Annotated in this window: 202 protein-coding genes, 3 tRNA genes and 1 pseudogene (1 of these 206 only partly in view); 104 read left to right on the top strand and 102 right to left on the bottom strand. The window is 72.3% G+C overall.

Features of this window, described 5'->3' with window-relative positions:
* Positions 1-52: 52 nt before the first annotated feature.
* Entirely contained in the window at positions 53-520 is a 468-nt protein-coding gene (locus tag BKE41_RS10380; RefSeq protein WP_012318789.1) for a peroxiredoxin, read from the bottom strand.
* Between the two features lie 253 nt (positions 521-773).
* Here BKE41_RS10380 and BKE41_RS10375 point away from each other — a divergent pair, with 253 nt between their 5' ends.
* The gene (locus BKE41_RS10375; RefSeq protein ID WP_070999315.1) at positions 774-4,154 is read left to right on the top strand and encodes a DUF3971 domain-containing protein; all 3,381 of its coding nucleotides are present in this window, start codon (positions 774-776) and stop codon (positions 4,152-4,154) included.
* 33 nt (positions 4,155-4,187) lie between these two features.
* On the opposite strand, the gene BKE41_RS10370 is transcribed toward BKE41_RS10375, so the two are convergent.
* The 3 genes from BKE41_RS10370 to BKE41_RS31150 form a co-directional block, all read right to left on the bottom strand.
* A complete protein-coding gene (locus BKE41_RS10370; protein ID WP_070999312.1) occupies positions 4,188-5,792 on the bottom strand; it encodes a TROVE domain-containing protein in 1,605 nt (534 codons plus the stop codon).
* A gap of 224 nt (positions 5,793-6,016) precedes the next feature.
* Positions 6,017-6,148: transfer RNA gene (locus BKE41_RS31155), tRNA-OTHER, on the bottom strand.
* Positions 6,149-6,215 (bottom strand) — tRNA-Ser (locus BKE41_RS31150).
* A gap of 603 nt (positions 6,216-6,818) precedes the next feature.
* On the opposite strand from BKE41_RS31150, the gene BKE41_RS10365 reads away from it, so the two are divergent.
* Positions 6,819-7,112 carry a helix-turn-helix transcriptional regulator gene (locus BKE41_RS10365; RefSeq protein ID WP_012318786.1) on the top strand — a complete coding sequence of 98 codons (294 nt, stop codon included), beginning with the start codon at positions 6,819-6,821 and terminating at the stop codon, positions 7,110-7,112.
* Between the two features lie 25 nt (positions 7,113-7,137).
* On the opposite strand, the gene BKE41_RS10360 is transcribed toward BKE41_RS10365, so the two are convergent.
* The 7 genes from BKE41_RS10360 to ileS form a co-directional block, all read right to left on the bottom strand.
* Positions 7,138-7,911, bottom strand: coding sequence for a ferredoxin--NADP reductase (locus BKE41_RS10360; RefSeq protein WP_012318785.1), 774 nt, complete (start codon positions 7,909-7,911; stop codon positions 7,138-7,140).
* 316 nt (positions 7,912-8,227) lie between these two features.
* A complete protein-coding gene (locus tag BKE41_RS10355; protein ID WP_070999311.1) occupies positions 8,228-9,178 on the bottom strand; it encodes a ring-cleaving dioxygenase in 951 nt (316 codons plus the stop codon).
* Between the two features lie 246 nt (positions 9,179-9,424).
* Positions 9,425-10,720, bottom strand: coding sequence for a pitrilysin family protein (locus BKE41_RS10350; RefSeq protein WP_012318783.1), 1,296 nt, complete (start codon positions 10,718-10,720; stop codon positions 9,425-9,427).
* A 106-nt stretch (positions 10,721-10,826) separates the two neighbouring features.
* A complete protein-coding gene (locus BKE41_RS10345) occupies positions 10,827-12,236 on the bottom strand; it encodes a pitrilysin family protein (protein ID WP_012318782.1) in 1,410 nt (469 codons plus the stop codon).
* A gap of 159 nt (positions 12,237-12,395) precedes the next feature.
* Positions 12,396-13,058, bottom strand: a complete 663-nt coding sequence (locus BKE41_RS10340) for a hypothetical protein (RefSeq protein ID WP_029360955.1) — start codon at positions 13,056-13,058, stop codon at positions 12,396-12,398.
* A gap of 160 nt (positions 13,059-13,218) precedes the next feature.
* Entirely contained in the window at positions 13,219-13,710 is a 492-nt protein-coding gene (lspA, locus tag BKE41_RS10335; protein WP_071000671.1) for a signal peptidase II, read from the bottom strand.
* Between the two features lie 68 nt (positions 13,711-13,778).
* On the bottom strand, positions 13,779-16,745 hold the full coding sequence (gene ileS, locus BKE41_RS10330) for an isoleucine--tRNA ligase (RefSeq protein ID WP_107088329.1): 2,967 nt from the start codon (positions 16,743-16,745) through the stop codon (positions 13,779-13,781).
* A gap of 335 nt (positions 16,746-17,080) precedes the next feature.
* Here ileS and BKE41_RS10325 point away from each other — a divergent pair, with 335 nt between their 5' ends.
* On the top strand, positions 17,081-17,350 hold the full coding sequence (locus BKE41_RS10325) for a hypothetical protein (protein ID WP_012318778.1): 270 nt from the start codon (positions 17,081-17,083) through the stop codon (positions 17,348-17,350).
* Positions 17,351-17,369: 19 nt separating this feature from the next.
* Here the strand turns inward: BKE41_RS10325 and BKE41_RS10320 are convergent, their stop codons facing one another.
* From BKE41_RS10320 to BKE41_RS10310, 3 genes and pseudogenes are all read right to left on the bottom strand, one after another.
* Positions 17,370-18,323 (bottom strand): DMT family transporter, encoded by a 954-nt coding sequence (locus BKE41_RS10320; RefSeq protein WP_012318777.1) that lies wholly within the window; start codon positions 18,321-18,323, stop codon positions 17,370-17,372.
* 114 nt (positions 18,324-18,437) lie between these two features.
* Positions 18,438-18,816 (bottom strand): annotated as a pseudogene (locus BKE41_RS32080) (hypothetical protein).
* A gap of 427 nt (positions 18,817-19,243) precedes the next feature.
* Entirely contained in the window at positions 19,244-20,086 is an 843-nt protein-coding gene (locus BKE41_RS10310) for an NAD(P)-dependent oxidoreductase (protein ID WP_070999307.1), read from the bottom strand.
* An 88-nt stretch (positions 20,087-20,174) separates the two neighbouring features.
* Between BKE41_RS10310 and BKE41_RS10305 the strand changes: the two genes are divergently transcribed.
* Both BKE41_RS10305 and BKE41_RS10300 read left to right on the top strand, forming a co-directional pair.
* A complete protein-coding gene (locus tag BKE41_RS10305; RefSeq protein WP_024830355.1) occupies positions 20,175-20,396 on the top strand; it encodes an antitoxin MazE-like protein in 222 nt (73 codons plus the stop codon).
* Positions 20,393-20,719 (top strand): type II toxin-antitoxin system PemK/MazF family toxin, encoded by a 327-nt coding sequence (locus BKE41_RS10300; protein ID WP_070999305.1) that lies wholly within the window; start codon positions 20,393-20,395, stop codon positions 20,717-20,719. Before BKE41_RS10305 ends, BKE41_RS10300 begins: the two co-directional genes overlap by 4 nt.
* A gap of 80 nt (positions 20,720-20,799) precedes the next feature.
* Here the strand turns inward: BKE41_RS10300 and BKE41_RS10295 are convergent, their stop codons facing one another.
* A complete protein-coding gene (locus tag BKE41_RS10295) occupies positions 20,800-22,002 on the bottom strand; it encodes a pyridoxal phosphate-dependent aminotransferase (RefSeq protein ID WP_012318772.1) in 1,203 nt (400 codons plus the stop codon).
* Between the two features lie 200 nt (positions 22,003-22,202).
* Here BKE41_RS10295 and BKE41_RS10290 point away from each other — a divergent pair, with 200 nt between their 5' ends.
* Together BKE41_RS10290 and BKE41_RS10285 are read left to right on the top strand one after the other, a co-directional pair.
* Entirely contained in the window at positions 22,203-23,228 is a 1,026-nt protein-coding gene (locus BKE41_RS10290) for an LLM class flavin-dependent oxidoreductase (protein WP_024830356.1), read from the top strand.
* A gap of 110 nt (positions 23,229-23,338) precedes the next feature.
* Positions 23,339-24,367: a fumarylacetoacetate hydrolase family protein gene (locus BKE41_RS10285; protein ID WP_029361308.1), complete on the top strand. Its 1,029-nt coding sequence runs from the start codon at positions 23,339-23,341 to the stop codon at positions 24,365-24,367.
* Positions 24,368-24,481: 114 nt separating this feature from the next.
* On the opposite strand, the gene cysN is transcribed toward BKE41_RS10285, so the two are convergent.
* The 3 genes from cysN to BKE41_RS10270 are packed head-to-tail and all read right to left on the bottom strand — an operon-like array spanning position 24,482 to position 27,710.
* Positions 24,482-25,912, bottom strand: a complete 1,431-nt coding sequence (gene cysN / locus BKE41_RS10280; RefSeq protein WP_012318769.1) for a sulfate adenylyltransferase subunit CysN — start codon at positions 25,910-25,912, stop codon at positions 24,482-24,484.
* Complete coding sequence (gene cysD / locus BKE41_RS10275; protein ID WP_012318768.1) at positions 25,912-26,871, bottom strand: sulfate adenylyltransferase subunit CysD; 960 nt, start codon at positions 26,869-26,871, stop codon at positions 25,912-25,914. The genes cysN and cysD overlap by 1 nt, the downstream gene beginning before the upstream one ends.
* On the bottom strand, positions 26,868-27,710 hold the full coding sequence (locus tag BKE41_RS10270; RefSeq protein ID WP_070999303.1) for a phosphoadenylyl-sulfate reductase: 843 nt from the start codon (positions 27,708-27,710) through the stop codon (positions 26,868-26,870). The genes cysD and BKE41_RS10270 overlap by 4 nt, the downstream gene beginning before the upstream one ends.
* Positions 27,711-27,975: 265 nt before the next feature.
* Between BKE41_RS10270 and BKE41_RS10265 the strand changes: the two genes are divergently transcribed.
* The 5 genes from BKE41_RS10265 (at position 27,976) to BKE41_RS10240 (ending at position 36,155) form a co-directional block, all read left to right on the top strand.
* Positions 27,976-28,491, top strand: a complete 516-nt coding sequence (locus BKE41_RS10265; RefSeq protein WP_010686224.1) for an Lrp/AsnC family transcriptional regulator — start codon at positions 27,976-27,978, stop codon at positions 28,489-28,491.
* Positions 28,492-28,602: 111 nt separating this feature from the next.
* Positions 28,603-30,372 carry a flavodoxin domain-containing protein gene (locus tag BKE41_RS10260; RefSeq protein ID WP_024830361.1) on the top strand — a complete coding sequence of 590 codons (1,770 nt, stop codon included), beginning with the start codon at positions 28,603-28,605 and terminating at the stop codon, positions 30,370-30,372.
* A 236-nt stretch (positions 30,373-30,608) separates the two neighbouring features.
* The gene (locus tag BKE41_RS10255) at positions 30,609-32,459 is read left to right on the top strand and encodes an NADPH-dependent assimilatory sulfite reductase hemoprotein subunit (protein WP_012318765.1); all 1,851 of its coding nucleotides are present in this window, start codon (positions 30,609-30,611) and stop codon (positions 32,457-32,459) included.
* Positions 32,460-32,850: 391 nt separating this feature from the next.
* Positions 32,851-33,150, top strand: coding sequence for a hypothetical protein (locus BKE41_RS10250; protein ID WP_012318764.1), 300 nt, complete (start codon positions 32,851-32,853; stop codon positions 33,148-33,150).
* 824 nt (positions 33,151-33,974) lie between these two features.
* Positions 33,975-36,155, top strand: coding sequence for a TonB-dependent siderophore receptor (locus tag BKE41_RS10240; protein ID WP_070999300.1), 2,181 nt, complete (start codon positions 33,975-33,977; stop codon positions 36,153-36,155).
* A 58-nt stretch (positions 36,156-36,213) separates the two neighbouring features.
* Here the strand turns inward: BKE41_RS10240 and BKE41_RS10235 are convergent, their stop codons facing one another.
* From BKE41_RS10235 to BKE41_RS10210, 6 genes are all read right to left on the bottom strand, one after another.
* Entirely contained in the window at positions 36,214-37,410 is a 1,197-nt protein-coding gene (locus BKE41_RS10235; protein WP_070999298.1) for a PepSY-associated TM helix domain-containing protein, read from the bottom strand.
* A 76-nt stretch (positions 37,411-37,486) separates the two neighbouring features.
* On the bottom strand, positions 37,487-39,091 hold the full coding sequence (gene garD / locus BKE41_RS10230; RefSeq protein WP_024830365.1) for a galactarate dehydratase: 1,605 nt from the start codon (positions 39,089-39,091) through the stop codon (positions 37,487-37,489).
* 44 nt (positions 39,092-39,135) lie between these two features.
* A complete protein-coding gene (locus BKE41_RS10225; RefSeq protein ID WP_012318759.1) occupies positions 39,136-40,023 on the bottom strand; it encodes a 2-hydroxy-3-oxopropionate reductase in 888 nt (295 codons plus the stop codon).
* A 24-nt stretch (positions 40,024-40,047) separates the two neighbouring features.
* Positions 40,048-40,812: an HpcH/HpaI aldolase/citrate lyase family protein gene (locus BKE41_RS10220; RefSeq protein ID WP_070999297.1), complete on the bottom strand. Its 765-nt coding sequence runs from the start codon at positions 40,810-40,812 to the stop codon at positions 40,048-40,050.
* 130 nt (positions 40,813-40,942) lie between these two features.
* On the bottom strand, positions 40,943-41,833 hold the full coding sequence (locus BKE41_RS10215; RefSeq protein WP_029360871.1) for a LysR family transcriptional regulator: 891 nt from the start codon (positions 41,831-41,833) through the stop codon (positions 40,943-40,945).
* 121 nt (positions 41,834-41,954) lie between these two features.
* Positions 41,955-43,088 (bottom strand): branched-chain amino acid ABC transporter substrate-binding protein, encoded by a 1,134-nt coding sequence (locus BKE41_RS10210; protein ID WP_070999295.1) that lies wholly within the window; start codon positions 43,086-43,088, stop codon positions 41,955-41,957.
* Positions 43,089-43,440: 352 nt separating this feature from the next.
* Between BKE41_RS10210 and BKE41_RS10205 the strand changes: the two genes are divergently transcribed.
* The gene (locus tag BKE41_RS10205; protein WP_245295940.1) at positions 43,441-46,182 is read left to right on the top strand and encodes a glucosidase; all 2,742 of its coding nucleotides are present in this window, start codon (positions 43,441-43,443) and stop codon (positions 46,180-46,182) included.
* 52 nt (positions 46,183-46,234) lie between these two features.
* Here BKE41_RS10205 and BKE41_RS10200 read toward each other — a convergent pair whose 3' ends face one another.
* Positions 46,235-46,552: a hypothetical protein gene (locus BKE41_RS10200; protein WP_012318754.1), complete on the bottom strand. Its 318-nt coding sequence runs from the start codon at positions 46,550-46,552 to the stop codon at positions 46,235-46,237.
* A 175-nt stretch (positions 46,553-46,727) separates the two neighbouring features.
* Positions 46,728-47,006 (bottom strand): hypothetical protein, encoded by a 279-nt coding sequence (locus tag BKE41_RS10195; protein ID WP_012318753.1) that lies wholly within the window; start codon positions 47,004-47,006, stop codon positions 46,728-46,730.
* 583 nt (positions 47,007-47,589) lie between these two features.
* Here BKE41_RS10195 and BKE41_RS10190 point away from each other — a divergent pair.
* Entirely contained in the window at positions 47,590-49,305 is a 1,716-nt protein-coding gene (locus tag BKE41_RS10190) for an outer membrane beta-barrel protein (protein WP_071000669.1), read from the top strand.
* Between the two features lie 318 nt (positions 49,306-49,623).
* Here BKE41_RS10190 and BKE41_RS10185 read toward each other — a convergent pair whose 3' ends face one another.
* Positions 49,624-50,172 carry a sugar O-acetyltransferase gene (locus BKE41_RS10185; protein WP_041372302.1) on the bottom strand — a complete coding sequence of 183 codons (549 nt, stop codon included), beginning with the start codon at positions 50,170-50,172 and terminating at the stop codon, positions 49,624-49,626.
* A gap of 151 nt (positions 50,173-50,323) precedes the next feature.
* On the opposite strand from BKE41_RS10185, the gene BKE41_RS10180 reads away from it, so the two are divergent.
* The 6 genes from BKE41_RS10180 (at position 50,324) to BKE41_RS10155 (ending at position 59,948) form a co-directional block, all read left to right on the top strand.
* The gene (locus BKE41_RS10180) at positions 50,324-50,869 is read left to right on the top strand and encodes a TetR family transcriptional regulator C-terminal domain-containing protein (RefSeq protein WP_029360879.1); all 546 of its coding nucleotides are present in this window, start codon (positions 50,324-50,326) and stop codon (positions 50,867-50,869) included.
* Between the two features lie 199 nt (positions 50,870-51,068).
* On the top strand, positions 51,069-54,542 hold the full coding sequence (locus BKE41_RS10175) for a PAS domain S-box protein (protein WP_070999293.1): 3,474 nt from the start codon (positions 51,069-51,071) through the stop codon (positions 54,540-54,542).
* A 542-nt stretch (positions 54,543-55,084) separates the two neighbouring features.
* Positions 55,085-56,761, top strand: coding sequence for a cache domain-containing protein (locus tag BKE41_RS10170; protein WP_029360883.1), 1,677 nt, complete (start codon positions 55,085-55,087; stop codon positions 56,759-56,761).
* Between the two features lie 513 nt (positions 56,762-57,274).
* A complete protein-coding gene (tauA, locus tag BKE41_RS10165; protein WP_012318747.1) occupies positions 57,275-58,288 on the top strand; it encodes a taurine ABC transporter substrate-binding protein in 1,014 nt (337 codons plus the stop codon).
* 23 nt (positions 58,289-58,311) lie between these two features.
* Positions 58,312-59,103 carry an ATP-binding cassette domain-containing protein gene (locus BKE41_RS10160; RefSeq protein ID WP_070999291.1) on the top strand — a complete coding sequence of 264 codons (792 nt, stop codon included), beginning with the start codon at positions 58,312-58,314 and terminating at the stop codon, positions 59,101-59,103.
* Positions 59,100-59,948, top strand: a complete 849-nt coding sequence (locus tag BKE41_RS10155) for an ABC transporter permease subunit (RefSeq protein WP_070999290.1) — start codon at positions 59,100-59,102, stop codon at positions 59,946-59,948. Before BKE41_RS10160 ends, BKE41_RS10155 begins: the two co-directional genes overlap by 4 nt.
* Here the strand turns inward: BKE41_RS10155 and BKE41_RS10150 are convergent.
* A complete protein-coding gene (locus tag BKE41_RS10150; RefSeq protein WP_070999288.1) occupies positions 59,945-60,664 on the bottom strand; it encodes a hypothetical protein in 720 nt (239 codons plus the stop codon). The genes BKE41_RS10155 and BKE41_RS10150 overlap by 4 nt on opposite strands.
* A gap of 712 nt (positions 60,665-61,376) precedes the next feature.
* On the opposite strand from BKE41_RS10150, the gene BKE41_RS10145 reads away from it, so the two are divergent.
* The gene (locus BKE41_RS10145; protein WP_029361120.1) at positions 61,377-61,976 is read left to right on the top strand and encodes a PAS domain-containing protein; all 600 of its coding nucleotides are present in this window, start codon (positions 61,377-61,379) and stop codon (positions 61,974-61,976) included.
* A gap of 12 nt (positions 61,977-61,988) precedes the next feature.
* On the opposite strand, the gene BKE41_RS31600 is transcribed toward BKE41_RS10145, so the two are convergent.
* Positions 61,989-62,165 carry a hypothetical protein gene (locus BKE41_RS31600; RefSeq protein WP_012318742.1) on the bottom strand — a complete coding sequence of 59 codons (177 nt, stop codon included), beginning with the start codon at positions 62,163-62,165 and terminating at the stop codon, positions 61,989-61,991.
* Between the two features lie 266 nt (positions 62,166-62,431).
* On the opposite strand from BKE41_RS31600, the gene BKE41_RS10140 reads away from it, so the two are divergent.
* From BKE41_RS10140 to BKE41_RS10130, 3 genes are all read left to right on the top strand, one after another.
* On the top strand, positions 62,432-62,941 hold the full coding sequence (locus BKE41_RS10140; protein ID WP_012318741.1) for a ferritin-like domain-containing protein: 510 nt from the start codon (positions 62,432-62,434) through the stop codon (positions 62,939-62,941).
* A gap of 196 nt (positions 62,942-63,137) precedes the next feature.
* Positions 63,138-63,683, top strand: a complete 546-nt coding sequence (locus BKE41_RS10135; RefSeq protein ID WP_070999287.1) for a cysteine hydrolase — start codon at positions 63,138-63,140, stop codon at positions 63,681-63,683.
* Between the two features lie 203 nt (positions 63,684-63,886).
* Entirely contained in the window at positions 63,887-64,084 is a 198-nt protein-coding gene (locus tag BKE41_RS10130) for a hypothetical protein (protein WP_012318739.1), read from the top strand.
* Between the two features lie 91 nt (positions 64,085-64,175).
* Here the strand turns inward: BKE41_RS10130 and BKE41_RS10125 are convergent, their stop codons facing one another.
* The gene (locus tag BKE41_RS10125) at positions 64,176-64,946 is read right to left on the bottom strand and encodes a glucose 1-dehydrogenase (RefSeq protein WP_024830379.1); all 771 of its coding nucleotides are present in this window, start codon (positions 64,944-64,946) and stop codon (positions 64,176-64,178) included.
* A gap of 152 nt (positions 64,947-65,098) precedes the next feature.
* On the opposite strand from BKE41_RS10125, the gene BKE41_RS10120 reads away from it, so the two are divergent.
* A complete protein-coding gene (locus BKE41_RS10120) occupies positions 65,099-65,728 on the top strand; it encodes a TetR/AcrR family transcriptional regulator (RefSeq protein ID WP_012318737.1) in 630 nt (209 codons plus the stop codon).
* Between the two features lie 45 nt (positions 65,729-65,773).
* Here the strand turns inward: BKE41_RS10120 and BKE41_RS10115 are convergent, their stop codons facing one another.
* From BKE41_RS10115 to BKE41_RS10095, 5 genes are all read right to left on the bottom strand, one after another.
* Positions 65,774-66,118 carry a DUF1330 domain-containing protein gene (locus BKE41_RS10115; protein ID WP_029361121.1) on the bottom strand — a complete coding sequence of 115 codons (345 nt, stop codon included), beginning with the start codon at positions 66,116-66,118 and terminating at the stop codon, positions 65,774-65,776.
* Between the two features lie 64 nt (positions 66,119-66,182).
* The gene (gene pyrF, locus BKE41_RS10110) at positions 66,183-66,875 is read right to left on the bottom strand and encodes an orotidine-5'-phosphate decarboxylase (protein ID WP_012318735.1); all 693 of its coding nucleotides are present in this window, start codon (positions 66,873-66,875) and stop codon (positions 66,183-66,185) included.
* Between the two features lie 70 nt (positions 66,876-66,945).
* Positions 66,946-67,563 carry a uracil-DNA glycosylase family protein gene (locus BKE41_RS10105; protein ID WP_012318734.1) on the bottom strand — a complete coding sequence of 206 codons (618 nt, stop codon included), beginning with the start codon at positions 67,561-67,563 and terminating at the stop codon, positions 66,946-66,948.
* A 137-nt stretch (positions 67,564-67,700) separates the two neighbouring features.
* Positions 67,701-69,896: a xanthine dehydrogenase family protein molybdopterin-binding subunit gene (locus BKE41_RS10100; RefSeq protein WP_070999285.1), complete on the bottom strand. Its 2,196-nt coding sequence runs from the start codon at positions 69,894-69,896 to the stop codon at positions 67,701-67,703.
* A 59-nt stretch (positions 69,897-69,955) separates the two neighbouring features.
* Complete coding sequence (locus BKE41_RS10095) at positions 69,956-70,411, bottom strand: (2Fe-2S)-binding protein (RefSeq protein ID WP_029361124.1); 456 nt, start codon at positions 70,409-70,411, stop codon at positions 69,956-69,958.
* A gap of 284 nt (positions 70,412-70,695) precedes the next feature.
* On the opposite strand from BKE41_RS10095, the gene BKE41_RS10090 reads away from it, so the two are divergent.
* On the top strand, positions 70,696-72,231 hold the full coding sequence (locus BKE41_RS10090; protein WP_070999283.1) for a HAMP domain-containing sensor histidine kinase: 1,536 nt from the start codon (positions 70,696-70,698) through the stop codon (positions 72,229-72,231).
* Between the two features lie 27 nt (positions 72,232-72,258).
* On the opposite strand, the gene BKE41_RS10085 is transcribed toward BKE41_RS10090, so the two are convergent.
* Positions 72,259-72,675 carry an EVE domain-containing protein gene (locus tag BKE41_RS10085; protein WP_012318730.1) on the bottom strand — a complete coding sequence of 139 codons (417 nt, stop codon included), beginning with the start codon at positions 72,673-72,675 and terminating at the stop codon, positions 72,259-72,261.
* Positions 72,676-72,899: 224 nt separating this feature from the next.
* Here BKE41_RS10085 and BKE41_RS10080 point away from each other — a divergent pair, with 224 nt between their 5' ends.
* A complete protein-coding gene (locus BKE41_RS10080) occupies positions 72,900-75,278 on the top strand; it encodes an EAL domain-containing protein (protein WP_070999282.1) in 2,379 nt (792 codons plus the stop codon).
* Between the two features lie 25 nt (positions 75,279-75,303).
* On the opposite strand, the gene BKE41_RS10075 is transcribed toward BKE41_RS10080, so the two are convergent.
* The 5 genes from BKE41_RS10075 to BKE41_RS10055 form a co-directional block, all read right to left on the bottom strand.
* The gene (locus BKE41_RS10075) at positions 75,304-76,302 is read right to left on the bottom strand and encodes an NAD(P)H-dependent glycerol-3-phosphate dehydrogenase (protein WP_070999280.1); all 999 of its coding nucleotides are present in this window, start codon (positions 76,300-76,302) and stop codon (positions 75,304-75,306) included.
* A complete protein-coding gene (locus BKE41_RS10070; RefSeq protein WP_053622455.1) occupies positions 76,299-77,156 on the bottom strand; it encodes a GNAT family protein in 858 nt (285 codons plus the stop codon). The genes BKE41_RS10075 and BKE41_RS10070 overlap by 4 nt, the downstream gene beginning before the upstream one ends.
* A complete protein-coding gene (gene tsaD / locus BKE41_RS10065; protein WP_012318726.1) occupies positions 77,153-78,217 on the bottom strand; it encodes a tRNA (adenosine(37)-N6)-threonylcarbamoyltransferase complex transferase subunit TsaD in 1,065 nt (354 codons plus the stop codon). The genes BKE41_RS10070 and tsaD overlap by 4 nt, the downstream gene beginning before the upstream one ends.
* A 99-nt stretch (positions 78,218-78,316) precedes the next feature.
* Complete coding sequence (locus tag BKE41_RS10060) at positions 78,317-78,526, bottom strand: molybdopterin-binding protein (RefSeq protein ID WP_012318725.1); 210 nt, start codon at positions 78,524-78,526, stop codon at positions 78,317-78,319.
* 72 nt (positions 78,527-78,598) lie between these two features.
* Complete coding sequence (locus BKE41_RS10055) at positions 78,599-78,937, bottom strand: DUF2293 domain-containing protein (RefSeq protein ID WP_012318724.1); 339 nt, start codon at positions 78,935-78,937, stop codon at positions 78,599-78,601.
* A 102-nt stretch (positions 78,938-79,039) separates the two neighbouring features.
* Here BKE41_RS10055 and BKE41_RS10050 point away from each other — a divergent pair, with 102 nt between their 5' ends.
* The gene (locus BKE41_RS10050) at positions 79,040-79,357 is read left to right on the top strand and encodes a hypothetical protein (protein ID WP_070999278.1); all 318 of its coding nucleotides are present in this window, start codon (positions 79,040-79,042) and stop codon (positions 79,355-79,357) included.
* A 101-nt stretch (positions 79,358-79,458) separates the two neighbouring features.
* Here the strand turns inward: BKE41_RS10050 and rpsD are convergent, their stop codons facing one another.
* Positions 79,459-80,076: a 30S ribosomal protein S4 gene (rpsD, locus tag BKE41_RS10045; protein WP_010686187.1), complete on the bottom strand. Its 618-nt coding sequence runs from the start codon at positions 80,074-80,076 to the stop codon at positions 79,459-79,461.
* A 193-nt stretch (positions 80,077-80,269) separates the two neighbouring features.
* Here rpsD and BKE41_RS10040 point away from each other — a divergent pair, with 193 nt between their 5' ends.
* The gene (locus BKE41_RS10040) at positions 80,270-80,752 is read left to right on the top strand and encodes a GNAT family N-acetyltransferase (RefSeq protein ID WP_012318722.1); all 483 of its coding nucleotides are present in this window, start codon (positions 80,270-80,272) and stop codon (positions 80,750-80,752) included.
* Positions 80,753-80,764: 12 nt separating this feature from the next.
* Here the strand turns inward: BKE41_RS10040 and BKE41_RS10035 are convergent, their stop codons facing one another.
* Entirely contained in the window at positions 80,765-82,399 is a 1,635-nt protein-coding gene (locus BKE41_RS10035) for an alpha-D-glucose phosphate-specific phosphoglucomutase (protein WP_070999277.1), read from the bottom strand.
* A gap of 217 nt (positions 82,400-82,616) precedes the next feature.
* On the opposite strand from BKE41_RS10035, the gene BKE41_RS10030 reads away from it, so the two are divergent.
* Positions 82,617-83,738: an alpha/beta hydrolase gene (locus BKE41_RS10030; protein WP_083374338.1), complete on the top strand. Its 1,122-nt coding sequence runs from the start codon at positions 82,617-82,619 to the stop codon at positions 83,736-83,738.
* 205 nt (positions 83,739-83,943) lie between these two features.
* Here BKE41_RS10030 and scpA read toward each other — a convergent pair whose 3' ends face one another.
* From scpA to BKE41_RS09985, 9 genes are all read right to left on the bottom strand, one after another.
* On the bottom strand, positions 83,944-86,109 hold the full coding sequence (scpA, locus tag BKE41_RS10025) for a methylmalonyl-CoA mutase (protein WP_012318719.1): 2,166 nt from the start codon (positions 86,107-86,109) through the stop codon (positions 83,944-83,946).
* A gap of 102 nt (positions 86,110-86,211) precedes the next feature.
* Positions 86,212-86,931 carry an SURF1 family protein gene (locus BKE41_RS10020; RefSeq protein ID WP_070999275.1) on the bottom strand — a complete coding sequence of 240 codons (720 nt, stop codon included), beginning with the start codon at positions 86,929-86,931 and terminating at the stop codon, positions 86,212-86,214.
* 80 nt (positions 86,932-87,011) lie between these two features.
* Positions 87,012-87,416 carry a cytochrome o ubiquinol oxidase subunit IV gene (gene cyoD / locus BKE41_RS10015; RefSeq protein WP_012318717.1) on the bottom strand — a complete coding sequence of 135 codons (405 nt, stop codon included), beginning with the start codon at positions 87,414-87,416 and terminating at the stop codon, positions 87,012-87,014.
* Positions 87,413-88,045, bottom strand: coding sequence for a cytochrome o ubiquinol oxidase subunit III (gene cyoC / locus BKE41_RS10010; protein WP_012318716.1), 633 nt, complete (start codon positions 88,043-88,045; stop codon positions 87,413-87,415). The genes cyoD and cyoC overlap by 4 nt, the downstream gene beginning before the upstream one ends.
* A gap of 4 nt (positions 88,046-88,049) precedes the next feature.
* Positions 88,050-90,050, bottom strand: coding sequence for a cytochrome o ubiquinol oxidase subunit I (gene cyoB, locus BKE41_RS10005; RefSeq protein ID WP_029359356.1), 2,001 nt, complete (start codon positions 90,048-90,050; stop codon positions 88,050-88,052).
* A 75-nt stretch (positions 90,051-90,125) separates the two neighbouring features.
* Positions 90,126-91,355 (bottom strand): ubiquinol oxidase subunit II, encoded by a 1,230-nt coding sequence (gene cyoA / locus BKE41_RS10000; protein WP_012318714.1) that lies wholly within the window; start codon positions 91,353-91,355, stop codon positions 90,126-90,128.
* A 132-nt stretch (positions 91,356-91,487) separates the two neighbouring features.
* Positions 91,488-92,819, bottom strand: coding sequence for an MFS transporter (locus BKE41_RS09995; protein ID WP_012318713.1), 1,332 nt, complete (start codon positions 92,817-92,819; stop codon positions 91,488-91,490).
* A 167-nt stretch (positions 92,820-92,986) separates the two neighbouring features.
* Positions 92,987-95,173, bottom strand: coding sequence for a glycosyltransferase family 2 protein (locus BKE41_RS09990; protein ID WP_012318712.1), 2,187 nt, complete (start codon positions 95,171-95,173; stop codon positions 92,987-92,989).
* The gene (locus BKE41_RS09985) at positions 95,173-96,216 is read right to left on the bottom strand and encodes a hypothetical protein (RefSeq protein WP_070999273.1); all 1,044 of its coding nucleotides are present in this window, start codon (positions 96,214-96,216) and stop codon (positions 95,173-95,175) included. Before BKE41_RS09985 ends, BKE41_RS09990 begins: the two co-directional genes overlap by 1 nt.
* Positions 96,217-96,693: 477 nt before the next feature.
* Between BKE41_RS09985 and BKE41_RS09980 the strand changes: the two genes are divergently transcribed.
* Positions 96,694-96,768: transfer RNA gene (locus tag BKE41_RS09980), tRNA-Val, on the top strand.
* 761 nt (positions 96,769-97,529) lie between these two features.
* Here BKE41_RS09980 and BKE41_RS09975 read toward each other — a convergent pair.
* Both BKE41_RS09975 and BKE41_RS09970 read right to left on the bottom strand, forming a co-directional pair.
* Complete coding sequence (locus tag BKE41_RS09975; protein WP_012318710.1) at positions 97,530-97,748, bottom strand: hypothetical protein; 219 nt, start codon at positions 97,746-97,748, stop codon at positions 97,530-97,532.
* A 61-nt stretch (positions 97,749-97,809) separates the two neighbouring features.
* Positions 97,810-98,175, bottom strand: coding sequence for a hypothetical protein (locus BKE41_RS09970; RefSeq protein ID WP_029359355.1), 366 nt, complete (start codon positions 98,173-98,175; stop codon positions 97,810-97,812).
* Positions 98,176-98,468: 293 nt separating this feature from the next.
* Here BKE41_RS09970 and BKE41_RS09965 point away from each other — a divergent pair, with 293 nt between their 5' ends.
* The 7 genes from BKE41_RS09965 to BKE41_RS09940 all read left to right on the top strand — a co-directional run bounded on the left by BKE41_RS09965 (position 98,469) and on the right by BKE41_RS09940 (position 103,953).
* A complete protein-coding gene (locus tag BKE41_RS09965) occupies positions 98,469-98,978 on the top strand; it encodes a hypothetical protein (RefSeq protein ID WP_024830395.1) in 510 nt (169 codons plus the stop codon).
* Entirely contained in the window at positions 98,975-99,466 is a 492-nt protein-coding gene (locus BKE41_RS09960) for a hypothetical protein (RefSeq protein ID WP_029359354.1), read from the top strand. Before BKE41_RS09965 ends, BKE41_RS09960 begins: the two co-directional genes overlap by 4 nt.
* A 299-nt stretch (positions 99,467-99,765) precedes the next feature.
* Positions 99,766-99,903 carry a hypothetical protein gene (locus tag BKE41_RS31595; RefSeq protein WP_012318706.1) on the top strand — a complete coding sequence of 46 codons (138 nt, stop codon included), beginning with the start codon at positions 99,766-99,768 and terminating at the stop codon, positions 99,901-99,903.
* Between the two features lie 214 nt (positions 99,904-100,117).
* Entirely contained in the window at positions 100,118-100,897 is a 780-nt protein-coding gene (locus BKE41_RS09955) for an SDR family oxidoreductase (protein ID WP_012318705.1), read from the top strand.
* A gap of 57 nt (positions 100,898-100,954) precedes the next feature.
* A complete protein-coding gene (locus BKE41_RS09950; protein ID WP_012318704.1) occupies positions 100,955-102,238 on the top strand; it encodes an amidase in 1,284 nt (427 codons plus the stop codon).
* 407 nt (positions 102,239-102,645) lie between these two features.
* On the top strand, positions 102,646-102,900 hold the full coding sequence (locus BKE41_RS09945; RefSeq protein WP_012318703.1) for a hypothetical protein: 255 nt from the start codon (positions 102,646-102,648) through the stop codon (positions 102,898-102,900).
* Positions 102,901-103,149: 249 nt separating this feature from the next.
* Positions 103,150-103,953, top strand: a complete 804-nt coding sequence (locus BKE41_RS09940) for a class II aldolase/adducin family protein (RefSeq protein WP_012318702.1) — start codon at positions 103,150-103,152, stop codon at positions 103,951-103,953.
* Between the two features lie 223 nt (positions 103,954-104,176).
* Here the strand turns inward: BKE41_RS09940 and BKE41_RS09935 are convergent, their stop codons facing one another.
* Entirely contained in the window at positions 104,177-105,076 is a 900-nt protein-coding gene (locus tag BKE41_RS09935) for a LysR family transcriptional regulator (protein ID WP_012318701.1), read from the bottom strand.
* A gap of 142 nt (positions 105,077-105,218) precedes the next feature.
* On the opposite strand from BKE41_RS09935, the gene BKE41_RS09930 reads away from it, so the two are divergent.
* Positions 105,219-107,381 carry a malate synthase G gene (locus BKE41_RS09930; RefSeq protein ID WP_070999271.1) on the top strand — a complete coding sequence of 721 codons (2,163 nt, stop codon included), beginning with the start codon at positions 105,219-105,221 and terminating at the stop codon, positions 107,379-107,381.
* Positions 107,382-107,658: 277 nt separating this feature from the next.
* Here the strand turns inward: BKE41_RS09930 and flhB are convergent, their stop codons facing one another.
* From flhB to motA, 6 genes are all read right to left on the bottom strand, one after another.
* Complete coding sequence (gene flhB, locus BKE41_RS09925; protein ID WP_024830398.1) at positions 107,659-108,720, bottom strand: flagellar biosynthesis protein FlhB; 1,062 nt, start codon at positions 108,718-108,720, stop codon at positions 107,659-107,661.
* 104 nt (positions 108,721-108,824) lie between these two features.
* A complete protein-coding gene (locus BKE41_RS09920) occupies positions 108,825-109,853 on the bottom strand; it encodes a flagellar motor switch protein FliG (RefSeq protein WP_070999270.1) in 1,029 nt (342 codons plus the stop codon).
* 13 nt (positions 109,854-109,866) lie between these two features.
* Positions 109,867-110,259 carry a flagellar motor switch protein FliN gene (gene fliN / locus BKE41_RS09915; RefSeq protein ID WP_012318697.1) on the bottom strand — a complete coding sequence of 131 codons (393 nt, stop codon included), beginning with the start codon at positions 110,257-110,259 and terminating at the stop codon, positions 109,867-109,869.
* Between the two features lie 94 nt (positions 110,260-110,353).
* The gene (locus tag BKE41_RS09910) at positions 110,354-110,692 is read right to left on the bottom strand and encodes a hypothetical protein (RefSeq protein ID WP_106427822.1); all 339 of its coding nucleotides are present in this window, start codon (positions 110,690-110,692) and stop codon (positions 110,354-110,356) included.
* A complete protein-coding gene (locus BKE41_RS09905) occupies positions 110,673-111,602 on the bottom strand; it encodes a FliM/FliN family flagellar motor switch protein (protein ID WP_012318695.1) in 930 nt (309 codons plus the stop codon). Before BKE41_RS09905 ends, BKE41_RS09910 begins: the two co-directional genes overlap by 20 nt.
* A gap of 2 nt (positions 111,603-111,604) precedes the next feature.
* Entirely contained in the window at positions 111,605-112,492 is an 888-nt protein-coding gene (motA, locus tag BKE41_RS09900; protein ID WP_012318694.1) for a flagellar motor stator protein MotA, read from the bottom strand.
* A gap of 223 nt (positions 112,493-112,715) precedes the next feature.
* Here motA and BKE41_RS09895 point away from each other — a divergent pair, with 223 nt between their 5' ends.
* From BKE41_RS09895 to BKE41_RS09820, 16 genes are all read left to right on the top strand, one after another.
* On the top strand, positions 112,716-114,134 hold the full coding sequence (locus BKE41_RS09895) for a DUF1217 domain-containing protein (RefSeq protein WP_070999268.1): 1,419 nt from the start codon (positions 112,716-112,718) through the stop codon (positions 114,132-114,134).
* Position 114,135: 1 nt separating this feature from the next.
* Entirely contained in the window at positions 114,136-114,876 is a 741-nt protein-coding gene (flgF, locus tag BKE41_RS09890; RefSeq protein WP_063110208.1) for a flagellar basal-body rod protein FlgF, read from the top strand.
* Between the two features lie 37 nt (positions 114,877-114,913).
* Positions 114,914-116,233, top strand: coding sequence for a flagellar protein export ATPase FliI (fliI, locus tag BKE41_RS09885; protein ID WP_043073584.1), 1,320 nt, complete (start codon positions 114,914-114,916; stop codon positions 116,231-116,233).
* A 113-nt stretch (positions 116,234-116,346) separates the two neighbouring features.
* Positions 116,347-117,570: a flagellar hook protein FlgE gene (locus tag BKE41_RS09880; RefSeq protein ID WP_012318690.1), complete on the top strand. Its 1,224-nt coding sequence runs from the start codon at positions 116,347-116,349 to the stop codon at positions 117,568-117,570.
* Positions 117,571-117,593: 23 nt separating this feature from the next.
* The gene (flgK, locus tag BKE41_RS09875) at positions 117,594-119,051 is read left to right on the top strand and encodes a flagellar hook-associated protein FlgK (RefSeq protein ID WP_070999267.1); all 1,458 of its coding nucleotides are present in this window, start codon (positions 117,594-117,596) and stop codon (positions 119,049-119,051) included.
* A 3-nt stretch (positions 119,052-119,054) separates the two neighbouring features.
* On the top strand, positions 119,055-120,110 hold the full coding sequence (locus BKE41_RS09870) for a flagellar hook-associated family protein (RefSeq protein ID WP_012318688.1): 1,056 nt from the start codon (positions 119,055-119,057) through the stop codon (positions 120,108-120,110).
* 126 nt (positions 120,111-120,236) lie between these two features.
* Entirely contained in the window at positions 120,237-120,557 is a 321-nt protein-coding gene (gene flaF / locus BKE41_RS09865) for a flagellar biosynthesis regulator FlaF (RefSeq protein WP_245295939.1), read from the top strand.
* Positions 120,554-120,976, top strand: a complete 423-nt coding sequence (flbT, locus tag BKE41_RS09860) for a flagellar biosynthesis repressor FlbT (RefSeq protein WP_012318686.1) — start codon at positions 120,554-120,556, stop codon at positions 120,974-120,976. Before flaF ends, flbT begins: the two co-directional genes overlap by 4 nt.
* A gap of 36 nt (positions 120,977-121,012) precedes the next feature.
* Positions 121,013-121,432, top strand: coding sequence for a flagellar hook assembly protein FlgD (gene flgD / locus BKE41_RS09855; RefSeq protein WP_024830404.1), 420 nt, complete (start codon positions 121,013-121,015; stop codon positions 121,430-121,432).
* 374 nt (positions 121,433-121,806) lie between these two features.
* Positions 121,807-122,073, top strand: coding sequence for a flagellar biosynthesis protein FliQ (fliQ, locus tag BKE41_RS09850; protein WP_012318684.1), 267 nt, complete (start codon positions 121,807-121,809; stop codon positions 122,071-122,073).
* Between the two features lie 135 nt (positions 122,074-122,208).
* Positions 122,209-124,299 (top strand): flagellar biosynthesis protein FlhA, encoded by a 2,091-nt coding sequence (gene flhA / locus BKE41_RS09845; protein ID WP_063110210.1) that lies wholly within the window; start codon positions 122,209-122,211, stop codon positions 124,297-124,299.
* Between the two features lie 6 nt (positions 124,300-124,305).
* A complete protein-coding gene (gene fliR, locus BKE41_RS09840; RefSeq protein ID WP_043073567.1) occupies positions 124,306-125,052 on the top strand; it encodes a flagellar biosynthesis protein FliR in 747 nt (248 codons plus the stop codon).
* A gap of 52 nt (positions 125,053-125,104) precedes the next feature.
* Positions 125,105-125,566, top strand: coding sequence for a hypothetical protein (locus BKE41_RS09835; protein ID WP_133250868.1), 462 nt, complete (start codon positions 125,105-125,107; stop codon positions 125,564-125,566).
* Positions 125,563-126,039, top strand: a complete 477-nt coding sequence (locus BKE41_RS09830) for a rod-binding protein (RefSeq protein WP_012318680.1) — start codon at positions 125,563-125,565, stop codon at positions 126,037-126,039. The genes BKE41_RS09835 and BKE41_RS09830 overlap by 4 nt, the downstream gene beginning before the upstream one ends.
* Positions 126,040-126,077: 38 nt before the next feature.
* Entirely contained in the window at positions 126,078-126,413 is a 336-nt protein-coding gene (locus tag BKE41_RS09825; RefSeq protein ID WP_012318679.1) for a hypothetical protein, read from the top strand.
* A 5-nt stretch (positions 126,414-126,418) separates the two neighbouring features.
* A complete protein-coding gene (locus BKE41_RS09820) occupies positions 126,419-126,868 on the top strand; it encodes a hypothetical protein (protein WP_024830405.1) in 450 nt (149 codons plus the stop codon).
* Positions 126,869-127,359: 491 nt separating this feature from the next.
* Here the strand turns inward: BKE41_RS09820 and BKE41_RS09815 are convergent, their stop codons facing one another.
* A complete protein-coding gene (locus tag BKE41_RS09815) occupies positions 127,360-130,029 on the bottom strand; it encodes a hypothetical protein (protein WP_070999265.1) in 2,670 nt (889 codons plus the stop codon).
* Positions 130,030-130,343: 314 nt separating this feature from the next.
* Between BKE41_RS09815 and BKE41_RS09810 the strand changes: the two genes are divergently transcribed.
* From BKE41_RS09810 to BKE41_RS09725, 18 genes are all read left to right on the top strand, one after another.
* The gene (locus BKE41_RS09810; protein WP_012318676.1) at positions 130,344-131,027 is read left to right on the top strand and encodes a response regulator transcription factor; all 684 of its coding nucleotides are present in this window, start codon (positions 130,344-130,346) and stop codon (positions 131,025-131,027) included.
* 305 nt (positions 131,028-131,332) lie between these two features.
* Positions 131,333-131,719: a flagellar basal body rod protein FlgB gene (gene flgB, locus BKE41_RS09805; RefSeq protein WP_012318675.1), complete on the top strand. Its 387-nt coding sequence runs from the start codon at positions 131,333-131,335 to the stop codon at positions 131,717-131,719.
* Positions 131,716-132,132: a flagellar basal body rod protein FlgC gene (flgC, locus tag BKE41_RS09800; protein ID WP_012318674.1), complete on the top strand. Its 417-nt coding sequence runs from the start codon at positions 131,716-131,718 to the stop codon at positions 132,130-132,132. The genes flgB and flgC overlap by 4 nt, the downstream gene beginning before the upstream one ends.
* A complete protein-coding gene (locus BKE41_RS09795) occupies positions 132,132-132,464 on the top strand; it encodes a flagellar hook-basal body complex protein FliE (RefSeq protein WP_024830407.1) in 333 nt (110 codons plus the stop codon). The genes flgC and BKE41_RS09795 overlap by 1 nt, the downstream gene beginning before the upstream one ends.
* A 96-nt stretch (positions 132,465-132,560) precedes the next feature.
* The gene (flgG, locus tag BKE41_RS09790) at positions 132,561-133,349 is read left to right on the top strand and encodes a flagellar basal-body rod protein FlgG (RefSeq protein WP_012318672.1); all 789 of its coding nucleotides are present in this window, start codon (positions 132,561-132,563) and stop codon (positions 133,347-133,349) included.
* A 4-nt stretch (positions 133,350-133,353) separates the two neighbouring features.
* Positions 133,354-133,860: a flagellar basal body P-ring formation chaperone FlgA gene (gene flgA / locus BKE41_RS09785; protein ID WP_070999263.1), complete on the top strand. Its 507-nt coding sequence runs from the start codon at positions 133,354-133,356 to the stop codon at positions 133,858-133,860.
* On the top strand, positions 133,860-134,960 hold the full coding sequence (gene flgI, locus BKE41_RS09780; RefSeq protein WP_012318670.1) for a flagellar basal body P-ring protein FlgI: 1,101 nt from the start codon (positions 133,860-133,862) through the stop codon (positions 134,958-134,960). Before flgA ends, flgI begins: the two co-directional genes overlap by 1 nt.
* Positions 134,957-135,580, top strand: a complete 624-nt coding sequence (locus tag BKE41_RS09775) for a MotE family protein (protein WP_012318669.1) — start codon at positions 134,957-134,959, stop codon at positions 135,578-135,580. The genes flgI and BKE41_RS09775 overlap by 4 nt, the downstream gene beginning before the upstream one ends.
* A complete protein-coding gene (gene flgH, locus BKE41_RS09770) occupies positions 135,577-136,275 on the top strand; it encodes a flagellar basal body L-ring protein FlgH (RefSeq protein WP_012318668.1) in 699 nt (232 codons plus the stop codon). Before BKE41_RS09775 ends, flgH begins: the two co-directional genes overlap by 4 nt.
* 14 nt (positions 136,276-136,289) lie before the next feature.
* Positions 136,290-136,772 (top strand): flagellar basal body-associated FliL family protein, encoded by a 483-nt coding sequence (locus BKE41_RS09765; RefSeq protein ID WP_012318667.1) that lies wholly within the window; start codon positions 136,290-136,292, stop codon positions 136,770-136,772.
* Between the two features lie 58 nt (positions 136,773-136,830).
* Positions 136,831-137,568 carry a flagellar type III secretion system pore protein FliP gene (gene fliP, locus BKE41_RS09760; RefSeq protein WP_012318666.1) on the top strand — a complete coding sequence of 246 codons (738 nt, stop codon included), beginning with the start codon at positions 136,831-136,833 and terminating at the stop codon, positions 137,566-137,568.
* Positions 137,569-137,836: 268 nt separating this feature from the next.
* Positions 137,837-139,006, top strand: a complete 1,170-nt coding sequence (locus tag BKE41_RS09755; RefSeq protein WP_024830411.1) for a flagellin — start codon at positions 137,837-137,839, stop codon at positions 139,004-139,006.
* A gap of 168 nt (positions 139,007-139,174) precedes the next feature.
* The gene (gene fliF, locus BKE41_RS09750; protein ID WP_070999261.1) at positions 139,175-140,815 is read left to right on the top strand and encodes a flagellar basal-body MS-ring/collar protein FliF; all 1,641 of its coding nucleotides are present in this window, start codon (positions 139,175-139,177) and stop codon (positions 140,813-140,815) included.
* The gene (locus tag BKE41_RS09745; RefSeq protein WP_070999259.1) at positions 140,812-141,447 is read left to right on the top strand and encodes a hypothetical protein; all 636 of its coding nucleotides are present in this window, start codon (positions 140,812-140,814) and stop codon (positions 141,445-141,447) included. Before fliF ends, BKE41_RS09745 begins: the two co-directional genes overlap by 4 nt.
* Positions 141,448-141,449: 2 nt before the next feature.
* Positions 141,450-142,655, top strand: a complete 1,206-nt coding sequence (locus BKE41_RS09740) for a MotB family protein (RefSeq protein WP_063110215.1) — start codon at positions 141,450-141,452, stop codon at positions 142,653-142,655.
* Positions 142,652-143,899 (top strand): chemotaxis protein, encoded by a 1,248-nt coding sequence (locus BKE41_RS09735; RefSeq protein WP_012318661.1) that lies wholly within the window; start codon positions 142,652-142,654, stop codon positions 143,897-143,899. The genes BKE41_RS09740 and BKE41_RS09735 overlap by 4 nt, the downstream gene beginning before the upstream one ends.
* Positions 143,896-145,353: a flagellar hook-length control protein FliK gene (locus tag BKE41_RS09730; RefSeq protein WP_070999257.1), complete on the top strand. Its 1,458-nt coding sequence runs from the start codon at positions 143,896-143,898 to the stop codon at positions 145,351-145,353. Before BKE41_RS09735 ends, BKE41_RS09730 begins: the two co-directional genes overlap by 4 nt.
* The gene (locus BKE41_RS09725) at positions 145,313-145,858 is read left to right on the top strand and encodes a transglycosylase SLT domain-containing protein (RefSeq protein WP_012318659.1); all 546 of its coding nucleotides are present in this window, start codon (positions 145,313-145,315) and stop codon (positions 145,856-145,858) included. Before BKE41_RS09730 ends, BKE41_RS09725 begins: the two co-directional genes overlap by 41 nt.
* Before the next feature lie 276 nt (positions 145,859-146,134).
* Here BKE41_RS09725 and BKE41_RS09720 read toward each other — a convergent pair whose 3' ends face one another.
* Together BKE41_RS09720 and BKE41_RS09715 are read right to left on the bottom strand one after the other, a co-directional pair.
* A complete protein-coding gene (locus BKE41_RS09720) occupies positions 146,135-146,542 on the bottom strand; it encodes a hypothetical protein (protein WP_012318657.1) in 408 nt (135 codons plus the stop codon).
* 198 nt (positions 146,543-146,740) lie between these two features.
* Positions 146,741-146,932: a hypothetical protein gene (locus BKE41_RS09715; RefSeq protein ID WP_012318656.1), complete on the bottom strand. Its 192-nt coding sequence runs from the start codon at positions 146,930-146,932 to the stop codon at positions 146,741-146,743.
* A gap of 87 nt (positions 146,933-147,019) precedes the next feature.
* On the opposite strand from BKE41_RS09715, the gene BKE41_RS09710 reads away from it, so the two are divergent.
* Positions 147,020-147,316: a hypothetical protein gene (locus BKE41_RS09710; RefSeq protein WP_070999255.1), complete on the top strand. Its 297-nt coding sequence runs from the start codon at positions 147,020-147,022 to the stop codon at positions 147,314-147,316.
* Positions 147,317-147,370: 54 nt separating this feature from the next.
* Here BKE41_RS09710 and BKE41_RS09705 read toward each other — a convergent pair whose 3' ends face one another.
* Together BKE41_RS09705 and BKE41_RS09700 are read right to left on the bottom strand one after the other, a co-directional pair.
* Positions 147,371-147,997: a cell wall hydrolase gene (locus BKE41_RS09705; protein WP_012318654.1), complete on the bottom strand. Its 627-nt coding sequence runs from the start codon at positions 147,995-147,997 to the stop codon at positions 147,371-147,373.
* Positions 147,998-148,132: 135 nt separating this feature from the next.
* A complete protein-coding gene (locus BKE41_RS09700) occupies positions 148,133-148,459 on the bottom strand; it encodes a multidrug efflux SMR transporter (protein ID WP_012318653.1) in 327 nt (108 codons plus the stop codon).
* Between the two features lie 337 nt (positions 148,460-148,796).
* Between BKE41_RS09700 and BKE41_RS09695 the strand changes: the two genes are divergently transcribed.
* On the top strand, positions 148,797-150,029 hold the full coding sequence (locus BKE41_RS09695) for a serine hydrolase (RefSeq protein WP_070999253.1): 1,233 nt from the start codon (positions 148,797-148,799) through the stop codon (positions 150,027-150,029).
* 50 nt (positions 150,030-150,079) lie between these two features.
* Here the strand turns inward: BKE41_RS09695 and BKE41_RS09690 are convergent, their stop codons facing one another.
* Positions 150,080-151,501, bottom strand: a complete 1,422-nt coding sequence (locus BKE41_RS09690) for a DUF4105 domain-containing protein (RefSeq protein ID WP_012318651.1) — start codon at positions 151,499-151,501, stop codon at positions 150,080-150,082.
* A 616-nt stretch (positions 151,502-152,117) separates the two neighbouring features.
* Here BKE41_RS09690 and BKE41_RS09685 point away from each other — a divergent pair.
* A complete protein-coding gene (locus BKE41_RS09685) occupies positions 152,118-152,546 on the top strand; it encodes a MucR family transcriptional regulator (protein ID WP_012318650.1) in 429 nt (142 codons plus the stop codon).
* Between the two features lie 213 nt (positions 152,547-152,759).
* Here BKE41_RS09685 and BKE41_RS09680 read toward each other — a convergent pair whose 3' ends face one another.
* On the bottom strand, positions 152,760-153,713 hold the full coding sequence (locus BKE41_RS09680; RefSeq protein WP_245295938.1) for a PAS domain-containing protein: 954 nt from the start codon (positions 153,711-153,713) through the stop codon (positions 152,760-152,762).
* Between the two features lie 758 nt (positions 153,714-154,471).
* Here BKE41_RS09680 and BKE41_RS09675 point away from each other — a divergent pair.
* Both BKE41_RS09675 and BKE41_RS09670 read left to right on the top strand, forming a co-directional pair.
* Positions 154,472-155,407, top strand: coding sequence for a sugar kinase (locus BKE41_RS09675; protein ID WP_070999249.1), 936 nt, complete (start codon positions 154,472-154,474; stop codon positions 155,405-155,407).
* Positions 155,408-155,526: 119 nt separating this feature from the next.
* Positions 155,527-156,315 (top strand): DUF502 domain-containing protein, encoded by a 789-nt coding sequence (locus BKE41_RS09670; RefSeq protein WP_234742093.1) that lies wholly within the window; start codon positions 155,527-155,529, stop codon positions 156,313-156,315.
* Positions 156,316-156,446: 131 nt separating this feature from the next.
* On the opposite strand, the gene BKE41_RS09665 is transcribed toward BKE41_RS09670, so the two are convergent.
* Together BKE41_RS09665 and recG are read right to left on the bottom strand one after the other, a co-directional pair.
* Complete coding sequence (locus BKE41_RS09665; RefSeq protein ID WP_012318646.1) at positions 156,447-156,770, bottom strand: hypothetical protein; 324 nt, start codon at positions 156,768-156,770, stop codon at positions 156,447-156,449.
* 297 nt (positions 156,771-157,067) lie between these two features.
* Entirely contained in the window at positions 157,068-159,281 is a 2,214-nt protein-coding gene (gene recG / locus BKE41_RS09660; RefSeq protein WP_024830419.1) for an ATP-dependent DNA helicase RecG, read from the bottom strand.
* A 98-nt stretch (positions 159,282-159,379) separates the two neighbouring features.
* Between recG and BKE41_RS09655 the strand changes: the two genes are divergently transcribed.
* The gene (locus BKE41_RS09655; protein ID WP_024830420.1) at positions 159,380-160,264 is read left to right on the top strand and encodes an alpha/beta hydrolase; all 885 of its coding nucleotides are present in this window, start codon (positions 159,380-159,382) and stop codon (positions 160,262-160,264) included.
* Positions 160,265-160,562: 298 nt separating this feature from the next.
* Positions 160,563-161,792: a UbiH/UbiF family hydroxylase gene (locus tag BKE41_RS09650; RefSeq protein ID WP_024830421.1), complete on the top strand. Its 1,230-nt coding sequence runs from the start codon at positions 160,563-160,565 to the stop codon at positions 161,790-161,792.
* Between the two features lie 330 nt (positions 161,793-162,122).
* On the opposite strand, the gene BKE41_RS09645 is transcribed toward BKE41_RS09650, so the two are convergent.
* Positions 162,123-162,467, bottom strand: coding sequence for a hypothetical protein (locus BKE41_RS09645; RefSeq protein WP_012318642.1), 345 nt, complete (start codon positions 162,465-162,467; stop codon positions 162,123-162,125).
* A gap of 161 nt (positions 162,468-162,628) precedes the next feature.
* The gene (locus BKE41_RS09640; protein ID WP_245295937.1) at positions 162,629-163,954 is read right to left on the bottom strand and encodes an AMP-binding protein; all 1,326 of its coding nucleotides are present in this window, start codon (positions 163,952-163,954) and stop codon (positions 162,629-162,631) included.
* A gap of 465 nt (positions 163,955-164,419) precedes the next feature.
* On the opposite strand from BKE41_RS09640, the gene BKE41_RS09635 reads away from it, so the two are divergent.
* Entirely contained in the window at positions 164,420-165,193 is a 774-nt protein-coding gene (locus BKE41_RS09635; protein ID WP_024830423.1) for an invasion associated locus B family protein, read from the top strand.
* A 100-nt stretch (positions 165,194-165,293) separates the two neighbouring features.
* Here the strand turns inward: BKE41_RS09635 and BKE41_RS09630 are convergent, their stop codons facing one another.
* The 4 genes from BKE41_RS09630 to BKE41_RS09615 all read right to left on the bottom strand — a co-directional run bounded on the left by BKE41_RS09630 (position 165,294) and on the right by BKE41_RS09615 (position 167,883).
* Positions 165,294-166,283, bottom strand: coding sequence for a DUF4424 domain-containing protein (locus BKE41_RS09630; RefSeq protein WP_070999247.1), 990 nt, complete (start codon positions 166,281-166,283; stop codon positions 165,294-165,296).
* A gap of 83 nt (positions 166,284-166,366) precedes the next feature.
* Positions 166,367-166,705 carry a heat shock protein HspQ gene (hspQ, locus tag BKE41_RS09625; RefSeq protein ID WP_070999245.1) on the bottom strand — a complete coding sequence of 113 codons (339 nt, stop codon included), beginning with the start codon at positions 166,703-166,705 and terminating at the stop codon, positions 166,367-166,369.
* A 47-nt stretch (positions 166,706-166,752) separates the two neighbouring features.
* The gene (locus BKE41_RS09620; protein WP_024830425.1) at positions 166,753-167,151 is read right to left on the bottom strand and encodes a nuclear transport factor 2 family protein; all 399 of its coding nucleotides are present in this window, start codon (positions 167,149-167,151) and stop codon (positions 166,753-166,755) included.
* A gap of 9 nt (positions 167,152-167,160) precedes the next feature.
* The gene (locus BKE41_RS09615) at positions 167,161-167,883 is read right to left on the bottom strand and encodes a DJ-1/PfpI family protein (protein ID WP_012318636.1); all 723 of its coding nucleotides are present in this window, start codon (positions 167,881-167,883) and stop codon (positions 167,161-167,163) included.
* A gap of 54 nt (positions 167,884-167,937) precedes the next feature.
* Between BKE41_RS09615 and BKE41_RS09610 the strand changes: the two genes are divergently transcribed.
* Positions 167,938-168,921, top strand: a complete 984-nt coding sequence (locus tag BKE41_RS09610; RefSeq protein ID WP_012318635.1) for a helix-turn-helix domain-containing protein — start codon at positions 167,938-167,940, stop codon at positions 168,919-168,921.
* A 191-nt stretch (positions 168,922-169,112) separates the two neighbouring features.
* Here the strand turns inward: BKE41_RS09610 and BKE41_RS09605 are convergent, their stop codons facing one another.
* The 3 genes from BKE41_RS09605 to BKE41_RS32075 form a co-directional block, all read right to left on the bottom strand.
* Positions 169,113-169,556 carry a DUF559 domain-containing protein gene (locus tag BKE41_RS09605; protein ID WP_083374336.1) on the bottom strand — a complete coding sequence of 148 codons (444 nt, stop codon included), beginning with the start codon at positions 169,554-169,556 and terminating at the stop codon, positions 169,113-169,115.
* 321 nt (positions 169,557-169,877) lie between these two features.
* Positions 169,878-170,927, bottom strand: coding sequence for a CoA ester lyase (locus BKE41_RS09600; RefSeq protein WP_029361710.1), 1,050 nt, complete (start codon positions 170,925-170,927; stop codon positions 169,878-169,880).
* 138 nt (positions 170,928-171,065) lie between these two features.
* On the bottom strand, positions 171,066-171,713 hold the full coding sequence (locus BKE41_RS32075) for a DUF2778 domain-containing protein (protein WP_245295936.1): 648 nt from the start codon (positions 171,711-171,713) through the stop codon (positions 171,066-171,068).
* A 140-nt stretch (positions 171,714-171,853) separates the two neighbouring features.
* Here BKE41_RS32075 and BKE41_RS32070 point away from each other — a divergent pair, with 140 nt between their 5' ends.
* Positions 171,854-172,276, top strand: coding sequence for a hypothetical protein (locus BKE41_RS32070; RefSeq protein WP_245295935.1), 423 nt, complete (start codon positions 171,854-171,856; stop codon positions 172,274-172,276).
* 318 nt (positions 172,277-172,594) lie between these two features.
* Here BKE41_RS32070 and BKE41_RS09590 read toward each other — a convergent pair whose 3' ends face one another.
* The 4 genes from BKE41_RS09590 to BKE41_RS09575 form a co-directional block, all read right to left on the bottom strand.
* Entirely contained in the window at positions 172,595-173,947 is a 1,353-nt protein-coding gene (locus tag BKE41_RS09590) for an MFS transporter (RefSeq protein ID WP_024830429.1), read from the bottom strand.
* 77 nt (positions 173,948-174,024) lie between these two features.
* Positions 174,025-177,621 (bottom strand): transcription-repair coupling factor, encoded by a 3,597-nt coding sequence (mfd, locus tag BKE41_RS09585; protein ID WP_012318630.1) that lies wholly within the window; start codon positions 177,619-177,621, stop codon positions 174,025-174,027.
* Between the two features lie 306 nt (positions 177,622-177,927).
* A complete protein-coding gene (locus BKE41_RS09580) occupies positions 177,928-178,158 on the bottom strand; it encodes a hypothetical protein (RefSeq protein WP_012318629.1) in 231 nt (76 codons plus the stop codon).
* Positions 178,159-178,181: 23 nt separating this feature from the next.
* A complete protein-coding gene (locus BKE41_RS09575; RefSeq protein WP_012318628.1) occupies positions 178,182-178,478 on the bottom strand; it encodes a succinate dehydrogenase assembly factor 2 in 297 nt (98 codons plus the stop codon).
* 192 nt (positions 178,479-178,670) lie between these two features.
* Between BKE41_RS09575 and BKE41_RS09570 the strand changes: the two genes are divergently transcribed.
* The 3 genes from BKE41_RS09570 (at position 178,671) to BKE41_RS09560 (ending at position 180,606) form a co-directional block, all read left to right on the top strand.
* Positions 178,671-179,648: a quinone oxidoreductase gene (locus BKE41_RS09570; protein ID WP_043073552.1), complete on the top strand. Its 978-nt coding sequence runs from the start codon at positions 178,671-178,673 to the stop codon at positions 179,646-179,648.
* An 11-nt stretch (positions 179,649-179,659) separates the two neighbouring features.
* A complete protein-coding gene (gene pncA, locus BKE41_RS09565) occupies positions 179,660-180,286 on the top strand; it encodes a bifunctional nicotinamidase/pyrazinamidase (protein WP_024830431.1) in 627 nt (208 codons plus the stop codon).
* 119 nt (positions 180,287-180,405) lie between these two features.
* The gene (locus tag BKE41_RS09560; RefSeq protein ID WP_012318625.1) at positions 180,406-180,606 is read left to right on the top strand and encodes a hypothetical protein; all 201 of its coding nucleotides are present in this window, start codon (positions 180,406-180,408) and stop codon (positions 180,604-180,606) included.
* Between the two features lie 68 nt (positions 180,607-180,674).
* Here the strand turns inward: BKE41_RS09560 and BKE41_RS09555 are convergent, their stop codons facing one another.
* The 3 genes from BKE41_RS09555 to rimO form a co-directional block, all read right to left on the bottom strand.
* A complete protein-coding gene (locus BKE41_RS09555) occupies positions 180,675-180,920 on the bottom strand; it encodes a hypothetical protein (RefSeq protein ID WP_024830432.1) in 246 nt (81 codons plus the stop codon).
* A gap of 158 nt (positions 180,921-181,078) precedes the next feature.
* A complete protein-coding gene (gene dinB / locus BKE41_RS09550; RefSeq protein WP_070999243.1) occupies positions 181,079-182,161 on the bottom strand; it encodes a DNA polymerase IV in 1,083 nt (360 codons plus the stop codon).
* A gap of 255 nt (positions 182,162-182,416) precedes the next feature.
* On the bottom strand, positions 182,417-183,763 hold the full coding sequence (gene rimO / locus BKE41_RS09545; RefSeq protein ID WP_012318622.1) for a 30S ribosomal protein S12 methylthiotransferase RimO: 1,347 nt from the start codon (positions 183,761-183,763) through the stop codon (positions 182,417-182,419).
* A gap of 357 nt (positions 183,764-184,120) precedes the next feature.
* On the opposite strand from rimO, the gene pabB reads away from it, so the two are divergent.
* From pabB to BKE41_RS09520, 5 genes are all read left to right on the top strand, one after another.
* The gene (gene pabB, locus BKE41_RS09540; protein ID WP_070999241.1) at positions 184,121-185,494 is read left to right on the top strand and encodes an aminodeoxychorismate synthase component I; all 1,374 of its coding nucleotides are present in this window, start codon (positions 184,121-184,123) and stop codon (positions 185,492-185,494) included.
* Positions 185,491-186,105, top strand: a complete 615-nt coding sequence (locus BKE41_RS09535) for an aminodeoxychorismate/anthranilate synthase component II (RefSeq protein WP_012318620.1) — start codon at positions 185,491-185,493, stop codon at positions 186,103-186,105. The genes pabB and BKE41_RS09535 overlap by 4 nt, the downstream gene beginning before the upstream one ends.
* On the top strand, positions 186,092-186,943 hold the full coding sequence (locus BKE41_RS09530) for an aminotransferase class IV (protein WP_024830434.1): 852 nt from the start codon (positions 186,092-186,094) through the stop codon (positions 186,941-186,943). Before BKE41_RS09535 ends, BKE41_RS09530 begins: the two co-directional genes overlap by 14 nt.
* A complete protein-coding gene (locus BKE41_RS09525) occupies positions 186,940-187,446 on the top strand; it encodes a DoxX family protein (RefSeq protein WP_043073547.1) in 507 nt (168 codons plus the stop codon). The genes BKE41_RS09530 and BKE41_RS09525 overlap by 4 nt, the downstream gene beginning before the upstream one ends.
* A gap of 413 nt (positions 187,447-187,859) precedes the next feature.
* The gene (locus tag BKE41_RS09520) at positions 187,860-188,405 is read left to right on the top strand and encodes a ferritin-like domain-containing protein (RefSeq protein ID WP_024830436.1); all 546 of its coding nucleotides are present in this window, start codon (positions 187,860-187,862) and stop codon (positions 188,403-188,405) included.
* A gap of 66 nt (positions 188,406-188,471) precedes the next feature.
* On the opposite strand, the gene BKE41_RS09515 is transcribed toward BKE41_RS09520, so the two are convergent.
* The 6 genes from BKE41_RS09515 to BKE41_RS09490 all read right to left on the bottom strand — a co-directional run bounded on the left by BKE41_RS09515 (position 188,472) and on the right by BKE41_RS09490 (position 194,232).
* Positions 188,472-188,801 (bottom strand): hypothetical protein, encoded by a 330-nt coding sequence (locus BKE41_RS09515; RefSeq protein ID WP_012318615.1) that lies wholly within the window; start codon positions 188,799-188,801, stop codon positions 188,472-188,474.
* Between the two features lie 101 nt (positions 188,802-188,902).
* A complete protein-coding gene (locus BKE41_RS09510) occupies positions 188,903-190,393 on the bottom strand; it encodes a sensor domain-containing diguanylate cyclase (protein ID WP_159392742.1) in 1,491 nt (496 codons plus the stop codon).
* A gap of 236 nt (positions 190,394-190,629) precedes the next feature.
* Entirely contained in the window at positions 190,630-191,547 is a 918-nt protein-coding gene (mazG, locus tag BKE41_RS09505; protein ID WP_083374335.1) for a nucleoside triphosphate pyrophosphohydrolase, read from the bottom strand.
* A 59-nt stretch (positions 191,548-191,606) separates the two neighbouring features.
* Positions 191,607-191,843: a hypothetical protein gene (locus tag BKE41_RS09500; protein ID WP_012318612.1), complete on the bottom strand. Its 237-nt coding sequence runs from the start codon at positions 191,841-191,843 to the stop codon at positions 191,607-191,609.
* 129 nt (positions 191,844-191,972) lie between these two features.
* On the bottom strand, positions 191,973-192,218 hold the full coding sequence (locus BKE41_RS09495) for a hypothetical protein (RefSeq protein ID WP_029361039.1): 246 nt from the start codon (positions 192,216-192,218) through the stop codon (positions 191,973-191,975).
* A gap of 100 nt (positions 192,219-192,318) precedes the next feature.
* Positions 192,319-194,232: a glycosyltransferase family 2 protein gene (locus BKE41_RS09490; RefSeq protein WP_070999237.1), complete on the bottom strand. Its 1,914-nt coding sequence runs from the start codon at positions 194,230-194,232 to the stop codon at positions 192,319-192,321.
* Positions 194,233-194,277: 45 nt separating this feature from the next.
* Between BKE41_RS09490 and BKE41_RS09485 the strand changes: the two genes are divergently transcribed.
* The 3 genes from BKE41_RS09485 (at position 194,278) to BKE41_RS09475 (ending at position 198,198) form a co-directional block, all read left to right on the top strand.
* The gene (locus tag BKE41_RS09485) at positions 194,278-195,255 is read left to right on the top strand and encodes a transporter substrate-binding domain-containing protein (protein WP_199825837.1); all 978 of its coding nucleotides are present in this window, start codon (positions 194,278-194,280) and stop codon (positions 195,253-195,255) included.
* 617 nt (positions 195,256-195,872) lie between these two features.
* The gene (locus BKE41_RS09480; RefSeq protein ID WP_070999235.1) at positions 195,873-197,579 is read left to right on the top strand and encodes a lysine--tRNA ligase; all 1,707 of its coding nucleotides are present in this window, start codon (positions 195,873-195,875) and stop codon (positions 197,577-197,579) included.
* Positions 197,580-197,586: 7 nt separating this feature from the next.
* Positions 197,587-198,198, top strand: coding sequence for a pyridoxamine 5'-phosphate oxidase family protein (locus tag BKE41_RS09475; RefSeq protein ID WP_043073540.1), 612 nt, complete (start codon positions 197,587-197,589; stop codon positions 198,196-198,198).
* 118 nt (positions 198,199-198,316) lie between these two features.
* Here BKE41_RS09475 and BKE41_RS09470 read toward each other — a convergent pair whose 3' ends face one another.
* From BKE41_RS09470 to BKE41_RS09460, 3 genes are read right to left on the bottom strand one after another with little or no spacing between them, the layout of a single operon-like run.
* Complete coding sequence (locus tag BKE41_RS09470; protein WP_070999233.1) at positions 198,317-199,216, bottom strand: transglutaminase family protein; 900 nt, start codon at positions 199,214-199,216, stop codon at positions 198,317-198,319.
* The gene (locus BKE41_RS09465) at positions 199,213-201,750 is read right to left on the bottom strand and encodes a circularly permuted type 2 ATP-grasp protein (protein ID WP_029359667.1); all 2,538 of its coding nucleotides are present in this window, start codon (positions 201,748-201,750) and stop codon (positions 199,213-199,215) included. The genes BKE41_RS09470 and BKE41_RS09465 overlap by 4 nt, the downstream gene beginning before the upstream one ends.
* Positions 201,751-201,763: 13 nt before the next feature.
* Positions 201,764-205,039, bottom strand: a complete 3,276-nt coding sequence (locus BKE41_RS09460) for a transglutaminase family protein (RefSeq protein ID WP_071000666.1) — start codon at positions 205,037-205,039, stop codon at positions 201,764-201,766.
* A 197-nt stretch (positions 205,040-205,236) separates the two neighbouring features.
* Between BKE41_RS09460 and BKE41_RS09455 the strand changes: the two genes are divergently transcribed.
* Positions 205,237-206,433: a putative zinc-binding peptidase gene (locus tag BKE41_RS09455; protein ID WP_012318603.1), complete on the top strand. Its 1,197-nt coding sequence runs from the start codon at positions 205,237-205,239 to the stop codon at positions 206,431-206,433.
* A gap of 18 nt (positions 206,434-206,451) precedes the next feature.
* Here the strand turns inward: BKE41_RS09455 and mntR are convergent, their stop codons facing one another.
* Positions 206,452-206,913: a manganese-binding transcriptional regulator MntR gene (gene mntR / locus BKE41_RS09450; RefSeq protein WP_012318602.1), complete on the bottom strand. Its 462-nt coding sequence runs from the start codon at positions 206,911-206,913 to the stop codon at positions 206,452-206,454.
* Between the two features lie 227 nt (positions 206,914-207,140).
* Between mntR and BKE41_RS09445 the strand changes: the two genes are divergently transcribed.
* Entirely contained in the window at positions 207,141-208,469 is a 1,329-nt protein-coding gene (locus BKE41_RS09445; RefSeq protein ID WP_012318601.1) for an Nramp family divalent metal transporter, read from the top strand.
* Positions 208,470-208,489: 20 nt separating this feature from the next.
* Here the strand turns inward: BKE41_RS09445 and BKE41_RS09440 are convergent, their stop codons facing one another.
* On the bottom strand, positions 208,490-210,178 hold the full coding sequence (locus BKE41_RS09440) for a thiamine pyrophosphate-binding protein (RefSeq protein ID WP_070999231.1): 1,689 nt from the start codon (positions 210,176-210,178) through the stop codon (positions 208,490-208,492).
* A gap of 184 nt (positions 210,179-210,362) precedes the next feature.
* On the opposite strand from BKE41_RS09440, the gene BKE41_RS09435 reads away from it, so the two are divergent.
* Together BKE41_RS09435 and BKE41_RS09430 are read left to right on the top strand one after the other, a co-directional pair.
* Entirely contained in the window at positions 210,363-210,809 is a 447-nt protein-coding gene (locus BKE41_RS09435; protein ID WP_070999229.1) for a DUF1236 domain-containing protein, read from the top strand.
* Between the two features lie 113 nt (positions 210,810-210,922).
* Complete coding sequence (locus tag BKE41_RS09430) at positions 210,923-211,219, top strand: hypothetical protein (RefSeq protein WP_012318598.1); 297 nt, start codon at positions 210,923-210,925, stop codon at positions 211,217-211,219.
* Between the two features lie 142 nt (positions 211,220-211,361).
* Here the strand turns inward: BKE41_RS09430 and BKE41_RS09425 are convergent, their stop codons facing one another.
* A complete protein-coding gene (locus BKE41_RS09425; RefSeq protein WP_012318597.1) occupies positions 211,362-212,246 on the bottom strand; it encodes a LysR substrate-binding domain-containing protein in 885 nt (294 codons plus the stop codon).
* 486 nt (positions 212,247-212,732) lie between these two features.
* Between BKE41_RS09425 and BKE41_RS09420 the strand changes: the two genes are divergently transcribed.
* From BKE41_RS09420 to BKE41_RS09410, 3 genes are all read left to right on the top strand, one after another.
* Positions 212,733-214,166 carry an HD domain-containing phosphohydrolase gene (locus BKE41_RS09420; protein ID WP_070999227.1) on the top strand — a complete coding sequence of 478 codons (1,434 nt, stop codon included), beginning with the start codon at positions 212,733-212,735 and terminating at the stop codon, positions 214,164-214,166.
* Positions 214,167-214,197: 31 nt separating this feature from the next.
* Positions 214,198-215,223: a histone deacetylase family protein gene (locus BKE41_RS09415; protein WP_012318595.1), complete on the top strand. Its 1,026-nt coding sequence runs from the start codon at positions 214,198-214,200 to the stop codon at positions 215,221-215,223.
* Positions 215,224-215,426: 203 nt separating this feature from the next.
* Positions 215,427-216,776: an MFS transporter gene (locus tag BKE41_RS09410; protein WP_070999225.1), complete on the top strand. Its 1,350-nt coding sequence runs from the start codon at positions 215,427-215,429 to the stop codon at positions 216,774-216,776.
* 149 nt (positions 216,777-216,925) lie between these two features.
* On the opposite strand, the gene BKE41_RS09405 is transcribed toward BKE41_RS09410, so the two are convergent.
* Together BKE41_RS09405 and BKE41_RS09400 are read right to left on the bottom strand one after the other, a co-directional pair.
* Positions 216,926-217,636: a cell cycle transcriptional regulator TrcR gene (locus BKE41_RS09405; protein ID WP_012318593.1), complete on the bottom strand. Its 711-nt coding sequence runs from the start codon at positions 217,634-217,636 to the stop codon at positions 216,926-216,928.
* Between the two features lie 209 nt (positions 217,637-217,845).
* Positions 217,846-218,541, bottom strand: a complete 696-nt coding sequence (locus tag BKE41_RS09400) for a TetR/AcrR family transcriptional regulator (protein WP_234741785.1) — start codon at positions 218,539-218,541, stop codon at positions 217,846-217,848.
* Between the two features lie 69 nt (positions 218,542-218,610).
* Between BKE41_RS09400 and BKE41_RS09395 the strand changes: the two genes are divergently transcribed.
* Positions 218,611-219,855 carry an HlyD family secretion protein gene (locus BKE41_RS09395; RefSeq protein WP_070999223.1) on the top strand — a complete coding sequence of 415 codons (1,245 nt, stop codon included), beginning with the start codon at positions 218,611-218,613 and terminating at the stop codon, positions 219,853-219,855.
* Positions 219,856-219,866: 11 nt separating this feature from the next.
* Positions 219,867-221,459, top strand: coding sequence for a DHA2 family efflux MFS transporter permease subunit (locus BKE41_RS09390; protein WP_244413223.1), 1,593 nt, complete (start codon positions 219,867-219,869; stop codon positions 221,457-221,459).
* Positions 221,460-221,471: 12 nt separating this feature from the next.
* Here the strand turns inward: BKE41_RS09390 and BKE41_RS09385 are convergent, their stop codons facing one another.
* On the bottom strand, positions 221,472-222,512 hold the full coding sequence (locus BKE41_RS09385) for an ABC transporter substrate-binding protein (protein ID WP_012318589.1): 1,041 nt from the start codon (positions 222,510-222,512) through the stop codon (positions 221,472-221,474).
* 387 nt (positions 222,513-222,899) lie between these two features.
* Positions 222,900-223,526 (bottom strand): TetR/AcrR family transcriptional regulator, encoded by a 627-nt coding sequence (locus BKE41_RS09380; protein WP_070999222.1) that lies wholly within the window; start codon positions 223,524-223,526, stop codon positions 222,900-222,902.
* 105 nt (positions 223,527-223,631) lie between these two features.
* On the opposite strand from BKE41_RS09380, the gene BKE41_RS09375 reads away from it, so the two are divergent.
* On the top strand, positions 223,632-224,232 hold the 5' portion of the coding sequence (locus tag BKE41_RS09375) for a PspA/IM30 family protein (protein WP_012318587.1). 74 nt of this gene lie beyond the right edge of the window; the window shows 601 of its 675 coding nt (coding positions 1-601); its start codon is at positions 223,632-223,634; its stop codon lies beyond the right edge, outside the window.

The raw sequence follows: 224,232 nt of genomic DNA, 5'->3' as shown, positions 1-224,232 counted from the left end.
GCCGGGCGTTCCGCCGATCCGGGCGGCGGGCGTCAGGGGGCGTCAGGGGGCGTCAGGGCAGCGCGCGGGCGGCCGCCAGGACGGCCTCGGCGTGGCCGGGCACCTTCACCTTCGGCCAGATCCTGGCGACGCGCCCCTCCCGGTCGACCAGCACGGTGGTGCGCTCCACGCCCATGTACTTGCGCCCGTACATGCTCTTCTCGACCCAGACGCCGTAGGCCTCGAGCACGGTCTTGTCCTCGTCCGCGGCGAGCGGGAAGGTCAGGCCGTACTTGCCGCAGAACTTGTCGTGGCTCTTCACCGGGTCCGGCGACAGGCCGACGACCTTGGCGTCCGCCTCCGCGAAGGCCGGCAGCAGACCGTTGAAGTCCTGCGCCTCCAGCGTGCATCCGCTCGTGTCGTCCTTCGGGTAGAAGTAGAGCACGACTTTGTGACCGCGGAGCGCGGACAGTCCCACGCGCCCTCCGCCCGAAGCGGGAAGGTCGAAATCGGGGGCGGGATCCCCCTCTGACAGCGGCATCGTGCCTTCCTTTCGGCCGATTGATGATGTGCAACCGATCTCGTGCGCCGGCTCGAGCGATGGGCCCCGCGCACGTCCGAGCCAAGCCCGGAGTCGCGGCCGCTGTAAAGCGCGGGCGCGCTTCGATCCACCGGCCGCGGAGCCCGAGGGCGCCGCGCGCAGAGACCCCGGAACAAAGGTCCCGATGGCGGACGAGACAACGCCGGCATGCAGGCCTCGGGGGAAGGCGCGACGCGTCGGCGGCGTCTGCCTCGTGAGCGCCCTCGCGCTGGTGCTGCTCGTCGGCGCCGGTGTCGGCCTCGTGGCCCTGCGCCTGTCGAACGGGCCGCTGCAGATCGACGGCCTGTCGCGCCGCGTCGCCGCCGCCGTGGCCGAGCGGATCGGGCCCGGCTGGAGCATCGGGCTGCGCGGCAGCAGCCTGGAGCTCGACCGCGAGAACGCGCTGAGCCTGCGCTTCTCCGGCCTCGACATCCGCAACCCGCAGGGCGACCTCGTGGTGCGCGCGCCCCTGGCACTCGTCAGCCTCGACCTCTGGAGTCTCCTGCGGCTCAACCTGCAGCCGCGCTCGATCGAGTTCCGCGAGACGCAGACCACCGCGCTGCTGCACCGGGACGGCTCCATCGCCTTCGCGGCCTCGGAGGCCAACCACCCGGTCGACGTCGCGCCGCACACGCCGCCGAGCGTGGACGGGGTGCGCGGCACCGTGTCGCCGCTCTCGGCCGCGATCGCGTCGATCTTCGGGGTCGTCCTCGATACGGGCGGCGTGGTCGGCGCCCTCGACCGCGCCCGCGTCACCGACGCGCGGCTGCGGCTGATCGACGAGGACGGGCACGAGCGCGCGGTCTTCGCGCGGGTCAACGGCCTGTTCGGGCGCGACCCGGTCAACGGGACCCGGAACTTCGAATTGCGGCTCGACGGGCCGCACGGCGAGTGGCGCTTCGGCGGCACGCTGCGCGACGGCGCGGACGGGCAGGAGCGCTCGGGCGTCATCACCCTCGACGACCTGCCGGTCACCGATCTCCTGCTGCTCTCGGGCCAGTCCGGCCTGCCGCTGACCACCGACCTGAAGCTCTCGGCCCGCGCCGACGTCAGCCTGACGGCCGGCCGCATCCGGACCATGAACGCCAAGCTCCACACCGGCGACGGCACGTTCCTGATCGAGGAGAAGGACTTCAACCCGGTCACGGTCGAGAGCCTCGACGCCTCGCTGGACTGGGACGAGGCCAACCGCGTGATGTCGCTCACCGGCCTGGACTATCGCGGGGCCGGCAACGCCGTGCACCTCACGGGGACGTGGAAGGGCGGCCCGCCCGACGCGAGCACGGCCTGGACCGCGACGCTGGCGAGCCGCGACGCCACCTTACGCGGGGCGACCCCGCAGGACGCGCCGGTGAAGATCGACGCCCTCGACGCGCAGCTCTCGGGCCGCGACGGCGGCATCGCCATCGACGCGCTGACCCTGTCGGGTCCCGGCGTGAAGGGCGCGATCACCGGCACGATCGGCACCAGCGCCGACGACGGCGGCCTGACCCTGCACCTCGCCGGCCACGACGGCGAGGTCCGCACCGGGCTGCGGCTCTGGCCGGAGCACATCGCCCCGCCGGCCCGGACCTACCTGGTGGACCAGCTCCGCCGCGGCCGCGTCGATTCCGTCGACATCAAGGTGAAGATGTCCGGCTCGGTCCTGGCCGCCGCGACCCGGGGCGACCCGGCCCCGGACGACGCCGTCCACATCGACTTCCACGTCTCGGACGCGGCCATCGACGTCACCGCCGACGCGCCGCCCGTGACCAAGGGCAACGTCGTCGGCGTGATCACCGGGCGCTCGACCACGGTGCGCAACGTGACCGCCGAGGTCCACGGGCCGGACGGGCGCGGGCTCGCCATCTCGGACGGCAGCTTCGTCATCCCGCAGATCACCCCCGACCGGGTCGTGGCCCAGATCGGGATGCGGCTCTCCGGCGGCGCCGACGGCATGGCCTCCGTGCTCCAGGCCAAGCTGTTCAAGAGCGTGATGAGCGTCGACCTCGACCCCGCCACGATCAAGGGCAGCGCCGACCTGCGCGTCGACTTCCCCCTCGACCTCAAGCACATCCCCGACCTGCCGGACCTGCCGGTGACGCTGACCGGCTCGCTGGCCGACCTCTCGGTCGACAAGGTGATGGGCCGGGACCGGCTCGAGTCGGGCCGGTTCAACCTCGTCTACGACCGGGGCGCCTTCACGCTGAAGGGCGACGGACGGGTCGCGGGCGCGCCCATGTCGGTCGACCTGCGCCAGCCGAAGGTCGGGCAGCCCGGCGAGGCGGTGGTCAACGTGTCGCTCGACGAGGCGGTCCGCGGCCGCAAGGGCCTGCCGACCGCGCCGCAGCTCACCGGCACCATCCCGGTCCGCGCGGTGGTGCAGATCGGCCGGCCGGGATCCGGCAAGCCGCCGATCCGGGTCGAGGCGGATCTGGCGAAGGCCGGGATCGACGGGCTGATCCCGGGGTTGACCAAGCCCCCGGGCAAGCCGGGGCGGCTCACCTTCACCCTGGTCGACGGCGGCCAGACCTTCGAGCTGCGCGACTTCGCCCTCGACGCGGCCCCGGCGAGCGCGCGCGGCACCGTCTCGATCACCCAGGAGGGCGGCCTCGAGCGGGCGGACCTGAGCAGCGTCAAGCTCTCCCCCGGCGACGACCTGCGCGTGAGCCTCGACCGCACCGGCGGCGGCTACAAGGTCGTGGTCCGGGGGGCGGTGGCCGATGCCCGGCCGTTCCTGAAATCCCTGGGCGGCCCCGACTCCAAGGGCGGCCGGGAGGCGAAGGACGCGAATCCGAAGGATATCGACGCCGACATCCAGGTGCCCATCGTCACCGGCTTCAACGAGGAGGCGCTGACCGGCGCCACCCTGAAGCTCGCCCTGCACGGGAAGACCCTGCGGGCCGCCAACATCACCGGGCGCTTCCGCGCGGCGCCCTTCGCCGCCACGGTCACCCGCGGCGAGCGCGGCGTGCCGACCCTGTCGGTGGAATCGGCCGATGCCGGCGCGACGCTGCGGTTCGTCGACGTGTACCGGCGGATGTATGGTGGCCGGCTGACGGCCGGGATCGGCCTCAACGACGGCCCGCAATCCGGCGTCGTCCAGATCCGCGACTTCATCCTGCGCAACGAGCCCGCGCTGTCGAGCATCATGGCGCAGGGCCCGGAGCCGACCGACGCGGAGACGGCCCGCGGCCGCCGGGTCGCCCCGGGCCGGGGGGCGGGCGACGTCACCTTCGACCGCATGCGCGCCAATTTCGTGCGCACCGGTACCCGCGTCGACTTCACCGACGCGGCGATCTCGAACGCCGCCATGGGGTTCACCCTGTCGGGCTGGCTCGATACCGGCCGCGAGCGCACCGACATGACCGGCACCTTCGTGCCGCTCTACGGCCTGAACAACGTGGCCTCGCAGCTGCCGCTGCTCGGGCCGCTGCTCGGCGGCGGCCACAACGAGGGCCTGTTCGCGGTCAATTTCCGCGTCTCCGGCAAGCTCGCCTCGCCGGACGTGAGCGTGAACCCGCTCTCGGCGATCGCCCCGGGCTTCCTGCGCAAGCTGTTCAGCGCCGGCGGCGGCCCCTTCGCGGACGGGATGCCGGGCGTCCCGCAGCAATAGGGCGGGCAGCCCGGAAGAGCCGCCCGCCCCGTCTCACGCGCGGATGAAGTCCGCGATCACGGCCGGAGCCGCGGTGTCGAAGCCGACCACGTCGAGCATGCCGGGATCCTCCGGGTCGGCGATGCTGAAGCCGTTGGAGACCAGCCCCACGACCACCAGCTTCGCCGGGATCCCGGTCTTCTCCCGGTACGCCCGCAGCGCCTGGACCGGGTGGACCGGCCCCGCCCAGGTCTCCGAGTCCGTGTAGACCACGAACGCGTCGGCCTTCACGCCCCGCTCCAGCGCCCAGCGCATCGGCAGGGCGCAGTCGGTGGCGCCGAACGGCAGGTCGGCGGTCACCCGCACCGCCTGATCGAGCCGCGTCGACGGCCCGATCGGCAGCGGCGTCAGCGCGGCCCCCTGGCTCCAGGCCCGGCCGGCCTCGGCGGTGAAGCCCAGCACCTGCCAGCGCTCCTCGGTCGCCGCGGTGACGAGCGCCATCGCGGCGGCCGCCTCCCGGGCCGTGAGCGTCGAGCCCGCGACCGTGCTGGCGCCCATCGAGCCCGAGACGTCCAGTGCCAGCACGAGGCGCTGGCCCGTGGGCTCGACCGCGCCGAACGCCGTGTAGAACGCGGCGTTCAGCGCCTCGACGATCGCCGCCACCGGCTCCCAGGTGAGCGTGCCCCGCTGACCGCGCCCGGAGGCGTAGGTCGCGAGGGCCAGCAGCAGCGCCATCGGGTGCAGGCGCGCCCGCAGGATCCGCTCCCGGTCCGACAGGACCGCCCGGACGTGCTCGGTGCCCTCGGAGAAGGGCGCGAGCACCCCCGCGGCCGTCAGGCGGCCGAGCTGGCGCACGAGGGCTCCGACCGGCATCCGCTCGATCAGGGCCTCGTTCACCGCGCGGCTGCCCATCAGCCCGGTCGGCAGCGCCTCCCAGGGCAGGCCGTGGGAGCGCACCAGGGCGGCGGCCACCGCCCCGTCGACGCCCGGCGCCTGCACCCGCGCGAAGGCGTGGACGATCCCGGGTGCGGCCTCGGTCACGGTGCCGCGGCAGATCCAGTCGAACAGCGCCTTCCGGGCGGGCTCCTCCGTCTCCGGGTGGGCCAGCCGCAGCAGGTCGCGGTGCGACCAGCCCTGGCGGGTCCGGTACTTCACCGCCTGGAAGGCCAGGGCCTCCACGGGCTTGGCGCAGTACCAGTTACCGACCGCCCGGCGCAGGCCCCGGCCCCAGCCGCGCATCGCCTCGACCGAGGCGGCGAACTGGAACAGATGCGTGCCGGTGCGGCAGACCCGCGGCAGGGCCGCGAGGGCCGCGCGCCGGGTCGCGAGGTCCGCCGACGCGGCGGCCAGCGCCAGGGCGAAGATCGCCGGATCCTGCTTCGGGGCCCGGCCGCCCTCGCTCACCGCCACGATGGCGGCGACCGCGCGGGCGCCGTCCTGCGCGACGCACCGCTGCACCGCCGCCGCGTTCGCGGCGGTCAGGGCGCGCGGGCTCGCGTAGTACGAGCCGCCCTCGGAGCCGAGCACCAGGAAGCGGTCGAGCCGCGCCCAGTCGCCGACCGCGAAGACGTGGCCTCCGGCGGCGTTCGGCACCGTGCCGGGGATCGGCTCCGTCTGCGGGGTGGCGCGGAGCCGGAACATCTGTGCGAGCTTCGTCATGGCGGGCTCCTCTCGGTCTCTCCTCTCTCCATCGCGGCCGATCGCCGGCCGGTGGCGCGTCCCGGCGCGCGCGGTCGGGCGGGGACGCGGCCGCGGCGCGTCGTCCACCGCCGCTCGCGCGCGGCCGGTATCTCGTGTGGTCGGGGGCGGGGTTCCGTCCGGCCGGGCGCGGGCGTGGCGGCGACGAAGGGCTTGTCCGATGCTCTGCTTGAGCTACGGGCCTGACGGCCCGGCGGGACTCGCACCCGCACCCCTCGGATCCCGATAACCTTCGTCTTCCGGCCCGCGTCCGGGCGATGCGGGCGTGGGGTGAGGAACGGTGTCCGGGCGCTCTATCCGGGCTGAGCTACGGGCCTCGCGGCCCGGCGGGATTCGAACCCGCGACCTCCCTGACGTGAAGATAACCGTTCCTCTCCGGCCCGCATCGTCGGCCGGGATCCGCGCACGGTCGGCGCCCCGGTCGTCTCGCGGGGCCCTGCGGTCGTGGTGTCGGGGACGGGCATGAGCTCCGGCGACCGCGCGGCCCCCGGCGGGGATCGAACCCGCAACCTCCGCGGGACAAGCCCGCGGCGCTCTACCGATGATAACCGTCCCCTGCCGGCCCGCAGGGTCCTCGAGACGCGCTCAGCCTCTCGGGCCGAGAGCCCCGCGATACGACCGTAACGGTCGCATCAGCCCGGGACGGGCGAACGCCGCGACGTCGATGCCGTCGTGCTGTTTCATGCCATGCTCCGTCCGAACGGGGCTTCGGGTGACGCGGGCGTGTCGATGAGGCTCGGGGGGATCCGTGACAGGGATAACCGAGCGTCTCCGGCCCGCGCCGGTGAACTGCGATTGGCTGCCGGTGGCGACCGACGCGAAGGGAACCGGACTCTTCCGCCGCGGCGCGCGGGCCGCGGATACAGGGAGGGTGCGGAAACTTCAGATCACCGGCCCGGCAGGCCGATGGCGCGGTGGATACGGTCGCGCTCGGCCTGCGTCAACCGGAAACTTGATAATTCTTTCAGTTCGGGCGATCCCGGATCCATGATCACTGCCGCCCAGATCCGCGCCGGCCGCGGACTTCTCAAGTGGACGCAGGGGGTTCTCGCGAGCCGCGCCGCGGTCTCCGTCGTCACCCTGAACATGATCGAGAGCGAGCAGGTCCAGCCCCGCACCCGGACCCTCGCGGCGATCCGCGCGGTCCTCGAGGGGGCCGGCATCCGCTTCGTCGGCGACCCGCAGGAGGGCTACGGCGCGATCCTGCGCCCCGCCCCCGAGGCCGGATCCGGGGACGCGCCGGCACAGAAAAGCCCGGCGCGGCGGACCGCACCGGGCTGAAGCCGAACCGGCCTGCGCGGACGCGCTACTTCTCGACGAAGGCCTTCTCGATGACGTAGTGGGCGGCCTCGCCGTGGTTGCCCTCCTCGTAGCCGCGGGAGGACAGGAGCTCGCGGGTGTCGCGGATCATGTCGGGGCTGCCGCAGAGCATGAAGCGGTCGTTCTCGATCGACATCGGCGGCAGGCCGATATCCTCGAACAGCTTGCCCGAGACCATCAGGTCGGTGATCCGGCCGCGGTTGCGGAACGGCTCGCGGGTGACGGTCGGGTAGTAGATCAGCTGGTTCGAAATCATCTCGCCCAGGAACTCGTGGCGCGGCAGCGTCTCGGTGATGGTCTCGCCGTAGGCCAGCTCCTGCACCTGCCGGCAGCCGTGGACAAGCACGACCTTCTCGAACCGGTCGTAGGCCTCGGGATCCTTGATGATCGACAGGAACGGTGCCAGCCCGGTGCCGGTGCCCAGCAGGTACAGGTTGCGGCCCGGCAGCAGGTTGTCGAGCACCAGCGTGCCGGTGGGCTTCTTGCCGACGATGATCGGGTCGCCGACCTTCAGGTGCTGCAGCTTCGAGGTCAGCGGGCCGTCCTGGACCTTGATCGAGAAGAACTCCAGCTCCTCCTCGTAGTTGGCCGAGACCACCGAGTAGGCGCGCAGCAGCGGCCGGCCCTCGACCTCCAGGCCGATCATGGTGAACTCGCCGTTGCGGAACCGGAACGCCGGATCCCGCGTCGTGCGGAACGAGAACAGGTTGTCGGTCCAGTGGTGGACCGACAGAACGCGCTCCTCGTAGAACTTGCTCATCGACGGATCAGTCCTCGAATCCTCTGACGCTCGGCTCACGGTCCCGACGATTCGGGTCCCGTGGTGCGGGGGATCCCCGCCGCCCCGCTCGGGCGGGGGTGGATCCTCGGCAGGGAACCCGCCCGGATCCGGATGCGAACACACGCGCGCTGCTTCTTTCGCAGTTGCAGCACGCCCGTCAAGGCGCGCCGGGATCACACACGCGAAAGAAGTGAACGGCCTGGAATCGTTCGAATATTTAGCGTCTTCGCGGACGCCCCGCAGCGTCGCCCGGGACATGGGAGGGTTGCCGCCGGGCGGGCCCCGCGCCGCGCCCTCAGGCGGGGGCGCCGGGCCGGAGCGGCGTCAGCCCGGCCTCGATCTCGGCCCGGCGCGGCTCCAGGAACGGCGGCAGGGCCAGGCGCTCGCCCAGGGTCTCCAGGGGCTCGTCCGCGGTGAAGCCCGGCCCGTCGGTGGCGATCTCGAACAGGATGCCGTTGGGCTCGCGGAAATAGAGGCTGCGGAAGTAGTAGCGGTCCACCGGCCCGCTGCTCGGCACCCGCGCCGCCCTGAGCCTGTCGGCCCAGGCCTCGTACGCCCCGTCCGGGATGCGGAAGGCGACGTGGTGGACCGCGCCCGCGCCCTGGCGGGCCGGCGCGGACCGGTCGGCCAGGAGCTGGAGCTCCGCGGCCGGGCCGCTGGGTCCCATCGCGTAGACCTCCACCGGGCCGTCCCCCGTCTCGAAGGTGCGGTCCCGGCGCATGCCGAGCACCTCGGTCAGCACGGCGGCGGTGCGGGCCGGGTCCGGAACCGACAGCCGGATCGGGCCGAGGCCGCGGATCTGGTAGGCGGCCGGCACCGGCGATCCGTCCCAGGGATGCTCCGGCCCGGTCCCGCCATCGTCCACCAGGGCGAGGCGCTGGCCCTCCGGATCCTCGAAGTCGAGGGTGAGGCGCCCGTCGCGCGCGACCGGCTCGGCCTCGACGAGGCCGGCCTCGCGCAGGCGCGCGTGCCACCACGCCACCGCGCCCTCGCCCGGGACGCGCAGATGCGTGCGGGTGATGCTGCTGGAGCCCCGCCGCTCCCGGGGCGCCGGCCAGTCGAAGAAGGTGATGTCGGTGCCGGGGCTCGCCAAGCCGTCGGCGTAGAACAGGTGGTAGGCCGAGACGTCGTCCTGGTTCACCGTCTTCTTCACGAGCCGCAGCCCGAGCGTGCCCGTGTAGAAGGCGACGTTCTCCGCCGCGCGCGCGGTCACCGCGGTGAGGTGGTGAATACCGGTGAGCTGCATGTCGGTCCTGGGGTTCGCCGCGTCCGCCTCAGGTGGGGAGCGGCGGCGGCTTTGCGAGCGGCCCGCGGATCGGGAGGCCGGCACCCGTTCCTCCGGCGCAGCGCCGCGGTCGGCCTGCACCGGTCGCCGCCCGGGAGGCGCCACGCCGCTCCGGGCCGCACCCCGGAAGGGAGAAGGGGTCGCGGCGCGCCGATCGTCCCCCGGACGCGGCGGATCTTGCGGAGCCGCGTTCCCGAGCCCTGGCCCTCAGAGCCCGACCGGCCGGCCGGCGGCGACCACCAGCATCTTGCCGTCCGCGAAGGTGCGGGCGGCGGCCCGGCGGATATCCGCCTGGGTCACGGCCGACACCATCGCGTTGCGGCGGGCGATGTAGTCCATGCCCAGCTCCTCGAAGGCGATCTGCACCAGCTGGTGGGCGATCTTGGTCGAGGTGTCGAAGCCGAGCGCGTAGGAGCCGGTCAGGTAATCCTTGGCCTTCTGCAGCTCGTCGTCGTCCGGCCCGTCGGCGATCAGCCGGCCGATCTCGTCGCCGATCACCGACAGGGCCTCGCCGACGCGCTCGTTCTTGGTGGCGGTGTAGCCCCAGGTCATCGCGGCCGACCGGTGGCTGACCAGAGAGGTGCCCACCGAGTAGGCCAGCCCGCGCTTCTCGCGCACCTCCTGGAACAGGCGGGACGTGAAGGCGCCGCCGCCGAGGATGTGGTTCAGCACATAGGCCGGGATGAAGTCCGGGTCGCGCCACGGCACGCCGGCCATGCCGAACCGGATCACCGACTGGGGCACGTCGAGGTCGACGATGACGCGCTTGCCGAGATCGTGCACCTCGGTGCGCGGCACCGCCTTCAGTTCGCCGGCCTCCGGCAGGGCCCCGAAGGCGCGGTTCAGGCCCTCGGCGAGCTGCTCGGCGCCGATGGCGCCGACCGCCGCCACCTTCACCCGGCCCCGGCCGATGATGCGGGCATGCATCGCCAGCAGGTCGTCCCGGGTGATCGCCGTCACGCTCTCCACGGTGCCGGAGGACGGGCGGGCGTAGGGGTGGCCGGCGAAGGCCTCCTTGAAGAAGCGGCGGGAGGCGAGCACGCCCGGATCGTTCTGCTGGTAGCGCAGGCCGGCGATGATCTGGGCGCGGACGCGCTCGATCGCGTCGGGGTCGAGGCGCGGCTTGGCCAGCGCCAGGGCGAGGAGCGCGATGCCCTCGTCGGCGTGCTTCACCAGCATCTTCAGCGAGCCGCCGACCGCGTCGGCGCCCGCGTGGAACGACAGCTCGATCGCCCGGGCGGCGAGCCGCTCCTGGAACAGGTCGGAGGTGAGGTCGCCGGCGCCCTCGTCGAGGAGCCGCGCCAGCATCTGCGCGCAGCCGGCCTTGCCGGCCGGGTCCTGGGCGGCGCCGCCCTCGAAGGTGAAGGCCAGGGCGATCATCGGCACCACCGGCGACTCGACGTGCCACGCCTCGATGCCGGGGGCGGTCGTCACCGGCAGCGCCGTGGTCGGCGAGCTGACGGTTTGGGCGGTGGTCTCGACCAGAGTCTCGGCCAAGCTCATGGGAACCTCGTGTCTCTTTCTCGGGCGACGGCGGAGCGGGCCAGGGCTCCCGTTCGGCACGCGCCCCGTCCGGCCCCGTCACGGGCCCGGCGGGACGCACCCGGGGTTACTCGGCGGCCATCGCGACCGGGGCGTCCGGATCCTGCGCCTTGGTCAGGTAGCCGGTGACCGAGCGGGCCGGCGTCAGCCAGCGCTCGGCGGCGCCCTTGAGGCGGTCCTGCGTCACCGCCTCGATGTCGGTCGGCCAGCGGCGGACCTCCTCGATGGTCTCGCCGATCGCCAGCGCCGAGCCGTAGATGCGGGCCAGCGACGACTGGCTGTCGGAGGAGTAGACGGTCTCGGCCACGAGGCGGGTCTTGGCGCGCTCGATCGCCTCGGCGTCGAGGGCCTCCGCGGGGGCGCGGCGCAGCACCCGGTCGACGGCCTCCTCCAGCTTCTCCAGCGGCACGCCCTCGGCGGGCACCGCGTAGACGGAGAAGCGGGTGTCGTCGATCGCCGAGCCCATGTACCAGGCGCCGGCATTGACCGCGAGGCCGCTCTCCATGACCAGCTTGCGGTAGAGGTACGAGGTCGAGCCGCCGCCCAGCACCTCGGCCAGCAGCTCGAGGTCGTGGCAGCCGCCGTCGCGGGCGGTGATGCAGGAGGGGGTCAGGTAGAGCCGCTGCAGGGTCGGCTGCTCGACCTTCGGGTCGGCGACGGCGACGCGGCGCAGGGCCTTCGGCTCCGGCTCCCGCGCCCGCAGACGCTCGGGCCGGGCGCCCTGGGGCGCGACGCGGCCGTAGGTGGTCTCGGCCAAGCGCCGGACCTCGTCGGGGGTCACGTCGCCGGCCACCACCAGGATGGCGTTCTCGGGGGTGTAGAAGCGCTTGTAGTAGGCCAGCGCGTGCTCGCGGTTCAGGCCCTCGATCTCGTGCATCCAGCCGATGATCGGGATGCCGTAGGGATGGTGCACGAACAGGCCGGCCGCCATCGCCTCGGAGAGCTGGGCGGAGGGGTCGGTCTCGACCCGCATGCGCCGCTCCTCCAGCACCACGTCGCGCTCGGGGGCGACCACGGCGTCGTCGAGGACGAGGCCGCTCATGCGGTCCGCCTCGAACGCCATCATGGTGCCGAGGTGGTCGCGGGCGACCCGCTGGAAATAGGCGGTGTAGTCGTAGCTGGTGAAGGCGTTCTCCTGGCCGCCCAGGCCCGACACCGCCTTCGAGAAGGCCCCGACCGGGTGCTTCTCGGTGCCCTTGAACATCAGGTGCTCGAGGAAGTGGGCGATGCCCGACTGGCCGAGCGGATCATCGGCCGAACCGTTGCGGTACCAGATCATGTGGGTGGCGACGGGGGCCCGGTGATCGGGGACGACCACCACGTCGAGGCCGTTGTCGAGGGTGAAGGCCGTCACTTCCGGTCCGCCCGCCTCGGAACGCCCGAACGGCGCGGCCTCGCCCCGGCCGGCGCTGCCGCCGTAGGGCGAGCCCGGACGCAGCGGGAAGAGGGTGGGCGTCGCCTTCCTGAACAGGTGCATTCCGCTTTCCTTCTGCCGGCCCCGGATCGAAGCGTCCCGCGTCGGGATGCGCGCGCGGATCGGGGCCGTCCTGGTCACCGGGGCGCAAGAACCGCACCGGGACGATCGTCTCATGTTGCCACGCCGCCGCGCCGTTGCAACGGCGACACGGCGCCCCCGTCACTGCTGCGCGCGCTGACGGAGATACGCGCGGGGATCCGCCTCCTCGCGCTCGCGGCTGGCGTTGTTGATCGGGTCGCTCGACGGCGGCCGGGCCAGCTGCTTGGGCGACTGCCGGTATCCGGTCGGCGGATCCGTCAGCGTGTCGCGGCTCGGCTCGATGTCGGAGGGCTCGGCGTTGGCGCTCTTGCCCTTGAGCAGCTCGAAGGGGCTGAGCAGGCTGTCGTCGCGGTTGTTGTCGCCGGGCTTGCGCTCGGCGGTGGTCGTCAGGCCCGCCCCGGCGCGGCGGCCCCCGCGCATCTCCTCCACGGAGAGCGTCGCGTTGTTGTCGTCGTAGCGGCCCTGGGCCTGGGAGCCCTTGGGGTTGCGCCGCTCCACGGCGGCGCGCTCGCGCTCGACGATCTCGGGATCCTTCGGCCAGGCGGTGCTGGTGGAGCGCGCCCGCGGCTGGGGCAGGGCCTTGCCGTCGATCTTGGGCGGCATCACCAGCGGGGGCCGCTCGTGATAGTCGATCGGATCCTGGCGCTTCTCCAGGAGGCCGATGCCCGACAGGGCGTCGCGCATGAACTCGCCGCGCTCCTGCGCGTGCGCGGGGCCGACGCAGAGCGGAGCCAAGGCCACCGCGGCGGAGAGGAGGGGACGAAGCCTGCGATGCCCGGTCATGCTGCCTCACGGGTTCCGGACGGGGGGTCCGGCTCTGGGATGACCGCGGCGCGGCCCGATCCGACGGGTCCCGGCCTGAGGCCGGTTTCCGGCGATCGTATGGCGCCTTGACCGCGTCGCGCCAGGAGGGCGGTGCAGCCGTACCTGTGTGTTGCAGGGATCACAGGCGCGGCGCCGGGTCGCCCCGCGCCGGCGACGCCCGGTCCTTGCGGCCGTCCGGGGACAGGCTGTCGAGGATCAGGCCGATCACGCCCGCCACGATCGCCGCGTCGGCGACGTTGAACACGTACCAGGACCAGCCGCCGGCATGCAGGTGGACGAAGTCGAAGACGGCGCCGTAGGCGGCCCGGTCGATGGCGTTGCCGAGCGCGCCGCCGACGATCAGCCCGAGGGCGATGCCGAGGAGCCGCGACGTGGCCCGGCGCATCCAGATCCCGAGGCCGAGGGCGGCGGCCAGCGACAGGGCCACGAGGAGCCAGCGGCCGATCCCGCCCTCCTGCTGGAACAGCCCGTAGGAGACGCCCCGGTTCCAGACCACCACGAAGTCGGCGAAGGGCGCCAGCCGCCAGGGCTGCGTCAGCACGAGGTCGGTGCCGAAATAGAGCCCGAGCTTGGTGGCCTGGTCGAGGATCAGGGTGAGGACGAGGGCCAGGAGGCCGGCGCCCCCCGCTCCCCGCGGGCGGGGAGCAGGGGCGGCGCCGCCGACGACGTGGGAGGCCCTCACGCCGCGCTCGCCTCCGGATGCGCCGCGTCCCACTCGCGCAGGGCCTGGGCGTCGCGGGGCGTCACCTCCGGGTAGTCCGGATCGCTGCCCACGCTCGGGCTGACCCGCCAGGACCGGGCGCATTTGCGCCCCTCGGCCGGGCTCGGCACCACCGCCACGCCGCGCACCTCGTCGAGCCGGAAGGCCTCGGCCGGGCCCTCGCCCGCGACCACCGTGATGGCGGAGGTGATGCAGGTATCAGCGAAGTCGCAGCCCTCGAGCGCCGCGAGCAGCTCCGGGTCCGCCACGTAGACCGTCGGCGCCGCCTCCAGGCTCGCGCCGATGCGCTTGGCCGCGCGCTCGATCTCCAGGGCGCCGGTGACCACCCGCCGGACCCGCCGGATCCTGTGCCAGCGCTCCGCGAGGGCGGGGTCGAGCCAGTCCGCCGGGGTCTCCGGCAGGGTCTGGAGGTGCACCGAGCCGTCCTCGGACGGGTAGCGGTCGAGCCACGCCTCCTCGGCCGTGAAGGCCAGCACCGGGGCGAGCCAGATCGCCACGCGCCGGAAGGCCTCGTCGATCACCTGCAGCGACGCCCGGCGGCGGACCGAGGACACCGGATCGCAGTACAGGGCGTCCTTGCGCACGTCGAAGTAGAAGGACGACAGGTCGCCGGTCATGAAGCCGTTGAGCAGCGCCACCACCCGCTTGGTGTCGAACGCCGCGTAGGCCTCGCGGATCTCGCCGTCGAGCTCGGCGAGCCGGTGCAGGATCAGCCGCTCCAGCTCGGGCATGTCGGCGTAGGCCACGTCGTCGCCCGGGACCCGGTGGGCCAGCGAGCCCAGCATCCAGCGCAGGGAGTTGCGCAGCTTCCGGTAGGTCTCCGCGAAGGTCTTGATGATCTCCGGTCCGATGCGCAGGTCGTCGGTGTAGTCGGAGGCCGCGACCCAGAGGCGCAGGATGTCGGCGCCGGAATCCTTGATGACGCTCTGCGGCGCGACGACGTTGCCCTTCGACTTCGACATCTTCAGGCCCTTGCCGTCGAGCACGAAGCCGTGGGTCAGGACGATGTCGTAGGGCGCCCGGCCGCGGGTGCCGGCGGATTCGAGCAGCGAGGACTGGAACCAGCCGCGGTGCTGGTCGGAGCCCTCCAGGTACATGACCCGATCCCGGCCGCCGTCGCGGACGCGCTTCACCCCAGAGAGACCCGGGAAGGCCTCCGGATCGTCGAGCACGAAGGCGTGGGTCGAGCCGGAATCGAACCAGACGTCGAGGACGTCGGTGACCTTCTCGTAGGCGGCCGGGTCGTGGTCGGGCGCCAGGAAGCGCTGCGCGGCGTCGTCGCGGAACCACGCGTCGGCGCCCTCGGCCGCGAAGGCGTCGCGGATGCGGGCGTTGACCCGCTCGTCCCTCAGGATCTCGGCGGTCTCGCGGTGGACGAAGACGGTGATCGGCACGCCCCAGGCGCGCTGGCGCGAGACCACCCAGTCCGGCCGGTTGGCGACCATGCCGGTGATGCGGTTCTTGCCCTGGGTCGGCACCCACTGGGTGTCGTCGATGCCCTGGAGCGCGACCTCGCGGAGCGTCCGGTTGCCGAGCGAATCCACCGGCCGGTCCATGGCGATGAACCATTGCGGCGTGTTGCGGAAGATCACCGGCTTCTTGGACCGCCAGGAATGCGGGTACTGGTGGCGCAGCACCCCGCGGGCGATCAGCGCCCCGGCCTCGGTCAGCGCGGCGATGACCGCCTTGTTGGCGTCGCCCTTCTCGCCCTTGGCGGTGAGCACGCGTGTGCCGGTGAAGCCCGGGGCGGCCTCGGTGAGGACGCTGTCGGCGTCGACCGTGTACGGAATGGTCGCGTCGATGCCGCGCTCGCGCAGCAGCCGGCCGCTGGCCATCCAGAGCTCGAAATCCTCGCGGCCGTGGCTCGGCGCCGTGTGGACGAAGCCCGTGCCGGACTCGTCGGTGACGTGGTCGCCGTCGAGCATCGGCACGGCGAAACCGTAGCCGAGCTTCGCCAGCGGGTGGTCCAGGGTCAGGCCCGCGAGCGTCGACGGGCTCACGTCGGCCACGCGCGCGAACGCCTCGACCCGGGCGGCCTTGAACACGGTCGCGGCCAAGCTGTCGGCGAGCACGTAGGTCTGGCCGGGGGTCGCCCAGTTGTCGGCCGGCGCCTCCGTGACCCGGTACAGGCCGTAGGCGATTTTTTTGGAGTAGGCGACCGCGCGGTTGCCGGGGATCGTCCAGGGCGTGGTCGTCCAGATCACCACCCGGGCCGCCGCGAGGTCGCCCTCGGCGCCGGACCGGATCGGGAAGGCCACGAACACCGTGTCGCTGACGTGCTCCTCGTACTCGACCTCCGCCTCGGCGAGCGCGGTCTTCTCGACCACCGACCACATCACGGGCTTGGAGCCGCGGTAGAGCTGGCCGCTCATCGAGAACTTCATCAGCTCGTCGGCGATCACGGCCTCGGCGGGGAACGCCATGGTGGCGTAGGGATGGTCCCAGTCGCCGGTGACGCCGAGGCGCTTGAACTCCTCGCGCTGCACGTCGAGCCACTGGGCCGCGAAGGTCCGGCATTCCTGCCGGAACTCGATCACCGGCACGTCGTCCTTGTTGCGGCCCTTGGCGCGGTACTGCTCCTCGATCTTCCACTCGATCGGCAGGCCGTGGCAGTCCCAGCCGGGGACGTAGTTGGCGTCGAAGCCGAGGGCGGTCTGCGAGCGGACCACCACGTCCTTGAGGATCTTGTTGAGCGCCGTGCCGATGTGGATGTTGCCGTTGGCGTAGGGCGGGCCGTCGTGGAGCACGAATTTCGGCCGGTCGCGGCCGGCGGCGCGCAGCTTCCCGTACAGGTCCATCCGCTTCCAGCGCTCGATGAAGAGCGGCTCGCGCACCGGCAGGCCGGCGCGCATCGGGAACTCGGTCTGCGGCAGGAACAGGGTCTTGGAATAGTCGCGGGCGGGCGCGGTCTCGGGGGCGGTCATCGGATCTCGCATCGGCGGTCGGGCCGGCAGCGTCGGGCCGGCGGAATCGGGTCGGGCGGCAGGAGGATCCCGGACCTCCGCGCGGCCACGCTGGAGCGGGCCCTCAGGCGGAGGCCGGGCCGGTAATTCGGATCGGGCGGCCGGGGCCGCGCAGGGCGCGCGAAGCGTGCATGGGGCGTTCTCTACCAGCCGCCCCGGCCCGAGGCCAGCGGCAGCGCGGATCACGCGCCCGTGACCGCGGATGGGACCAATCGGCGTCTGAACCGTTGACCGACACACCCTCCGCCCGCCTCGGCGGGCGGAGCCGATTCGGACAGACATCCGGGAGTAGCCCCATGAAGAAGCTTCTGATCGCGACCCTCGCCCTCGCGCCGCTGGCCTACGCGGGCGCCGCGGAGGCCCAGGGCACGGCGCGCGGCGCCCAGCGCGGCGTCGAGGACGGCACGGCCGCGGCCGGCCCCGTGGGCGGGGTCGTCGGCGGCGCGGTCGGCGCGGCGACCGGCACGGTCGGCGGCGTGCTCGGCACCGATCCGGACCCGGCCCGCCGGGCGCGCGAGAACCGCCGCGAGGAGCGGATGGAGCGCCAGGAGCGCCTCGGCCGCTGACAGGTTCCGGCCGGTCGCCTCAGGCGGCCGGCCGCGCCTCCCGGCGGATCGTCTCCTGCGCCAGGAGGTACAGGCCCGATCCGACGACGATCATGGCGCCCGCCACGGTCCAGCGGCTCGGGACGTCGCCGAACAGCAGGAAGCCCAGCGTCACCGACCACAGCAGCTGCGTGTAGATGAACGGCGCCAGCACGTTGGCCGGGGCCCGGGCATGGGCCATCACCAGCAGCCAGTGGCCCAGCGTCCCGAACAGCGCCACCCCGAACAGCAGCGCCCAGTGGGTCAGGCTCGCCGGGCTCGTCCAGATCCAGGGCAGGAGCGGGGCCATCAGCGCGAGCCCCGCGAGCCCCGTGTAGAACATGGTCGTGGCGGTCGAGTCGTAGGCCGCGAGCTTGCGCGTGATGATCGCGTAGAAGGCGTAGACCACGACGTTGGCGACGCAGAGCAGCGCGGCCGGATGCATCCCGCCGACGCCCGGCCGCACGATCACCAGCACGCCCAGGAAGCCGACGCCGATCGCCGTGAGCCGCGCCCGCGACGACCACTCGCCGAGCAGCGGCCCGGCGAGCAGCGCCACGGTGAGCGGCGCGGCGAACTGGATCGAGATCGTCTCGGCGAGCTGCAGGTAGCGCAGGGCCAGGAAGTTGAGGGCCGTGGAGGCGAAGAGCAGCAGGGAGCGCGCGATCTGCAGCGGCAGGCGCCGGCTCTTGACCACGCCCGGCGTGCGCACCGGGTTGATGAACAGCGAGATCATGGCGACGCTGGCCGCGTAGCGCATGAAGGTGGTGACCAGGGGGTCGACGCCGGCCCGTGCCAGGGTCTTGCCGCAGGCGTCGAGGCTCGCGAAGAAGGCGACGGCCCCGCACATCAGGGCGATGCCGACGATCCGCCGGCGGCCGGCGAGCTCGGCCTCCGGATCGGCGCGCGTCGCGGCGCTGTCGTCGGGGACGGAGGTCGCGACCTGCGTGCTCATGCCTGACCAATCTCGGTAGAGGCCGAAATCCCTGCCACGCCCGGCGCCGCGCCGGTATCCGTCGGCGCGCAGGGGAACCATGCAGCCGGCACGGTCGCCCGCGCCGGCGGGGGCTCAGCGCTTCGCCGCGACCTTCTCGGCGACGGGCGCCCTCTCGGCGGAGGCCGTCTTGGTCGCGGCCTTGGCGAGCTTCGGCTTGGGCGGCGTCGCGCCGGCGATCAGGGCGGCGAGGTGCGACTGGTCGAGCCCCGCGGCGGCGCGCGCGGGCGCAGCGGGAACCGGCGCCGCCGCGGCGACCGGCGCGGGCGCCAGCGCGGCGGCCCGCTCGGCGGCGCGGCTCGATGGAGCCGGTCGCGGTGGGCTCGGCGAGGCTCGCCGTCGCGACCGCGGGGGCGGCGGACTCGCGCTGCACCCGCAGGGTCCAGTGCGCGGCGGTGGAGAGCGCGGCGATGCCGAGGATCGCCTTGATGCCGCTGGTGAGCAGGGCTCGCATGGTCGTCAGGCCCGAGAGAACGCGGTTACGCGGAACCGGATCCCCGGCCCGGACGCATCATCGCGCGGGAGCGTGAACGAAGCCGCAACGGCCCCGGCCGCCCCTGTCCCGGAACGGGGCAGGGCCCCGCGCCCGCGACAAGTCCGGCGGGCGGGATCGGGCGGGAAATCATGTGGGCCATGCGCCGGACCCGCGGTTCCTGTTCCCCGCGCTCCCGACACTCCTGCAGCGACTCGGCCCACTGAGCCTCACAGGAACGGTCCAGAGAACTGGTCCGGACCGCCCCGTCACTGCCGACCCCGCCGCCATGCAGGCCCGAGCGGGCTCGCGAAACCTTCAGGCGCATCGGCCGCTGGGGACAGCCCGTGTAGAGGGTGACAGCCGAGCCGGCAACAGAGGCGGGGCCGTTTCGGCGGCCCCGCGGCGATCAGCGCTCCGCCGCGGCCGCGGCGAAGCGCATCAGCGCGGCGATCTCGGCCGCGCCGTCCTCCGCGGCGAGGCGGCGGTAGAGCGCGGCGTAGCCGGCGAAGACCTGCCGCCCGACCGCGTCGGGACCGAGGAACCCGGCGATCTCCTCCATCTCGGGCGCCCAGCGGTGGGCCTTCGGCGCCATGTCGGGCAGGCCCCTGGCGAACCGGGCCAGCAGCGCCGGCTCGTTCTCGGCGAGTTCGGCCAGCAGCGCCTCGCCGGCGCCGGCGCGATCGGCGGCGCCGATCACGAGCGCGGCGAGCGCCGTCAGGCCCTTGTTGAGGCCGGCATAGCTCATCTTGAGGCCGGAGGCGGCGCCGACCGCGCCGGGGCAGACGCGCAGGTCGAGGCCGAGGTCGCGCAGGACCAGCGCGGGAGCCGTATCCGCGCCCGAGACGTAGACGCGCGGCCCCCGGCTGCCGGGCTGCGGCGGCAGGCCCAGGATCGCCCCGTCGAGGAACGGCGTGCCGGTGGCCGCGACGACCCCGGCGATGCGCCCGACCGTCTCCGGGCTGACGGCGTTGGCGTCGATGTAGACCGGCTTGCGCGGGGCCGCCGCCAGGGCGGGCGCGAGCCGGCGGGCGAGCGCCTCCGCGTCGGCGGGCGGCACGATCGCGAGCAGGAGGTCGGCGGCGGCGAGCTCGCCGTCCCCGGCATGCGCCATGCCGGCGGCCGCGGCCCGGGCGCGGCTCGCCGCCCCGCGCCCGTCCAGGGAGGTCAGCACGCGGGCGCCGTGCCCGGCGAGCCGGGCCCCGACGGCGCTGCCCATGGCGCCCGGGGCGATCACCGCGACGGTGGGCATGGCGAGACTCTCCAGGGCACGTGATCCCACCATAGTAGTCAGCAGGGCCGGCAGAGCCTAGGATGCCAAACGATCGGATCCCCCGCCCATGACTCAGACCAAGCCGAGGGAAGGCTCGCCGAAGAACTTGCGCTATCGCCGCGTGCCGCAACGCGACGGCATGAAGCTCATACGCCTCTGGGTGCCTGATCCGGCGAGGCCGGACTTCATCGAGGAGGCCGCCCGGCAAGCCGCAATTCTGAGGGGGGCCCCCGAGGAAGCCGAAGCTCTCGACTTCATCGAATCAGCGTTCGACTGGCCCGAACCGTGACGCGCGGTGACATCGTCACCGTCTCCCCGCCAGGGGCTTACGGCCAGCCGCGTCCTGCCGTCGTCGTGCAATCCGACTGGCTCACAGGGACCGTTAGCATCCTTGTCTGCCTCATCACGAGCACGCTCCGCGACGCACCGCTCTTCCGGCTGACCGTCGAGCCGAGCCCCGCCAACGGCTTGCGAAGCACTTCGCAGATCGTGGTTGACAAAGTTATCGCGCTGCCACGGGCGAAATGCGGTGCCCTCATCGGCCGACTTGAACGCGACACCCTCGCAGCCCTGAGCCGGATGCTCGCCATCGTGCTCGGCCTTGCCGACTGATACAGCGATCTGGTTCCGCACGCTCGATCCCGCAGGCGTGGAACGCTCCGCGGGATGACCGGACAGCAGGGCTCCTGCTCCTACCGCAGCGAGCCGCAGAAGCGCTGGATGCGCCGGCAGGCCTCCTCCAGCACCGCGTTCGACGTCGCGTAGGAGATGCGCAGGTTCGGGCCGAGCCCGAAGGCCGAGCCGTGGACCGCGGCCACGCCCTCAGCCTGGAGCAGCTCCATGACGAAGTCCTCATCGGTCTCGATGGTCTTGCCGGCCTCGGTCTTCTTGCCGATCAGCGCCGCGCAGGACGGGTAGACGTAGAACGCGCCCTCCGGCGTCGGGCAGGTCAGCCCGTTGGTCTGGTTGAGCATCGACACGACGAGGTCGCGCCGGCCCTGGAAGGCGGCCCGGAACGTGGCGAGGTGATCCTGCGGCCCGTCGAGGGCGGCGACCGCGGCCCATTGCGCGATCGTGCTGGCGCCGGAGGTCTGCTGGCCCTGCACGAAGTCCATCGCCTTGATGAGCTTCTCCGGGCCGGCCGCGTAGCCGATGCGCCAGCCGGTCATGGCGTAGCCCTTCGAGACGCCGTTCATGGTCAGCGTCCGCTCGAGCAGCTGCGGCTCGACCTGGACCGGCGTGACGAACTCGAAGTCGCCGTAGGTGAGGTGCTCGTAGATGTCGTCGGTGAGGATGTGCACGTCCGGGTAGCGGAGCAGCACGTCGGTGAGCGCCTTCATCTCGGCGCGGGAATAGGCGGCGCCCGACGGGTTCGACGGCGAGTTGAGGACGATCCACTTGGTCTTCGGCGTCAGCACCCGGTCGAGCTCCTCGGCCTGGAGCTTGAAGCCGTGCGCCATGTCGGTGTCGGCGAAGACCGGGGTGCCGCCGCACAGGCCGACCATCTCCGGATAGGACACCCAGTAGGGGCGGGGGATCACCACCTCGTCGCCGGGGTTCAGCGTGGCGAGGAAGGCGTTGTACAGCACCTGCTTGCCGCCGGTGCCCACGATGGTCTGCGAGACCTTGTAGTCGAGCCCGTTCTCGCGCTTGAACTTGCGCACGATCGCCTCGCGCAGGGGCACGATGCCGGAGACCGGCGGGTAGCGGGTCTCGTTGCGGTGGATCGCGTCGATCGCCGCCTGCTTGATGTGCTCGGGCGTGTCGAAATCGGGCTCGCCCACCGACAGGCTGATGACGTCGACGCCGGACGCCTTCAGGTCCCGGGCCTTCTGGGTCATCACGATGGTCGCGGACGGCTTCACCCGCGAGAGGACGTCGGCGAGGAGAGCCATGGCGTGCGGTGCTCCGGATCAAGTGGGCGAGGGATGCCCGGGCGCCGCCCATATTGCGGCGCGGCGGACCCTAGGCCGGGGACGCTGAGCCGGCAAGGCGGTGCGCAGCACGCAGCCGACGCTCGCGCCCGGCGCGCGGCGCAGGGCTCTCCTGCGCGGCCGCCCTCGCTTTGCCGGATCATCGTTACCAGATCCTGCCCATGACCCCGCTCTCCGTCCTCGACCTCTCCTTCGTCAGCGCCGAGTCCACCCCGGCGCGGGCCCTGCACGACACCCTGGCGCTCGCCCGCCACGTCGACGGCCTCGGCTACCGGCGCTACTGGCTCGCCGAGCACCACGCCCTGCCCAACGTGGCGAGCCCGGCCCCCGAGATCATGATCGGCCAGATCGCCGCCGCGACCCGTAACCTCCGGGTCGGCTCGGGCGGGATCATGCTGCCGAACCACGCGCCGCTGATGGTGGCCGAGCGCTTCCGGGTGCTGGAGGCCCTGTTCCCGGGCCGCATCGATCTCGGCCTCGGCCGGGCGCCGGGCACGGACGGCCTCACCGCGCGGGCGCTGCGCCGCCGCGAGGCCCCGGGGGAGGGCGGCGGGGACGACTTCCTCGACCGCCTGCAGGAATTGCTGTTCTGGGACGGCGGCTTCCCGGAAGGTCACCCGTTCGCGCGGATCGAGGCGAGCCCCGCGGGCGTGCCGCTGCCGCCGATCTTCCTGCTCGGCTCCTCCGATTACAGCGCCCGCCTCGCCGGCGAGATCGGCTGCGGCTTCGGCTTCGCCCAGCACTTCTCCGGGATGCCCGCGGAGCCGCCGATGCTGGACTACCGGAACCGGTTCCGGCCGACGCGGCTCGGCGCGAAGCCCCACGCGATCCTGGCGGTGGCGGCGATCTGCGCCCCCACGGACGCGGAGGCCGAGCGGCTGGCGGCCAGCGCGCGGCTGGCGACGCTGCGGCGGGAGCGGGGCGAGTACCGGCCGCTGCCGAGCCTCGCCGAGGCGCTGGCCTACCCGTATTCCGACGGCGAACGGATGCAGATCGAGCGCGGCCGCGACCGCCTGCACGTGGGCGGCCCCGAGACCCTGCGGGCCCGGCTCGCCGACATGGTCGCGCGCACGCAGGCCGACGAGCTGATGATCGTCACGGCGATCCCCGATCAGGCCGCGCGGCACCAGTCCTACGCGCTGCTGGCGCGGGCCTGGGGGCTCGGCGCCGACTCACAGGCGGCCTGAGCCGTCACCCGGACCCCGCCGCGGGTCCTGGCGGCGCCGCCGCCGGCCGTGCAGGCTCCGCCCGGTTCACGCCCGCGACCAGACGGGCCGACCGGAGGAGGAGAGGCAGCATGGGCAACCGACGCGAATTCCTGACCGCCACGGCCGCCGGCCTGGCCGCCGCCGCGGCGCCGGCCCGCGCCGCCGAGGAGCAGACGGCGGCGCCGAGATCCACGCCGGCGGGGGCACCCCCCTTCGGCATGCCCCGCGACATGGTCCTCCTCAACATGCGCCGCGGCGACGGCTACGCCCTGGGCGTGAAGACGAAGGACGGCGTCCTCGACGTCGCCGCCGCCGGCCGGGCGCTCGGGATGCCGGTCCCCGCCGACATGGACGACCTCCTCCAGAACGGGCGCGGCCCGGCGCTGCGGGCGCTGATCGACGCGGTCGAGGCCGCCCCCGACGGGCGCTTCGTGCTGGCGGAATCCGGCATCGCCTACGCGCCGGTGGTCACGCGGCCCGAGAAGATCATCATGATGGGCTTCAACTACCGCCACCACGCGGAGGAGACCGGCACGCCGATCCCCAAGGACCCGCCGCTGTTCAACAAGTACAACAACGCCCTGAACCACCACGGGGGCACGATCGCGCTGCCGACCCAGGCGGCGCGGGAATTCGACTACGAGACCGAGCTGGTGATGGTGTTCGGCCGGGAATGCCGGAACGTGTCCGAGGCGGACGCCCTCGATTATCTCGCCGGCTACTGCACGGGCAACGATTTCAGCGCCCGGGACCTCCAGACGCTGACCTCGCAGTTCATGATCGGCAAGACCTCGGACGGGTTCGCCCCGCTCGGCCCCTACCTGGTGACCGCCGACCGGGTGAAGGACCCGAACAATCTCAAGCTGAAGACGCTGGTCAACGGCCAGGTGCGCCAGGACTGGAGCACCAACGACATGATCTTCAACTGCCGCCAGCTCATCAGCTTCGCGTCGAAGGTGATGACGATCCGGCCGGGCGACATCTTCTACACGGGCACGCCGCAGGGCGTGATCTTCGGCGAGAAGATCCCGCGCAAGGACCGGGCCTGGCTGAAGCCCGGCGACGAGGTGGTCTCGGAGCTGGAAGGGCTCGGCGCACTGCGCTTCAGGCTGGTCTGATCCGTCGTCCGAGCGGTGCGACCCGCACCGTCATCACCGACGCGAAGCGCGGCCGGCCCCCTCTCCTGTGCGGGAGACGGGGGCCCGCGCGCGAGCCGCGTCGCGCGCCCGGCCTCAGCGCCCGAACAGGCGACCGAGACGGGCGAGGATCCCGGCCCCTTCCGCGGGCTTCGCACCGGTCGCCGCACCGGTCGCCGCACCGGGCGTCGCCGCCTGCGCGGCCTCCGCCTTCGGCGCCAGGACCAGCCCGAGGGCCGCCGTGTCGGTGGTCTCGCGGTCGATCAGGATCAGGCTGCCGGTCTCGCGGTTCTCCGCGTAGGCGTCCACCGCCACCGGCCGGTCGAGGCGCAGGGCCACGTCGGCGATGTCGTTGGCCGACAGGCGCTCGGCCGGGCCGGGCTTGCCGGTCTCGGGGTCGATGCGCGAGACGATCCGCTCCACGGTCGCGGTGACCGTGGCGGTGCCGATCTTGGCGAACAGGCTGGCGCCCGGCGCCAGATCGGTCTCGGCCGCCCAGAACAGGCGCGCGTCGAGGGTCTCGGTGACCCGCATCGGCGCGCCCGTCGCCACGATCACCTGCCCGCGCGAGGCGTCGATCTGATCGGCGAGCACCAGGGTCACCGACTCGTCCTCGCCGGCCTCGGGCAGGTCGCCGTCGGCGGTGTAGATCCGCGCCACCGTGGAGGTCCGGCCGGAGGGCTGCACCGTCACCGAATCGCCCGGGCGCACCCGGCCGCTGGCGATCCGGCCGCTGTAGCCGCGGAACTCGGAATTGGGCCGGTTGACCCACTGCACCGCCATCCGGAACGGCGCGTTGAGCGCCTCCGCGTGGACCGGCACGGTCTCGAGGTAGTGGAGCAGGGTGCCGCCCGTGTACCAGGGCGCCGCGACGCCCGCGTCCACGACGTTGTCGCCGTTCTTGGCCGAGAGCGGGATCGCCTTGACCTCGGCGAAGTTCAGCCCGCGGGCGAAGTCCGAGAACCCCGACACGATGCCGTCGAAGGTGCCCTGCGCCCAGCCGGCGAGGTCCATCTTGTTCACCGCGAGCACCACCCGGCGGATCCCGAGATTGGAGACCAGCAGCGCGTGGCGCCGCGTCTGGCGGGTCAGGCCCTGGCGGGCGTCCACCAGGATCACCGCCACGTCGGCCGTCGAGGCGCCGGTGGCCATGTTGCGGGTGTACTGCTCGTGGCCCGGCGTGTCGGCCACGATGAAGGAGCGCCTGTCGGTGGAGAAGAACCGGTAGGCGACGTCGATGGTGATACCCTGCTCGCGCTCGGCCTGGAGGCCGTCCACCAGCAGCGCGAGGTCCACCTCCGCGCCCTGCGTCCCGTGCTTGCGGGAATCCCGCTGGAGCGCCGAGATCTGGTCGTCGAAGATCTGCTTGGTGTCGTGCAGGAGCCGCCCGATCAGGGTCGACTTGCCGTCATCCACCGAGCCGCAGGCGATGAAGCGCAGCACCGCCTTGTTGCGGTGGGCGGTGAGGAAGGCCGCGTAGCCGGCGGCGCGGTCGGCGAAGGCCGTGGGAGCCTGGTGCACCGTCATCAGAAGTACCCCTCCTGCTTCTTGCGTTCCATGGCGCCGGCCCCGTCCTTGTCGATCACCCGGCCCTGGCGCTCCGAGGTCCGGGCGGCGAGCGTCTCGCCGATGATCTCGGGGAGCGTCGCGGCGTCGCTCTCCACCGCGCCGGTCAGCGGGTAGCAGCCGAGCGTGCGGAAGCGGACGAGGCGCTGCTGCGGGGTCTCGCCGGGCTCGAGCGGCAGCCGCTCGTCGTCGACCATGATCAGCTGGCCCTCGCGCTCCACCACTGGCCGCTCCTGGGCGAAGTAGAGCGGCACGATCGGAATGTTTTCCTGCTCGATGTAGAGCCAGATGTCGAGCTCGGTCCAGTTCGACAGCGGGAAGACCCGCAGCGACTCGCCGCGCTTCTTCTTGAGATTGTAGAGGTGCCAGGGCTCGGCGCGCTGGCGCTTCGGGTCCCAGCGGTGCTGCGCGGTGCGCAAGGAGATGATCCGCTCCTTGGCGCGGCTCGCCTCCTCGTCGCGGCGGGCGCCGCCGAAGGCGGCGTCGAACTTGTGCTTGTCGAGCGCCTGCCGCAGGGCCTGCGTCTTCATCACGTCGGTGTGGACCTCGGAGCCGTGGCTCACCGGGCCGACGCCGCGGGCGAGCCCGTCGGGGTTGGTGTGGACGAGAAGGTCGAGGCCGAGCTCCTTCGCCCGGGCGTCGCGGAAGGCGATCATCTCGCGGAACTTCCACGTGGTGTCGACGTGGAGCAGCGGGAACGGCAGCCGCCCGGGCGCGAAGGCCTTGAGGGCGAGGTGCAGCAGGACCGAGGAATCCTTGCCGATCGAGTAGAGCATCACCGGGTTCTCGGTCTCGGCGACCGTCTCCCGGAAGATGTGGATGGCCTCGGCCTCCAGCCGCTTGAGGTGGCTGAGGCGGTCGGCGGTCTGTGCGGACGCGGGGGCGCTCGGCTGCACGGCGGCGGCGAGGGCGGCGCTCATCGGGCGAACTCCGGCTGGCGGGCTGTCTGATTCGGGGTGGTCTTGAAGGCGGCGGGCTCGAGGATTGCGGGCTCGAGGATTGCGGGCTCCTGGCCCGGCTGCACCGACGCGCCGGTGCGTCCGACGTGTAGGCCGCACTCCTTCTTGTCTTCCTGCTCCCACCACCAGCGGCCGGCCCGCTCCGGCTCGCCGAGCCTCACGGCCCGGGTGCAGGGGGCGCAGCCGATCGACGGGAATCCGCGATCGTGCAGGACGTTGTAGGGCACGAAATTGTCGCGCACGAAGCGGTCGACCTGCTCCCGCGACCAGTCGGCGAGCGGGTTCAGCTTGATCAGGCCGCGCTCCGCGTCGAGCGCGGCGAGCGGCGTCGCGGCGCGGTTGGCCGACTGGCCGGCCCGCAGCCCGGTGAGCCAGCCGCTCGCGCCGGCGAGCGCGCGGCCGAGCGGCTCGACCTTGCGGAAGCCGCAGCAGGCCTGCCGGGCGGCGACCGAGCGCCGGAAGCCGTTGATGCCCTCGGCCCGCACGAATTCCTCCGCGGCCGCGCGCTCGGGCGCGTAGGCGGTGATCCGGATGCCGTAGGCCGATTCGGTCTCGGTCCAGGTGTCGTAGGTCTCGGCGAAGAGGCGGCCGGTATCCAGGGTGACGATCTCGACGCGCCCCTTCGCGAGGCCCGCCATGGCCAGGGCGTGGGTGAGTGCCTGATCCTCGACCCCGAGGCTCGTCGTGAAGACGAGGCGGCCGGGGATCTCCGCGGCGATCAGGTGGAGGCGGCCTGGAAGGTCGAGCCCGGACAGCCGCTCCGCGAGGGAGTCGGCCGCCTGTCGGTCCGGACGGGTCATCGCGCCATGTCCCGGGGTTCGCGTGATGGAAAGGCCACGGCCCGCGCCGCGCCTGTTGTCGAGCGGTCGAAATGTTCGCTATACCGAACGAAGTCAAGGCGCCCCGGCGCGCTCGACCGGGTCGGACCGGCGGTTCGGCGTGCGGTTGCGCACAGCTTCCGGCGCGGGCAGCATGGGCCCGAGGTAAAAGATTCTTCTCACCGGTGCCGGTAGACACGTATATGCGCCCGCGCCCCGCGCGCGGCGGAAGCCCACGGAGACGGCTTTGGACGCGATCGATCTGAAGATTCTCGCCCTGCTGCAGACGGACGCCACGCTGTCCATCGCGGCGATCGGCGAGCGCGTGGGCCTGTCGCAGACCCCGTGCTGGAAGCGCATCCAGAAGCTGGAGGCCGACGGGGTCATCGACCGCCGGGTCGCGGTGCTCGACCCGGTGAAGCTCGGCCTCGGGCTGACCGTGTTCGTGTCCATCGAGACGGCCGACCATTCCCAGGAGTGGCTGCAGCGCTTCGCCGCAACCGTCTCGGCCATGCCGGAGGTGCTCGAGTTCTACCGGATGGCCGGCGACGTGGACTACATGCTGCGGGTCGTCGTCGCCGACATGCAGGCCTATGACAGCTTCTACAAGCACCTCATCGCGGTGCTGCCGCTCAAGAACGTCACTTCCCGCTTCGCCATGGAGAAGGTGAAGTCCACCACGGCGCTGCCGCTGCCGGCGCCGCCCAAGAACGGGCGGCACCTGCCGGGGACGGCCCCGGTGCTGGCCGTGGTGGGAGAATGATATTCTCTTTTTTCGCAGCGCAGCGAATGTGATGTCCTATACGCCGCCCGTTCTGCAAAACGAACGTTTCTCGATTGACACAGGCCCTACCGGCCCCGACATGGTCCCGTGATGTCCCGCCCCAATCTCCTCCCGCGCACCGCCCCGTTCGGGGACGGCGAGCGCGCCAGCCTCGACGCGGTGCTCGGCACCGCGAGCCCCACGCAGCGCGCCTGGCTCGCCGGCTTCCTGGCCGGGCTCGACGCCGCGGGCGGCCAGCCGGCCGCGGTGCCGGCCGCCCCGCCCAAGGCCGCCGCGCCGCTCACCGTGATCTACGCCAGCGAATCGGGGAACTCCGAGGCGCTTGCCGGCAACGTCGCCAAGCTCGCGCGCAAGCAGGGCTTCAAGCCGAAGGTCGTGGACTTCTCCGACCTCGACGTCGCGACCCTGCCCAAGGCCGGCAAGCTGATCGCCATCGCGGCGACCTGGGGCGAGGGCGAGCCGCCGGCCCGGGCCGTGCGGGCCTACGGCGAGCTGATGGGGGAGGGCGCCCCGCGCCTCGACGGCGTCGAGTTCGCGGTCCTGTCGCTCGGCGACACCTCCTACGCGGAGTTCTGCGCCATCGGTAAGGCGCTCGACGCGCGCTTCGAGGCCCTGGGGGCTAAGCGCGCCGCCGAGCGCGCCGACCTCGACCTCGACTTCGAGAAGCCCGCCGCCGACTGGATCAAGGGCGCGCTGAAGGCGCTCGCCCCGGCGGAGCAGCCCGACAACGTCGTGGCGGTGGACTTCGCCCGCGCCGGCGCCGGCGAGGACGACGAGGCCGAGCCGAGCCGCGAGCCCCTGGTGGTCGAGGTCGTCGAGCACGTGAACCTCAACTCGTCGCGCTCCGACAAGGAGACGATCCACCTCGCGCTGGCCTTCGAGGACGGCGCGCCGGCCTACGAGCCGGGCGACTCGCTGGAGATCTTCCCCGAGAACGACCCGCAGCTGGTGGACGAGATCCTGAACGCCGCCGGTCTCGCGGGCGACGAGGCCCTGCGCCGGGCCCTGCTCGCCGAGCGGGACATCACCACGCTCTCGGCCGCCACGATCGAGCGGTTCGTCAAGGCCACCGGCCACGCGGACGCGCAGACGCTCATCGACAGCGGCGAGGCCAAGGCCTGGATCGAGGGCCGGCACCTGATCGACCTGCTGGAGACCTACCCGGCGAAGCTCACGGCCGAGCATATCGGCACGATCACCCGGCCGCTGCCGCCGCGGGCCTACTCGATCGCCTCCTCCCGCAAGGAGGTGGGCGACGAGGTCCACCTCGCCATCGCGGCGGTGCGCTACGAGACCCACGGCCGGGCCCGCTCGGGCGTCGCCTCGGTCCACGTCGCCGACCGGATCCGCGACGGCGCCAAGCTGCGGGTGCGGCTGAAGCCGAACCGCCACTTCCGCCTGCCGCAGGATCCGGCCACCGACATCATCATGGTCGGCCCCGGCACCGGCGTCGCGCCGTTCCGCGCCTTCGTGCAGGAGCGCCGGGCCGTGGAAGCCCCCGGGCGGTCGTGGCTGTTCTTCGGCGACCGGCACTTCACCCACGACTTCCTGTACCAGCTCGAGTGGCAGGACGCCCTGGAGGACGGGTCGCTCACCAAGATCGACGTCGCCTTCTCGCGGGACCAGCCGGAGAAGGTCTACGTGCAGGACCGGATCACCCAGCACGCGCAGGAGCTGGTCTCCTGGCTGGACGGGGGCGCGCATCTCTACGTCTGCGGCGACGCGAAGAACATGGCCAAGGACGTGCGCGCCGCGGTCGTGAAGGCCTACGAGACGGCCAAGAGCCTGAGCGCCGCCGACGCCGAGGCGCAGGTCGCGGCTCTGGAGCGCAGCCACCGCTACCAGCAGGACGTTTACTGAGGACACACCGCTCCCCGCACCGCGGGGGGCCTTCGACGAGATGCGGCAGAGACAGGCGTGACGCAGGTCCCCTCTCCCGGGCGGGAGAGGGGCAGGGTGAGGGATCAGGTCGTTCCGGAGAGGGCGCAGCCCTCACCCCGAGGTCGCGGATCCGGTTCCAGTCCTGCACCGGCTTCGCTCCGCTCGCCCCCTCCCCACCGGGGAGGAAGACGCGTTCAGACAGACGGATTCACCCCATGGACGACCACAGCCCCCGCGACGCCGCCGAGACCCCGGCCCCCGGCCCTGCCGCCACACCGGCCAAGCGCGTCTACGAGACCCCGCCGACCTCCCGGCCGATCACGGATGCCGAGGCCGCGCGCGCGGAGAAACTCGCCGCGAACGAGCACATCAAGATCGCCAGCGGCTACCTCCGCGGCACGCTGGCGGACGGGCTCCTGAAGCACGCCACCGGGGCGATCTCGGAGGATGACGGGCAGCTCGTGAAGTTCCACGGGATGTACCTGCAGGACGACCGCGACCTGCGCCCCGAGCGGACCAAGAAGAAGCTCGACAAGGCCTACAGCTTCATGATCCGCCTACGCATCGCCGGCGGCGTCATCACCCCGAAGCAGTGGCTGATCCTCGACGACATCGCCCGGACCTACGCGGGCGGGGCGCTGCGCGCGACCACGCGCCAGACCTTCCAGTACCACGGCGTGATCAAGTCGAACCTGAAGCGCACGATGGCCGCCATCGACGGCGCGCTGCTCGACACGATCGCGGCCTGCGGCGACGTCAACCGCAACGTCATGGCGGCGACGAACCCGGCCCAGACCGGCGCCCACAAGGCCGCCTACCAGCTCGCCAAGGACATCTCCGACTCGCTGCTGCCGAAGACCAGCGCGTGGCGCGAGATCTGGCTCGACGGCGAGCGCGTGGTCGGCGGCGAGGACGAGGCCGAGGTCGAGCCGGTCTACGGCCGGACCTACCTGCCGCGGAAGTTCAAGACCGTCGTGGCGGTGCCGCCCTCCAACGAGGTCGACATCTTCGCCCACGACCTCGGCTTCATCGCGATCCTCGACAAGAAGAACCAGGTCACCGGCTGGAACGTCACGGTGGGCGGCGGCATGGGCATGACCCACGGCGAGCCCGACACCTTCCCGCGCACCGCCGACGTGATGGGCTTCGTGAAGCCCGAGGACGCCCTGAAGGTCGCGGAAGCCGTGATGACGGTCCAGCGCGACTGGGGCAACCGCAAGAACCGCAAGAACGCCCGGCTCAAGTACACGATCGAGCGCTACGGCCTCGACGCCTTCCGGGCCGAGGTGGAGAAGCGGGTCGGCAAGAAGCTCGGCGCGCCCAAGCCCTTCACCTTCACGGGCAACGGCGACCGCTACGGCTGGGTCGAGGGCGACGACGGCCGCCACCACCTGACGCTCTACGTGCCCTCGGGCCGGATCAAGGACATCGACGGCGGCCCGCAATTCCTCTCGGGTCTGCGCCGCATCGCCGAGGTCCACCAGGGCGATTTCCGCCTGACCGGCAACCAGAACGTGATCATCGCCAACGTCCCGGCCGAGAAGCGCGCCGAGATCGACGCCCTCGTCGATGAGTACGGCCTGACCCGGGGCGCGAGCGCGCTCCGGCGCAGCTCGCTCGCCTGCGTGGCCCTGCCGACCTGCGGCCTCGCGCTGGCCGAGAGCGAGCGCTACCTGCCGGACCTGATGACCGAGCTGGAGGAGAGCCTCGCGTCCCACGGGCTCGCCGAGGAGGAGATCACGATCCGCTCCACCGGCTGCCCGAACGGATGCGCCCGGCCGTTCATCTCCGAGATCGGCCTCGTGGGCCGCGGCCCCGAGCGCTATCACCTCTATCTCGGCGCGGCCCACGACGGCTCGCGGCTGAGCAAGCTCTACAAGGAGGACGTGGCGGCCTCCGAGATCCGCGACACCCTCGACCCGCTGTTCGCCGACTACGCGAGGGGCCGGCAGCCGGGCGAGCATTTCGGCGACTACCTGATCCGCGCCGGCCACGTGGCCCGCACCACCAACGGCCCGGACTTCCACGACCGGACCGGCGCCCTCAAGCCGGCCACGCTCGGCTGACGGCAGCCCCCGGGCGCGTCCGGGACGGGGTTCCCGGGCGCGCCGAGGCCGCCGCGGCAGGGCCGCGGATCGCGTGCTCCGGCCCCGCCTCGCCCTGACCCATCGCGCGCACCGAACCCGGACCGGTCCCGGGCTGCCGGAGCGCGGCGGGAGGCGCGACGGCGATCGCCCCCCGAGAGGCATCTCTCCCGCGCACCGTCCCGGACGGCCGCCCGGGCGCCCCTGAAGCGCTGCCGGGGACTCGGCCGCGCGCTCGGCCCCCCGCCCGGCGAACCCTGCCCCGGCCGCGGATCGCCGCAGCTACGCCCGTCCCGCGGCCGCGATGAGAATGAACGTTCATTGACATGAGAATGAACGTTCATTACAAGGGTGGGGCAAACAGGAGCGCGCGATGGCTCTCACCCTCGAAGGCCGCTGGTCCGATCTCGATGCCCAGCGCTTCGGCGCCCGCGGCCCGGGCGCGCTCGCCCTCGTCCGCAGCGTCTGCACCCCCGCCAACCTGACCTTCGGCGCCGTCCTGGCCCTCGCTTGGCTGGCGCTGATCAACTGGACCGGCGCCGGCCCGGATGGCTGGCAGGCCCGGATCTGCGCGGACCTCCGTCAGGGACCGCAATCCTGCGCCGTCGCCAGCCTGGGCAAGGATCAGAGCCGCGTCGCGCCGGTCGCCGCCGCGGCGCAGCCCGGGTCGTGACCGGCGCGGCGGACGGGGCGCCGGAGACCGCGGCCACCCGCCCGCCCGGCGCGCGCACATCCTCGACGCCGCCGGGGCCCGTTGCGCGCGCGCCGGCTTTCACCGCACCGCCCTGCAGGACCTCGGCCGCGTGGCCGCGACCCTGCGGGCGGAGATCCGGTCGGCATCGACCCGCAACCCGGACAGCGCCCCCATGACGGCGCGGAGCGGGGCCGGGAGCGGCGACCGGTTCGCCGCGACCCCGTCGGGAGCGCGCCACCGCGCCGGACTGCGACCCGGCCGCGCTCCCCGATTCCGACGTCGCCGCGGCGATCGCCCGCTCCGCGCGCGGCTCGACGCCGGGCTCGACGGCCGCCTGCCGACCCCGGCGCTCCCGGATCGGCCCGCGGCCGCTGATCCCGGCGCCGCTGCGCGCCCCGGGCCCCACCGGCGACGCGCCCTCACCGCCGCCATCACGATCGCGGGCCGGATCCGGCGCGCGGTACGCCGGCCGGCCCGCGACCCCCCCCTCGCGCGGGCCGGCCGGCCGTTCTCACGGGCGACGCCGCGTAGCCCCCGGCGGGGCGCGTCGCCGTGAGTCGGCCCGCGCCCGGCGCGCCCCGGGCCGTTGCCGGTTGCAAAGCCCAGCATTGCACACGCAAAGGTCGGTATCTTTGAATCATTTCAAAGCATTGCCGCTCAAAACGTGCCTTCCGCGCCACATCCGGGCAGAGGATGCGCGCGTCACCCGCGGCTTTCCCGATCGGCGTTGAGAAAAGACGGCGTATGCAATCTAGAAATACCGCATCGCGTCGATACGTCGCTCTTGAGAACGATTTTAAAGCATGTCTGCCGCCCGGATCGACGTCGTCGATCGCATCAAATACTGCCGGTCGCGCCTGAATTTCTGCAGCACTGGGCTCGCGACGTCGCTCCTTCTGCTCGCGCCGACAGAGATCCGCGCGCAATCCGAGCCGGTCGCCGACGAGGTCGTTCTCTCCGAACTCAGTGTTGCGGGCACGGGCCCCGTCAGCGAGCGGGCCGACGGTCCCGTCGTCGGCTACCGGGCGACGCGCTCCGCGACCGCCACGCGCACCGACACGCCGGTGCGCGACTCGCCGCAATCGATCAACGTCGTGCCCCGCTCGGTGATCACCGACCAGCAGGACCTGCGGCTGACCGATGCCGTGACCAACGTCAGCAACGTGGTTCTCGGCAGCACGGTGCAGGGACGGTCGCAGAACTACCTGATCCGCGGCTTCTCCACGCAGGTCTTCGCCGTCGACGGCGTGCTGGTCGATCCGGCCATCAACTTCTACCCGGTGACGCGCGACCTCGTGGATGCGGAGCGCGTCGAGGTGATCAAGGGACCGGCCTCGGTGCTGTTCGGGCGGGGAGATCCCGGCGGCGTCATCAACATCGTGACCCGCCGGCCGACATTCGAGCCCACGGCCGACGCGAGTGTTCAGGGTGGCAGCTTCGGCTTCCGGCGCTTCCAGGGCTCCGTGTCGAGCGCGCTGCCCGCCGTCGAAGGACTCGCCGCGCGCCTGAGCTTCGCCGCCCAGGAGGATCCGACCTTCCGCAATTACGGCGGCGACACCAACCGGCGCGTCTTCGTGGCGCCGGCCTTCAGCTGGACGCCGAGCGCCGACACCCGGGTCTACGTGAACTCGGAATTCACCAACCAGCACACCCAGTACGACGAGGGGCTGGTGGCCTTCCGCGGCCGCGTCCCGCTCGACAACATCGGCCGGTTCTACGGTGAGCCGTCCTCGCGCTACTTCGGCGCCTTCAACACGATCACCATGCGGGCCGAGCACGACGTCAACGAGAACCTGACGCTCCGGCAGGTCATCGCCGGGCAATGGGGCACGTTCGACGTGTTCGCGGCCCGTGCCCTATCGGTCAACAATGCCGGCACGCTGCTGAGCCGGCGCGAAGCCACGGTCAACTCGCGCTTCGCCGCGGTCGACAGCCAGACCGAGGCCGTGATGAAGTTCGACACCTTCGGCTTCGCCCATACGGCGCTCCTCGGGTTCGAGTACTCGAACGGCTTCCGCCACGCCTTCTCCCAGCAGGGCAACCTCGCCCCGGTCAGCTTCCTCAACCCGATGTTCGGCGCGGCCTTCCAGCCGCTCCAGTTCCAGGCCGACCTGAAGCAGAAGCTGGAGGTGTTCGGGCTCTACGTCCAGGACCAGATCGTGCTGGCGCCGGGCTTGCAGCTCGTCGTCGGGGCCCGGTTCGATCTCGGCAGCCAGTACTATTTCAACCGCCAGCCGGCCTCGCGGACCCAGCCGCCCGAGCAGACCCTGTTCGGCGCCTCGCCGCGGGTCGGGCTGATCTACCGGCCGTTCGAGCCGCTGACCTTCTACGCGAGCTACGCCACGTCGTTCCTGCCGCAGACCGCCAGCGTGCTGAACGTGGCGAGCCCCCCGCCCAGCACGGGCGAGCAGGTCGAGGCCGGCACCCGGGTCGATCTCACGCCCGGCCTGACCCTGAGCGCGGCCGCCTTCCAGATCGTCCGGGACAACGTCGCGGCCACCGACCCGCGCAATCCCACCTTCTCGGTCATCACCGGCCAGCAGCGGTCGCGGGGTGTCGAGGCCGATCTCGCCGGTGAGATCCTGCCCGGGTGGAGCATCATCGGCAGCGTCGGCCTGATCGACGCGCGGATCACCAAGGACACGACCTTCGCGGTCGGCAACCGGCTCGCCGGCGTGCCGGTGTTCAGCGGCAGCCTGTGGACGACCTACGCGTTCCAGGACGGCCCGCTGCGCGGGCTCGGGCTCGGCTTCGGCGTCACCCATGTCGGCCGACGCTACGGCGACCTCGACAACAGCTTCACCGTGGGCGCCTACAACCGGCTCGACGCGCTCGTGTACTACGATTTCGACGCCCACTGGCGCCTGTCGGTGAACATGCGCAACCTGACGAACGCGCGCTACATCGAGGCGCCGACCAACGCGACCAACAACACCCCCGGGGCGCCGTTCACGGTGCTGGCGACGATCACCGCCCGGCTCTGACGGGCCGAAACCTGCGCGGGGCGGGCCCCATCGAACGATGGCCCGCCGGAGGCTGCCGTCAGGGGCTCGCCGTTCGGACGGCGCCCGCCGGCGCCCCGGCTTCGACGGCCCTCCGGCGGGCCCCGGCGCGGCGGCGCAGGACGTAGAGCGTCAGGCCGGTCGCCGCGAAACCCGGCATGGCCAGCGCCGCGAGGCAGAACAGCAGCGCGACGAGGTCGCCGAAGAAGCGGCCGCGATGCACCTCCAGGACGTTGTCCAGGAGGCGCCGGCCCAGCGGCGCGTCTGCGGCCCGCTCGGAGGCCAGCAGCGCGCCCGTGGCGGGATCGTAGCGGTCCTCGTTGCGGGCGCTCGGCGCGTCGACGCCCTTCGGCAGCCAGCGGATGCGGATCGCCTTCGTGTCGGCGCCCGGGAGGGTCAGGACCGCCGTGCCGGCCTCCGCGCCGGTCCGCGCGCGGAAATCCGCCCAGGCGCGGTCGACGGCCGGGCCGCTGACGGCGGGATCGGCCGGCTTTCCGGCGGCCCTGCGGCCGGCCGGCTTCGCGGCGTCGGGGGCGCCCACGAGCAGCCGCGTCGCGCCGTCCTTGAACCACGGGTAGGACCACGTCAGGCCGCTCAGCGCGATGACCAGGTAGACCGGCAGGAGCCACGTCCCGACCACGGCGTGCAGCGACCACCAGCGCGGCCGGCCGGGCCGCGACAGGGCCGGCTTCAGCCAGATCCGCCAGCGGTGGATCCGGGGCCAGCGCAGGTAGAGGCCGGTCGCCAGGAAGGCCAGCAGCGCCAGGGTGCAGGCGCCCGTCACCGTGCGGCCCCAGCCCTTCGACCCGCCGGGCAGCAGCAGCCAGCGGTGCAGGTCCCGCACCGTCGTGAAGGCGCCCTCCAGCCGCACCGGGCCGAGCAGCGCGCCGTCGTAGGGGTCGGCGTAGGCGGCGGGCGGCCGCGCGCGGGTCTCGGGATCGCGGGCGAAGCGGACGTGGACGCTCGCGCGCGGGTCGTCCGACAGGGTCAGCACGTTGGCGACGCGGCCGCCCGCCTGCGCGTCGATCCGCGCCGCCAGCGCCGCGGGGGCCAGCGCCGTCCGGCCGCCGGGCGCGACCTCGAGCCGGTCGCGGTTGGCGAAGGCGGTGACCGCCTCCTCGTAGCTCATCAGCGCCCCGGTCAGGCCCATCAGGGCGAGGACGAGGCCGGCGGTGAGGCCGAGCGCCCAGTGCAGGCGGAAGAGCAGGGTCCGGAGGGAGGGAATCGGCAGCGTCATGGCAGTGCCGGCTGCCTAGCAGAGTCCGGCCACGCTGACGACGCGGCGGGACGCAACGCCGTCCCGCCGGTGAGTCTCAGGTGATCGGCGCGGGGTTGAACAGGGTCAGGTCGTTGAACAGCCCCCACCGGTCCGACCAGGGGCGCTTGCGCCCGCTCGCCACGTCGAGGATCAGGTGGAACAGCTCCCAGCCGACCTCCTCGATCGTCGCCGCGCCGGTGGCGATGCGCCCGGCATCGAGGTCGATCAGGTCGGCCCAGCGCTCGGCGAGCTCCGTGCGGGTGGCGACCTTGATCACCGGCGCCTGACTGAGCCCGTAGGGCGTGCCGCGGCCGGTGGAGAACACCTGCAGGGTGATGCCCGAGGCGAGCTGCAGCGTGCCGCAGACGAAGTCGCTCGCCGGCGTCGCGGCGAAGATCAGGCCCTTCTCGCGGACGCGCTCGCCGGGCGCCAGGACCCCGGAGATCGCGCTCGTGCCCGATTTGGCGACCGAGCCCAAAGCCTTCTCGACGATGTTGTTGAGCCCGCCCTTCTTGTTGCCCGGCGACGGGTTGGCGCGGCGGTCGGCCTCGCCCTTGGCGAGGTAGGCGTCGTACCACGCCATCTCGCGGACCAGCGCCGCGGCGACCTCCGGGGACTTGGCGCGCGGGGTGAGCAGGTGGATCGCGTCGCGCACCTCGGTCACCTCGGAGAACATCACGGTGGCGCCGCAGCGGACCAGCAGGTCGGCCGCGAAGCCGAGCGCCGGGTTGGCGGTGACGCCCGAGAAGGCGTCGCTGCCGCCGCATTGCAGGCCGACCACCAGCTCGGAGGCCGGGCAGGTCTCGCGCGTCCGGCGGTTCAGCACCGCGAGGCGCGCCTCGGCCATGGTCAGGATGCTGTCGATCATGGCCGAGAAGCCGTGGTGGCGCTCGTCCTGGAGCCGCACCACCCCGTCGCCGGCCGCGCCGCTGTCGGGCAGGAGCCGCTCCGAGACGAGCTTCTCGCAGCCGAGTCCGACGACCATGACCTCGCCGCCGAAATTCGGGTTCCGCGCGAGGCTCTGGAGCGTCCGGATCGGCACCACCGCCTCGGGGGCGTTGATGGCGACGCCGCAGCCGTAGGCGTGGGTCAGGCCGACCACGTCGTCGACGTTGGGGAAGCGCGGCAGCAGTTCCTGCTTGATCCGCCGGATCGCCACGTCGAGGGTGCCGGCGACGCACTGGACGCTGATCGAGATCGCCAGGATGTTCTTGGTGCCCACCGACCCGTCCGGGTTGCGGTAGCCCTCGAAGGTGTAGCCCTCGAGCGGGGGCAGGGGGGCCGGCACGCGGGTGGCCATCTCCAGGGCGTCGAGAGCCGGGGCGACCGGCGTGGCGACGCGGGATTCCTCCACCCAGGCGCCCCGCGGGATCGGTTGCGTCGCGATGCCCACCACCTCGCCGTAGCGGCGGACCTCGCCGCCCTCCGGGATGTCGGTGAGGGCGACCTTGTGGCCCTGCGGCACGAACTCGACGAGTTCCAGCCCGTCCGGGAACACCGTGCCGGCCGGCAGCCCGAAGGCGTTGACCACGATCGCGACGTTGTCGCGCGCGCTCAGGCGGATCGTGCGCGGCACGTCTCCGGCGGCCCCTGCGGCCCCTCCGCCGGCCCCCGCGCCGGCCGGGTGCGGGCGGGTCGGGGCTTCGATCTCGGCCCGCATCGGATGCTCCTTCCGTCTCGCGCCCGTCCGGGCTCCTGTCGGGATCAGGCGGCGTCGCCGACCGCGTGGTTCGCCAGGGCCTCCAGGGCCTTCACCAGGGCGGAGTGGTCCCAGGCCGCGCCGCCCTGCGCCACGCAGGCCGAGAACAGCTGCTGCGCCAGCGCCGTGGCGGGCAGGCTGAGGCCGAGCGTCCGGGCGTTGTCCAGGGCGAGGTTCAGGTCCTTCTGGTGCAGGCCGATGCGGAAGCCGGGATCGAAGGTCCGCTCGATCATCCGCGCGCCGTGCAGCTCCAGGATCCGCGAGGTGGCCAGCCCGCCGGTGATCGCCTGCCGCACCTTGGCGGGGTCGGCGCCGGCCTTCGAGGCGAAGAGCAGCCCCTCGGCCACCGCCTCGATGGTCAGGGCGACGATGATCTGGTTGGCGACCTTGGCGACCTGCCCGGACCCGACCGGGCCGACATGCGTGACCGTCTTGCCCATGGCGGCGAACAGGGGCTCGGCGCGCGCGAAGGTCTCGGCCTCGCCGCCGACCATGATCGAGAGCGCGGCGTTCTTGGCCCCGACCTCGCCGCCGGAGACCGGCGCGTCGAGATAGGCGCCACCCCGCTCGGCGATCCGGGCGGCGAAATCCTTGGTGGCCAGCGGCGCGATCGAGCTCATGTCGATCACGGTCTTGCCCGGGCTGAGCCCCCCGGCGACCCCGTCCGCGCCGAACAGGACCTGCTCCACGTCCGGGGTGTCGGGCAGCATCAGGATGATCGTGTCGGCGCGCTCGGCCACCTCGGCTGCGGTGGCGCAGGCGGTGCCGCCCGCCGCGAGCAGGGCCTCGGGCACGCCGCGCCGGGACTTGAGGAACAGGCTGTGGCCCGCGGCGATCAGGTGTCCGGCCATGGGCGCGCCCATGATGCCGAGGCCGATGAATCCGATGTTCATGGGGATCGATCCCGGTTGCGGAGCTCAGGCGCGGAAGCGGGCGGCGAGCGCCTCGGCGTTGCGGGCGAGGAGCCCCATGTCGGAGCCCACCGCGGTGAAGCGGGTGCCGGCCGCGATGTAGCGGCGGGCCAGCTCCTCGCTCGGCGTGAGGATGCCGGCCTGCTTGCCGGCCCGGACGATCCGGGCGACCGCCGCCTCGATGGTGGCGACCACCTCCGGGTGGCCCTGCTGGCCGACGTAGCCGAGGCTTGTGGAGAGGTCGCCGGGCCCGATGAACACGCCGTCGACGCCCTCCACGGCGGCGATCGCGTCCAGATTGTCGAGGGCGCGGCGGGACTCGACCTGCACCGCCACGAAGATCTCGGCCTCGCAACGGGTGTGGTAGTCCTTGATCCGGCCGAACCGGGCGGCGCGGGGCGCCTGCGAGAAGCCGCGGATGCCCCGCGGCGCGTAGCGGGTCGCCGCGACCACCCGGGCAGCCTGCTCGGCATCGTCGATGTTGGGGATCATCAGCGACTGCGCGCCGGCGTCGAGGATCCGCTTGATGGTGATCGGGTCGTCGCTCGGCACCCGCACCATCGGGTGCGTGTCGCCCTCCATCATCGCCTGGAGCTGGGCGTAGATGTCCCGGAGGTCGTTGGCCGAGTGCTCCATGTCGAGGAGCAGCCAGTCGAACCCGGCCCCGGCGACCACCTCGGTGGAGATGGGACTGGCGAGGCTGCACCACAGGCCGATCTGCTGGCGCCCCTCGGCGAGGGCCGCCTTGAAGCGGTTGGTGAGGCTGTCCATCACGATCCTCCCTGGGGACGTCGCGGCGTCTGCGCGCCGTTCGCCCCATCACGCGCAGCCTTCCGTCGCGAGGTCAAAGCCAAACACTGGATCGATCGATGCGGATCGCGCATCGATCGACCGTGCGGGCTCACGCGGGCGGCATCTCGGCCACGATCGAGACCAGCTGGGCGATGAGCGGGTCGTCCGCGTCGCGCCGCCACGCGAGGAGCAGTTCCACCGGGCGCGGCGCCGGCAGGGCGAGGGGCCGGAACACCACGCCCTCGAAGCGCAGGCGCTCGGCGGCGGCCGGCACCAGGGCGATGCCGAGCGCCGCCCGCACGAGGGCCAGGATCGAGTGGATCTGCGTCAGCTGCTGGACCATAGGGGGCCGGATCTCGGCCTCGGCGAGCAGGCCCAGGACGAGGTCGTGGAAGTAGCGCGCCTCGTTGGGCGCGTAGCCGATGAGCGGCTCGCGCCCGAGATCGGCGGGGGTGAGCCCGTCGCGCAGGGCCAGGGGGTTCCCGGCCGGCAGGGCCACCACCAGGGGCTCGGCCAGCGCCCGGACGGCGATCAGGTCCGGGTGCGTCACCGGCGGGCGCACCAGCGCGGCGTCGATCCGGCCGGCGAGCAGCTCCTCGATCTGGTCCTTGCTGACCATCTCGCGCAGCGCGAGGGTCACGTCCGGCAGCGCCCGCCGGAACGCGGTGACGAGGCGCGGCAGGAAGTCGTAGGCCGAGGCGGCCGTGAAGCCGAACTTGAGGACGCCCGCCCGCCCCGCCGCCACCTGCCGGGTGACGTGGGTCGCGGTCTCGGCGAGCCGCAGGATGCGCTGGGCCTCGGGCAGGAAGCTGCGGCCGGCGGCGGTCAGCCGGACGGTGCGGCTGGTGCGCTCCAGGAGCTGCACGTCGAGGACGCGCTCCAGAACCTGGATCTGCCGCGACAGCGGCGGCTGCGTCATGTTCAGCCGGGCGGCCGCACGCCCGAAATGCAGCTCCTCCGCCACGGCGGCGAAGCACCGGAGCTGGCTGAAGTCGAACATGAAGGCTCCCTCTGCGGATGGCGGCGCAGTCGGGGGAAGCATAAGCCCTGCGCGGCCGCCACGTTCAGGCAGCCGCCCTCATCCAATTAGGTGAGGCGGCGGCCGGCCCGGCCCGCCCGGCCTACGGCGCCACTTCGTGCCCGGCGTAGTCGATCCGGCCGTCCGGGCCCTTCGTCCACTCGTAGATCACGTAGTCGGGCCGGGTCAGGTCGCCCTTCCTGTCGTAGGCGATCGGCCCGACCACCGTGTCCACCGGCTTGCCCTGGTGCAGCCAGTCCGCGAGCGCCCGGCCGTCGCTGGAGCCCGTCTCGGCCATCGCCTTCGCCAGGACCTGCACGGCCGCGTAGGCGTAGAGCGTGTAGGCCTCGGGATCGATGCCCCGGGCGTTGAACGCCGCCACCACGCCCCTGGCGTTCGGGTTCTTGCGGGCGTCCGGCGCGAAGGTCATCAGGGTCCCGGCCGCGCCCGGGCCGGCGATCTGGACGAATTCCTTGTCGGGGATGGCGTCGCCGCTCATCATGCGGGCGGTCAGGCCCTGATCGCGCATCTGCCGGATGATCAGCCCGGCCTCGGTGTGCACGCCGCCGAAATAGACGACGTCGACGTTGGCGGACTTCAGCTTGGAGACGAGGGCCGCGTAATCCTTCTCGCCCGGGTTGATGCCCTCGAACAGCACCTCCCTGCCGCCCTTGGCCCTGAACGCCTTCAGGGTCTCGTCGGCCAGGCCCTTGCCGTAGGGGGTCTTGTCGTGGACGAAGGCGATCTTCTTGCCCTCGAAGTGCGCGGCCAGGTAGCTGCCCGCCACCGCGCCCTGCTGGTCGTCGCGGCTGCAGGTGCGGAACGTGTTCCACATGCCGCGCTCGGTGAACTTCACGCTCGTGGAGGCCGGCGTGACCTGGATGATGCCGGCGTCGAGGTAGACGTCGGAGGCCGGGATCGTGACGCCCGAGTTGTAGTCGCCGACGACCATCCTCACGCCGTCGCTGGCGAACTTGTTGGCCACCGAGACGCCCTGCTTCGGGTCGGAGGCGTCGTCGCCGACCGTGACGGTCAGCGTCGTGCCCTTCAGCGTCCCGGCCCTGTTCAGGTCCTCGACCGCCTGGCTCACGCCGTTCCGGATCTGGGCGCCGAAGGCGGCGTTCGGCCCGGTCATGGGCGCGGCGACGCCGATCTTCACCGGCGCGCCGCCCTCCTGACCTCGCGCCGCGGTCATGAGCAGCAGCCCGGCCAGGCCGGCCATCAGTAATCGCGTCATCTTTCCCCCAAGATGTGGCCGGACAGATCGCCGACGAACGCTGAATTCGGACAGATCAACGCGGATCGCCGCGCGTCGAGTCGCAGACCAGCCGGCGCGATCCTGTCGCTCACCTTCACCGGGGTCAAGGTTTCGGGGCGGGCCGGGACGGCCCGGGGACGGGCGGGCCGCGGGGCCGGAGGGCTCGCCCTCGCGGAGCTGTGTGGCGGCCGCGCGGCAGGCCGGGCCGGGCTGGCGTCAATGATGCATCGGGCCGGCGCATCCGCAGCAACCCGCCGTGACCGATGGCCGCCTCCTGTCCCCGCCGCGCCCCCAGCCCCAGCCGACCGAGCCCGCGTCCGGGACGCGGCTGATGGGGCCGCGCGCGGACGAGGATCGGGACGGGGATCGGGGCGAGGGTCGGGACGCGTCGGTGGACTGGGCCGAGCGCCGCCGGATCGCCGAGCAGGGCCGGGGCGAGCGGGCGTGGTCGCTCTGGGGTCCCTACCTCAGCGAGCGGCAATGGGGGACCGTGCGGGAGGATTACAGCCCCTGCGGCAACGCCTGGGCCGCCCTGACGCACGAGGACGCCCGCTCGCGCGCCTATCGCTGGGGCGAGGACGGGCTGGCGGGGATCTGCGACGAGCGCGGCGGCCTCTGCCTTTCCCTCGCCCTCTGGAACGGGCGCGACCGCATCCTCAAGGAGCGGCTGTTCGGCCTGACCAACCAGGAGGGCAACCACGGCGAGGACGTGAAGGAGGTCTACCACTACCTCGACGCGGTCCCGAGCCACGCCTACCTGAAGATGCTCTACCGCTACCCGCAGGCGGCCTTTCCCTACGCGGACCTCGTCGCCGAGAACGGGCGGCGCGGGCGGGAGCAGCCCGAGTACGAGATCGAGGAGACGGGCGTCTTCGACGGGGACCGGTTCTTCGACGTCACCGTGGAGTACGCCAAGGCCGACGCCGACGACGTCCACGCGGTGATCACCGCGCTGAACCGGGGGCCCGAGCCCGCCGACCTCCACCTCGTCCCGCAGCTCTGGTTCCGCAACACGTGGTCGTGGCAGGCGGGGCCGGCCGGGCAGGCGCGCCCGCGGATCGCCCGCGCGCCCGACGGGGGCGCGATCTGCACCCACGACCGGCTCGGGCCGTACCGGCTCGCCTTCGACGGGGCGCCGGACCTCCTGTTCTGCGAGAACGACACCAACCTGCGGCGGCACGGCGGGCAGCCGGACGCCCCCGGGCCGTTCAAGGACGGGCTCCACGCGGCGATCGTCGACGGCGATCCCGCTGCGGTGCGCCGGGACGCGGGCACCAAGCTCGGCCTGCACTACGCGCTGCGGCTGGCGCCCGGGGAGACCGCCCGGGTCCGCCTGCGGCTGTCGGCGGGCCTGCGCGCCCGGGCCGTCGACGACGGCTCCCTGGTCCGCCGCCGGGTCGCCGAGGCCGACGCGTTCTACGAGGAATTGCAGGACGGCATCGCGAGCCCGGAGTCCCGCGCGATCTTCCGCCAGGCCGCCGCCGGCCTGATCTGGTCGAAGCAGCTCTACTGCTACGACGTGCGGCGCTGGCTGGAGGGCGACCCGCTCCAGCCGCCGCCGCCCCGGGCGCGCGCGGGCGGCCGCAACGGCCAGTGGCGCCACTTCGCGGCGGCCGACGTGCTGTCGATGCCCGATACCTGGGAATATCCCTGGTTCGCCGCCTGGGACCTCGCCTTCCACTGCCTGCCGCTCGCCCTGCTGGACCCGGACTTCGCCAAGAAGCAGCTCCTGCTGCTGACCCGCGAATGGTACATGCACCCGAACGGCCAGCTCCCGGCCTACGAGTGGGAGTTCGGCGACGCCAACCCGCCGGTCCACGCCTGGGCCACCTACCGGGTGTTCGAGATCGACCGGGACCGGCGGGGCGGGCGCGGCGACCTCGCCTTCCTGGAAGGCGTGTTCCACAAGCTCCTGATCAACTTCTCCTGGTGGGTGAACCGCAAGGACGCGCAGGGGCGCAACGTCTTCCAGGGCGGCTTCCTGGGACTCGACAATGTCGGCGTGTTCGACCGCTCGCGCCCGCCCCCGGGCTTCGGGGTGGTGCACCAGGCCGACGGCACCGCCTGGATGGCGATGTACGCGCTCAACATGATGGGCATCGCCCTGGAGCTCGCCCTCCACAACGACGTCTACGAGAGCACCGCCTCCAAGTTCTTCGAGCACTTCCTGCTCATCGCCGAGGCCATGACCGACATGGGCGGGTCAGGGGGCGGGTCAGGGGGCGGGGAGGGCGGCGGGGAGGGCGGCGGGTTCGGCCTGTGGGACGAGATCGACGAGTTCTACTACGACGAGGTCGACATCCCCGGCGGCGGGATGCTGCCGTTGCGGGTCCGCTCCATGGTCGGGCTGGTCCCGCTCTTCGCCGTCGAGGTGATCGAGCCCTCGGTGCTCCACCGGCTGCCGGACTTCGCCCGGCGCCTGAACTGGGTGCTGGAGAACCGGCCCCACCTCGCCCGGCTGGTCTCCCGCTGGACCGAGGGCGGCGTGAAGGACCGCAAGCTGCTGTCGCTGCTGCGCGGCCACCGGATGAAGGCGCTGCTGCGCCGGATGCTCGACGAGGCCGAGTTCCTCTCGCCCTACGGCGTGCGCTCCCTGTCGAAGGTGCACCGCGACGCGCCCTACGTGCTCAACGAGCTCGGCGCCTCCTTCACGGTCCGGTACGACCCGGCCGATTCCACCTCGAACATGTTCGGCGGCAACTCGAACTGGCGCGGCCCGGTCTGGATGCCGATGAACTTCCTCATCGTCGAGGCGCTGCGGCGGTTCCACACCTATTACGGCGACGACTTCCGGGTGGAATACCCGACGGGCTCGGGCGCGCTGCTCACGCTCAGCGCCATCGCGGACGCCCTGGAGGATCGCCTGATCGCCCTGTTCGCCAAGGACGAAACAGGCCGCCGGCCGGCCTTCGGCACCCGTCCGCCGATCGCCCCGGCACCGGGCGCCGAGGAGCCGCTGCTGTTCCACGAGTTCTTCGACGGCGATACCGGCCGGGGGCTCGGCGCCGCGCACCAGACCGGGTGGACGGCCCTGATCATCAACCTGCTGCGCGACCGGGCGCGCGCCCGGTAGGCGCGCCCGGTCGGGAACCGGCCGATCCGGCCAGCAGCCGGTCAGAAGCCGGTCAGCAGCTCAGCCGCCGGCCCTCGCGGCGCCCGAACACCCGGTAATGGGCAGCCCCCGATTCCATCTGGCCGTTGGCCACGGCGCGCCGGACATCCGGGTTGCAGCGCAGGTACTCGCGCTCGTCGAACCCGTAATTGGCGCGGCCGCGGTAATCGTCCCGGTCGCGGTAGCCGCGGTCCCGGTAATCGTAATCGCCGCGGTCGCGGTAACCGCGCCCGCCGTAATCGTCGTAGTCGGGGCGCGGCTGCGCGGAGACCGGGCCGACCACGCCCAGAATGCCGAGGCTCACCGCGGCCGCTGCCAGAATCGCCTTCATCGTACCAATCCTCCCTTGTCGGTGGCCAGAAACGCGTCGGGGCGCGGATGGTTCGATCGCCTCGGACGTGGCACCCCCGGCCAAATCGAGCTCAGCCCCCGCGATGCGGGAAGCTCGCCTCGCGGCGCTGCCCCGGCCCGCGCCGGGTCGGACGCCGCCCCGGCGCGGATGCGCGTCACATGCGACGCATCATCTCGCGACGCATCTCGCGGTGGCGCATCTCGCGACGCATCTCCCGATGCATCATGTGGCGCTCCATCCGGTGGCGCATCATCCGGCGCTCCATGCGACGGCGCATCATGTGGCGCTCGACGGGATCCATCTGGACCGTCGAGACCATGCCGGCGGGCGCCGACACGCCCGTGCCGGGTCCGATCGGCGCGGCGGAGGCCGGGATCGCGACGGCGGAGCCGAGGGCCGCCAGCAGGGCGGCGGCAATGATCGTTGAACGCACGTGAGGTTTCCTCTCTCGCCGCCCGGCAAGACGGGCGGGCGTTTCCAGGGGACTCGCGGCCGGGTCCGCCCGCAATCCCGCCCAGGAAGGCTCGGGCTGCCCGGATGGTTCCCCGGACCGGGCCGCCCCGCCACGAACGCGCCGGAGCGGTGTCGCGACGGGCATCGCGTCGGGCCGGCGGCCCGGCCCCGTGGCCGCCCTGGATTAGACCGGGCAGGGCGCAGGTGATGCACGAACGCATCACCCGGCCGCAAAAGCGAACGGAACCAAGCCGCGGCGCGACCGAAGATCACAGCAAAATCTCCGCTGACAATGACTCCAATACACCCTCAACATACTAAGTCTCGAAGATACACGACATCGATAAAATACACTTCTCTCATCGACGATTGCGGAGCGAGTGAAATTTGATGAGACAGATCAAAACTTCGCGCTTCAAAATCGAGACATCATGACCTAGTCATAAGAACGCATTATGCGAACCGCGCGAGATCAGCAGAAGCTCCACTTCGGCATCCGAATCCTGACCGACGAAGAGACCTTGACGCTCATGCCTTCGACGACGCGCGGCGGGGGACACTACATGTATCGCATCTCGAGTTCCGGACTTCTCCTGTGCCTGCTGTCGCAGACCGCGATGGCGGCGGACCTCCCGCGGAGGGCCCTTCCGCCGGCGGTGACGGCCGTGCCGATCTTCTCCTGGACCGGAGCGCATGCCGGCCTGTTCGCCGGTTACGGGACCCTCGATCGGGCCACGCAGTTCGTCTGCACAGGTCCGGACGGGCAGCCCGGAGCCCGGAACTGCCCGGTCATTCCATCGAAGCGGGCCTCGGACGGGAGCTTCGTCGGCGGCGCCGAGGTCGGCTACGATTGGCAGGTGAATTCCGGCTTCGTCGCCGGCGCCGCCGCGGATTACCAATTCACCCGGCTGTGGGGCTACGATCGCCGCGAAGGCGCCTTTCCGGCCGCGGGCGGCGGCTTCTATCGCCGCAGCGTCGCCCATTCCGGCCAGAGGCTGGACGAGCTCGCCACCCTGCGCGGCAGGATCGGCTTCGCCGTCGATCGCACCCTCGTCTACGCCACGGGCGGCCTCGCCGCGGGCACGGTCCGGACCGACAACAACCTGTCGCTGGCCGGTTTCCCGCTGTTCGACGGGCGCCAGGGCGCGGTGCGCCTGGGCTACGTGGCCGGCGCCGGCATCGAGCACGCCTTCAGCGAGCACCTCTCCGCCAAGGTCGAGGGTCTCTACTACGATCTCGGCTCCCGGGCGGTCCTCCCGGCTCCGTCGTACCCCGTGCTGACCGGCTACCACGCCGGCTCGCGGGTCGCGACGGACGGCTTCCTGGCCCGCGTCGGCCTCAATTACCGGTTCGGAGCCGGGCTGCCCGACCTGCCGCCGGTCGCGCTGGCCGGCCCGGCGACCTGGGATTTCGAGGGCGGCCTGCGCTACTTCTTCAGCGCCGGGACCCCGCGCGAGAAGCTCGGCGACCCCGACGCGCCGGGCCAGCTCAACTCCCGCCTGACCTACGCCAACGCCCAGGCCCATGCCGGCGAGAGCTTCGCCCGGCTCGAGCACAACCCCACCGGCCTGTTCGCCAAGGGCTTCCTCGGCTCGGGCGGCGTCACCGGCGGCCGCCTCGCCGACGAGGACTTCCCGCCCGCCCTGCGCCGCTACTCGAAGACGCTGTCGCCGATCAAGGACGGCGACATCGGCTACGGCGTGATCGATCTCGGCTACGACGTGCTGCGCCGGGACGGGTACAAGCTCGGCGGCTTCCTCGGCTACCAGTTCGCGTCCGAACTGTATAACGGCTACGGCTGCCGTCAGGTGGCGGGCGGGACTCCCTGCGCCAGACCCTACCCGACCAGCATGAAGACGCTGGGCGAGAGCATGCAGTGGAACGCGCTGCGCGTCGGCGTGATCGGCGAAGCGCGGTTCGACCGGGTCCGGCTGAGCCTGGAAGGCGCCTACCTGCCGGTCGTGAGCCTGAGCGGCGTCGACCGGCACTGGCTGCGGCCCGACATCAACCCGGGGCCGGAAGGCGGCCGCGGCGACGGCTACTTCCTGGAGGGGATCATCGCGTACGACCTGACGCCGTCCGTCAGCGTCGGCGTCGGCGGCCGCTACTGGCAGCTCCAGGCCGACAAGGCGCACACGACGGCCTTCCCGTTCTCGCCGCCCAGCCCGATGAAGTTCGAGACCGGTCGCTACGGCGGGTTCGCGCAGCTCTCCTACCGGCTGGCCGATTTCGGCTTCGGCGAGACAGGCGCTCCGGCGGCCCCGATCCGCAAGGACTGATCCAGCCGCCACCCCGCGCCCGAACGCCGGCGCGGCCGGTCAGGGGACGGGCCGCGCCGGCCGTTCGATCCCGGTGCCGCGATCCCGGTGCCGCGATCCCGGCATCGGCCCCACCCGGCCCGCGGCAGCGACGCCGCGGGGCCGCTCAGCTTGGCCGCGCGGCCGTGTGAACCGGCCGCGACCGGTCGTCGGCGTCCCCGGCAGGTCCGGCCCGGACGGGAGCTCCGGCCCGGACGGGAGCTCCGGCAGGCTCGGCGGAGGGCCGACGCGGCCGGACCGCTCCCCCACGCAGCGCGCGCCCCGCGCCCCCTCATCCCCTCAGGGCCGCGGCCGCGCCGGGTTCCCCACCACGGTGACGCCGGCCGGGACGTCGCGCGTGACCACGCTGCCCGCCCCGACGATCGCGTCGTCGCCGATCGTGACCCCGGGGAGGATGATCGCGCCGCTGCCGATCCAGACATTGGCGCCGATCACCACCGGGCGGGCGAATTCCAGCATCTGCCGCCGCTGCGCCGGGTCGCGCGGATGATCGGGTGTCAGGATCTGCACGGCCGTGCCGATCTGCGTCAGGTCGCCGATCGTGACCGACATCACGTCGAGGATCGCGCACCCGAAGTTCAGGAACACGCCGCGGCCCAGGCTGATGTTGTAGCCGTAGTCGCAGTGGAACGGCGGCCGGATGTTGCAGCCCGGACCGACGCGCGCGAAGGCCTCCTCCAGGAGTGCCTGCCGCTCGGGCTGGCTCCGCGTCTGCGTGGCGTTATACCGGTCCATCCATTCCGAGATGCGCCGGTTGTCGGCGGCCAGCTCCGGGTCGTCGGCGCAGTACAGCTCGCCGGCCAGCATCTTCTGCTTCTGGGTCTTCATGATCTCTGTCGTCACGGTGAGAACCTCCCTCCGGCCGCGTCGGTCCGCCTCCGGCCCGACACCGCGGGCCCCAGCCATGCGTACAGATGTACACATCGAGGCCGCGCGCGTCACGGCCCGGCTGCCCTGAACCGGATCCGAGGAGGTCTGCTTGCCCGCCGCCCAGCGCCGTTTCGACCCGGATCGCCGGGCGCGCATCGTCCGGGCGACCCTCGACGTCGTCGCCGAGCACGGCGTCGCCGGCACGACCCACCGCCGGGTCGCGGCGGCGGCCGACGTGCCGCTCGGCTCCATGACCTACCATTTCGACAGCCTCGACGCGCTGCTGACGGAAGCGTTCACCGGGCTGGCCGACACGGTCTCGGCGCGGTTCGCCGACCGGCTCGCCGCGGCCGCGACCGTCGACGAGGCCTGCGAGGCCGTGGTCGACCTGATCGTGAGCGACATCTGGGCGAGCCCGCGCACGATGCTGCTGAGCTACGAGCTCTACGCCTTCGCGGCCCGGAACCCGCCGCTGCGCCGGGTGATGCAGGACTGGATGGCCAAGAGCCGCGCGGCCCTGGGGCGGCACTTCGCGCCGGAGACCGCCAAGGCCCTCGACGCGATGATCGAGGGCCTGACGATCCATCGCTCGGTCGACCCGCAGCCGGCGGATCGCGCGCAGGTGCGGGCGATCGTCGAGCGGCTGGTGCGGTAGGTCTGCTCCCGTCCGCGCCGCGACACGCTCCGGCGCGCCGGGCCCTCAAGCGATCGTGATCGCGGGGTGACAGGCGCCGAATGCCGCACGGTGCCGGCAAGGAATCCGCAACCATCGCACGAGCAGGTTCGTGCCGATATGCGCGCCGCCGGCGCGTCCGGGCGCGGTCCGCGTCGCTGGCAGGGATCCGCAAGCGCCGATGCAGACTGACGCGACCCGCCCGGCCGCGCCGCCGGATCCCGCTCGGCCTCAGGCCGCGGGCGAGCCTGCCCCCTGGGACGGGGCCCCCGGCTTCGGGCAGTGGCGCCTCGATCCGTGCACCCGCCGGGTGACCCGGTCGGCGAATCTCGCGCGGCTGCTCGGGACGCCCGGCGCGTGCGACCTGCCGCTCGCCGAGCACGTCGCCTGCTATCATCCGGACGACCGCGCCGCCCTGGTCGCGCGGCTCGAGGGGATCCTGGAGGGGAGCCGGCCGGCCATCCCCTACCAGGCGCGGGCCCGCGTCGTCCGCCCGGACGGGACCGTGCTGGACGCGATCATCCAGGGGCTGCCCGAGTCCGGGCCCGACGGCGCGCTCGTGGCCCTGCACGGCCTCATCCTCGATGTGACCGACCTCGTCCAGTCGGAGCGGCGGGCGCGCGAGACCGACATGATCCTGCGCGGCACGCTGGACAGCATGGAGCAGGGCCTCGTCGTCCTCGATGCCGGCCGGCGGGTGCGCGCGTTCAACCGGAGCGCCGCGGACCTCCTCGACCTGCCGGACGACATCCTGCGGGCGGGCGTCGCCCTCCCGGACATCCACGCCTACCAGCGGGCCCGCGGCGACTTCGCGGAGGCCGGGTCCGATCCGGGCTTCGCGACGGCCGGGCGCGGGCGGGGCCCGCTGCCGCCGCTGTTCGACTGGCGCCTGCCCAGCGGGCTGATCCTGGAAGTCCGGTGCTCGGCCCTGCCGGACGGCGGCACCGTCCTGACCTTCGGCGACGTGACGCAGAACCGGATCGCCGAGCGGGCGCTGGAGGAGAGCGAGCGCCGCTACCGGCTGCTGGCCGAGAACGCCACCGACATCATCATCTGGTCCGACCTGACCGCCCGCCGCCGCTACGTCTCGCCGGCGGTGCGCGCCGTCCTGGGCTACGACCCGCAGGACCTGATCGGCACCCACCCCCTCGACTTCGTCCACCCCGACGAGGTCGGCGCGTACCGCCGCGTGCTCGACGACCTCACCGGCGGCCGCGCGTCCCGCGCCCTGACCTCCCAGCGCTACCGGCACCGGGACGGGCACTGGGTCTGGCTGGAGATCTCGTTCAGCCTGACCCACGACCGGGCGACCGGCGCCCCGGACGGCTACGTCGCGACCCTGCGCGACGTGAGCGCCCGCAAGGCCGCGGAGGACGCCCTGCGCCTGAGCGAGGCCCGCTACCGGGCCCTGGCGGACGCGCTGCCGCAGCTCGTCTGGATCGCCAGCATCGAGACCGGCGACGCCTCCTACGTCAACCGGCGCTTCGAGGATTACTACGGCCCGATCGGCCCGACGCGCGCCGCCCGGATCGCCCGGACCCATCCCGACGACGCGGAGCGGATGGAGCGGCTCTGGTCGGAGGCCCCCACCCGCCGCGCGCCCTACGAGGTCGAGGGCCGCCTGCAGCGGCACGACGGCCCCTACCGCTGGCACAAGATCGTGCTCCTGCCGATCTGGCAGGGCGAGACCATGGTGGGCATGCTCGGCACCGCCCTGGACATCGACGAGATCGTCACCGCCCGGCGCGAGGTGGAGGCTGCCAGCAGCCTGCTGCACCTCGCCCAGCAGGCCGCGCATGCCGGAACGTGGCACCTCGACCTCGACAGCGGCCGGATCGAGTGGTCCCCCGAGAGCGCGCGCCTCCACGGCATCGAGACCGACCGGAACCACGTCCTCGACACCCGGGACTGGCTCGCGCTGATCGACCGCGTCGACGGGGAGCGCGCGATGGAGATCGCCGCGGCGGCCGCGGCCGCGGGGGAGACCTTCTCGATCGAGTTCCGCGTCCCCACCCCGGACGGGGGCGTGCGCTGGATCAACGGCGTCGGGCGCGGCGCGCCCGGGCAGGCGCGGCGGATGATCGGCCTCAACATCGACGTCACCGCCCGCAAGGCCGCCGAGGCGGCGCTCCTCGACGCCAAGGCGGCGGCCGACGCCGCGTGCCTGCAGGCGGAGCGGGCGAGCGCGGCCAAGAGCGAGTTCCTCGCCGCCATGAGCCACGAGATCCGCACGCCGCTCAACGGGGTGATCGGCTACGCCGACCTGCTCCTCGACGGGACGGATCTCGGCCCGGCGGCGCGCCGGAACGCCGACCGGATCCGCACCGCCGGAGCCGCGCTCCTGACGGTGGTCAACGACGTCCTCGACTTCTCGAAGGTCGAGGCCGGCCAGATCGAGATCGTGCCCCGGCCCTTCGCCCTGGAGGCGCTGATCGACAACGCGGTGTCGATCGTGCGCCCCTCGGCGGAGCGCAAGGGGCTCGCCCTCACGGTCGCCCTCGGCCCGGGCCTGCCCGACTGGATCGAGGGCGACGAGGACCGCCTCCGGCAGATCCTGCTCAACCTGCTCAACAACGCCATGAAGTTCACCGCCTCGGGCGGCATCGACCTGTCGGTCCGGGTCAGCCCGGACGCCGCCAGCGCGACCGGCGGGACGCGGCTGCGCTTCGCGGTCCGCGACACCGGCATCGGCATCCCGACCGACAAGTGCGACCGCCTGTTCCGGCGCTTCTCGCAGGTCGACGGCTCGATCAGCCGCGAGTACGGCGGCACCGGGCTGGGGCTCGCCATCTCGAAATCCCTCGTCACGCTGATGGGCGGGACGATCGGCGTCGCGAGCACGGTCGGTCACGGCTCGACCTTCTGGTTCGAAGCCGACCTGCCCGCCGCCTTCCCCCCGGCCCGCGAGACCGCGCCGGCCTCGGCGATCGCCCGCGCGACCGGCCGCCGCCTGCTCCTGGCCGAGGACGTGCCGCTCAACCAGGACCTCGCCCGGACGATCCTGGAGCGCGCCGGGCACGCGGTGGACGTGGTGGCCGACGGGGTCGCCGCGGTGGCGGCCGTCCAGCAGCGATCCTACGACCTCGTGCTGATGGACGTGCAGATGCCCGTGATGGACGGCATCGCGGCGACCCGGAGGATCCGCGCCCTGGGCGGCGCCGCCGGCCGCCTGCCGATCCTCGCGATGACGGCGAACGTCCTGCCGCAGCAGGTGGCCGAGCTGCGCGCCGCCGGGCTCGACGACCATATCGGCAAGCCGTTCCGCGCGGACGCGCTGCTCGCCGCGATCGACCGCTGGGCGGGCCCCCGCGCGGAGCCGCCGCGCCGCGGGGGCACGATCGACCGCGCCACCCTGGACGAGATGACCGCGATGGTCGGCCGGGCGCGGATGGGCGATCTCCTGGCGATGCTGGCGAAGGAACTCGCCGAGCGGTTCGGGCCGGCGGCGCCCGACGGCGACCGGACGCGGCTGATGGGGGACGCGCACGCCATGGTGTCGGCGGCCAGCATGATCGGCTTCGTGGATCTGGCCGCGACCTGCCGGGCCTTCGAGACGGCCTGCCGCGCGGGCGACGACGTCACCGCGCTGCTGTCCACGCTCCGGGCCCAGGCGGCCGCGACGATCGACGAGATCGCGGTGCTGCGCGCGGCCTGAGCGGACGACCTGAGCGGACGACCTGAACCCGCTCGCCCCCGCGGCGCGCACCACGCCCTCTTCGGCGGCCCGCGAGAGCCGCTCCCGGTCGTGCGGCGACCGGGCCGAGGACGGCTCGAGGACGGTTCGAGGACGGTTCGAGGACGGCTCGAGGATGGCCGTCGCCGATCCGGGCCGGGCGCCTGTCCCGCCCCTCCGACGACCCCGATCGGGACGATTCCACGACCGGACCGGGAAGGGGAACGGGAACGGGAACGGGAACCGACGGCGTCGGTGATGCCGATGGCCGTCCGCCGGGCCGTCCGTCAGGCCGGGACCTGGAACACAACCTCAATCAGCATCAGCCATATATACGCATACTATTAGCGCCATATTCCAATCTATTCGGACATAACTTCTTATTACCTGTGATGACATAAGCCGCCTTCGCCGACCGAACTGCGTTCCGGCCTGCCGCTTATAGCCTCCACGAAGCTCTCCCCCTCTCGCGCATGCACCCCGCGTCGGACGCGGCGGCCCTGCGCCGCGACGCCCGGATTCCCATGACCCTGCGCATCGGCACCCGTCTCCAGTTGATCACCGCGATGGCCCTGCTCGGCATGGCGGTGCTGATCGGGCTGGCGGCCTGGGACCTGTCCCGGGTGATCGGCGACGCGCGCGCGCTGCAGACCCGCAACCTCGTCGAGGCGGCGCACGGGGCGCTGGCCTACTTCGAGGGCGAGGAGCGGGCGGGGCGGATGAGCCGCGCGGCCGCCCAGGCCGCCGCGATCGCGGAGATCCGCGGCCTGCACTACGCCGGCAGCGAGTATTTCTGGATCCAGGACATGCAGCCGCGGATGCTGCTGCATCCGAAGGACGCGCTGATCGGTCAGGATGTCGGCGGCCTCACCGATCCGGCCGGCAAGCACCTCTTCGTCGCGATGGTGGAGCAGGTTCGCCGGGCGGGGGCGGGGTTCGTCGCCTATAGCTGGCCGAAACCGGGCCTCGACCGGCCCGTGCCCAAGATCTCCTACGTGAAGGGTTTCGCGCCCTGGGGCTGGATCATCGGGACCGGGATCTACGCGGACGACACCGCCGATCAGGTGCGCCCGGCCCTCCAACGCCTCCTCGCCGGCGCCGCCCTCGCCGCGCTGGTGATCGCCGGCCTGGCGACGCTGATCGGCCGGGGCGTCGCCCGCCCGATCCGGGCGCTGACCGACACGATGGACGGCCTCGCCGGGGGAGACCTCGAGCGGGCGGTGCCCCGCACCGGCGGCACCGAGGAGATCGGCCGGATGGCCGCCGCCGTGCAGGTGTTCAAGGACAACCTGATCCGCACCCGGCAGCTCGAGGCGGAGACGGCGCGGGCCCGCGCCTCGGCCGAGGCGCAGCGCCGTGACGGCATGCGCCAGATGGCGGACGGTTTCGAGGCCGCGGTCGGGGGCATCATCGGGCAGGTCTCGGCCGCGGCCACCGAGCTGCAGGCCACCGCCGGTTCCATGTCGGGCTTGGCCGGCCAGACCTCGATCCAGTCCCGCACGGTCGCGGCGGCGGCCGAGGAAGCCGCCGCCAACGTCGGCACGGTCGCGGCGGCCGCCGAGGAACTGGGCGCTTCGGTGCAGGAGATCGGCCGGCAGGTCCAGGGCTCGGCCGGCCTCGCCCAGGCGGCGGTCGGCGAGGCCGACCGGACCGGCGCGCTGGTGCAGGAGCTCAGCGCGGCCGTGACGCGGATCGGCGACGTCGCCGGGCTGATCGCCGCGATCGCCGGCCAGACGAACCTGCTCGCGCTCAACGCCGCCATCGAGGCGGCCCGTGCCGGCACGGCCGGGCGCGGCTTCGCGGTCGTGGCCTCCGAGGTGAAGGCCCTGGCCGAGCAGACCGCCAGGGCGACGGCGGAGATCTCGGGGCAGATCGCGCGGGTTCAGGGCGTGACCGGGCAGGCGGTCGGCGCGGTCGGCGCGATCACGGCGCGCATCCGCGAGATCGACGCCGTGGCGACCTCGATCGCGGCCGCCGTGGAGCAGCAGGGCGCGGCCACCCAGGAGATCGTGCGCAACGTCGGGGAGGCCGCGCAGGGGACCGGGGCGGTGACCGGCACGATCGCGCGCGTGGCGGGTGCCGCCGGGGAGACGGGAGCGGCGGCGGGGCAGGTGCTCGGCGCGGCCTCCGCGCTGTCGCGTCAGTCCGAGCACCTCGCCGCCGAGGTCGGGCGCTTCCTCGCGACGGTGCGCGCCGCCTGAGCCGCGGGCGCGGCCCCGCGCGGGACCGCGCCCGGGGTTTTGCACGCCGAAATTTTCGTCTCCCGCGGGCGCGGCGGCCAGCAGCAACGATCCCGGCCGTCGGTCCGGCCCGCCGGACCGTGCCGGGCCAAGCGCTGCATCGACCCGGCGTGGCGCCGCGACCGCGCCGCGCCTCCGCTCCGAGACGCTCCGGGACGACGAGGAGCGGCATCTCCGATCGGATCGTTCCGGAGATCAGGACCCGATCTCGCGCGCTCCGGGGAGATGAACATCCCGAAGCGCGCGATCTTCGCGCCGCCGGGCGCGACCGTCTCCGGCCCGCTTGCCGCCGCGACGGCCCGCGGCGCGGCGCGGATCCCGGGCGCGGCCCGGCCGGAGCGCGGGCCGCGGGCGCGCGGTGGCGCGCCCGGAACGGCCGCCCGGGCCCTTGCCTTCGACGCCGAGCTTGGCCGACCCTGGACCCCGGCCGCCCGAGTCGCCTCCGCGCCGGGCCGGCCGGAGAGGGAACATCTCATGACATCAGCCGGTCCGCACCGCCGCGCCGTCGCGCTGGCCGCCCTGGCCACCCTGGTTCTCGGCGCGCCGCTCCCCGGCACCGCCCGCGCGGCCGACCGGGAGGTCACCTTCGCCCACCAGGACATGGTGGTGCCGTTCCGCGCCCTGATGGCCTCCGGGGCGATCGAGAAGGCGACCGGTTACACGATCCACTGGCGCAAGTTCGGCGGCGGCGGCGACGTGATCCGCGCCATGGCCTCGGGCAGCGTCCAGATCGGCGAGGCGGGGTCGAGCCCGATCGCGGCGGCCGCCTCGCAGGGGCTCGACATCCAGCTGTTCTGGATCCTCGACGAGATCGCCGACGCCGAGCAGCTCGTGGCCCGCGCCGGCAGCGGCGTGACGGGCGTGGCCGACCTGCGCGGCAAGACGATCGCGGTCCCGTTCGTGTCGACCGCCCACTACCAGCTGATCGCCGCCCTGGCGGAGGCCGGGCTGACGCAGGCCGATGTCCGGATCCTGAACATGCGCCCGCCCGAGATCGCCGCCGCCTGGGAGCGCGGCGACATCGACGCGACCTTCATCTGGGATCCGGTGCTCGCCCGGGTGAAGAAGTCCGGCACGGTGGTGGTCTCGGCCGGCGACCTCGCCCGCCGGGGCAAGGCGACCTTCGACGGACTCGTGGTCGACCGGGCCTGGGCGGCGCGGAACCGCGACTTCCTGGCGACGCTCGTCCGGCTGATCGCCGCCCAGGACGCGGCCTACGCCGCCAAGCCCTGGGGCGCCGACGCGCCGGAGGTGGCGGCGGTGGCCCGGGTCACCGGCTCGGCCCCCGCGGAGGTGCCGGCGAGCCTCGCGGCCTACCGGTTCCCGACCCTGGAGGCGCAGGCCTCGCCGGCCTGGCTCGGGGGCGGCGCCGCCAAGGCCCTGACCGAGACCGCCGCGTTCCTGAAGGCGCAGGGGCGCGTGCAGGCGCTGGCGCCCGACTACGCCCGGTTCGTCACGACGGAGTTCGTCGAGGCGGCCCGGAAATAGCCTGTCGCCGGACCGGAGGGCCCATGATCGAGATCCGCAACCTGAGCGTCCGCTACGGGCAGGGCGCCGACGCGGTCGCCGCGCTGTCGGGGATCGACCTGACCATCGCGCCCGGAGAGTTCGTGGTGGCGCTCGGCGCCTCGGGCTGCGGCAAGACCACCCTGCTCTCGGTGATCGCGGGGTTCCTGGCGCCCAGCGAGGGCCGCATCCTCCTCGACGGGGTGCCGGTCCGGGGGCCGGGGGCCGAGCGGGGCGTGGTGTTCCAGCGCCACGCCCTGATGCCCTGGCTGGACGTGGCCGAGAACGTGGCCTTCGGGCCGAAGATGCGGGGCGTGCCCCGGGCCGAGCGGCGACGGATCGCCCTGGCGATGCTCGACCTCGTGGGCCTGCCCGACTGCGCCGACCGGAAGGTCCACGAGCTCTCGGGCGGCATGCAGCAGCGGGTCGGCCTCGCCCGGGCGCTCGCCGGAGACCCGCGCGCCCTGCTGATGGACGAGCCGCTCGGCGCGCTGGACGCCTTCACCCGCGAGCAGATCCAGGAGCTGATCCTCGAGATCTGGCACCGGACCGGCAAGATGGCCTTCTTCATCACCCACGACGTCGAGGAGGCGGTGTTCCTCGCCACCCGGCTGGTGATCATGAGCCCGCGGCCCGGCCGCATCGTCGAGACGCTGGACCTGCCCTTCTCCCGGGCCGCGGTCGCCGGCCGCGACACGCGGGCCGTGAAGTCGGACCCCGCCTTCATCGCCGTGCGCGAGCGCGTGCTCGCGCGCATCCGCGGCGGCGCCGACGCGGCGGCCGAGGCCGTCCGATGAGCGCTCTGTCCCGCGCCGCGCCGGACGCGGTCCCGGCCTCGGCGCCGGCCCCGCGGGCGCGCTTCGGATCCCGCCGCGGCGGGATCCTGGTGCCGGCGGTCAGCACCGTCACCGTGCTGTCGGCCCTCGGCCTCTGGCTGGCCGCCACCCGCGCCGGCTGGGTGAAGCCGCTGTTCCTGCCGCCGCCGGAAGCGGTCCTGGCGGCCTTCGGGCAGGCCTGGCGCGGGGAGATCGACGGCGCCCCGCTCGGGCTCCACATCGGCGACAGCCTCCTGCGCGTCCTCGGCGCCTTCGCGCTCGCCGCCCTGTTCGGCATCCCGGCCGGGCTCGCCATGGGCACGAGCCGGATCGCCCGGGGCATCCTCGACCCGCCGATCGAGTTCTACCGGCCGCTGCCGCCGCTCGCCTACCTGCCGCTGATGATCATCTGGTTCGGGATCGGCGAGCTGTCGAAGGTGCTGCTGATCTTCCTCGCCTGCTTCGCCCCGGTGGCGCTCGCCGCGCGGGCGGGGGTGCGCTCCGCCTCGCTCGACCAGATCAACGCCGCGCGCGCCCTCGGGGCGAGCCGCTGGCAGGTCCTGCGCCACGTGGTCTTCCCGGCGGCGCTGCCGGAGATCCTGATCGGCCTGCGGATCGGCATGGGCGTGGGCTGGACCACCCTGGTGGCCGCCGAGATGGTGGCGGCCCAGGCCGGGCTCGGGCAGCTCGTCCTCAACGCCTCCAACTTCCTGCGCACGGACGTGGTGCTGATGGGCATCCTGGTGATCGGCCTGTTCGCCGGCCTGTTCGAACTCGGGATGCGGGCCCTGGAGCGCGTGCTGGTACCCTGGAAGGGCAGAAACTAGCGCCGCCGCAGCACCTGCTTGAGCCGGCTGTCCGCGTGCGGATCGACGTAGTGCAGCAGGGCGGTGGCCCGGATCGCGTCGGACGCGCAGGGCTCGTTCGTGTGCAGCGAGCGGTAGCCCCAGAAGAAGTAGAGGCTTCCCGGCTTCAGCGGCAGGCGGATCACGCGGTTGCTGCCGCGGTCGTAGGCGCGGGTCAGGAGCGTCTGCGCGAGCGGATTGTCGACCAGCACCTTGTCCACGAGGTTGACGAGGTAGCTCCGACGCAGCGGGCGGGTGTTCGGGTGGATGATCAGGCGCCCCGGGGACCCGTGGTCCGGCATCGTGATGGGGATGAGGGCCGTGAGCACGTAGGAGTCGAAGTGGAAGCGCATCGAGTGCGTCCTGGCGCCCCCTCCCGCCAGGCAGCGCAGGATCTGGTAGAAGCCGACATCCGGCGCGGGCCGTCCCACGGCGCTCTCGTAGATGCCGCGGCACAGGGCGTTGAAGGCCGGGTCGTCCGGCAGGGCGGCCAGGAACGTGCCGCCGAGATCCTTCGTCCCGGCGAAACCCGCGTACTCGCCGCCCTTCGCGGCGACCGCCCGCGCGACGAAAGCCTGCGCGACACGCAGGTCCTCCGGGCTCACGTAGTCCTCGAGAACCGCGTAGCCCCGTGACGTGATCTGCTGTGCAATCGCCCCCGCGACCGGTCCGGAGGGGGCCTTGAACATGTAGCTCATGGGACCGTACCTTGCCGACGCGCGCCGCACGACGCCTGAGAGCCGGTAAATCCGCTACCAAGAACACTATCTAAGCCTATACAACCCAATTCGGCAATCGTTAACCGGCATAAATAGCTGCACGGGATGGCGCAATTTGAGCCATTACTGCACAGTCCGCCGGAGCAGCTGGATTCGTTCTCGCGGCGCGGCGATGGATGGTTCCGCGCGGAGGCTCTGTGGATCGACGGAGCCTGCCGTCTCGCGTGGGTCTCTGCATCCACGTCCGCGTCCCGACAAGATGTGGGGCCCATCAGGCAGCGGACGTGGAGGTCGGCAGAACCAACCCGTCCTTGATCGCGTCGGCCCGCGCGCCGGTCGCCCTCATTTGATGTGCTGACGAACCGCCCTCGGCCTTCGCGCGGATGTCCAGGGCGCGCCCGATCCGCTCCGGGTCGGGGGCGGCGCCGGTTCCGCTCCTGCCGGCGCAGATCAGGTGCCGGCCAGTGGAAGGGACGGCCCGTCGCCGCGCGAAGCAGAAGAAAATTCTCTTCCGGCCCTCCGCTCAACTCTGGCGGAAGCCTAGGGCCGGCCAACCGGACATGGAGAGACAACACATATATTTGAATACAAGATCTTTACGAACATTTATATTACGCTAAAACGAATTAGGCAGGATCACACGCGTCGTGCAGCATCGCCTCTGGCTGCGGTGAGATCGGGGATGTCTCGGATGGACCACGCGGACGACGTCGTATCCGAGGCGGCGCTCGTCGCGGCGCTCGAGGCCTCCGGCGGCGTCGGCTTCTGGATGTGGGACATCCGCCGGGACGAGGCGCGGGCCGATCCGGTGAGCGCCCTGCTGTTCAACATCAGCCCGGCCCGGTCGCGGGCCGGGGTCAGCCTCGCCGAACTCCTGAAGGCCGTCCATCCGGACGATCAGCCCCATATCTCGCAGGTCATCCTGGACTGTGTCCGGACCGGCGGCTCCTACACGGCCGAGTACCGCGTCCGCTCGCCGGAGGGGCGGCTGCGGTGGCTGTTCACCCGCGGGCACTTCTACTTGGACCAGGACGGGCGGCCGACCACCGGACGGGGCGTGATCGTCGAGATCTCGGACAGCAAGTCGGCCGGCGCGGCCTTCGCGGAGCGCGACGGGGTCACGATCGACGATGCGCTCAACCGCACCGCCGACCTCTGCCTGTCGCTGCACAACACCGTCTCGGCGCTCGGCGACACCGCCCTGGTGGCGCTGGCCGAGACGCTGCTCCTCGAGACCGGCAAGCGGCTCGCGGAGCGCCAGCGCGCCGAGCGCAGCGGCGCCCTGCACTGAGCGGGGCGTCCGCTAGAGCTCGCGGATCTTCCGCTCGATGCGCGCCGCCTCGGCTTCGTCGACCTCCACCGGCCGGCCGGTATCGTTCGGCAGGCCGGGCCCCGTCTGGGCGATGGTCTCGTCGCGGGGGCGGGCGCTCGGGCCGTCCGAGAGCGGCGGCTCCTTCGGGCGTTCGCGCTCCTGGTCCATCGCCATCCTCCAGGTCCGAGACCGCGCCCCGGCCGGATGCCGGGCGCGCCTCACAGGACCAGAACCCCGCGCGGCCCCGTCCGGGTCCCGGCGCCGTGCCGTCCCGCTCGGGACCGGCGCACGCCCCGTGCGGTGACGGGGCGGGCCAGGCCCGCGCGGCCGGGCGGCCCTGCGCCTGCGACCTTCCGACCGGAACTTGGCCGTGCGGCACCCGTGTTTGCCGGTTGAAAGAGCCCCGGGCTCGCAACCACTGAGAGGTGAACACCATGACCATGGACGCCCGCGAGATCTACGTCACGGCCCTGAAGAACACCCATGCTGTGGAGATGCAGGCGCTGCAGATCATGGAGCGGCAGGTCGAGCGCCTGGAACGCTACCCCGAGATGGAGCAGGCCCTGCGCCGCCACATCGAGGAGACGCACGGGCAGCGCCACCGGCTGGAGGAGGCGCTCCAGAGCCTGGGCGACAGCCCCTCGACCCTCAAGGAGGGCTTCCTCGGCTTCGTCGGCAACATGATGGCGCTGGGCCACACGCCGGCCCAGGACGAGATCCTGAAGAACACCTACGCCAACCACGCCTTCGAGAATTTCGAGATCGCCGCCTACGAGTCGCTGCTCACCATCGGCGACGCGGCCGGCCAGCAGGGCCACCGGACGGCGTTCGAGCAGTCGCTGAAGGAGGAGCAGGCCATGGCGGAGGCGGTCCGCAAGCTGATCCGCCCGACCACCGAGCGCTACCTCTCCCTGACGACGTCCGGCGCCAAGGCCGACCGCTGAGGTCCCGCCGTCCCCGCCCCGAGACGGGGCGGGGACGGCGCCCTCGCGCACCTTCACCCCTTCCCGAGCCACGTCGAACCGGCCTGATCGCGCGCCCATGGACACCGGAAGCCGCCCATCGACGGACAGCCCCCGGCCGGAGCCGGGATCCCCCGGCGGAGCCCTGGGACGCGGCTGCGTCCATCTCTGCGTCGACATGCAGCGCATGTTCGCCGAGCCGACCGACTGGCAGACGCCGTGGATGAACCGCGTCCTGCCCCAGGTCTGCCGCCTCGCGGCGGCGCACCCGGAGCGGACCGTCTTCACCCGCTTCATCCCGGCAGCCCGGCCGGGCGAGGGCCGCGGCACCTGGGCGACCTACTCGCGGCGCTGGGCCGGCATGACCCGGGAGCGCCTCGACCCGGGACTGATCGACCTCGTCCCGGATTTGGCCCGGCTGGCTCCGCCCGCCGAGATCGTCGACAAGACCGTCTACTCGCCCTGGCTGGAGACCGGCCTCGACGCGCGCCTGAAGGCGCGGGGCGTCGACACCCTGATCGTCACGGGCGCCGAGACCGACGTCTGCGTGCTGGCCGCCGTGCTCGGCGGGGTCGATCTCGGCTACCGGATCGTGCTGGCCACCGATGCCCTGTGCAGTTCCTGCGACGAGGCGCACGACGCCCTCCTGCTGATGTACCGGATGCGCTACGGCCACCAGGTCGAGACGATGACGACCGCCGAGATCCTCGACCGCTGGCACTGAGCCGGCCGCCCGCCTGCCCGCCGGGCCCGAACATTCGCCCTGTAATGGCCAAGCTCAGGCGAGTTCTCCGCCGGGTGCCGCCGGCCTTCCCGGTTCACGAACACTCGATCCGTGCGCTCGCGCACGCGAAAAACAGTCGCAACGCATGAACCAGCGGCCGGCGCGACCGTTATGCTCCTGAACACGGTTCCGGAGGAAAGGTTATGGCCAAGCACGAGATCCTCGGCTACTTCGAGCACCGCCGCGACGGAGCCTGGGTCTGCGTCCGTCCCTTCACCCTGACCACGCGGGATGCCAGCGTCGACATCCGTCAGGGCATGCGCTTCGACTACGGCAAGCGTGTCGGGGGCGTCGATCTGGCCGAGTACCTCGAGCGCCTGGGTTCGCAGTTCGGGTCCTGAGAGCGCGGCCGCCGGCCCGCCACACAGCGCAGATCCTTCGACGCGGCGCCGGGCGTGACCCCGGCGCCGCGTCGCGTCGTTCCGGCCCCGTTCAGGCGCCCCCCCACTGCATCGTCAGGCCACCGTCGACCACCAGGGTGTGGCCGGTGACGTAGGCGGCGTCGTCCGAGGCGAGGTAGAGGATCGCCCGGGCGATCTCCTCCGGCTGGCCGGCCCGGTGCCACGGGATCCGCTCCAGAGACTGGTCGAGAACCTCCCGCTTCTCGAACCGGTCGGCGGTCATCGGCGTCTCGATCAGGCCCGGGGCGACGTTGTTGACGTTGATCCGGTCCTCCGCGAGTTCCCGCGACAGCGACCGGCAGAGGGAGCCGAGCCCGGCCTTCGACATGCCGTAGGGGGCGCTCTCCGGCGTCGGCAGGTGCTGGGCCACGGAGGAGACGAACACGATCTTGCCGTTCCCGCCCTGCGCCCGGCGCATCCGGATGAAGGGGCGGGCGCAGAACAGCGGCCCCATGAGGTTCACCCGCAGGATCCGCTCCAGCACCGCGTCGTCCATCTCGGCGACCGGCATGCCGCTCATGGCCTGCCCGGCATTGGCCACGAGGATGTCGAGGGTGCCGAACTCGCTGCCGATGCGGTCGAAGGCCGCCGTGACCGCCGCCGGGTCGCCGACATCGAGCTGGAGCACCAGCGCCCGGCGGCCCGCGGCCTCGACCCGCGCGGCGGTCTCCCGGATGCCGTCGGCGTCGCTGTGATAGGTGATGGCGACGTCGGCGCCCGCGCGGGCGAGCAGCTCCGCGGTCGCCTGCCCGATGCCGGAATCGGCCCCGGTGACCAGGGCACGGGTGTCGGTGAAGCTCATCGCGGATCTCTCGCTGGCGCCGCCGTCGCGGCCGGGTGCCTGGGCAATGGGTGTCGCCGGGGCCGGTTCCGGGCGCGCGCAGCCGCCGCAGGGGAACCCGATCCGGGTTCGCGTCTTTGACGCTCCGCCTCCGCATGGCCTAGTGAGGACGCATGTCCCTGGAAGTTACGATCCCCTCGCTCGCGGAGGAGTGCGCGCCCGACACGCGGAGCCGCATCCTCGCGACGGCGGACGCGTATTTCCGGGAGATCGGCTACCAGAAGACGACCGTGGCCGACATCGCCCGGACGCTGAAGATGAGCCCGGCCAACGTCTACCGCTTCTTCGAGTCGAAGAAGGCGATCAACGAGGCGGTGCTGGAGCGGCTGATCGGCGAGAGCGAGGCGGTGATCCTCGGCATCGCCGACCGGCCCGGCCTCGACGCCGCCGCGCGCCTCGCGGCGGCGATCGAGGCCCTGCATCGCGACTGCACCCGGCGCTGCGAGACGTTTCCCCGCCTGCACGAGATGATCGAGGCGGCGATGGCGGAGAGCTGGGACGTCTGCCGCCACCACGTGGCCCGGATCACCGCCGGGTTCGAGCGGATCATCCGCGACGGGGTGGCGCGGGGCGAGTTCGAGGCGGCCGATCCCGCCGAGGCGGCCGCCTGCATCCACGTCGCCATCGCCCGCTACACCCACCCGCTGCTGGTGGGCTGCTCCACCCTTCAGCCGGTGCCGCCCATGGCGGCGATGACCGCGTTCCTGTTGCGGAGCCTCGCGCCGCGCAGGCCCCTGTCGTAGCGCGCCGGGGCCGCCCCTCTCGGGTTCCGCCCCTTGCCCCGCGGGCTACTCGGAGGCCGGTCCCGCCTCCGGCGCCGGCTCGGAGGCGCTGGGCTGCGGGCCGTCATAGCCCTCGATCACCAGGATCTCGGCCTCGACGCCGCCGCGCTGCTTGGCCTTGGCGGCTTGGTAGAGGTCGGAGTTCCAGCAGGCGAGGGCGTCGGCGTAGCTCGGGAACTCGATCACCACGTTGCGGGACCGGGCCGGGCCCATCACCGCCGCGTGGGCGCCGCCGCGCACGAGGAAGCGGCCGCCGAACTTGGCGAAGGCCGCGCCGTTGGCCGCCACGTAATCCTTGTAGGCCTCCGCGTCGCGGACATCGACCCGCGCGATCCAGTAGCCCTTCGTCATGCCGCGTCTCCTGCCCTGCGGAGCGAAGTGGATCCGGCCCGCCCGAAGGCAATCCCTGTCCGGGTCAGGCGAGGTCCGCCACGATCGCCTGCGCCACCGCGCGGGGGTCGGCGGCGCCGGTGATCGGGCGGCCGACCACCACGTGGTCGATCCCGGCCCTGCGGGCATCGCCCGGCGTCATGACCCGCTTCTGGTCGCCGGCCTCGGCGCCCGCCGGGCGGATGCCCGGGGTGACGATCAGCCTGTCCGGCCCGACGATGCGACGGACCGAGCCCGCCTCGGCGGCCGAGCAGACGAGGCCGTCGATGCCGATCTCGGCGGCCTGGGCGGCGCGCTTGGCGACGAGCTCCGCCACCGGCAGACCGTAGCCGGCCTCCGCGGCGTCGGCATCGTCGTAGGAGGTGAGCACCGTCACGGCGAGGATCCTGAGCCCCGCGCCCCGGCCGCGGACCGCCGCCCGCATGGTCTGCGGGTAGGCGTGGACGGTGAGGAAGGTGGCGCCCGATCCCGAGGCCGAGCGCACGCCCTCCTCGACGGTGTTGCCGATGTCGTGGAGCTTCAGGTCGAGGAAGACCTTGAGGCCGCGGGCCGCCAGCCGCTCGGCCAGGGCGAGGCCGCCCGCGTAGCCGAGCTGGTAGCCGATCTTGTAGAAGGTCGCGGCGTCGCCGATCCGGTCGATCAGCGCCTCGGCCGCCTGAACGCTCGGCAGGTCGAGGGCCACGATCAGGCGGTCGCGGGGGTCGGCAATCTCGGTCATCGGCGCGTCCTTCGGGGGTCGCGGCAGCGATCCCGCGGAACGCCGGCGACGTCAATGCCGGCACGGCCCCTCACCCCGCCATCACCCGCGCCACCTCGGCGCGCAGCACCGGCAGCAGCTCCGCCTCGAACCAGGGCTCGCGCTTCAGCCAGCCGTTGTTGCGCCAGGACGGGTGGGGCAGGGGCAGGACCCGGGGGCGGCGCGGCTCGGCCAGGATCTCCCGCCAGCGCCGCACCGTCCCGGTGAGGCCGCCCTCCATCCGCCCGAGATGCCAGCCCTGCGCGTACTGGCCGATCACCAGGATCAGCTCCAGCTCCGGCAGGCCGGAGAAGAGCTCCGCCCGCCAGCGCTCGGCGCATTCCCGGCGGGGCGGCCGGTCGCCGCCCTTGGCGTCGAGGCCGGGGAAGCACGACCCCATCGGCACGATGGCCACCCGGGCGGGATCGTAGAACCGCGCCTCGTCGAGGCCGAGCCAGGCGCGCAGCCGCACCCCGGACGGGTCGGTGAAGGGCTGTCCCGTGCGGTGGGCCCGGGTGCCGGGCGCCTGGCTGGCGATGCAGAGGCGCGCCGTGGCCGAACCCTGGACGATCGGGCGGGGCTCCTGGGGCAGGGGCGGCCCGTAGAGCGGGCTGTCGCGGCAGAGGCGGCAGGCGCGCAGGCGCGCGGCGGTGTCGTCGAAGGCGGGCATGCCCCGGAGATGGCGTCGCGGCGCCCGAAAAAGAAACGGCGCGGTGTCGCGCCGCGCCGTCGTCAGTCGGGTCTCTTGCCTTGGGGGGAAGGCCCCTCCGTCCTACGCCGAAGCGCGCGATCGGAACGTGCGTTTCCTCACGCGCCCTTCACGCCCGAGAGGTCGAGGGGCAGCGAGCGCAGGCGCCGGCCGGTCGCGGCGAAGACCGCGTTGGCGATCGACGGCCCGAGCACGGGTACGCCCGGCTCGCCGATCCCGGTGGGCGCCACCTGGCTCGGCACGATGTGCACCTCCACCTTCGGCATCTCGCTCATCCGGGTCGGTTCGTAGGCGTCGAAATTGTGCTCCTGCACGTGGCCCTCCTTGAGGGTGATGCGGTTCCGCAGCACCGCCGACAGGGCGAAGCCGACCGCACCCTCGACCTGCGCGCGGATCACGTCCGGGTTGACCGGCACGCCGACATCCACGGCCGCCACGATCCGGTTCACGCGGATCGCGGCGTCGCGCGCCGTGACGTCGGCCACCATGGCGACGTAGGAGCCGAAGGATTCGTGGACCGCCACCCCGAGGCCGCGCCCCTGCTCCTGCGGCTTGGCGCTCCAGCCGGCCTTCTCGGCGGCGAGCTTGAGCACGCCGGAGAGCCGCGGCGCCTGGGTCAGGAGGGACAGCCGGTAGGCTACCGGATCGACGTTGGCGGCGTGGGCCAGCTCGTCGATCATCACCTCCATCACGTGGGCCGTGTGGGTGTGGCCGACCGAGCGCCACCACAGGACCGGCACGCCCTCGCGGCCGTTATGGACGCCGAAGCGGTAGGCCGGCAGCGCGTAGGCGGTGTCGGAGGCGCCCTCCACGGTGGTCGAGTCGACGCCGTTCTTCACGATCATCGCCTCGAAGGGCGAGCCGATCATGATCGACTTGCCGACCATGACGTGGTCCCAGCCGACCACCGCGCCCTTGCCGTCGATGCCGGCCCGGACCCGGTGCAGCACGGTCGGGCGGTAATAGCCGCCGGCCATGTCGTCCTCGCGGGTCCAGACGAGGTGCACGGGGGCCTTCTCGCCCGACGCCTTGAGGACGGTCGCGGCCTCCGCGAGGTAGTCGGCGGTGGGCGTCGCCCGGCGGCCGAAGGAGCCGCCGGCCCAGTTGCTGTGCAGCCGGACCCGGTCGGGCGTCACCCCGAGGATCGCCGCCATGGTGGCCTGCTCGACGGTCTGGAACTGGAAGCCCGCGTAGACGTCGTAGCCGCCGTCGGCCGCCCGCTCGATCGTGGCGTTGAGCGGCTCCATCGCCGCGTGCGCGAGGTAGGGGAAGGTGAACTCGGCCTCGACGACCTTGGCGGCGCCCTTCAGAGCCGCCTGCGGGTCGCCGCGCTCGGACGCGGTGAGGCCGGGACTCTTGGCCCGCTCGCGGTACTCGGCGAGGATCGCGTCGGACGAGCGGGTCTCGGCGGTGCTGTCGTCCCACGCGACCGCGAGCGCCTCGCGCCCCTTCATGGCCGACCACGTGTCGCGGGCGATCACCGCCACGCCGGTCGGCACCTGCACCACGTCGAGGACGCCCGCGACCTTGCGGGCGGCGGCGGCGTCGAAGCTCTTCACGGTGGCGCCGAAGCGCGGCGCCCGGGCCACGACCGCGGTGACCTGGTTCGGGCGGCGGATGTCGAGGGAGTAGACCGCCGTGCCGTTCGTCTTGGCGACGGAATCGAGGCGCGGCACCTTCTGGCCGATCAGCGTCCACTCGCTCGGGTCCTTGAGCCGCGGCTCGGACGGCACCGGCAGGGAGGCCGCCGAGGCCGCGAGCTCCCCGAACCGGGCCTGCCGGCCGGACGGGGCGTGGCGCACGAGATTGTCGGCGACCGTGATCTCGGCGACCGGCACCTTCCAGCGGAAGGCGGCCTCGGCCGTCAGCATCTCGCGGGCGGCCGCGCCGGCCTTGCGCAGCTGGAACCACGAATTGGCCACCGCGGTCGAGCCGCCGGTGCCCTGGATCGGGCCCATCAGGGTGTTGTTGTAGAGCGCCGCGTCGGCGGGGGCGAACTCCGTGCGGACCTTCGCCCAGTCGGCGCCGAGCTCGTCGGCCAGGATCGTGGCGAGCCCGGTCGTGTTCCCCTGGCCCATGTCGAGGTGCTTGATCACCACCGTGACGGTGTCGTCGGCGCCGATCCGCACGAAGGCGTTGGGCTGCGCCTTCACGTCGGCGAGGTTCGGGCCGGGCGCGGCGCGGGCGGGTTTCGGGTCGAGCCGGAACGCGACCACGAGGGCGCCGGCGCCGGCCAGCAGGCCGCGGCGGCTGGGGCGGGCGGGCAGGGGGCTCGGTCGACGGGCGTTCAGCATGGCGGCGAGGCTCCGGTCGGGACCGCGGGGGAGGGCGGGAAGGTGGGCGCCGGGACGGATCAGGCGAGGCTGCGCGCGGCTTCGTGAATCGCCGCGCGGATGCGCTGATACGTGCCGCAGCGGCAGATGTTGCCGTCCATGGCGCCGTCGATGTCGGCGTCGGTCGGCTTGGCGTTGCCCGAGAGCAGGCCGATCGCCGACATGATCTGGCCGGACTGGCAGTAGCCGCACTGGACCACGTCGAGCTTGCGCCAGGCCGCCTGGACGGCCTCGGCCACCCGGCCCGACACGCCCTCGATGGTGGTGACCTGCGCTGTGCCGACATCGCCCAGGCGCGTCTGGCAGGCGCGGACCGGCTGGCCGTCGAGGTGGACCGTGCAGGCGCCGCACTGCGCGATGCCGCAGCCGTACTTGGTGCCGGTGACGTCGAGCCGGTCGCGCAGCACCCAGAGCAGGGGCATGTCGGGATCGGCGTCGATCGCGTGCGTGACGCCGTTGACGGTGAGATTCGGCATGGTCGGCGACCCTCTCTCGACGCGCGTGTCCGGGCGCCCCGGACCGCGGCGTGCGGCCGCGCTCGGGCAAGCGGGCCTGCACACCAGAATAGCGAGCGCGGGCCCGGACACGATGTGCGGCACCGCACGCCGATCCGGCGGCACGACAGTCTCGATACAGCCCGCGATGCTTAAGATTGCAGGGATGTCGGCAGCCGCTTCTTAACACATCCGCCCCATCCTCACGGAGTGCTTCCCAGCCACCGCCGCCCGTCCGCGCATTCGAGCCGAGTTTCAAGACGCGCATGTCCGATCTCACCGTCGAGATGGTCCAGCGCGGTCGCGGCCCCTCGACGGAGGAGGCGGCGCGCCGCCTCGGGGTTGCCCGCGAGATCCGCTCGGCCCGCGAGAAGCTGACCTCGCAGACCGGACTTGAGCGGGCCTTCGACTACGAGCTGCTGCGCCACTACGCCCAGTACCGGGCCGGGGCGGGCATCCCGCTGGCGGGGTTCGCGGCGGCGCTGGCCGCGGCGGCGACCTTCTGGATCGCGCCGCCGGTGGCGGCGGCCTGGGCGCTCGGCGTCTTCCTCATGATCACGCTCAACACGACGTTGAGCCGGCGCTTCCTCCGCGCCGACCCGGCGACGATCCCGCTCGCCCGCTGGCGGCGCCGCTTCCTGGTCGGCGAGGTGCTGCAGAGCCTGTCGTGGGCCGCGATGATCGGGCTCGGCACCACCGGCGGCTGGACCTTCGCGCTGTTCGGCCTCGTCATCGCCTCCGCGGTCACAACCATGCTGGCCGCGACGGTGCCGCTCGCCGCCGTCGCCGCCCTGGTGCCGCTGGCCCTCGCCACCGCCTCGCTCGCGGCCTTCTCCCGCGGGATGGACCTGCTGATGCTGGTGGTGATGGCCGGCGGCGCGCAGGTCTTCTTCCTCGGCCTGTCCCGCCGCCTCTACACCTCGACGGTGGGCGCCCTGCGCTCCCGCGCCGAGAAGGACGCGGTGTTCGGCGAGCTGGAGCAGGCCAAGGCCAACTCGGACGAGGCCCGCCGCCGGGCCGAGGAGGCCAACCTCGCCAAGTCGCGGTTCCTGGCCACGATGAGCCACGAGCTGCGCACGCCGCTCAACGCCATCCTGGGCTTCTCGGAGGTGATGAAGAACGAGGTGTTCGGCACCCACACGGCGCCGTCCTACCGCGAGTACTCGCACGACATCCACGACAGCGGGATGCACCTCCTGAACCTGATCAACGAGATCCTCGACCTGTCGCGGATCGAGGCGGGGCGCTACGAGCTCAACGAGGAGCCGGTGCAGCTCGCCCACGTGGTCGAGGAGTGCCGCCACATGATGGGCCTGCGGGCCAAGGCGAAGAACCAGACCTTCCACGACCTCGTCGACGGCTCGCTGCCGCGGCTCTGGGCCGACGAGCGGGCGCTGCGCCAGATCGTCCTGAACCTCCTGTCGAACGCCGTGAAGTTCACGCCCCCGGGCGGCGAGATCTGGCTGAAGGTCGGCTGGACCGCCTCCGGCGGGCAGTACGTGTCGGTGAAGGACAGCGGCCCGGGCATCCCCGAGGACGAGCTCGGCACGGTCCTGTCCTCGTTCGGGCGCGGCTCGCTCGCGATCAAGACCGCCGAGCAGGGCTCCGGCCTGGGGTTGCCGATCGTGAAGGGGCTGGTGGAGCTGCACGGCGGGCAGTTCCAGCTGTCCTCCAAGCCCCGCGAGGGCACCGAGGTGGTGGTGACCCTGCCGGCCAGCCGAGTCATGGACACGCTGCCGCCGGTCGATGTCGAGCCGGAATTCATGGGGCCCGTGCGCGGCCCCCTCAACCGCGCGGCCTGAGCCGGCCGTCGGGCGGCGCGCCGCGGCTCAGCCGAGACCGCCGAGCGCGCAGACCCGCGCCCACTCGGCCTCGGTTACCGGCTGCACCGACAGGCGGGAATTGTTGACCAGCACCATGTCGGCGAGCGCCGGGTCGGCCTTGATCGCCTCGAGCGTCACCGGGCTCGGCATCGCCCGCACGGCCTTGACGTCGACCATGCCGAAGCGGCCGGTCTCGTCCGTGTGGTCGGGATAGTAGGCGCGGATCACCGCCACGATGCCGACCACCGCCTTGCCCTCGTTCGAGTGGTAGAAGAAGCCCCGCTCGCCGACCTGCATGGCCATCAGCTGCTTCTTGGCGAGGTGGTTGCGCACGCCGTTCCAGTACGTGCCGGCCTCCCCGGCCGCGACCTGCTGATCCCACGACCAAGTCGCGGGCTCGGATTTGAACAGCCAGTACGCCATCGCTGAAGTCCCAGTGGACCGCCCGGTCGGGCGGCGCGCCCCGCCATAGCCCAGCTTCGGCCCTCCGGGACAGGCCGGCCCGGCCCCGGCCGCGCGCGGCACCGCCGGCCAAGCAGAACCCGCGTCAAACGCCGCAGATCTTCTATCGTATTTCTTGGGTAAATATTAAATTCTGCATGCCAATAGCCGTACAAATCATCAACTACCAATTCTCGGTTGCATAGATGCTCGCAGTCGTCGGTTGTTTCGTCGGGGAACACAACCTGTGGCTGGTGGCCCTCGCGGCCCTGGTCTGCACGCTGGCGAGCGCCACCGCGATCGAGCTGCTCATCCATGCCGGCCGGGCCGGCGGATTCAGCCGCTACGTCTGGCTCGCGGTGGCCGCCGCCGCCGGCGGATCGGGGATCTGGGCGACGCATTTCCTGGCGATGCTCGCCTTCGAGCCGGGGCTGCCCTCGGGCTACGGCGTCGGGCTGACGCTCCTCTCCTACGTGGACGCCGTCGCGATCACGGGGCTCGGCTTCGCCCTGGCCGCGTCCGGCCGGGCGATCCAGGCGGGTCTCGGCGGCGCCGTGGTCGGCGGCGGCATCGCGACGATGCACTACACCGGCATGGCCGCCTATCAGGTGGCGGGACACCTCGTCTGGAATCCCGCGCTGGTCGTCGTCTCGGTCGCCCTCGGCGCGGGTCTGGGCGCCGCCGCCCTGGTGGTCGGCCTGTCGGCCACCACGGTCCGGGGTCGGTACGGCGGCGTCGCGCTGCTGATCCTGGCGATCTGCGCCCACCACTTCACCGGCATGGGCGCGGTGACCCTCCATCCCGACCCCACCGTGGCGATCCCCACCGGCGCGATCCGGACCGGGTGGCTCGCCGCGGCCGTGGCGGTGGCGAGCTGCTTCATCCTGCTGCTCGCCGGCGCAGCCCTGATGGTCGACCTGCGGGAGCGCCGCCGCGCCGATCTCGAGCGCGAGCGCCTGCGCAGCCTCGCCAACGCGGCCGTGGAGGGCCTCGTCGTCTGCCGCGGCGGCGAGATCGTCAGCGCCAACGAGGCCTTCGCCCGGCTCGCGGGCCTGGAGGCGGCCCTCCTGACGGGCCGGAGCCTGACAGCCTACCTGCCGGACCTCGTGTCCGGGACCGGGACGGCCGACCAGCCCCTGGAAACCGAGCTCGTCCCGGCAGGGGGCGCCCCCATCCCGGTCGAGGTGATCATGCGCCCGGTCGCCGACTACGGGCGGCTGCCGCACCACGCCGTGGCGGTGCGCGACCTGCGCGCCCGGCGCCGGGCCGAGAGCGAGATCCACTATCTCGCCCACCACGACGCGCTCACCGGCCTCGCCAACCGCACGAGCTTCCACGCGCGGCTCGAGCGCGAGATGCGCACCGCCGACGCCCTGGGCGGCCGGCTCGCGGTGCTGTGCCTCGACCTCGACCGTTTCAAGGAGGTCAACGACCTGTTCGGCCACGCGGCCGGCGACGCGATGCTGCGCGACCTCGCGCTCCGGGTCGGCGGCCTGCTCGATCCCCGGCAGCTGATGGCGCGCCTCGGCGGCGACGAGTTCGCGATCCTGACGCCGCAGGCGGACGGATCCGCCGAGCGGCTGGCCGAGCGGATCCTCGCCACCCTGGCGGCGGTGCCGGCCGCCTCCGGCCCGGTGATCGCCACCAGCATCGGCATCGCGGTCTATCCCGACGACGCCGCGGACCAGCGCGCGCTGCTGAGCCACGCCGACGCCGCCCTCTACCGGGCCAAGAACGAGGGGCGCGGCACCTGCCGGCGCTACGACGCCAGCATGGGCGCGCAGATCCGCGACCGGCGCCAGCTCGAGCACGACCTCCGCCACGCTGTGGCGAAGGGCGAGCTGGAACTCGTCTACCAGCCGCAGACCCAGATCGAGTCCGGCGCGATCACGGGCTTCGAGGCGCTGCTGCGCTGGCGCCATCCCGAACGGGGCAGCATCTCCCCGGCCGTGTTCGTGCCGATCGCCGAGGAGACCGGGGCGATCCTGGAGATCGGCGCCTGGGTGCTGCGGGAAGCCTGCCGGGCGGCGGCCGGCTGGCCGAACCCGCTGGCGATCGCCGTCAACGTCTCGGCGGTGCAGCTCCACAATCCGCTCTTCGTCCAGTTCGTCCACGGCACCCTGTACGAATCCGGCCTGAAGGCCGAGCGCCTGGAGATCGAGATCACCGAGACCGCGCTGATCCGGGACCCGGCCCGGGCGCTCCTCACCCTGCGCCAGCTCAAGGCGCTCGGCGTGCACATCGCCATGGACGATTTCGGCACCGGCTACTCGTCGCTGTCGAACCTGCGCTCCTTCCCGTTCGACCGGATCAAGATCGACGGCTCGTTCATCAAGGCGGTCCACAGCAACCCGCAGGGAGCCGCGATCGTGCGCTCCGTCCTGGGGCTGGGGCGCGGCCTCGGGCTCGCCGTGGTGGCGGAGGGCGTGGAGACCGCCGAGGAGCTGTCCTTCCTGGCCGACGAGCAGTGCCACCTCGCCCAGGGCTACCTGCTGGGCCGGCCGGCACCGATCGCGCGCTTCTCGACCCACACCCACGGCGACGCCCGCGGCGTCCCGCCGGGGCCGGCGGCCTCGGCGGCGTGAAGGGGTTGCGGACCGGGGCAGGCGCTCAGTCGGTCTCCCCGCGCAGCGGCCGGGCCAGCAGGCCGGCGATCACGTCGTCGACGCTGGCCGTGCCGGCCACGATGGCGGCGACGGCCGCCGCGACCGGCATCTCGATGCCCTTGGCGGCGGCCAGCCCGGCGAGCGCCGCGGCCGTGAACGCCCCCTCGGCGAGCTTGCCGCCCGCGGCCTCGGCCGGGCTCGCCCCGGCGCCGAGGCGCTGGCCGAAGGCGAAGTTGCGCGATTGCGGCGAGGAGGCGGTGAGCACGAGGTCGCCGAGGCCGGAGAGCCCCATCAGGGTCTCGGGCCGGCCGCCGAAGGGGCGCGCGAAGCGCATCAGCTCGGCGAAGGCCCGGGCGATCAGCGCCGCCCGGGCGCTCTCGCCGAGCCCGCGCCCGGCCACGATCCCGCAGGCGATGGCGAGCACGTTCTTGCCGGCACCGCCGATCTCGACGCCGCGCACGTCGTCGGTGTGGTAGAGGCGGAAGCTCGGTCCCGACAGCAGGGCGCTCAGGGCGGCGGCGCGGCCGGCATCGGCCGCCGCCAGGGTCACGGCCGTGGGCAGGCCGCGGGCGACGTCGATGGCGAAGCTCGGGCCGGACAGGACCGCCACGGGCGTTCCCGACGGCAGGACCTGCTCGGCCACCGCGCTCATGAAGCTGTCGCTGCCGCGCTCGATCCCCTTGGCGCAGAGGATGACTGGCCCGGCCGTCGCCAGGGGCCCGCGCAGGGATTCCAGTACGCCGCGCACGGTCTGGGCAGGCACGACCAGGAGCGTCGCCCGCGCACCCGCGAGGTCCGCGGACTCGCCCGTCGCCCGGATCGCCGGGTGGAGGGGCACGCCCGGCAGGTAGCGCGGATTCTCCCGCTGGGCCTGGAGGGCGGCGGCGGCCCCGGCGTCGCGCAGCCAGAGGGTGACGGGATGGCCGGCCCCGGCGGCGGCGTTGGCCAGCGCCGTGCCCCAGGCACCGCCGCCGACGACGTTGATCGGGGTCTCGGCGCTCATGCCGCTTCCTCCCTGTCCGCGCAGTCCAGCCGGTAGAGCACGTGGTCGCGCAGCGGCCCTTCCGGCACCGCCGGATGCGGGAATGTCCCGGCCAAGCGCATGCCGAGGCGCTCCATCACGGCGCGGGAGCGGCCGTTGCCGGCCGCCGTGAAGGCCACGACGTCCCGGATCCCGCAGCGCCCGGCGAGGTCGGCGCGGGCGAGCCGCGCGGCGCGCGTGGCGAGCCCCAGGCCCCAGGAATCCCGCGCGAGGCGCCAGGCCAGCTCGACCGTCGAACCGGGCCGGTCACCGCCCGGGAAGGGCAGGGGGCGCAGGATCCGCATCGCGCCGGCGAAGCCGACGAACCGGCCCGCGCGCTCCAGGGCCCAGGGGCCGAACCCGTCCGCCACGAAGCGGCGGTCGAGGAGGCCGGCCTCGGCCTCGCTCTCCGTCGCGGTCCGGGTCCGCGGAAAGTGGGCCATCACCGCCGGATCGGCGTTGAGCGCCGCGAACGGCGCCGCGTCCTCCGAGCGCCAGCGGCGCAGGATCAGGTCGCCGTCGCGGAGAGCCGCTGGCACCGGCGCGAGGGCGATCTTGCCGCGCCACGCGAGCGAGCGGCGGTTGAGGAGGGCGAGATCCGCGCGACCCGCGAGCACCGCCTCGCCGAGCGCGATCGCCAGCTCCAGCTGCGCGAGGGGCATGGTGGCGTGGGCGGGCGGGCGGACGTGGTCGCGCCACGCGCCGCCGCAGGCGTGGTCCAGGAGGATGCGGGCGAAGCAATGGTCGAGCCGCACCGGCCAGCCCGGCCGGGCGGCCCCGGGCAGGCGGCGCTCCACCAGGTCCCGCCAGTGGGCGCGCCGGTCCGCCGCGCTCATCCGGCCGGGACCGCCGCGCGGGCCGGGGCGGCCGCCAGCGGCCAGCGCGGCCGGGCCGGGGCGGTGAGGTCGTCCACCAGCCCGAGGCGCAGGCGCTCCAGCCCGGCCCAGGCGATCATCGCGCCGTTGTCGCCGCAGAGCGGCAGGGGCGGGGCCACGAAGCTCAGGCCCGCCTCGCCGGCCAGGGACGCCAGCGCCCGCCGGACGGCACCGTTGGCCGCCACGCCGCCGGCCGCCACCAGGGCGGTGGGCCGTCCGGCCACGTCCGAGAAGGCGCGCAGGGCGACCCGGGCGCGGTCCACCACCACGTCGACCACGGCGGCCTGGAAGCTCGCGCAGAGATCGGCGACGTCGCGCTCGGCCAGCGGGGCGATCCGCTCGGCCTCGATCCGCACGGCGGTCTTGAGGCCCGAGAGGGAGAAGTCGGCCTCGCGGCGGCCGAGCATCGGCCGGGGCAGGGCGAAGCGCTCGGGATCGCCGGCCTCGGCCGCGCGCTCGACCTCGGGGCCGCCGGGATAGCCGAGGCCCAGGAGCTTGGCGACCTTGTCGAAGGCCTCGCCGATGGCGTCGTCGACGGTGGAGCCGAGGCGCACGTAGTCGCCGACGCCGCGCACGGCCACGAGCTGGGTGTGGCCGCCCGAGACCAGGAGCAGCAGGTAGGGGAAGGCGATGCCGTCGGTGAGCCGCGCCGTGAGGGCGTGGGCCTCGAGGTGGTTGACGGCGAGCAGGGGCTTGCGGGTCACGAGCGCCAGGGTCTTGGCGGTGACGAGGCCGACCAGCACGCCGCCGATCAGCCCCGGCCCGGCCGCCACCGCGATGCCGTCGAGGTCCCGGAAGCCGGTCCCGGCGCGGTCGAGGGCGCGGGCGATCAGCCGGTCGAGCACCTCGACATGGGCGCGGGCGGCGATCTCCGGCACGACGCCGCCGTAGGCCGCGTGCTCGGCGATCTGACTGAGCACCTCGTTGGCGCGGATCTGAGCGACACCGTCCTCGTCGATCGACACCACGGCGGCGGCGGTCTCATCGCAGGTGGTCTCGATGCCGAGCACGGTCTTCTGCACGCGCGGAACTCCTTGTCCGGACTCATCCTATCCGGCGGCGGCGGCGGCGCGAAGGCGGCCGGCCCCCGCCGGAGCCCGGAGCGTGGTGGATGGGCGTCGTCAGTCGACGGCGACCATGACGTCGGAGGCCTTGATCACCGCGTAGGCGGGACCGCCGGCGACGAGCTTGAGGGACTCGACGGCCTCGTTGGTGATCGAGGCGGTGACCACTTGGCCGGGGCTGATCTCGATCCTCACGTGGGAGGTGGTCGCCCCCTTGTCCACCGAGACGACCGTGCCCTTGAGAACGTTGCGCGCGCTGATCTTCATGGTCTGCTGCCAATCTCCATGAGCGGTCCCGGGCCGGTCTCCTACAGCATGGCGGAGCCCGGCGCGACCACCTCAGCGCGGATCGGCCTCGGGCTCGCCGGGCTCGTCCTCGGGGACCGGCGCGGCGCCCCAGGCGGCGAGCGCGGCGTTCAGGTCGTCGAGGACGAAGTGCCGGGCGCTGTCCCGGTCGTAGCCGTCGGCCAGGAGTTCGTCGTAATCGGTGAAGACGTGGCGCGCGTAGCTCACGAGGGCGAGGCGGGCCGCCGTCTCGGGGGCGGCGCGGCGCAGGCCGGGGCTCGCCAGCGCCCGGTCGAGGGCGGCCTCCGCCTCGAAATCCGGCAGGCGCGGGGCGAGGCGGGCCAGGGCCGCGGCGACGGCCTCCCGGCGGTTCAGGGGCGGACCGGCGCTCACCGGAGATCTGCCGTCGGCATGATTTTAAAGGTGTGATCGGATAGGATCGCCGCCAGATGAGGCGGGGCCGGCACAGGATCCTCCGCCGGGGAGATCAGGTCCATGGCAATTCTTCGTCCCGCGCTGCTTCTCGGCCTCCTGCTCGGGGCGACACCGGCGCTGGCCCAGAGCCCGGCTCCGGGCGCGGCTCCCGGACCGGCCGCCGGACCGGCCGCCGCCCCGACCGGTCCCATCGTGGGCGGCCGCCGGGTGACCCCCATGAGCCAGACCAAGGCGCCGGGCAACGCCGCGGCCACCGGGCTGCCGCAGCCCGTGAGCCAGGCCGAGATGATCAAGGCTCAGAAGGCCGCCGAGGCCCGCTCGAAGGCCTGGGACAGCAAGATGCGCCACACGATGGGGTCGATCTGCCACGGCTGCTGAGACCCGACCCCCGCCCTGGCCGGCGGTCGGGCCGGAGCCCTCGAAACGCGAAGGGGCCGCCCGAACGGGCAGCCCCTCCACCGGTCGCCGGGGCGACAGGATCAGCGGGAGTAGAACTCGATGACGAGGTTCGGCTCCATCTGCACCGGGTAGGGCACCTCGGACAGGCTGGGGATGCGGGTGACGCGGGCGGTCATCTTGGCGTGGTCGGCCTCGATGTAGTCCGGCACGTCGCGCTCGGAGAGCTGGGTCGCCACGATGACGATCTCGAGCTGGCGGGACGATTCCTTGACCTCGATCAGGTCGCCGGCCTTCACCTGGTAGCTCGGGATGTTGACGCGGACGCCGTTCACCTTGACGTGCCCGTGGTTGACGAACTGGCGCGCGGCGAACGGGGTGGCGACGAACTTCGCCCGGTAGACCACGGCGTCCAGGCGGCGCTCGAGCAGGCCGACGAGGTTCTCGCCCGAGTCGCCGCGCAGGCGGATCGCCTCGGCGTAGTAGCGGCGGAACTGCTTCTCGGTGATGTTGCCGTAGTAGCCCTTGAGCTTCTGCTTGGCGCGCAGCTGCGTGCCGAAGTCGCTCATCTTGCCCTTGCGGCGCTGGCCGTGCTGGCCGGGGCCGTACTCGCGGCGGTTGACGGGGCTCTTCGGGCGGCCCCAGATGTTCTGGCCCATGCGGCGGTCGAGCTTGTGCTTCGCCTGAATCCGCTTCGACATATTTTCCGCGTCCTCTCGTGACGAGAATGAGGAACGCGCCCTCCTTTTCCCGGCCCTTCGCGGTCCGGGACGACAGGGCGGGAGGATCCCGCCCACGGGTGCGCGTGAAAACGCGACGGGGCCCCGTGCGGGGCCCCATCGACGGGCGGGTCTTTAGGGGACGGAGACGCCGCGGTCAACCGTGAGAGGTCAGATGAACGAGTCAGTCGCGCTCCGGCGCGGTGCGCAGGCGGACGCGGAGGCGGTCCGGGCGCTGGTGGAGGCGGCCTACACCAAGTGGATCCCGGTGATCGGCCGCCTGCCGATCCCCATGCAGGCGGACTACGCGCAGGCTTTGCGCGACCACCGCTTCGACCTGCTGCTGGCCGGCCCGGATCTCGCCGGCCTGATCGAGACGCGGGCCGAGGCCGATCACCTGCTGGTCGTCAACGTCGCGGTGCACCCGGCCTTCCAGGGCCGGGGCTTCGGCAGCCGGCTGATGGGACGGGCCGACGCGGTCGCGGCCGAGGCCGGGCTCGCGCGGCTGCGCCTCTACACCAACAAGAAGTACACGGCGAACCTGCGCCTCTACGGCGCGCTCGGCTACCGGGTGGAGCGGGAGGAGCTCTACGACGGACCGGGCCGGACCCGCGACGACGACGTCACCGTGCACATGGTGAAGGACCTCGCGGCGTGACGCCCCGCTCCCTCAGGTCACCACGCTCGGCTCGGCCCGGCCGGTGCGCGGCGCGATCTCGGCGATCGCGCGGGCCGCGGCCGCGACCGGGGCCAGCATTTCGGCCACGGCCAAGTCGAGCCGGTCCGGCGCGTTCTCGTAGCGCTCCAGGTAGACCCGCAGCGTCGCCCCGGCGGTGCCGGTGCCCGAGAGCCGGAACACCGCCCGCGCGTCCTCGGCGAAGCCGATCCGGATACCCTGACGCTCGGTGAGCGAGCCGTCCACCGGATCGCGATAGGCGAACTCGTCGGCCGTCGACACCGTGAGCTCGCCGATCCGCGTGCCCGGCAGCCCGGCGAGTTTTTCGCGGAGCGCGTCCATCAGGCCGTTGGCGGCGTCCGAATCCACCTCCTCGTAGTCGTGGCGGGCGTAGTAGTCCCGCCCGTAGGTGCGCCAATGCGCCCGCACCAGCGCGTCGGCGCGCTCGCCGGTGGCCGCCAGGATGTTGAGCCAGAGCAGCACCGCCCAGAGCCCGTCCTTCTCGCGCACGTGGTTCGAGCCGGTGCCGGCGCTCTCCTCGCCGCACAGGGTGATGAGGCCCGCGTCGAGGAGATTCCCGAAGAACTTCCAGCCGGTGGGGGTCTCGTAGGCCTCGATGCCGAGGGCGGCCGCGACCCGGTCGGCGGCGCGGCTCGTGGGCATCGACCGGGCGACGCCCGCGAGCCCGCCCGCGTAGCCCGGCGCCCGGTGGGCGTGGGCGGCGAGCAGCGCGAGGCTGTCGCTCGGCGTCACGAACAGGCCCGGCGCCACGATCATGTTGCGGTCGCCGTCGCCGTCCGAGGCGGCGCCGAAATCCGGCGCGTCCGGGCCCTGCATCAGGTCGAACAGGTCGTGGCAGTGGACCGGGTTCGGGTCCGGGTGGTGGCCGCCGAAATCCTCCTCCGGGACGGCGTTGACCACCGTGCCTGCGGGGGCGCCGAGCATCCCCTCCAGGATCGCCGTCGCGTAGGGGCCGGTCACCGCGCTCATGGCGTCGAAGCGCATGCGGAAGCCGGAGGCGAACAGGCGCGACACCGCGTCGAAGTCGATCAGCGTGCGCATCAGTTCGGCGTAGTCGGCCACCGGGTCGATCACCGTGACCGTCATGGCACCGAGGCGGGTGTCGCCGAGCGTGTCGAGGTCGAGGTCCGGAGCCTCGACGAGGCGATAGTCCGTGATCGCCCTGGCGCGCGCGAAGATCGCGTCTGTGACCGACTCGGGCGCCGGGCCGCCGTTGGCGGCGTTGAACTTGATGCCGAAATCGCCCTCCGGTCCGCCGGGATTGTGGCTCGCCGAGAGGACGATGCCGCCGAGCGCCTTGGCCTTCCGGATCACGCAGGAGGCGGCGGGCGTCGAGAGCAGGCCGCCGCGCCCGACCAGGACCCGGCCGAACCCGTTGCCGGCGGCGAGGCGCAGCGTCTTCTGCACCACCTCGCGGTTGAGGAACCGGCCGTCGCCGCCCAGCACAAGGGTGGCGTCCGCCTTGTCGGGCAGGGTGTCGAAGATCGCCTGGACGAAGTTCTCGACGTAGTTCGGCTGCCGGAACACGGGCACCTTCTTGCGCAGGCCGGAGGTGCCCGGCTTCTGGTCGGGGAAGGGCGTGGTCGCGACGGTCGTCGGGGTCGTCATAAGCGGGCGTCTCCCGGGCTCTCCCGCCTCAATGCCCGCGCGAAGGCGCGGCGTCACCAGCCCCGGCGACAGGGACGGGCTTTTTTCACGCTGTTTCGCCGGATCGGGCGACGGAATCCGCCGCCTGTCCGGCCGCCCGCGCCGCCGGGCGTTGCACCGGTCGACACCCGTGGGTTGAATGACCGGAGCCGCCAGACAAGGCGGGCCGGAGGAAACCATGGCGGACAGACGCGCGCAGACAGATCCGAACCGGGCGCCCCCGGGCAAGGATCCGCCCCGGGGCCTGGCCCGGCGCCATCTGGTCGGAGCCCTCGCCGTCGGTGCGGCGGTCGCGGCGACGCCGGCGCGGGCGGCCGCCCCGCCGGGCCGGCTGGCGACGGAGGAGTTCCGCCTGCCCTGGAGCGAGCCCGGCGTCGACATCTACGTGCGCAGCAAGCGTCCGGCCGGCACCGACACGTTCCCGGGCGACCGGATCCTGCTCTACGTGCACGGCTCGACCTACCCGTCCTCCACGGCGTTCGACCTGCCCCTCGGCGGGATGTCGGCCATGGACTACCTCGCGGGCCTCGGCTTCGACGTCTACTGCGTGGACCTGCCGGGCTACGGCCTGTCCGGGCGCCCGGCCGCCATGGACGCGCCGCCGGACGACAACCCGCCGCTGATGCGCACGCCCGACGCCGCCAAGGTCGTGGGGCAGGTCGTCGACTTCATCAAGAAGCGGCGCAGCGTCGAGAAGATCGACCTGATGGGCTGGTCCTGGGGGACCTCCACCATGGGGCTCTACACCAGCACCCACAACGACAGCGTCAACCGTCTCGTCCTCTACGCGCCGCAATGGCTCGCGCGCACGCCGGGCCTGATCGGCGGCGGCGGCAAGGTGGGTGCCTACCGCACCGTCAGCCGGGACAGCGCCCGGGCCCGCTGGCTGACCGGGGTGCCCGAGGACAAGAAGGCCGACCTGATCCCGGCGGGCTGGTTCGACCAGTGGGCCGACGCGACCTTCGCGACCGACGCGGCCGGCGCGAAACGGTCGCCGCCGGTCCTGCGCGCGCCGAACGGCACGGTCGCCGACAAGGACGCCTACTGGGCGGCCGGCAAGCCGCTCTACGACCCGGGCGAGATCCGCGTGCCGGTGCTGATCATCCACGCCGAGTGGGACGCCGACCTGCCGAGCTATCAGGCGCAGGAGTACTTCACCAAGCTCACCCACGCCCCCTACAAGCGCTTCGTCGAGCTGGGGGAGGGCACCCACACGGTGATGATGGAGAAGAACCGCATGCAGTTCCTCCACGCCGTCGGGGCGTTCCTCACGGAGGCGGACCCGCAGGCGCTGAACTGAGCGCCCCATCCCCGGGGCCGGCCGATCCCATGCCACCGCCTCATTCTGCGGTGCCCGCGCCAGGGAGCCTCCGAGGAGGGGTCAGGGATCGCGCGACTGGCCGGAGGCCTCCTTCGAGGCCTCCGCTGCGCTCCGGCATCTCCGGTTGAGGGCGGGGGCGGGAAGGATCGGGGCGGCCAAGCCCGGCCACCGCGGGAGGCTCGCCCTACTCCGCCGCCTGCCGGGCCGCGTAGCCCAGCCGCTCGTTCAGCGCGCGGATCAGCTTGGCGGCCGCCTCGGCGATCACCGTGCCGGGCGGGAAGATCGCCGCCGCGCCGGCCGCCGTCAGCGCCTCGTAGTCGCCCGGCGGGATGACGCCGCCGATGGCGATCATCACGTCGTCGCGGCCCTGCTCGGTGAGCGCCGCCTTCAGCTCCGGCACCAGGGTCAGGTGGCCGGCCGCCAGCGACGAGACGCCGACGATGTGGACGTCGTTCTCCACCGCTTGGCGGGCGGCCTCCGCCGGCGTGGCGAAGAGCGGCCCGATATCCACGTCGAAGCCGAGATCCGCGAAGGCCGAGGCGATCACCTTCTGGCCGCGGTCGTGCCCGTCCTGGCCCATCTTGGCGACCAGGATGCGCGGCCGGCGGCCGTCATTCTCCTCGAACGCCTCGACCAGCGCCCGGACTTCCTCGACCACAGGCGACATGCCCCCCACCTCGCGCTTGTAGACGCCGGAGATCGAGCGGATCTCGGCGCGGTGCCGGCCCCAGGCCTTCTCCAGGGCCTCGGAAATCTCGCCCACCGTCGCCTTGGCGCGGGCCGCCTCGACGGCGAGTTCCAGCAGGTTGCCGGCGCCGTCGGCGGCCTTCGTGAGCGCGTCGAGCCGGTCCGCGACCGTCGCCTCGTCGCGCTCGGCGCGCAGGCGCTTGAGCTTGTCGATCTGGAGCCGGCGGACGTTGCCGTTGTCGACCCGCAGCAGCTCGATCGCCATCTCGTCGTCGGCCCGGAACTTGTTCACGCCCACGATAGTCTGGCGGCCGGAATCGATCCGCGCCTGCGCCCGCGCGGCGGCCTCCTCGATGCGCAGCTTCGGGATGCCGGCCTCGATCGCCTTGGCCATGCCGCCGAGCCCGTCGACCTCGCGGATGTGCTCCCAGGCCCGGGCGACCATGTCGGCGGTGAGCTTCTCCACGTAGTAGGAGCCGCCCCAGGGATCGACGATCCGGGTGGTGCCGCTCTCCTGCTGGAGGAACAGCTGGGTGTTGCGGGCGATCCGGGCCGAGAAGTCGGTCGGCAGCGCCAGCGCCTCGTCGAGCGCGTTGGTGTGGAGCGACTGCGTGCCGCCCTGCGTCGCCGCCATCGCCTCGATGTTGGTGCGGGTGACGTTGTTGAACACGTCCTGGGCGGTGAGCGACCAGCCCGACGTCTGCGAGTGGGTGCGCAGGGCGAGCGACTTCTCCGACTTCGGATCGAAGCCCTTCACGAGCTTCGCCCAGATCAGGCGCGCGGCCCGCATCTTGGCGACCTCCATGAAGAAGTTGGTCGAGATCGCCCAGAAGAACGACAGGCGCGGGGCGAACTGGTCGATGGTCAGCCCGGCCGCCAGCCCGGCCTTGATGTACTCGACGCCGTCGGCCAGCGTGTAGGCGAGCTCCAGGTCGTTCGTCGCCCCGGCCTCCTGCATGTGGTAGCCGGAGATCGAGATCGAGTTGAACTTCGGCATATTCTTGGACGTATATGCGAAGATATCGGAGATGATCCGCATCGATCCCTTGGGGGGATAGATGTAGGTGTTGCGGACCATGAATTCTTTTAGAATGTCATTTTGAATGGTGCCCGCGAGCTTCTGCGGCGGCACGCCCTGCTCCTCGGCGGCGACGATGTAGAGGGCGAGGATCGGCAGCACGGCGCCGTTCATCGTCATCGACACGGTCATCTCGTCGAGGGGAATCCCCGAGAACAGCGTGCGCATGTCGTAGATCGAGTCGATCGCCACGCCCGCCATGCCGACATCGCCCGAGACGCGGGGATGGTCGGAATCGTAGCCGCGGTGCGTGGCGAGGTCGAAGGCCACCGACAGGCCCTTCTGTCCGGCCGCGAGGTTGCGGCGGTAGAAGGCGTTTGAATCCTCGGCCGTGGAGAAGCCGGCGTACTGCCGGATCGTCCAGGGCTGGGTGACGTACATGGTCGGGTAGGGGCCGCGCAGGAACGGCGCGAGACCCGGATAGGTGTCGAGGAACTCGATGCCCTCCCGGTCCTCCGGCCCGTAGCGGCCCTTCACCGGGATGCCCTCCGGCGTCATCCAGGGCTCGCCGAGCGCCGGGGCCGCGATCGCGAGTGATTCGCCGGCGAGCGGGATTTCGGCGAAGTTCGGGATGCGGGAGGTCATGGCGTTGACTCGTTGTGGCGTTTGTCACGCCATTATAGGGACCCGCTCGGAGCGGGCTACTCCCCTATCGGTCAAGCTTCCGCGGAGGCGCCTGAGCGCAGCTCAGCGCAGCTCGGAGTCCCGGTCGCCCGGGCCGCGCCGCAGGAGGTAGACCACGGCGCCGGCCAGCATCAGCGCCATCCCGTACCACGTGATCGCGTAGACGAGATGGTTGTTGGGGAAGGCGATCACCGTCAGCCCGCCCACCGGGAGGCCGCCGGGATTGGGCGTCGCGTCGGCGTCCACGAAGTAGGGCGCGACGTCGCCCAGGCCACGCGCGGCCGCGATGGCGGCGACGTCCCGGGAGTACCAGCGGTCATCCTTGGGATCGTTGGCGCGCAGGAACGCGCCCTTCGGTTCGGTCAGCCGCAGGAGGCCGGTCACCGTCGCCGCGCCCGCGAGCTGCCCGGCCGCCCGGGTCGCCGGATCGCGCCGGGCGCCGGGCACGAAGCCGCGATTGACCAGCACGAGGGTGCCGTCCGGACGCCGCAGGGGCGTCAGCACCCAGAAGCCGCCGCCGAGTTCCGTGACGGCCTGAACCAGGGTCTCGCGATCGTTCAGGAAGGTGCCGGAGAGCCGGACGTGCCGGTAGGCGTCGTCGGGGCTGACGCGCGGCCAGTCGGCGGGGCCGGGGGCCGGCACGGGCGGGGCGTGGACCCGGGCATCGACCCGGGCGATCAGGTCGAGCTTCCAGGCCCGCCGCTCCACCTGCCACGTGCCGAGGCCGAGCAGGACCAGGAAGACGATTCCCGCGCCGACGCCGAACACGGCGCGCCGCAGCAACGAGAGCGGGGCCGGGGAGGGGGTCGGTCCCGGATCAGCCCCCCCTCCCGGCCCCGCGGGCCTCATCTCCGGACGCGCGCTCAGCGGGCGTTGTTCATGACGTCGTGGGCATCCATCGGCATCATGTTGTGGTTGAGGTGGTACATCACCCACACCGAGCCGGCGAGCATGATCACCACCAGCGTGATGGTGAAGATCAGCGCCATGAAGGTCCAGCCGCCCTCCGACTTCGTGCTCATGTGCAGGAAGTAGATGACGTGCACGACCATCTGGACGCCGCCGAGCGCCAGGATGACCAGGGTGGTGACGAGGCTGTTGTCGAGGACGTTGCCCATCACCAGCCAGAACGGGATCACCGTCAGGATCACCGACAGGACGAAGCCCGTCATGTAGCTCTGGAAGGTGCCGTGGCCGCCCTCGCTGTGGGCGTGGGCGTCGTGCGTGTCCTGACCGTGACCGGTGAGGTGGCGTGCGTCGGCGCTCATTCGAGCACTCCCATCAGGTAGACGACGGTGAAGACGCCGATCCAGATCAGGTCGAGGAAGTGCCAGAACATCGACAGGCACATCAGCCGGCGCTTGTTCTCGACGATCAGGCCGCGCTTGCCCACCTGCACCATCAGCACGACGAGCCACAGGATGCCCATCGAGACGTGCAGGCCGTGGGTCGACACCAGCGTGTAGAAGGAGGACAGGAACGCGCTGCGCCAGGGCGGCGCGCCCTCGTGGAACAGGTGGACGAACTCCCGGATCTCCAGCGCCACGAAGGCCGCGCCGAACAGGCCGGTCACCGCGAGCCAGATCTGGGTCTGCTTCACCCGGTCCCGGTCCATCTCCAGCATGGCGAAGCCGTAGGTGATGGACGAGAACAGCAGCATGGCGGTGTTCACCGCGATGCCCGGCAGGTCGAACAGCTCCTTCGGCGTGGGGCCGGCCGCGTAGCTGCGCCCGAGCACCCCGTAGGTCGCGAACAGGGTCGCGAAGATGAGGCAGTCGCTCATCAGGTAGAGCCAGAACCCGAGCATGGTCGAGCCCTCGGAATGATGGCCCTCCTCGTCGATCTGGTAGAAGACCGGCGCCGCGGCGCCGGGGGGTGCAGTCTCCGCGTGCATCATCGGATCACGCCATCTCCAGTTCGCGCGTCCGCTGACCTTCCGTCCGACTGACGACGTCGGCGGGAATGTAGTAGTCGCGATTGTAATTGAAGGTGTGGGCGATCGCCACGACGAAGATCGCCACGAAGCTGAGGATCGCCAGCCACCAGACGTACCAGACCATGGCCAGGCCGAAGATGAGGTTCAGGGCCGCCAGGATCGCGCCGGCCGCGGTGTTCTTGGGCATGTGGATCGGCTTGTAGCCCTTGAGCGGACGGTCGAAGCCGCGGTTCTTCATGTCCCACCACGCGTCGGAATCGTGGACCACCGGCGTGAAGGCGAAGTTGTAGTCCGGCGGCGGCGAGGAGGTGGACCATTCCAGCGTCCGGCCGCCCCACGGGTCGCCGCTCAGGTCGCGCAGCTTGTCGCGGTTGCGGATCGAGACCACGAACATGACGATCTGCGAGGCGATGCCGCAGGCGATGAGCGCCGCGCCGATGGCGGCGATCACGAACCAGATCTGCAGCGACGGATCGTCGAAGTGCTGCATGCGCCGGGTCACGCCCATCAGGCCGAGCACGTAGAGCGGCATGAAGGCGACGTAGAACCCGGTCACCCAGAACCCGAGGGCCATCTTCCCCCAGAACTCGTCGAGCTTGAAGCCGAAGGCCTTGGGGAACCAGAAGGTCACGCCGGCGAACATGCCGAACAGCACGCCGCCGATGATCACGTTGTGGAAGTGCGCGATCAGGAACAGCGAGTTGTGCAGGACGAAGTCGGCCGGGGGCACCGCCAGGAGGACGCCGGTCATGCCGCCGATCACGAAGGTGACGATGAACGCCACCACCCACAGCATCGGCACCTCGAACCGGATCCGGCCGCGGTACATCGTGAACATCCAGTTGAAGATCTTCGCGCCCGTCGGGATCGAGATGATCATGGTCGTGATCCCGAAGAACGAGTTCACGTCCGCGCCCGAGCCCATCGTGAAGAAGTGGTGCAGCCACACGAGGTAGGCGAGGATGGTGATGACCACCAGCGCGTAGACCATCGAGGTGTAGCCGAACAGGCGCTTGCCGCAGAAGGTCGAGGTGATCTCCGAGAACACCCCGAAGGCGGGCAGGATCAGGATGTAGACCTCCGGGTGACCCCAGATCCAGATCAGGTTGAAGTACAGCATGGCGTTGCCGCCGAGGTCGTTCGTGAAGAAGTGCGTGCCGACGTAGCGGTCGAGCGACAGCATCGCGAGAACGGCCGTGAGGATCGGGAAGGCGGCCACGATCAGGATGTTGGTGCACAGCGCCGACCAGACGAAGATCGGCAGCTTCATCATGGTCATGCCGGGCGCCCGCATCTTCACGATGGTGGCGACCAGGTTGATGCCCGAGAGCAGCGTCCCGATACCGGCGATCTGCAGCGCCCAGATGTAGTAGTCGACGCCGACGCCGGGGCTCATCGCCGCCCCGGAGAGGGGCGGGTAGGCGAGCCAGGTGGCGCGGGAGAACTCGCCGACGAACAGCGAGACCATCACCAGCAGGCCGCCGGCGACCGTCATCCAGAAACTGAAGTTGTTCAGGAACGGGAAGGCGACGTCGCGGGCGCCGATCTGCAGCGGCACGGCGAAGTTCATGAGCCCCGTGACGAACGGCATCGCCACGAAGAAGATCATGATCATGCCGTGGGCGGTGAAGATCTGGTCGTAGTGGTGCGGCGGCAGGAAGCCCTGCTGATCGCCGAAGGCGACCGCCTGCTGGGAGCGCATCAGGATCGCGTCGGCGAAGCCGCGCAGCAGCATGATGCCCGCGAAGATGCAGTACATGATGCCGATCTTCTTGTGGTCGATCGACGTGATCCAGTCACGCCACATCGGCCCCCAGAAGCGGTAGTAGGTGATGACGCCCAGCACGGTGAGGCCGACGACGGCCACGCCGGCGAACGTCGCCTGCAGGATCGGCTCGTGATAGGGGATCTGCTCGATCGTAAATCGCCCGACGAGCAGCTGCTGTAGGTCCAGGTTTGCGAACATGGGATCGGCCCGTTCAGTGGGTTCGACGGCGACCGCCGGTTGTGTGTGTGGAGTCCGCTGTCAGCACGCGCGGCCTCACTGGTTCAGCTGCTTGGGGGCGATCTGGCCGCCCTCGCTCTGGCCCTCGCCGGAGCCCTTGCCCTGGCTGTCGGGCGACTTCTGGCCCCGGACGTCCGGGTTGCCCATGTCGGGCCGCGGCTTCATGCCCTGCGGCTGCGTCTGGCCGTGGGGCAGGGTCTCCGAGGCCGGCGCCGTCGCGCCGGGCCCCTCGACGCCGCGCTCCGCGAGGCGGTTGTCGTACTGCAGGCGCTTGTAGTTCTCGGCGGCCTCCGCGCCGTGGGCCCCGCCCTGCGCGTCGATCTTCACCATCTCGCCGACGCACATCTGGTCGGGCCGCGGGCACATGCCGATGATCCGGTCGTAGAGGCCCTTCATGTACGCCTTGTAGAACCGCGCCGGCTCGGCCTCGCTCGGCTCTTCGAGCTTCAGGTAGGCCTCCTGGGTGAGCTCGCCGCCCTCGGCCTTGGCCTTGGCGATCCACTTGTCGAAGCCCTCGTTGGTGAGGCCGTGGAACTTGAAGAACATGTTGGAGAAGCCGGCGCCGCTGTAGTGCGCCGAGCGGCCCTCGTAGGCGCCCTCGCGGTTGATCACCGCGTGGAGCTGGGTCTGCATGCCGGGCATCGCGTAGACCATGCCGGCGAGCGTGGGCACGTAGAACGTGTTCATCACGTCGGTGGCGGTGATCTTGAAGCGGATCGGCCGGTCCACCGGCGCGGCGAGCTCGTTGACCGTGGCGATCCCGTATTGCGGGTAGAGGAACAGCCACTTCCAATCCATGGCCACCGCCTCGACCTCCAGCGGCACGGTACCGGCCGGGACGTCGCGCTTCGGGTCGATCTTGCTGAGCGGCCGGAACGGATCGAGGGTGTGGGTCCCGATCCAGGTCAGGGCGCCGAGCGCGATGATGATCATCAGCGGCGCCGTCCAGATCAGCACCTCGAGCTGGGTCGAGTGGTGCCATTCGGGATCGTAGACCGCGTCCTCGTTGGTCGCGCGGTAGCGCCACGCGAAGATCAGCGTGAAGGCGATCACCGGGACGATGATCAGGAGCATCAGCCCGGTCGCCGCCAGCACGAGGTTGCGCTGCTGCTCGGCCACGTAGCCGGCCGGGTGCAGGACCACGAAGTTGCAGCCGCCGAGCAGGGTCAGGAGCGGCAGGGCGAGGAGCGGCAGGAGGCGCCGCCCGCGGCCGCCTCGGCGGGTCGCGGCGTCGGTCCTGTCCGGTCGATGGATCGTGGAGGTCACAGCACGCGTCTCGTCATCCCAGGCCGCTCGCGCGGCGCTTCTGCCATGCCGCTGCCGCGGCGCTTCAGCCGTGCCGCGCGAGGCGGCGTTCCCGTCAGCTCACGGGCGGGCCGGGCGGCCCGCGCCGCCGACTCACATCTGGCGCAGTTCCGACCGGTCGGTGAACAGGGCCACGAGGCTGCAGACGGCGCCGGAGAGGAGGTAGACGCCGATCATCGCCAGGCCGTAGCGCTGCGACAGGAACAGGGCCACCAGGGGGGCGAAACCGGCCCCGAGCAGCCACGCGAAGTCGGAGGTGAGCGCGGCGCCGGTGTAGCGGTAGTGGTTGCCGAGGCGGGCGCTCACCGCACCCGCGGTCTGGCCGTAGGCGAGGCCGAGCAGCATGAAGCCGATCGTGACGTAGATGGTCTGGCCGATGGCGCTCTCGCCGAACAGGAGCGGCGCGATGATGCTGCCGACGGCGAAGAAGGCGATCAGCGAAGAGCTCATGATCAGGCAGTTGCGGCGGCCGATCTGGTCGGCGATCAGCCCCGAGGCGGCCACCGCGCCGGCGCAGACGATGGCGCCGGAGAACTGCACGATCAGGAACTCGCCCGGCGAGCGGGTGGTGCTGTTCAGCGCGAGCCACGCGATCGGGAAGATCGTCACGAGGTGGAACAGCGCGAAGGCGGCGAGCGGCACGAAGGCGCCGCGAACCACGTCGCCGGCGTGGTGACGGAACAGCTCCAGGGCCGGGACCGGGCGCAGCCGGTCGAGGTCCATCATCCGGGCGAACTCGTCGGTGGCGACGAGGCGCAGCCGGGCGAACAGCGCGACCACGTTGATGGTGAAGGCGCAGTAGAACGGGAAGCGCCAGCCCCAGTCGATGAAGTCGGCCTCGTCGAGGTTGACGAGGAAGAACGCGAACAGGGCGCTCGCCACCATGAAGCCCAGCGGCGCGCCGAGCTGCGGGATCATCGCGTACCAGCCGCGGCGCTCGCGCGGCGCGTTCATGGCGAGCAGGGAGGCGAGACCGTCCCAGGCGCCCCCGAGGGCGAGGCCCTGCAGGATCCGCAGGCCGGCCAGGATGTAGACCGCCGAGATGCCGATGCTGTCGTAGCGCGGCAGGAAGCTCACCGCCGCCGTCGACCCGCCGAGCAGGAACAGGGCGGTGGTCAGCTTGACGCTGCGCCCGTGGCGCCGGTCGATCGCCATGAAGATCACGGTGCCGACCGGGCGGGCGATGAAGGCGAGGGCGAAGATCGAGAAGGCGTAGAGGGTGCCCTTCAGCGGGTCGACGAAGGGGAAGAACACCTTCGGGAAGACCAGCACGCAGGCGATGCCGAACACGAAGAAGTCGAAGTATTCGGACGCGCGTCCGATCACCACGCCGATGGCGATCTCGTTGGGATGGACCTTGTGGTCTCCCATCGCCTGCTGGGCGTCGCGCTCCAGGCCCGTGACCGTAGGGGTGTTCGCACTCATCTCTGATTGTCGCCCTCGCCGCGCGCCCGTGGGGGCGCCTTGGCCGGAACTGCCTCTTGCGGCATGTCCAGAGGTACCGCAACCGGCTCCGGACGCAAGTTCACCCACTGACGCACGCATAGCACCGCGTGGCCGCAGCCACCGGCGGCGTCAGGGGCGCGGACCGCTCACACGCGGTAATGCGCCGAATTCCGTGACAGGTTGATGTTGTAATAGGGGTCGGCGCGCAGCTCCGGGCCCCAGCGGTCGAGCATGGTCAGCACCTCGCCCTCGAATCGCTTCTGCTTCTCCGGCGTGTCCTCGGCCCCGCGGCTCTTCGACTCGTGATGAATCAATTTCGCGAAGGGCGTCCAGACGATCCGGTAGCCGGCCCGGCGGATCTTCAGGCAGAGATCCACGTCGTTGAAGGCGACCTTCAGGGCCTGCGCGTCGAAGCCCCCGACCTCCGCGAACACGTCCGCCCGCATGGCCAGGCACGCGCCGGTGACCGCCGAGACCTCGTGGGCGATGACCATGCGGCAGAAATAGCCCGGATCCGCGTCGGCGACGCCGAGATGGCTGTGGCCGGCCACGCCCCCGATCCCGAGGACGATGCCGCCGTGCTGGATCGTGCGGTCCGGATAGAGGAGCTTGGCCCCGACGGCCCCGATCTCCGGCCGCACCGCGTGGCGGACCAGCTCGGCGAGCCAGCCGGGCTCGAGCACCTCGATGTCGTTGTTGAGGAACAGGAGCACCGCGCCGGTGGCCGCGGCGGCGCCGCGATTCGACAGATCCGAGAAATTGAATGCCCCCGGCACCGGCACGACGCGCACCCGCGGATCGTCCCGGTAGCGGGCGAACAGGGCGGCGGTCTCGGGCTCGCGGCTGTCGTTGTCGACGATCACCACCTCGATGTCGGGGTAGTCGGTCGCGCCGAGCAGCCCGTCGAGGGTCACCGACAGGATCTCGGCCCGGTCCCGGGTCGGGATGACCGCGGAGACCCGCGGCGGCCGCGCCGGCAGCGGCCGGACCAGGCGGTTGAAGCCGCCGGGACCGCGCTCCGCCCGGCCGCCCCAGGGTGCCACGACCTCCTCCAGGGCGCGCAGGCGCGCGGCCTCCGCCCGGGCGAGTGCCCGGTCCGAGAAGGTGCCGGAGCCCTGCGCGGCGCGCCAGTGATAGAGCACCCGCGGGATGTGGCGGATGCGGGCGGGGTCGAGCCCGTCGGTCAGCCGCAGCAGCAGGTCGTGGTCCTGGCTGCCCTCGAAGCCGGGGCGCAGGCCGCCGACGGCGCGCAGCGCCTCGGTGCGCACGACCGTGAGGTGGTTGATGTAGTTCTGGGCGTAGAGCAGCTCGCGGTCGAAGCAGGACTTGAAGTGCGGGTCGAACCGCCGGCCGCGCCCGTCGATCTTGTCCTCGTCGCTGTAGATCAGCACGAGGCCCGGGTCGCGGCGGAGCGCCCGGGCGACCTCGTAGAGGGCGTCCTCGGTGAGCGCGTCGTCGTGGTCCATGAAGGCGCAGACCGCGCCCCGGGCCATGCCCAGCGCGTCGTTGGTCGCCCGGGCGATGTGGCCGTTCTCGGTCCGGGCCAGGACGCGGATGCGCGGGTCGGCCTCGGCCGCCCGGCTCAGGATCCGCGGGATCTCGGGGCGCGTGGAGGCGTCGTCGACGGCGCACAGTTCCCAGTGGGGGTAGAGCTGCGCGCGCAGCGACGCCAGGGCCGCCCGCAGCACCTTCGGATCCGGATCGTGGACCGGCATCAGCACGGAGATCAGCGGCGGATCGGTCCAGGCGGCGATCTCGGCGGCGATCCCGTCCCGCTCCGCGCGGCGCAGGGTGTGGGTGCCCAGCCAGGCCTCGTAGCCGCTCACGCGCCGGTGGCGCAGCGCCCGGCCGAGGAAGCCCCGCGCGCGCACCTTCTTGCCGAGGATCCGCCAGGTGAAGGCCTGCACGGTCAGGCCGGGATCGCGCAGGAGCCCGCGGGCGGCCAGGACCGGCCGGGCGAGGCGGCGCACGGCGATCCGGCGCAGCCGGACCGGCACCCGCCCCGCCGGATCGGCCACGCGCAGCTCGACGACGTCCTCGGGCAGGCAGCCGATCCACGCGAAGGCACCGCCGCCCCGGGCCTCCTGGGGCAGCAGCGTGCCCGGCCGCCCGTCGGGACCGACGAAGCTGATGTCGGGGAGGGTGTCGCGGGCCTCGGCCGGGTCGTTGGACAGGATGATCTCGACCCAGCGGCCCGCGAGATCCGGCAGCGCGACGCGCAGCCCGTCGGCGCCCGCCCGCGCCGGGAGGGCGCGCCGCTTGCCCCAGAGCCCCGCGACCTGCGCCGTCGGGAGGCGGAGTTCGGGCACCGCCGGCCCGGTCGAACGCACCATCAACTCCAGCTCTTGTCGACCGAGGCCTTCACGGCATCCGACATGGCCACGTCGAACACGATCATGTCCTCGACCGCCTTGACGCTCTTCAGGCGCTCGGCCAGCGCCAGCGTCTCGGCCGGCACCGGCGGCAGGGTCGGGATCGGCGTTCCGATCCCGAGGCGGTCGAACAGCGTCGACGCGAAGGCGGAGAACCGGGTCTTGTGGCCGACGATCCCGACCCGGGCGAGAATCTCGATCGCCGCGATCGAGTTGCCCGGATGCAGCCGGTCGTCCGGCATGCGGGTCCCGAGCTGGCGGGTCAGCGGGTTGTAGAGCAGCCGGTAGGCGGGCTCGGGCAGCATGCGGAAGAAGCGCTTGAGGCTCTTCACGTCGGAGAAGTCGTAGTCGTCCGCGAAGGCGGCGGCCTCGGCCAGCGGCCCCAGGCGCCAGCTGCGCCCGGGATCGGCGGCATCCGCGGCCCGGGCCTTCAGCCAGCGCATCCGGGCCGCCATCTCGATCTGCGGTTCCTGGAGCAGGATGGCCGTGACCATCAGGTCCGGCGTCATGAAGTTCTCGTAGCGCGGGATGGTCACGGCGCCCGACAGGAAGGCCGACGGCGCGGCCGGGCCGGCCAGCACGCAGCTCAGGATCTCGTCCGGCAGCTTGTGGATGCCGAAATAGCAGTGCTGGAAATACGGGAAGAGCGCCGTCTGGAGCACGATCTCGGGCTCGATGCCGGTGTTGACCAGCATCACCCGCTGCCGGATCGGCCCCTCGGCCGGCATGCGCCGGTAGACCAGCACGTTGGTGTCGGCATCGTAGAGTTCGAGCCGCGGGATGTCGGACAGGCCCGGCACCTCGGCCTCGCTGACCACGAAGGTGCATTGCCCCGTGGCGTGCCAGCCGTTGCGCTTGAAGGCCTCGTCGATGACGCTGGCCGGGACCTCGGCCACGCGTCGTCCGTCGACCGCGACCACGACCCGGCTAATGGCGAGGGGATTGTCCGGCACGATCCAGCCGCGGATCGAATCGCCCTGATCGTGGTCGATGAAGTAGCGCATGTCCTGAAGCGTGAGGCGGCGGCATGCCGGCGCCAAGTGTCCGCCATGTGTCGCGGCGCGGCCGGATGCCGAGCGGCAGGGCCATAGCGCATTTTTCCGTCGGCGTGCACCATGGCGCGTTCGGACCGGGGGCGGATCCCGGCGGGTCGACCCCGCCGGCTCGATGTGGCCGTCTCTAAGCCACTGATGCCGAACGCGCTATCCGACCGCGGCGCGATGCGATCGGGTCGGCGCGTGCCCGGGACGGACCGGCGGGGGACGCGATCGATCGGCCTCGGCATGCAGGTTCCGCTTGCGCCCTCGCCGGGCAGCCGCTATAGGCCCCGCCCACCGGAGCCCGAACGGCGCCGGGCCGGGCGCGTAGCTCAGCGGGAGGGCACTACCTTGACAGGGTGGTCGACACTCCTCATAAGCTACTGACCAATATGGACTATCTCGATGGCGTCCAGGTTCGGTGAACCTGATCGTGATCGATGAGGAGACGTAGCACAGCGGTAGTGCATTCCCTTGACATGGGAAAGGTCACAGGTTCGATCCCTGTCGTCTCCACCACTCGACGCCGTGAAGTGTCCGGCTTTCTCCAGAGCACGCGCCTCGAACGGATCCCTCGCGGGATCACCGACCCCGAAGGGGTCTGCCGAACCTGACGCGGCCTTTGGCGGCGCGCTTGCCCGCCTATCCCACAGTCGCTCGGCGGCCCGCCCCGCGCGGCGAGACGATCAGGCTCGCCCGTGCGCGTCATCGGCGCGATGGCGCCCCCTCGTCCGGGGTGAGGAGCCGCACGGGGACCCGTGAGACCCGGACCAGCCGCGCGCGACCGCGTCGGACAGGGACGGGAAGCCGCCGCGCAGGTCGACGGACGCGATCCGGTATCGGTGGTCGCCGACGAACCCGGTTCAACCGCGCCACGCGCCGCGCGCGCCTCGCCCGGCAGGGACGCGGCGATCCGCGGATCGACCTCGAAGCCGATCATGCGCCGACGCCGGATCTGCACCGTCGCGATGCCGCGCGCGGCCGTCCAGGGGATCCAGTCGGTGGAGAGCCGCCGGTCGAGGATCCCGCCCGGTCCGACCGACACCACCGGGCCGCGCCGGAGCAGCGTGCGGAGGACGCGCGCCGCGCACAGCCCGGTCGCCCTCCCGGGCGAGCGATGGATCTCGACGACGGTCAGGGCGATGCGCTCCCGGCTGCCTCCGGCCCCGCGCACGGGCACGCGGTCTCAACAGCGACGGCGCACCGGGGCGGCACCCCGCCGAAGCGGCCTCGGCCGCACTGTCCCGCGGCTACGCCGCGCCGCCGGCGAGACCGGAGTCCTACGGTGTCGCGGCGCGGGCGAGGGCCGCGCGGCGCAGCCGGCAGACGGCCTCCGAGACGCGGCGCGCCCGGTCCCGTCCCGCGTCCGGCCGCGGGCGGTCGCAGGCCTCCGCCACCGCGTCCAGCACGGCCGAGGCCGCCGCCATGACGGCCAGCGCCGTCGCCGAACCGGCCGAGACCAGGAAGAAGATCGTTGCGATGACTTGCGGGGCGGTCATGGCGCACCTCCTCGGGTGCTCCGCGGCGGTTTCGCGGTGGTTTCGCGGGGATGAGGAAGACTTATGACCGCTCTGGCGGGAATCGCGTGCGGCCGAGCACGGGCCGCGTCGCGTCGGGCGCATCGCGTGCGGGACCGGCGCCCGTCCCCGCGGCCGTCGCGCCGGCGGGCTCCGGAGGCGCGGAGAATCTCAGCTCGATCGTCCGGCCCGCGCGCGCGACGACCTCGCAGGCCTGGTTCAGCATCAGGGCGATCGAGACGAGCCGGACGGTGCGCGGCGGCACCGCCTCCGGCCGGACCTCGATCCGCGCGCCGGATGTCCGGAGCTCCCAGATGAGGCAGTCACAGCATTCCTGAGGGTGCCCGAAGAAAATCTGTCCGGTCTTGAAGGCCGGCCTCCAAGCCTCGTCCCAGCGGTACCCGGCCATCGCGATCTCCCGAACGACAACCATTTCAACCCGTAACGACGGACTGATTACGCGGTCATTCGAGGCGCGAATTCTGTATCAAACAACACGTCCTGCGAGCGCGCCGGCGAACCCGCCGCCGGCAGGTGCCGGCGATCCGGCGCCTGCCGAGGGGCCGCCGCCCGTGGCCACCGCGCGCGCGCGATCCGCGGCGTTAATAGTCCGACACCTCATTGCTCGCCGTTTAATCCTTCGTTAACCATTCTAAACAGTTTAGTCGGATCAGAATTGCGTCCACAGGGAGCAGGGGATCCGTGAGCGAGCTGCAGAGGCTTCTGAGCGATCCTCGGTTTCGCTCCGCGGACAAGGTCAAGCGCGGCGCCGGTGCCGCGCCCGAGCCCGACCTCGGCAACGTCCTGCGCGCCGTCGCGTCGTTGCAAGCGCGGACCGAGTCCCCGACACCGCCGGCCGCGCCGCGGGACTGGGACGCGCTCATCAACCGGGTGCAGACCGCCGCGCGCCAGGCGCGCGTGATCGAGGCCCAGGCGCGCGAGCGGGAGGCGCGGATCGAGCAGGTGCTGGATCAGGTCCGGGAGGAGATCCACGCCTCCAACGAGCGCGCCCGGATGGCCGAGATGCAGGCGCGCGAGGTCCAGCTGCGCGCCGAGGCGCAGGTCGCCGCCGCCGAGGAGCGCGCCAAGGCGGCCGAGGCCCGCGCCCGCACCGCCGAGGATCGGGCCCGGCAGGCCGAGGAATGGCTGGACCGCGTCCAGCAGGCGATCCTGTCCGAGTTCTCGGACCTCACCGAGCAGGCCGCGGCATGAGCGCCGCCCGCGCGTGGGACGGGCCGACGGAGCCCCATCCCCTGTCCGACCCGGCCTCGCCGCGCGACGGCCGCGCCGACCCGGTCGACCGGGTCGTGGCGCTGTTCTCCGGCGCCGCCTCGGCCGCGCCGGCGTTTTCCGCGGCCGAGGATGACTGGTCGACGTCCCTGACCGCCGTGCGCGGCGCCGCGGCGCGGTTGCGCGCCCTGCAGGCGAGCGCCCGCGATTCCGTCCGGGAGGCCCAGAGTTCCGTGCGCGCGGCCGAGACGGCGCGCCGCGCCGCGGAGGAGCGGGCCCGCCACGCCGAGGCGCTCCTCGCGGCGGCGCTCGCCCGGGCCGAGCAGGCCGAGGCGCAGGCCCGCGCGTCGGACGAGCGGGCCGAACGGGCGGAGGCCCAGCGGGCGGAGGCGCGGGCGTGGCTGCGCCGGATGCACGAGTGCATGGTCAACGAGTTCGGCGCCCTGTCCGGAGCGGCGGATCGGCCCTGAGCCGGGGCGCGCCGGCCCCGGTCGGGCAAACGTCCGGCCCGGATCGCGCGGCCCGCTCCCCTTGATCCAGGAACGCGGGTATCCGGCCTATCGCCGCGCTGACCCGCCGTGCGTCGGCCCCCGCCGAGCGCGCGACGCAGCCGGCAGGGCGCATGGTGGCCGCGCCGGACGAGGGGCGCCGTGCAGATTTCCCCGAGCTCCCGCAATTGCGAGCACTCGCCTTAAGCCGGCGAAAACAATTCTCAGGCCATAGAATTCTGATCTCGTCGTCTCGACGCCGTCCGCCTGGCAGGATCGCCGTGACCCTCAGCCTCGTCCTCAGCACGTCCCTTCCGCTCCTCACCGGGGCGGTGGCGCTGCTGTGGGCGGGGTTCGTCGCTCCGGAGCGGGAGGAGCGTCCGGACGTGCCCGACGCCCGCGACCTGCGCACGTGGTGAGCGCCGGAAGCCGGCCGGGCGTCCGCGCCCGGTGGCGGCGCGAGCGGCACGGATCCCGGTTCCGGCCGTAAGGCATCCTCCGCCGGACGGCTCCCTACTGACGTCACCCCGGGACGCCCCGCGCCCTGTCCCGGCCCGCTTCCGGGGACGGCCCCCGGCGCGCTATGACGCGCCGGGCGCCTTCGCGGCGAGGGCCGGCTCACGGAGGCTTCCCATGGATCTCGGCTTGAGCGGGCGCCGGGCGCTCGTCTGCGCGGCGAGCAAGGGGCTCGGCAAGGGCTGCGCCCTGGCGCTCGCCCGGGAGGGCGTCGCGGTGACGATCACGGCCCGCACCGCGGAGACGCTGGAGCGGACCGCGGACGAGATCCGCGCCGCGACAGGTGCCACCGTGACCACCGTCGCGGGCGACATCGCCACCGAGGCCGGCCGGGCCGCCGCGCTCGCCGCCTGCCCCGAGCCCGACATCCTGGTCAACAATGCCGGCGGCCCGCCCCCCGGCGATTTCCGCGAGTGGGACCGCGACGCCTGGATCCGGGCGCTCGACGCCAACATGCTGGCGCCGATCGCGCTCATCAAGGCGACGGTCGACGGGATGATCGGCCGCGGGTTCGGCCGGATCGTCAACATCACCTCCGGCGCCGTGAAGGCGCCGATCGAGCATCTCGGCCTGTCGAACGGCGCCCGCTCGGGGCTGACGGGCTTCGTGGCCGGGCTCGCGCGGACGACCGTGCGGCACGGCGTGACGATCAACAACCTGCTGCCCGGCCCCTTCGACACCGACCGGATCCGCAGCAACGCGGCGGCGGGGGCCGCCAAGGCCGGCACCACCGTGGAGGCGTTCCTGGAGGCGCGGGCGCGCGACAACCCCGCCGGCCGCTTCGGCCACCCCGACGAGTTCGGCGCCGCCTGCGCGTTCCTGTGCAGCCAGCAGGCGGGCTTCATCACCGGGCAGAACCTGCTGATGGATGGCGGCGCCTATCCCGGCACGTTCTGACGCGGACCGGCCCTCCGTTTGCAGGGGCGGGCCGGATCACATCGTGCGGTGAGGACCATGAGCGTACGCGAGACCGTCGAGGAGCGTCTGGCCCGGATCGCCGAGGGGGACCCGGCGGTCTTCACCCGCCTGTACGCGGAACAGGCCCGCGCGGCGGCGGACGCCGCCGATGCGCGCCGCCGGGACGGGATCTCCCTCGGCCCCCTCGACGGCGCGATGGTCTCGATCAAGGACCTGTTCGACGTGGCGGGCGAGACGACGCGCGCCGGCTCGATCCTGCTCGCCGACGCGGCGCCCGCGCGGGCCGACGCCCCGGTGGTCGCCCGGCTGCGCCGGGCCGGCGCGGTGATCCTGGGCAAGACCAACATGTCCGAGTTCGCCTTCTCGGGGCTCGGCCTCAACCCGCATTACGGCACCCCCGGCAACGCCGCCGATCCGGCGCGCATCCCCGGGGGCTCGTCCTCCGGCGCCGGGGTCTCGGTGGGGCAGGGGACGAGCGACATCGCGATCGGGTCCGACACGGGCGGCTCCGTCCGGATCCCGGCCGCGCTGAACGGCGTCGTCGGCTTCAAGCCGACCGCAAGCCGCGTGCCGCTGGAGGGAGCGTTCCCGCTGTCCTACGCCCTCGATTCCCTGGGGCCCCTCGCCCGGACGGTCGCGGATTGCGCGGCCGCCGACGCCGTGATGGCGGGCGAGGAGCCCGCGCCGCTGGAGGCGCTCGCCGTCGCCGGCCTGCGCATCGGCGTGCCGCGGGGCCTGCTGTTCACCGAGACGGAAGGGCCTGTCGCCGAGGCCTTCGAGCGGGTGCTGTCGCGCCTGTCCCGGGCCGGCGCCCGGATCGCCGATCACCCGATCGACGACCACCTCGCCGCCATGGACGCGGCGCTCCCGGACGGCTCCCTCGCGGCGATCGAGGCCGCGGCGATCCACGCCGACTGGCTGGACAGCGCGGCCGACCGCTACGACCCGCGGGTCCATCGCCGCATCGTGGCCGGCCGGGGCGCGACGGCCGCGGGCTACATCCGGACGATGCGCCGGCGGGCCGCGCTGATCGCCGCCTTCGACCGGTACCTCGCCCCGCTCGACGTGCTGGCGCTCCCGGCGACCGCCACGACGGCGCCGCTCACCGCCCCGCTGGCGGCGGACGACGCGGCCTTCCTGGCGGCCAACCGCCTGATGCTGCGCAACACCGCGTTCGGCAACTTCTTCGATCTCACCGGCCTGTCCCTGCCGATGCCGGACCTGCCCCGGCCGGCGGGCCTGATGCTGCTGGCCCGGCACGGTCAGGATCGCCGGCTCCTGGCGATCGGGGCCGGGGTCGAGGCCGCGCTGGCGGAGTGAGCGATCATCCATCCGCCGGCGCGCCGCCTGTGCAGGTTGCGCGGGACTGCGCCGCGAGCAGTGATGGAGGGGAATACACGACGAACCTCGCGCGATGCGCGAATGCCGCCGCGCGAACGATGCAGTCATTCGTTGAATGCGCGCCATTGACATCAATCTTCGTTCATAAGCAGCGTGCCACAGGATCGGGGCGCGAAGGATGCGTCGCTCGCGGGAGGGACACGCCGCGCGCCTCATGCGGGTGATGCGGGTCGTGACCCTCGGGTTGAGCGGCCCGGACTCGGCGGGTGCCGCACGGGCGGCGGTCTAGACGGCCCGGTCCGGGCCCCCGTGCTGTCCATCTCGTGGCCCATCCGCGGCCGGCAAAGCGGCTGCCGGCCCAAGGCCGTATCCGGAGACCTGTGACAATGCGCCCCCTCATCACCCCCCTCGCCATCGTGATCGCCCTGACGACGGGGGCGGCGGCGCAATCCGTTCCGGAGCCGCCCATTCAGAGCCCGCAGGACGCCGCCTGCCGCGAGCAGGCGCGGGCCCAGATCTTCAGCTATCCCAACCCGAACAACCTCAGCCTCTACGACCTCGGCTCGCAGATCTGGCACCTGTGCATGGCGTCCTATCATAGCCGCGGCCCCAACCCCGGCCGCACCGATCAGCGCTTCTAGGAGCGCGCCGGACCGACGCGAGACCGTCGACGGCAGGGTCGGCCCCGCGCCACCGGCGCTCGCCGCCCCGACTCGGCCGCGTCCGCGCACGCGCGGCCCGGTGCATTGCCGGGCCGCGCGCCGTGGTGCACCCTGCCGGCGATTCCCGGGCCCGGTCCTCGTCCCGGACCGCCTCAGGAATCGCGGGACCGCCTGCGCCGGGCGGCGATCCCGGAGGGCCGACAGGGCCGACCGGCAGGGAGCCGTCGCATGAGCGCAGCCACACCGTCGATCGTCGCGGACCGGGATACGGACCCCGCCGATCACGCCGCGACCCGCGCGATGCGCGTCGACCTCGCGGCCGCCTACCGGCTGATCCATCGGCTGGGCCTCGACGACAGCATCTACACCCACATCTCGGCGCGGCTGCCGGGCGGCGGGCACCGGTTCCTGATCAACCCCTACGGGATGCGCTTCGAGGAGGTGACGCCGGAGAACCTCGTCACCGTCGACATCGACGGGAAGGTGCTCGAGGACCCGATGGGGCTCGGCATCAACCCGGCCGGGTTCACGATCCACAGCGCCATCCACGCCGCGCGCCACGACGCGATCTGCGTGCTGCACACCCACACGGTGGCGGGCGTCGCGGTCTCCTGCCAGGAGGAGGGGCTCCTGCCCCTGAACCAGTGGTCGATGCAGTTCACGGGGCGCGTCGCCTACCACGCCTACGAGGGCATCGCCCTCGACCTCGACGAGCGGCAGCGGCTGGTGGCCGATCTCGGCGACAAGCCCGTGATGGTGCTGCGCAATCACGGCCTGCTGACCTGCGGCCGCACGGTCGGCGAGGCGTTCCGGCTGATGCACAACATGGAGCGCTCGTGCCGGGCGCAGCTGGCGATCCAGGCGGCGGGCGCGCCGGTGATCCGGCCCTCCTCCGCCATCGCCACCAAGACCGCCGGGCAGTACGCTGCCGGCTACGACCGCGTCGTGGTCCAGGGAGCGCCCGACAACGAGTGGGCGGCGTTCAAGCGGATGCTGGCGCGGACGGATCCGGATTTCTTCGCGAATGGGTGAGGGCGGAACGGTCGCCGGCTGACCAGTTCGGTCGATGCGCCGCTCTCCGTCATCGCGAGCGCAGTGAAGTGACCCCGGGCAGCGCGATTCCGGCCAGCCGGCGCTGCTGGATTGCTTCGCTCCGCTCGCAAGGACGGCGGTGCCGCTCTCATCGACCGGAGAGGGTAGGAGACGCCTATCGGGTGCTCCCTCTCTGCAGGAGCGAGACGCCGCAGCACGCGCCTCACCCCTCCGCCCAGGCCCCGCTCGACCGGTAGGCCTGCTTGAGGAACGCGATGAAGGCCCGCGTCTTGGCCGGCACGAAGGCCCGGCTCGGGTAGACCGCGAAGATGCCCGCCGAGGCCGCCGCCGCGTAGGCCGGCAGCACCACCTCCAGCAGGCCGTCGCGGAGCTCCGCGTGCACGTCCCAGGTGGAGCGCAGCGCGATCCCGAGGCCGCCGATCACGGCCTCGCGCACCACTTCGTTGGAATGGGTGCGCAGCGGCCCCGACGCGCCGACCGTGCAGGGGCCCTCCGGCCCGACCAGCCGCCAGGGATTCTGGTTCTCGGTGGCGAGGCAGACATGGCCGCGCAGGTCCTCGAGGCTCTGCGGCCGCCCGGCCGCGTCGAGGTAGCTCGGCCGCGCGCAGAGGACCCGCTGCACCGGCGCGAGGCGCACCGCCGTCAGCCCGGAACTCTCCAGCGCGCCGACCCGGATCGCGAGATCGTAGCCGCGCTCGACGATCGACTCGAAATCGTCGCTCAGCTCCAGGTTCAGCACGATGCCGGGATGGAGGGCGAAGAAGGCCCTCAGGTGAGGGACGATGTGCAGGCGCCCGAAGGAGCTCGGCGCCGTGACCCGGAGCGTCCCCCGGGCCCGCGTCGCCGTCTGCGACACGAGGCTCTCGGCCTCCGCGATGGCGTCGACGATCGGGGCGATCCGCTCGAAGAAGGCCGCCCCGACATCCGTCGGCGCCACGCGCCGCGTGGTGCGATGCAGCAGGCGCACGGCGAGGCGTTCCTCCAGCCGCTTCAGCCGCTTCGAGACCACCGCAACCGACAGGCCGAGTTCCGAACCGGCCTGAGTGAGGCTGCCGGTGCGGACCACCCGGGCAAAGATCTCGAGGTCGCTCTGGTCGCGCATTCTCAACGCTGCGGAAAAAATCAAATCCCTTTTGCCGCCTTTCTCGCGGATGCCAAGCGATCTATCGAGGGGAAATCAAAAAATTTTCACGGCGCGTTCGATTTTTTCTGACGCGCGGGCCCACGCATCCCAGAGGATCGCCATGTCGAATCTCGTCGTCGCCGAGGATCTCCGCACCTTCCTGTCCGAGGAGGCGCTGCCGGGGACCGGCCTCTCGGCCGACCAGTTCTGGTCGGGCTTCGCCGCGATCGTCCGCGATCTCGCACCGCACAACAGGGCGCTGCTCGACCGGCGGGACGGCCTCCAGGCGGACATCGATTCCTGGCACCGCGACCATCGCGGCGAGCCGCACGACCCGGTGGCCTACGCGGCCTACCTGACGCGGATCGGCTACCTGCAGCCGGAGCCCGCGACCGTGCGGGTGACCACCGAGAACGTGGACGCGGAGATCGCCGCGATCGCCGGGCCGCAGCTCGTGGTGCCGATCTCCAACGCCCGCTACGCGCTCAACGCCGCCAATGCCCGCTGGGGCAGCCTCTACGACGCCCTCTACGGCACCGACGCGATCCCGCAGGACGGCGACCGCGCGCCCGGCACCGGGTTCAACCCGGCCCGGGGCGCCGCGGTGGTGGCCCGGACCAAGGCGTTCCTCGACGCGATCGCGCCGCTCAGCGTCGGCTCCTGGGCGGATGCCGTGGGTTTCTCGGTGACGGACGGCCGCCTCGCCATCGACCTCGGCGCCGGCCGCAGCGCCGGCCTGACCGGCTCGGCCACCTTCGCGGGCTTCACCGGCGACGCCGCGGCGCCGACCGCGCTCCTGCTGCGCCACAACGGCCTGCATATCGAGATCGTCATCGACCGCGCGAGCCCGATCGGACGCACCGACCCAGCCGGCATCGCCGACGTGGTGCTGGAGGCCGCCCTCTCGACCATCATGGACATGGAGGATTCGGTGGCGGCCGTGGACTCGGCCGACAAGGTCGCGGTCTACCGGAGCTGGCTCGGCCTGATGCGCGGCGACCTCGTCGCCACCCTGTCCAAGGGCGGCCGCACGATCGAGCGGCGGCTCGCCGCGGACCGGACCTTCACGGCCCCCGACGGCGGGCGCCTGACCCTGCCGGGCCGGTCGCTGATGCTGGTCCGGCATGTCGGCCACCACATGTACACCGACGCGGTGACCCTCGACGGCGCCGAGATTCCCGAGACGATCCTCGACGCGGCGGTCACCGCGCTGATCGCCCTGCACGACCTGAAGGGCACCGGTCCGCTCCGCAACAGCCGGACCGGCTCGGTCTACATGGTCAAGCCCAAGCTGCACGGCCCCGACGAGGTCGCCTTCGCGGTCGAGCTGTTCGGCCGGGTCGAGGCACTGGTCGGACTCGCGCCGCGGACGCTCAAGATCGGCGTCATGGACGAGGAGCGGCGCACGACGCTGAACCTCAAGGCGGCGATCGCGGCGGCGGCGGACCGGCTGTTCTTCATCAACACGGGCTTCCTCGACCGGACCGGCGACGAGATCCACACCTCGCTGGAGGCCGGCCCCGTGGTCCGCAAGGACGCCATGAAGGCGACCGCCTGGATCAAGGCCTACGAGGACGGCAACGTCGATGCCGGCCTCGCCTGCGGCCTGCCGGGCCACGCCCAGATCGGCAAGGGCATGTGGGCCGCCCCCGACCGGATGGCCGCGATGCTCGACGCCAAGGGCGCCCACCCGGAGGCGGGCGCCAACACCGCCTGGGTGCCGTCGCCGACGGCCGCGACGCTCCACGCGCTCCACTACCATCAGGTGGATGTCCGCGCCCGCCAGGCGGCGCTCGCCGGCCGGGCGCCCGCGACCCGCGCCGCCATGCTGACCCTGCCGCTCGCCGCGGGCGCGCTCGCGCCGGAGGCGGTGCGGGAGGAGCTCGACAACAACTGCCAGGGAATCCTGGGCTACGTGGTCCGTTGGGTCGACCAGGGCGTCGGCTGCTCCAAGGTGCCGGACATCCACGAGGTCGGGCTGATGGAGGACCGCGCCACCCTGCGGATCTCCAGCCAGCACATCGCCAACTGGCTGCGCCACGGGATCGTGGATCGCGCGCAGGTCGCCGCCGCCCTGCGGCGGATGGCCGAAACCGTCGATCGCCAGAACGCCGGCGACCCGGCCTACCGGCCGATGGCCCCGGGCTTCGACGGGCCGGCCTTCCGCGCCGCCGAGGCCCTGGTCTTCGAGGGCGCCGGCCAGCCGAACGGCTACACCGAGTTCGTGCTGCACCGGTTCCGCCGGGAGGCGAAGCGCCTGGACGCCCCCGTTCGGGCGGCCTGAGGCCGCTCCCGGATCCCGGGCGCGCCCCGGGATCCGCCCCGGCGGGATCGCTGAGGCCTGCGCCCCGGCGGCCCGGCGAGCCAGTCGACGGCCTGCGAACTCCGCAATCCCGCGCAGCGGATCTGCGCGTGGAGCGGCATCGTGTCCGGCGCGTCGCCCTTCCGCCGCGTCCGGCCTCTGCTCCGCAGCCCTGTCGCGCAGGCCCGCCGAGGTCCGCAGCCCCTGCCGGCCGGGACGGGCCCGACCCGTCGACGACGTGCCGACACCGCCACGCCGGTCAGCGGCGTTTGCGCGTCATCACGTAGACCAGCAGGTTCGCCACCGCCCGGTAGAATTCCGCCGGGATCGCCTGGTTGATCTCGACATGGTCGTACATCGCCCGGGTGAGCGCCTTGTCGACGACGACCTCGATCCGGTGCTTCTCGGCGATCTCGCGGATGCGCAGGGCGATCAGGTCCGCCCCCTTGGCCAGCACCATCGGGGCATCGTTCTCGCTCTGGTCGTAGCGCAGCGCGATCGCGTAGTGCGTCGGGTTCGCCAGGATCATCGTGGCGCGGGGCACCGCCGCCATCATCTGCTTGCGCAGCCGGTCCTGCGCCAGCGAGCGCATCTTCGCCTTCACGAGCGGATCGCCCTCGAGCTGCTTGAACTCGTCCTTCACCTCCTGCCGCGACATCCGCAGATCGCGCTGCCAGCGCAGGCGGGTCCAGACCAGGTCGCCGGCGACCAGCGCGATCGTCGCGACGCTGACGGCCGAGACGAGGCGCACCGACAGGGTCAGCAGGAATTCGGGCAACCCGACTGGATCCACGAACATGACATTGACGATCTCGTGGCGGTCCGCGTGCAGGACCATGTAGGACATGCCGCCGATCGCGAAGAACTTGAACAGACTTTTCCCGAACTCGATGAATCCCTGCAGACTGAAGAGCCGATTCCAGCCGGTGACGGGGGAGATGCGGGACCATTTCGGCTGAATGCGATCGATCACGACGCGCGGTGCATTCTGGAAGATCGAGGCGGTGATGCCGGCCGCGAGGAGGATGATCAGGACCGGCAGCAGGAACCGGCCCATCTCCAGGGCGAGGGCGTGGACGAGGCGCATCGCGTCGTGGCGCGTCTCCACGCTGAAGTTGCGCGGCTGCTCCAGGATCAGCGCGAGCCTCTGGACGAAAGGCAGCCCCTGATCCCGCGCCAAGAAGACGAGGAAGATCAGCAATCCCAGGATGGAGGCGAAGACGGGCGCTTCCCGCGAGAACGGCGTGTTGCCCTCCGCGATCGCGTCGCTGATCTTCTTCTCGCTCGCCGCCTCGGTCTTGCTCTCCCTGTCCTCAGACATCGCGGCGGCCCGATCTCCGGCCGCCCACGGCACCGCGCCGACCGGCCCGGCGGGACGTGTCCGTCGGACCGGAACCTCGGAGCCGTCCTCGACCGGGGACGGCGCTAGCGGAAGTAGGTCTCATCCGAGTCGGCCGGGGTGAGTTCGATCTCGCCGCGCGCCGCCATCTCCAGCGCCTGGTCGGTGATCGCGCGACGCGCTTCGAGCACGTCCCGCTGCGGGGCAGGCTCGCCCCCCTCCAGCTCGTGCTCGACGAGGCGCCGGGCGCGGGCGGTCAGCGCGCTGAGCACGACGTTCCGCAACGGCCCGTTCGTGCCCTTCAGGGCGAGGATGACCTTCTCGTGCGGGACTTGGTCGAACAGCGTCGTCCGCGCCCGCGGCGTCATGTGGATGATGTCGTCGAAGGTGAAGAGCAGGCTCTTCAGGATCTCGGCCGATTTCGGCCGCGTCTGCGTGAGGTTGTCCAGGACCTCCTCCATGCTCTGGCGCTCCATCTTGTTGACGATGTCGGCCATGCGCGAATGGGTATCCGCCGCGGCATTGCGCGCCAGGTTGATCATGAAGTCCTCGTGGATCGTCTGCTCGATCATCTTCATGGTCGCGTCGACGATCGGCTTGAACGTCAGCATCCGCCGCATGATGCCGTTGCGCAGCGGGGCCGGCAGCTGCGCCATCACCTTGGCGGCGCAGGCCGGCTTGACCTTGGACAGCACCAGCGCCGCGGTCTGAGGGTGCTCCTTGATCAGGTAGCCCGCCAGGGCGGTCTCGGATCCGTTGGAGATGCGGTCCCAGATCGAGCGCTCCCCGCTGCCGAGCACGTCGGCCATGATGTCGGCGATCTGCTCGGGGGGCAGCACGCCCTCGAGCAGCTTCTCCATCTCTCGGGCGGTGCCGATCAGGTTCGCACCGTCGGCGAAGAACGCGGCCAGCTGCTCGACGATGACCTCGAGCTGCGGCCTCGGGACGGGCCCGAGCTGCGAGACCGCCCGGGTGATCTGCTTCAGCTCACCGGTGTCGAAGTACTTGACCAGTCGACTCGCCGAGCCCTTGTTCATCGCGATGAGGACGGCCGCGACTTCCTCGGCGGGCGTGAGAACCTTCCGACCAACCTTGGTCACGGAGCCTGCGGCCATGGTGTCCGCCCCGTCAGCCGTTGGCATCGGCCGCAGCGGGGCCGACGATCTCGGTCAGGGAGACGCCGAAGCGCGAGTTGTCATCCTCGACGACGACGACCTCGCCGCGGGCGATGACGCGGCCGTTGACCACGACGTCGACCGGTTCGCCGACGCGGTGATCCAGGGGTACGATCGCGCCGCGTCCCAGCTTCATCAGGTTGGAGACCGGCATCGTGGCCGAGCCGAGGACCACCTGCATCAGGACCGGGATCCGCAGGATCGAGTCGAGGTTCCGGCCGCTGCCCAGGCGCTCGTCGTGCACCCGCTGCCCTTCGGCCTGGGCCTCGATCCGCGTGAACAGGCTCTCGCTGTGACCGCCTCCCTGTCCGGACTCGGTACTCGGTTGTTCTGAGGGGGATGACATCAAGCGCTCCTCGGGGAAGGGATGGCCCACCGCACGGCACCGCCGGGTCCGGCGATCGCGGGGGCAACGGGTGTGGCGCCGCCGGCGGAAGGCGTCAGGCGCTCGTCAGGCGGCCTCCGACCGCGGCGTCGGACGGGGCGGCCGCGTGCGCGGGAGCCGTCAGCCGGTCCCGCTCGGCCCGCAATTCGGCCAGGGCCGCCTTGGCGTGCTCGATCTCGCGGCTGAGATCTTCGAGGACCACGCGCCCGTCCTGGGCGAAGGACTGGACGGCGTTGCTCGCGCCGACCAGAGCCGAGGCGCTCCAATCGACCATGTCCCGGTATTGCGCGTGATAGCGGTCCAGCCGCTTCAGCCGCATGTACATCGGAACGAGGCAGGCCGTCGTCGCGACGAGAGCGGCGAACAACAGGGCCTCAGCGAGCGAGAACATCATCGATAAACTCCTGATCCTGATCGATGAAGTGGTCCACGCGCAGGACGATGGCGCCATCCTCCTGCCCGACATCGCACCAGAACAGATCACGGTCGTTCCCGACGAGCTTGACGCGGCTCCGCGGCGTGGCCCGCAACTCCAGGACCTGCCCGACCGCGAGATCGGCGATCTCGCCCAGCGCGAGAGGCTTCTCCTCCAGGATCGCCTTCAGGGTGACGGGGGTCTTCTGCACCTCGCCCGCGATCTGCCGGGTCCACCGGGAATCCCTGGCCGAGGTCTCGCCCACCAGGATCCGGGCCAGGCTCTGGCGCATCGGGTTGAGGACGGATTGCGGGATGACGATGAACATCTCGCCGCCGCGGTTGAGCGCCTGGAGCAGGAATTTCGCCGCGACCGCCTGGTTGTTCCGGCGTCCGATCACCGCGAAGTCCATCCGCAGCTCCGTCCGCTCGAGCTTGAACGGCGTGTCCGCCACCAGCGCGAAGGCGGATTGCACCGCCCGGCCGACCTGCTCGAACAGCCGCTGGGCGATCCGCATCTCGATGTTGGAGAACGAGCGCTCCTCGTCGAGGGGCGGCTCCGAGCCGTCGGATCCGAGCAGGACCTCGACCATCGTGAAGATGAAGTCGCGGTCGAACCCGACCAGGATGTGACTGTCCCATTCCGGCGCCTGGAAAATGCCGGCGATCGCGTTCGACTCGTAGGGTTCGAGGATGTCGCCGAAGCGCTGGCTCTCGACGTTGCTCAGCGAGAAATAGACCGGAGAGGCCGCGAAGTGCCGGAGCTGGTCCGCACAGAAGGTCGCGACCCTGTCGAGGATCACGTGCAGCATCGGCAGGCGCTCGAGGGACAGGCCCGCCGCATCCAGCAGCCGGTCCCGGATGTCGTTGACGACTTGTTGCCGGTCCATCGTCAAGCCGCCTCGCGCAGGACGGTCTCGCCGCGCGGCGAGGCCGTCATCGTCGCGTCCTCGACCTCGTCGATGGTCGGCCTGTTGGCAGAGGTGATCGCCTTGCGCCCGTACTCGACGGCGATCTGCGGCAGGGCGCCGTTCATGTAGGCCAGCAGGGTCTGCTTCACGATGATGTAGAGCCGCGCCTGCGATTCGCGCGTCGCCTTGATCTTGTTGGCGACCGGCGCGACCACCGTGTACGAGACGAAGATGCCCGTGAACGTGCCGACCAGCGCCGAGCCGATCAGGCTTCCCAGAAGCGCGGGCGACTGATCGAGCGCGCCCATCGCCTTCACGATCCCGAGGATCGCCGCGACGATGCCGAGGGCGGGCAGGCCGTCCGCCGTGATCATCAGCGCGTTGTACACCTTCAACTTGTCGCGCCGGTGCGTGGCGATCTCCTCCTCCATCAGCGCCTCGACGTCGTAGGGGCGCGCGTTGCCGATGATGATCAGGCGCACGTAGTCGCAGATGAACAGGGTCAGCGCCGGGTCCCGCGCTGCGCGCGGGTAGGCCTTGAAGATCTCGGATTCGCCGGGACGCTCCAGATGGCCCTCGACCTCGTTGCGCGGCTTCGAGCGCACCTCCCGGGTCAAGGCGAACAGAAGACCGAGAAGTTCGAGGTAATCCTCCCGCCTGGGAACGCGCGCGAAGACGGCGTCCCTCAGCGCGCTGCCGGTGTCCAGCACCACGCCGGCGGGATTGGCGACGATGAACGCGCCGATCGCGGCCCCGCCGACGATGATGAACTCGAATGGCTGCCAGACCACGGTCAGGTGGCCGCCGAGAGCCCAGAAGCCGCCGCCCACGCTGGCCGCCGCGATCAGTAAGCCGATGATTACACCCACGCGGCGCCTCGATGTCGTAACGGTTGATCCGTCAGGCCGTAGACCGCCATGCTTGCGCAGGGCTGGAGCCTGACCGCTGCGCCGCCCCGAAGCTCTCGGAGCGGCACGGGCAAGGTCCGGACAAGCTCCGGGCCTTAGGAAGCACCGAGATGCCGCGTGTTCACCGACACCAACGCACCGCCGTCGCACGATCCCGCAGGCGCGCGAAATCTGGAGACGATGCATGTCTTCCACCTATATGGACTACACGCTCATATCCCGGGATATCGCGAAGTCCCTGAAGAACAAGGCGGCCGAGCGCGCGGTCGCGAACGACACGAAGTACTTCTCGGAGCACATCGGCGACGTCACGTCAGTCGACGACTTCATCGGAAACGCGCGGCTCTTCAATTTCGCCATGCGCGCCTTCGGTCTCGAGGACATGGCCTACGCCAAGAGCTTCATGAAGAAGGTTCTCCTCGGGGAACCCGACGCGAACGGGCACGTCCTGGTCGACCGGCTGCAGGACACGCGGTACAGGGACTTCGCGAACGCCTTCAACTTCCGGTCCTACGGTGACGACCCCAGCAAGCCGAAGACATTCGACAATCCTGAAGTCGAGGCCATGCTCGAGTCCGTCGGCGCCAACAAGACGGTCGACCAGCAAAAACTGGCCTACGACAGTCAGACCGGCCGGGATACACAGTACATTTCCGATTTCGCGGCTTATGTGACCTCCGTGGACGATATCGTCTCGGATCCCAAGCTCTCGTCGATCGTCCGCGCGACGGTGGGGCTGCCGCCCGCCTCCGAGACGGCGGATCCCGCCACACAGGCCGCGGAGATCGCGAGCAAGTTCGACGCGGCGACCTTTCAGAATCCGGCGGCCGTGGACGCGTTCATCGACGAGTACCTGGCGATGCGCAAGGAAGGGCGGAAGGCGATCATCGACCCCTATTTCCGACCCTCCGGGACCTACGCCAACTCGGATGCGGAGACCGAGAAACTGGCCGCCTACTTCCGAGCCAAGGCGAGCACGCTCCAGACCGCTCAAGACATCGTCGCCGACACGACACTGACCGACATCGTCTGGAGCACCCTCGGTCTTCCCGCGACGAGCGCCTCGAAGGATCCGAAGGCCCAAGCGGCCCTGATCGCGAAGAATCTCGACGTCGCGTCGCTTCGGGATCCGAGGACGCTCAGCCAGTTCATCGACCGGTTCAAGGATGCGCGCGTCGCGGCCCGCTCCGCGACGGTCGACGCCTATGTCCGTCAGACACTCGAGGATGACGCGGGCGCGCAGGACCAGGGCACGCGGCTGGCGCTCTACTTCAAGCGCCAAGCCGGGACCATCAAGTCCATCTACGGCATCCTGGCGGACAAGGCCCTGGCCGAGGTCGTCCGGACGACGCTCGGTTTCCCGGCCGAGATGGCGCGGAGCGACCTGGATTCGCAGGTCGCTCAGATCAGCAGGAAGCTCGACATCACGACCTTCCAGGACCCGGAGAAGCTCAACCGCTTCATCAGGCGCTTCACCATCATGTGGGACGCCAAGAACGACACGGCGGCACAGCCCGCACTCTCACTGTTCGGCGGAGCCGACGGCGGCTTCGACACCGGTGTCCTGCTCAAGCTGCAATCCATCCGGCTCGGGGGCCACTGACATGCAGTCGTCGCTCTACGTCACGCTGTCCGCCCAGATGGCGCTCGAGCAGCGCCTGAACACGGTGGCCGCCAACGTCGCCAATCTCGGGACGGTCGGGTACCGGGCGGAAGAGGTGAAGTTCGAGACAATCCTGTCCCAGGCGGGTCACCGCGACGTCGCCTTCGCGACGCCGGGCGAGACGTTCCTCTCGCGCAAGGCCGGCCCGCTGATCAAGACGGATTCCCCGCTCGATGTCGGCCTTCAGGGCGACGGCTGGCTGGCCGTGCGCGGGCCGCGGGGCATGGTCTACACGCGGGACGGCCGCATGCAGGTCACGGCCGCCGGCGACCTTCAGGATCTCGACGGGCGCGCCATCCTGGATCCCGGCGGGTCGCCGCTGACCGTCGACCCGGAAGGGCCGCCGCTCACGATCGGCCAGGACGGGATCGTCTCCCAGGGCACCAACCAGATCGGGGCGCTCGGCGTGTTCCGGCTGGACCCCGCCGCGAAGCTGACGCGCGTCGCCGGCGGCGCGGTGGCGTCCGACCTTCCGGGCCGGCCGATCCTCGACTTCAACCAGCGCGACGAGACGACGGTCCGGGTCCAGCAGGGCTTCCAAGAGGGCGCCAACGTCAATCCGGTCATGGAGATGTCGCGGCTCATCGAGATCACGCGCGCTTTCCAGAGCGCGGCGGCCGCGGTGGCGGAATCGGAATCGTCGCTGCAGGACGCCATCCGCGGCCTCGGCCCGACCGCGTGAGCCGCCCTCGCTCCCGTCCTTACCTCCGGGAAACCGCATGAACGCCCTCGACCGCGTCGCCGCCATGCTGGGGCGTCGGGACGATCCCCCCCTCATCCGGATCGGCGGGTCGGTCAGGGAGATCGGCGCGGGCCATTGCCGGATCCGCATCGCCGTGCCGCTCCTGAGACTCGGCGACCGCATGCGGATCGAGGCCGCGGGCCGCGAGATCGACGGCGAGGTTGTGCGGATCGACGAAGATGGCGTGATCCTCAAGCCGTTCGAGGGCCGGATCGAGGCCGGCCTGGGGGCGCCGGCCTACCGGGTGCCGACCTCCGGAGCTCGGCCCTGCGAGGCGTGGAAGGACCGGGTCGTCAACGCCCTCGGGACACCGATCGACGGGAAGGGGGATCTTCCGACGGGCGCGCGGGCGATGCCGCTGGACGCGGACCCGCCGCCCGCGATGGCGCGGTCGCGGGTGGACAGCCCGCTCCGGACCGGCGTGCGGGCGATGGACCTGTTCACGCCGCTCTGCGCGGCCCAGCGGATCGGCATTTTTGCCGGCTCAGGGGTCGGGAAGACGACGCTGCTCTCCATGCTCGCCCGCTGCTCGGGGTTCGACGCCGTCGTCGTCGCCCTGGTGGGCGAGCGCGGACGCGAGGTGCGGGAGTTCCTCGAGGGCCCGATGCGGGAGAGCCGGTCGCGCGCGGTCGTCGTCGTCGCGACGGGCGACGAGAGCCCGATGATGCGTCGGCAGGCCCCGAAGCTCGCCTTCGCGGTCGCCGAGTATTTCCGGGACCAGGGCCAGTCCGTCCTGCTCGTGCTCGATTCGGTGACGCGCTTCGCCCATGCCGCCCGCGAGGTGGCGCTGGCCGCCGGCGAGCCGCCCGTTGCGCGGGGCTACCCGCCGAGCGTGTTCGGCGATCTGCCGCGCCTGCTGGAGCGGGCCGGTCCCGGCCTGGACGGGGGCGGGGCGATCACCGGACTCTTCTCGGTGCTGGTCGACGGGGACGACCACAACGATCCCGTGGCCGACAGTATCCGCGGAACCCTCGACGGACACATCGTCCTCGACCGGGCCATCGCCGACCAGGGCCGCTACCCGGCGATCGACGTGCTCGGCTCGATCTCCCGCCTCGCCGACCGCGTCTGGACCGAGCAGCAGCGCCAGCTCGTGCGCATGCTCAAGAGCCTGATCGCGCGTTACGAGGATTCCCGGGATCTGCGCCTGATGGGCGGCTACCATGTCGGGGCCGACCCGGAGCTGGATCAGGCGGTCGCCCTGGTCCCGAAGATCTACGACGCCCTGCGGCAGGACCCGACCGATCCGCAGAGCCTCGACGCCTTTCTAGATCTCGCAACCGCGCTGCGGAGCTGATCGAGAGCCGAGCCCCGGGCGCCCGCGGCAGACCGAAATCCGGCGCCGAAAGCTTCGGGCAAGCGAGCCCTGCTCTGAGTAACGCGACGGTTTCGGATGAGAGGATCCTCGCCATGGGCCTGTATGGTGTGCTGCACGCCGGTGTTTCCGGCATGAACGCGCAGTCCAACAGACTGGGAACAGTTGCCGACAACATCCAGAATCAGAACACGACCGGGTACAAGCGCGCGTCGACGGAGTTCTCGTCGCTCCTGATCGACCCCAGCCCCGGATCATACGATGCGGGATCCGTCGACACGGTGGTCCGGCACAGGATCAGCGAAGAGGGCACCGGGACCGCCACGAACTCGCCGACGGATCTCACCATCAAGGGCAACGGCTTCTTCGTGGTGAAGGACGGGTCCGGACGATCCTATCTGACCCGGGCCGGAAACTTCGTGGTCGACGGGCAGACGGGCGATCTCGTCAATGCCGCCGGCATGCGCCTCCAGGGCTACAGCCTGGCGAATGGCGAGCCGAGCGTGTCGCTGAACAGCTTCGACGGGATGATGAACGTCAACGTGGCGAAGCTGGCGATGAAGACGAGCCCGTCCACGGCCGGGACGCTCGAAGGCAACCTGTTCAGCGACACCCCGATCGCGACCAACCCGCCGGGCTACTCGCTGAAGAGTTCGATCACGACCTACGACAATCTCGGCCACCCCTTCAAGGCCGATCTCTACTTCGCCAAGACGGCCAACAACACGTGGCAGGTCACGGCCTACGATGCCAGCTTGCCGGGGAACTATCCCGGAACACCGCTCGGGGGGCCGACGACGCTGACCTTCAACGCGTTCGGCCAGATCGCGGGCGCGCCGAAGCTGAACTTCACCGTCCCGAACGGGCAGCCCTTCACCCTCGACCTGTCGCCGCTGTCGCAGGTGGCGGACGTCGCACAGGTCAGCGACATCAAAGCCCGGTCCGTCAACGGAAACGCGGCCAGCGCCGTCGAGGGCGCCGACATCGACACGGACGGCACGGTCTACGCGATCTACAGGGACGGATCGCGCCGCGCGGCCTTCCGGATCCCGGTGGCGAGCGTCGGGAGTCCGGACAATCTGACTCCCCGTGCCGGCAACGTCTTCGACGTCAACCCCGAATCGGGGCCGGCGCAGATCGGCTTCGCCAATGTCGGCGGCCGCGGCCACATCCAGTCGAAGATGCTCGAGAACTCGACCGTCGATCTCGGCAACGAGCTGGCGACGATGATCGAGGCGCAGACGACCTACGGCGCCAACTCGAAAGTCTTCCAGACCGGCTCGGAGATGCTCGAGCTTCTCGTCAACCTGAAGCGCTGAAGCCGGACTAGGGGACGATCGAGATGGGCCTCTCCGTTGCACTCAACGCCGCGCGCGGCTCCCTGCAGGCGAACGCGATCCAGACGGACGTGGTCTCGCGCAACGTCGCGGGCGCCTACGATCCCTCCTACTCGCGCAAGATCGCGTCAGTGATCACGACGGACGGCCCGGTCCGGGTCGTCATCAACCGCGCCAGCAGCACGGCCCTGTTCGACCGGATGATGGGCAGCACCTCGGAACTCGCCGGTTATCAGGCGGTTCTGGACGGCCTCACGAGCCTGGAGGACACGGTCGGCGACACGGATGCGGGCCGGTCCATCGCCGCCAAGGTGGGCGCCCTGAACATCGCCCTGGGCGATGCCGCCGGCGAGCCCAACGACATCAATCTGGCGAAGGCCGCCGTGGCGGCGGCCCGGGACCTGGCGCGCGCCCTGAACCAGGCGAGCAGCAAGATCCAGGCAACGCGCCTGAATGCCGATCACGAAATTCGGACTTCCGTCACGACGATCAACGACCTGCTCCGAAAGTTCGACGCCGCCAACAGTGCTGTCGTCCTCGGGACCGTGCGGGGCGAGGATATCAGCGACGCCCTGGATAACCGCGACAAGATCCTCGCCCAGCTCTCGCAGGAGATCGGCATCAGCACGATCGTCCGCGAGAACAACGACATGGCGATCTATGCCGATAACGGGTCGCCCCTGTTCGAGCGCGGGCCCCGGACGGTCACGTTCGAGTCGACAGCGGCCTTCGTCCCGGGAACGGCCGGCAAGGCGGTCTTCGTCGACGGCGTGCAGGTGACCGGCCACGGGTCCGTCATGCCCCTGCAGACCGGTCGCATCGTGGGACAGATGACCGTCCGCGACGACCTCACGGTCACGTACCAGAAGCAGCTGGACGCGATCGCCGGCGGGTTGATCGCCGCCTTGGCGGAAACCGACAGCACGTCGCTGGGCGGCACGCCGCTGGCAGGGCTGCTCACCTATCCGGGGGGCCCCGCCCTTCCCGCCGCGGGGACGGTGGGGCTGGCCGGCACGATCCGCGTCAACCCGGCCGCCGATCCCGAGCAGGGCGGCAACCCGTTCATCCTGCGCGATGGCGGCATGAACGCGGGCCCGCAATACGCCTACAACACCACGAATGCGGCGGCCTTCGCCGAACACCTCAGGGCCCTCCGCGCCGCCCTGGGCGCGGAGCGGACGTTCCTGCCGGACTCGGAACTGCCGCACGCGGCCACGCTGCAGGTGGCCGCGGAGACCTCGGCGAGCTGGCTCGAGGCCACCCGGCAGGGCGCATCGAAGCAGGTGGACCGGGAATCCGCGCTCCTGGACAGCGCGTCGACCGCCCTCTCGAACGCCACCGGCGTGAATCGCGACGACGAGGTGGCGACGATGCTTCAGCTCGAGAAGTCGTACGCGGCGTCCGCGAAGCTGATCGCGACGGTCAACGCGATGCTCCAATCCCTTCTCGATGCCGTGAGATAAGCCATGAAGACCAGCTACATCTCGACTGCGACGCTCTGGAACTCGCCCCGCTCCCATTCGGCGCGCCTGCAGGCCGAGATCGCGAAGGCCAACGTCGAGATGGACAATGATGGCCGGTTCGCCGATGTCGGCCTGGAGCTCGGCCACAAGACCGGCCTCGATCTCGACCTCCGCCAGGCGGTCGACGACCTGAAGGCCCAGCAGAGCCGGAACAAGTTGACCACCCTGCGCCTCACGGCGACGCAGGAGGCGCTCAATCAGATCCGCGCGGACGGCGAGTCCTTCCTGGCGCTGGTCGCGCCCGGGAAGCCGTTCGCCAGCAGCGGCGCCGAGCTCGCTCAGGGCGCCGCGGCGCGGCTCTCCGCCCTGACCGGGCACCTGAACACGTCGGTGGCGGGGCAGGCCCTGTTCGCCGGGATCAACACCGATCACCGCCCGATCGCCGACTCGCAGACCGGCCTGCCCCCGGCCGCGAAGTCGGCGTTCGACACCGCGTTTCAGACCGCCTTCGGCTTCCTGCCGGGGACGTCACCGGACGCCCTCAACATCACCGCCGCGCAGATGCAGGCGTTCCTCGACGGCCCCGCCGCCGCCCTGTTCGCCGACCCTCAGTGGGGCGCGACCTGGTCGTCCGCCTCCAACGTGAACATCCGCAGCGAGCTCGGCGGCACCGAGACGGCGGAGACCTCCGTCAACGCCAACGTCCAGACCGTTCGGCAGCTCGCTCAGCTGTACACGCTCGGATCCCAGATCGGGCTCTCCAGCCTCGCGCCGGAAACCCAGTCGGCCGTGTTCGACAAGATGCGCAACCTGGCCGGCGTCGCGACCTTCGGCCTGACGCAGATCCAGGCCGATCTCGGCACCGTCCAGGCGCGGATGAAAGGCATCGACACCCAGCTCGATGCCAAGATCAAGGGCCTGACCCTCGGCTACCGGTCGTTCGAGGACGTCGACCCCGTCGAGCTGAAGACGCGCCAGAGCAATCTGCAGACTCAGCTCCAGATATCCTACAGCCTGACGAACGAACTTCGGAAGATGAACCTTATCGATTACGTCTGAACGGCGGAGATAGCGCGCGACGTGTCCGCTATTTCAGGGCTCGTCCGCCTCTCAAGTCATCGCGGGAAACAGAGGGCAAGGTCGGCAATGTACGGGGCGTCTTACGCGGAAGCCTACCGGGAAACCATGGGCGATTCCCCGGCCATCGGCCGCGAGCGCGAGCGCGAGGCGTTCGATCGCGCGATCGAGCTGATGAAGCGGGCGGACGCCGCAGAGGCCTCGGCGGAGCTGCGCTGGGAGGCCACGAGCTTCCTCCAGCGCCTCTGGAGCATGCTCATCGATGATCTCGCCAACCCCGCCAACAGCCTTCCCCCGCAATTGCGCGCGGACCTGATCTCGATCGGCCTCTGGAACATGAGCCGGAGCGACCAGATCGTCCGCGGCGACGCGTCCGGCTTCGAGCCCCTGATCTACGTCAACACCCTGATCCGCGATGGTCTTCGATGAGCCGCTCCATCAATCTCAGCCTGCGGGGCCGCGAGCGCATCTTCATCAACGGCGCTGTCCTGCGAGTTGACCGCAAGGTCACGATCGAGTTGCTCAACGACGCCACGTTCCTGCTCGAGGCGCACGTCCTGCAGGCCGAGCAGGCGACGACACCGATCCGCCAGCTCTACTTCATCGCGCAGGCCATGCTGATCGATCCGCGCAACGCGGACCGCGTCCGCCAGGCCTACGACAAGGTGGACAGCGCAATTCTCGATCAGGCCCGCGACGACGATGTCGTGACCGGACTGGCGGCCGCGCGAACGTTCCTCGACACGGGCCGCCCCTTCGAGGTGCTGCGGATCCTGCGCGGCCTGTTCGAGCCCGACACTTCGCAAGTCCCCGATCGGACAGGCGTCCTCACGCATCAGGTTGCGTGAGGGCGCCCCGGAACGCATCCCGCACGGAGAGCCAACATGTCCCTGCCGATTGCCAGCACCACAACCCCGGACGCGTCGACGAAGGCAGCGGCCCGCACCACAGCTGCGCCGGCCGCGACGACAGCGACGCTCAATTACGACAACTTCCTGAAGCTCCTGCTCGCGCAGATGAAGAACCAGAACCCGACCGACCCGATGAAATCGACGGATTACATGGCCCAGCTGGCGACGTTCTCGCAGGTCGAGCAGAGCGTCAACATGAACAGCAAGCTCGACGCGCTGCTCACCTCCTCGACCCTGTCTCAGGCCGGCGGCCTCGTCGGCCACACCGTCACCTCGGCCGACAAGACACTGACCGGCACCGTCGTCTCGGTCGAGGTGGCCAGCAACGGCCTGCTGGCGCATCTCGATAACGGCAAGGACGTCCGGTACGAGCCGGGCATGACGGTGTACTAGCCGGCCCTCCCCACGCCGGCGGCCCGGTCGGTCGGGATGCACGCCGGAACGCGGCCCGACGCGCGGCCGGCATCATTGACGGCCGCACCTTGTCGACGCGCCTCCGGGACGGATCGGCGCGGGGCCGACGTGAGGCACGGGATCCGCTTCCCGTCCGCGGCGTCGCGTTGTGCATCGGCCTCCACATCCGACGGGCAGAACGGTGGGCCCCGCGGTCGCTGCGCGGACCATGCCGTCGCCGGTGAGGCCTTCCCCCTCGTGAGGGCGGGATCGCTCGCACGTCGATGGCGGCTCCCGCTCCAGCGGGAGCGCGGGCTCCCCGAGGCTGCCGATCCCGGCACGCGAATCACCGCCTTCCTTCACCGATCGGCCCCATGAACGAGATCGACGCCCTCGAGCTGGTCCGCTCCGCGATCTGGACCATCATCGTCGCCTCCGGGCCGGCCGTCGGGGCGGCGATGGTCGTGGGCATCCTCATCGCCCTGTTCCAGGCGCTGACACAGATCCAGGAAGTCACCCTGACCTTCGTCCCGAAGATCGTTGTGGTCCTGATCGTGATGATCGTGACCGGCTCCTTCGTCGGCGGCCAGATCTACGCGTTCACCGAGATGGTCTACGGCCGGATCGTCTCGGGGTTCTGAGCGGCCGCCCCGGTCGCGCGGCGGCCCACGAACCGAGCCGGCGGAGCCCGGCGGCGAGCGCCCGCCACGGCCGGCGCAATCCAGGCGCAAGCTTGGTGATCCAGAAGCACAGGCGATACGGAGAGGGGTGAGAGCGTGGCAGCGGCCGTACAAGCGCTCGCGCCGGAGGGCAGAGTTCGGCGGGATATCTGGTTCGCGGTCGGGATCATCGCGATCCTCGCGGTCCTGTTCCTGCCTGTGCCGGCGGTGCTGATCGACATCGGACTGGCGCTGTCCATCGCCCTGTCCGTGCTGATCCTGATGGTGGCGCTCTGGATCCAGAAGCCGCTCGAGTTCTCGTCGTTCCCGACGATCCTGCTGATCGCGACCCTCCTGCGCCTGGCGCTGGGGATCGCGACGACCCGGCTGATCCTGTCGAACGGCGATGCCGGCATCGACGCCGCCGGCCACGTCATCCAGGGCTTCTCGCAGTTCGTCATGAGCGGCGACTTCGTGATCGGCCTGGTGGTCTTCGCCATCCTGATCACCGTGAACTTCCTGGTGATCACCAAGGGCGCGACCCGCATCGCCGAGGTCGGCGCCCGCTTCACCCTGGACGCGATCCCGGGCAAGCAGATGGCGATCGACGCGGATCTCTCGGCCGGCCTCATCGACGACAAGGAGGCGCAGCGGCGGCGGCGCGAGCTCGAGGAGGAGAGCGCGTTCTTCGGCTCCATGGACGGCGCCTCGAAATTCGTGCGCGGCGAGGCGATCGCGAGCCTGATCGTCATCGCGGTCAACATCTTCGGCGGCATCATCATCGGCGTCACCCGCCACGGCCTGCCGCTGGCCAAGGCGGCCGACGTCTTCACCAAGCTCTCGGTCGGCGACGGTCTGGTCTCGCAGATCCCCGCGCTGATCGTGTCGCTCGCCGCGGGCCTGCTGGTCTCCAAGGGGGGCACCCGCGGCACGGCCGAGCAGGCGGTCCTCGGGCAGCTCGGCGCCTATCCGCGGGCGCTGTTCGTGGCCGCCGGGCTGATGCTGGTCTTCGCGATCCTGCCCGGGATGCCGTTCGTGCCCTTCGCGGTCCTGAGCGTCCTGATGGGCACGATCGCCTACCTGATTCCCCGGCGCCTCGCCGAGGTGCAGTCGAAGGCCGACGCCGAGGCGCGGGCGAAGGAGCGGCAGCTCCTCCTGGAACGCCAGGACAGCGAGGCCGTGAAGGAATCGCTGAAGACCGCCGAGATCGAGCTCCGCCTCGGCAAGCACTTGGCGGTGCAGATGCAGCCCGCACAGCAGGAGCTCGCCCACCGGGTCGGCCGGATGCGGCGGAAATTCGCCCAGCAATACGGGTTCGTGGTTCCTGAGATCCGGCTCGTCGAGTCGGCCACCGTCCCGAGCAAGAGCTACGAGATCGCGATCCACGGGACCGTCATCGCCGCGCAGCAGGTCCGTCCCGGCGAGATGATGATCGTCGTGGGCGACGGGCCGCTGCCGACCGTGACCGGCGAGGAGGTGCGCGAGCCGGCCTTCGGCATGCGGGCCGTGTGGGTGCCGGACGCCTACGCGCCGGAGGCCCGGCGCGAGGGCTTCAGCCCGATCGACTGGCACGCCGTCATGCTGACCCATGTCAGCGAGGTCATCCGCAACAACCTGCCGCAGCTGCTCTCCTACAAAGATATGCGGATGCTCATCGACCGCCTGGATGCCGAGTACAAGCGGCTGGTCGACGAGATCTGTCCGTCGCAGATCTCGTATTCGGGCCTGCAGGCCGTGCTCAAGCTGCTGCTCGCCGAGCGGGTCTCGATCCGGAACCTGCACCTGATCATCGAGGCCGTCGCCGAGATCGTCCCGCACGCGCGGCGGGCGGAGCAGATCGCCGAGCATGTCCGCCTGCGGATCGCCCAGCAGATCTGCGGCGATCTCGCCGAGAACGGGGTCCTCCACGTCCTGCGGCTCGGCAGCCGCTGGGATCTCACCTTCCATCAGGGACTCAAGCGCGACGCCAAGGGCGACGTGGTCGAGGTGGATATCGATCCGCGCCTGATCGAGCAGTTCGGCGTCGAGGCCTCGGAGGCGATCCGCACCCACATGAAGACGGCGCACCGATTCGCCCTGGTCACCGCGCCGGAGGTCCGCAGCTACGTGCGGATGATCATTGAGCGGCTGTTCCCGACGGTCGCGGTCCTGTCGCACGTGGAGATCGCGCGCGGGGTCGAGATCAAGTCGCTCGGCACGATCTCCTGACAGCCGATGAGTCCCGACACGATCCTGGGCGTCTTCGTCATCTTCTGCCGTGTCGGCGGCTGCCTGCTGGTCGCTCCGGGACTCTCCAGCGCGCGGGTGGCGCCGCGCATCCGCCTGCTCGTCGCCCTGACCGTGACCCTCGCGGTGGCGCCGCTGCTGCTGCCGAGATTCGGCGCCGGGCTGCGCGACGCCGCGCCGGTCGACACCCTGTGGTGGATCGGGTGCGAGACGCTCACGGGCCTCGCGATCGGCTTCTTCGGCCGGTCCTTCTATTTCGCCCTCGAGACGTTGGCGAGCGGCGTGGCGACGATGATCGGCCTCGGGGGCATTCCGGGGAATCCGGTGGCCGATACCGAGGCCGCCTCCCTCGCCGGGTCGCTGATCGTGATGGCCGCGACGATCCTGGTCTTCGCCCTAGACCTGCACTGGGAACTCTTCCGCGGGCTGATCGCCTCGTACGACCGGATCCCGCCCGGACATCCCTTCGGATCGCGGCTGATGCTGGCCGGCCTGGTCGATCGGATCGGGGCGGCCTTCGCCATGGCCCTGCGCGTGACGAGCCCGTTCATCATCTATTCCGTGATCGTGAATCTCGCCCTCGGACTCGCCAACAAGCTCACGCCGCAGATCCCGGTCTTCTTCATCGCCACACCCTTCATCCTCTTCGGCGGCCTCGTGATCCTCCTGTTCCTCTCGAATGATCTGCTCGGGCAGTTCATCCTCGACTACGAACACTGGCTCAGACGAGGCTGACATGCAGACACGGCTCCGCCGGGCGAGGCGCCTCGTCCGCCTGCAGGATCGGATGCACCGGCTCGCCGAGCGGGAGCTGGCCGTCGCGGAGCACCGGGTTCGAGCGGCCGACGCGGCCCAGCAGGACCTGATCCGCGCGTTGAACGAGGCCTCGGACTTTCACGAGCCGATCCGGGCCACCGCGGTGGGTCGCCTGAAATCCCTGGCGGTGGCGGCCCAGGATCTGCGCGCGGAGCGGGACGCCTCCGCGCAGCGGCTTCGCGAACGCGCCACCCAGCACAAGCGCACGGCGCTGTGGGTCGAGCGCCTGGAGGCCGCGCACCGGCACCACGCGGAGCGGCGGGATTGGGCCGAGCGGCTCGATCTCCTGACCGCGCCGGAGGCAAGCCTCCGACCAGCCAGGCCGGCTAGCGTGACGAACGAACCAAGTCCCCGCGCACCCGCGACGATCTCGGCCGCGTCCGAAGACCGAATCCGTCGCGGCGTCGCCACACCGGATATGACCGCGCCGTGAGCGTCCAACCACCCTCCGATATCGTCCTCGACGTCGCGCGCGCCGCCGATCCGGCCCGCTATCAGTCCGCCGTCACCAAGCTCACGCAGGCGTCGCCCGGAACCTTCGCGGACGCCCTGGGGACCGCCGCGGGCTCCCGGACGGGGGTCCCGATCGCGCCGCAGCCGAGCGCCGACACCGTGCTGACGCGCTTCCGGACGGCCGCGACGCTCCCGGCCCCGCGGGCGAAGGGCAGTCCCGCCGAGCAATTCGAGGCCTTCGTCCTGCAGAGCTTCGTGGAATCCATGCTTCCCCAGGGCGCGTCGGCCGTCTTCGGCAAAGGCAATGCCGGGTCGATCTGGAAGTCGATGCTGGCCGAGCAGCTCGGCGCCCAGCTCGCGAAAGCCGGGGGAATCGGCATCGCCCGGATGATCGATGCCGCGCATCCCGAGGCGGGCAGGGCGCCCGCCGCCGCGCGGATACCGGCCGCCTAGGCCGGTCCCCCCCGGCTCCCCCTTCGAGGACAAGGATCATGCTGCTGTCGTCTCTCAACCGCCTTGAGGCAACGATCGACGCCGAGACCACCGCGCTCACGGTGCACGATCTGCGGGATCAGGACGAGTTCAACCGCCGCAAGAGCCAGAGCCTGGTGGAGTTCGCGCGCCTCGGGCGGGCCGTCGACGCGGCGAACCTCAGTGCCGCCGAGATCGACGGCCTGGAACGGGTCCGCGCCAAGCTCCGGCGCAATCACGAGCTCCTGGGCATCCACCTGCGCGCCATGCAGGAAGTCTCGGATATCGTCGCGACGATGATCCGGAGCGCGGAATCCGACGGCACCTACTCCGCCGCCCTGCGCTACCAGGAGTGATCCGGGTGACCCGTATCGTCTTCACCGGTCTCTGGATCTGCGCGATCACGGTCCTGTCCAGCTTCGCGGTCATTGCCTGGATGCCGGACCTGCCGAAGCCGAAGGCCGAGGAGTACCTCGAGGGCTTGACCTATCAGAAGCTGCGTCCCCTCAACATCCCGATCATCGCCGACGGCGCGGTCCAGGGCTACATCCTCGCCACGATCATCTTCACGGCCGAGGCCCAGCTGATCAAAGGGGCGGGCGTGACGCCGGCACCGTTCGTGATGGACGAGTCCTTCCGTCAGATCTACGAGGACACGGACCTCGATTTCCGCAATCTCAAGAAATACAATATCGATAAACGCCTGGACGAGATCAAGCGTCGGGTCAACGAGCGCCTGGGCTCCGAGGTCGTGAAGGACGTGATGGTCGAGAACTTCAACTTCGTGACCAAGAAGGATATCCGCAGCTAGGGCGCCTGCCGTCGGCAGGGACACCCCGCCGGTGCCTCCGCGAGCGCGGCTCTGCCGACCTGGATGGCGGTTCGGCGCGCACGCCTCGCGAGCCCCCGGCCAGGCGCGCGGCAGCGCCGTCCGGGCCCCGGACGGCTCGCGCGGGCCGCCGAGGGTCGGCCCGGGGCCTCCGGCCGTGCCGGTTTCGAGCCGCCGTGACCGGTTGAGCGCGCCCGGCCCCCGGTCCCGCCGGATCTTCGTCGAACGACCGCGCTCAGGAGCCGCCGCAAGGGCCCCATGCAGGGAGCGTCCTGGCGCGGCAGGACTCCGAGAGGGCTCGCAGCCTGGAATCGCCCCGGCGACGGGACAGCGCCACCGTGACGGCGCCGGCGACGCGGCCGCGCGACCCCCAGCCACGCGGAGCCGCGCTCCGTTCGAGCGGGCAGCGATCGTCCCCCGGTGACGGACCGCGCGATCGACCCGCCGGAGCAGGTTCGAACCGCGGACCCGGCTCACGGCGTGCGCGTTTGCTGGAACGCCTGCCCCTCGACCGCCGCCGTGAGCCGATCGACGCTGCCCGCGGATGCGGCGATCAGCAGGCCGCCTTCGACGATCCCCGTGCCCGACAGGCCGTAGCGGAGGACGGGTCCGCCGTGCGCCCCGTGACCCGATCGCGGAGCGAGGCCGTCGCGGCTCAGGGCGAGGTCGTCGAAGCGGCCGACCAGCGTGCAGGGCAGGATGTGCAGCCGCCGCCCGCCGCACAGGCCGAACACCCGGCGGGACGCATCGAGGGCGACCGTCGCGGCGGGGTCGAGGTGCAGGAAGCCTTCGACCGCGAGGGGGCGCTCCCGCGTCGCGAACCGGTCGAACACGGCGATGCCGGAGAGATCCTCGAGCAGCACGAAGGTCCGGACATGCCGATAGTCGGGCCCGTGCACGGTGGTCTCGACGCGATACACGGTGGCGTCGCCGAGGCGGAGGGCCTCCCGAGCGCGCCCCGCGCCGACACCCGGCTCCCGACCGTCCGGGAGCGCGACGTTGTGCGCGCGCGCCGTCGCCACGTGCTGGCCCTCGCCTTCGGTGATCCAGCGCAGGCCGCCGGTGGCGAAGGTGAAGGCGGTGCAGTCCCGGTGATCCTGCGGGTCGACCTGCGCGGAGAAATCCGCCGTGAAGGCGGACCAGCCCGCGCCGTCGTCCGGCCGGCGCACGATGAGGGTCCCGGGACGGCTCGCCCCGGCAGCGGCGCCCCCTCCGCCGGCGGATTGTCCCGGCACGGGGAGAGCCATTCCGGGACGGGCATGCGCGGCCGCCAGCCGCTCCAGCCAGCGGTGTCGGTCTGCGTGGTCGGGCCTGGCGTCGAACGGGGGCAGGGCCCCGTCCGGCTCGAACAGGGCGATCATCCCGGCCCAGGCCGCCGGCAGACGGAGGTCGAGGAGTTCGGCCAGCGGCGCCAGCTCCGGCCGGGCGGCCAGGATGGGGACGAGGATCAGGGCCAGCGTGAGGAGTTCGAGGCTGCGGTGATACGACGGCTCCGCGACGCCGCCGCCGGGATCGATCATCGTCTCGAAGCCGCTCCGCAGGGCGAGAACCGCGAGGTGCGTCCAGTGCCGCGACATCGGGAAGGCGGGGAGGGCGAGCCCGGCCGCCAGCAGGGCGGCTGCGACCTGGAGTTCCAGCAGGGAACCCGCCACCGTGTGCTGCGCGAGGATCTCGGCCAGGGCCGCGGCATGCCGCACGACCTCACCGCCCAGGATCTCGACGGCGGGCTCCTCCGCCTCGCCCGCGTCCCGCGCCGCGGCTTCGAGCAGGCTCAGCATCGCCTCCAGACGGAGCGCCGCGCAGGCGGGGTGCAGGCTCAGCGTGTCCGCCGGCTGACCCCAGGGATTCGCTCGGGACCAGGAGAGGGCGGCCGCGACCGCGCGTTCCCGAACCCCGCGCTCCGGACTCTCGGCGGCGGCCCAGGTCCAGGCCAGGGACTGGAACGCCAGGCGCCAGGCCTGCGACCGGAACGGATCGGCCGCCCAGTCCGGCGCCTCCGGCAGCCTCCAGGCGGGCCGCGCTGCGAGACGGATGGCGCCCTCCGCCCAGCCATGGGCGTCGGGCCCGTCCCGCAGGCGCGCGAAGCTGCGCAGCGGCGACGGCCGCTCGGCCAGGAGGGGGAGATCGAGAAAGGGCCGGATCGACGCCGCGCGGGCACCGCCGTCCGGGGGGGCGAGGCGACCGAGCAGCCGCGCCAGGACTGCCTCGACACCCGGATCGGCGTCATCCGTCAGATTCGCGAGGCGCAGGTCGTCGTCGAGGAGCACGTCCGGCGCGGCGGTCAGCGCGAGGTCCCCGCCTCCCTCCCAGGTCGCGAAGCCGATATCGAGCGTCGCGGCATCCGGAGGGGGGCAGACCTTCAAGGTGAACCGGTAGGCTTGCCGATGGACCGGGATGTCGAGGAAGGCCGGGACCGACAGCGTGGCCAAGGTGTCGGGGTAGGGGGGCGGAATCGGATCGCCGTCGGCGTCGCGGAAGCGGATCTGGGCCAGCGCCCCCTCGGACCGGCCCTGCGCGATGACCTGGCCCCTGAACACGAGCGCGCGGCCCGGGACGAGGCCGTGCCGGAACCAGGTTGGCTGAGGACCGAGGACGATCCGGCCGTCCTGGAAGAGGCGGCCCTGCGGCGGCCCTGCGGCCTCGTCCCCCGCGGACGGGGTGCGGCGGCCGGTCGGGCGGATCTCGGGATCGACGACCCGGAACGGCCGGGTGTTGCGCCAGCTCCTGATGAGGATCGCCACCTCGGCCGCCGGGGCCGGCAGGTAGAAGCACAGCCGCACGGGCACGCTGCGCGCACCCGCGGGGCCGCCCGCCGCGCGCGGGCCGGACAGCCAGGCGCCGTGCGCGTCCGTCGATGTCCGAATCAGCCCCGGCACGCGCGCGAAATCGATCTCGGACCGGTCCCCTGTCAGGAACGCGACGCCGATCGCCGCGAGATCCTGGGCCTCGAGCGCGCGCTCGACGCTATCGCAGATGACGTATGCGCTGAACTCATACCACTGGCCCGCTGACAGGCCGTCGAACGCGAAGACGGCGCGCGACCAGCGATTCTTGTTGCCGACGACAGGATCATCTTCGCGCGGGTTCGCTGCGCCCGCGACTTGCCGCACCGCGACCGGTTTGGAGACAGAACGATCGCTCATCTGACCTGAGGAGATCTCGCAACATCCGAGCGAAACACGATCGCGTCGCTCATCCTGGGTGATCCTGATTAAGGCCGAGCATCACCATCGATTGCCCGAACTTTGCGAACAATTTCCGTAAAATCGACCACAAATCTGCGGTAAACTCAAAAATTTTCGCGGATTCATCAAACTAAGGCGGACAGGCCGGGCACCGTCTTGGCCGTTGACCTGATCTCATGCTTGAGCCATGGGATGAAAGCCAGGCAAACAACTTCGATCCAGATCACGCAACACATCTGGAGAGCAATTAATTCAAACGGAGTCTTGTGGCAATGTACGTCATTGTCGATGAGCGGCCGATTGTAACCGATGGATACGTGGCCAACTTCAATCGAGAGGGCATAACATCGGTCGGATTGCTGGCAGACGATTTCGAGGACTGGCTGCAGACCGCCCCCGCGACCGACCTCGAGGCCGTCCAGGGCTTCCTGCTCGGCGACTGCGCGCAGCGATCGGACTTGCCGGAGCTGATCCAGAAGCGGTCGCGCGCACCGATCATCGCGATGATCGAGACGCGCTGCCTGAACGAAACCCTGAACCTGTTCGGCGCCGGCATCGACGACGTCGTCCGCAAGCCCGTCCACGTCCGGGAGATCCTCGCCCGAACCGAGGCGGTGTGGCGTCGCTCGCAGCGCGAGACCGCGAAGGACCCGACAGTGGTCGACCGGTCCGCACGGCTGAAGGTGTACTTCGACGGGCGCGACCCCGACATCGACGGGGAGAAGATGACGCTGCCCCGCCGCGAACGGCAGATCCTCGAGTTCCTGGTCCGCAACCGCGGGCGACGGATGACGAAGGAGCAGGTGTTCAACGCTGTCTACGGTGCCTTCACGAGCGACGTGGACGAGAGCGTGATCGAGGGACACATCAGCAAGCTGCGCAAGAAGCTCCGCCAGAAGCTGAGCTTCGATCCGATCGAGGTCCGGCGCTACCTCGGCTACGCCTTCGTGAACTGACGGCCGTGCAGGCCGGTGCCGACACGGACGCGGCCCGCGGCAGCGGGGCCGCGTCCGCGCCGGACGGCGCGTCACTGTCGGCGCTCACGGGCGGCCACCGCGGGCAGCACGACGCGCGCGCAAGATCTCCTTCGTCCGGGGTCAGCCATCGCAAGCTTCGGACAAGACAGGACGCGCAAAGATCCGCCGGCAGGAAAACGTCCCGCCGGAAACGGCGACGAAACCGGCGCGCGGCGCGGAGAGATGCTCCCGAAGCACGGATCGTTCCTGCCGAAGACTTTGCCAAGCCGGGAAACCGACGGATCATGAGTCCCATCTTTCTGTTCAATCTCGCGTCCCGGCAGCTGCAGCACCTGACTGCACGGCAGGCCGTGATCTCGGGCAACATCGCGAATGCCAACACGCCCGGGTACCGCGCGCGCGACCTGACGCCGTTCCGGGACGTGCTCGACAAGACGGTCCTGACGATGGCGGCGACCCGGCCCGGCCACCTGGAGCTCGACGAGCCCGGCGCGCGGCCGGCCCGGGCGAGCGCCTCGGGCGGATGGGATGTCGTCCATTCCGGCAACTCGGTCAGCATCGAGGAACAGCTGATGAAGTCCGGCGAGGTGAGCCGCGATCAGGCCCTCAACGGCAGCGTGGTCAAGGCGTTCAACCGGATGCTCGCCCTGAGCACGAAGGCCGGCCAATGATCGATCCCCTGGCCGCCTCCTCGCGGATCGCGGGCTCCGGCATGGAGGCGCAATCCGAGCGCCTGCGGGTCATCGCGGAGAACATCGCGAACGCGCGATCGACGGGACAGACCGCCGGCTCGGATCCCTATACCCGCAAGACCATCACGTTCCGCACGGCCCTCGACCGCGCCTCCGGGACCGCGGCCGTCGCGATCCGCCAGATCGGCGAGGACAAGGCGCCGTTCCGGGTCGAGTACGATCCCGGGAACCCGGCGGCGGACGCCGACGGCAACGTCAAGCTGCCGAACGTGAACATGCTGATCGAGATGGCCGACATGCGGGAGGCCAACCGCTCGTACGAGGCCAACCTGCAGATGATCAAGCAGACCCGCGCGATGGTCGCCAGCATCATCGAACTCCTGAGGCCGTGATGATCCAGTCCCTCGCCGCTCTCGCAAGTACGTCCGACAAGAATGCCGTGTTCGGCGCGTCGGAGCTCGGCCTGGCCATGCCGGGGATTCGGCAGACGTCGCCCGCGGCCGCGGCCTCCGGTTTCGGCGATCTCCTGATGCAGATCGCCGGACAGATGCGCGACACGGTGAAGACCGGCGAGGCGGCGGCGATCTCCGGGATCCAGGGCAAGGCGTCGACCCAGGCGGTGGTCGAGGCGGTGATGTCGGCCGAGCAGAGCCTCCAGACCGCGGTCGCCATCCGCGACAAGGTCGTCGCCGCCTACCTGGAAATCGTCCGCATGGCGATCTGACGACGCCCCCGCGTCGCCGGCAACGTCCCGGCCCCCGGGCGACGGGCCGGCACGTTCCGACACGATCCCATTCCTCTCCGGCGCAAGGACCCGATCATGAGAGCGCTCGCCATCGCGGCCACGGGCATGAATGCCCAGCAACTGAACGTCGAAGTCATCGCCAACAACATCTCGAACCTGAACACGACGGCGTTCAAGGCGGCCCGCGCGGAGTTCAAGGACCTGATCTACCAGGCCGAGCGCCCGGCGGGCGTGCCGATCCAGGCCGGCGAGTCGGCCATTCCGGAAGGCGCGATGCTCGGGCTCGGCGTGCGCAACACGGCGATCCGGAACCTGCACCGGCAGGGTCCGCTGAACAACACGACGAATCCGCTGGACCTCGCGATCAACGGCCGCGGCTGGTTCCAGGTGACGATGCCGAACGGCGAGATCAACTACACGCGCGCCGGCTCCTTCAACAAGAACGCCGACGGGCGCCTCGTCACGGCCGAAGGCTACAGCGTCGATCCGGCGATCATCATTCCGCAGAACGCGATCGACGTGGTGATCAACGAGACCGGCCAGGTGATGGTCAAGGTCGACGGGCAGCAACTGCCGCAGACGATCGGCCAGTTGCAGCTCGCCAACTTCACCAACGATGCCGGTCTCGAGCCGCTGGGCAACGGCCTGTACCGGGAGACCGCGGCCTCGGGCCTCCCGGTCACCGGCTTCGCCGCCGACCCCGGCTTCGGCAAGATCCAGCAGGGCTATCTCGAGACGTCCAACGTCGACCCGGTCCGGGAGATCACGAACCTCATCTCGGCCCAGCGGGCCTTCGAGATGAACTCGAAGGTGATCCAGGCCGCGGACGAGATGGCCGGCACGATCTCGAAGGGCATCCGATAACATCATGACCCGAGTTGATCGCCCCGGGGAGATCGCGGCGCGGAGAGTCCGGGCGCTCGGCGCGGCCGGACTGGCGGCGCGTGCGGCGGCCGTCATGGCGACCGGGCCCGCCATCGCGGCGGAACAGATGCTGCCGGTGCCGGTCGCGACGATCTACGCGGGCGACGTCATCAAGCCGACCATGCTGCGCGAGCAGGCGTTCCCCGAGGGCTACCGGCCGCGCCTGCCGGTGGCCGACACGGCGGCCCGCGCGGTCGGTCGCATCGCGCGGCGGACGCTCCTGCCGGGCGAGACGATCCCGTCGATCGCGCTGGAGGAGGCGAAGCTCGTGACCCGCGGCGCGCCGGCCGTGATCGTCTTCGAGGAGCACGGCGTCACGATCTCGACCGTGGGCACGGCCCTGGCGAACGCGGCGGTGAACGAGGCGGTGAACGTGCGGAACGCCGCCACGGGGCGGGTCGTCCAGGGCATCGTCCAGCCGGACGGCCGCGTGCGGACGGGACAGCCGTGATGCGCCCGCTGATCCTCCTGCTCCTCGCCGGCCTCGCGCTATGGCCGGCGTCCGCGTCGGCGACGCGCATCAAGGACATCGCCACGCTGCAGGGCGTGCGCGACAACCAGATCGTCGGCTACGGGCTCGTCACGGGCCTGCAGAGCACCGGCGACACCCTGCGCAACGCGCAGTTCACGGAACAGTCGCTGCAATCGATGCTCGACCGCCTCGGCGTCAACGTGCGCGACCAGCGGCTCCGGACCCGCAACGTCGCGGCCGTGATGGTGACGGCCAATCTGCCGGCCTATGTCGAGCCGGGGTCGCGCGTCGACGTCTCCGTGAACTCCATGGGCGACGCGACCTCCCTGCGCGGCGGCACGCTGCTGATGACGCCGCTCTCGGGCGGCGACGGGCAGGTCTACGCGGTCGCCCAGGGGGCGCTCGTCGTCTCCGGCTTCAGCGTCACCGGGCAGGCGGAATCGCTGGTCTCGGGCGTGGCCACGGCGGCCCGGATCCCCAACGGGGCCCTGGTCGAGCGCGCGGTCGCCGGCACGTTCAGCGAGTTGCCCGGCATGGCGCTCGAGCTGAAGAACCCGGACTTCCACACCGCCGTCCTGATCTCGGACGCGATCAACGCCTACACGCTCCAAAAGTACGGGCGGCGCGCGGCGAGCCCGCGCGACTACCGCACGGTGGTCCTGTCCCGTCCCGGCCACGTGGGTCGGACCCGGTTCATGGCCGAGATCGGCGAGCTGCAGGTCCAGCCCGACATCCCCGCGAAGGTGGTGATCGATCAGCGGACCGGGACCGTGGTCATCGGCCGGAACGTCCAGGTCTCCACCGTGGCGGTGACGCACGGCGACCTGACGGTGCGCATCACCGAGACGCCGCAGGTCTCCCAGCCCGCGCCCTTCTCCGACGGACAGACCACCGTCGTGCCCCGGACCGACATCGAGGCCGGCGAACGGACGGCGCGCCTCGCCATCGTGGCGGGCCCCGATCTGCAGACCCTGATCCGCGGCCTGAACAATGTCGGGATGAAGCCGACGGACGTCATCGCCATCCTCCAGGCGGTGAAGACGGCCGGCGCCCTGCAGGCAGAGCTGGTGATCCAATGATCCGTCCGGTCCGCAAGCACCGCCCCGCTGCCGCCGGCCCGCGCGGCCGCGCCGGCCGCGCCCTCGCGGCGGCCGCCATCCTGGCCGCGTCCCCGGCCTCGGCCCAGCAGAAGCCGGCGGAGCCGGCCGGGGCTGAGGGCGGCCGCTCGGCGACGTACTGTGCCGGCATCGCCGATGCCGCGGCCGACGCCCGCTTCACGTGGCAGAAGGAGACGCTGACCGCGCTCGCCAAGGACGTCGAGGTGCGGATCGGTCAGCTGGAGGCCAAGCGCGCGGAATACGAGGCGTGGCTGAAGCGCCGGCAGGCCTTCCTCGCCAAGGCGGACGAGAGCGTCACGGCCATCTACGCCCGGATGCGGCCCGAGGCCGCCTCGCAGCAGCTGACCGCCATGGACAGCGAGGCCGCCGCCGCGATCCTGACGCGCCTCGATGCCCGCATCGCCAGCGCCATCCTGAACGAGATGGAGCCTGGCCGGGCCGCGCGCCTCGCCAACGTCATCACCAACACGCCCCCGAAGAAGCTGGCGCCCTCCCGGCCCGACGACGCCTCCAGGGCGTCGCCCGAGCCGCCCACGGATGACGGGGCGCGCCGCGCGCAGGACAACGAGACATCAGGATGAAGCGGCTGGCTGCCATCGCGGCGCTCACGACCCTCGGGGCCTGCGCGACACCCGTTCAGGAGATCGGCCGGGCGCCGGCCCTGAGCCCCGTCGGCCTCGGCATCGATCCGAACCACGACGCCGTGCCGCCGCTCGCCGTCGCGTCGCAGGCGCAGGGCTACCATTCGACCTGGGCCCAGCAGAGCGCGGACCTGTTCCAGGACCCGCGCGCCAAGAATGTCGGCGACGTGCTGACCGTGCTCATCGCGATGAACGACAAGGCCCAGTTCGACAACGCCACCGACCGGTCGCGCGATTCGCGGGCCAAGACGAGCCTCGACCTCCAGTTCGACCTGTTCGGCCTCACGCCGGAATCGAAGAACCACTACGAGGTCAACGGCAACTCGTCGACCAAGGGACAGGGCACCATCGACCGCAAGGAGCAGCTGCGGCTCTCCGTGGCCGCCGTCGTCACGCACGTCTTCCCGAACGGCAACATGCTGATCAGCGGCTCGCAGGAGGTGCGGGTCAACTTCGAGGTCCGCGTCCTCAACATCGCCGGCATCGTCCGGCCGCGCGACATCTCGCGCCGGAACACGATCGACTACGACAAGATCGCCGAGGCGCGAGTCTCCTACGGCGGTCGCGGGCGGCTCATGGAGGTGCAGCAGCCGGCCGTCGCCCAGCAGGTCTACGACCTGGTCTCTCCGTTCTGATCCGGACACGCTCCATGGCCTCGGACACCGTCACACGCCGTGCGCGGCTGCGCTGGCTGCTGCTCCTCGCGCTGCTCACGGTCCTGGCGGTCGGCGTCGGGGCGGCGAGCGGTCTCCACATGATCGCGCGGGTCGAGAAGGCCCTCGACGAGCGGCGAAAGGCCCAGGACGAGCAGGTGCGGCCGGTGACGGCCTACGCCGAGAACGACACTCTCACGAGCCTCGGCACCGTGGTGACCAACCTCGCGGGCCCCGGCGACGTCTGGGTCCGGCTCGAATCCTCCGTGATCGTCAGGCCCGGGACCTTCGCCAATCCCCAGGCCATGGTCGCGGAGATCCGGCAGGACATCGTGGGCTATCTGCGCACACTCTCGGTCGCGCAGATCGAGGGCCCGAGCGGCCTGAGCCATCTGCGGGAGGATCTCACGGAACGCGTGCAGATCCGCAGCAACGGCCAGATCCGCACCTTCTTCATCGAAACGCTCGTCGTCCAGTAGGGCGCCCGGTCGGTCGCCCGCGCGCGTGGCCGACGCATATCAGGATCGGTCACACGCCATGCTGCGTCGCGTCTTTCTGGCGAGCCCGCTGCTCCTCGTCGCCACGGCGGCAACCGCCCAGAGTTTCAGCCTCGACCAGGTGCTGCCCCCGGGCAACGGCTCGGTCAGCGGGCGCATGATCCAGCTGATCGCGCTGATGACGGTGCTGTCGATCGCGCCGGGGCTTCTCGTGATGGTGACGAGCTTCACCCGATTCGTCGTCGCGCTCTCGTTCCTGCGCTCGGGCCTCGGCCTCCAGAGCGCACCGGCGAATCTCGTGCTCATCAGCCTGTCGCTGTTCATGACATTCTACGTCATGGGGCCGACCTTCGACCGCGCCTGGCAGGACGGCGTCCGCCCGCTCACCGAGAACCGGATCACCGAGGAGGAGGCCTTCGCCAAGGTGACCGCGCCGTTCCGCGACTTCATGCTGGCCCATGTCCGCCCCAAGGATCTCGACACCTTCGCGGAGATCGCCGCTTCCAACCTGTCCAAGGCGCCGGACGGCGGCCGGACGGACCTGAGGATCCTGATCCCGGCCTTCATGATCTCGGAGCTGCGCCGGGGCTTCGAGATCGGCTTCCTGATCGCGCTGCCCTTCCTGGTCATCGACATGGTCATCGCCGTGCTGGTCATGTCGATGGGCATGATGATGCTGCCGCCGACCGTGATTTCGCTACCGTTCAAGATCCTCTTTTTTGTCTTAATCGACGGATGGAACATGCTCGTCAGCGGACTCGTGAAGTCATATTTTTGAAAACTCAAATGTTCCGACAGTCCGATCCGACGAGAAACGTCTCCGACGCCGGACTGTCGGAGTTGACTTCCGCCGCCCGTTGCCCCATCTACGCTTCGACTGCAGCACGAACAGTCAATCCGGAAGCGAGATTGTCCTTCGGCGCAGGATCGATAACAGGTTGAGGTCTTGAGCCATAACGGCGACCTCGAAGGCATGATGCCGCCCTGTTATGCCGGTGAGAGTCCGGCATGTCCCGTACGTAACTTCCTCTCTCAGGGACATCCTCATGTCGAGCCTGTTCACCAACAACGCCGCGATGACGGCGCAGCTGACGCTGAAGCTCATCGGCCAGAACCTGGACAAGACCAACGACGTCATCTCGACGGGTCTGAAGATCGCCGGCGCCTCGGACAACGCCGCCTACTGGGCGATCGCCACGCAGATCCGCCAGGACAACGCCTCGCTCGGCGCCGTGAAGGACTCGATCGGCCAGGGCCTGGGCGTCGTCAACATCACCTACCAGGCCCTCAACACGATGGTCGGCGAGCTCGCCGAGGTGAAGCGGAAGCTGACCACGGCGTCCGGCGTCGGCGTCGACCGCATGCTGATCCAGAACGACCTCAACGCGACGATCTCCCGGTTCCGCGCCTACGCGGCCGACGCGTCGCAGGCGGGCGAGAGCTGGCTGTCGGTCGATTCCAGCCAGCCGACCTACGCGGCGATCCGCAAGGTCGTCTCGGGCTTCACCCGCGTCCTGGGCAAGCCCACCCTGACGACCACCGACATCGATACGGCCCAGCTCAAGCTGTACGACGTCAAGACCACGGCCGGTACCAACGGCACCAGCGCCACCGTGGGGTCGGTCCAGACCACCTACGACACCGCCAAGGCGTCCTACGACGCGGCCCTCGCCGCCTACAACAGCAGCGGCAAGGATACCGCCGCGGTCACGGCCTACACCGCGGCCAAGGCTTCCTTCGACACGGCCACGACGACCTACAACGCCGCGAGGAACACGGCGAACGCCGCGGCCAAGGTGGGCAATGACGGCAAGGGCGGCATCCTGAACAAGGATTACGGCGTCCTCGGCGCGGACAACAACGGCTTCCTCAAGGCCTACACGCTCAACTTCGACACGATGGACATCTCGACGGTCCTGCCGAACGACCTGTCGAAGGTGAACGCCTACGTCGCCATGGTCGAGCGCATCTCCTCGGCCCTGACCGCGGTGGCGTCCAACCTCGGCTCGCTCAAGGCCCAGATGCAGTCGTTCCAGAACTACACCGACACCCTGTCCAAGGCCAACGACACCTCGATCGGCATCCTGGTCGACGGCAACATGGAAGAGGAATCGACCAAGCTGAAGGCCCTTCAGGTCCAGCAGCAGCTCGGCATCCAGTCGCTCACGATCGCCAACCAGAACACGCAGCAGATCCTGAGCCTGTTCCGCAACTGATCCGGGCCTCCCGATCAGTCTGAACATTCGCCCATCGGGCTAGACGGGGCCGCGCATCTTCGGGTGCGCGGCCTTTTTCTTTGCCGCGCCTCACGGAACACCACCTTCGCGCAAGGTTGATCCGCCATCCGGGGGCGGAGCCACTGCGGTGGATATCGAGTCCTGCTGATGCCCGGTCGCGAACACCTCCAGAAGCTCTGGACCAACATCCTGGACCTCGGCCCCCGGCGCCTCATCGCCCTCGGGCTGGTGGGCCTGACCGTGTTCCTGGCGGTCGGCCTGGGCGCCTATTACCTGAGCCGGCCGCTGCGCGAGACGCTCTATTCCGGCCTCAGCCGCGACGACGTGAGCCGCATGGGCGCCGCGCTCAAGGATGCCGGCATCCCCTTCGATATCAGCGCGGACGGGACTTCGGTGCTGGTCAGCTACGGGCAGACGGCCCAGGCGCGCATGCTCCTGGCCGAGAAGGGCCTGCCGCAGAGCGGCAAGGCGGGCTACGAGCTGTTCAACGACCTGGGCTCCCTGGGCCTGACCTCGTTCATGCAGGACATCACGCGGGTCCGCGCCCTGGAAGGCGAGATCGCCCGCACGATCCAGACTCTCAAGAGCGTCAAGGCGGCCCGGGTCCACATCGTCATGCCCGATCCCGGCTCGTTCCGCCGGGAGCAGCAGCCCGCCTCGGCCTCGGTGGTGGTGCGCACGGAACCGGCCAACGACGCCACGGTCGCCCCCGCGATCCGCCAGCTGGTCGCCGCCGCCATACCCGGGATGAAGCCCGACAAGGTGACGGTGCTGAACACCGATGGGACGGTGCTGCTCGCCGGAGACGACGCCACGACGGCGCCGGCCGGGCGCCTGGCGAATCTGGAGCAGAGCGTCAATCGCGAGATCCAGGACAACATCCGTCGGACGCTCACGCCCTATCTCGGGCCTAACAACTTCGAAGTCAGCGTCGTCGCGCGCCTGAACACCGACAAGACCAAGACCGACGAGACGATCTTCAACCCCGACCAGAAGGTCGAGCGCTCGCTGCGGACGATCAAGGAATCGGACAGCTCGCAGAACAGGGCTCCGCAGAAGCCCACCACCGCGCAGCAGAACCTGCCCGATCAGCGCGTCAGGTCCGAGGGCGCCGAGAACTCGAGTGCGGAGAGCCAGCGCCGGGAGGAGCTGACCAACTTCGAGATCTCGTCGAAGACGGTCCAGACCGTCAGCGACGGCTACTCGATCAAGACCCTGTCGGTGGCCGTGCTGGTCAACCGGTCCCGCCTCGAGGCGCTCGCCGGCGGCGCGAAGGGCGGGACCGCGCCGCCCCTCGATCCGCAGGTCGCCGAGATCGAGCAGTTGGTGACCTCGGCGGCCGGCGTGAACAGGGCGCGGGGCGACCAGCTCAAGGTCGCGGCGGTGAGCTTCATCGACGAGGGTCAGCCCCTCGCGCCGGCGCCGGCCCTCGGGTTCACCGACGTGCTGATGCGGCAATCCGGGACCCTGATCAACGCGGCCACGATCCTGATCGTCGGGTGCCTGCTCATCTGGTTCGGCCTGCGGCCGGCCGTCAACGCCATCCTGGCCCGCCCGGCCGAGACCGGAACCGAGCTCGCCCTGGCGACACCGGGTGCCGGGAGCGGGCTGGACGGCCCGTCGGCGGAGCAGGGCGGGACATCGCCGGAGCCCAGCCTCATCGAGGATATGACGGAGCACATGGCGCGGTCACCGATCCGGAAGCTGGAGCAGCTGGTCGAACTCGACGAGGAGCAGGTCGCCAACATCCTGAAGCAGTGGCTGACCCGTGAGGAGGTCGCGCGATGACGGACGCACCTCCGGCCTGGGCCGTCTTCTCGGGAACGAGCCGGCGCTCCTCGAACACCCTCTCGGCCCTGGCGGCCAAGCGCCTGGACTCCGCCGCTCCCGTCCCGCCGGCGCCGCCGGACCTCGACGCGATCGCGGCGGCGGCGCGGGAAGAGGGGCGCCGGGAGGGGGAGGCCCTGGCCGCGCGGGCCGCGCAGGCCGCTCTCGCGGCCGAGCGGGAGGCCGCGGCGGCGGCGCTGGCCGAGACGCGGAAAAGCTGGGTCGAGGCGGAGGCGGCCGTCCTGGCCAGCACCCTCGCCGAGCAGATCCAGGCTTCGGAGGCGCGCCTCGCCGAGAGCCTGGCCCGGGCGCTCCGGCCGTTCCTGACGGAAGCCCTCTGGCAGGAAGCCGTTCGCGAGGTGCGCGCGCTGCTCACGGCCCTCGCGGCGGACGAGCGGGTGGGAACCGTCACGGTCGCCGGGCCCGCGGACCTCACGGAGGCGCTCGCGCGGCACCTCGACCTGCCGCACGGCCGTCTCACCATCGTCGGTGACGGCCGCCCCGATCTCCGCATCCGGATGAACGGAACCCTGATCGAGACGCGGCTCCAGGCCTGGGGTGAGCGCCTCGCCGCGCTGGTCGAGGATCTCTGAGCATGGCCAACAATCCGCCCGAGATCATCGTCGTCCGCCGGGCCTCCGACGAGGACGACGGACACCACGGCGGTGTCTGGAAGATCGCGTTCGCCGACTTCATGACGACCCTGATGGCGCTCTTCCTGGTCCTGTGGCTGATCAAGGCCACGAACGACGAGACGAAGACCAGCATCGCGAACTACTTCAATCCGATCAGCCTGTCGGAGCCCCTGCCGCTCCGGAAGGGCGTGAACGATCCCCAGCCGGCCTCGAACGATCCGAACGCCGGCAGCAAGGCGGGTGAGCCGGGCGGGACCGCGGACATGCGCGACAAGGGCACCCCCCTGCCGCCGGGATCGGTGCCTCGGGAACGGGAGCTGTTCCAGGACCCCTATTCCGTGCTGGCCAAGCTCGCCGCGGAGGTCGAGCCCGGCAAGCCTCAGAGCGCCGCGATCGGCGATCTCGGCGCGGCGGGACGGCGCGGCGGGGACGCGGCGCGCGATCCGTTCGACCCGCTCTATTGGGAGGTGGACGTCCTCGCGCCCGCGAGGGCCGAGCGAACCGCGCAGGACGGGATCACCCCCCCGCCGCGCCAGGCAAGGCCCGACGCGCGCGGCGCCGAAGCCGCGGGCCGGGAGGGCGAGGCGAAGCCGGCGGGACCGACGCCCGTGGATGCCAGACCGCCGGCGGACAGGGACGGGGAGGTCCGGGCCGAGGGGCCTCCGGTGAACGGGCCGTCCCAGGCCTCCGGGCAGGGCGTGGCGAGCGCGGCGGCGCTGAAGGCGGAGATCGCCAAGATCTTCCCGCCCCCGGCGCCCGGCACGTCCGGCCCCCGCGTCGAGGTGCAGGGGACGCCGGAGGGGCTCCTGATCAACGTCACGGACGATCTCAACTTCAGCATGTTCGCGGTGGGCTCGGCCGAACCCCGGCCGGAGACGGTCCGCGCGATGGAGCGCCTCGCCAAGGCCCTCGCCGCGCGACCGGGCCGGATCGTCGTCCGCGGCCATACCGACAGCCGCCCCTTCCGCTCGGAGGTCTACGACAATTGGCGCCTCTCCACCGCGCGCGCCCACATGGCGTCGTACATGCTCACCCGGGCCGGGATCGACGAAGCGCGGATCTGGCGCGTCGAGGGCGCCGCGGACCGGATGCCGCGCAACGCCGCGGATCCGAAGGCTCCGGAGAACCGCCGGATCGAGATCCTCCTGCAGGGCTCTCCAGGATGAGCGTTTCCCGGATCGGCCGGATCGTCGCGGCCGCACTCGGCCTGCTCATCGCGGGGTCAGCCGGCCCCGTCGCCGCGGAGCCGGAGCCCGGCCCCCCGGCCGGCCCGGCCGCAGAGCCGCGGGCGCTGACCGGCGATCCGGTGCAGTGGGTGCGGACGCTCCAGTTGCTGCAGGACCGGGTCGCCGCCGGCTCCCTGGCCGCCCACGAGAGCCAGCCGCTCCTGATCGCCCGCATCAACGCGGATCTCCTGGCCGCCCCGCCCGAGATCTGGGGCCGCCGGAACAATCTCCGGTCCGCGATCACGTTCGCCCTGAGCGGCGGCGGTCCGGCGGTCCTGCGACGGCTGACGGCGCGGGACGGCCTCGGTGAGCCCGAAGCGACGCTCGCGCGCGGCGCGCTCGCCTATCTCGAGGGACGGGAGGCCGAGGCGAGGCGCCTGCTCCAGGATGTCGACACGACGGATCTGCCGCCGACGCTGGCGGGCGCCGTCGGCCTGACGCAGGCGTCGCTCGCCGTGACCGACCAGCCGGCCCGGGCGATCGGCCTGCTCGATCGCGTCCGGGTGCTGCTGCCGGGAACCCTGGCCGAGGAGGGCGCCCTGCGCCGCGAGATCTTCACCCTCGGTCAGATCGGCGACCTGAAGACGTTCGAGGCGCTGGCGATCCAGTACCTGCGCCGCTTCCCGCACTCGGTCTACGCGGGCAATTTCCGGCAGCGACTGGCCTATCAGTTGACGCAGTTCGATATCGGCCACGACGAGGGGCGCTTCGGGACCCTCAACAGGATCCTGAGCGAACTCCGGCCCGAGAGCCGGCGCGACCTGTATCTCCTGGTCGCCCAGACGGCGATCCAGGCCGGCAAGACGGCCGCGGCGCTTCGCGCCAGCGAGAAGGCTCTCGCACTCTGCGCCCCCGGAAGCGCGGAGGCGACCCAGGGCCAGCTCTACCGGGCGGCCGCCGAGATCGTGAACCTGGCGACGTTCCAGTCCGGTCTGCGAACGCTGCGGTCCCTGGACAGGGCCAAGCTCACGGCCCGCGACCAGCTCCTCCTCGAGACGGCCCTGTCGACGGCCGGGGCGATCGGACGCGGGCTCGCCGGCCGGTCCGGCCTGCCGGAGGCCGACAGCCTTTCGAAGCCGGCGCGGGCCGCGCGGGATCCCGCCGACGGGCCCGCGAGCCTGATCCCGAAGGCGCAGGCCACGATCGACCGGATCGATCTGATGCTCAGCAAGGCGACCCCGTGAACACGATCTCCGCCGCGGTCCAGAAACCCGCTCCCAGACCCGACCGGGACGTCGCACCGTCCCCGTATCCGGCGGGCGCCCTTCAGACCCTCCCGGATCCGGGGACGCAGAGCGCCTTCGATCTGGTAATGCGCGCCGCCTCGGGGCGTGCGACCGGGTCCCGCGCCGAGACCGACGCGGGCGAGGCGGGCGAACCGGACGGCGCGACCGGGGAGGACTCGAGGGCCGAGGCAGGGGCATCACCCGGGACGCCGCAGCCTCCGGTCGATCCCGGCACCGCCGCCGCGGTGCTCGCCGAGATCCTGAGCACCGCCGTCCTGTCGACCGCTCCGGACGCTCCCCCGGGACCTGGGACCGATGCCCCGGGACCGGCCCCATCCGCCGCATCTCCCGCGGACCCCGACGCGGTCCCGGAGTTCACCCGGGTGGGGAACGGCCAGGCGGCCGGCCCGGGCAGCCTCCTCCAGGGCAGCCCCCCGAAGGTCGAGGTGCTCGACCGGGCGGTTCACTTCAGGCCCGTCCTCCCCGGTGCCGTCCGGCGCGCCCCCGCGGCCCCGGCCCCGGCAACGGTCCCGTTACCGGCCGCGGCGGACGCGCAGCTTCACCCCGGCCGCCCCGGATCGGCGGAGCCGGCCGCCGCCGCGCCCCGGACGGCGCGGATCGCGCTGGCCGACAAGGTCGCCGCCGCGGCGCCGAAGGCGATCGCGGCCCTCAAGGCCGATCCCGATCCCCGTCGCGGCGATGCGGTGACCCGCACCGCCGCGACGGGGATCGATGGGCCGGGGGACCCCGCGGCGCGCGAGGACAACCGTCCCCGCTCCGGCATCGCCGGGATTCTCCTCGCCTCGACCGGCCGCCAGGGGCCACCGAGCGGCCCCGTCCAGGGCGCGGGCAACGGGTCCGGGTCCGATCCGGGCCAACCCGCCGCCGCCCTGCCCACGATCGCGGCGGCCATCAAGGAGGAGATCGAGCGCGCGGCCGCGGCCGGGCCGGAGGGCCGCGTCAGCGCCGATCCGGCGATCCCCGCGGCTCCGGACGGGCCGCTGCGGGTTCTCAAGATCCAGCTTCGGCCGGAGAACCTCGGGATCGTCACGGTGGAATTGCGGCTCACCGACGGTCAGCTCGAGACCCATCTGCGCGCCTCGCGTCCCGAGACGGCGGCGATGCTGCATCGGGATTCGGCGATCCTCGCCGAACTGCTCAAGCAGGCCCATTACCGGGCCGAGATCACCGTCGGGCCGGTTCGCCCGACCGATGCCGGGTCTTCCGCAGGCGGATCGTCGTCACAGGGCCAACCCGCCTTCACCGACGGCGGTGCCCGGCCGGGCCACGGCGAGGACGGGCAGCGGCAGGCAGAGCGGCAGCGGGCGGAGCAGCGGCCGGCGATCAGCAGACGCGACGGGGAGCGGACGGATGAGACGGTACGTCCTCGCGACGGCGGCGTTTATCTGTAGCGCCGCCCCGGTCGCCGGGAACGTGTGCGAGGCCGAGATGGGCCGTGCCTCGGCCCGTTACGGCGTGCCCCTCGGCGTGCTCTACGCTGTCGGCCTGACGGAGACCGGCAAGCGCGGCTCCCTCCAGCCCTACGCCATGAACATCGAAGGGGCGGCCTATTTCGCGACCGGGCCCCAGGACGTGCTCGCCCACTTCACCGCGGCGCGCCGCCGGGGCGCGCGCCTGATCGATCTCGGCTGCATGCAGATCAACCACCACTATCACGGCGGCAAGTTCGCCTCGGTCGAGGCCATGATCGACCCGCGCGCGAACGTGGACTACGCGACGCAATTCCTCCGGGATCTGAAGCAGCGGGAGGGCAGCTGGACGATGGCCGTGGCGCGCTATCATGCCGGCCCGCACAACAACGCGGCGCAGAAGATCTACATCTGCCGGGTCGTGGCGAACATGGTCGCGACGGGTTTCGGCCAGTGGACGCCGGCCGCGGCGCATTTCTGCCGGTGATCGTCCAGGCCGGGCGCAGAATGCGGACCGGGGCGGGGCCAGGGAACCAATCGGAGGACCGGGGCCTTTCGGCACAGGCCCCGTCACCGGCCGGTCAGCGGACGGGGACGGCCGTCCCCGTCCGCTGACCGGCCTGGAGGAGCCGCATGTCCGACGCCTCAGACCCACCGGAGGGACCGCCCGGGAAAACGGTGCTGCTGGTCGTCCTCACCCTCACGGCCGTTGCCGCCGCCGCCTACGTCCTGATCCACATGGACTAGGTCGGCGGCGACGCCCCTACAGGGTCCGGCAATTCCCGTAACTGACCTTGACGTCGTTGCGGTCCTCGGGATTGAGCTGCGCCTCGACGAAGTTCATCTTGTTGAGATCGATCAGCAGGAAGTAGACGCCGTTCTGACACTTGATCGCGTTGCGCGGGGTGCGCTCGTTCAGCCGCGGCGAGGCCGTCTGGCACTCGTAGTAGTCGGAACGTCCGGCCGAGATCACGGTCAGCAGGCCGCCGCTGGAGACCAGCGAGAATGTCCGGGCCTTGTGGGGCTGCGGTGTCGCCCCTTCGGGTGCGGCGGCATCGAGACCGGTCGACGCCTCCACCGTACACGTCATCGGACGGCGCAGCTGGGAGACCGAGGGCGTGATGCTCAGCAGGAGGAGCGCACCAGCGAGTGCTACCCGTTTGGCGATCATCGGCGATGGATCCGTGATTCGTGGGTAGTTTCTACCCAGAAGCTAGGCCGTTATCCATCGTTGTAAATGCCGCCGGATCGGATCGATGGGCCGATCAACAGATTTGCCGCCCGCTCCATTGCACTGCCCGAAGGATTACGGATCAGGCCGGTTCAACCGTCGGGACCCGGTCCCACCGGAACGCCGGCGAAGCGGGTTCTAATCCTCCCGGACGTCCGGATTGTCGTTGGCGGCCGGGTCGGCGTCGCGCCGCGCCGCGATCTCCGTACCGATGTCCATGAGCAGCAACCGGGACAGGAGCTTCATCGTCGCCGTGCCGTGCGCGGCCACGAGTTGATGGGCCAGGATGGTCGCCTCCACCATGCGGTCAAAACCGTCGTCGTCGGACATGGCGGTGCAGTAACCTGGTTGAATGCCGAGCATACAACTTAAAGGTAAGGATCCGGTTCGACCGTCCGCGCAGAAACAGGATTCTCCATGATCCCGACCGTCCAGGCCGACGCGCTGCTGGGGAGACTGGCCGAGGCCCTGGGGCGCCCGGTCGAGATCTTCTTCACCGGGTGCGGGGACGCATCCGGGGACACATCCGGGGACACATCCGGGGACACATCCGGGGACGCGTCCCCGGAATGCGACGCGCTGCCGACGCTGGAGCTGCTCCGTCTGTGGGCTGCGCTGCGGGAGCCGGTGAGCCGGCAGCGGGTGCTGGCCGCCGCCCGGCAGGAGGCCCGAACCCTGCGGGCGGGCCGCGCCGAGGATGCCGCGGCCGGCTGACCGGCGCTCGCCGCCGGGATCCCGCGACGCGGCGAGCGACGCGGGCCGCCGCGATCAAGGGCTCGCGGCCGGCGGCGCGGGTACGGCCGCGAAGGTCAGGGCGGTCGCGGGAAGGGCAGGCGTGGCCGGCTTATCCTGCTGCGCGGGCTTGTCCTGCTTCTCCAGCTTGGCCGTCCGCCTGTCGCGCTTCTCGTAGAAGGCGTTGCCGCCGGCGACGGCCACGTAGTGCATGTTCGTGTAGGGGAAGTGGTGGCCCGCGGTGTGGAAGAACATCGCCTTCCCGACCTTCGGGTGCCGCTCGCCGGCCAGGACGGCGTCGGCGGCGTCGGCGACCTTCTGGAGATCCTTCTCCTGCATCGGCTTGGTGAGGACGCCCGGCGCGAACTGTCCCGGCTGCCCGACCACCGCGCAGATGCCGCCCGGGAAGATCGCGTTCTCGAGCCGGTTCATGACCACCGTGCCGACGGCGACCAGCCCGTCGCTGTCGCTCCGGTTCGACTCGAAGTACATGGCGCGGCCGAGACAATCGCGCTCGGCGTCGCTGACGACCATCGGCGGCTTGCGGTCGGGGATCGATCCCGTCGTGAGCACCGGCGAGGCGGTGTTGCAGGCCCCCAGGCCCCCGGCCGCCGCCAGAACGATCAGTGCAGGACCGACCTTCGTCCTCTCGCTACCCTGCATGCATCCGCGCTCCGTGCTCCTCCAGCCTGACCCGCCGGGCGGTGTTCCGCTCCGACCGGACGAAGGCCAAGCTTGACGGCACGTTCGCGGCGAGGATGTGGCGAGAGTGTCCCGTTTCGGGACCGGCCCGGAGCCTCAGTGCTGGCCCTGGCCGGCGGCCAGGATGGTCACGCCCACGGCGATCACCCCGATGCCCACCAGCATCGTCGGGTTGATCGCCTCACCGTACAGCCACGCGCCGCCGACCGCCGCGCCGATCATGCCGATCCCCGACCAGATCGCGTAGACGACACCGATCGGCAGCATGTCCATGCTGGTCGACATCAGCCACAGGGCGGTGCCGTATCCGAGGGCCACGATCACCGTCGGCCCGGGGCGGGTGAGGCCCTCGGCGGCCTTGAGCGCCAGGGTGGCGGTCACCTCCGCGCCGATGGCGAGCCCGAGGATCAGGTACGGATTCATGGCACGGCGGACTTTCGGGCTGCGCGGGCTGGGTGAGTCGGGCGGTCGCGGCGTGTAGAACCAGGTTCGCGTCGGACGCCCGAGCGGACGGGGCGGCGCCGGGCCGGCCCGGATCCGCGTCGAAACGGCCGCGGGACGTCGGCGGCCGCCGGAGACAAGGCCACAGATCCGTGAACATTTCCGAACCGGCCCTCCGCCGCCGCGCCGGCGACCGGCCGGCCCCGTGCCAGGGCCGGTTGGGGCTTTCGTTAATGCCTCCTGATCATGGTGACCGCGCGCCGTCCCGCCCCGGGGCCGGCCGCGCGACCGCGACGATCCAGAGCGACACAGACCCAGCATGACCGCGTCCATGGCGATCCCGGATTCCCCGGCCCGCACACGCCGGGGCCGCCGCTGGGGCGCGATCACGGCAGCGGGCGGCGCGGCCGTCGTCGGCTGCGCCTGGACCGCCGCCGCGCTGATCAACGTCCCCGACCCCGTCACCCTGGCGGCGCTCGCGGTCATCGAGCCGTCGTCGGTGGGCACGTGGTTCCCGAGCCGGATCGTCCAGGCCCCGGCCCGGGCGAGCGACCTGCCGGTGCGGCCGCGCCCGATCCTCGACCGCGTCCCCTGGAAGGGGAAGACGGTCCCGCTGATGACGGTGCTGGGCGCGACCCACACCAACGCGTTCCTGGTGCTGCAGGACGGCGTCCTGATCCACGAATGGCAGCGCGCGGGCACCGGACCGGAGACGCTGTTTCCCTCGTGGTCGGTGGCGAAGTCCGTCGTCTCGCTGCTGGTCGGCGCCGCGGTGGCGCGGGGCCAGCTCGCCGAGGCCGACCGGGTCTCCACGCTCCTGCCCGAGTTGCGGAACGGCGCGGTGTTCGGTCAGATCACCGTGCGCAACCTCCTCGACATGGCGAGCGGGATCGCGGTGCCGGAGAACTACGATCCCCGGCACCCCCTGACCGGCACCGCCGGGATGTACCTGACGCGCGACCTCACGGCCTTCGTGCGCGACAACGCCCACCTGGCCTTCAAGCCCGGCACCAAGGGCCGCTACCGCAGCATCGACACCGAGCTGCTCGGCCTGATCCTCGCCCGGGTCGAGGGCAAGCCGCTGGCCGACATCCTCTCGGAGCGGATCTGGAAGCCGATGGGCGCCCAGGCCGACGCCACCTGGAACCTCGACCGGCCCGGCGGCATCGAGAAGGCGTTCTGCTGCATCAACGCGACGGCCCGCGACTTCGCCCGCCTCGGCCTGCTGGTGGCCGACCAGGGCCGGTCGGGCGAACACCGCATCATCCCGGGCCGCTGGATCGAGCGGATCATGACCCCGGCCCGGCGCGACGTCGACGGCTGGCAGTACTCGGCCCAGTGGTGGCACGCGCCGGGGGGCGAGGACGACGACATCTCGGCGATCGGCGTCTACGGCCAGTACATCTACGTCAATCGCGCGACCGGCACGGTGATCGTGAAGCTCAGCGACCACGGCGCCGAGCAGGACGAGGTCGACACGCTGGCGGTGATGCAGGCCATCGCGGGCGATCTCGCCGCCGGTCGCCCCGCCGCCGCCCGCAAGGACCCGTGAAGGACCCGTGAGCGGCGGGGGCCGCGGCCCGAGTCCCGACCGGGCCGCGCTCAGGCCTCTGTCGGACCGGCCCCCGGCACGGAGGATCGCCGGGCGATCGGGCTCAGGGACGCGAGGTCCCGCGCCCGCCAGTTGCGCAGGAGCCGCCAGCCGACCCGCTTCCAGGCGATCGACGGCACCGGCGAGGCCGGATCCACGAGGGCGCTCAGCGCCCGCGTGTAGTCGAGGACGAGACCCGGGGTCCAGGTCATGGACCGCGCCCCGTTGCGCAGGAAGGCCGCGGCCCAGAATTCCGGCGTGGTCAGCGCCGCCGCGAGCTGCCGCCAGGGATGGCCGCCGCGGCTGAACGCGCCCTCCACGGCGATGTCCAGCGCCCGCGCCACCGTGGTCGAGCAGTTGCGGCTGATGAAGTTGTAGGTGGTGTCGCGGCTGTACTGCGCCCAGAACGCCCGCAGCCGGGCGGCGTCGATGCCGTTCAGCGTCACCGCCACCGTGGCCGGGCACCAATCCGCCACCTCCGCGGCGTGCGAGGGCAGGAAGCGCCCGGGCACGTCGTTCTCCGGGCCCGCGCGCAGGCTCGAGCGCAGGTTGGCGGGGGAGCGGTCGATCTCCACGGCGGGGTAGTGGCTGACGTAGAGGTCGTCGCCCTGCTGCAGGGCCGCGTGGCCGGTGGAGAACCGCCCGGCCTTGTCGACGGAGGCGACGTAGCGCCGGATCAGCCGCTGGCCGGCCGGGGTGGTCGCCTGCCCGGTGGGCGTCCAGACATAGACCGTCAGGCTGCCGGGCTCGGTCGCGCCGGCGCCGGTCGCGGCGGCGGCCGGCTCGGCGGTGCCCAGGCGCCGGGTGCGCAGCCCGACCAGCGCGAGGTTGGCGCCGTTCAGGATCAGGAACATGCCGATGCAGTAGCCCACCGTGCCGGCGTACCAGGTCGGCCAGGGCTGGAGATGGAACAGGCCGAAGGCGATGCTGAGGCCGCCCAAGGCGACCGACATCCGCCAGCCGGCGAATTTCAGCAGGCCGGCGATCGTGATCCGGACGAGGCCGTCGACCACGAAGGCGACGCCGAAGATCATGGCGAGCAGGAAGGTGCTGTGCCGCGTGGCCATCATGATCAGCACGGCCATGACCGACAGCAGCGCGCCCTTGGCGAGGCGCAGGCGGCGCGCGGCGCCGACCGCGGACGCGCCGACGACGAGGGCGCTCACGCCCTCGGCCAGGAGGATCAGGCCGAACCACCGGTCCGGGACGTGGAGCGCGCCGTCGAGGGAATCGACCACTACCAGGAGGCCGAGCAACGACCACAGCAGGCCGGTGGCGACGATCAGGTGCCAGTGGCGGCGGACCGCGGCCCGGCCGACGAGCAGCATCCAGAGGGGCGCCATCCGGCCGCCGACCGCGTCCGCGGCGCCCGGTCCGGGCGCTTCGAGCGCGGAGAGCGCGCGCGGGATTGAGGTCGCACAGGGTCCGGACATAGGGGTCGCCCTCGAAAGCGCGCGTCGACGAGCCTCTCGCACGGATGCCGCCGTGCCGTCACGGCCGGAGAGAGGCTCCCGACACGCGAGCGTTTCGCGAAGCGCCCGGGGCGCACGATCCACGCCTTGCCTGAGAACTTTGTTAATCGCGGCCTGCTCCGGGCGCCAGCGCCCGCGGATAACCGCGACGGGGCCCGGAATCCCGCCGCGCGCCGCCCGACCGAGGGTCGGCAGGACCGCGACCCCATCGACCCGTAACGGGGCCACATCGGTGATCGGTCCCTGTCTCCGCCCCTGATTCGCGCCCCTGCAGCCTGTCATCGTGCGGCCGTTCGAAGTCATCGCCGACAGCCTGCCGGACCGGATGCCGAAACTGCGCAGAGTTTGCGACAGGCCGCGCGCGCAGCAACCTCATGTTGCCACACAAGAACAGAAAATGTTCAAAGAACATCCTAAGATAAACCGTAGACAAAATAGTCAGTTTTTGTATAGTTACGCGCCAATGTTGGCAGACTCGAAGCAGTTTGGTGCATGCTTGGGCGGTAAAAGCTGATCAAGCCTCCAGCTTTATCGATGCACCGTTTTCCATGCCTCGACTCTCGGTACTGGGGGATCCATGAACACCATCGATTTGAACGAAAAGACCTCGGACCCGAACACAGACCTGATCAAGTGCACGGCATCACTGGTTGCGGCCTACGTGTCCCGGAATGCGGTGGGCGTGGGAGACCTGCCGGTTCTGATCGACCAAGTGCACACGGCGATATCGGTCCTGCAGGGCGGCGGTTCGGGATCCGGTCCGGGCTGGACCGGCCCGACGGCGGCGCAGATCGAGGCCTCGATCCAGCAGGACGGCCTGATCAGCTTCATCGACGGCCGGTCCTACAAGACCCTGAAGCGCCACCTCACCGCGCACGGCCTCACGCCGGAGCGGTACCGGGCGAAGTACGGCCTGCCGGCCGACTACCCGATGGTGGCACCGGGCTACGCCGCCAAGCGTTCGGAGATCGCCAAGGCGATCCAGCTCGGCCACAAGGCGGCCTGAGGAAGCCGGGCCGGCCCGCACCGCCCTGGATCGGCGGCCCCGTCCGGGCCGCCGCGCGACGCGGGCGCGGGATGCCCGACGGCGGATCGCCCGATCCGCCGGTCCCGGTCTCCGCGCCGGAAGTGGGGGTCCCTCCGGGCCAGCGCGGAGACCGTCCTTGGCCCGGCAGGGCAGGGCGGATCCCGCGGAGCGCCCGTCGGCCGCGCGGGCCGCTCAGACCCGGGCGACCGCCACGGTCCCGTCGTCCATGGGAATGAAGCGGACGCCCGCCCGGCGCAGCGCCTCGACCGCGTGCAGGCGGGACCGGCTTCCCCGATGCTCGCTGTCCTCCTCCAGACGCCGCACCGTCGAATGCGACAGGCCGCTAGCCTGGGCGAGATCCATCATCGACCAGTCGAGGAGAGCCCGCGCGGCCCGCAGGTGGTGACCGGTCACGGAATGCGCCAGCCCCTCGTGCAGGCCGACCAGGGGCGGCGCGTGGTTGCGGACGGGGTACTTGAGCCCGCAGCGGCCCAGATAGGTCCCGTCCGGATCCCAGACCGGCATCGTGAGGATCCGGAAGTGCCAGAGCTCGCCGTTGGCGAGGCGCTCGTGGGCCGCTCCCTGGAAGAACGCCCGCCGCTCGATCTGCTCCTCGGCCGCCGCCCGGAAGGCCTCGCGCTCCTCCGGAACGATCAGGAGATACGGCTCGGCGCAGATCTCCTCCAGCGGGAGCCCGTGGACCTGGGCCACGGCGAACGGGATGTCCCGGACCCGGTCGAGCCCCATCGAGAAGGTCGTGATATGCTCGGTGAGGTAGAGCGCGCTCTGCCGGCGGCGCTCCTCCTGCCGCAGACGCGCCAGCTGCTCGCGGTCGCTCACGTCGAGCGCCGTGCCGTTGAGGGCGACGGGCCGCCCTTCCGCCGAGACGCGCACCTCCATCGTCAGCGAGAGGGTGCGCACCGTGCCGTTCGTCCGGATCACCCGGACGATGACCTCGCGCGGGACGTGCCCCTGCCGGATGTCGGCCAGCGCCGGCATCAGGTGCCGGTCCTCCGGATGGATCAGGCTCAGCAACAGGTCGTAGCGCGCCTTCGCGGCGTTCGGAACGAGCCCGAGCAGCCGGTAGAACCCGGGCGACCAGACCTGCTCCTCGCCCGCGAAGATCCAGCTCCAGGCACCGCTCACGCCTCGGCTTTCCGTGAGAGTCAGGAACTCTCCCGACGAGAAAGTCAGGGCGCTTAAAGCAGTGTGGAACATCTCGGCACCGATCGAACCGTATCACCGTTTCCGCCACTCGGCCATGAGAATTTTTCCAGCATAAAAATTCAAAATTCAGCCGATATCTCTTACGATCAAGTCCAGATCCTCGTCGATCGGACGTGAGATAGCCGCACGACATCTTTCGAGGACGTACGCGCCGACGCGATCTGTTGCCGAGTTCGCGAATCTGCCGCTGCCGCGCTGTGGACCGAAGCTCCTGAGATCCTCGACCGGCCCCGCCCCGCGGCGCGTTCGGCACACACCGCCATGACAGCAACGCGACGGTCTCCGGGTCGGCCACGACCGTTCTCGCGGCGGCCGTTCTCGGCTACATGGTGTTTCGAAAGTGTGATTTTCCGTTCCGGCTTTGAATCTATCTCCGAGAAACGCGCCGCAGGAGGCGGCTAACTTGTAAATTTCTAAAATTTGAGAATTCAATACGATTTGCATGGCGGATTATCGACATAAATACTTAAACGAATTTTCGAATTGCGATATTTAATTCCATAACACAGCGGAAATATGCCATGAACATCGATCGGGCGGGCGGGCGCGCGGTTCGCAGATCGTCGAGCTCCGGAAGCCGGGCGCGCGACAGGACCGGCGAGACCGGGGCCTGTGGACGATTGACAGGTCGGTCCGAACAATGCGGGGAGACGGGGTCGCGCACCGGGAGGAACCGCATGAGGGTCGCCTGCATCGGCGAGTGCATGGTCGAACTGTCCGAACGCCCGGACGGGAATCTGGTCCGGGGCTTCGGCGGCGACACGCTGAACACCGCGCTCTATCTCGCGCGCCTCGGCGTCGCGGTGGATTACGTGACGGCGCTCGGCGACGACATCTGGAGCGACGAGATGGCGGCGGCCTGGGGCCGCGAGGGCATCGGCCTCGAGCGGGTCCGGCGCCTGCAGGGCCGGATGCCGGGCCTCTACATCATCCGCACGGATGCCGACGGCGAGCGCAGCTTCCACTACTGGCGCGACCGGGCCGCGGCCCGCGACCTCTTCACCGAGCCGGGCGCCGCCGAGACGGAGGCGGAGCTGGAGCGCTACGACCTCGTCTACCTGTCGGGCATCAGCCTCTCGCTCTACGGCGAGACCGGGCGCGCCGCCCTGTTCGAGACCCTGGCGCGCCTGCGGGACCGGGGCGGCCGGGTCGCCTTCGACACCAATTACCGCCCCCGCGGCTGGCCCGACCGGGACGAGGCCTGGGCGGCCTTCCGCGCGGCCCTGGCTCTGGCCGACGTGATCTTCGCCTCGGCGGAGGACCTGGACTGGCTCTTCGGCGCGGCGGGCGAGGACGAGGTGCTGCGCCACCGCGGCCGGGCCGAGATCGTGCTCAAGACCTCGGGCGCATCAGGCCCCGTCGCCCGGGTGCTGCACGGCCCGGCCGACACCGCCGTGCCGGCCGGGCGCGCCGGGCGGGTCGTCGACACGACGGCGGCGGGCGACAGCTTCGCGGCGGGCTACCTCGCGGCGCGCATCGCCGGGCTGGCGCCGGAAGCCGCCGCCGCCGAGGCGCACCGCCTGGCCGGGGCGGTGATCGGACATCGCGGCGCCGTGATTCCCCGGGACGCGATGCCGGCCCCGGCCGCCCGGCCGCCCGGCCCGGGCGCCTGAGGCCGTCCGGGCCGCCCTTGAGGCGGACAAGCGCAACCGCTACCTCTCTGCCAGCGGGGGACGGCCCCCGCAGCGTCATCGCCGCCCGTGGCGCGGCCGAGAGGGCACCCGTGGCGCCGATTCCCCCGCCGATCCAGGTTCCCGAGCCCGACGCCGCCGCGGCGGGCGGCGGCGCCCCGAAGACGCGGGTCAGCGCGCGCGGCCGGCTGCGCACCTATTTCCTCACCGGCATCATCGTCGCCGGCCCGCTGGCCATCACCGCCTACATCACGTGGTGGTTCATCGCGCTGATCGACTCGTTCGTGAAGCCGCTGGTGCCGGCGAGCTACCTGCCGGACCATTACCTGCCGTTCTCGATCCCGGGCCTCGGCCTCGTGATCGCGTTCCTGGCGGTGACGCTGCTGGGCTTCCTCACGGCGAACCTCGTCGGACGCTCGGTGATCGAGTTCGGCGAGGTGCTGCTGGCGCGGACTCCCGTGATCTCCGGCCTCTACAAGGGCCTGCGGCAGATCTTCGAGACGCTGTTCTCGGCCAACGGCACCTCGTTCCGCACGGTGGGGCTCGTGGAGTTCCCCGTGAAGGGCACGTGGTCGGTGGTGTTCCTGTCCGCCCCGGCGGCTCACGAGGTCGAGGGGGCGCTGCGGGCCCGGGGGGCGCCGGCGGACGACCTCGTCGGCGTCTTCCTGCCCTGCGCGCCCAATCCGACGACGGGCTTCTTCTTCTACCTGCCGCGCGCGGAGGTGGTGGAACTCGCCATCAGCGTCGACGACGCCGCCAAGCTGGTGATGTCGGCCGGGGTGATCCAGCCGGAGGACCCGCAGGGCCGCCTCAACGCCATGGCGGCCACCCTTCGGACGGCCCAGCAGGCCGGCGGTCCGGTGCCCCGGCGGGAGCCGCAGGACGCCTGAGGGCCGGGCTCGGAGCGCTCCATCGTCGCTCGCGACGCGCGGCCGGCCGCCCGGCAGCGGAGACCGACCACGAGAAAGGGCCGCCCCGCTCGCGCGGGACGGCCCCGGATGTTCAGGCTGCCTGAGCGGCTTCAGCGCTGCAGCGAGGCCGTCTGCGGCGCGATGGTCGGCGGCGTCGCCTGCGCGACCGTCACGGCGCTGCGGGGCGCCGTCGGGCCCCAGCCGGACGCGCATTGCAGGGTGAGGGCCAGCCCGAGGGCGATGCAGAGCCCGTTGGCGGCCAGCCAGAAGGGCCGGGACGCCCGGCGCACGGCGGCCTGCAGCTCGTCCGCGGTCTTGCCCGCCGCCTCGGCAGCGCGATCCGAGATCGGCAGGAGCCAGGGCTCGGTCGGCAGGGCGTGGGCACCGGCCATCTCGTGGGAGCCCGGCAGGCCTTGGAACAGTCCGTTCGACATGTCCGTCCTCCAGATTCGTCCGTGATGTCCCGGCTTACCGGGCCATTCGTTCATCTCCAGTTAAGGGAAGAATATGGCTGATGCAAGGTCACGAGGCCTGTCCGGCGCCTCCCGGACCGCCCGCCGAGCGCCGCCAAGCTTCGGCGCGATCTCGCCAAGCGTCTGAAAAAGCTCGTCTTTTCGGAACGCCTGTGACATTGCCGCATCGGAGTACGGATCCGGTCGCGCGGCGACGATTCCGGATCCGGCCGTTCAGGAAGGCCGGGCTTTCCTGAACGAAACCGTTCAGGAAGCCGTTCATCCGGCCCCGATCAGCCGGATCGCGGCCTCCCGCTCGAACAGGTAGAGCAGCACCCGCAGGGCCTGCCCCCGCGGGCTCCTGAGGCCGGGATCGCGCTCCACGATCAGCCGCGCGTCGTCGCGGGCCGCCTCCAGCAGGGCGGCGTCGCTCTCCAGCCGCGCCAGCCGGAACGCCGCCAGGCCGGATTGCCGGGTGCCGAGCACCTCGCCCTCGCCGCGCAGCTTCAGGTCGGCCTCGGCGATGCGGAAGCCGTCCTCGCTCGCGCGCATCATCTCCAGCCGGGCCCGGGACACCTGCCCGAGGGGGCCCCGGTAGAGCAGCAGGCACGAGGAGGCCTTCGAGCCGCGCCCGACCCGGCCGCGGAGCTGGTGCAGCTGCGCCAGCCCGAACCGCTCCGCGTGCTCGATCACCATGATGGTGGCTTCGGGCACGTCGACCCCGACCTCCACCACCGTGGTCGAGACCAGGAGCTTGGTCTCTCCGGCGGCGAACCGGGCCATGGCGGCATCCTTCTCGGGCCCCGGCATCTTGCCGTGGATCAGCCCGACCGCGTCGCCGAAGTGCTTCCGCAGGTCGTCGAAGCGCTCCGCGGCGGCCGCGAGGTCGACGAACTCCGATTCCTCCACCAGGGGGCAGATCCAGTAGACCCGCTCGCCGCCGGCGATCGCCCGGGCGAGGCCGGCCACGACCTCGTCGATCCGCTCAGTCGGCAGCGTGATCGTGCGGATCGGCTGCCGGCCGGCGGGCTTCTCGTCGAGGATCGAGACGTCCATGTCGCCGAAGAAGGTCAGCGCCAGGGTGCGGGGAATCGGCGTGGCGGTCATGACCAGGAAGTCCACCGCCTCGCCCTTGGCGCCGAGCGCCAGGCGCTGGTGGACGCCGAACCGGTGCTGCTCGTCGACGACCGCGAGGCCGAGGTCGCGGAACGCCACGGCCTCCTGGAACAGGGCGTGGGTGCCGACCAGGATGTCGATCTCGCCCGCGGCGAGGTCGGCGAGCGTGCTCTTGCGCTCCGCGGCCCGGTCGCGGCCGGTCATCAGGCGCAGGCGCAGGGGACCGGCCAGCGGTTTCAGCCGCTCGAAATGCTGGCGGGCCAGGATCTCGGTGGGCGCCATCAGGGCGGCCTGACGCCCGGCCTCGACCGCCGAGGCCATGGCGAGCAAGGCCACCGCGGTCTTGCCCGAGCCGACATCGCCCTGGAGCAGGCGCAGCATCCGCCGGGGCGCCGCGAGGTCGGCGCGGATCTCCGCGACCGCCCGGGCCTGGGCGCCGGTCAGCGCGAAGGGGAGGGCGGCCTGGAGGCGGGCGCTCAGGGCCCCGTCGCCGGCATTGACGCGGCCGGCCTTGCGCCGCTGGCGGGCGCGCAGCAGGGCGAGCGCCAACTGCGAGGCGAGGAGCTCGTCGTAGGCCAGCCGCTTCCGGGACGGCGTCGCGGGCGGCGGCTGGAGGGGGTCCTCGGCCTTCGGGGGCGCCTCCTCGGGGCGGTGCTCGAGGCGGAGCGCGTCCGCGAAGGCCGGCAGGCGGTTCCGCTCCAGCCAGGCCGGGTCCTGCCATTCCGGCAGGATCGGCAGCCGGTCGAGGGCCACCACCGCGAGCTTGTTGATCGCCCGGGACGTCAGCCCCTCGGTGGCACCGTAGACCGGCTCGACGGCGGGCAGCTCGGCGAGCCCCGCCTCGTCCACGATCCGGGACGGGTGGACCATCTGGCGGGTGCCGTCCCAGAGGTCGATCCGGCCGGTGATGTAGCGGTGCGCCCCGAGCGGCAGCATCTTCTCCACCCGGGCGCGGGGCATGCCGAAGAAGACCAGCGAGATGTCGCCGGAGGCATCCTCCACCAGCACCCGGTGCGGGCGCCGGCCGGCGCCGACCTGGGCCGGGCGGTGCGCCACCACGGTGACGCCGATCGTCACCGGCTCGCCGGTGGGGGCCTCGCTGATCGAGCCCATCAGCTTCCGCGCCACGCCGCCCTGGGGCAGGTGGAACAGCAGGTCCACGACCCGGGCCTCGCGCTCGGGGGTCCCGAGCAGCCTCTCGATGAGCGGCGCCATCTTCGGCCCGATCCCCGGCAGGGCGCGGGCCGGCGCGAAGAGCGGATCGAGGATGCTCGGCCGCAGAGTCGGGGCGACGGCAGGCGCGGGGGCGGCCTCCGCCGCCTCGGCCGCGTCGGAATCCTTCAAGGCCGGGTCCTGAGTCGGGCGTGCATCTGTCATGGCGGTTCGGCGGACATGGTGCCGGAGGCGCCTTATCATCCGGTGCATCCCGGCGCGCCAGTGCGGCAGGATGGAGACCGAACCCGGAGACCGATCCCATGGCCCGCGACTTCCTGCCGGGATTCGACCGGCACCGGATCGAGACCGCGCCCGGCGTGACGATCAACGCCCGCTCGGCCGGATCCGGGCCGCCGGTGCTGCTGCTGCACGGCCATCCCCAGACCCTGTCGACGTGGCTCCACGTCGCGCCGCGCCTCGCGGAGCGGCACGCCGTGGTGGCGATGGACCTGCGCGGCTACGGCGATTCGTCGAAGCCCCCCGGGGGCGAGCGCCACGCCAACTACGCCAAGCGCGCCATGGCGGCGGACGCGGCGGCCCTGATGCGGGCGCTCGGGCACGAACGCTTCGCCGTCGTCGGGCATGACCGCGGCGGCCGCGTCGCCCACCGCCTCGCCCTCGACCACAGCCGGGCGGTGGAGCGGATCGCCGTGTTCGACATCGCGCCCACCGCGACCATGTACGCGCGCACCGACAAGGATTTCGCCACCCGCTATTTCTGGTGGTTCTTCTTCATCCAGCCCCATCCCCTGCCGGAGACGCTGATCGGGGCCGATCCGGAATATTTCCTGCGCCACCACGTCGACGGCCAGTCCAAGACCCCCGGCTCGACCCCGCCGGAACTCTTCGCCGAGTACCTGCGCTGCTACGCCGACCCGGCCTGCCGCCACGCGATCTGCGAGGATTACCGGGCCGCCGCCGGGATCGACCTGGAGCACGACGCGGCCGATGCCGAGGCCCGGATCACCGCGCCGCTGCTGGCGCTCTGGGGCGCGAAGGGCGTGGTCGGCCGGACCTACGACGTGCTGGAGACGTGGCGCGAGAAGGCGACCGACGTCTCGGGCCGGGCGCTGGATTGCGGCCACACCCTCCAAGAGGAGCGGCCGGACGCGGTTCTCTCGGAGTTGGCGGCGTTCCTGCGCTGAGCCGGCCGCCGGCCCGGAACAGATCGACCGCGCTGTCGTAGCCCGCGTCGCAGATCCGGCCGCGCGCCGGGAACAGACCGGCGGCGATCAGCCGGTCGTAGCGGGCGCGGCGACGCGCCTCCGGGATGCGGCGCTGTGGCCTGCGCGGAGCGGGCTTGGCAGACATACCCGAAAGCTCAGATACGGGCACGTGCCGCGCGGACGCGACGCGACGGCCCTGTCCCGGGCCTCCGGCGAGCGTGGTCGGGCGAGCGTGGTCGGGTCGGCACGGGAACGAGCGGAGATCGTGCGGGGCAGCATGTCCGAGGGAACCAGGGTCGAAGAAGCCGGCGCGCCGTTCGCGGTCGCGGTGGTCGGAGCCGGGGCAGCCGGGCTCGCCGCCGCGCTGGCGATCGCGCGCGACGGGATCCCCACGGCGCTGGTCGGGCGCCACGCCCCAGTCGCGGACGGGCGGACCGTCGCGCTCCTCGACGGGTCGGTGCGCTTCCTGGAGGCGCTCGGCGCCTGGGAGGCGGTGGCGCCGCACGCGAGCCCGCTCTGCACGCTGCAGATCGTCGACGACACCGGCAGCCTGTTCCGGCCGCCGCCGGCGCAGTTCCGCGCCGCCGAGATCGGCCTCGACGCCTTCGGCTGGAACGTCGAGAGCGCCCGCCTGGTGGAGAGCCTGCGCGCCCGCGCCCGGGCGCAGGACAACCTCACCCTGGTCGAGGCGGACGCCGCCGGCGCCGTGCCCGGCGAGACGGCGGCGCGCGTCGCGCTGGCGGACGGGAACGCCGTCGAGGCCCGGCTCGTGGTGGGAGCCGACGGGGCGCGCTCGCCGCTGCGGGCCGCCAGCGGCGTCCGCGTGCGCGACTGGACCTACCCGCAGAGCGCCATCACCACGATCCTGGCCCACGCGCGCCCGCACCGCGACGTCTCCACGGAGTTCCACACCCGGTCGGGACCCTTCACCCTGGTGCCGCTGCCGGGCGGCCACCGGTCCAGCCTCGTCTGGGTGACCGGGGAGGGGGCGGCCCGGCGGCTCGCCGCCCTCGACGACGCGGCGCTGGGACAGGCGGTGGAGCGACAGGCCCGGGCGATGCTCGGCGCCATGCGGGTCGATGGCCCCCGGGGTCTCGTGCCGATGCGCGGCCTCGCGGTGGCGACCCCGGTAGCCCCGCGGCTCGCGCTGATCGGGGAGGCGGCCCACGTCTTCCCGCCGATCGGCGCGCAGGGGCTCAATCTCGGCCTGCGCGACGCCGCGACCCTGCGCGACGCGGTGCTGGCCGCCGCCCGCGACCGCCGCGATCCCGGGTCGCGCGCCGTGCTCGACGGCTACGCGCGGGCGCGCCGCGTCGACACGGCGGCGCGCACCGCCGCGGTCGATCTCCTCAACCGCAGCCTGCTCAGCGACCTGCTGCCGGTGGACGCGCTGCGCGGCCTCGGCCTGCTGGCGATGACGCAGCTCGGACCGCTGCGGCGCCTGGTGATGCGGGAGGGCGTGCTGCCCCGGATCGGCGCGCCGGAGCTGATGCGCGCGGCGCGCTAGGACCGCTCCCGATCGTCTTGCGGCCGCCTGGACGAGGGGCATCTCCGGCCGAGGCCGCCGCGCCCTGCCCCCTCTCCCGACGGGAGACGGAACCCGCGCCCCTCTCGGCGCGGACGGGTTCGGCTGCAGGCTCCCCCGGGCAACGGCGCACGGATACGCTGCCTCGGACCGGGGCGCGGGAGCGCCAGCGGAGGCGACGAAGGGGCCGTTCGGACGGCGCTCGGTCGCCGGAGGGCGCCCTCGAGGCGCGCCGGCGGGTCCGTCCGGGTGTCCCGGGCCAAGTGGGGCGAGGTGGGGCGACCGTCCGCGCGTCGGAGGCCGAGACGGGCCTCAGAGATCCGGCTGGGCGGCCACGTAGGCGCCGAGGCGGGTCGCGAGATCGACCGGGCCGCCGGCGCGGGCCTCGCCCGAATCACCGATGAGGATCACCGGGATGCCGCGCTCGCGCAGTTGGCCGCGGAGGCGGGCGGCGCGGCGGGCGTAGGCGGGATCCCGGCGGGTGGGCGCCTGGAGCAGCACGGCGGCCGGGCGGGCGATCACGGTCAGAACGTCGTCCGCCGCCTCCATCGAGGCGGTCACGCTCGCGTATCCGAGGCTGGCCAGCTCGCCCGAGAGGGACCGGTCCACGGCGCGGACACCGTCGTCGACCACGAGCACTTGTTGCAGCGCACCCATAAGCTTGAGCGGTACTCCATCCGGGACGGCTTGGAAAGATAGCCGTCACGACAATCCGATGCAGAACCCGCGAACAGGCGGATCGGATCCGTCGGTTCGTGTGCAGATGCGAGATTATCCGCGCCGCCTGAGTGCCGGATGAACCGGCGATCGCCCGCCGTTCAGGCGGACGGGACGGGGTCGGCGGCGATCGCCGCGACCGTCCCGTCCGCGCGCCCGCCCGCGCGGAGCGGCCGGAAGCCCGTGCTCCGCCACGCCAGGGGCTCGGTCGCCGGGGTCTCGCCGCGGGTAAGAGGGGCCGCCGCGCAGGCCGCCCCCCGGCAGGCGAGGGCGCCGTCGGCGCCGCCGGCGAGGTCCAGGAGATCGCGGGGCAGGAAGGCCTGCTCGGGCTCGGCCAGGGTCGCGGCGAGGTCGTCCGGGCCGGGGCGGGTGAGCACCAGCACCTCGCTCAGGACCAGGGAATCGAGGCGCTGCGGGCCCGCGGGCCCGGCGCTCCGCAAAGTCAGCCGGGCGGGCGCGCGGTGGACCACGTCGAGGACCCGGACGGTCCAGGGCAGGGGCAGGGCGGCGAGGGCCGATTCGACCCGCGCCGGGACCACCAGCCGGGTCGGCACCGGCCGCAGCAGGGCGGCGCGGAACCCGGCCTCGTCGAAGGGCAGCACGGTCTCCAGGCCGGCACCGGCCGCCAGGGCGGTGCCCAGGCCGGTCACGAGGCCGCGCAGGTCGTGGCCGGGCAGGAGCGTCAGGACCCGCTCGTCCGCGGTCAGGGGCAGCGCGTCGAGATGGGCGGCGACCGCCGCCGCCAGCGCCGCGGCGGTGCGGTAGACCGGCCGGCCGGGATCGCCGCCCGCGAAGGTGACGAGGCCGCGACTCGGCGCGGGATCGACCACGCCCCGCTCCAGGGCCATCGCGTCGAGGCTGATCACGCCGTCCGGCACGCTCGGGCCGAAGGCCGCGAGGTAGCGCAGGCCGAAATGGCGCATGGCCGCGCGGGTGAGGTCCTCCGCGGGCCGGCGCGCGCCGCGGCGGCCCTCCGTCAACACGGCCACGAGGCCCGCCGCCTCGATCCCGGCGGAGAGCTCCGCGTCGTCCCAGAGGGCGGGCATCGCGCAGGGCAGGTGGCCCGCCGCCTCGACGGCGAGGTGGGCGAGGGCCGATTCGGCGCCCCCCGAATACCACAGCCCGATTCGGCTGCCGGCCGGGAGCCGCCACGCGCCGATCCCGCGGGCGAGCCGCCCGACGATCTCGGCGGCGGCCGCGTAGGTCCAGGTGATGTTCGGGCGCCCGCACCACGCGACCCGGTCCCCCGAATCACGCAGGACCGTGCGCTGCGGGCCCGTCAGGGCGGCGGCGAACAGGCGGGTCGCGAGACCGTCGCACGGGCCGCCGAACAGCCCGCCGGACAGGCCGCCGGGCCCGTTCTCGGATCGCGCGGACGCGTCCGGTGCGGCGTCGACCGCCCACTCCGCCACCGCCAACGCGCTCAAACCCGCCGCCCCCGCCGATCCTGCAGAACTCCTATCATCTCGGCCCCACAGGGTTAACCGACCGCTAAGAGGGCCGCGCCGCCGGGCGCCGCAGGAGGGCGGCCGGCGGCGGCCGGCGGCGCGGTCCGATCACGCGCTCGTGCCTCGCGGCCGCGCAACGTCGCGCTTGCGGCCGGGCGGGCGGGGGCCTATCGGGGGCCGGGCGCGGCCAGGACGGTTCCGACAGCCCCAAGGCCGCGGTGTCATGCCTTCGCCTCATTCGAGGGGAAAGGCAGGCCGCCCGGTCGCCGGGGTGAGGGATGCGCGCAGACGGGCGCCCGTCCCGCCCGATGGCCGGACCGATTCATCCGGAGCTCCGGGCGGTGCGCCAACGCGGCGGGCGGCCGGTCGCTCCGGCGGACCTGCCGCCAGGCCGGCTCCGCATCCTGCCAGCCACACCACGTCTCTTCCAAGGGGTCAGAGCCGATGTCCTTCACCCGCACCGCGACGCTCGCCCGCGCCGCTCTCCTCGGCCTCGCGGGCCTCGGCCTCGCGGCCGCGCCGGCCCTGGCGCAGCCGAAGAAGCCCGCCGCGCCCGCCCCGGCCGCGCCGGCGCCGACCGCCCCGGGTACCCCGGCGGCCAACACCCCGGCCGCCCAGACGGGCCCGCAGATCGTCGCCGTGAAGTCCGAGCCGAGCCAGGCCGACTGGACCAAGGTCTGCGGCAAGGACCAGGGCTCGGGCACCGACATCTGCTACACGACCCGTGACTTCGTGTCCGACCAGGGCCAGCCGGTGTTGGCCGTGGCGGTCTACGAGATGAAGAACCCCGCCCAGAAGCAGGAGGTGCGCGTGGTGCGCTACCTGCTGCCGCTGGGCCTGCTGCTGCAGCCGGGCATCCGCTTCAACGTCGACGGCCAGGCGGCGACCGCCGGCCGCTTCGCGGTCTGCTTCCCGAACGGCTGCTTCGCGGAGGCCGGCGGCGTCGATGCCGGCGTGATCGCCGCGATGAAGAAGGGCACGACCCTCAACGTCTCGGTCCAGAACCAGACCCAGCGCGAGGTCACCTTCGCGGTGCCGCTGGCCGGCTTCGGCAAGGCCTTCGACGGCCCGGCCATCGACCCGAAGGTGCTCGAGGAGCAGCAGAAGAAGCTCCAGGCCGAGCTGGAGAAGCGCTCCGAGGACATGCGCAAGAAGCTCGAGCAGCAGCAGGGCGCCGCCCCGGCCGCTGGCGCGGCCCCGGCCCCCGCCGCCAAGTAACGAGTAAGCACCAGCGACCCGCCCGCCGCGCGGCGGGTCCGTATCGGGGGCCGGGCCGCGAGGTCCGGCCCTTCGCGTCTGGCCCGCCCGGCGGCGGGGTCTAGCGGATCCCCGCGGGCCCCGAGTCCGGCTGGACGATCAGCACGCGCAGGTCCTGGTCGGGCACGTAGTCCCGGGCCTCCCAGCGGAACGTGGTCGGCCCGGTCTTCCGGACGTCCGTGCGGCAGAAGCTCGCCACCGCCTCCGGGCTGCCCTTGTCGACCGTCAGGGTGAAGCGCCCGATCGGCGCGGCCCAGTTGCGCGCCGTGGTGACGATGTAGGGCACCACGGTCGCCCGCAGGTGGCCGCCGGGATCCGCCGCCTTCGCGTGCAGGCGCCGGATCGCCGCGAGCCCGGCCGCGTCCAGGCAGTAGGTCGCCCGGTAGGCCGCGCGGGACGCCGCCTTGAGGTCGAGCAGGTGGAAGCCGGTCACCGGCGCGTAGCTGTGCGCGATGCGGACCTCCTGCCCCGCCGGGAAGGTCTGGAGCCAGTGGAATTTGGCCTCCCCGCGCCAGAGCCCCTCGGTCATCCGGTCCGGCGCGTCCGCGACGTCGGGGAACAGGCCGGCCCTGACCAGCTCGGCCCATTCGGGCGCGCCGATCCGCCCGGCCGCCGCGCTGATCGCCGCGAAGCGCAGCGGGTTCAGCGGCAGGCCGTGGCGGCGCAGCAGGTCCGTCACCTCGCGCTCGCCCACATAGGCGCGCTCCTCCAGCTCGGGCTCGAGGGGCCTGCCGTCCACCGTGACGGTGAAGCCGACGAAGTTCGGGCTGTCGGGCCGGGGCAGCGCCAGGGCCGAGAAGCTGAGTTCGCGCCCGTCGATCGGCGGCAGCGGGAAGGCGATCCGGACCGTGCGCGGCTCCTGAACCTGATTGCGGAACAGGTAGGACACGCCGATCCGGTCGCGGGCGATCGACAGGTCCTCGCTCACCAGGGCGATCCCGGGCTCGCGCCGCAGGACGAGGCCGCCGGCATCGAGCTCGGCGGCGCTGTCGTTGGCGCGGGCCGCCGTAGCGAGAAGGCCGGCGGCGAGCAGAGCGGCGGGTCGGATCATGGCGACGGGCTCGTCCGACGGCAGCGGCCGTCGCGGCAGACTAGCGCCCGCCGCTTGCCAGGACCTTCACGGGCCCGACCCGCTCAGTTCGTGGCGCGGTCGCGCACCCGGTACGCGCCGGCGGCGTCGCGCTCGAACATCTCGGCGATGCCGGCGTGGCGCAGGGCCTCGCCCGACGTGTCGGGCAGGAGGTTCTGCTCCGACACGTAGGCCACGTACTCGGTCTCGGCGTTCTCGGCGAGCAGGTGGTAGAACGGCTGGTCCTTGCGCGGCCGGACCTCCTCGGGGATCGACAGCCACCATTCCTCGGTGTTGTCGAACACCGGGTCGACGTCGAACACGACGCCCCGGAACGGGTAGATCCGGTGGCGCACCACGGCGCCGATCGCGAATTTCGCGGTTCTCAGTGTCACGTCCGACATGGTTCAACCCGTCCAGATCGGACAGATAGGTCCGATGACGGATCGTGTCACCCGGTCGCCGCGGAAGTCGGCGTCTCGGCGGCGCGGGCCAGGCGATCCCGGACGGCGATCGCCTCCGGCAGCGGCCGCCACAGGACGGTCATCTCGGCGATGCGCCCGGCCGCGTCGAGGCGCCAGTAATCCATCCCGTCGAGCCGGTGCGGGCCGGCCGTCGCGCCGAAGAAGGCGGCGGCGTGCGCGGGGCCTTCCAGGATCTCGCGGATCTCGAAGGCGTCGACCGCCGCCAGCAGGGCGTCGACCACTGGCCGGATCGCCGCCTTCCCGCGCACGGGCTCGGCGGCGAGCGGCGTGTTGAGCACCACCGCCTCGGTCATCTGCGCCAGCATGGCGTCCCGGTCCTTCGCCGCCAGGGCGGCCGCGAAGGCGCGAACGTGGCTGAGGTCCATCGGAGTCTCCTACGAAATCCGGATGCCGAGGTCGGCCGCGATCGCCCGGGCGGTGGCCTCGCGCCGGGCCGTGATGTCGGCCGCCGCCGCCCGCGCCCGCGCCACGGTGGCCGGGGAGGCCGTTCGGGGTGTGCCGCTGTCGAAGGGCGGCTCGGGGGCGTACTGCATGCCGAGCTGGATCGTCCGGGCGGCCTCGTCGCCGCGCAGTTCGGCGGCGAGCCGGAGCGCCCCGTCGATCCCCGCGGTGACGCCGGCCGCGAACACCCAGCGGCGGCCATCCGCGTCGCGGTCGAGCACCACCCGCTCGTCCACCGGCTCGGCCCCGAAGAGGGGCAGCAGGTGGACCGCGTTCCAGTAGGTCGTGGCCCTGCGCCCGACCAGGAGGCCGGCCGCGCCGAGGAGCAGGGCACCGGTGCAGACCGAGAGGACGTGGCTCGCGCCCGCCGCCTGGTCGCGGATCCAGCCGAGCACGGCGGCGTCGCGCATCAGCGCCTCCTGGCCCTGGCCGCCCGGCACGTGCAGCACGTCGAGCCGCGGCGCCTCCGCCAGGGTCGCATCCGGCAGCATCCGGAGGCCGCGGACGTCGCGGACGGGCTCGAGGCGCGGCGCGTAGACCCGGTAGGTGCTGTTGGGCACCCGGGACAGAACCTCGAACGGGCCGGTGAGGTCGATCTGGTCGAGCCCCTCGAACAGGAGCGAGCCGATCTGCAGGTGGGTGTCGGGCGGGATCATGCCGGAGCCTCCGTGGTGGACAGGACGACCCTACCGCGTCAGGATCTGGCCGAAATGCCAAAGAGCCCTCGTTTCTCGCCAGACGCGCCGCGCCCCGTCGAGGTGCTGGCCTTCCCGTCGGTGCAGCTCCTCGACGTGGCCGGGCCGCTCCAGGTCTTCGCCACCGCCAACGAGCACGGCGGCGCCGGGATGCCCTACGCGCCGCGGGTGATCGCGGCCGGCGACCCGGGGCTCACCGCCTCGGCGGGGCTGCGGCTGGTGGCCGACCCGCTGCCGGATCCCCACGCGCCGGTGGACACGCTGGTGATCGCGGGCGGCCCCGGCGTCGTCGCGGCCTGCGACGACGCCGCCCTGGTGGCCTGGGTGCGGACCCGGGCGGGTCGGGCCCGCCGGGTCGCCTCGGTCTGCACCGGCGCGTTCCTGCTCGGGGCGGCGGGGCTCCTCGACGGGCGGCGGGCCGTGACCCACTGGAAGCATTGCGGCGCGCTCGCCGCGCGCTACCGGCGCGCCCGGATCGAGCCCGACCCGATCTTCGTGCGCGACGGCCCGGTCTGGTCCTCGGCGGGGGTCACGGCCGGTATCGACCTGGCCCTGGCGCTGGTCGAGGAGGATCTCGGCCGCGCGACCGCCCTGGCGGTGGCGCGCCACCTCGTGATGTTCCTCAAGCGCCCCGGCGGGCAGGCGCAGTTCAGCGCGGCGCTGGCGCTGCAGGCGGGCGAGGAGCGGTTCGGGCGGCTCCACGCCTACATCGCCGACAACCTGTCCGGCGACCTGTCGCTGCCGGCGCTCGCCGCGGCGGCCGGGATGAGTGCGCGCAGCCTCAGCCGGCACTATCGCGAGGCGACCGGCCTGACCCCGGCCAGGGCCGTGGAGCGCCTGCGGGTGGAGGCGGCCCGGCGCGCGCTCGCCGAGACGGCGCAGCCGATCAAGCGCGTCGCCCGGACCTGCGGCTTCGGCTCCGAGGAGACGATGCGGCGCAGCTTCCTGCGGCACGTCGCGGCGACGCCGCAGGAGTACCGGGCGCGGTTCGGCGGGTGAGGGTGGACTAGAGCCGTATCCGACCATGTTGCAACGGTCGGGAAGGAGGGCGAGCCCGGTCTCGCCAACCGCGCCAGGCCCCCTCTCCCGTGCGGGAGAGGGTTGGGGTGAGGGACGAGAAGGATCAGGACTGAACAGGCCGCCGATGCGCGTACAGGCGCGACTCTTCCGGACTGTTCTCATCCCTCACCCTATCCCTCTCCCGCACGGGAGAGGGGACCCGCGCCTCGTTCGGCACGGGCTCGCCGATCGCCTGCGTCCCAACCCGATCGGGAACGGCTCTCGACCGTGTCGCGGCGTTCGAGGGCCGCCAGGATCGTCTCGCGCACGCCGTCGCGATGCTCGTGGATGTCGGCGTTCGGGATACGGAGCAGGGCGAAGCCGAGCGATTCGAGGATCGCGGTGCGCGCGGCATCCCGGGCGACCTCGCTGGCGGTCGAGTGCGTTGCCCCGTCGACCTCGACGATCAGCCTCGCCTTGAGGCAGGCGAAGTCGACGACGAACCGGTCGATCGGGTGCTGGCGGCGGAACTTCCAGCCGTTGAGCGCGCGATTGCGCAACACGCGCCAGAGCTCGGCCTCGGCGCTTGTTTGCGCGCGCCGCAGGCTGCGCGCGCGCGGGATCGATCTGCTCACCGCACGGTTCCGGCAACGCAGTTGCGGACCCGGTGGATGATACGGTGCTGCGGCTTGCGCGGGCCTAGCCCCAGCGAATTGTCCGGCTCCGCGGCGTCATCGCTTCAGAAAGGCCGCGGGTCCCCTATCCCGTGGGGGAGAGGGACAGGGTGAGGGATCAGGTCTGCCCGAGCGAGGCGTGCCCTGTTGGCAACCTGAGGCCGCGTCTTATCCTGAACCTCCGCGTCCCTCACCCCAACCCTCTCCCCCACGGGAGAGGGGGGCGCGTCGCGACTCGCGGACGCCGAATCGGGACCGCCACACGCGGCCCCGGCAGCCCGCTCACCCCAGCTTGTAGACCGCCGCCAGATCCGGATCCTTCGCGGCGACCAGCTTGGCGAGGTCCACGATGACCTTGGCCTGCTTCCAGGTGGCGTCGTCCTGCATCTTGCCGTCGAGCATCACGGCGCCGGTACCGTCCGGCATGGCCTCGACGATCCGGGCCGCGAAGGCCACCTCGGCCGGGTCCGGCGCGAAGACCCGCTTGGCGATCGCCACCTGGCTCGGGTGCAGCGTCCAGGCGCCGGCGCACCCCATCAGGAAGGCGTTGCGGAACTGCGCCTCGCAGGCCGCGCCGTCGGAGAAGTCGCCGAACGGGCCGTAGAAGGCCTTGATGCCGTTGGCCATGCAGGCGTCGACCATCCGGGCGATGGTGTAGTGCCAGAGGTCCTGCTGGGCGCTCGCCCGGGGCGCGTCGCCGGCCGGGTCGGCGATCACCCGGTAATCGGGGTGGCCGCCGCCGACCCGGGTGGTCTTCATGCCGCGGGACGCCGCGAGGTCCGCCGGCCCGAGGCTCATGCCGTGCATGCGCGGCGAGGCCGACGCGATGGCGTCGACGTTGGCGACGCCCTCGGCCGTCTCCAGGATCGCGTGGACTAGGATCGGCTTCGTCACCCCGTGGCGCGCCTCGAGCTGGGCGAGCAGCTGGTCGATGTAGTGGATGTCCCACGGCCCCTCGACCTTGGGCACCATCACGACGTCGAGCTTGTCCCCGACCTCGGCCACGATCGTGAACAGGTCGTCCAAGATCCAGGGCGAGTTGAGGGCGTTGATCCGGGTCCAGAGTCCGGTGCCGGTGGCGGCGAAGTCGGTGGCCTGGGCCATGGCGACGAAGCCCTTGCGGGCCGCCTCCTTCTGGTCGGCCGGGACCGCGTCCTCCAGGTTGCCCAGCACCACGTCGACGGTCCCGGCGAGCTCCGGCACGCGGGCCCGGACCTTGTCGTTGTGGGGCGGCACGAAGTGGATCATCCGCTCCAGCCGCACCGGCAGCTCGCGGAACGGGGCCGGCGCGCCGGTGGCGAGGGGCTGGAAGAAGCGGCGGGGCAGTTTCATCGGGTGCCTCTTGTCAGGGCTGGCGTCTGAGCCCCGTTAAGGCAGCTTGGGCGGGCGCGTAAAGCCGCGCCGCGCCGAAGTGATCTCGGACTTTAGTGATCTCGGACGCTCGGCCCAGCGCCGCCGAGCCGCCGATCCTCAGCCCCGGCCGCCCCGGCGGCCGGCGAGGCCGATCCGGTTGAGGATGCCGCCGTCGCCGCTGCCGGCCACCACCACGAGGCGCCGGACCTCGCCCCGCAGGAAGGCCTGCAGGAAGCGGTTGTAGTCGCGGAACGAGACGCAGCCGTTCGAGGCGCCGGGCTGCCGCAGCATGTAGGTGTGGGCCAGCAGGCCGTCGCGGCCGTGGATCGCGGCGCTGCCGCCCACCGGGTTGAGCCGGATCGCCCGGACCCCGTGGAACAGGCGCTCGCGCTCGGTCAGCGTGTAGGTGCCGGGCGGGGTCGAGCCGCGCATGCGCAGGTGGACGTAGCGCGGGTTGTCCATGTGCTCGCCGAGGCCGGAATGGGCCTCCAGCACCTCGCCGGAGGGCAGCGTCACCGTGCGGGCGGTGATGTCGTAGACGGCCGTGCCGGCCACCGAATCGGGCTCCGGGCTGATCCGGGTGCGCGGCGCCTCCTGCGGCAGGGCGTCCGGGCTGGCATAGGCCAGCGCCTGACGGGGCTCCTGACGATTCTCCTGAGACGGCGCGGCCGCGCCGACCCCGAACAGCTTCTCGAAGAAGGACGGCTCCTCGGCCATCGCGGCGCGGAACACGTCGCGGGTCCGGGGCAGGGCGCGGCTCGCCACCCGCGCGGGCGGCGGCGCCGGCGCGCGCCGCAGCTCGGGCGGGCGGCGCCACCGGCAGCGGCACCAGGGCGGGCGCGAGGGCGGCGGGGTAGGCTCGGCGCGGCCATCCGGACCGGCGCCCCGCGCCCTTCTCGGCGATCTTGTCGCCGGCCTTCTCGGTCGCCCTCTCCGCGGGCCCGGCCTGGGCCAGCCGGACCTGGGCGGTCCGCGCCCGCTCCGCCTGGGCCACCTGCCGGGCGATCTCCCGGACCGCCGGGGACGGCGCGGCGGCGGCGATCTGGAAGCCGGCGGCCGGCGGGGCCGCGCCTCCGAAGGCCGTGGCGGTGTCGGAGCCCAGCGCCGGGCTCCGGTCGAGCATCCAGGCGAGGCTCGGCCGCGGCGCCGCCACGGCCTGCGGGACCGGGGCGGCGGTCGGCCCGGCCGCCGCGACGGTCTGCGCGTCGGGGCGGGCCGGCCCCTGCGGGTGGCTGAACACGGCCCAGCCGGCCAGGGTCGCGCCGGTGAGGGCGATGAGCGCCGTCAGCCGGGCGCGGCGGCGGGCGCGCCGCATGGCGCTCGGGTAGGGCGCCCGGGTGCGGACGACCGGATCGTAGACGGTCTCGACGTAGGTGAGGCGCGGGGGCGCCGGTCGCCGGGGTTCCGCGCTCGGATACGCGGTCTGGAACGCGGCGAGGGACAACGCAGCCTGGGCCATTCGGGAACTCGCGTACGCGCTTCCCCTGGGCAGCCGTCGCCGTTCGCCCGCGAGAGCCGTTCTCGCGCACGTGGTCCGGGTCGCCCGTCTGGGGAGGACATCAACCGTCCACCCCATTAAGCCGCGGTGTGGTTAATCCCCGCTAAAGGGACAGTTTGCGCGCGCGTTCCCGTGTTGGGACACAGCCTCAGGTGGCCCGATTCGGCGCGTCCCCGGGCGCCTCCGCCGAGGCCTCCATCGGCCCGTGCCGGCGCGCGACCAGCAGGCAGAGCAGGGCCACCGGCACGCCGATGAGCGACGTGCCGACGAAGAACCATGGGAACCCGGTCCACTCGATCACGAAGCCCGAGAACCCGGCGAGCAGGCTGCCGGGCAGGGCGCAGAGCGAGGTCAGCAGGGCGTACTGGCTCGCCGCGTGGGCGGTGGCCGAGAGCCGCGACATGTAGGTGATCAGCACGATCGACGCGAAGGCGTAGGCGAAGCCGTCGATCCCGACGGTGAGCGCGAAGGTCCAGAACGCCGCCCCGCCGTGGCCGCCGTGCCACGCGAGGTAGGCCAGCGCGAGGTGCGAGGCGGAGGCCGTCACGGTGCCGATCAGCAGGCTCGCCATCATGCCGATCCGCGGGATGATGGCGCTGGCGAGGAACGTCCCGCCGAGCGCGATCCAGAAGCCGAACAGCTTCGTCACCGTGGCGATGTCGGTGTTGGAGTAGCCGAGCGTCTTGAACAGCGGGATCGCCATGGCGTTCGAGACGTAGCCGGGCATCCGGAAGCCCGCGACCAGCGCCAGCACCGGCACGGCGAGCGGCCCGAGCCGGGCGAGGAGGTCGCGGATCGGCGCCCAGACGGTCTCGACGAATCCGCCGGTCGGTGGCGCCTCGGGGGCGGGGGGCTCGGGGGCCAGCAGCGCCGCGACCGTGCCGGGGGCCATGAGCGCGGCCATGCACAGGTAGGCGGCGCGCCAGCCGTACGCGTCGGACAGGTAGAGGGCGCCCGCCCCCGCCGCGAGATTGCCGATCCGGTAGCCGATCTCCGACCAGGACGACATCAGCGCCTGCTGCTCGGGCGGCGCGGCGGTGATGCGCCAGCCGTCGATCACCACGTCCTGGGTGGCGCCCGCGACGCCGAGCGCCAGGGAGAACGCCACCGTCCAGGCGAGCCAGTGCGCCGGGTCGCCGAAGGCGACGCCCGCGAGCGCCAGGGCGACGAGGATCTGCGTGGCGACGATCCAGCCGCGGCGACGCCCGAGCCAGCGGCCGATGAGCGGGGCGTCGTGGCGGTCGAGGAAGGGGGCCCAGAGGAACTTGAGCTTGTAGGCGATGGTGAGCTCGCTCATCAGCCCGATCGTGGCGAGCGGCACCTTCGCCTGGACGAGCCAGGCCGACTGGGTCGCGTAGACGAGCAGGAACGGGATGCCCTGCGCGAAGCCGAGGCCGAGCACCGCGGCGACGCGCCGGTCGGTGAACAGGGGCGTGAGGAAGGCGCCCGGCGCGGCCTTCACCGGCTCGGGCGCGCCGGTGACCTGCGCCGGGTTTGCCATCCACGCGTCTCCTGACCGTCGTCACGAGAGAGCAGAGATGGGCCGGACGCGCAACGATCGCGCGACCGTGCCCGCCGTCACGCCGCCTTCTTCCCCCGCCCGGCGATCGTCACGAGGCTGCGCAGCACCTCGGTGGCGGTCTTGAGCCGCGCCGGGACGGTGGTCAGCTCGCGCACGAACACGACGCTCATGTCGGGCCGCACCTTCGCGAACGAGGCCTGCTCGGCCACGTAGGCCACCAGCCCCTGCGGGTTGGCGTAGGAGCGGTCGCGGAAATGGACCACCACGCCCTTCGGCCCCGCCTCGACCTTCTCGACGTTCGCCTTGAGGCAGAGGATCTTGATCGTGCCGATCTTGAGGAGCTGCTCCACCTCCGGCGGCAGCGGCCCGAACCGGTCGATCAGCTCGGCGCCGAAGCTCTCCATCTCGGCGTCGTCCTGGATGGTGGCGAGCCGCCGGTAGAGGGCGAGCCGCACCCCGAGATCCTCGACGTAATCCTCCGGGATCGTGACCGGTGCGCCGAGCGCGATGGTCGGCGACCACGCCTCCTCGGGCACGTCCTCGATGCCGGCCTTCAGCGCCGTCACCGCGTCCTCCAGCATCTGCTGGTAGAGCTCGTAGCCGACCTCCTTGATGTGGCCGGACTGCGCGTCGCCGAGCAGGTTGCCGGCGCCGCGGATGTCGAGGTCGTGGGAGGCGAGCTGGAAGCCCGCGCCCAGCGTGTCGAGGCTCTGGAGCACCTTGAGGCGCTGCTCGGCCTGGGCGGTGAGCTGGCGGTTCGCCGGCGTCGTGAACAGCGCGTAGGCGCGCGCCTTCGAGCGCCCGACGCGGCCGCGCAGCTGGTAGAGCTGGGCCAGCCCGAACATGTCGGCCCGGTGGACGATCAGCGTGTTGGCGGTGGGGATGTCGAGGCCCGATTCCACGATCGTGGTCGAGAGCAGCACGTCGAACTTGCCCTCGTAGAAGGCCGTCATCACGTCCTCGAGCTGGCCCGCCGCCATCTGGCCGTGGGCCACCGCGACCTTGATCTCGGGCATCTCGGCGTCGAGGAACTTCTTGACTTCCGCCAGATCCTCGATCCTGGGCACGACGTAGAAGGACTGGCCGCCGCGGTAGCGCTCGCGCAGCAGCGCCTCCCGGATGGTCAGGGGGTCGAACGGCGTCACGAAGGTGCGCACCACCAGCCGGTCGACCGGGGGTGTCGCGATGATCGACAGTTCCCGCACCCCCGTCATGGCGAGCTGGAGCGTGCGCGGGATCGGGGTCGCCGAGAGGGTCAGCACGTGGACGTCGGCCTGGAGCGCCTTCAGCCGCTCCTTGTGGGCCACGCCGAAATGCTGCTCCTCGTCCACGATGATCAGGCCGAGATCCTTGAAGGCGATGTTCTTCGCCAAGAGCGCGTGCGTGCCGACCACGATGTCGACCGTGCCGGCGGCGAGCCCCGCCCGGGTCTGCTTCATCTCCGCCGCGGAGGCGAAGCGCGAGAGCTGCGCCACCTGGACCGGCAGGCCCTTGAAGCGCTCGGCGAAGGTCCGGTAGTGCTGGCGGGCGAGCAGGGTGGTCGGGACGATCACCGCCACCTGCTTGCCGGAGATCGCCGCCGCGAAGGCGGCGCGCAGCGCCACCTCGGTCTTGCCGAAGCCGACATCGCCGCAGACCAGTCGGTCCATCGGGCGGCCGGCATTGAGGTCGTCCAGCACCGCGTCGATGGCGTTGGCCTGATCCTCGGTCTCCTCGAACGGGAAGCGGGCGGCGAACTCCCCGTAGAGCCCCTCGGGCGCCTGCAGCGCGGGGGCCTTGCGGACGAAGCGCTGGGCCGCAACCTTGATCAGCTCGCCCGCCATCTCGAGGATGCGGCGCTTCATCTTGGCCTTGCGGGCCTGCCACGCGCCGCCGCCGAGGCGGTCGAGGGCGACCTCGGAATCCTCCGAGCCGTAGCGGGTCAGGAGCTCGATGTTCTCCACCGGCAGGAGCAGCAGGCCGCCGGTATACTGCAGTTCCAGGCAGTCGTGCGGGGCGCCCGCGGCGTGGATCGTCTTGAGGCCGACGAAGCGGCCGATGCCGTGGTCGGCGTGGACCACGAGGTCGCCCGGCTGGAGCGCCTGCACCTCCAGGATCACGTCCTGGGGCCGCTTGGCCTTGCGCTTCTGGCGGACCAGCCGGTCGCCCAGGATGTCGCCCTCGGAGACGACGGCCAGCTCGCCCGCGGTGAAGCCCGCCTCCAGGCCCCAGACCGCCACCGCCGCGTCGGTGCCGCGCTTCAGCGCGTAGACGTCGGTGAGCCGGGTGATCGCCACGGGCTTCCTGAGGCCGTGGTCGGTGAGCACGCCGCAGAGCCGGTCGCGGGAGCCGTCGGACCAGGCTCCCAGGATCACGTGATGACCGGATCCCTGGAGATCGCGGATATGCGCCACCGCGGCGTCGAACACGCTGGCAGTCTCGTCGGCCCGCTCGGGGGCGAAGCTTCGTCCGGCCTTGGCGCCGCAATCGATCACGGCGCGCTCGGGCGATTCGGGCTGCGCGAAGGGCGTCAGCCGCGCCACGGTGGCGGTGGCGATCCGCTCCTTCAGCTCGTTCGGCGTCAGGTAGAGGGCGCGGGGCGGCAGGGGCTTGTAGGGGGCGACGCCGGGCTGCGGCGTCTTCATCGCGCCCTCGCGGGCCTGGTAATAGTCCTGGACGAGGCTGATCCGCTCGGCGGCGGCGTCCTCCACCTGGGGATCGAAGACCAGCGGCACGCCGCCGAGATAGTCGAACAGCGTGTCGAGGTGGTCGTAGAACAGCGGCATCCAGTGCTCGAGGCCGGCGTAGCGCCGCCCCTCGCTCACGGTCTCGTAGAGCCGGTCGTCCCGGGTCGCCGCGCCGAAGCTCTGGATGTAGTTCTGGCGGAAGCGCCGGATCGTCTCGGTGGTGAGCTGGACCTCGCTCATCGGCATCAGGTCGAGGGAGCGGAGCTGACCGGTGGTGCGCTGCGTCTCCGGGTCGAAGGCGCGGATCGATTCCAGCGTGTCGCCGAAGAAGTCGAGGCGGATCGGGGCCGGCAGGCCCGGGGGCGACAGGTCGAGGATGCCGCCGCGGACCGCGTACTCGCCGGTGTCGCGCACCGTCCCGGTGCGCAGGAAGCCGTTGGCCTCGACCCAGGCCACCACGTCGTCCATTGCCACGACGTTGCCGATCGCCGCCGAGAACGCCTCCTTGGCGATGTGGGCGCGGGGTGGGACCCGCTGCACCAGGGCGTTGACGGTGGTGCAGAGGATGCGCGGCCTGTCCTCGGCCGAGCGGGTGCGGGCGAGGCGGGCGAGCGCCGTCATCCGGGCGGCGGCGACGGCGGTGGTCGGCGAGACCCGGTCGTAGGGCTGGCAGTCCCAGGCCGGCAGGCTCATCACGTCCATCTCGGGCGCGACGAAGCCCAAAGCCGCCTGGAACGCGGCCGAGCGCCCAGAATCGCGCGCCACGTGCACCAGCACGGCCGGTGCGTCGACGGTGGGCGCCAGGGCACGGGCGAGGTCGGCGAGCGCCAGCGCGTCGAAGCCCTCCGGGGCGTTCGCCAGGACCGGGCTGTCGCCGCGCTTGAGGGCGTCGATCGCCCGGGCGAGCGCGGAGGATTTCGGCAGCGCGAAGCGCGCGACCGGCGGCTTGGCGGCGGGGGCGGGGGGCTTCGGCTGAGGCTTGGCCATCGGGTCTTTCGCGGGGAGGCCCGCCGGGCGCGTCAGGGGAGGGGGTCGGGTGGCGTTAGCCGATCGGGCCGCCGCGATAAAGCGTCCCGACGGAAGCGTCTGGGCGGCTGAGCCCACCCTATATGGTGGTTCTGGTACGGCGTGGAACGGCTGCCGTCTTCGCGAGCGTCGCGGAGCGATCCAGGGCAGCGCCACGGTTCCGAAGTCGCGCCACCCTGGGTCACCTCGCTCCGCTCGTGATGACGGAGCGGTCTGCAAGAGCCGACAGCTTCGATGGGATGCGATCGAGGCCTCCGGCCGGACCCGTCACGCGTCCGGCCCGACGATCTCCGCCAGCGCCGCCTCGACCCGGCCGCGGAAGAAATCCGCGTTGGGCATGTGCTCGGTCATCGCGGCGGCCCGGACCGTCGCCTGCCGCAGGATCTCGCCGCGCAGCGCCGGGTCGGAGCGCTCCATCATCTCCAGCATGATGCGCACCACGAGTTCGGTGGCGATCGACCGGGCCGGGTGGTCGTAATTGGGCTTCGGTTCGTCCATCTGGGTCTCTCAGGCGGTCCCTGTCACGAGTGGATCGGCGCGTCGTGCCGGTGGAACGCCCGCACGCGCTGCCAGACCGACGTGTCGTAGTTCGAGGGCGTCTCGACCTCGCCGGTCAGCCACTTGAACAGGTCCCGGTCCGGAACCTCGATCAGCGCCTCGAACTGGTCGAGCTCCGCCTCCGACAGGTCGCCGATCTCGGCATCGGCGAAGCGGCCCATGATCAGGTCCATCTCGCGGATGCCCCGGTGCCAGGCGCGGTAGAGGAGGCGGCGGCGGCGCGGATCGAGGTCGGCGCTCGTGCGGGTGGTGCCGGACATGGATCTCGGACCTCGGCTCGAACATAGGGCAGTCGCTAGATAGGCCGCCCGCGGCGACGGATCCAGAACGGGGCCGCGACCGGGCGAGTTACAACCGGAGCGCGAGACGGCAAAAACAAATTGCCTCCGCCGGGCGGTCCGTTATCTCGGGCTGCAACGCCCCCGCGTGGGGCGGCGAGCGGGAGTCCAACGATGCCGAAGGCGATCCGGGTCTACGAATATGGCGGCCCCGAGGTGATGCGCTTCGAGGACGTGCCCCTGGCCGAGCCGGGCCCCGGGCAGATCCGGGTCAAGCAGGCCGCCATCGGCGTCAACTTCATCGACATCTACTTCCGCACCGGCGCCTACAAGTCCCCGCACATGCCCTACACCCCCGGCAAGGAGGGCGCCGGCACCGTCACGGCGGTGGGCGAGGGCGTCAGCCAGTTCAAGCCCGGCGACCGGGTCGCCTACGGTTCGGTGGCGGACGGCTGCTACGCCGAGGAGCCGGTGATCCCGGCCTCCGCGGCCGTGCCGATCCCGGACGGCGTCGACGAGAAGACCGCCGCCGCCATGATGCTCAAGGGCCTGACCGTCGAGTACCTGCTGCACCGGACCTACGCGGTGAAGCCCGGCGACACGATCCTCTGGCAGGCGGCCGCCGGCGGCGTCGGCCTGATCGCCTGCCAGTGGGCCAAGCACCTCGGCGCCACGGTGATCGGCACCGCCGGCAGCCCCGAGAAGGCGGAGCTCGCCAAGCGGAACGGCTGCGACCACGTCATCCTCTACCGCGAGGAGGACGTGGCCAAGCGCGTGCGCGAGATCACCGGCGGCAAGGGCGTGCCGGTGGTCTACGACGGCGTCGGCCAGGCGACCCTGATGGGCTCGCTGGACAGCCTCGCGCCGCTCGGCCTGCTGGCGAGCTTCGGCTCGGCCTCGGGGGCGATCACCGGGCTCGACCTCGGCCTGCTCGCCCCGCGCGGCTCGCTCTACGTGACGCGCCCGACGCTCGCGACCTTCTCGTCGAACCGCGCCACCCTGGAGGAGGCGGCCGCCCGCCTGTTCAAGGTGGTCGGCGACGGCGCGGTGAAGATCGCCGTCAACGCCACCTACCCGCTGGCCGAGGCGCAGCAGGTCCACCGCGACCTCGCGGGCCGGGAGACCACCGGCTCGATCGTGATGCTGCCCTGAGGCAGGCGACCATGACGCCCGGCAGCGCCGACCTGCTCCTCGTCGTCGACGTGCAGGTCGATTTCCTGCCGGGCGGGGCGCTCCCGGTCCCGGAAGGCGACGCGGTGGTCGGCCCGATCAACGACCTCCAGCACCGCTTCCGGCACGTGGTGCTGATGCAGGACTGGCATCCGGCCGATCACGTCTCCTTCGCCGAGACCCATCCGGGGCGGGCCCCGTTCGAGACCGTGGCGCTGCCCTACGGGCCGCAGGTGCTGTGGCCGCGCCACTGCGTCCAGGGCAGCCCGGGCGCCGCCTTCGCGCCGGGTCTCGCCACCGACCGGGCGAGCCTCGTGGTGCGCAAGGGGCTCGATCCCCGGGTCGACAGCTACTCGGCCTTCCTGGAGGCCGACCGGTCGACCCGCACCGGGCTCGCCGGGGCGCTCAGGGAGCGCGGCATCACCCGCGTCGCCGTGTGCGGCCTCGCCACCGATTTCTGCGTCGCCTGGAGCGCGCTCGACGCCAGCGACGCGGGTTTCGAGGTCCTCGTGGTGGAGGATGCGGTGCGCGGGATCGACGTGGACGGGTCGCTCGCGCAGGCCTGGGCGCGCATGGAGGCGGCGGGGGTGCGCCGGATCCGGTCGGCGCAGATCGGCTGAGCGGGCTGACCGGCCCCGGGGGCGGGAGGCGAACCGCCGCACGCCGCGCGGGAGACCGGCCCCGCGCCGATGCGTTGGCCCGGCATCGGCGTCCGTCGGGATGCCAGTCAGGAGCCAGCATGTCAGGCAAGCACCCGAAGACCGACACGCCCACGGACGCCGACCTCAAGGGCAATCCCGGGATCGGCACCTCGAAGGGGATGAGCGGCGCCGACCCGGCGGATCTGCAGGCGGATTCGACCTTCGAGGGCGACGTCGACAACGAGACGAAGCTCGACGGCGGCGTCGACCCCGACCACCGGCCGCGCAAGAACGCGTGACAGCCTGAACGCGTGACAGCCTGAACGCGTGACGGATGCCCGGGCCGGCGCGGCCCGGGCGCTCCCCGTCAGCGGGCGCGGGCCGGCGGCTTCGGCCGCCGGGGTGCGGGGGCCGGGCCGGTCGCGAGCCCGGCGGACGGGCCGCCCGCCGGGACGTAGAGCTGGGCGGGGCTCGCGGAGTAGCCCCGGAGCTGCGCCGCGCTGGCGGCCCCGAAGGCGGCGGTGCCGTCGGCGCGGGCAGCGCCCGCCGGGACGGTCAGCAGGAGCGCGGCGGACAAAACCAGAGACGGGGCCGGGGAGGCGGGCTTCGACATGGGGCGGACCCTTCGGTTCGTGCGGGCCCCGGGCAATCCCGGTCCGCGCCGGACGGATCCCCTGTGGGGGCGGCCGCGCGGGCCCGGCGTGCGGGACCGCACCGCGATCCCGCGTCGCATCATCGCGGGATCGGCGCGGGCCCCGCGGCGGGAGCCCGTCACAGGGCCAGCCCGAGCTGGAGCGGCGCCTCGGGCGCGTCCTGCGCGAAGCCCGACAGCGACACCCCGATCAGCCGCGCGCTGCGCCGCAGGGGGAACAGGCCGGCCAGCAGGTCGAGGCCGATCCGCTCCAGCCCTGCCCGGTCGGCGACGGGGACGGGCAGCGACCGGGCCCGGGTGACCTGGGCGAAATCCGAGAACTTGAGCTTCAGGGTCACGGTCCGGGCGCGCATGCCCTTGGCGTCGGCCGCGGCCCAGACCTTGTCGAACAGCGGCGCCAGCCGGGCGGCCAGGACCTCGAAGGCGGCGGTGTCGTCCGAGAAGGTGGTCTCCGCGCCGATCGACTTGCGCACCCGGTGGGCGCGGACCGGCCGCTCGTCGATCCCGCGGGCGACCGCGTGGTAGTAGGCGCCCGCGGAGCCGAAGGTCTCGCGCAGGCGCTCCGGCGTCCAGGCGCGCAGGTCCGCCCCGGTCTCGATCCCGAGCCGCTTCATCTTCGCCTCGGTGACCGGGCCGACGCCGTGGAACCGGCCGATCGGCAGCGCGGCCACGAAGTCCGGCCCCATGGCGGGGGTGATGACGAACAGGGCGTTCGGCTTCCTGTGGTCGGACGCCACCTTGGCGAGGAACTTGTTGTACGAGACCCCGGCCGAGGCCACGAGCCCGGTGCGCTCCAGGATCTCGGCCCGGATCGCCTTCGCCACGGCCGTCGCGGTCGGGAGGCCCAGGAGATTCTCGGTGACGTCGAGATAGGCCTCGTCGAGGGCCACCGGCTCGATGACGGCCGTGTGCCGGGCGAAGACCGCGCGGATCTCCTCCGAGATTGCCCGGTAGACCTCGAAGCGCGGCTTCACGAACAGCAGGTCCGGGCACAGCCGCCGCGCGGTGGCCGACGGCATGGCCGAGCGGACGCCGAACCGGCGCGCCTCGTAGCTCGCCGCCGCCACCACGCCGCGCTCCCGCGAGCCGCCCACCGCCAGGGGTTTGCCGCGCAGGGACGGGTCGTCGCGCTGCTCCACGGAGGCATAGAACGCGTCCATGTCGATGTGGATGATTTTTCGGAGCGCGACCTCCGGATCCATCGCCGCCTCGGAGATCCGCCGCTGGTTCCCGCTCTGTTCTAAAGATCGCGGCGACCCTGCGGGGTCAAGCTGTGCCGGACGGGGCGTCAACAGGGATATCCCACCCACGCCCCCATCCCGAGGTGCGAGCGGAGCGAGCCTCGAAGGAGGGCTCCGGGGATCGCGCGGCCGGCTGGAGCCCTCCTCCGAGGCCTCCGCAGCGCTCGGCGCCTCAGGATGAGGGCACGGTTCGGATCGTCGCCACGGCGCGCCGCCTCAGGCGACGCTGCCGTAGAGGTCGTAGGCCTCGGCCCGGTCGATCTTCACGGTGACGATGTCGCCGACCCGCACCGGGCGCCGGAAGGCGGCGTGGACGGTGCCGTCGATCTCCGGCGCGTCGGCCTTGGACCGGCCCCGCGCGACCCCGCCCTCGACGGAATCGACGATGACCGGCAGCCGCTTGCCGACCTTGGCCCGCTGCAGCCGCAGCGCGATCCCGTTCTGCGTCTCCATGAACCGGCGCTTGCGCTCGGCCTTCACCGCCGGCGGCACGGGGTCGCCCAGCGCGTTGGCGGTGGCGCCCGCCACCGGCTCGTACTCGAAGCAGCCGACCCGATCGAGCTTGGCCTCCTGCAGCCAGGCCAGCAGTTCCTCGAACTCGGCCTCGGTCTCGCCGGGGAAGCCGACGATGAAGGTCGAGCGGATCGCGAGATCCGGGCAGGTCTGCCGCCAGCTGCGGATCCGGTCGAGCTGGCGCTCCTGATTGCCGGGGCGGCGCATGCGCTTGAGCACCGACGGGCTCGCGTGCTGGAGCGGCATGTCGAGGTAGGGGAGCACCTTGCCCTCGGCCATCAGGGGGATGACCTCGTCCACGTGCGGGTAGGGGTAGACGTAGTGCAGCCGCACCCAGGCCCCGAGCTCGCCGAGCTCCCGGGTCAGGTCGTAGAACTTCGCGCGGACCTGCCGGTCGCGCCACGGGCTCTCACTGTAGCGGATATCGACGCCGTAGGCGCTGGTGTCCTGGCTGACGACCAGCAGCTCCTTCACGCCGGCCTTCACCAGTTTCTCCGCTTCCCGCAGCACGTCGGCGGCCGGGCGGCTGACGAGGTTCCCGCGCAGGGACGGGATGATGCAGAAGCTGCAGCGATTGCTGCACCCCTCCGAGATCTTCAGGTAGGCGTAGTGGCGCGGGGTGAGCTTGATCCCCTGCGGCGGCACGAGGTCGAGGAACGGGTCGTGGGCCGGCGGCACCGCCTCGTGGACGGCCGCCACCACCGACTCGTAGGCCTGGGGCCCGGTCACCGCCAGGAGGTCTGGGTACTTCTCGCGGATCTCCTCCGGCTGCGCGCCCATGCAGCCGGTGACGATCACCCGGCCGTTCTCCGCCATGGCCTCGCCGATCGCCGAGAGCGACTCCGCCTTGGCCGAGTCGAGGAAGCCGCAGGTGTTGACGATCACCACGTCGGCGCCGTCGTGCCGGCGGGCCAGCTCGTAGCCCTCGGCGCGAAGGTGGGTGAGGATCCGCTCGGAATCGACCAGCGCCTTGGGGCAGCCCAGCGAGACGAACGAGATTTTCGGGGCGGCGCCGGGAGCGGGGCCGCGGGGGGCGGGCGTGGCGGTCATGGCATTCGGGTCGGACAGTCCGGCGGGGCGATCGGCCGCCCGGCGCGCGGGACCAGGAATTCGGGGTCGCGCTCCTATACAGGCTCCGGCGCCTCCGCGCGAGGCCGGCCGCCGCAGGGGTGACCAGCCCCGCGCGCGAGCCTGGGCCCGGACGCGGATCCTGTCATGACAGCAAAGCTTTGCGGCGGGCTTCTCAGACCCCACATCAGGACGGGACAGCGCGGCCCTGCGCCCCGGACACGGCCCGCCCGCGCGAGGCGGCGGGGCCTGCGTGGAACTGCCGCTTCCCCCGCGGCATCGCCTGTGCGACGGCAGCGGACGACGCACAGCCCGAGGATAACGGCCCTGAACCCGGTCATGTGGACCCGAGAGATCCCCTTCATCGATCCCGTCGCGGCGGCGGCCCGGCTGCGCGCCCTGCCCGGGCTCGCCTTCCTCGACAGCGCCATGCGGCACGACCCGCTGGGGCAGCACTCGATCGTGGCCGCCGACCCGTTCGCGCGGTTCCGCTACCGCGACGGGCGCGCGACCCTCGACGGGCGACCGGTGGCGGGCGGCCCGATGGCGGCGCTCCGGGCCTGCCTCGAACCCTACCGGCTCGAGCCCGGGCCGGAACCGTTCCCCGGCGGGGCGATCGGGTACCTGGCCTACGACCTCGGCGCGGCGCTGGAGCGGGTGGCGGCGCCGGCCCGGCGGGCGGGGCTCACCGACGACATCGCGCTGAACCTCTACGACACGGCCCTGGTCGTCGACCACGCCGCCGGCACGGCCCGGCTGGTCGCCACGGGTTTCCCGGAGACCGCGCCGGACGCGCGGCGGGCCCGCGCGGAGGCGCGGCTCGCCGGCTTCGCCGACCTGCTCGGCGGCGCGGAGCCGCCGGTCCCGGCCGCAGCCCGACCGGCCCAACCGCTCGCGTGGCGCTCGAACTTCGACCGCCAAAGCTATGAAGAGGCTGTCGAAAAAGTCCGCGCATACATCCGCGCCGGCGACATCTACCAGGCCAATATCGCCCAGCGCTTCGTCGCCGACCTGCCGGCCGGCTTCGACCCGTTCGCCCTCTACCGGCGGCTGCGCGAGACCAATCCGGCGACCTTCGGGGCCTACCTGGAACAGGAGGGCCTGACCGTGGCCTCGTCCTCGCCGGAGCGGTTCATCCGCCTCGACGGCCGGCACGTGGAGACGCGCCCGATCAAGGGCACCGCCCGCCGCCTCGACGACCCGGTGGCCGACCGGGCGGCGGCCGAGGCGCTGCAGGCCAGCGTCAAGGAGCGGGCCGAGAACGTCATGATCGTCGACCTGCTGCGCAACGACCTGTCGCGGGTCTGCACGCCGGGCAGCGTCGCCGTGCCGACCCTGTGCGGGCTGGAGACCTACGCCAACGTCCACCATCTGGTGTCAGTGGTGACCGGAGACCTCCGCGACGGGCTCGACGCCCTCGACCTCCTGGAAGGGACCTTCCCGGGCGGCTCGATCACGGGCGCCCCGAAGATCCGCGCCATGGACATCATCACCGAGATCGAGGGCGACGCGCGGGAACTCTACTGCGGCGCCATCGGCCGGATCGGCTTCGACGGGGCGCTCGACACGTCGATCGCGATCCGCACCGTGTTCATGGACGCGCACCAGGCGGTCCTGCAGGCCGGGGGCGGGGTGACCCTGCTGTCGGAGCCGGGCCCGGAATACGACGAGACCCTGGCCAAGGCCGCCCGCGTCTTCGAGGCCTTCGCATGATCCTCGTCCTCGACAATTACGACTCGTTCGTCTTCAACGTCGTCCGCTACCTGGAGGAGCTCGGCGAGACGGTCCGGGTCGTGCGCAACGACGCGCTGGACGTCCCCGGCATCCGGGCGCTCGAACCGGAGGCCCTGGTGGTCTCGCCCGGGCCCTGCACCCCCGCGGAGGCCGGGATCTCCCTGCCGGCGATCCGGGAGCTGTCGGGCGCGGTGCCGATCCTCGGCGTCTGCCTCGGCCACCAGGCGATCGGCGCGGCCTTCGGCGGCACGGTCGCGCGGGCGCAGCGGCCCCTGCACGGGCAGATGACGCCGATCGACCACGCGGGCCAGCGCCTGTTCGCCGGGCTGCCGGCGCCGATGCCGGTGGGACGCTACCACTCGCTGGTGGTCACCCCCGGCCCCGACATGGCGCGGCACCTCTCGGTCGACGCCGTCTCGCAGGAGGGGGAGGTGATGGCGCTGTCGCACCGGACCCACCCGACCTACGGCATCCAGTTCCACCCGGAATCGGTCCTGACCGAGGGTGGCCACGCCCTGTTCGCCAATTTCCTGGGACTGGCCCGCGCGTGGCGGCAGAGACCGGAGGGGCGCCGCGATGCTGTGGCGTGACGGGGCGCTTCTCCCCGGGACGACCGCGCCGCTGGACCACACCGACCGCGGCCTGACGCTCGGCGACGGCCTGTTCGACACCGCGCTGGCGCTCGGCGGCCGCGTGGCCTTCGAGGACGCCCACATCGCCCGGCTCGTGGCCTCCGCCGACACGCTCGGGATCCCGGCCGACGCCGAGCGCATCCGTGGGGCCATGCGGGCGCTGGCCGGGCAGGGGGAGCGGCTCGCGATCCGCACCACCCTCACCCGCGGCTCCGGCCCGCGGGGACTGAAGCCGCCGGACGCCCCGAACCCGACGCTCTTCGCCACCGCGGCCGTGAGCACCAGGGCCGCGTCCTTCGCGCCCCTGCGCCTCTGGCCGACCGCCATCGCCCGCAACGACACCTCCCCCGCCAGCCGCCTGAAGACGCTGGGCTATGGCGACGCGGTGCTGGCCGCCCGGGAGGCCGCCGCCGCGGGCTGCGACGAGGCGCTGTTCCGCAACACGCGGGGGCGCGTCGCCTGCGCGGGCACCGGCAACCTGTTCGCCCTGCTCGGCACCACCCTGGTCACGCCGCCGCTCGGAGACGGCGTGCTCGCCGGCATCGTGCGGGCGGAGGTGCTGGGCCTCGCCGCCGGATGCGGGCTGCGGGCCGAGGAACGGTCGCTCGGCCTGCCCGATCTCCTCGGCGCAGAGGCCGTGTTCCTGACCAATTCCCTGCGGCTCCTGGCCCCCGTGACGGCCATCGGCGACACCGCCCTGGCCAGTGACGGCCACCCGGCGGTGGGCCGCCTCAAGGCGGCCTTGCGCGCCCGCGTCGCCCAATCCTGCGGCGTCACGGAGGACGCTGTCGCGTGACCGAGCAGGCGATCGAGACCGGGCGGCGCCGGCTGCGCTACGGGCTCGCGGCGATCTACCTGTTCATCGGCGCGGTCCACCTCGTGGCGACCGACGCGATGCTGCCGCTGATGCCCGACTGGGTGCCGCAGCCGCGACTCGTCATCCTGGCGACCGGCCTGTGCGAGATCGCCGGGGCGATCGGCCTCCTGACGGGCCGGTTCCGCCGGGCGGCCGCGATCGGCCTCGCCCTCTACGCGGTCTGCGTCTACCCGGCGAACCTCAAGCACGCCTTCGACCACGTCCACGTCGACGGCATCCCGGATTCCTGGTGGTATCACGGGCCGCGCCTCGCCTTTCAGCCGGTCTTCGTCTGGGCGGCGCTCTGGGCCGGCGGCCTGATCGACTGGCCGTTCGGCGGGGGCCGCGGATCCGGACAGGGCGCGGCCGGGACCTCCCGCGATCCGGCGCGGCCGCTGGCGGCTCCGGGACCGGACGCGCCGGCAACCATCCGGGAACCTTGATCACAGGATCCCGGGATCCCGGGATCATGGGAGGCTTTGATCTCAGGATCCTGGCCGCTCGACCGGCCGGCAGCCGCCGCGCGGGCCGGAAGACCGGTCCGCCCGGCACCGACACGGGCGGACGACATGCCGAAGCGCCGCGACCCGGGCCGATCGACCCCGCCCCCGCCGGAGACCGTTCCGGACCGCGACGCCGTAGAGCGCGCCCTGGAAACGGTCCTCGACCGCCTGCGCCCGAAGCCGGGGGGCGCGCCGCGGGCCGGGCGGAAGCCGCGCCCGGACGGGGCGGGCCGCTGAGCCCCGAAAGGTTCCTCCACAGGGCGAAGATATCGTCCGGATACGGCCGGCCGGACCGGCGTTGCCCGGAGGACGCCGCCGAACACGGCGCGCGGCCCCCAGCGGAGACAGACCGAATGGCCAAGCAGAAGACGCTGCAGGACGCTTTCTACGAGACCCTGAAGGACGTCTACTACGCCGAGAAGCAGTCGGTGAAGGCGCTCAAGAAATCCGCCAAGGCGGCGGAGCACGACGAGCTGCGCCAGGCCTTCGAGACCCACGCCGAGGAGAGCGCCCAGCAGGTGGAGCGCCTGACGCAGGTCTTCGAGATCATCGGCAAGCCGGCCCGGGCCAAGACCTGCGAGGCGATGCAGGGCATCGTCTCGGAGATGGAGGAGGATCTCGACGATTTCGCCGACAGCCCGGCCGCCGACGCGGTGCTGGCCGCCTGCGCCCAGGCGGTGGAGCACTACGAGATCGCCCGCTACGGCACCCTGAAGACCTGGGCGGCCCAGCTCGGCTACGCGGACGCCGCCGAGCTCCTGGACGAGACCCTGCAGGAGGAGAAGCGGACCGACGCGCTGCTCTCGAAGATCGCCGCGTCGATCAACGCCGCGGGCGAGCCCGGCGGGGCGGAGCCGGATGCCGAGCCGTCGAAGGGCAGGGGGAAGAAGGCCGCCTGACCGCGCCCCGGCCGCGCGGGCGGGCCGGCGCCCCCGGGCGCCGGTTCGCCGCTGCCCGGGCCGGCGTCAGTTCGCCTTCTCGATGGCGCTCAGCGGCGTCCAGTAGCAGCGATCCTGCGTGTCCTTCAGGGCGAGGCAGCCGTAGCTCATCGTCCGGGACTCGAGCCGGACCTCCTCGCCGGGCTTGAACGAGCGGCACTCGCCGCTGGCGAGGCTGCCCTGCAGCAGCTGGCCGAACCCGGACTCGTCGCCCGCCATGACCAGCTTGAACAGGCGGTCCGTGACCTCCTGGCTGTGGCAGCCGAACCGCTCTTGGAGGACCGTCTCGGCCGCGGCGGGCCGGGGCAGGGCGGCGGTGACGGCGAGGGCGGCGAGGACGGGCAGGGCGAAGCGCATGCGCGGAACATATCCGCGCGCCGCGACGTGTCGAGCCCTCGGCGCGCGGGGGAAGCGCGGAGGATCGCCGCGGCGATGTCCGGCCCCGGCCTCCGCCACCGTCAGCACGGCGGCGCCTGGCTGAAGACGGACGTGCCCGGCACGGGCGGCCGCCCGGCCCACGCGCCGTCGCGATAGCGCCGCTTCGCCGCGTACATCTGGGAATCCGCGCGGGACACGGCGGCCTTCAGGCCCCCGTCGCCGCGCCAGGTGGCCGAGCCGAGGGCGGCGCTGATGACGGCCGCGCCGGGCCGGTTCTCGCCGTCGATCCCGTCGAGGATCCGCCGGGCCAACGCGGCGGCGTCCGCGGCGTCGAGGCCCGGCAGCAGGATCACGAACTCGTCGCCGCCGATCCGGGCCGGGCGGGCCGCGACGGGGCTGTGGCGCTCCAGGATGGCCCCGAACCGGCGGATCACGTCGTCGCCGGCATCGTGGCCCCGGTCGTCGTTGGTCGCCTTGAGGTCGTTCAGGTCCGCGACGATCACGGAGGTCGGCACGGTCCGGCCCGCCTCCAGCCGGTCGAGCGCGGCCGCGTAGCCCAGGCGGTTGAGCAGGCCGGTCAGCGGATCGGTCAGGCTCAGGACCGCGAGGCGCGCCTCGGAGCGCTTGTTGTCGCCGATATCCGTGAGGGCGATCTGGACGAGGCGCCGCCCGCCGCCGGCCTCCGGGACCGGCGAGCGCTGCATCTTGAGGTGCAGGTCGCGCCCGTCGCGGCTGCGCGCCGCGATGTCCCGGCTGCGCGGCGCCGCGCCGTCCCAGAGCTCGGCCAGCTCCTCCCGGAAGAGCTGCAGCGGCGCCTCGTCGAGGCCGCTGCCGAGGCCGCCGCCGAGACCGCCATCCAGGTGACGCGCGAGGGCGTCGCAGGTGTCGACGCCGAACAGCGCCAGGGCGGGGCGGTTCGCGTCGACGATCCGGCGGGAGGCCTCGGCCTCGGCGAGCCAGCCCGGATGGGCCGCCAGGTGGCCGGCGAGATCCGTGATCCCGTCGGCCCGCAGCGCCGCCAGCCGGGCGGCGACCCCCGTCTCGTCGCGGATCAGGGTCGGGACCGGCGCGTGCTGGAACAGGGTTCCGGTGCGCCGGTCCGCGTCGCGCTCCCGCCGCAGCGCCTCGCGCCGCGTGATGTCCTCGACCGAGATCAGGTAGCGGGTCCAGCCGGCCTCGTGCCCCGGCAGCATCTGCCCCGCGTAGCTGACGTCGATGACGCGCCCCGAGACGGTGCGGTTCCGCGTGACGAGGCGGACCTGGGTCGCCCCGGCCCAGAGCTGGCACAGCACCTCGATCAGCGCCTCCGCGCGCGGATCGTCGAAGATCGCCGGGATGTGGGCGAACAGCTCGGCCTCGTCCCGCGCGTCGTAGGTCGCGAGCGTGCTGCGGTTGACCCGCACGATCCGGATCAGGCTCTGGCAGGTCCGCAGGTGCCCGGGATCGCGCAGCCAGGCGCGGAGGTCGACCATGCCGGCCTCCCGCCACGCGTCGAGACGGGCCTTCAGCGCGCCGAGGTCCTGCAACCAGAGGGAAACGGGCGCGAGCTCGAACAGCTGCGCCTCGAGCATCTCGGTCTGTCCCGGGGTCTGCGGCATGGAACGGCGAAGCTTGGGCGGTCGTCTCGACGGATAGGGTCGCGCCGTCCTAGCCCCTTTACCTTGACGAATGGTGCTCGTCCCGACGCTCGACCGGACGCGTGCGGCGGCCGGCCTGCCGGCCTCGAGCCCTCGCCACGGCGCGCGATCCCGACCCGCGGGCGTCCGGAGCGCCCCCGCGCGGTCGGGACGGGGCGGGCCTCGATCCGCTACGGCCCGCCCGCCGCCTCGTCGCGCTTGGCGGCCTGCCACGCCGCCTCCATGGCGGCGAGGTCGGAGCGGCCGAGGGCGCCTCCGGCGGCCGCGAGATGCCGCGCCATGGCGGCGAAGCGGCGCTCGAACTTGGCGGTGCCGTCGCGCAGGGCGGTCTCCGGGTCGATCCCGGCGTGCCGCGCGAGGTTCGCCACCGAGAACAGCAGGTCGCCGATCTCCTCCGACACGGCCTCCGGGTCGCCCGCCGCCAGGGCCTCGGCGACCTCGTCGGTCTCCTCGCGGACCTTGGCGACGACCTGGGCGGCGTCGTCCCAGTCGAAGCCGTGGGCGGCCGCCCGCCGGGAGATCTTCTCCGCCCGGGCGAGGGCCGGCAGCGCCCGCGCGACGCCGCCGAGCGGGTCCGGCACCGGATCCGGCTCCGGGCTATCGGCCCCCCGCTCCGCCTGCCGGGCCGCCCGTTCCTGCGCCTTGATCGCCGCCCACTGCGCCTCGACCGCCGCGGGGTCGCGCCGGGGCGAGCCGGCGGGCAGGGGCGCGCCGTCCGGGGTGAAGACGTGGGGGTGGCGCCGGACCAGCTTGTCGCCGATGGCGCGGGCCACGTCGTCGAACGCGAAGGCGCCCTGCTCCTCGGCCATGCGGGCGTGGAACACCACTTGGAGGAGCAGGTCGCCGAGCTCGTCGCGCAGGTCGCGGAGATCGCCCCGCGCCACCGCGTCGGCGACCTCGTAGGCCTCCTCGATCGTGTAGGGCACGATGGTGGCGAAGCTCTGCGCCACGTCCCAGGGGCAGCCGGCGACGGGATCGCGCAGGCTCGCCATCAGCCGCAGGAGCCGGCCCAGGGGCGCCTCCGCGGCGGGATCGTCGTCCCGCACCCCGTTCGCCCCGGACCGGCCCGCGTCGCGTGTCTCGCTCATGGCGACGGCGTTAGAGCATGGCGCGGCGCAGGGAAATCCGTCCCGGGGGCCGCCGGGGCTCAGACCCGGCGGGGGTCGCGCTCGCGCACCTGCTCGGCCTGCAGACCGTTCAGGTAGCCGGTCAGGCGGCCGCTGACCGCCGGATCGGCGCACTGCACCCAGAGGGGCGCCGGGAGGGCGCGGACGGGCAGGCGCAGCAGGAAGGCCTCGGCCGAGAGGGCCGCCTCCCGCTCGGAGGCGGCCGCCAGCAGGCGCGCGCCCGCCCGCGTGCCGATCAGGATCGCGATCGTGCTCATGGCAGCTCTCCCGGCAGCTCTCTCGGCACCTCTCCGGGCCGCGCCCGTGCGGGACAACGGCGCGCGGGTCGCGGGCGTTGCACGGCGCGCCAATCTGCGCGGCCGCCGGCATGGCTGCCAGCGCGGCCCTCAGCTCGTCGGCCGGACGCAGAGCGGCTCCCGGGCCAGCGCCAGGGTGAACGACCACAGGATCCGGCCGACGGAATCCGTCAGCACCGCCCCGGTCAGGAGCATGTTGGCGGCGGTGCGGCACAGGTCGCGGGCGCTGCGGATCGCCGTCTCCGCGTCGTCCGCCTCCAGGCAGTCGCTGGCGAAGGCGAGGCCGCAGCGGCCGTCCGCGTGCTCGAGGGTGCGTCGGAGGTGATAGGCCGGCATCGCTTGGACCACCGCGAGGCGAATCACCGGCCGCCCGCGGCGCGGGCGGGAGCCGGCGCGCGAGGCTAGCGGCGCCGCGCGCCGGCGCGACTGATCCAGATCAAGCCGACGCGCATTCGCCGCCGCCCCGCCCCGGCCCGGTGTCGCAGGCTGTCGCAGGGTACGCCCGGCGCCGCCGGCCGCTGCGGGAGGTCCGCGCGAGGCCGTGCCGGGTCTTGTTCCAGCGCAGCGGCGCGCGGACCAGCTCGATCAGCGCCAGCCACGCGGCCAGGCTGACCAGCAGGAAGTAGACCGGCATCCACGGGACCGACCGGGCGAGATCCCCCCAGCCGCGGCGGGCGCAGCCGACGAGGGCGGGCAGGACCAGGGCGGCGAGCCCCGTCCCGAACAGCGTGATGGCGAGCCCCGTGGAGAGGTTGTCCAGGAAGACGGGGGCGGCCGGGATCTCCAGGACCAGGAAGGACCACGCCGCCGCGGCGAGGCAGACCGGGTAGGCGAGCGCCGAGACCACCGTCCCGGGAACCAGGGCGGCGGCGCAGAGCGTCTCCAGGCCGCCGAGCCTGCGGGCGTTGGCGAGGGGGCGCCGCCCGTGGGTGAGGCTCGTCTGGACCAGGCCCTTCAGCCAGCGGGTGCGCTGGCCGAGCCAGGGCCCGAGGCGGGCCGGCGCCTCCTCGAAGGTCGGGCTGGGCAGGTCGCCGACCGTGTAGCCCGCCAGCGCGAGGCGCAGGCCGAGATCCGCGTCCTCGGTGACGTTGTGGGCGTCCCAGCCGTGCAGCGCCCGCACCACGTGGGTGCGCAGGTGCATCGAGGTGCCGCCCAGCGGGACCGGCAGGCCGCAGCGGGCGAAGGCCGGGTTCAGCACGTCGAACAGCCCGGCATATTCCAGGGCGAAGGCGCGGGCGAGGCGCGAATCGCCGGCATTGTCGATCACGAGCCGCCCCTGGAGGCAGGCGGTGCGCGCGGGCAGGCGCGCGAACAGGGCGGCCGCCAGCCGCAGCTGCCCGGGATCGGGCACGTCCTCGGCGTCGTAGACCGTGAGCAGGGCGCCGCGGGCCAGCGGCAGGGCGGCGTTGAGCGCCCGCGGCTTGGTGCGCGGGCCGCCCGGCGGCACCGTGATCACCTCGAACCGGGCCGGGAGGGTGTCGCGGGGGAGGGCCGCGGCGGTCTCCGCGTCGTCCGCCTCGAGCAGCAGCTTGATGTCGAGCTTGGCGGCCGGATAGTCGAGGGCGGAGAGCGCCCTGAGCAGGTCCGGCACCACCGCCGCCTCGCGGTGGAGGGGGACGAGGACCGTGTAGACCGGCAGGTCGGCCTCGGCGAGGGGCGCGACCGCCTCCGCGGCCACCGGGGCCGCGATCGCGAGGGCCGCGATCCGCAGGGTCGCCATGGCCAGGAACAGGACCTGCCCGGCCGTCATCGCCGCGCGCGCCAGCGGGGCCGGCAGCGCCGCGCACAGGCAGAGCGCGGCGGCGACGGCGAGGGCGAGGACCAGCAGCCAGCGGAGGGCCGGCTCGGGGGCGGCCGCCCGCTCGGGGCTGTGCCGCCGCAGATCGTGCGCCGCGTGATCGGCCACCTGCCCGGGCACGGACGCGAACACGGCCTCGCGCAGGCGGGTGGGGCTGGTGATCGCCGGGACGGCGGCGCGGCCGGGTACGCGGCCGGCCGCGTCGAGGAGGTCCGCGATCGCCCGCCCGCGGGGCGCCAGCACCCAGGGCGCCACCGCGCCCGGCGCCAGCGGCGCGAGGCCGGCCACGAGGCTGTCGGGGAAGCGCAGGCCCAGGCCGAACGGGATCGGGCCGTCGAGGAAGGGGGCGCCGAGCGCCCGGGCCAGGGCCGCGTAGTAGGCCGATTCGGCGATCAGGCCGGCATTCATCAGCGCGGTCGCCGCGTCGGTCCCGGCCGCGGCCGCCGCGGCGGCCGCCCGGACCAGCAGCCGCCCGTCGACGCCCTCGGCCAGCAGGAAGGCGATCTCCGGCGGCAGGGCCTCCGGCCCCGCGGGCGGGCGCTGGAACGACACGCCGCGCGCTCCCCCGGTGGCCCCAGGACGTGGTAGAGGAGGGGGGTGAGCCAGTCCCCGCCCCCGCGCTCCGAGAGGAGCACCACCCCGTCCCGGTCGTCAAGAGACGGTAGGACAGCCATCCCATCCCGGATCGCGGCGGCCGCGGCCGCGGCGCGCCGCGCGGGGCCGGCCGGCGCCGCGGCGCCCCCGGCCGCGCCCGCCCCTGCAGCTGCCCCTGCCACCGCCGGGGCCGCGGGCGGCACCGCGACCCCCGCCGTCGCGGTCCCGGATTTCTGGAACCCGCGCAGCCGGGGCGAGCGGATCGAGGCGCCGCAGACCGGGCGGGCGGTCCGCTTCCTCACGGACGACGAGTTCCCGCCGCTGCACTTCGCCGGCCCCGACGGCAACCCGACGGGCTTCGTGGTCGAGCTCGCCCGGGCCGTCTGCGAGAAGCTGACGATCACCTGCACGGTGCAGGCGCGCCGCTTCGACACCCTGCTCGACGCCCTCGACGGCAAGCAGGGCGACGTGGTCGCGGCCGCCATCCCGCTGACCGCGTCCCTGCGGTCGAAATTCCTGGCGACGCGGCCGTATTTCCGCTGGCCGGCGCGCTTCGCGGCCCGGACCGACAAGGGCCTGCCGGTCCCCTCGGCGGCGGCGCTCGCCGGCCGCAGCGTCGGGGTCATCGCCGGCAGCGCCCACGCGGCCTACCTGAAGGCGTTCTTCCCGAAGGCCGTGCCCAAGGACTTCACAGACCTCACGGCGGCCGAGAGCGCGCTCAAGCGCGGCGAGATCGACTACCTGTTCGCCGACGGCCTGAACCTCGCCCTCTATGTCGGCGGCCAGGACGCGGAGAATTGCTGCGCGCTGACCGGCGGCGACTACCTGGAGAACCGCTATTTCGGGGAGGGGATCGGCCTGATCACCCGCCAGGAGGACGCGGCCCTGTCCCGGGCGCTGGACGACGCGCTCCAGCGGGTCTGGGACGACGGCAAGTACACCGAGCTGTATCTGCGGTTCTTCCCGGTGAGCCCCTTCTGAGGGCTTTTATCGCGCGCGGGGATCCTGCCCGCCGGGCTTCGGCTGCCGGACGGCACCATGACGGACCTGCTCGGGAAGGCCGCGGGCGGCGCGCGGCCTGTCCCCGGACCTTCAGGAGAGATCGCCCGCCTCATGCTGGCCTCGGTGGGCGATGAGGGCTCGATTTACCGTTCCCCCCCGGAGGCGGCGGCGGATCAGGACGAAGCCGACGCCGAGGGGGCTCGCGGCGAGTCTGCACCGATGCGGCGGTGGATGCCGTCCGGGCGCGGTATGGGCTCCGAGAGCCTGTCTGACTCACGACCTCCCATCCTCGCCCTCATCCCGAGGCGCCGCGCGGCGGCCTCGGAGGAGAGCTCCGGCCAGCGCAGCGGAGGGCTCCTCGGGATGAGGGCGAGGATGGGCGATCCGGAATTCGGGCCTCGGCCCGGCCCGATCAGGAAGCCGAGCGGATTAGGCGTGCGCCTGCCGAGCCGGGACCAGGTGCGCGGTCACAGGCCTCACGCGCGGGCCGGCGATGGAACCCCGCAATGCACCGCCGGGCGTTCCGCTCCGCTGCGAACCGCTCTAGGGTGCGCGCGCCCTACCCGCGTTCAGCCCCGAAGATCACCCCCGACGACATGCCCGCCGCTCCGCCTGCCCTGACCCTCGACGCCGACATCATCGAGGCCGCCGCCAACGCCGCCGCCTGGCCCTTCGAGGAGGCGCGCAAGCTCGTGGCGCGGCTGGAGAAATCCGGCAAGGCCGAGATCCTGTTCGAGACCGGCTACGGCCCCTCGGGCCTGCCGCATATCGGCACGTTCGGCGAGGTTGCCCGCACCTCCATGGTGCGCCACGCCTTCCGGGTGCTCACCCGCGACGCGGTGCCGACCCGGCTGATCGCCTTCTCGGACGACATGGACGGGCTGCGCAAGGTTCCCGACAACGTCCCGAACCGGGAGATGCTGGCCGCGCACCTCAACCAGCCGCTCACCCGCGTGCCGGACCCGTTCGGGACCCATGACAGCTTCGGGGCGCACAACAACGCCGAGCTGCGCCGCTTCCTCGACGCGTTCGGGTTCGCCTACGAGTTCCGCTCGGCGACCGAGTGCTACCGCTCGGGCGTGTTCGACGCGACGCTGCTGCGCGTGCTGGAGCGCTACGACGCCGTGATGGAGATCATGCTGCCGTCGCTGCGGGCCGAGCGCTCGGCGAGCTACTCGCCGTTCCTGCCGCTCCACCCGGTCACCGGCCACGTGATGCAGGTGCCGATCGACGAGGTGAAGGCGGAGAGCGGCACGATCGTGTGGCGCGATCCCGCCACGGGCGAGCGCTACGAGACCCCGGTGACCGGCGGCCACGCCAAGCTGCAGTGGAAGCCCGACTGGGCGATGCGCTGGGTGGCGCTCGGCGTCGATTACGAGATGGCCGGCAAGGACCTGATCGACTCGGTCAAGCTCTCCGCCAAGATCGCCCGGGCGCTCGGCGGCGAGCCGCCGGAGGGCTTCAATTACGAGCTGTTCCTGGACGAGAAGGGCCAGAAGATCTCGAAGTCGAAGGGCAACGGCCTGACGATCGACGCGTGGCTCACCTACGGCACGCCGGAATCGCTGGCCCTGTTCATGTACAACAAGCCGCGCGAGGCCAAGCGCCTGTTCTTCGACGTGATCCCCCGGCACGTCGACGAGTATATCGGCTTCCTCGACCGCTACGCCGGCCAGGACGCGAAGCTGCGCCTCGGCAACCCGGTCTGGCACCTCCACGCCGGCAACCCGCCGGAGCCCGAGCGGGTCGAGGGCGCGAGCCTGACCTTCGCGATGCTGCTCAACCTCGCGGCGGTGGCCAACACCGAGGATCCGGCGGTGCTGTGGGGCTTCATCCGCCGCTACGCGCCGCGGACCGGTCCGGAGACCCATCCGGGCCTCGACCGGCTGGTGAAGCACGCGCTGAAGTACTTCTCGGACTTCGTGCGGCCGGCCAAGACCTACCGGGCGCCGACGCCCGAGGAGCGGGTGGCCCTGGAGGACCTCGCGGAGACCCTCACGGAACATGCCGGCTCCACCGATCCGGAGGCGCTGCAGGCGGCGGTCTACGAGGTCGGCCGGCGCCACTTCCCCGACACGTCCGGCAAGGCCAAGAGCCCGGACGGGCGGCCCGGCGTGTCGCAGGCGTGGTTCACGAGCCTCTACAACGTGCTGTTCGGCGAGGCGCGCGGACCCCGGTTCGGCTCCTTCGTGGCCCTCTACGGCGTCGACGAGACCCGCGGCCTGATCGCCGCGGCCCTGTCGGGGGCGCTGGTCGCCGAGCACGCAGCCTTCGCGGCCGGCAAGGCGGCCCCGGTCGCGTGAGGGCGCGATGATCGTCGACGATCTCGCCGCCCTGGAGGCGATCTACAGCGCGCCCCTGGCGCCCGCCTCCACGGTGAAGGTGGCGGCCGCGATCACGCCGGACTACGCGGCGCTGATCGCGGCCTCGCCCTTCGCGGTGCTGGCGACCGCCGGCCCCGAGGGGCTCGATTGCAGCCCGCGCGGGGACCAGCCGGGCTTCGTGCGGGTCGCCGACCCGCGCACGCTGATCCTGCCGGACCGGCGCGGCAACAACCGGATCGACTCGCTGCGCAACATCGTGCGCGATCCCCGGGTCGCGCTGCTGTTCCTGATCCCCGGTTCGGGCACGACGCTGCGGGTGAACGGGCGGGCGGTGATCTCGGCCGACCCGGATCTCCTCGCGTCCTTCAGCGTGGACGGCCACGCGCCGCGCACCGCGGTCGTGATCACTGTGGAGGAGATCTACTTCCAGTGCGCGCGGGCGATCATCCGGGCGAAGCTGTGGGATCCGGACACCCGCGTCGACCCGGAGAGCCTGCCGACGCCGGGGGCGATCCTGGCGGCGCTCACCGCGGGCGCGGTCGGCGGTGCGCGCTACGACGCGGACTGGCCGGAGCGGGCGGCCAAGACGATGTGGTGAGGGCGGCATCCGCGACACGCCGCGATCGTTACCGGTGCGCCTCCGCGAAGCCATCCCGCAGCGCCACGTCCGCCGATGTCGCGCCGCCCCGCTCCGCTCGCGAGGACGGAGCGCCCCCTCACCCCACCAGCGCGAGATCCTGCGTCTCGGTGTCGGGGATGACGTCGACCTCGACCTTGAGGCGCTGCTTGCCCGAGCCGCTGACGATGCCGTCGACCGGCGCCACGTCGCCGTAGTCGCGGCCGCGGGCCACCACGATGTGGTCGTCCCGCACCGCGACGCCGTTGGTCGGGTCGAGGCCGAGCCAGCCCGCGCCGCACCAGACCGCCACCCAGGCGTGGCTCGCATCCGCCCCGCGCAGGCGCGGCCGGCCCGGCGGCGGCACGGTGCGCAGGTAGCCGCTGACGTAGGCCGCCGGCAGGCCCATCCCGCGCAGGGCGGCGATCATCACGTGGGCGAAGTCCTGGCAGACCCCGGCCCGGAGCGCGAAGGATTCGGCGAGCGGCGTGGAGACGGTGGTCGCCTTGGAATCGAAGCGGAAGTCCCGGCCGATCCGCAGCATCAGGTCGTGGGCCGCCCCGTAGGCGCTGCGCCCGGCGGCGAAGCTCGGCCGGGCGTAGTCGGTGACCGCGGGCAGCAGCGGCACCCGGGTGCTCGGGAACAGGAAGTGCACCGGCGCCCGGCCGCCGAGGTCGCGCCCGGCCAGAACGGCGTCGCGGACCCGCTCCCAGGGCATCCCGGATTCCGGCGGCGGCGGGGCCGGGCGCTCGACCCGCACGGTGGAGAGCGCCTCGACGCTGAAGGCGGTGTGCGGCGTCTCCAGGGTGATCGCCACCGCGTCGATCCCGAGATAGTCGCGCCGCATCACCGCGCGGGCGGGGCTCGGGTCGATCGTGACGGCGCTCGCCAGCACGCTCTGGCCCTCGCAATCCTGCGGCTTGAGCCGCAGGGTGCAGCGGGCGAAGTGCACTGGCCGGCCGTAGCGGTAGGCGGTGCGGTGGCGCAGCGTGTAGATCACGCGAGCCCCGTCAGCTTCTCGGGGCGCAGCGCGTTCGGCCCGGTGGGGAAGTAGCGGGCCGCGATGCCGTCGGCGAGGCGCTCCAGGTCGGTCGCGAGGGCGGTGAGGCGCACGGCGTCGAAATCCGCGGCCTCGCCGCTGCGCAGCTCCGCCAGGATCCGGGTGGCGAGGCGGCACTGCGGTTCGGGGATCCCGTCCGCGGCGAGCGCCGGCAGGTCGGCGAGGTGCCGGGTGATCGCCTCGGCCTGGAAGGCGATCGAGCGCGGGTTGTAGGGGTCGAGCAGCACCATGTCGCGGACCGGGTCGAGGGCCGCCCCCTGCAGGTAGCGCCGCCCGTAGCTGATCTGCGAGTCGCACAGGGACAGCATCACCCCGAGGCAGCCGGGAGTCGCCTCGTCGTTGGCGAAGGCCAGCGCGAAGGCGCCGGTGTTGATCGCCCGCTCGATCCGCCGGCCGAGCTCGATGAAGTGCCAGCCCTCGGCCCGGCTCATGTTCTCGTGGGTGAGGCCGGCGAGCGCCGCGAGCTGGCTCAGCGCCCGCTCGGCGCGGCCCGCGAGCTGCGACTCGGTGAAGGCCCGCTCGGGGTCGAGGGACAGGAACTCGTTCAGGTCGGCCAGGACCCGCCACGCCTCGCCGGAGAGGCGGGCGCGGAGCGCGGCGGCGTTGCGGCGGGCCGCGAGGATGTGGGACCGGGCCGAGCCCGACCGGTCGCGCCCGGAGAGCGCCTCCTGGGCGAGGCGGGCGGTGGGCAGGTCGGCGGCACTGACGGCGCCCCACTCGTGCAGCAGGGCCCGGAGCGCCAGGGCCGCCGGCGTGTCGAGGGCGCCCGAGATGTCGGTCCCGACCGCGTCGCCGACGCTGCGCAGGTGGGCGAGCACCAGCCGGATCACCGCCTCGCCGCGCTCCAGGTAGCGGCCGAGCCAGAACAGGCCGTCGGCGGCCCGGGCGGGGAGGTGGCCGCCGACCCGCCGCACCCGCGGGGCCGCCTGCGCGCCGATCAGGGGCGCGGCGACCGGCTCCTCGGACAGGACCCAGACGTCGGCGGAGCGGATGCCGAGCCGCAGCTCGATCGGGTCGACGTCCTCGCGCTCCGAGACCCGGCAGAAGCCGCCGGGCATGACCTGCCAGCCGAGCGGCGTGCGCGCGGCGAAGACGCGGACCACGAAGGGGCGGGGCGTCAGGAACAGGCCGTCCGGGCCGCGCTCCCAGCCCGGCATGGTCGAGAGCGGCGCCGCCTCCTGGGCGACGTAGTCGAAGGGCCGGTCGCGCAGGGCCGCCACGACCCGCTCCCGCTCCGCCGCCAGGACCGGGCCGGCCAGGATCGCGTCGCGCCCCGCCCCGCGCTGGGGCGTGGCGGCCGGGCGCAGGGTCAGGCTGTCGAGGTTGGCCCGCGCGTGCGCCAGGCCCTCGAGGTCGCCGCACCACCACGTGCGCGGGTGGCCGAGCCGCAGGGGCTCGCCCAGCACCCGGCGGGCGATGCCGTCGAGATAGGGCGCGAGCGCGGCCGACTCGACGAGCCCCGCGCCCGGCATGTTGGCCATCACCAGGGAGCCGTTGCGCAGGGCGTCCAGGATGCCGGGCACGCCGAGCCGCGAGGCCGGGTTCAGCTCCAGCGGGTCGAGGAAGTCGGCGTCGATCCGCCGCCACAGGGCGTCGGCGCGCTTCAGGCCCGAGACGGTGCGCACGTGCAGGCGCCCGTCCCGCATGACGAGGTCGTCGCCCTCCACCAGCATCAGGCCGAGATAGCGGGCCAGCGCCGCCTGCTCGACGTAGGTGCTGCTGTACGGGCCGGAGGTCAGCAGGCAGATCCGCGGGTCCGAGCGCTCGGCACCGAGCGCCAGGCCGTCGCGGAACGCCTGGAAGAAGGCCGGCAGGCGCTCGACGTGGAGGTCCTGGAAGAAGTCCGGGAAGGTCCGGGCGAGGACCATGCGGTTCTCCAGCGCCCAGCCGAGGCCCGAGGGCGCCTGCGTCCGGTCGGCGAGCACCTGCCAGCGCCCGTCCGGTCCCCGGCCGAGATCGGCGGCGTAGAGCTTGAGGTAGTGGCCGCCGGGGGGCGCGACCCCGTGGAGCGGGTGCAGGAACTCGGGCGTCCCGGCGACGATCGCGGCGGGCAGGAGCCCCTCGGCCACGAGCCGCCCCTCCCCGTAGGCGTCCGCGAGGATCGCCTCCATCAGCTCCGCGCGCTGGACGATCCCGGCGCTGAGCGCCGCCCATTCCGGTCCCTCGATCACGAGGGGCAGGCAGCCCAGCGGCCAGGGGTGCTCGCGCTGGTCGCCGGCGATGCGGAACGAGATGCCCGCGTCCCGGATGTGCCGCTCCGCCGCGACGAAGCGGGCCATGATCTCCGGCTCGGTGAGCCCGCCGAGGCGGTCGAGCAGGCGCGGCCACGCCCCGCGGGGCGAACCGTCGGGGCCCAGGAACTCGTCCGGCCGGCCGGGGGCGGGGCGGTAGCCCGCGCACCAGCGGGCGACGCGCTCCCGCGCGCCCTCCGGCCGCTCGGCCCGGCCGCGGCTGCCCGCGAGCGCCGCCTCCATCACGGATCCCCGGTCATTGCGGGGCCGGCGTCCGCAGGTCGAGGGTCAGCGGGAACTCGGCGCTCGATTCCGGGCGGGGCATCTCCACCCGGCCCGGCGTGTGGCCGTTCGGCTGGAACCGGGCGAGGCGCCGGCCCTCCGCCTCGTAGGCGTTGACCGGATGGGTCTCGTAGTTGCGCCCGCCCGGATGGGCGACGTGGTAGCGGCAGCCGCCGAGGGAGCGCCCGCTCCAGGCGTCGAGGATGTCGAAGGTCAGCGGCGAGTGGGCCGGGATGGTCGGGTGCAGGGAGGAGGCCGGCTGCCACGCCTTGAAGCGCAGCCCCGCCACGGCCTCGCCGCCGCGGCCGGTGCCGGTCATGGGCAGGCGGCGGCCGTTGCAGGCGATGACGTGCCGCTCGGGCACGAAGCCCTCGACCCTGACCTGCAGCCGCTCGACCGAACTGTCGACGAAGCGCACGGTGCCCCCGCTGGTCCCTTCCTCGCCCATCACGTGCCAGGGCTCGAGCGCCTGGCGCAATTCCATCCGGACCCCGCCCTGCTCGATCGTGCCGAAGACCGGGAACCGGAACAGGGCCTGCGCCTCGAAGGCGACCGGATCGAAATCGTACCCCGCCGCCCGGAGATCCTCCAGCACCGAGAGGAAGTCGGACCAGAGGAAATGCGGCAGCATGAACCGATCGTGGAGGTTCGTGCCCCAGCGGACACAGCCGCCGGTCTGCGGCTCGCGCCACAGCCAGGCCACGAGGGCGCGGAGCAGGAGCTGCTGCGCGAGGCTCATCCGCGCGTCCGGCGGCATCTCGAAGGCGCGGAACTCCAGCAGGCCGAGGCGCCCGGTCGGGCCGTCCGGCGAGTAGAGCTTGTCGATGCAGATCTCGGCCCGGTGGGTGTTGCCGGTGACGTCGACGAGGATGTTGCGGAAGATCCGGTCGACCAGCCAGCGCGGGATGTTGGGCGCGTCCGGGGCCGGCACCTGGGCCAGCGCGATCTCCAGCTCGTAGAGCCCGTCGTGGCGGGCCTCGTCCATGCGCGGCGCCTGGCTCGTGGGCCCGATATAGAGGCCCGAGAACAGGTACGAGAGCGCAGGGTGGCGCTGCCAGTAGAGCACGAGGCTCTTGAGCAGGTCGGGCCGGCGCAGGAACGGGGAATCGTCCGGCGTGACGCCGCCCATGACCACGTGGTTGCCGCCGCCGGTGCCGGTGTGGCGCCCGTCGGTCATGAACTTCTCCGCGCCGAGCCGGGTCTGCCTCGCCTCAGCGTACAAGTCGGTGGTGATGGCGACCGCCTCCCGCCACGAGGCGGCCGGGTGGACGTTCACCTCGATCACGCCCGGATCGGGCGTCACCTTGATCACGCCGATCCGCGGGTCGTAGGGCGGCTCGTAGCCCTCGAGGTGGATCGGCAGGTTCAGCTCGGCGGCGGCCGCCTCGAGGTGGCCGGCGAGTTCGAGATACTCGTCGGCGCGCTGCACCGGCGGCATGAACACCCGCACCACCCCGTCGCGGGGCTCGATCGACAGGGCCGTGCGCACCGCCACGCCGGTGACGCCGGCACCGTTGGCGACCGCGCCGGGATGCCCGTCGGGGAGGGCGGTGCGGGGCTCCAGCGGGTCCTGCGGCTGATAGTAGGGATAGTGCTCCGGCGGCACGTAGGGCAGGGACGACAGCGGCAGGCGGAAGCCCACCGGGGAATCGCCCGGCACCAGGAAGGCGGCCCCGCGGCGGAACTCCCACTTCTCGGAGATCCAGACCCTGTCGGCGTCGCCGTCACGGCCGGTCGGCAGGCTGGCGAGCGGCAGGACGTAGCCCGCGGCCTCCCCGAGGCCGCGGGCGTAGACCCGCCTGATCCGGGCGTCGAACTCCGCCGAGCCGGACCGGGCCGCCCCGGGCGTGACGTTGACCGGCAGCGCCGCGGTCTTCTTCTCCCAGAGCTCCCCGTCCTCGAAGGCCGGGAAGACGTAGTCGGCGAGGCCGAGGCGGCGGGCCAGCGCGCCGGCGAGCGCCTCGGCCTGCGCGATGGTGGCTTGTCCCGCCTCCCCGGCGACCACCTCCGGCGCGATCAGGTCCGGGTCGCGCCAGATCGGCTTGCCGTCCTTGCGCCAGTAGAGCGCGAAGGCCCAGCGGGGCAGGCTCTCGCCGGGATACCACTTCCCCTGGCCGTAATGGAGCAGCCCCCCCGGGCCGAACCGGTCGCGCAGGCGCCGGATCAGCCGGTCGGCGAGCCCCCGCTTGGTCGGGCCGACGGCCGCGATGTTCCACTCGGGCGACTCGAAATCGTCCACCGACACGAAGGTCGGCTCGCCGCCCATGGTCAGCCGCACGTCCTGCGCGACGAGGTCGGCGTCGACCCGCTCGCCCAGCGCGTCCATGGCGGCCCAGACGGCTTCCGGGAACGGCTTGGTGATCCGCGGCGTCTCGGCGACGCGGGTGATGGTCATCTTGAAGTCGAACGTGGTCTCGGCCGGCTCGACGGCGCCGGAGATCGGCGCGGCCGCGTGGTAGTGCGGCGTCGCGGCGAGCGGGATGTGGCCCTCGCCGGTGAGCAGACCCGATGTGGCGTCCATCCCGACCCAGCCGGCGCCCGGCAGGTAGACTTCGGCCCAGGCGTGCAGGTCGGTGAAATCCGCCGCGGCGCCGGTCGGCCCGTCGACCGCGGTCGTGTCGGGCACGAGCTGGATCAGGTAGCCGGAGACGAACCGGGCGGCGAGCCCGATCCGGCGCAGCACCTGCACGAGCAGCCACGCCGAGTCGCGGCAGGAGCCGCTCTTCAGCCGCAGGGTCTCGGCCGGGGTCTGGACGCCCGGCTCCATCCGGACGCCGTAGGCGGTCTCCCGGGCGATCAGGCCGTTCAGCGCCACCAGGAACTGGACGGTGCTGGGCTCCTCCGGGAGACGGGCGAGCAGCGCCTCCATCTCCGGACCCTCCGCGTCGACGGGGGTGAGGTAGGGGGCCAGCTCCTCGGCGAGACCGCGATCGTACGCGAACGGCCGGACCTGCGCGTAATCCTCCACGAAGAAGTCGAACGGGTTGATCACCGCCATGTCGGCGGTGAGGTCGACCTCGATCTTCAGTTCGTCGGTCTTCTCCGGGAAGACGAGGCGGGCGAGCCAGTTGCCGCTGGGATCCTGCTGCCAGTTCAGGAAGTGGTTGGCCGGCGTCACCGTGAGCGCGTAGGCCGGGACCTTGGTGCGGGCGTGCGGGGCCGGACGCAGGCGGATCACCTGGGGGCCCAGGCTGATCGGCCGGTCGTAGCGGTAATGCGTGACGTGGTGCAGGGCGGCTTTGATCGACACGATGGCTCCGTCGAAAGGATCGAACGCGGTCGCGCCGCCGGTCCCTGGCGCCGGCGCCCGCCGCACGGTTACGCGATACGGCCCCGCCGACAAGCAATTTCCGTGCGGCGGGCGGGCACCGCGGCGCCTGGCAGGAACTTTGCCGCCCGGCCCCGCTTGACCGGAAGGTGGGTCGGCCGCCGGCCCGGGACCGCGCGATGAAGATCTTCCAGTGCCAGGCCTGCGACCAGCCGGTCACCTTCGAGGCGACCGCCTGCGAGAGCTGCGCGCGGCCGCTGGGCTACGCCTGCGCGGTCCACGAGGTCTCGGCGCTGGAGCCGCAGGGCCTCTCGGCCCACCCGCTGATGGGCGGGGCGCAGGTCTTCCACGCCTACGCGGATCCCGGCCGGCGCTACCGGCTGTGCAACAACGCCCTCGCGCAGGCCTGCAACTGGCTGGTGCCGGAGGACAGCCCCGACATCTACTGCACCGCCTGCCGCCACAACCGCGTGGTCCCGGACCTGTCGCAGCCCTGGAACCTCGCCCGCTGGCGCCCGATCGAGGCGGCCAAGCACCGGCTGTTCTACTCGCTGCTGCGCCTGGAACTGCCGCTCGCCACCCGCGCCCAGTACACGGACGGGCTGGCCTTCGACTTCCTGGTCGACCCCTCCGAGAGCGTCTCCGGCGGGCCGCCGGTGCTGACGGGCCACATCAACGGCCTGATCACCATGAACATCGCCGAGGCCGACGACGTCGAGCGGGAGCGTCGCCGGATCCTCTTCGGCGAGCATTACCGCACCCTGCTCGGCCATTTCCGGCACGAGATCGGGCATTACTTCTGGTACCTGCTGGTGCTGAACAGCCCCTCCTGGGAACCGTTCCGGGCCCTGTTCGGCGACGAGCGGCTGAACTACGTCCAGGCCCTGCAGGACCACTACGCCAGGGGCGCGCCGGCCGATTGGGACGAGGCCTACGTCTCGGCCTACGCCACCGCGCATCCGTGGGAGGATTTCGCCGAGACCTTCGCGCATTACCTGCACATCGTCGACACGGTGGAGACCGCCTCGACCTTCGAGCTGCACGTGCGCCCGCGCCTGCGCCAGCGGGGGCAGTCCGGGCCGCCGGCGCCGACCGTGATCGATTTCGATCCCTACAACACCCTGGATCTCGACCGGCTGATCGCCGCGTGGCTGCCGCTCACCTACGCGATCAACTCGCTGTCCCACAGCATGGGCCAGCCGGCGCTCTACCCGTTCAAGCTGACGCCCGCGGTGATCGCCAAGCTCGCCTTCGTGCACGAGCGGATCTACGCCTCCCGCACCGGCACCCTGCCGGATGCCGGCGAGGCCGGGGCCGAGATGCTCCGGGCGGTGATCCTGGGCCTGCGCCAGAAGGTGGCGGCGCCGACGGTGTGAGGGCCGGAGAGGGGCGCCTCACGCCCCCCCGTGCCGCTCCGCGAAGGCGCGGAACGCCGCGAGCGTCTCGGCGCTGACGTGGTGCTCGATCCCCTCCGCGTCCCGCCGGGCGGTCTCGGGGCTCACCCCCAGCGCGCACAGGAAGCGCTCGACGATGCGGTGGCGCTCCCGGGCCTGCGCGGCGAGCCGGCGGCCGGCCTCGGTCAGGAACACGCCGCGATAGGGCCGCTGCTGCACGAAGCCGTCCTCGCACAGGCGCTTCAGCATCTTGGCGACGGTCGGCTGCGCCACGCCGAGCCGGGCCGCGATGTCCACCTGCCGCGCCTCGCCGCCGTCGCCGATCAGGTCGTCGATCAGCTCGACGTAATCCTCCACGAGCTCCGAGCGCCGCGCCTCGCGGGCCTGGCGGAAGCTCTCCACGTGGCGCTCGGGATCGACCAGCACGGTCTCGGGCGAGCCCGGCTCGGACGGTTCCTGCATCGGCTCTCCCCCACCACGGCCCGCGCGGGCCGCCCCGGCCCCTGTCTAGCAAACACCGCCCCCGGGAGGGGAGTCCCGCGGAGGCGGTGCAGGCCCCCGGAATTCCGGCCCTGACTCCTGACCCTGGAATCCCGATCCTGGAATCCCGATCCTGGGATCCGGGCCCTTGAATCCCGGCGCCGAACCCGGAATATAGCCTCCGCTATATCTTTGAGGAGAGGGTGAGCATGGTGGCGCCGAACGCCGCGACGGCCCCCGGGCGCGCCGCGCCCGGGGCGATGAGCCGGCGGACCGAGGGCGCGATCCGCGACGTCCTCGACGGCCGTCCCGGCGGCCGGGCCCGGTTCCTGCTGTTCGCCGGCCCCGCCGTGACGGCGTCGATCGCCTACATGGACCCCGGGAATTTCGCGACCAACATCCAGGCCGGCGCCCGCTACGGCTACGGCCTGCTCTGGGTGGTGCTGCTCGCCAACCTGACGGCGATGCTGTTCCAGGCCCTGTCGGCCAAGCTCGGCATCGTCACGGGCAAGAACCTCGCCGAGCATTGCCGGGACGCGACGACGCGGCCGGTGCGCCTCGCCCTGTGGGGCATCAGCGAGGTCGCCGCCATGGCGACCGACCTCGCGGAGTTCCTCGGCGGCGCCATCGGCCTGTCGCTGCTCACCGGCATGCCGCTCATGGCCGGCATGGGCATCACCGCGGTGGTCACCTACGCGATCCTGCTCCTGGAGAACGAGGGCTTCCGGCCGCTGGAGATCGCCATCGGCGCGATGGTCGGCACGATCGGCCTCTGCTACGCGGTCGAGCTCCTGGTCGCGCCCGTGGCCTGGGGCGAGGCGGCCAAGGGTCTCGTCACCCCGCGGATCCCGGACGCGCAGGCGCTCACCATCGCGGTCGGGATCATCGGCGCCACCGTGATGCCGCACGCGCTGTTCCTGCATTCGGGCCTGACCCAGGGACGGGGCAATCCCCGCACCGAGGCCGACCGGCGCCTGCTGGTGCGCTACTCGAACCGCGAGGTGGTGGTGGCGCTGCTGCTGGCGGGCCTCGTCAACATGGCGATGGTGATCATGGCGGCGGCGGCCTTCCACGTCGGCCACAGCGAGGTGGCGGAGATCGGCGAGGCCTACCGCACCCTGACGCCGCTCCTCGGGCCCGCCGCGGGGGCGGCCTTCCTGGTGTCGCTGCTCGCCTCCGGGATCTCCTCCTCGGTGGTGGGCACGCTCGCCGGGCAATTGGTGATGCAGGGCTTCACCGGCTGGCGCATCCCGCTCCTCGCCCGCCGGCTCGTGACCATGCTGCCGGCCTTCGCGGTGGTGGCGATCGGGGTCGACCCGACCCAGGCGCTGGTCCTGTCGCAGGTGGTGCTGTCGCTCGCCCTGCCGGTCCCGATGGTGGCGCTGGTGGTGTTCACCCGCCGCCGCAGCGTGATGGGGCCCTTCGCCAACGGCCCGCTCACCCAGGCCGCCGCCGTGGCGGGGGCGGCTCTGGTGCTCGCCCTCAACATGGTGCTGCTGGCGGCGGCCTTCGGGCTGCCGGTGCCGGGGCTGGAGTGAGCGCCCCCTGACGGCCCCGCTCAGGTCGCCCGCACCACCACCTCCACGAGGTTGGCGCCGCCGGACCGGATCCCGGCCTCGATCGCCGGGGCGATGTCGGCGGCCCGGGTCACCCGCCGGGCCGGCACGCCCATGGAGGCGGCCAGCGCCGGGAAGTCGACGCGCGGGTCGGTGAGGTCCATGGCGATGAAGCGGTTGGCGCGCACCGAGGCGTAGTGCGCCTGGCCCTTCATGAAGGTCTTGAGGATGTTGTACTCGGCGTTGTTGATCACCACGAAGGTGACCGGCAGCTTCTCGTGCGCCGCCGTCCACAGCGCCTGGGGCGAGTACATCGCGGCCCCGTCGCCCACGACGCAGACCACGGGCGCGCGGTCGAGGCCCAGGGAGAAGCCCACCGCGGCCGGCATGCCCCAGCCGAGCACGCCGCCGCGCATCGCCGCGTACTGGTGCGCCGAGGGGCTGTCGAGGAAGGTGCGCAGGTGGGTCAGCGTCGCGGGCGCCTCGTCCACGATAGTGGTCTCGGCCCCGACCGCGCGGGCCACCTCCCGGGCGGCGACCAGCGGCGCGATCACCGGATCCTCGAAGGCCGCGTCGGCGGCGGCGGCGAGCCGCGCCCGCCGCTCGGCCCGGGCAGTCACGGCCTGACCGCGCAGCTGCTCGAAGGCGTCGGCCCGGTCGGCGAGGCGCGGGCCCAGCAGCGGCAGCAGGGCGTCGAGCGAGGCGCGGATGTCGCCCACCGTCGACAGGCAGGTGGCGTAGGTGCGCCCGAGGTCGCGCACGTCGGCCGAGAGCTGGAACACCTGCACCCCCGGCGGCACCGCCGAGACCTCCGAGTAGAGCACGGTGATCAGCGACTTGCCGCCCAGCGCGAACACCGCGTCGTAGCGCCCGAGGATGTCGGCGATGGCGTCGGCACGGGTCGGCAGGTTCCCGGCCCAGAGCGGGTGCGCGGTGGGGAACGGGATGTGGGCCGGCCAGGACGAGCCGTAGACCGGCGCCGCCAGCAGGTCGGCGAGCGCGACCATCTGCGCCGAGGCGTCCGAGGCGTCGATCTCGTCGCCCGCGATCAGGGCGAGGCGGCCCGGCGCGATCGCGGCGAGTCTCTCCGCCAGCCGGTCGAGGGAGCCCGCCACCGCCCGCTGGTCGATGGTCGAGGTCTCGCCGGCCGGCACCGCCGACAGCGCCTCCATCACGTCCATGGGCAGGGACAGGAAGACCGGGCCGGAGGGGGCGGCCCCCGCGTCGTGGAAGGCCCGGCGCAGCAGGATCGGGATCTGGTCGGGGCTCGTCACCTCGCGGGCCCACTTCATCACCGGGTCGGCGATGGCGACGAGGTCGCCCATCAGCAGCGGGTCGGTCAGCGCGTGGCGGAGATCCTGCTGCCCGGCGGTGACCACCAGCGGCGTGCCGGAGACCTGGGAATTCACCAGCCCGCCCATGGCGTGGCCGAGGCCGCCCGCCGTGTGCAGGTTGAGGAAGGCGGGGCGCCGCGCGCCCTGCGCGTAGCCATCCGCCATGGCGACCGCGGTCGCCTCCTGCAGGGCGAGGATGTAGGCGATGTCGGGCGCCTCGGTGAGCGCGTCGATGAGCGGCAGCTCGGTGGTGCCGGGATTGCCGAAGATGTAGCGCACGCCCTCCGAGCGCAGCACCTCCACCAGGAGGTCGGCGCCCCGGCGGCGGCCGGCGGTCTCCACGGTCTCGATCGGCATGCCCTGTCCTCTCCGGGGGAATCAGCCGGAGGCTACCCCATGGGCGGACCGGGGCAATGCCGGCGCCGCCCCGCGCCGGGCGGCAACCGATCGGCAGCCTTTTCGGCGTAACCTCCGGCCGGGACGCGCCCGCGCCCCCGGGCGCAGGCCCGACGATCCACGCCACCGACCGGGACGAGACATCATGCGGATCGCGGCGCCCCTCGCGCTCCTCGCCACCCTGGTGGCGCCCCTGACAGCCCCCCTAACAGCCTCCCTGGGCCTCGCCGCGGACGCGCGGGCGCAGGGGCTCGAGCGCGGGGCCCGGGAGGGCGCCTCGCGCGGCGAGGAGATGGCGGGCCCCCTCGGGGCGATCGTCGGCGGCGCGATCGGCGCGGCCGTGGGCACGGCCAACGGCATCCTCGGCGTCGACCGGCGGGAACGGTTCCGCATCTACGCCCTCGGCGAGCGCCGCCCCTCCGTCGCGCTCGCGGGACCCGTGCGGGTCGGGACGGTGCTCCCGGAGGACGGCATCGTGTACTACGATGTCCCGCGGGAGTTCGCCTTGCCGGATTACAGCTACACGATCGTCAACGACCACCCGGTTCTCGTCGATCCGCGGACGCGCCGGATCGTGGAGGTGATCGACTGACGGCCCCGGCGGGCGGCGCGCGGCCCGGGGATCCGGCGCGACGGAGAGGACGATCCGATGCCGAGAAGGAGGGGGGGCCGGGCCGCGCCCCCGGCGACCGGCCCGGTGACGCGGTGAGCGCGCGCGGCGCCGCGGGCGCCGGCGATGCCGGGCGGCGGCACTGGTTCTACGACAGCCGGATCCTGGTCTGCACGTTCTGCCTGCTCGCGGTCATGGTCATCTTCTGGCAGGTGAGCCGGTTCGAGGGCTTCCAGCCGATCTTCACCTGCGCGCGGGATCAGGACGTCGACCGCGACCTGCTCTCCGTCGGGATGCGCGCCTGCATGGGCGACGCGCCCTCGCAGGCCGCCCAGGCGCGCTGCATGCACGTGGTCTACCTGCTGGCCTGCACGGACGAGCGGTGGCGCTGACGCCGCCGTGCACCACCGCGGTCGGGCGCGGCGGGCGGCCCTGCAGCCCCGGCGCGAGGCTGCGCGCGGGGGACGCCGCGGCCCGTCCGCGGCGGGGCGGATCGTGTCCGCGCGGATCGCGCGGTTCCGGGGCGGGCTCCGCTCAGGCGCGCAGTTCCGCCACGAAGGCCCGGATGAACGGCGGCAATCCGTCGAGGTCGCGCAGGCACAGGGTCAGGTCGCGCCGCGCCCAGGCATCGGCGAGGGGCACCACCGCGAGGGCGAGGCCCTGCGCGGCGCGGGCGGCGGCGCTCTCGGGCAGCACCGCCAGCCCGACCCGCGCCTCGACGAGCCGGCAGACGGCGTCGAAGCCCCGGAGCTGGACCCGCAGGCGCATCGGCCGCCCCTCGCGCACCGCCTGGGCCACGAGGAAGCGGCTGATGGCGCTGCGCCGGTCGAGGCCGACGAGGTCGTGGCCGAGCACCTCGGCGAACGGGATCGTCCCGCGCGCCGCCAGGGGATGGTCCCGGGCCGCCACCAGCACGAACCGGTCCTCCCGGAACGGGAAGGTCTGCAGCGAGCCGGTATCCACCGTGCCGGACAGGATCCCGAGGTCGGCCGCCCCCTCGGCCACCAGCCCGACGATCTCCTCGGAGGTGCGCTCGTCGATCTCGACGCCGATCCCGGGGTGATCGGCCAGGAAGGCCGAGAGCGCCTCCGGCAGGAACTCGGTCAGCGCGTTGGTGTTGGCCAGCACCCGGATCTGGCCGAAGGCGCTCCCCGAGAAAGCCGCCATCTCCTCGCGCAGGCGCTCCACCCCGGCCAGGACCTCCCGGGCATGGACGAGGAGCGCGCGCCCGGCCGGGGTCGGGCTGACGCCCTGCCGGCCCCGGGTCAGCAGGGCGGCCCCGAGGGATTCCTCCATCAGCCGGATCCGCGTCGAGGCGGCCGCCAGGGCGAGGTTCGCCCGCGCGGCCCCGTGGGTGATGGAGCCGGCCTCGACCACGTGCCGGAACAGGCCGAGATCGACGAGATCGAACCGCATCATCGCGAAGGCGCCTCCCGCCGCGCCGTCCGGCCGGCGCGCTCCGGGCCGATCCGGGCCGCCCGGGACCCGTCCGGATCCGCGTCTCCGTCGGGGGGCTGCGCGGCCGCGTCAACCCCGTCGCCCCGGGGCCGCGCCGCGGCCGCCGCGGCGATCCCGGTTACAGACGCGCCGATCCTTCAGGTGCCCCGGACCGGACGAAGACGGCGCTCCGCGTGTCGATCGCCGCGGCCTCACCCGTCTCCGACAAACGAAGACCGGAATTCATGGCCACAACGACCGTAAGTAAAATAAATCTTGTCAGTATAGCCGAGAGCGACGATTTACCGCCCGTTAATACCGCATACTTCAATGCTGCTCGACAGTCTTGCGAGGCGTCGCGGCGATGGTTCCTGTGTCGACATACTTGGCCCGGCGGCCGCCCCGGGACGGCCTGCGGCGTCCCGGCTCCGGGCCGTCCGGGCGGGCGCGCCGGCCCGGGAGCCGCTGATGGACGCGCTCCTCGTCGACGACAGCGCCACCATGCGGATGCGGCTGCGCCTCCTCCTGGAGGCCAAGCCCGACGTGTCCGTCACCGATCACGGCGACCCGGTCGCCGCCATGGTCGAGGCGCGGACGCGGGCCTTCGACCTCGTCCTGGTCGACTGCCACATGCCCGGCATCGACGGGATCGCCTTCATCCGGCAGATGCGGACCATCCCGCACTACGCGCAGGTGCCCATCGTGATGGTCACCAGCGACATCTCGGACGCGGTGCGGCTCGCCGCCCTGGAGGCCGGGGCGACCGATTTCCTCGACAAGTCCATGCAGGGCGTCGAGCTCACCGTCCGCCTGCGCAACCTGATCCGGCTCGCCCGGGCGGTGCGGCGGCTGGCCGAGCAGGCGGCCTGGCTCGACGGCGAGGTGGAGGCCGCCCTGCGCCACATGCGCGAGCGCGAGGAGGAGATCATCTTCCGCCTCGCGCTGGCGGTCGAGTACCGCGACAACGACACCGGCGATCACACGTGGCGGGTGGCCCGCTACAGCCAGATCGTGGCCGAGGGCCTCGGGCTGGCGCCGGAGATCTGCCGCAACCTCTACCTCGCGGCGCCGCTGCACGATGTCGGCAAGGTCGGCATTCCGGACGGCGTCCTGCTGAAGCCCGGCCGGCTCGACCGGGACGAGTTCGACCTCGTCAAGACGCATCCGGCGATCGGTCGGCGCATCCTGGGCGGAAGCGCCTCCGAGCTGATCCGGCTGGCCGCGGAGATCGCCGAGTTCCACCACGAGAAGTGGGACGGCGGCGGCTACCCGCACGGGCTCGCCGGCGCCGCCATCCCCCTGTCGGCCCGGATCGTCGCGGTGGCGGACGTGTTCGACGCCCTGACCACGGCGCGGCCCTACAAGGACGCGATGTCCTTCGACGCGGCCCTGGACTGCATCCGCGCCGAGAGCGGCCGCCATTTCGACCCGGACTGCGTGGCGGCGTTCTGCGCGCGCTTCCCGGACATCCGCGTCGCCGGCGGGCAGAACCGGGCGGCGGTGCGGCCGAGCGCCGGGCCGGTCACGGAACCCTGGGCCCGGGTCCCGACCCTGCTGCGCGAGGTCACCCCGGCCGCGCCCGTCCCGACGGGGTGGCGCGCCGACGCCCTCGACACGCTCCTGAGACCGTCCCCGGAATCGTCCCCGGCACCGTCGGCGAACCCGGACGCGTTTGCGCCGTTGATCCCCGACCCGCACGGATCGCGGACGGAGCCGGACCATGACCCCGACCTGGAAGACGCTGCCGGAGATCGCCCTGGCGCACGGGATCTCCCTGGAGGATGCCCAGCGCCTCGTGGACGGGGCGAACTGCCCGAAGGTGTTCCGCGCGGACGGCACCGTCTACCTCATCTGAGCCCGTCCCGTCCGGGTGCGCCCCGCGAGTCCGTGCCGGGCGGATGACGCCGGTCCCGGCGGGCCCTAACCTGCCCGCATGCGCATCGTCCACACGCCCGATTCGAGCCGGCACGACCCCGAACGCTACATGCGGCGCGGCGCGGCGATCCCGCATCCCGAGCAGGCGGCCCGCTACGCGATCCTGCGGGACGCGGCCGCCCGGGGCGGCCACGCCCTCGCCGAGCCGGCCGATCACGGCCTCGAGCCGATCCGCGCGGTGCACGACCCGGACTACGTGGCGTTCCTGGCCGAGGCCTGGGCGCGCCGGGACGCGATCCCCGGCATCGGTGACGAGATCCTGACCGGGTCCTTCGCCCGGCCGCAGATGCACCGGAAGCCCCCCGGCCTCCTCGGGCGCCTCGGCCTCTACACCGCCGACACCTCGACGCCGATCCGCGCCGGCACCTGGGCGGCGGTCTACGGGTCGGCGCAGTGCGCGGTCGCGGCCGCCGACGCGGCGCTGGCGGCGGGGCATGCCTACGCCCTGTGCCGCCCGCCCGGCCACCACGCCTACGCGGACTCCGCGGGCGGCTTCTGCTTCCTCAACAACAGCGCCATCGCGGCCGAGCGGATGCGCGCCGCGACCGGCGGCCCGGTGGCGATCCTCGACATCGACGTCCATCACGGCAACGGCACGCAGGGGATCTTCTACGCCCGCGCCGACGTGCTGACCGTCTCGGTCCACGCCGACCCGTCCGACTACTTCCCGTTCTTCGCCGGCTACGCCGACGAGACCGGCGCCGGGGCGGGGGCGGGGTTCAACCGCAACCTGCCGCTGCCGCCGGGCTCGGGCGACGCGCCCTGGCTCGAGGCCGTGGCGGCGGGCCTCGCGGCCATCGCCGCATACCGTCCCCGGGCCCTCGTGGTGGCCCTGGGCCTCGACGCCGCCGCGGACGATCCGATCGGCGCCCTCGCGGTCTCTCGCGCGGGCTTCGTCGGGGCCGCGGAGCGGATCGCCCGGGCCGGGCTGCCCACGGCCCTGGTCCAGGAGGGCGGCTACCTCTGCGCGGCCCTGCCGGACAACCTCGCGGCCTTCCTCGCCGCCTTCGACGCCGCGCGCTGAGACGCGCACCGCGCGCCGGCCCCGCGCCGGCCTCGCGCCGACCCCGCGCCGGCGCGACGCGCGGGCACGATCCGCCGGCGTGATGCGATCGTGATCGCCGGAATGCCGGGCCGGTCAGCCGGATATGGTCGACCCGATGCCACAACCGACCTATCAGGGCGGGGTGGGCGCCGCCGACGCGTCCCGGGCGGGAGGAACGGGCGATGGACGCGGGCGACGTGGGCTTGCGCGGGGCGGCCAGCGCCCCGTGGTACGCGGGTCTCACCCGGCGCCACTGGCGGATCCTGTGGGGCAGTTACCTCGGCTGGATCTTCGACGGCTACGAGGCGGTGGCCCTGGTCTACGCCCTGCGCCCGGCCCTGGCCTCGATCCTCACCCCCGAGCAGGCCCAGGCCCCGGCCTTCTACGTGGGTCTCGCCATCGGCATCACCCTGCTGGGCTGGGGGATCGGCGGCCTGATGGGCGGGATCGCGGCCGACTATATCGGCCGCAAGCGCATGATGATGGTGTCGATCCTGGGCTACGCGCTGTTCACGGGGCTCACCGCCTTCGCGGAGAGCTTCGCGCAGCTCGCCGTGCTGCGCTTCATCACCGGGCTCGCCATCGGCTCGGAATGGTCCACCGGCATCGCCCTCGTGGCCGAGACCTGGCCGAACCGGGCGCGCCCGAAGGGCTGCGGCTTCCTGCAATCGGGCTTCGGCGGCGGCGCCGTGCTGGCCGCCATCGTGTGGGCCGTGCTCGCCGCCACCGAGCCGCTGGGCCCGGAATCCTGGCGGATCCTGTTCGCGGTGGGCGCGCTCCCCGCCTTCGTGTGCCTGTACCTGCGGCGGGCGCTGGAGGAATCCGAGCAGTGGATGCGGGCGCTCAGGGCGCAGCGCTGGGCGGCCACCGCGGAGGACGCGAACCGCGCCCCGCGGAGCGCGCGGCGCCCGTTCTCCCTGACGGAGATCTTCCGCGAGCCCGAGAGCCGGCGGCGGGTCCTGCTCGCCACACTGCTGTCCTTCGCCACCACGGTGGGCTGGTGGGCGGTCTCGTCCTGGCTGCCGGCCTACACGGAGGGACTCGCCAAGGCCGCGGGCGCGCCGGCCAATCTCTGGGGCCCGCGCATGGGCATCGTCTACAATATCGGGGCGATCACCGCCTACGTGATCTCCGGCTTCGTGGCCGACGCGATCGGCCGCCGCGCCTTCCTGCTGGTCACCTATGTCGGCTGCATCGCCACGTCGCTCGCCTGCTACCTCTGGACCGGCGGGCTGGTGCCGTTCATGGCGCTCGCTTTCCTGAACGGGTTCTTCACCCTGGGCTTCGCCTTCTCGTGGATGGCGATCTACCTCGCGGAGCTGTTCACCCCGGCGGTCCGGGCGACGGCGGCGAGCGTCGTGTTCAACGGCGCGCGGCTGATCGCCTGGATCTTCCCGATCATCGCCGGGCAGATCGTGACCGCCTTCGGGGGCGTCGCCGCGGCGGCGCTGACGCTCTCCAGCGTCTACGTGATCGGCCTCGTCGTGCCGTGGTTCATGCCGGAGACGCGGGGCCGGCCGCTGCCGGAATAGGGCGATCCCGTTTCCGCCCCGCCCTCTGGCGCGCCCGGGTCCGGCCGGACGCGGAGCGGCCCCCGACTCCGCGGGAGCCGGGGGCCGCGTCCTGCACGGGCCGTCCTGGCGCCCGCCCCGCCTTCGGCCGGGCGGGCGCCGGCCGGCTCCTAGTCCTCGTCGTCCTCGTCGTGGTGCCGGCCCTTGAGCTTGGCGAAGACCGAATCGGCGTCGAGCCGCTCCTCGCGGCCGCCGTGATCGTCCTCGTGCTCCCGCTCGTCGGCGTCGCGGGCCGTGGAGACCTCGGTCGGCAGCAGCGAGGCGCCGGACTCGGCCGCCACCGCGGCCGGGCGGTCGGCCGCCGCGCGCTGGACCTCGAAGTCGAGGTTGATCTGGGTGGTCAGCCCCAGGGTCACCGGGTCCATCGGCTGGAGCGAGCCCGAGTTCCAGTGGGTGCGCTCGCGGATCTGCTGGATCGTCGACTTGGTGGTGCCGACGAGCCGGATGATCTGCGAGTCCTTCAGCTCGGGGTGGTTGCGCAGCAGCCACAGGATGGCGTTCGGCCGGTCCTGGCGGCGGGAGAGGGGGGTGTAGCGCGGGCCCTTGGTGGTGCGCTTCACCTCCGGCAGCTTCACCTTCGAGACGGCGGGCTTCAGCTTGTAGTGCGGCGCCTTCTGGGCCTTCTCGATCTCGTCGCGGGTGAGCTGGCCGGTGGAGACCGGGTCGAGCCCCTTGATGCCGGCCGCGACCTCGCCGTCGGCGATGCCCTTCACCTCCAGCGGGTGCAGCTTGCAGAAATCGGCGATCTGCTCGAAGGCGAGCGAGGTGTTCTCGACCAGCCAGACGGCGGTCGCCTTGGGCATCAACGGACCCTGGGACATGCTTCTCGTGCTCCGGCCTGGCGGGACGGGGGCCGGGCATCGGGCCGCGGGCTCCGGATGACCGATCCGGATGTCCCGTCTCACGCTGTCGAATGGGGATGAGGCACTATAGGCCCGGGCGGGGAGGGGCGCAATCGCGGGTTGGGCCCGTTCGGAGCCCGGCGTGCCGATTCACCGGCGGCCGGATCACCGGCGCCGACTGGTCGCCCTCAGCGGGGGCGCACCCCGTCGAGGAACAGCCGCACCGCCGCCTGCCGCCGCCGCTCCTGCGCCTCCGGGTCGGTGGCGATGCCGTAGAGGGTCGCCTGGGACGACCGGCCGAGGACGAGGCTGAGGAACAGGTCGGCCGCGATCTCGGGATCCGCCACGGCGATCCGCCCGCGCCGGGCGAAGGCGTCGAGCAGCCGCGCCACGGCGCGCACGCCGCGCAGCCAGCCCTCCTCGTGGGCGAGGCGGGCGAGTTCGGGAAACTGCAGCGCCTGGGCCACGAGGTTGCGCTTGAGCATCGCCGCGCCCGGCGACTGGCCGTGGGCCAGCAGGGTGCGGCTGAGATCCTCCAGGGCGGTCTCGACGTCGTCGCTCCCGCCCTGCGCGGCCTGGGCCTCGGCCGCGGCGGAGAGCGGCGCCAGCCACGCGGCGATCCGCTCGCGCAGGACCGCCTCGAACAGGGCCCGCTTGTCGCGGTAGCGCGCGTAGACCGTCGGCTTGCTCATCCCGGCGGCCTCGGCCACCGCGTCGATGGAGGTGGCGTCGAAGCCGCGCTCGAGGAACAGGGTCGTCGCCACGGCGATCAGGTGCGCCTCGCGCCGGGCCGCCTCCGCGCGGGTCGGCCGGCCGCCGCGCCGCGGGCCCGCCTCCGCCCGCTCGATCTCCGTGACCGTCACCCCGCGATCCTCCCTGCTCACCGGCTTGCTCCCCGGCGCCGTTCGTCCTATCAAAACGATACCGTACCGTTTTGATTCTGGCCAGACCCGATGGACGCACGTCGCAGCGACAGCTTCAAGAGCGCCGACCCGGTCGCGGGCGCCCCGGTCTCCCCGCCGGCGACCGCGGCTGTCACGCCCCCGGTCTCCACGCCGGTCCCGGCCCCCGTCTCGCCCCCGGCGCCGCGCCGCCGCCGCGCGCGGACCGTGCTGCCCCTCCTCGGCCTGCTCGCGCTCGGCGGGGCCGGGACCTACGGCTGGCACTGGTGGACCGTGGGGCGCTTCCTCGAGGTGACCGACGACGCCTATCTCCAGTCCGACAAGGTCACGGTGGCGCCGCGCATCGCCGGCACCGTCGCGGCGGTGCTGGTCGGCGACAACCAGCCGGTGAAGGCCGGCGAGGTGATCGCGCGCCTCGACGACCGGTCCTACCGGGTCCAGCTCAAGCAGGCCGAGGCCGAGGTCGAGAAGGACCGGGCGCAGATCCTGGGCGTCGCCTCGGCGATCGTCCAGCAGCGGGCGCAGGTCGCCTCGTCGCGGGCCGACCTCGCCAACGCCGAGGCCGCCCTGACCTTCGCGCAGCAGGAATACACCCGCTACCAGAACCTGCTGCAGACCGGCTCGGGCACGGTGCAGCGCCAGCAGCAGGCGGATGCCGACCTCCGCCAGCGCCACGCCGCCCGCGACAAGGCCGCCGCCTCGCTCGACGCCGCGCAGAAGCAGATCGACAGCCTGAAGGCCCTCGAGGCGAGCACCCGGGCGAGCCTGGAGGGCGCGCAGGCGAAGGTCGAGGGCGTGAGGCTCGACCTCAGCTACACCACCATCGTGGCACCGATCGACGGCGTGGCCGGCGACCGGGCGCTGCGGATCGGGCAGGTCGTCTCGGCCGGCACCGGGCTCCTGACCCTCGTGCCGATGGGCCGCGACATCTACCTCGTGGCGAACTTCAAGGAGACCCAGACCGGCCGCATGGTCGAGGGGCAGCACGTGACCTTCACGGTCGACGCCTTCGGCGATCATGAATTCCAGGGCCGGGTCGAGAGCTTCTCGCCGGGCACCGGCTCGCAGTTCGCCCTGTTGCCGCCCGAGAACGCCACCGGCAACTTCACCAAGGTGGTGCAGCGCGTGCCCGTGCGCGTCGCCCTCGACCCGTCGGACCCGCTCATCGCCCGCCTGCGTCCGGGCCTGTCGGTGGAGGCCACGGTCCACACCGCCGACCCGGTGGAGCCGGTGGATTCCGCCCGCCGCCGGCCGAGGCCCGCCCCGGCGCTGGTCAGCGAGGCCCTGCCGAGATGAGCCCGGCCGCGATGAGCCCGGCCCCGATGAGCCCGGTCCCGGCCGTGGCGGTGGCCGAGGCGAAGGCGAGCGCCCGGGACTGGCTCGCCGTGTTCGGCGCGATCCTCGGCGCCTTCACGGCGATCCTCGACATCCAGATCACCAACGCCTCGCTCGCCGACATCCAGGGGGCGCTCGGCGCCTCCACCGAGGAGGGGAGCTGGATCTCGACCGCCTACCTGATGGCCGAGATCATCGTGATCCCGCTCACCGGCTGGCTGTCCTCGGTGATCGGCCTGCGCCGCTACCTCGCGGTGAACACCATCCTGTTCACCGCCTTCTCGCTGGCCTGCGCGCTCTCGACGTCCTTGAGCCAGATGATCCTGTTCCGCGCCGGGCAGGGCTTCACGGGCGGCGTGCTGATCCCCACCGCGATCGTGATCGTGCGCACGCGGCTGCCCAAGAGCCAGCAGGCGGTCGGCATCGCCATGTTCGGGCTGACCGCCACCTTCGCGCCGGCCATCGGCCCGACGGTCGGCGGCTGGCTCACCGACAACCTGTCCTGGCACTACATCTTCTACCTGAACCTGATCTTCGGTCCGATCGCGGCCGCGATCCAGCTCGGCGCCTTCGAGAAGGCGCCCGCCCGCTGGGGCGAGCTGCTCAAGGGCGACTGGATCGGCATCGGCCTGATGGCGACGGGCCTGCCGGCCCTGACCTTCGTGCTGGAGGAGGGCCAGCGCAAGGACTGGTTCGGCTCGCCCGTGATCGTCGAGGCGAGCTGGATCGCGGCGGCCGGCATCGCCGGGTTCATCGTCCGCGAGCTGACGGCGGCGCGGCCGTTCATCAACCTGCGGGTGCTGGCCAACCGCTCGGTCGGCGGCGCCTGCGTGCTGATGACCGTGCTGGGCGCGGTCTCGTACGGGTCGATCTACATCATCCCGGTCTACTGCGCGCAGATCCAGGGCTACAACGCCCAGCAGATCGGCTACGTGGTGATGTGGTCGGGCCTGCCGCAGCTGCTGCTGTTCCCGATGATGCCGCTGATCATGCGCGCCGTGGACGCGCGGCTGCTCGTGGTCACCGGCACGCTGTTCTTCATCGCGAGCTGCTGGATCAATGTCGGCCTGACCCACGACGTCGGCGCCGACCAGCTGATCCTGCCGCAGATCATGCGCGCCATCGGCCAGCCGCTGTTCACGATCCCGCTCTCGCAGCTCTCGACGGCCGGCCTCGCGCCGCGCGACACCGCGGACGCCTCGGCGCTGTCGAACATGATGCGCAACCTCGGCGGCTCGATCGGCATCGCCATGCTGTCGACCATGATCGATCGGCGGGAGCACTTCCATTTCTCGATGCTGGCCGAGGCGATCACCGTCAACGCCACCCGCACCCAGGACCGGCTCGCGGCGCTCGCCGCCGGGATGCACGCCCGGATCGCTGACCCCCTCGCCGCCAAGGGCGTCGCGCTCGGCCAGCTCGCCGCGCAGGTCCGCCGCGAGGCCTACGTGATGGCCTACGCGGACGGGTTCTGGCTGGTGGGGGTGAGCCTCGTGGCGAGCCTAGCGGTGGTGGCGGTCCTCAAGAAGCCGCAGCGCGCCGCCGGACCCGTGGAGGCGCACTGACCAGCCCGGGGCCTACTTCCCCGGCAGGTTGTGGACGATCGGGAAGAACGTGTCCTTCCAGTCCTTGGGCTCGGCCTTGATGGTCTTCATCGCGTAGAAGTGCCGGGCCTGGAGCATGATGCCGTAGGGGGTGGTGGAGAAGTTCGTCCCCGGCTCCTTCATGATCTCGACCAGCGTCTCGGGCGGGGTCTTCTCGTTGGTCGCCGCCACGTAGTCCCTGGCGGCCTTCAGCGGGTCCCGGGCGATCTCGGCGTTGGCCTCGTCGATGGCGGCCACGATGGCGGCGGCGAGCTTGGGATTGCGGTTGTACCAGCCGGTCCGGGCGTAGAAGATCGCGTTGCTCACCGGCTCGCCGACCAGCTCGTAGGAGTTGAGCACCTTGTGGATCGCCGGGTCCTGCAGCTCGCGCTGCTGGAACGGCGGCAGCGAGAAGTGGCTGTTGACCTCGTTGTGCGGGCTCGCCAGGGCCGCCACCGCGTCCGGGTGGCCGAGCTGGACGGTGAGCGGGTCGAGCTTGGTGGCGTTCTCGGGCCCGAACGCTTTCTTGGCGGCGATCTGGAGGAGCACCGCCTGGGACGAGACCTTCACGGAGGGCAGGGCGATCTTGTCCTTGGTGGAGAAGTCCTTGAGTTCCTTCACGTCCGGGTTGCGGGTGAGCAGCATCATCGGCGTGGTGCCGACCCCGCACAGGCCCTTCACGTCGCCCTTGGTGCGGTCGTTGAGCAGCAGCATGTTGGTCGAGCCGCTGTCGACGATGTCGATGTTGCCCGAGAGCAGCGCGTCGTTGCCGGCGGCGCCGCTCGTCAGGTTGACCCACTCCACGGTGACGTCCCCGAGGCCCGCGGCCTTGGCGTGCTTCTCGATCAGCTTGTGCTGCTCGGCCAACACGGCGGGCAGGTAGACGAAACCCGGCTGCCGGCTGATCCGGACCTTGGCATCGTCGGCCCGGGCGGGGGCGGCCAGCGCCAGCCCGGCCAGCAGGAGGGCCGGTCCCGCCCGCAGGAGCCGGCGGCGGCCCGGCAGAAACGAGCTCGTCCGCGACGTACGCACCATGACGCTTCTCCCTGTGGCCCGGCATCATCCTGAGCGGAGCCGGGCTTTCGTTGGACGGGGAGTGGACAGGCTCGGGCCGGTGCGCGCAAGGCCGTCCTCACGGTCCGCGAACGCAGAAGCTGCAAAATCCTGCCTGTTGAAATCATCTGCGCGGGGGCGCGGGCGAAGATCGGGCGCGCGGTGGCGAGCGCCGCCACGGGGCGCAGGGCGTGTCCAGGGCGTGTCGGAGAACGCCGTCGGCCTGCGCCGGGGCGCCGCCCAGACCGGGACCGCCTCCGCGCAGGTGCTGGCGGCCGCCCGCGGCCTCGCCCGGGGTTCGGACGAGCTCGACCAAGGGGTGAAAGCGTCCTGGCGGAGGTCCAGGCGGCCTGGGCGGGGGCCGGGCGCTCAGCCCGCCGAAAAACCCCGCACGGCCGCCCGCACCAGCGCGTCGATCATCGGCCGCACGTCGTCCACGCCGAGGGGCCCGAGGCCGCCGAGATCGGCGAGATAGGTCATGCCGTGGACGCTGGACCACAGCGCCCGCGCCATCACGGGGATCGCCGCGTCGGCGAGGCGGCCGCCGTCGCGCAGCACCCCCTCCAGGATCCCGAACAGGGCCGCGATGTCGGCCTGCACCGAGTCCGGCGCCGGCACCGTGCGGCGCTCGAAGATCGCCGCCCAGGCGGCGTGGTGCTCGCCCGCGAAGGCGAGGTACGCGTCGGCCAGGCACAGGAGCCGCGCCTCCGTCTCCCGCGACGGACAGGCCGCCAGCGCCCCCGCGAGGGTGTCGCGGAGGCGGCGCATGGTGACGGCGTTCGCCTCCAGCCGCAGCGCTTCCAGGCTGTCGAACTGCGCGTAGACCGAGCCGACCGCCGTGCCGGCCCGCTCCGCGACGCCGCGGGCGGTCAGCGCCGCCGCGCCGCCCGCGTTCAGGATCGCCACCGCGGCCTGGATCAGGGCCCGGCGATCGGCCGCCCGGTCGCCCGGCTCCTTCCGCGGCCGCCCCCTCACTTTTTTATGAACGTCGTTCATTTTATCCCTTGCGGCCCGGCGCGTCCCGTGTTCAATTGTTTTATGAACGACGTTCAATCAAATCCGGACGCGGTCCGGCCCGTCGTTCCCGCGAGGTGAACCGTGATGAGGACCCTCTCCTTCCTGATGCGCGGCGTGATCGCCGACAACGCCCAGGCGATCCACGACGCCCACGCCGTGACGATCCTGCGCCAGCAGATCCGTGACGCCGCCGGCGCCCTGGCGACCGCCCGGCGGGAACTGGCCGTCGCCATGGCCTACCACGCCGCCGAGGCGCGCGCCCTGGCGGCGATCGGCGGCCGGATCGACACCCTGTCGGACGGGGCGCGCCGGGCGCTCGGCGACGGCCGCGAGGATCTCGGGACCGAGGCGGCGATCCACATCGCCGCCCTGGAGGACGAGCGGGCCGACCGCCGGGCCGCCGCCGAGCGCTTCGCCGCGGAGGTCGAGCGGCTGAAGCGCCTCGTCGCCGAGGGCGGCGAGCGGCTGCGGGACCTCGACCGCGGGCTCCAGACCGCCCGCACCACCGAGGCGCTGCGGCGGGCCGGCCTCGAGGGCCGCCGGGTCACGACCCTGTCGGCGGGGGCGCTGGGGGAGGCCGAGCGGACGCTGGCGCGCCTGCGCGAGCGGCAGGCGGCCGAGGCGGACGTCGCCGCCGCGCTGACCGAGCTCGAGGCCGAGGCCGCGGGCGGGATCGAGGCCGATC

Source organism: Methylobacterium sp. C1, assembly GCF_001854385.1.
GTDB classification, from domain to species: Bacteria; Pseudomonadota; Alphaproteobacteria; order Rhizobiales; family Beijerinckiaceae; genus Methylobacterium; species Methylobacterium radiotolerans.
The sequence above is the reverse complement of the archived record's forward strand: the minus strand, read 5'-3'. Positions and strand labels throughout refer to the sequence as shown.

What these genes read in the sequence shown, in the direction of transcription:
- BKE41_RS10100 (WP_070999285.1), bottom strand. Translation starts at nt 69,896, where the DNA reads ATGCTGAACGCCCGTCGACCGAGCCCCCTGCCCGCCCGCCCCAGCCGC.
- flgK (WP_070999267.1), top strand. Translation starts at nt 117,594, where the DNA reads ATGGGCCTCTCCGTTGCACTCAACGCCGCGCGCGGCTCCCTGCAGGCG.
- scpA (WP_012318719.1), bottom strand. Translation starts at nt 86,109, where the DNA reads ATGACCTCCCGCATCCCGAACTTCGCCGAAATCCCGCTCGCCGGCGAA.
- BKE41_RS09445 (WP_012318601.1), top strand. Translation starts at nt 207,141, where the DNA reads ATGGTGGCGCCGAACGCCGCGACGGCCCCCGGGCGCGCCGCGCCCGGG.
- cyoD (WP_012318717.1), bottom strand. Translation starts at nt 87,416, where the DNA reads ATGAGCGCCGACGCACGCCACCTCACCGGTCACGGTCAGGACACGCAC.
- BKE41_RS09940 (WP_012318702.1), top strand. Translation starts at nt 103,150, where the DNA reads ATGAGCGCAGCCACACCGTCGATCGTCGCGGACCGGGATACGGACCCC.
- BKE41_RS10120 (WP_012318737.1), top strand. Translation starts at nt 65,099, where the DNA reads ATGTCCCTGGAAGTTACGATCCCCTCGCTCGCGGAGGAGTGCGCGCCC.
- BKE41_RS09390 (WP_244413223.1), top strand. Translation starts at nt 219,867, where the DNA reads ATGAGCCCGGCCCCGATGAGCCCGGTCCCGGCCGTGGCGGTGGCCGAG.
- BKE41_RS09795 (WP_024830407.1), top strand. Translation starts at nt 132,132, where the DNA reads ATGATCCAGTCCCTCGCCGCTCTCGCAAGTACGTCCGACAAGAATGCC.
- BKE41_RS10040 (WP_012318722.1), top strand. Translation starts at nt 80,270, where the DNA reads ATGAACGAGTCAGTCGCGCTCCGGCGCGGTGCGCAGGCGGACGCGGAG.
- BKE41_RS09675 (WP_070999249.1), top strand. Translation starts at nt 154,472, where the DNA reads ATGAGGGTCGCCTGCATCGGCGAGTGCATGGTCGAACTGTCCGAACGC.
- BKE41_RS09905 (WP_012318695.1), bottom strand. Translation starts at nt 111,602, where the DNA reads ATGGACCGGCAACAAGTCGTCAACGACATCCGGGACCGGCTGCTGGAT.
- BKE41_RS09535 (WP_012318620.1), top strand. Translation starts at nt 185,491, where the DNA reads ATGATCCTCGTCCTCGACAATTACGACTCGTTCGTCTTCAACGTCGTC.
- BKE41_RS10290 (WP_024830356.1), top strand. Translation starts at nt 22,203, where the DNA reads ATGACCCCGCTCTCCGTCCTCGACCTCTCCTTCGTCAGCGCCGAGTCC.
- BKE41_RS10035 (WP_070999277.1), bottom strand. Translation starts at nt 82,399, where the DNA reads ATGACGACCCCGACGACCGTCGCGACCACGCCCTTCCCCGACCAGAAG.
- fliR (WP_043073567.1), top strand. Translation starts at nt 124,306, where the DNA reads ATGAGTCCCGACACGATCCTGGGCGTCTTCGTCATCTTCTGCCGTGTC.
- BKE41_RS10360 (WP_012318785.1), bottom strand. Translation starts at nt 7,911, where the DNA reads ATGAGCAAGTTCTACGAGGAGCGCGTTCTGTCGGTCCACCACTGGACC.
- BKE41_RS10170 (WP_029360883.1), top strand. Translation starts at nt 55,085, where the DNA reads ATGACCCTGCGCATCGGCACCCGTCTCCAGTTGATCACCGCGATGGCC.
- BKE41_RS09405 (WP_012318593.1), bottom strand. Translation starts at nt 217,636, where the DNA reads ATGTCCCAGGGTCCGTTGATGCCCAAGGCGACCGCCGTCTGGCTGGTC.
- pncA (WP_024830431.1), top strand. Translation starts at nt 179,660, where the DNA reads ATGACGCCCGGCAGCGCCGACCTGCTCCTCGTCGTCGACGTGCAGGTC.
- BKE41_RS10130 (WP_012318739.1), top strand. Translation starts at nt 63,887, where the DNA reads ATGGCCAAGCACGAGATCCTCGGCTACTTCGAGCACCGCCGCGACGGA.
- BKE41_RS10085 (WP_012318730.1), bottom strand. Translation starts at nt 72,675, where the DNA reads ATGGCGTACTGGCTGTTCAAATCCGAGCCCGCGACTTGGTCGTGGGAT.
- BKE41_RS09455 (WP_012318603.1), top strand. Translation starts at nt 205,237, where the DNA reads ATGAAGATCTTCCAGTGCCAGGCCTGCGACCAGCCGGTCACCTTCGAG.
- BKE41_RS09630 (WP_070999247.1), bottom strand. Translation starts at nt 166,283, where the DNA reads ATGATCCGACCCGCCGCTCTGCTCGCCGCCGGCCTTCTCGCTACGGCG.
- BKE41_RS10350 (WP_012318783.1), bottom strand. Translation starts at nt 10,720, where the DNA reads ATGAGCTTGGCCGAGACTCTGGTCGAGACCACCGCCCAAACCGTCAGC.
- BKE41_RS09930 (WP_070999271.1), top strand. Translation starts at nt 105,219, where the DNA reads ATGTCGAATCTCGTCGTCGCCGAGGATCTCCGCACCTTCCTGTCCGAG.
- BKE41_RS10115 (WP_029361121.1), bottom strand. Translation starts at nt 66,118, where the DNA reads ATGACGAAGGGCTACTGGATCGCGCGGGTCGATGTCCGCGACGCGGAG.
- BKE41_RS09720 (WP_012318657.1), bottom strand. Translation starts at nt 146,542, where the DNA reads ATGATCGCCAAACGGGTAGCACTCGCTGGTGCGCTCCTCCTGCTGAGC.
- BKE41_RS09710 (WP_070999255.1), top strand. Translation starts at nt 147,020, where the DNA reads ATGATCCCGACCGTCCAGGCCGACGCGCTGCTGGGGAGACTGGCCGAG.
- BKE41_RS10160 (WP_070999291.1), top strand. Translation starts at nt 58,312, where the DNA reads ATGATCGAGATCCGCAACCTGAGCGTCCGCTACGGGCAGGGCGCCGAC.
- BKE41_RS09440 (WP_070999231.1), bottom strand. Translation starts at nt 210,178, where the DNA reads ATGCCGATCGAGACCGTGGAGACCGCCGGCCGCCGCCGGGGCGCCGAC.
- BKE41_RS10370 (WP_070999312.1), bottom strand. Translation starts at nt 5,792, where the DNA reads ATGACGAAGCTCGCACAGATGTTCCGGCTCCGCGCCACCCCGCAGACG.
- BKE41_RS09420 (WP_070999227.1), top strand. Translation starts at nt 212,733, where the DNA reads ATGGACGCGCTCCTCGTCGACGACAGCGCCACCATGCGGATGCGGCTG.
- tauA (WP_012318747.1), top strand. Translation starts at nt 57,275, where the DNA reads ATGACATCAGCCGGTCCGCACCGCCGCGCCGTCGCGCTGGCCGCCCTG.
- BKE41_RS10050 (WP_070999278.1), top strand. Translation starts at nt 79,040, where the DNA reads ATGGCAATTCTTCGTCCCGCGCTGCTTCTCGGCCTCCTGCTCGGGGCG.
- flaF (WP_245295939.1), top strand. Translation starts at nt 120,237, where the DNA reads ATGGGCGATTCCCCGGCCATCGGCCGCGAGCGCGAGCGCGAGGCGTTC.
- BKE41_RS09810 (WP_012318676.1), top strand. Translation starts at nt 130,344, where the DNA reads ATGTACGTCATTGTCGATGAGCGGCCGATTGTAACCGATGGATACGTG.
- BKE41_RS09880 (WP_012318690.1), top strand. Translation starts at nt 116,347, where the DNA reads ATGGGCCTGTATGGTGTGCTGCACGCCGGTGTTTCCGGCATGAACGCG.
- BKE41_RS09555 (WP_024830432.1), bottom strand. Translation starts at nt 180,920, where the DNA reads ATGTCGAAGCCCGCCTCCCCGGCCCCGTCTCTGGTTTTGTCCGCCGCG.
- BKE41_RS09765 (WP_012318667.1), top strand. Translation starts at nt 136,290, where the DNA reads ATGGCCTCGGACACCGTCACACGCCGTGCGCGGCTGCGCTGGCTGCTG.
- dinB (WP_070999243.1), bottom strand. Translation starts at nt 182,161, where the DNA reads ATGGATCCGGAGGTCGCGCTCCGAAAAATCATCCACATCGACATGGAC.
- BKE41_RS10125 (WP_024830379.1), bottom strand. Translation starts at nt 64,946, where the DNA reads ATGAGCTTCACCGACACCCGTGCCCTGGTCACCGGGGCCGATTCCGGC.
- BKE41_RS09620 (WP_024830425.1), bottom strand. Translation starts at nt 167,151, where the DNA reads ATGGACCTCAGCCACGTTCGCGCCTTCGCGGCCGCCCTGGCGGCGAAG.
- flhB (WP_024830398.1), bottom strand. Translation starts at nt 108,720, where the DNA reads ATGTCTGAGGACAGGGAGAGCAAGACCGAGGCGGCGAGCGAGAAGAAG.
- BKE41_RS10250 (WP_012318764.1), top strand. Translation starts at nt 32,851, where the DNA reads ATGGCTCTCACCCTCGAAGGCCGCTGGTCCGATCTCGATGCCCAGCGC.
- BKE41_RS09685 (WP_012318650.1), top strand. Translation starts at nt 152,118, where the DNA reads ATGAACACCATCGATTTGAACGAAAAGACCTCGGACCCGAACACAGAC.
- BKE41_RS09425 (WP_012318597.1), bottom strand. Translation starts at nt 212,246, where the DNA reads ATGATGCGGTTCGATCTCGTCGATCTCGGCCTGTTCCGGCACGTGGTC.
- BKE41_RS09725 (WP_012318659.1), top strand. Translation starts at nt 145,313, where the DNA reads ATGAGACGGTACGTCCTCGCGACGGCGGCGTTTATCTGTAGCGCCGCC.
- cyoC (WP_012318716.1), bottom strand. Translation starts at nt 88,045, where the DNA reads ATGATGCACGCGGAGACTGCACCCCCCGGCGCCGCGGCGCCGGTCTTC.
- BKE41_RS09705 (WP_012318654.1), bottom strand. Translation starts at nt 147,997, where the DNA reads ATGCAGGGTAGCGAGAGGACGAAGGTCGGTCCTGCACTGATCGTTCTG.
- BKE41_RS09935 (WP_012318701.1), bottom strand. Translation starts at nt 105,076, where the DNA reads ATGCGCGACCAGAGCGACCTCGAGATCTTTGCCCGGGTGGTCCGCACC.
- BKE41_RS10225 (WP_012318759.1), bottom strand. Translation starts at nt 40,023, where the DNA reads ATGAACATCGGATTCATCGGCCTCGGCATCATGGGCGCGCCCATGGCC.
- BKE41_RS09495 (WP_029361039.1), bottom strand. Translation starts at nt 192,218, where the DNA reads ATGCCGGCCTATCACCTCCGACGCACCCTCGAGCACGCGGACGGCCGC.
- mfd (WP_012318630.1), bottom strand. Translation starts at nt 177,621, where the DNA reads ATGGCCAAGCCTCAGCCGAAGCCCCCCGCCCCCGCCGCCAAGCCGCCG.
- flgA (WP_070999263.1), top strand. Translation starts at nt 133,354, where the DNA reads ATGACCCGAGTTGATCGCCCCGGGGAGATCGCGGCGCGGAGAGTCCGG.
- BKE41_RS09435 (WP_070999229.1), top strand. Translation starts at nt 210,363, where the DNA reads ATGCGGATCGCGGCGCCCCTCGCGCTCCTCGCCACCCTGGTGGCGCCC.
- fliI (WP_043073584.1), top strand. Translation starts at nt 114,914, where the DNA reads ATGAACGCCCTCGACCGCGTCGCCGCCATGCTGGGGCGTCGGGACGAT.
- BKE41_RS09970 (WP_029359355.1), bottom strand. Translation starts at nt 98,175, where the DNA reads ATGGCCGGGTACCGCTGGGACGAGGCTTGGAGGCCGGCCTTCAAGACC.
- BKE41_RS09510 (WP_159392742.1), bottom strand. Translation starts at nt 190,393, where the DNA reads ATGCTCGAGGCGCAGCTGTTCGAGCTCGCGCCCGTTTCCCTCTGGTTG.
- BKE41_RS09590 (WP_024830429.1), bottom strand. Translation starts at nt 173,947, where the DNA reads ATGGCAAACCCGGCGCAGGTCACCGGCGCGCCCGAGCCGGTGAAGGCC.
- BKE41_RS09570 (WP_043073552.1), top strand. Translation starts at nt 178,671, where the DNA reads ATGCCGAAGGCGATCCGGGTCTACGAATATGGCGGCCCCGAGGTGATG.
- BKE41_RS10205 (WP_245295940.1), top strand. Translation starts at nt 43,441, where the DNA reads ATGGGGCCGCGCGCGGACGAGGATCGGGACGGGGATCGGGGCGAGGGT.
- BKE41_RS09975 (WP_012318710.1), bottom strand. Translation starts at nt 97,748, where the DNA reads ATGACCGCCCCGCAAGTCATCGCAACGATCTTCTTCCTGGTCTCGGCC.
- BKE41_RS09560 (WP_012318625.1), top strand. Translation starts at nt 180,406, where the DNA reads ATGTCAGGCAAGCACCCGAAGACCGACACGCCCACGGACGCCGACCTC.
- BKE41_RS09580 (WP_012318629.1), bottom strand. Translation starts at nt 178,158, where the DNA reads ATGGACGAACCGAAGCCCAATTACGACCACCCGGCCCGGTCGATCGCC.
- BKE41_RS10285 (WP_029361308.1), top strand. Translation starts at nt 23,339, where the DNA reads ATGGGCAACCGACGCGAATTCCTGACCGCCACGGCCGCCGGCCTGGCC.
- BKE41_RS10260 (WP_024830361.1), top strand. Translation starts at nt 28,603, where the DNA reads ATGTCCCGCCCCAATCTCCTCCCGCGCACCGCCCCGTTCGGGGACGGC.
- BKE41_RS10320 (WP_012318777.1), bottom strand. Translation starts at nt 18,323, where the DNA reads ATGAGCACGCAGGTCGCGACCTCCGTCCCCGACGACAGCGCCGCGACG.
- BKE41_RS09945 (WP_012318703.1), top strand. Translation starts at nt 102,646, where the DNA reads ATGCGCCCCCTCATCACCCCCCTCGCCATCGTGATCGCCCTGACGACG.
- fliN (WP_012318697.1), bottom strand. Translation starts at nt 110,259, where the DNA reads ATGTCATCCCCCTCAGAACAACCGAGTACCGAGTCCGGACAGGGAGGC.
- BKE41_RS09715 (WP_012318656.1), bottom strand. Translation starts at nt 146,932, where the DNA reads ATGTCCGACGACGACGGTTTTGACCGCATGGTGGAGGCGACCATCCTG.
- BKE41_RS31600 (WP_012318742.1), bottom strand. Translation starts at nt 62,165, where the DNA reads ATGGACCAGGAGCGCGAACGCCCGAAGGAGCCGCCGCTCTCGGACGGC.
- BKE41_RS09960 (WP_029359354.1), top strand. Translation starts at nt 98,975, where the DNA reads ATGAGCGCCGCCCGCGCGTGGGACGGGCCGACGGAGCCCCATCCCCTG.
- BKE41_RS09650 (WP_024830421.1), top strand. Translation starts at nt 160,563, where the DNA reads ATGTCCGAGGGAACCAGGGTCGAAGAAGCCGGCGCGCCGTTCGCGGTC.
- BKE41_RS10325 (WP_012318778.1), top strand. Translation starts at nt 17,081, where the DNA reads ATGAAGAAGCTTCTGATCGCGACCCTCGCCCTCGCGCCGCTGGCCTAC.
- BKE41_RS10090 (WP_070999283.1), top strand. Translation starts at nt 70,696, where the DNA reads ATGTCCGATCTCACCGTCGAGATGGTCCAGCGCGGTCGCGGCCCCTCG.
- BKE41_RS09475 (WP_043073540.1), top strand. Translation starts at nt 197,587, where the DNA reads ATGATCGTCGACGATCTCGCCGCCCTGGAGGCGATCTACAGCGCGCCC.
- mntR (WP_012318602.1), bottom strand. Translation starts at nt 206,913, where the DNA reads ATGCAGGAACCGTCCGAGCCGGGCTCGCCCGAGACCGTGCTGGTCGAT.
- BKE41_RS09480 (WP_070999235.1), top strand. Translation starts at nt 195,873, where the DNA reads ATGCCCGCCGCTCCGCCTGCCCTGACCCTCGACGCCGACATCATCGAG.
- recG (WP_024830419.1), bottom strand. Translation starts at nt 159,281, where the DNA reads ATGACAGATGCACGCCCGACTCAGGACCCGGCCTTGAAGGATTCCGAC.
- BKE41_RS10105 (WP_012318734.1), bottom strand. Translation starts at nt 67,563, where the DNA reads ATGCCCGCCTTCGACGACACCGCCGCGCGCCTGCGCGCCTGCCGCCTC.
- BKE41_RS10030 (WP_083374338.1), top strand. Translation starts at nt 82,617, where the DNA reads ATGGCGGACAGACGCGCGCAGACAGATCCGAACCGGGCGCCCCCGGGC.
- flgI (WP_012318670.1), top strand. Translation starts at nt 133,860, where the DNA reads ATGCGCCCGCTGATCCTCCTGCTCCTCGCCGGCCTCGCGCTATGGCCG.
- flgF (WP_063110208.1), top strand. Translation starts at nt 114,136, where the DNA reads ATGCAGTCGTCGCTCTACGTCACGCTGTCCGCCCAGATGGCGCTCGAG.
- BKE41_RS10235 (WP_070999298.1), bottom strand. Translation starts at nt 37,410, where the DNA reads ATGACGCTGCCGATTCCCTCCCTCCGGACCCTGCTCTTCCGCCTGCAC.
- BKE41_RS09755 (WP_024830411.1), top strand. Translation starts at nt 137,837, where the DNA reads ATGTCGAGCCTGTTCACCAACAACGCCGCGATGACGGCGCAGCTGACG.
- BKE41_RS09395 (WP_070999223.1), top strand. Translation starts at nt 218,611, where the DNA reads ATGGACGCACGTCGCAGCGACAGCTTCAAGAGCGCCGACCCGGTCGCG.
- fliF (WP_070999261.1), top strand. Translation starts at nt 139,175, where the DNA reads ATGCCCGGTCGCGAACACCTCCAGAAGCTCTGGACCAACATCCTGGAC.
- BKE41_RS10215 (WP_029360871.1), bottom strand. Translation starts at nt 41,833, where the DNA reads ATGTTCGACTTCAGCCAGCTCCGGTGCTTCGCCGCCGTGGCGGAGGAG.
- cyoB (WP_029359356.1), bottom strand. Translation starts at nt 90,050, where the DNA reads ATGTTCGCAAACCTGGACCTACAGCAGCTGCTCGTCGGGCGATTTACG.
- BKE41_RS10345 (WP_012318782.1), bottom strand. Translation starts at nt 12,236, where the DNA reads ATGCACCTGTTCAGGAAGGCGACGCCCACCCTCTTCCCGCTGCGTCCG.
- BKE41_RS10210 (WP_070999295.1), bottom strand. Translation starts at nt 43,088, where the DNA reads ATGACGCGATTACTGATGGCCGGCCTGGCCGGGCTGCTGCTCATGACC.
- fliP (WP_012318666.1), top strand. Translation starts at nt 136,831, where the DNA reads ATGCTGCGTCGCGTCTTTCTGGCGAGCCCGCTGCTCCTCGTCGCCACG.
- rimO (WP_012318622.1), bottom strand. Translation starts at nt 183,763, where the DNA reads ATGACCGCCACGCCCGCCCCCCGCGGCCCCGCTCCCGGCGCCGCCCCG.
- BKE41_RS09385 (WP_012318589.1), bottom strand. Translation starts at nt 222,512, where the DNA reads ATGGTGCGTACGTCGCGGACGAGCTCGTTTCTGCCGGGCCGCCGCCGG.
- BKE41_RS09655 (WP_024830420.1), top strand. Translation starts at nt 159,380, where the DNA reads ATGGCCCGCGACTTCCTGCCGGGATTCGACCGGCACCGGATCGAGACC.
- BKE41_RS10060 (WP_012318725.1), bottom strand. Translation starts at nt 78,526, where the DNA reads ATGAAGATCAGCGCGCGCAACGTTCTCAAGGGCACGGTCGTCTCGGTG.
- pabB (WP_070999241.1), top strand. Translation starts at nt 184,121, where the DNA reads ATGTGGACCCGAGAGATCCCCTTCATCGATCCCGTCGCGGCGGCGGCC.
- BKE41_RS09645 (WP_012318642.1), bottom strand. Translation starts at nt 162,467, where the DNA reads ATGGGTGCGCTGCAACAAGTGCTCGTGGTCGACGACGGTGTCCGCGCC.
- BKE41_RS10365 (WP_012318786.1), top strand. Translation starts at nt 6,819, where the DNA reads ATGATCACTGCCGCCCAGATCCGCGCCGGCCGCGGACTTCTCAAGTGG.
- BKE41_RS09690 (WP_012318651.1), bottom strand. Translation starts at nt 151,501, where the DNA reads ATGTCCGGACCCTGTGCGACCTCAATCCCGCGCGCGCTCTCCGCGCTC.
- BKE41_RS09990 (WP_012318712.1), bottom strand. Translation starts at nt 95,173, where the DNA reads ATGGTGCGTTCGACCGGGCCGGCGGTGCCCGAACTCCGCCTCCCGACG.
- BKE41_RS09955 (WP_012318705.1), top strand. Translation starts at nt 100,118, where the DNA reads ATGGATCTCGGCTTGAGCGGGCGCCGGGCGCTCGTCTGCGCGGCGAGC.
- BKE41_RS09410 (WP_070999225.1), top strand. Translation starts at nt 215,427, where the DNA reads ATGGACGCGGGCGACGTGGGCTTGCGCGGGGCGGCCAGCGCCCCGTGG.
- BKE41_RS09415 (WP_012318595.1), top strand. Translation starts at nt 214,198, where the DNA reads ATGCGCATCGTCCACACGCCCGATTCGAGCCGGCACGACCCCGAACGC.
- BKE41_RS09950 (WP_012318704.1), top strand. Translation starts at nt 100,955, where the DNA reads ATGAGCGTACGCGAGACCGTCGAGGAGCGTCTGGCCCGGATCGCCGAG.
- cysD (WP_012318768.1), bottom strand. Translation starts at nt 26,871, where the DNA reads ATGAGCGCCGCCCTCGCCGCCGCCGTGCAGCCGAGCGCCCCCGCGTCC.
- BKE41_RS09985 (WP_070999273.1), bottom strand. Translation starts at nt 96,216, where the DNA reads ATGCGCTACTTCATCGACCACGATCAGGGCGATTCGATCCGCGGCTGG.
- BKE41_RS09895 (WP_070999268.1), top strand. Translation starts at nt 112,716, where the DNA reads ATGTCTTCCACCTATATGGACTACACGCTCATATCCCGGGATATCGCG.
- flgG (WP_012318672.1), top strand. Translation starts at nt 132,561, where the DNA reads ATGAGAGCGCTCGCCATCGCGGCCACGGGCATGAATGCCCAGCAACTG.
- BKE41_RS09700 (WP_012318653.1), bottom strand. Translation starts at nt 148,459, where the DNA reads ATGAATCCGTACCTGATCCTCGGGCTCGCCATCGGCGCGGAGGTGACC.
- BKE41_RS10155 (WP_070999290.1), top strand. Translation starts at nt 59,100, where the DNA reads ATGAGCGCTCTGTCCCGCGCCGCGCCGGACGCGGTCCCGGCCTCGGCG.
- flgD (WP_024830404.1), top strand. Translation starts at nt 121,013, where the DNA reads ATGTCCCTGCCGATTGCCAGCACCACAACCCCGGACGCGTCGACGAAG.
- flgC (WP_012318674.1), top strand. Translation starts at nt 131,716, where the DNA reads ATGATCGATCCCCTGGCCGCCTCCTCGCGGATCGCGGGCTCCGGCATG.
- flgB (WP_012318675.1), top strand. Translation starts at nt 131,333, where the DNA reads ATGAGTCCCATCTTTCTGTTCAATCTCGCGTCCCGGCAGCTGCAGCAC.
- BKE41_RS10340 (WP_029360955.1), bottom strand. Translation starts at nt 13,058, where the DNA reads ATGACCGGGCATCGCAGGCTTCGTCCCCTCCTCTCCGCCGCGGTGGCC.
- BKE41_RS10185 (WP_041372302.1), bottom strand. Translation starts at nt 50,172, where the DNA reads ATGAAGACCCAGAAGCAGAAGATGCTGGCCGGCGAGCTGTACTGCGCC.
- BKE41_RS09380 (WP_070999222.1), bottom strand. Translation starts at nt 223,526, where the DNA reads ATGAACGACGTTCATAAAAAAGTGAGGGGGCGGCCGCGGAAGGAGCCG.
- BKE41_RS10270 (WP_070999303.1), bottom strand. Translation starts at nt 27,710, where the DNA reads ATGACCCGTCCGGACCGACAGGCGGCCGACTCCCTCGCGGAGCGGCTG.
- BKE41_RS09575 (WP_012318628.1), bottom strand. Translation starts at nt 178,478, where the DNA reads ATGTCCGGCACCACCCGCACGAGCGCCGACCTCGATCCGCGCCGCCGC.
- BKE41_RS10200 (WP_012318754.1), bottom strand. Translation starts at nt 46,552, where the DNA reads ATGAAGGCGATTCTGGCAGCGGCCGCGGTGAGCCTCGGCATTCTGGGC.
- BKE41_RS10080 (WP_070999282.1), top strand. Translation starts at nt 72,900, where the DNA reads ATGCTCGCAGTCGTCGGTTGTTTCGTCGGGGAACACAACCTGTGGCTG.
- garD (WP_024830365.1), bottom strand. Translation starts at nt 39,091, where the DNA reads ATGCGGGCCGAGATCGAAGCCCCGACCCGCCCGCACCCGGCCGGCGCG.
- cysN (WP_012318769.1), bottom strand. Translation starts at nt 25,912, where the DNA reads ATGACGGTGCACCAGGCTCCCACGGCCTTCGCCGACCGCGCCGCCGGC.
- BKE41_RS09745 (WP_070999259.1), top strand. Translation starts at nt 140,812, where the DNA reads ATGACGGACGCACCTCCGGCCTGGGCCGTCTTCTCGGGAACGAGCCGG.
- BKE41_RS10305 (WP_024830355.1), top strand. Translation starts at nt 20,175, where the DNA reads ATGACTCAGACCAAGCCGAGGGAAGGCTCGCCGAAGAACTTGCGCTAT.
- pyrF (WP_012318735.1), bottom strand. Translation starts at nt 66,875, where the DNA reads ATGACCGAGATTGCCGACCCCCGCGACCGCCTGATCGTGGCCCTCGAC.
- rpsD (WP_010686187.1), bottom strand. Translation starts at nt 80,076, where the DNA reads ATGTCGAAGCGGATTCAGGCGAAGCACAAGCTCGACCGCCGCATGGGC.
- BKE41_RS10095 (WP_029361124.1), bottom strand. Translation starts at nt 70,411, where the DNA reads ATGCCGAATCTCACCGTCAACGGCGTCACGCACGCGATCGACGCCGAT.
- ileS (WP_107088329.1), bottom strand. Translation starts at nt 16,745, where the DNA reads ATGACCGCCCCCGAGACCGCGCCCGCCCGCGACTATTCCAAGACCCTG.
- BKE41_RS09520 (WP_024830436.1), top strand. Translation starts at nt 187,860, where the DNA reads ATGGCCAAGCAGAAGACGCTGCAGGACGCTTTCTACGAGACCCTGAAG.
- BKE41_RS10380 (WP_012318789.1), bottom strand. Translation starts at nt 520, where the DNA reads ATGCCGCTGTCAGAGGGGGATCCCGCCCCCGATTTCGACCTTCCCGCT.
- BKE41_RS09530 (WP_024830434.1), top strand. Translation starts at nt 186,092, where the DNA reads ATGCTGTGGCGTGACGGGGCGCTTCTCCCCGGGACGACCGCGCCGCTG.
- BKE41_RS09825 (WP_012318679.1), top strand. Translation starts at nt 126,078, where the DNA reads ATGCTGCTGTCGTCTCTCAACCGCCTTGAGGCAACGATCGACGCCGAG.
- BKE41_RS10150 (WP_070999288.1), bottom strand. Translation starts at nt 60,664, where the DNA reads ATGAGCTACATGTTCAAGGCCCCCTCCGGACCGGTCGCGGGGGCGATT.
- fliQ (WP_012318684.1), top strand. Translation starts at nt 121,807, where the DNA reads ATGAACGAGATCGACGCCCTCGAGCTGGTCCGCTCCGCGATCTGGACC.
- BKE41_RS09635 (WP_024830423.1), top strand. Translation starts at nt 164,420, where the DNA reads ATGTCCTTCACCCGCACCGCGACGCTCGCCCGCGCCGCTCTCCTCGGC.
- BKE41_RS09600 (WP_029361710.1), bottom strand. Translation starts at nt 170,927, where the DNA reads ATGAAACTGCCCCGCCGCTTCTTCCAGCCCCTCGCCACCGGCGCGCCG.
- BKE41_RS09465 (WP_029359667.1), bottom strand. Translation starts at nt 201,750, where the DNA reads ATGGAGGCGGCGCTCGCGGGCAGCCGCGGCCGGGCCGAGCGGCCGGAG.
- BKE41_RS09515 (WP_012318615.1), bottom strand. Translation starts at nt 188,801, where the DNA reads ATGCGCTTCGCCCTGCCCGTCCTCGCCGCCCTCGCCGTCACCGCCGCC.
- BKE41_RS09835 (WP_133250868.1), top strand. Translation starts at nt 125,105, where the DNA reads ATGCACCGGCTCGCCGAGCGGGAGCTGGCCGTCGCGGAGCACCGGGTT.
- BKE41_RS10220 (WP_070999297.1), bottom strand. Translation starts at nt 40,812, where the DNA reads ATGGACAGCCTCACCAACCGCTTCAAGGCGGCCCTCGCCGAGGGGCGC.
- BKE41_RS09695 (WP_070999253.1), top strand. Translation starts at nt 148,797, where the DNA reads ATGACCGCGTCCATGGCGATCCCGGATTCCCCGGCCCGCACACGCCGG.
- flgH (WP_012318668.1), top strand. Translation starts at nt 135,577, where the DNA reads ATGAAGCGGCTGGCTGCCATCGCGGCGCTCACGACCCTCGGGGCCTGC.
- BKE41_RS10175 (WP_070999293.1), top strand. Translation starts at nt 51,069, where the DNA reads ATGCAGACTGACGCGACCCGCCCGGCCGCGCCGCCGGATCCCGCTCGG.
- BKE41_RS09740 (WP_063110215.1), top strand. Translation starts at nt 141,450, where the DNA reads ATGGCCAACAATCCGCCCGAGATCATCGTCGTCCGCCGGGCCTCCGAC.
- BKE41_RS10145 (WP_029361120.1), top strand. Translation starts at nt 61,377, where the DNA reads ATGGACCACGCGGACGACGTCGTATCCGAGGCGGCGCTCGTCGCGGCG.
- BKE41_RS09735 (WP_012318661.1), top strand. Translation starts at nt 142,652, where the DNA reads ATGAGCGTTTCCCGGATCGGCCGGATCGTCGCGGCCGCACTCGGCCTG.
- BKE41_RS10070 (WP_053622455.1), bottom strand. Translation starts at nt 77,156, where the DNA reads ATGAGCGCGGCGGACCGGCGCGCCCACTGGCGGGACCTGGTGGAGCGC.
- BKE41_RS09610 (WP_012318635.1), top strand. Translation starts at nt 167,938, where the DNA reads ATGCCAAAGAGCCCTCGTTTCTCGCCAGACGCGCCGCGCCCCGTCGAG.
- BKE41_RS09910 (WP_106427822.1), bottom strand. Translation starts at nt 110,692, where the DNA reads ATGATGTTCTCGCTCGCTGAGGCCCTGTTGTTCGCCGCTCTCGTCGCG.
- BKE41_RS09615 (WP_012318636.1), bottom strand. Translation starts at nt 167,883, where the DNA reads ATGATCCCGCCCGACACCCACCTGCAGATCGGCTCGCTCCTGTTCGAG.
- BKE41_RS10355 (WP_070999311.1), bottom strand. Translation starts at nt 9,178, where the DNA reads ATGCAGCTCACCGGTATTCACCACCTCACCGCGGTGACCGCGCGCGCG.
- BKE41_RS10310 (WP_070999307.1), bottom strand. Translation starts at nt 20,086, where the DNA reads ATGCCCACCGTCGCGGTGATCGCCCCGGGCGCCATGGGCAGCGCCGTC.
- BKE41_RS10240 (WP_070999300.1), top strand. Translation starts at nt 33,975, where the DNA reads ATGTCTGCCGCCCGGATCGACGTCGTCGATCGCATCAAATACTGCCGG.
- BKE41_RS09995 (WP_012318713.1), bottom strand. Translation starts at nt 92,819, where the DNA reads ATGAGTGCGAACACCCCTACGGTCACGGGCCTGGAGCGCGACGCCCAG.
- BKE41_RS10255 (WP_012318765.1), top strand. Translation starts at nt 30,609, where the DNA reads ATGGACGACCACAGCCCCCGCGACGCCGCCGAGACCCCGGCCCCCGGC.
- BKE41_RS09775 (WP_012318669.1), top strand. Translation starts at nt 134,957, where the DNA reads ATGATCCGTCCGGTCCGCAAGCACCGCCCCGCTGCCGCCGGCCCGCGC.
- BKE41_RS10295 (WP_012318772.1), bottom strand. Translation starts at nt 22,002, where the DNA reads ATGGCTCTCCTCGCCGACGTCCTCTCGCGGGTGAAGCCGTCCGCGACC.
- BKE41_RS09815 (WP_070999265.1), bottom strand. Translation starts at nt 130,029, where the DNA reads ATGAGCGATCGTTCTGTCTCCAAACCGGTCGCGGTGCGGCAAGTCGCG.
- BKE41_RS09920 (WP_070999270.1), bottom strand. Translation starts at nt 109,853, where the DNA reads ATGGCCGCAGGCTCCGTGACCAAGGTTGGTCGGAAGGTTCTCACGCCC.
- BKE41_RS10135 (WP_070999287.1), top strand. Translation starts at nt 63,138, where the DNA reads ATGCAGCGCATGTTCGCCGAGCCGACCGACTGGCAGACGCCGTGGATG.
- BKE41_RS09665 (WP_012318646.1), bottom strand. Translation starts at nt 156,770, where the DNA reads ATGTCGAACGGACTGTTCCAAGGCCTGCCGGGCTCCCACGAGATGGCC.
- BKE41_RS09500 (WP_012318612.1), bottom strand. Translation starts at nt 191,843, where the DNA reads ATGAGCACGATCGCGATCCTGATCGGCACGCGGGCGGGCGCGCGCCTG.
- BKE41_RS10075 (WP_070999280.1), bottom strand. Translation starts at nt 76,302, where the DNA reads ATGAGCGCCGAGACCCCGATCAACGTCGTCGGCGGCGGTGCCTGGGGC.
- mazG (WP_083374335.1), bottom strand. Translation starts at nt 191,547, where the DNA reads ATGAGCGAGACACGCGACGCGGGCCGGTCCGGGGCGAACGGGGTGCGG.
- BKE41_RS09870 (WP_012318688.1), top strand. Translation starts at nt 119,055, where the DNA reads ATGAAGACCAGCTACATCTCGACTGCGACGCTCTGGAACTCGCCCCGC.
- flbT (WP_012318686.1), top strand. Translation starts at nt 120,554, where the DNA reads ATGAGCCGCTCCATCAATCTCAGCCTGCGGGGCCGCGAGCGCATCTTC.
- BKE41_RS10190 (WP_071000669.1), top strand. Translation starts at nt 47,590, where the DNA reads ATGTATCGCATCTCGAGTTCCGGACTTCTCCTGTGCCTGCTGTCGCAG.
- hspQ (WP_070999245.1), bottom strand. Translation starts at nt 166,705, where the DNA reads ATGTCGGACGTGACACTGAGAACCGCGAAATTCGCGATCGGCGCCGTG.
- BKE41_RS10140 (WP_012318741.1), top strand. Translation starts at nt 62,432, where the DNA reads ATGACCATGGACGCCCGCGAGATCTACGTCACGGCCCTGAAGAACACC.